This is a genomic window from Aurantimonas manganoxydans SI85-9A1, assembly GCF_000153465.1.
GTDB lineage: Bacteria > Pseudomonadota > Alphaproteobacteria > Rhizobiales > Rhizobiaceae > Aurantimonas > Aurantimonas manganoxydans.
Map to the genome: position 1 here is coordinate 340,179 of NZ_CH672387.1, position 230,686 is coordinate 570,864.

189 protein-coding genes, 2 tRNA genes, 2 rRNA genes and 1 pseudogene (1 of these 194 running past the window's edge) are annotated in these 230,686 nt (G+C 67.3%); 92 read left to right on the forward strand and 102 right to left on the reverse strand.

The window, feature by feature from the left end:
- The 3 genes and pseudogenes from SI859A1_RS01870 to SI859A1_RS20665 all read left to right on the forward strand — a co-directional run.
- Positions 1-969: ribosomal RNA gene (locus SI859A1_RS01870) — 23S ribosomal RNA — on the forward strand (it extends 1,853 nt beyond the left edge of the window).
- Between the two features lie 88 nt (positions 970-1,057).
- Positions 1,058-1,172, forward strand: a 5S ribosomal RNA gene (gene rrf / locus SI859A1_RS01875).
- Positions 1,173-1,575: 403 nt separating this feature from the next.
- Positions 1,576-2,533 (forward strand): annotated as a pseudogene (locus tag SI859A1_RS20665) (IS630 family transposase).
- A 133-nt stretch (positions 2,534-2,666) separates the two neighbouring features.
- Here SI859A1_RS20665 and SI859A1_RS01890 read toward each other — a convergent pair.
- The 3 genes from SI859A1_RS01890 to SI859A1_RS01900 all read right to left on the reverse strand — a co-directional run bounded on the left by SI859A1_RS01890 (position 2,667) and on the right by SI859A1_RS01900 (position 5,881).
- Positions 2,667-3,596 (reverse strand): GumC domain-containing protein, encoded by a 930-nt coding sequence (locus tag SI859A1_RS01890; RefSeq protein ID WP_009208180.1) that lies wholly within the window; start codon positions 3,594-3,596, stop codon positions 2,667-2,669.
- Between the two features lie 94 nt (positions 3,597-3,690).
- Entirely contained in the window at positions 3,691-4,944 is a 1,254-nt protein-coding gene (locus tag SI859A1_RS01895; RefSeq protein WP_009208181.1) for an MFS transporter, read from the reverse strand.
- Between the two features lie 262 nt (positions 4,945-5,206).
- Positions 5,207-5,881 (reverse strand): GntR family transcriptional regulator, encoded by a 675-nt coding sequence (locus SI859A1_RS01900; protein ID WP_009208182.1) that lies wholly within the window; start codon positions 5,879-5,881, stop codon positions 5,207-5,209.
- 120 nt (positions 5,882-6,001) lie between these two features.
- Between SI859A1_RS01900 and SI859A1_RS01905 the strand changes: the two genes are divergently transcribed.
- The 5 genes from SI859A1_RS01905 to SI859A1_RS22245 all read left to right on the forward strand — a co-directional run bounded on the left by SI859A1_RS01905 (position 6,002) and on the right by SI859A1_RS22245 (position 10,424).
- Complete coding sequence (locus tag SI859A1_RS01905; protein WP_009208183.1) at positions 6,002-7,084, forward strand: 4-hydroxythreonine-4-phosphate dehydrogenase PdxA; 1,083 nt, start codon at positions 6,002-6,004, stop codon at positions 7,082-7,084.
- Between the two features lie 100 nt (positions 7,085-7,184).
- On the forward strand, positions 7,185-8,165 hold the full coding sequence (locus SI859A1_RS01910) for a TRAP transporter substrate-binding protein (RefSeq protein ID WP_009208184.1): 981 nt from the start codon (positions 7,185-7,187) through the stop codon (positions 8,163-8,165).
- A gap of 98 nt (positions 8,166-8,263) precedes the next feature.
- The gene (locus SI859A1_RS01915; RefSeq protein ID WP_009208185.1) at positions 8,264-8,821 is read left to right on the forward strand and encodes a TRAP transporter small permease; all 558 of its coding nucleotides are present in this window, start codon (positions 8,264-8,266) and stop codon (positions 8,819-8,821) included.
- Positions 8,818-10,101: a TRAP transporter large permease gene (locus SI859A1_RS01920; protein ID WP_009208186.1), complete on the forward strand. Its 1,284-nt coding sequence runs from the start codon at positions 8,818-8,820 to the stop codon at positions 10,099-10,101. The genes SI859A1_RS01915 and SI859A1_RS01920 overlap by 4 nt, the downstream gene beginning before the upstream one ends.
- Positions 10,102-10,289: 188 nt before the next feature.
- Positions 10,290-10,424, forward strand: a complete 135-nt coding sequence (locus SI859A1_RS22245; RefSeq protein WP_276324885.1) for a hypothetical protein — start codon at positions 10,290-10,292, stop codon at positions 10,422-10,424.
- Between the two features lie 22 nt (positions 10,425-10,446).
- Here SI859A1_RS22245 and SI859A1_RS01925 read toward each other — a convergent pair whose 3' ends face one another.
- The 3 genes from SI859A1_RS01925 to SI859A1_RS01935 are packed head-to-tail and all read right to left on the reverse strand — an operon-like array spanning position 10,447 to position 14,501.
- Positions 10,447-11,691: an alpha-hydroxy acid oxidase gene (locus SI859A1_RS01925; protein WP_009208187.1), complete on the reverse strand. Its 1,245-nt coding sequence runs from the start codon at positions 11,689-11,691 to the stop codon at positions 10,447-10,449.
- A 33-nt stretch (positions 11,692-11,724) separates the two neighbouring features.
- Positions 11,725-12,771: an Ldh family oxidoreductase gene (locus tag SI859A1_RS01930; protein ID WP_009208188.1), complete on the reverse strand. Its 1,047-nt coding sequence runs from the start codon at positions 12,769-12,771 to the stop codon at positions 11,725-11,727.
- Positions 12,768-14,501 (reverse strand): IlvD/Edd family dehydratase, encoded by a 1,734-nt coding sequence (locus SI859A1_RS01935; protein ID WP_009208189.1) that lies wholly within the window; start codon positions 14,499-14,501, stop codon positions 12,768-12,770. The genes SI859A1_RS01930 and SI859A1_RS01935 overlap by 4 nt, the downstream gene beginning before the upstream one ends.
- A gap of 157 nt (positions 14,502-14,658) precedes the next feature.
- Here SI859A1_RS01935 and SI859A1_RS01940 point away from each other — a divergent pair, with 157 nt between their 5' ends.
- From SI859A1_RS01940 to SI859A1_RS01955, 4 genes are all read left to right on the forward strand, one after another.
- Positions 14,659-15,636, forward strand: coding sequence for a tripartite tricarboxylate transporter substrate binding protein (locus SI859A1_RS01940; RefSeq protein ID WP_040325021.1), 978 nt, complete (start codon positions 14,659-14,661; stop codon positions 15,634-15,636).
- 58 nt (positions 15,637-15,694) lie between these two features.
- A complete protein-coding gene (locus SI859A1_RS20120; RefSeq protein ID WP_050767404.1) occupies positions 15,695-16,141 on the forward strand; it encodes a tripartite tricarboxylate transporter TctB family protein in 447 nt (148 codons plus the stop codon).
- Positions 16,142-16,151: 10 nt separating this feature from the next.
- A complete protein-coding gene (locus tag SI859A1_RS01950; RefSeq protein WP_009208191.1) occupies positions 16,152-17,705 on the forward strand; it encodes a tripartite tricarboxylate transporter permease in 1,554 nt (517 codons plus the stop codon).
- 71 nt (positions 17,706-17,776) lie between these two features.
- A complete protein-coding gene (locus tag SI859A1_RS01955; RefSeq protein WP_009208192.1) occupies positions 17,777-18,490 on the forward strand; it encodes a GntR family transcriptional regulator in 714 nt (237 codons plus the stop codon).
- A gap of 10 nt (positions 18,491-18,500) precedes the next feature.
- On the opposite strand, the gene SI859A1_RS01960 is transcribed toward SI859A1_RS01955, so the two are convergent.
- From SI859A1_RS01960 to SI859A1_RS01980, 5 genes are all read right to left on the reverse strand, one after another.
- Positions 18,501-19,361 carry a 3-hydroxyacyl-CoA dehydrogenase family protein gene (locus tag SI859A1_RS01960; RefSeq protein WP_009208193.1) on the reverse strand — a complete coding sequence of 287 codons (861 nt, stop codon included), beginning with the start codon at positions 19,359-19,361 and terminating at the stop codon, positions 18,501-18,503.
- The gene (locus SI859A1_RS01965) at positions 19,361-20,281 is read right to left on the reverse strand and encodes a dihydrodipicolinate synthase family protein (RefSeq protein WP_009208194.1); all 921 of its coding nucleotides are present in this window, start codon (positions 20,279-20,281) and stop codon (positions 19,361-19,363) included. The genes SI859A1_RS01960 and SI859A1_RS01965 overlap by 1 nt, the downstream gene beginning before the upstream one ends.
- A gap of 73 nt (positions 20,282-20,354) precedes the next feature.
- Positions 20,355-21,485 (reverse strand): mandelate racemase/muconate lactonizing enzyme family protein, encoded by a 1,131-nt coding sequence (locus SI859A1_RS01970; protein ID WP_040326163.1) that lies wholly within the window; start codon positions 21,483-21,485, stop codon positions 20,355-20,357.
- Between the two features lie 319 nt (positions 21,486-21,804).
- A complete protein-coding gene (locus tag SI859A1_RS01975) occupies positions 21,805-23,196 on the reverse strand; it encodes a sensor histidine kinase (protein ID WP_009208196.1) in 1,392 nt (463 codons plus the stop codon).
- The gene (locus SI859A1_RS01980) at positions 23,193-23,870 is read right to left on the reverse strand and encodes a response regulator (protein ID WP_040325023.1); all 678 of its coding nucleotides are present in this window, start codon (positions 23,868-23,870) and stop codon (positions 23,193-23,195) included. Before SI859A1_RS01980 ends, SI859A1_RS01975 begins: the two co-directional genes overlap by 4 nt.
- 326 nt (positions 23,871-24,196) lie before the next feature.
- Between SI859A1_RS01980 and SI859A1_RS20670 the strand changes: the two genes are divergently transcribed.
- Positions 24,197-25,255 carry a phosphatase PAP2 family protein gene (locus SI859A1_RS20670; RefSeq protein WP_161600100.1) on the forward strand — a complete coding sequence of 353 codons (1,059 nt, stop codon included), beginning with the start codon at positions 24,197-24,199 and terminating at the stop codon, positions 25,253-25,255.
- 44 nt (positions 25,256-25,299) lie between these two features.
- Here the strand turns inward: SI859A1_RS20670 and cysG are convergent, their stop codons facing one another.
- The 14 genes from cysG to dctP form a co-directional block, all read right to left on the reverse strand.
- On the reverse strand, positions 25,300-26,805 hold the full coding sequence (cysG, locus tag SI859A1_RS01990; RefSeq protein ID WP_009208198.1) for a siroheme synthase CysG: 1,506 nt from the start codon (positions 26,803-26,805) through the stop codon (positions 25,300-25,302).
- A gap of 52 nt (positions 26,806-26,857) precedes the next feature.
- The gene (locus SI859A1_RS01995) at positions 26,858-29,578 is read right to left on the reverse strand and encodes a nitrate reductase (RefSeq protein ID WP_009208199.1); all 2,721 of its coding nucleotides are present in this window, start codon (positions 29,576-29,578) and stop codon (positions 26,858-26,860) included.
- Positions 29,579-29,592: 14 nt separating this feature from the next.
- Positions 29,593-29,937, reverse strand: coding sequence for a nitrite reductase small subunit NirD (gene nirD, locus SI859A1_RS02000; RefSeq protein ID WP_009208200.1), 345 nt, complete (start codon positions 29,935-29,937; stop codon positions 29,593-29,595).
- Positions 29,934-32,378, reverse strand: a complete 2,445-nt coding sequence (gene nirB / locus SI859A1_RS02005; RefSeq protein ID WP_040325025.1) for a nitrite reductase large subunit NirB — start codon at positions 32,376-32,378, stop codon at positions 29,934-29,936. Before nirB ends, nirD begins: the two co-directional genes overlap by 4 nt.
- Before the next feature lie 11 nt (positions 32,379-32,389).
- On the reverse strand, positions 32,390-33,325 hold the full coding sequence (locus tag SI859A1_RS02010; protein ID WP_009208202.1) for a GAF domain-containing protein: 936 nt from the start codon (positions 33,323-33,325) through the stop codon (positions 32,390-32,392).
- Positions 33,322-35,088: an ABC transporter ATP-binding protein gene (locus SI859A1_RS02015; RefSeq protein ID WP_009208203.1), complete on the reverse strand. Its 1,767-nt coding sequence runs from the start codon at positions 35,086-35,088 to the stop codon at positions 33,322-33,324. Before SI859A1_RS02015 ends, SI859A1_RS02010 begins: the two co-directional genes overlap by 4 nt.
- 26 nt (positions 35,089-35,114) lie before the next feature.
- Complete coding sequence (locus tag SI859A1_RS02020) at positions 35,115-36,209, reverse strand: ABC transporter permease (RefSeq protein WP_009208204.1); 1,095 nt, start codon at positions 36,207-36,209, stop codon at positions 35,115-35,117.
- A 74-nt stretch (positions 36,210-36,283) separates the two neighbouring features.
- Positions 36,284-37,666: a CmpA/NrtA family ABC transporter substrate-binding protein gene (locus SI859A1_RS02025; protein ID WP_040325027.1), complete on the reverse strand. Its 1,383-nt coding sequence runs from the start codon at positions 37,664-37,666 to the stop codon at positions 36,284-36,286.
- 341 nt (positions 37,667-38,007) lie between these two features.
- Positions 38,008-39,120, reverse strand: coding sequence for a CmpA/NrtA family ABC transporter substrate-binding protein (locus SI859A1_RS02030; protein WP_244400867.1), 1,113 nt, complete (start codon positions 39,118-39,120; stop codon positions 38,008-38,010).
- Positions 39,121-39,160: 40 nt separating this feature from the next.
- A complete protein-coding gene (locus SI859A1_RS02035; RefSeq protein WP_024351241.1) occupies positions 39,161-39,763 on the reverse strand; it encodes an ANTAR domain-containing response regulator in 603 nt (200 codons plus the stop codon).
- Positions 39,764-40,046: 283 nt separating this feature from the next.
- On the reverse strand, positions 40,047-40,490 hold the full coding sequence (locus SI859A1_RS02040; RefSeq protein WP_009208208.1) for a type II 3-dehydroquinate dehydratase: 444 nt from the start codon (positions 40,488-40,490) through the stop codon (positions 40,047-40,049).
- A 24-nt stretch (positions 40,491-40,514) separates the two neighbouring features.
- Positions 40,515-41,807 (reverse strand): TRAP transporter large permease, encoded by a 1,293-nt coding sequence (locus SI859A1_RS02045; protein WP_009208209.1) that lies wholly within the window; start codon positions 41,805-41,807, stop codon positions 40,515-40,517.
- Positions 41,807-42,316 carry a TRAP transporter small permease gene (locus SI859A1_RS02050; RefSeq protein ID WP_009208210.1) on the reverse strand — a complete coding sequence of 170 codons (510 nt, stop codon included), beginning with the start codon at positions 42,314-42,316 and terminating at the stop codon, positions 41,807-41,809. Before SI859A1_RS02050 ends, SI859A1_RS02045 begins: the two co-directional genes overlap by 1 nt.
- A 112-nt stretch (positions 42,317-42,428) precedes the next feature.
- Positions 42,429-43,415 (reverse strand): TRAP transporter substrate-binding protein DctP, encoded by a 987-nt coding sequence (gene dctP, locus SI859A1_RS02055; RefSeq protein ID WP_040325031.1) that lies wholly within the window; start codon positions 43,413-43,415, stop codon positions 42,429-42,431.
- A 246-nt stretch (positions 43,416-43,661) separates the two neighbouring features.
- Here dctP and SI859A1_RS02060 point away from each other — a divergent pair, with 246 nt between their 5' ends.
- The 3 genes from SI859A1_RS02060 to SI859A1_RS02070 all read left to right on the forward strand — a co-directional run bounded on the left by SI859A1_RS02060 (position 43,662) and on the right by SI859A1_RS02070 (position 47,193).
- Positions 43,662-44,339: a GntR family transcriptional regulator gene (locus SI859A1_RS02060; protein ID WP_009208212.1), complete on the forward strand. Its 678-nt coding sequence runs from the start codon at positions 43,662-43,664 to the stop codon at positions 44,337-44,339.
- A gap of 128 nt (positions 44,340-44,467) precedes the next feature.
- A complete protein-coding gene (locus tag SI859A1_RS02065) occupies positions 44,468-45,310 on the forward strand; it encodes a shikimate dehydrogenase family protein (protein WP_148233707.1) in 843 nt (280 codons plus the stop codon).
- Positions 45,307-47,193, forward strand: coding sequence for a bifunctional sugar phosphate isomerase/epimerase/4-hydroxyphenylpyruvate dioxygenase family protein (locus SI859A1_RS02070; protein WP_009208214.1), 1,887 nt, complete (start codon positions 45,307-45,309; stop codon positions 47,191-47,193). The genes SI859A1_RS02065 and SI859A1_RS02070 overlap by 4 nt, the downstream gene beginning before the upstream one ends.
- 172 nt (positions 47,194-47,365) lie before the next feature.
- On the opposite strand, the gene SI859A1_RS02075 is transcribed toward SI859A1_RS02070, so the two are convergent.
- The 5 genes from SI859A1_RS02075 to SI859A1_RS02095 all read right to left on the reverse strand — a co-directional run bounded on the left by SI859A1_RS02075 (position 47,366) and on the right by SI859A1_RS02095 (position 51,983).
- The gene (locus tag SI859A1_RS02075; protein WP_040325033.1) at positions 47,366-47,854 is read right to left on the reverse strand and encodes a hypothetical protein; all 489 of its coding nucleotides are present in this window, start codon (positions 47,852-47,854) and stop codon (positions 47,366-47,368) included.
- Between the two features lie 92 nt (positions 47,855-47,946).
- Positions 47,947-48,023, reverse strand: a tRNA-Arg gene (locus SI859A1_RS02080).
- 156 nt (positions 48,024-48,179) lie between these two features.
- Positions 48,180-49,751 (reverse strand): sensor histidine kinase, encoded by a 1,572-nt coding sequence (locus SI859A1_RS02085; protein WP_009208216.1) that lies wholly within the window; start codon positions 49,749-49,751, stop codon positions 48,180-48,182.
- A 36-nt stretch (positions 49,752-49,787) separates the two neighbouring features.
- Positions 49,788-51,215, reverse strand: a complete 1,428-nt coding sequence (locus tag SI859A1_RS02090) for a dihydrolipoyl dehydrogenase family protein (protein WP_009208217.1) — start codon at positions 51,213-51,215, stop codon at positions 49,788-49,790.
- Positions 51,216-51,983: a TVP38/TMEM64 family protein gene (locus SI859A1_RS02095; protein ID WP_009208218.1), complete on the reverse strand. Its 768-nt coding sequence runs from the start codon at positions 51,981-51,983 to the stop codon at positions 51,216-51,218.
- A gap of 330 nt (positions 51,984-52,313) precedes the next feature.
- Between SI859A1_RS02095 and rpmH the strand changes: the two genes are divergently transcribed.
- The 5 genes from rpmH (at position 52,314) to yihA (ending at position 56,106) form a co-directional block, all read left to right on the forward strand.
- Positions 52,314-52,448 carry a 50S ribosomal protein L34 gene (rpmH, locus tag SI859A1_RS02100; protein WP_024349338.1) on the forward strand — a complete coding sequence of 45 codons (135 nt, stop codon included), beginning with the start codon at positions 52,314-52,316 and terminating at the stop codon, positions 52,446-52,448.
- 32 nt (positions 52,449-52,480) lie between these two features.
- Complete coding sequence (rnpA, locus tag SI859A1_RS02105) at positions 52,481-52,876, forward strand: ribonuclease P protein component (RefSeq protein ID WP_040325037.1); 396 nt, start codon at positions 52,481-52,483, stop codon at positions 52,874-52,876.
- Positions 52,876-54,705 (forward strand): membrane protein insertase YidC, encoded by a 1,830-nt coding sequence (gene yidC, locus SI859A1_RS02110; protein ID WP_009208221.1) that lies wholly within the window; start codon positions 52,876-52,878, stop codon positions 54,703-54,705. Before rnpA ends, yidC begins: the two co-directional genes overlap by 1 nt.
- 85 nt (positions 54,706-54,790) lie before the next feature.
- Positions 54,791-55,429, forward strand: a complete 639-nt coding sequence (locus SI859A1_RS02115) for a CatB-related O-acetyltransferase (RefSeq protein ID WP_040325039.1) — start codon at positions 54,791-54,793, stop codon at positions 55,427-55,429.
- Positions 55,430-55,443: 14 nt separating this feature from the next.
- On the forward strand, positions 55,444-56,106 hold the full coding sequence (gene yihA, locus SI859A1_RS02120) for a ribosome biogenesis GTP-binding protein YihA/YsxC (RefSeq protein WP_024349334.1): 663 nt from the start codon (positions 55,444-55,446) through the stop codon (positions 56,104-56,106).
- Between the two features lie 35 nt (positions 56,107-56,141).
- Here yihA and SI859A1_RS02125 read toward each other — a convergent pair whose 3' ends face one another.
- The 4 genes from SI859A1_RS02125 to SI859A1_RS02140 all read right to left on the reverse strand — a co-directional run bounded on the left by SI859A1_RS02125 (position 56,142) and on the right by SI859A1_RS02140 (position 59,069).
- Positions 56,142-56,621, reverse strand: coding sequence for an arsenate-mycothiol transferase ArsC (locus SI859A1_RS02125; RefSeq protein WP_040325041.1), 480 nt, complete (start codon positions 56,619-56,621; stop codon positions 56,142-56,144).
- Positions 56,622-56,721: 100 nt separating this feature from the next.
- A complete protein-coding gene (locus SI859A1_RS02130; RefSeq protein WP_009208225.1) occupies positions 56,722-57,210 on the reverse strand; it encodes a UPF0262 family protein in 489 nt (162 codons plus the stop codon).
- 7 nt (positions 57,211-57,217) lie between these two features.
- Positions 57,218-58,510 (reverse strand): histidinol dehydrogenase, encoded by a 1,293-nt coding sequence (hisD, locus tag SI859A1_RS02135; protein ID WP_040325044.1) that lies wholly within the window; start codon positions 58,508-58,510, stop codon positions 57,218-57,220.
- A 91-nt stretch (positions 58,511-58,601) separates the two neighbouring features.
- Positions 58,602-59,069: a DUF2948 family protein gene (locus tag SI859A1_RS02140; RefSeq protein WP_009208227.1), complete on the reverse strand. Its 468-nt coding sequence runs from the start codon at positions 59,067-59,069 to the stop codon at positions 58,602-58,604.
- Between the two features lie 209 nt (positions 59,070-59,278).
- Between SI859A1_RS02140 and SI859A1_RS02145 the strand changes: the two genes are divergently transcribed.
- A complete protein-coding gene (locus tag SI859A1_RS02145; protein WP_009208228.1) occupies positions 59,279-60,487 on the forward strand; it encodes an acyltransferase family protein in 1,209 nt (402 codons plus the stop codon).
- Here SI859A1_RS02145 and SI859A1_RS02150 read toward each other — a convergent pair.
- Together SI859A1_RS02150 and SI859A1_RS02155 are read right to left on the reverse strand one after the other, a co-directional pair.
- A complete protein-coding gene (locus SI859A1_RS02150) occupies positions 60,477-61,781 on the reverse strand; it encodes an O-antigen ligase family protein (protein WP_009208229.1) in 1,305 nt (434 codons plus the stop codon). The genes SI859A1_RS02145 and SI859A1_RS02150 overlap by 11 nt on opposite strands.
- Positions 61,750-62,730, reverse strand: coding sequence for a glycosyltransferase family 2 protein (locus SI859A1_RS02155; protein ID WP_040326174.1), 981 nt, complete (start codon positions 62,728-62,730; stop codon positions 61,750-61,752). Before SI859A1_RS02155 ends, SI859A1_RS02150 begins: the two co-directional genes overlap by 32 nt.
- A gap of 211 nt (positions 62,731-62,941) precedes the next feature.
- Here SI859A1_RS02155 and SI859A1_RS02160 point away from each other — a divergent pair, with 211 nt between their 5' ends.
- Genes SI859A1_RS02160 through SI859A1_RS02170 form a run of 3 tightly spaced genes read left to right on the forward strand, consistent with a single transcriptional unit; the run spans position 62,942 to position 65,907 of the window.
- A complete protein-coding gene (locus SI859A1_RS02160; RefSeq protein WP_081451308.1) occupies positions 62,942-64,198 on the forward strand; it encodes a glycosyltransferase in 1,257 nt (418 codons plus the stop codon).
- Positions 64,198-64,995 carry a WecB/TagA/CpsF family glycosyltransferase gene (locus tag SI859A1_RS02165; RefSeq protein ID WP_009208232.1) on the forward strand — a complete coding sequence of 266 codons (798 nt, stop codon included), beginning with the start codon at positions 64,198-64,200 and terminating at the stop codon, positions 64,993-64,995. Before SI859A1_RS02160 ends, SI859A1_RS02165 begins: the two co-directional genes overlap by 1 nt.
- 27 nt (positions 64,996-65,022) lie before the next feature.
- Positions 65,023-65,907, forward strand: a complete 885-nt coding sequence (locus tag SI859A1_RS02170; protein WP_009208233.1) for a DUF6492 family protein — start codon at positions 65,023-65,025, stop codon at positions 65,905-65,907.
- Here the strand turns inward: SI859A1_RS02170 and SI859A1_RS02175 are convergent.
- Complete coding sequence (locus SI859A1_RS02175) at positions 65,879-67,192, reverse strand: lipopolysaccharide biosynthesis protein (protein ID WP_009208234.1); 1,314 nt, start codon at positions 67,190-67,192, stop codon at positions 65,879-65,881. The genes SI859A1_RS02170 and SI859A1_RS02175 overlap by 29 nt on opposite strands.
- 212 nt (positions 67,193-67,404) lie before the next feature.
- Between SI859A1_RS02175 and SI859A1_RS02180 the strand changes: the two genes are divergently transcribed.
- A complete protein-coding gene (locus SI859A1_RS02180) occupies positions 67,405-68,385 on the forward strand; it encodes an endo-1,4-beta-xylanase (RefSeq protein WP_244400871.1) in 981 nt (326 codons plus the stop codon).
- Between the two features lie 179 nt (positions 68,386-68,564).
- On the forward strand, positions 68,565-70,511 hold the full coding sequence (locus SI859A1_RS20130) for a GumC family protein (protein ID WP_161600101.1): 1,947 nt from the start codon (positions 68,565-68,567) through the stop codon (positions 70,509-70,511).
- Between the two features lie 108 nt (positions 70,512-70,619).
- Here SI859A1_RS20130 and SI859A1_RS02190 read toward each other — a convergent pair whose 3' ends face one another.
- The 9 genes from SI859A1_RS02190 to aceA form a co-directional block, all read right to left on the reverse strand.
- Positions 70,620-72,581 carry a polysaccharide biosynthesis protein gene (locus SI859A1_RS02190; protein WP_148233710.1) on the reverse strand — a complete coding sequence of 654 codons (1,962 nt, stop codon included), beginning with the start codon at positions 72,579-72,581 and terminating at the stop codon, positions 70,620-70,622.
- A 77-nt stretch (positions 72,582-72,658) separates the two neighbouring features.
- Positions 72,659-74,476: a phosphogluconate dehydratase gene (gene edd / locus SI859A1_RS02195; RefSeq protein WP_009208238.1), complete on the reverse strand. Its 1,818-nt coding sequence runs from the start codon at positions 74,474-74,476 to the stop codon at positions 72,659-72,661.
- Positions 74,477-74,507: 31 nt separating this feature from the next.
- A complete protein-coding gene (gene pgl, locus SI859A1_RS02200; RefSeq protein WP_009208239.1) occupies positions 74,508-75,215 on the reverse strand; it encodes a 6-phosphogluconolactonase in 708 nt (235 codons plus the stop codon).
- Between the two features lie 11 nt (positions 75,216-75,226).
- On the reverse strand, positions 75,227-76,714 hold the full coding sequence (zwf, locus tag SI859A1_RS02205; RefSeq protein ID WP_009208240.1) for a glucose-6-phosphate dehydrogenase: 1,488 nt from the start codon (positions 76,712-76,714) through the stop codon (positions 75,227-75,229).
- 116 nt (positions 76,715-76,830) lie between these two features.
- The gene (locus tag SI859A1_RS02210; RefSeq protein ID WP_040325047.1) at positions 76,831-77,220 is read right to left on the reverse strand and encodes a response regulator; all 390 of its coding nucleotides are present in this window, start codon (positions 77,218-77,220) and stop codon (positions 76,831-76,833) included.
- Positions 77,221-77,332: 112 nt separating this feature from the next.
- The gene (locus tag SI859A1_RS02215; RefSeq protein ID WP_009208242.1) at positions 77,333-78,616 is read right to left on the reverse strand and encodes an NAD(P)/FAD-dependent oxidoreductase; all 1,284 of its coding nucleotides are present in this window, start codon (positions 78,614-78,616) and stop codon (positions 77,333-77,335) included.
- Between the two features lie 3 nt (positions 78,617-78,619).
- Positions 78,620-80,161, reverse strand: coding sequence for a glutamine synthetase family protein (locus SI859A1_RS02220; RefSeq protein ID WP_009208243.1), 1,542 nt, complete (start codon positions 80,159-80,161; stop codon positions 78,620-78,622).
- Positions 80,162-80,377: 216 nt separating this feature from the next.
- Positions 80,378-80,638 (reverse strand): SMc00767 family acetate metabolism repressor, encoded by a 261-nt coding sequence (locus SI859A1_RS02225; protein ID WP_024349315.1) that lies wholly within the window; start codon positions 80,636-80,638, stop codon positions 80,378-80,380.
- 181 nt (positions 80,639-80,819) lie between these two features.
- The gene (gene aceA, locus SI859A1_RS02230) at positions 80,820-82,124 is read right to left on the reverse strand and encodes an isocitrate lyase (protein WP_040325055.1); all 1,305 of its coding nucleotides are present in this window, start codon (positions 82,122-82,124) and stop codon (positions 80,820-80,822) included.
- A 388-nt stretch (positions 82,125-82,512) separates the two neighbouring features.
- Between aceA and SI859A1_RS21795 the strand changes: the two genes are divergently transcribed.
- The 8 genes from SI859A1_RS21795 (at position 82,513) to SI859A1_RS02265 (ending at position 89,923) form a co-directional block, all read left to right on the forward strand.
- A complete protein-coding gene (locus SI859A1_RS21795; protein WP_154653355.1) occupies positions 82,513-82,656 on the forward strand; it encodes a hypothetical protein in 144 nt (47 codons plus the stop codon).
- Positions 82,657-82,756: 100 nt separating this feature from the next.
- Positions 82,757-84,175, forward strand: a complete 1,419-nt coding sequence (locus tag SI859A1_RS02235; protein WP_009208246.1) for a helix-turn-helix domain-containing protein — start codon at positions 82,757-82,759, stop codon at positions 84,173-84,175.
- A gap of 184 nt (positions 84,176-84,359) precedes the next feature.
- On the forward strand, positions 84,360-85,100 hold the full coding sequence (locus tag SI859A1_RS02240) for an aspartyl/asparaginyl beta-hydroxylase domain-containing protein (protein ID WP_040326181.1): 741 nt from the start codon (positions 84,360-84,362) through the stop codon (positions 85,098-85,100).
- Positions 85,101-85,170: 70 nt separating this feature from the next.
- Positions 85,171-85,647: a GNAT family N-acetyltransferase gene (locus SI859A1_RS02245; protein WP_050767410.1), complete on the forward strand. Its 477-nt coding sequence runs from the start codon at positions 85,171-85,173 to the stop codon at positions 85,645-85,647.
- 131 nt (positions 85,648-85,778) lie between these two features.
- The gene (locus SI859A1_RS02250; protein ID WP_009208249.1) at positions 85,779-86,879 is read left to right on the forward strand and encodes a polyamine ABC transporter substrate-binding protein; all 1,101 of its coding nucleotides are present in this window, start codon (positions 85,779-85,781) and stop codon (positions 86,877-86,879) included.
- Positions 86,880-86,989: 110 nt separating this feature from the next.
- Positions 86,990-88,135, forward strand: a complete 1,146-nt coding sequence (locus SI859A1_RS02255; protein WP_040326182.1) for an ABC transporter ATP-binding protein — start codon at positions 86,990-86,992, stop codon at positions 88,133-88,135.
- Positions 88,136-88,137: 2 nt separating this feature from the next.
- Complete coding sequence (locus tag SI859A1_RS02260) at positions 88,138-89,100, forward strand: ABC transporter permease subunit (protein WP_009208251.1); 963 nt, start codon at positions 88,138-88,140, stop codon at positions 89,098-89,100.
- A gap of 1 nt (position 89,101) precedes the next feature.
- Positions 89,102-89,923, forward strand: coding sequence for an ABC transporter permease (locus tag SI859A1_RS02265; protein WP_009208252.1), 822 nt, complete (start codon positions 89,102-89,104; stop codon positions 89,921-89,923).
- Positions 89,924-89,956: 33 nt separating this feature from the next.
- On the opposite strand, the gene SI859A1_RS02270 is transcribed toward SI859A1_RS02265, so the two are convergent.
- Together SI859A1_RS02270 and SI859A1_RS02275 are read right to left on the reverse strand one after the other, a co-directional pair.
- A complete protein-coding gene (locus SI859A1_RS02270; RefSeq protein WP_148233711.1) occupies positions 89,957-91,153 on the reverse strand; it encodes a hypothetical protein in 1,197 nt (398 codons plus the stop codon).
- Positions 91,154-91,240: 87 nt separating this feature from the next.
- A complete protein-coding gene (locus tag SI859A1_RS02275) occupies positions 91,241-93,109 on the reverse strand; it encodes an AsmA family protein (RefSeq protein WP_009208254.1) in 1,869 nt (622 codons plus the stop codon).
- A 189-nt stretch (positions 93,110-93,298) separates the two neighbouring features.
- On the opposite strand from SI859A1_RS02275, the gene SI859A1_RS02280 reads away from it, so the two are divergent.
- The gene (locus SI859A1_RS02280; RefSeq protein ID WP_040325060.1) at positions 93,299-95,260 is read left to right on the forward strand and encodes an acetoacetate--CoA ligase; all 1,962 of its coding nucleotides are present in this window, start codon (positions 93,299-93,301) and stop codon (positions 95,258-95,260) included.
- Between the two features lie 87 nt (positions 95,261-95,347).
- On the opposite strand, the gene SI859A1_RS02285 is transcribed toward SI859A1_RS02280, so the two are convergent.
- The 4 genes from SI859A1_RS02285 to SI859A1_RS02300 all read right to left on the reverse strand — a co-directional run bounded on the left by SI859A1_RS02285 (position 95,348) and on the right by SI859A1_RS02300 (position 103,231).
- On the reverse strand, positions 95,348-96,007 hold the full coding sequence (locus SI859A1_RS02285; protein ID WP_009208256.1) for a hypothetical protein: 660 nt from the start codon (positions 96,005-96,007) through the stop codon (positions 95,348-95,350).
- Positions 96,008-96,151: 144 nt separating this feature from the next.
- Positions 96,152-97,843 (reverse strand): ABC transporter permease, encoded by a 1,692-nt coding sequence (locus SI859A1_RS02290; RefSeq protein ID WP_009208257.1) that lies wholly within the window; start codon positions 97,841-97,843, stop codon positions 96,152-96,154.
- A 142-nt stretch (positions 97,844-97,985) separates the two neighbouring features.
- The gene (locus SI859A1_RS02295; protein WP_009208258.1) at positions 97,986-99,029 is read right to left on the reverse strand and encodes a Fe(3+) ABC transporter substrate-binding protein; all 1,044 of its coding nucleotides are present in this window, start codon (positions 99,027-99,029) and stop codon (positions 97,986-97,988) included.
- A 242-nt stretch (positions 99,030-99,271) separates the two neighbouring features.
- Complete coding sequence (locus tag SI859A1_RS02300; protein ID WP_161600102.1) at positions 99,272-103,231, reverse strand: ATP-binding protein; 3,960 nt, start codon at positions 103,229-103,231, stop codon at positions 99,272-99,274.
- A 321-nt stretch (positions 103,232-103,552) separates the two neighbouring features.
- On the opposite strand from SI859A1_RS02300, the gene SI859A1_RS02305 reads away from it, so the two are divergent.
- Positions 103,553-104,014 carry a phasin gene (locus SI859A1_RS02305; protein WP_009208261.1) on the forward strand — a complete coding sequence of 154 codons (462 nt, stop codon included), beginning with the start codon at positions 103,553-103,555 and terminating at the stop codon, positions 104,012-104,014.
- A gap of 262 nt (positions 104,015-104,276) precedes the next feature.
- A tRNA-His gene (locus SI859A1_RS02310) sits at positions 104,277-104,353 on the forward strand.
- 107 nt (positions 104,354-104,460) lie between these two features.
- Here the strand turns inward: SI859A1_RS02310 and SI859A1_RS02315 are convergent.
- From SI859A1_RS02315 to xseA, 3 genes are all read right to left on the reverse strand, one after another.
- On the reverse strand, positions 104,461-105,765 hold the full coding sequence (locus SI859A1_RS02315) for an O-antigen ligase family protein (RefSeq protein ID WP_040325062.1): 1,305 nt from the start codon (positions 105,763-105,765) through the stop codon (positions 104,461-104,463).
- 32 nt (positions 105,766-105,797) lie between these two features.
- Positions 105,798-106,580 (reverse strand): glycosyltransferase family 25 protein, encoded by a 783-nt coding sequence (locus tag SI859A1_RS02320; protein WP_009208263.1) that lies wholly within the window; start codon positions 106,578-106,580, stop codon positions 105,798-105,800.
- A gap of 199 nt (positions 106,581-106,779) precedes the next feature.
- Entirely contained in the window at positions 106,780-108,417 is a 1,638-nt protein-coding gene (gene xseA / locus SI859A1_RS02325; RefSeq protein WP_009208264.1) for an exodeoxyribonuclease VII large subunit, read from the reverse strand.
- A gap of 147 nt (positions 108,418-108,564) precedes the next feature.
- On the opposite strand from xseA, the gene SI859A1_RS02330 reads away from it, so the two are divergent.
- The gene (locus tag SI859A1_RS02330; protein ID WP_244400874.1) at positions 108,565-109,377 is read left to right on the forward strand and encodes a pentapeptide repeat-containing protein; all 813 of its coding nucleotides are present in this window, start codon (positions 108,565-108,567) and stop codon (positions 109,375-109,377) included.
- A 31-nt stretch (positions 109,378-109,408) separates the two neighbouring features.
- On the opposite strand, the gene SI859A1_RS02335 is transcribed toward SI859A1_RS02330, so the two are convergent.
- Positions 109,409-110,362 carry a LysR family transcriptional regulator gene (locus tag SI859A1_RS02335; protein WP_040325065.1) on the reverse strand — a complete coding sequence of 318 codons (954 nt, stop codon included), beginning with the start codon at positions 110,360-110,362 and terminating at the stop codon, positions 109,409-109,411.
- Between the two features lie 175 nt (positions 110,363-110,537).
- Here SI859A1_RS02335 and SI859A1_RS02340 point away from each other — a divergent pair, with 175 nt between their 5' ends.
- On the forward strand, positions 110,538-110,816 hold the full coding sequence (locus SI859A1_RS02340) for a DUF1127 domain-containing protein (protein WP_040325067.1): 279 nt from the start codon (positions 110,538-110,540) through the stop codon (positions 110,814-110,816).
- 105 nt (positions 110,817-110,921) lie between these two features.
- Here SI859A1_RS02340 and SI859A1_RS02345 read toward each other — a convergent pair whose 3' ends face one another.
- The 4 genes from SI859A1_RS02345 to SI859A1_RS02360 all read right to left on the reverse strand — a co-directional run bounded on the left by SI859A1_RS02345 (position 110,922) and on the right by SI859A1_RS02360 (position 115,770).
- Positions 110,922-112,229 (reverse strand): hemolysin family protein, encoded by a 1,308-nt coding sequence (locus SI859A1_RS02345; RefSeq protein WP_009208268.1) that lies wholly within the window; start codon positions 112,227-112,229, stop codon positions 110,922-110,924.
- A 110-nt stretch (positions 112,230-112,339) separates the two neighbouring features.
- Positions 112,340-113,350 carry a hypothetical protein gene (locus SI859A1_RS02350; RefSeq protein ID WP_009208269.1) on the reverse strand — a complete coding sequence of 337 codons (1,011 nt, stop codon included), beginning with the start codon at positions 113,348-113,350 and terminating at the stop codon, positions 112,340-112,342.
- A 169-nt stretch (positions 113,351-113,519) separates the two neighbouring features.
- Positions 113,520-114,893 carry a glutamate--cysteine ligase gene (locus SI859A1_RS02355; RefSeq protein ID WP_009208270.1) on the reverse strand — a complete coding sequence of 458 codons (1,374 nt, stop codon included), beginning with the start codon at positions 114,891-114,893 and terminating at the stop codon, positions 113,520-113,522.
- 130 nt (positions 114,894-115,023) lie between these two features.
- Positions 115,024-115,770 carry a 16S rRNA (uracil(1498)-N(3))-methyltransferase gene (locus SI859A1_RS02360; RefSeq protein WP_040325069.1) on the reverse strand — a complete coding sequence of 249 codons (747 nt, stop codon included), beginning with the start codon at positions 115,768-115,770 and terminating at the stop codon, positions 115,024-115,026.
- Between the two features lie 129 nt (positions 115,771-115,899).
- Between SI859A1_RS02360 and SI859A1_RS02365 the strand changes: the two genes are divergently transcribed.
- Complete coding sequence (locus SI859A1_RS02365) at positions 115,900-116,697, forward strand: SDR family NAD(P)-dependent oxidoreductase (protein WP_009208272.1); 798 nt, start codon at positions 115,900-115,902, stop codon at positions 116,695-116,697.
- 112 nt (positions 116,698-116,809) lie between these two features.
- Here SI859A1_RS02365 and SI859A1_RS21800 read toward each other — a convergent pair whose 3' ends face one another.
- The 6 genes from SI859A1_RS21800 to SI859A1_RS02395 all read right to left on the reverse strand — a co-directional run bounded on the left by SI859A1_RS21800 (position 116,810) and on the right by SI859A1_RS02395 (position 121,586).
- On the reverse strand, positions 116,810-117,022 hold the full coding sequence (locus SI859A1_RS21800) for a hypothetical protein (RefSeq protein ID WP_040325071.1): 213 nt from the start codon (positions 117,020-117,022) through the stop codon (positions 116,810-116,812).
- Between the two features lie 92 nt (positions 117,023-117,114).
- Positions 117,115-117,771 carry a LysE family translocator gene (locus tag SI859A1_RS02375; protein ID WP_009208273.1) on the reverse strand — a complete coding sequence of 219 codons (657 nt, stop codon included), beginning with the start codon at positions 117,769-117,771 and terminating at the stop codon, positions 117,115-117,117.
- Between the two features lie 132 nt (positions 117,772-117,903).
- Positions 117,904-118,275 (reverse strand): VHL beta domain-containing protein, encoded by a 372-nt coding sequence (locus tag SI859A1_RS02380; protein ID WP_040325073.1) that lies wholly within the window; start codon positions 118,273-118,275, stop codon positions 117,904-117,906.
- A gap of 135 nt (positions 118,276-118,410) precedes the next feature.
- Complete coding sequence (locus SI859A1_RS02385) at positions 118,411-119,085, reverse strand: LutC/YkgG family protein (RefSeq protein ID WP_009208274.1); 675 nt, start codon at positions 119,083-119,085, stop codon at positions 118,411-118,413.
- On the reverse strand, positions 119,082-120,518 hold the full coding sequence (locus tag SI859A1_RS02390; protein WP_009208275.1) for a LutB/LldF family L-lactate oxidation iron-sulfur protein: 1,437 nt from the start codon (positions 120,516-120,518) through the stop codon (positions 119,082-119,084). The genes SI859A1_RS02385 and SI859A1_RS02390 overlap by 4 nt, the downstream gene beginning before the upstream one ends.
- Positions 120,519-120,635: 117 nt before the next feature.
- Complete coding sequence (locus SI859A1_RS02395) at positions 120,636-121,586, reverse strand: (Fe-S)-binding protein (protein WP_009208276.1); 951 nt, start codon at positions 121,584-121,586, stop codon at positions 120,636-120,638.
- On the opposite strand from SI859A1_RS02395, the gene SI859A1_RS02400 reads away from it, so the two are divergent.
- The 4 genes from SI859A1_RS02400 (at position 121,576) to glcF (ending at position 127,098) form a co-directional block, all read left to right on the forward strand.
- Positions 121,576-122,874, forward strand: a complete 1,299-nt coding sequence (locus SI859A1_RS02400; RefSeq protein ID WP_009208277.1) for a DUF3422 family protein — start codon at positions 121,576-121,578, stop codon at positions 122,872-122,874. The genes SI859A1_RS02395 and SI859A1_RS02400 overlap by 11 nt on opposite strands.
- Before the next feature lie 79 nt (positions 122,875-122,953).
- Entirely contained in the window at positions 122,954-124,447 is a 1,494-nt protein-coding gene (locus SI859A1_RS02405) for an FAD-linked oxidase C-terminal domain-containing protein (protein ID WP_009208278.1), read from the forward strand.
- Positions 124,448-124,449: 2 nt separating this feature from the next.
- Entirely contained in the window at positions 124,450-125,691 is a 1,242-nt protein-coding gene (gene glcE, locus SI859A1_RS02410; RefSeq protein WP_009208279.1) for a glycolate oxidase subunit GlcE, read from the forward strand.
- Positions 125,692-125,754: 63 nt separating this feature from the next.
- Positions 125,755-127,098 (forward strand): glycolate oxidase subunit GlcF, encoded by a 1,344-nt coding sequence (glcF, locus tag SI859A1_RS02415; RefSeq protein ID WP_009208280.1) that lies wholly within the window; start codon positions 125,755-125,757, stop codon positions 127,096-127,098.
- Between the two features lie 65 nt (positions 127,099-127,163).
- Here the strand turns inward: glcF and SI859A1_RS02420 are convergent, their stop codons facing one another.
- Together SI859A1_RS02420 and SI859A1_RS02425 are read right to left on the reverse strand one after the other, a co-directional pair.
- Positions 127,164-127,898: a L,D-transpeptidase gene (locus SI859A1_RS02420; RefSeq protein ID WP_148233712.1), complete on the reverse strand. Its 735-nt coding sequence runs from the start codon at positions 127,896-127,898 to the stop codon at positions 127,164-127,166.
- A gap of 148 nt (positions 127,899-128,046) precedes the next feature.
- Positions 128,047-128,922, reverse strand: coding sequence for a L,D-transpeptidase (locus tag SI859A1_RS02425; protein WP_009208282.1), 876 nt, complete (start codon positions 128,920-128,922; stop codon positions 128,047-128,049).
- A 427-nt stretch (positions 128,923-129,349) separates the two neighbouring features.
- Between SI859A1_RS02425 and SI859A1_RS02430 the strand changes: the two genes are divergently transcribed.
- The 7 genes from SI859A1_RS02430 to hisG all read left to right on the forward strand — a co-directional run bounded on the left by SI859A1_RS02430 (position 129,350) and on the right by hisG (position 136,020).
- A complete protein-coding gene (locus tag SI859A1_RS02430; RefSeq protein WP_040325077.1) occupies positions 129,350-129,544 on the forward strand; it encodes a hypothetical protein in 195 nt (64 codons plus the stop codon).
- A gap of 69 nt (positions 129,545-129,613) precedes the next feature.
- The gene (locus SI859A1_RS02435) at positions 129,614-130,258 is read left to right on the forward strand and encodes a DNA-3-methyladenine glycosylase I (protein ID WP_040326188.1); all 645 of its coding nucleotides are present in this window, start codon (positions 129,614-129,616) and stop codon (positions 130,256-130,258) included.
- Between the two features lie 347 nt (positions 130,259-130,605).
- A complete protein-coding gene (locus tag SI859A1_RS02440) occupies positions 130,606-130,893 on the forward strand; it encodes a GIY-YIG nuclease family protein (protein WP_040325079.1) in 288 nt (95 codons plus the stop codon).
- A 434-nt stretch (positions 130,894-131,327) separates the two neighbouring features.
- Positions 131,328-132,269, forward strand: coding sequence for an IS110 family RNA-guided transposase (locus SI859A1_RS02445; RefSeq protein ID WP_040325081.1), 942 nt, complete (start codon positions 131,328-131,330; stop codon positions 132,267-132,269).
- 250 nt (positions 132,270-132,519) lie between these two features.
- Positions 132,520-134,172, forward strand: coding sequence for a histidine--tRNA ligase (gene hisS, locus SI859A1_RS02450; RefSeq protein WP_009208286.1), 1,653 nt, complete (start codon positions 132,520-132,522; stop codon positions 134,170-134,172).
- A 4-nt stretch (positions 134,173-134,176) separates the two neighbouring features.
- On the forward strand, positions 134,177-135,322 hold the full coding sequence (locus SI859A1_RS02455; protein WP_009208287.1) for an ATP phosphoribosyltransferase regulatory subunit: 1,146 nt from the start codon (positions 134,177-134,179) through the stop codon (positions 135,320-135,322).
- The gene (hisG, locus tag SI859A1_RS02460) at positions 135,319-136,020 is read left to right on the forward strand and encodes an ATP phosphoribosyltransferase (protein ID WP_009208288.1); all 702 of its coding nucleotides are present in this window, start codon (positions 135,319-135,321) and stop codon (positions 136,018-136,020) included. Before SI859A1_RS02455 ends, hisG begins: the two co-directional genes overlap by 4 nt.
- A gap of 464 nt (positions 136,021-136,484) precedes the next feature.
- Here hisG and SI859A1_RS02465 read toward each other — a convergent pair whose 3' ends face one another.
- The 10 genes from SI859A1_RS02465 to groES form a co-directional block, all read right to left on the reverse strand.
- Entirely contained in the window at positions 136,485-136,865 is a 381-nt protein-coding gene (locus tag SI859A1_RS02465) for a DoxX family protein (RefSeq protein ID WP_040325083.1), read from the reverse strand.
- 204 nt (positions 136,866-137,069) lie between these two features.
- On the reverse strand, positions 137,070-138,458 hold the full coding sequence (gene fumC, locus SI859A1_RS02470; protein ID WP_040326189.1) for a class II fumarate hydratase: 1,389 nt from the start codon (positions 138,456-138,458) through the stop codon (positions 137,070-137,072).
- A gap of 173 nt (positions 138,459-138,631) precedes the next feature.
- Positions 138,632-139,315, reverse strand: coding sequence for a hypothetical protein (locus SI859A1_RS02475; RefSeq protein ID WP_009208291.1), 684 nt, complete (start codon positions 139,313-139,315; stop codon positions 138,632-138,634).
- A 26-nt stretch (positions 139,316-139,341) separates the two neighbouring features.
- Positions 139,342-141,498, reverse strand: coding sequence for a xanthine dehydrogenase family protein molybdopterin-binding subunit (locus SI859A1_RS02480; protein WP_009208292.1), 2,157 nt, complete (start codon positions 141,496-141,498; stop codon positions 139,342-139,344).
- Positions 141,499-141,502: 4 nt separating this feature from the next.
- The gene (locus SI859A1_RS02485; RefSeq protein WP_009208293.1) at positions 141,503-141,961 is read right to left on the reverse strand and encodes a (2Fe-2S)-binding protein; all 459 of its coding nucleotides are present in this window, start codon (positions 141,959-141,961) and stop codon (positions 141,503-141,505) included.
- A 274-nt stretch (positions 141,962-142,235) separates the two neighbouring features.
- Positions 142,236-142,418 (reverse strand): CsbD family protein, encoded by a 183-nt coding sequence (locus SI859A1_RS02490; RefSeq protein ID WP_040325085.1) that lies wholly within the window; start codon positions 142,416-142,418, stop codon positions 142,236-142,238.
- Positions 142,419-142,521: 103 nt separating this feature from the next.
- Positions 142,522-143,292, reverse strand: a complete 771-nt coding sequence (locus SI859A1_RS02495) for a sulfite exporter TauE/SafE family protein (RefSeq protein ID WP_009208294.1) — start codon at positions 143,290-143,292, stop codon at positions 142,522-142,524.
- A 193-nt stretch (positions 143,293-143,485) separates the two neighbouring features.
- Positions 143,486-143,905, reverse strand: coding sequence for an RrF2 family transcriptional regulator (locus SI859A1_RS02500; RefSeq protein ID WP_009208295.1), 420 nt, complete (start codon positions 143,903-143,905; stop codon positions 143,486-143,488).
- A 140-nt stretch (positions 143,906-144,045) separates the two neighbouring features.
- A complete protein-coding gene (groL, locus tag SI859A1_RS02505) occupies positions 144,046-145,701 on the reverse strand; it encodes a chaperonin GroEL (protein ID WP_009208296.1) in 1,656 nt (551 codons plus the stop codon).
- 83 nt (positions 145,702-145,784) lie between these two features.
- Entirely contained in the window at positions 145,785-146,081 is a 297-nt protein-coding gene (groES, locus tag SI859A1_RS02510; protein WP_009208297.1) for a co-chaperone GroES, read from the reverse strand.
- A 280-nt stretch (positions 146,082-146,361) separates the two neighbouring features.
- On the opposite strand from groES, the gene SI859A1_RS02515 reads away from it, so the two are divergent.
- The 4 genes from SI859A1_RS02515 (at position 146,362) to SI859A1_RS02530 (ending at position 152,368) form a co-directional block, all read left to right on the forward strand.
- Positions 146,362-147,270, forward strand: a complete 909-nt coding sequence (locus SI859A1_RS02515; protein ID WP_244400876.1) for a TIGR01459 family HAD-type hydrolase — start codon at positions 146,362-146,364, stop codon at positions 147,268-147,270.
- Entirely contained in the window at positions 147,270-148,250 is a 981-nt protein-coding gene (locus SI859A1_RS02520; RefSeq protein WP_040325087.1) for a bifunctional riboflavin kinase/FAD synthetase, read from the forward strand. The genes SI859A1_RS02515 and SI859A1_RS02520 overlap by 1 nt, the downstream gene beginning before the upstream one ends.
- Before the next feature lie 239 nt (positions 148,251-148,489).
- Complete coding sequence (gene ileS / locus SI859A1_RS02525; RefSeq protein ID WP_148233921.1) at positions 148,490-151,504, forward strand: isoleucine--tRNA ligase; 3,015 nt, start codon at positions 148,490-148,492, stop codon at positions 151,502-151,504.
- A gap of 180 nt (positions 151,505-151,684) precedes the next feature.
- Complete coding sequence (locus tag SI859A1_RS02530; RefSeq protein ID WP_009208301.1) at positions 151,685-152,368, forward strand: hypothetical protein; 684 nt, start codon at positions 151,685-151,687, stop codon at positions 152,366-152,368.
- 69 nt (positions 152,369-152,437) lie between these two features.
- Here SI859A1_RS02530 and SI859A1_RS02535 read toward each other — a convergent pair whose 3' ends face one another.
- Positions 152,438-152,920, reverse strand: coding sequence for a nucleoside deaminase (locus SI859A1_RS02535; protein ID WP_244400878.1), 483 nt, complete (start codon positions 152,918-152,920; stop codon positions 152,438-152,440).
- Positions 152,921-153,112: 192 nt separating this feature from the next.
- Between SI859A1_RS02535 and SI859A1_RS02540 the strand changes: the two genes are divergently transcribed.
- The 5 genes from SI859A1_RS02540 (at position 153,113) to SI859A1_RS02560 (ending at position 159,122) form a co-directional block, all read left to right on the forward strand.
- Positions 153,113-154,753 carry a pseudouridine synthase gene (locus SI859A1_RS02540; protein WP_050767412.1) on the forward strand — a complete coding sequence of 547 codons (1,641 nt, stop codon included), beginning with the start codon at positions 153,113-153,115 and terminating at the stop codon, positions 154,751-154,753.
- Between the two features lie 6 nt (positions 154,754-154,759).
- Positions 154,760-155,320 (forward strand): 16S rRNA (guanine(966)-N(2))-methyltransferase RsmD, encoded by a 561-nt coding sequence (gene rsmD, locus SI859A1_RS02545; RefSeq protein ID WP_009208304.1) that lies wholly within the window; start codon positions 154,760-154,762, stop codon positions 155,318-155,320.
- A 109-nt stretch (positions 155,321-155,429) separates the two neighbouring features.
- Positions 155,430-156,884 (forward strand): M16 family metallopeptidase, encoded by a 1,455-nt coding sequence (locus SI859A1_RS02550; protein ID WP_009208305.1) that lies wholly within the window; start codon positions 155,430-155,432, stop codon positions 156,882-156,884.
- A 28-nt stretch (positions 156,885-156,912) separates the two neighbouring features.
- Positions 156,913-158,244 carry a M16 family metallopeptidase gene (locus tag SI859A1_RS02555; protein WP_009208306.1) on the forward strand — a complete coding sequence of 444 codons (1,332 nt, stop codon included), beginning with the start codon at positions 156,913-156,915 and terminating at the stop codon, positions 158,242-158,244.
- A gap of 5 nt (positions 158,245-158,249) precedes the next feature.
- Positions 158,250-159,122, forward strand: coding sequence for a patatin-like phospholipase family protein (locus tag SI859A1_RS02560; protein WP_009208307.1), 873 nt, complete (start codon positions 158,250-158,252; stop codon positions 159,120-159,122).
- Positions 159,123-159,143: 21 nt separating this feature from the next.
- Here the strand turns inward: SI859A1_RS02560 and SI859A1_RS02565 are convergent, their stop codons facing one another.
- Complete coding sequence (locus SI859A1_RS02565) at positions 159,144-160,280, reverse strand: DNA topoisomerase IB (RefSeq protein WP_009208308.1); 1,137 nt, start codon at positions 160,278-160,280, stop codon at positions 159,144-159,146.
- A gap of 177 nt (positions 160,281-160,457) precedes the next feature.
- Between SI859A1_RS02565 and SI859A1_RS02570 the strand changes: the two genes are divergently transcribed.
- Complete coding sequence (locus SI859A1_RS02570) at positions 160,458-160,676, forward strand: hypervirulence associated TUDOR domain-containing protein (protein ID WP_040325090.1); 219 nt, start codon at positions 160,458-160,460, stop codon at positions 160,674-160,676.
- Between the two features lie 62 nt (positions 160,677-160,738).
- Here the strand turns inward: SI859A1_RS02570 and SI859A1_RS02575 are convergent, their stop codons facing one another.
- The gene (locus tag SI859A1_RS02575; protein WP_009208310.1) at positions 160,739-162,631 is read right to left on the reverse strand and encodes a monovalent cation:proton antiporter-2 (CPA2) family protein; all 1,893 of its coding nucleotides are present in this window, start codon (positions 162,629-162,631) and stop codon (positions 160,739-160,741) included.
- A 119-nt stretch (positions 162,632-162,750) separates the two neighbouring features.
- On the opposite strand from SI859A1_RS02575, the gene SI859A1_RS02580 reads away from it, so the two are divergent.
- From SI859A1_RS02580 to lpxK, 6 genes are all read left to right on the forward strand, one after another.
- Complete coding sequence (locus SI859A1_RS02580) at positions 162,751-164,094, forward strand: TldD/PmbA family protein (RefSeq protein WP_009208311.1); 1,344 nt, start codon at positions 162,751-162,753, stop codon at positions 164,092-164,094.
- Positions 164,091-164,888, forward strand: coding sequence for a 3'(2'),5'-bisphosphate nucleotidase CysQ (locus SI859A1_RS02585; protein WP_009208312.1), 798 nt, complete (start codon positions 164,091-164,093; stop codon positions 164,886-164,888). Before SI859A1_RS02580 ends, SI859A1_RS02585 begins: the two co-directional genes overlap by 4 nt.
- Positions 164,889-164,998: 110 nt before the next feature.
- The gene (locus SI859A1_RS02590) at positions 164,999-165,235 is read left to right on the forward strand and encodes a DUF4170 domain-containing protein (protein ID WP_009208313.1); all 237 of its coding nucleotides are present in this window, start codon (positions 164,999-165,001) and stop codon (positions 165,233-165,235) included.
- 54 nt (positions 165,236-165,289) lie between these two features.
- Complete coding sequence (locus SI859A1_RS02595; protein WP_244400880.1) at positions 165,290-166,063, forward strand: lysophospholipid acyltransferase family protein; 774 nt, start codon at positions 165,290-165,292, stop codon at positions 166,061-166,063.
- Positions 166,060-167,388: a lipid IV(A) 3-deoxy-D-manno-octulosonic acid transferase gene (waaA, locus tag SI859A1_RS02600; RefSeq protein ID WP_009208315.1), complete on the forward strand. Its 1,329-nt coding sequence runs from the start codon at positions 166,060-166,062 to the stop codon at positions 167,386-167,388. The genes SI859A1_RS02595 and waaA overlap by 4 nt, the downstream gene beginning before the upstream one ends.
- Entirely contained in the window at positions 167,388-168,416 is a 1,029-nt protein-coding gene (gene lpxK / locus SI859A1_RS02605; RefSeq protein ID WP_040326196.1) for a tetraacyldisaccharide 4'-kinase, read from the forward strand. Before waaA ends, lpxK begins: the two co-directional genes overlap by 1 nt.
- Positions 168,417-168,435: 19 nt before the next feature.
- Here lpxK and SI859A1_RS02610 read toward each other — a convergent pair whose 3' ends face one another.
- The 12 genes from SI859A1_RS02610 to SI859A1_RS02665 all read right to left on the reverse strand — a co-directional run bounded on the left by SI859A1_RS02610 (position 168,436) and on the right by SI859A1_RS02665 (position 191,747).
- Complete coding sequence (locus SI859A1_RS02610; protein WP_040325093.1) at positions 168,436-168,648, reverse strand: DUF2093 domain-containing protein; 213 nt, start codon at positions 168,646-168,648, stop codon at positions 168,436-168,438.
- 97 nt (positions 168,649-168,745) lie between these two features.
- The gene (gene mutL / locus SI859A1_RS02615) at positions 168,746-170,611 is read right to left on the reverse strand and encodes a DNA mismatch repair endonuclease MutL (protein WP_009208317.1); all 1,866 of its coding nucleotides are present in this window, start codon (positions 170,609-170,611) and stop codon (positions 168,746-168,748) included.
- A 122-nt stretch (positions 170,612-170,733) separates the two neighbouring features.
- A complete protein-coding gene (glgX, locus tag SI859A1_RS02620) occupies positions 170,734-172,788 on the reverse strand; it encodes a glycogen debranching protein GlgX (RefSeq protein WP_009208318.1) in 2,055 nt (684 codons plus the stop codon).
- Positions 172,789-172,801: 13 nt separating this feature from the next.
- Positions 172,802-174,430 carry an alpha-D-glucose phosphate-specific phosphoglucomutase gene (locus SI859A1_RS02625; RefSeq protein WP_009208319.1) on the reverse strand — a complete coding sequence of 543 codons (1,629 nt, stop codon included), beginning with the start codon at positions 174,428-174,430 and terminating at the stop codon, positions 172,802-172,804.
- Positions 174,427-175,878 carry a glycogen synthase GlgA gene (gene glgA, locus SI859A1_RS02630; protein ID WP_009208320.1) on the reverse strand — a complete coding sequence of 484 codons (1,452 nt, stop codon included), beginning with the start codon at positions 175,876-175,878 and terminating at the stop codon, positions 174,427-174,429. Before glgA ends, SI859A1_RS02625 begins: the two co-directional genes overlap by 4 nt.
- Entirely contained in the window at positions 175,878-177,149 is a 1,272-nt protein-coding gene (gene glgC, locus SI859A1_RS02635; protein ID WP_009208321.1) for a glucose-1-phosphate adenylyltransferase, read from the reverse strand. The genes glgA and glgC overlap by 1 nt, the downstream gene beginning before the upstream one ends.
- Before the next feature lie 158 nt (positions 177,150-177,307).
- The gene (locus SI859A1_RS02640; RefSeq protein WP_009208322.1) at positions 177,308-179,806 is read right to left on the reverse strand and encodes a glycogen/starch/alpha-glucan phosphorylase; all 2,499 of its coding nucleotides are present in this window, start codon (positions 179,804-179,806) and stop codon (positions 177,308-177,310) included.
- Entirely contained in the window at positions 179,803-181,455 is a 1,653-nt protein-coding gene (gene pgi, locus SI859A1_RS02645) for a glucose-6-phosphate isomerase (protein WP_081451315.1), read from the reverse strand. The genes SI859A1_RS02640 and pgi overlap by 4 nt, the downstream gene beginning before the upstream one ends.
- 223 nt (positions 181,456-181,678) lie before the next feature.
- Positions 181,679-183,040: an NAD-dependent succinate-semialdehyde dehydrogenase gene (locus SI859A1_RS02650; RefSeq protein WP_040325098.1), complete on the reverse strand. Its 1,362-nt coding sequence runs from the start codon at positions 183,038-183,040 to the stop codon at positions 181,679-181,681.
- A 134-nt stretch (positions 183,041-183,174) separates the two neighbouring features.
- Positions 183,175-183,399, reverse strand: a complete 225-nt coding sequence (locus SI859A1_RS02655) for a hypothetical protein (protein ID WP_040325099.1) — start codon at positions 183,397-183,399, stop codon at positions 183,175-183,177.
- A 171-nt stretch (positions 183,400-183,570) separates the two neighbouring features.
- The gene (locus SI859A1_RS02660) at positions 183,571-189,846 is read right to left on the reverse strand and encodes a translocation/assembly module TamB domain-containing protein (protein ID WP_009208326.1); all 6,276 of its coding nucleotides are present in this window, start codon (positions 189,844-189,846) and stop codon (positions 183,571-183,573) included.
- Positions 189,846-191,747, reverse strand: coding sequence for an autotransporter assembly complex protein TamA (locus SI859A1_RS02665; protein ID WP_148233923.1), 1,902 nt, complete (start codon positions 191,745-191,747; stop codon positions 189,846-189,848). Before SI859A1_RS02665 ends, SI859A1_RS02660 begins: the two co-directional genes overlap by 1 nt.
- Before the next feature lie 560 nt (positions 191,748-192,307).
- Here SI859A1_RS02665 and SI859A1_RS02670 point away from each other — a divergent pair.
- The 5 genes from SI859A1_RS02670 (at position 192,308) to SI859A1_RS02690 (ending at position 199,201) form a co-directional block, all read left to right on the forward strand.
- Complete coding sequence (locus SI859A1_RS02670; RefSeq protein ID WP_040325100.1) at positions 192,308-192,796, forward strand: (2Fe-2S)-binding protein; 489 nt, start codon at positions 192,308-192,310, stop codon at positions 192,794-192,796.
- A gap of 94 nt (positions 192,797-192,890) precedes the next feature.
- Positions 192,891-195,236 carry a xanthine dehydrogenase family protein molybdopterin-binding subunit gene (locus SI859A1_RS02675; protein WP_009208329.1) on the forward strand — a complete coding sequence of 782 codons (2,346 nt, stop codon included), beginning with the start codon at positions 192,891-192,893 and terminating at the stop codon, positions 195,234-195,236.
- Positions 195,237-195,372: 136 nt separating this feature from the next.
- Complete coding sequence (locus SI859A1_RS02680; protein WP_009208330.1) at positions 195,373-196,179, forward strand: FAD binding domain-containing protein; 807 nt, start codon at positions 195,373-195,375, stop codon at positions 196,177-196,179.
- Positions 196,180-196,387: 208 nt separating this feature from the next.
- Positions 196,388-197,632 carry a putative DNA modification/repair radical SAM protein gene (locus tag SI859A1_RS02685; RefSeq protein ID WP_040325101.1) on the forward strand — a complete coding sequence of 415 codons (1,245 nt, stop codon included), beginning with the start codon at positions 196,388-196,390 and terminating at the stop codon, positions 197,630-197,632.
- Positions 197,633-197,737: 105 nt separating this feature from the next.
- On the forward strand, positions 197,738-199,201 hold the full coding sequence (locus SI859A1_RS02690; RefSeq protein WP_009208332.1) for a UdgX family uracil-DNA binding protein: 1,464 nt from the start codon (positions 197,738-197,740) through the stop codon (positions 199,199-199,201).
- Here the strand turns inward: SI859A1_RS02690 and SI859A1_RS21900 are convergent, their stop codons facing one another.
- The 3 genes from SI859A1_RS21900 to SI859A1_RS02700 are packed head-to-tail and all read right to left on the reverse strand — an operon-like array spanning position 199,202 to position 201,787.
- Entirely contained in the window at positions 199,202-199,354 is a 153-nt protein-coding gene (locus tag SI859A1_RS21900; protein ID WP_085931383.1) for a DUF2474 domain-containing protein, read from the reverse strand. It lies immediately after the preceding gene.
- Positions 199,351-200,352, reverse strand: coding sequence for a cytochrome d ubiquinol oxidase subunit II (gene cydB / locus SI859A1_RS02695; RefSeq protein ID WP_009208333.1), 1,002 nt, complete (start codon positions 200,350-200,352; stop codon positions 199,351-199,353). The genes SI859A1_RS21900 and cydB overlap by 4 nt, the downstream gene beginning before the upstream one ends.
- A 13-nt stretch (positions 200,353-200,365) precedes the next feature.
- Positions 200,366-201,787: a cytochrome ubiquinol oxidase subunit I gene (locus SI859A1_RS02700; RefSeq protein WP_009208334.1), complete on the reverse strand. Its 1,422-nt coding sequence runs from the start codon at positions 201,785-201,787 to the stop codon at positions 200,366-200,368.
- Between the two features lie 219 nt (positions 201,788-202,006).
- Between SI859A1_RS02700 and SI859A1_RS02705 the strand changes: the two genes are divergently transcribed.
- From SI859A1_RS02705 to SI859A1_RS02735, 7 genes are all read left to right on the forward strand, one after another.
- The gene (locus SI859A1_RS02705) at positions 202,007-203,323 is read left to right on the forward strand and encodes a glycerate kinase type-2 family protein (protein ID WP_050767414.1); all 1,317 of its coding nucleotides are present in this window, start codon (positions 202,007-202,009) and stop codon (positions 203,321-203,323) included.
- Positions 203,320-204,003, forward strand: coding sequence for a D-lyxose/D-mannose family sugar isomerase (locus SI859A1_RS02710; RefSeq protein ID WP_009208336.1), 684 nt, complete (start codon positions 203,320-203,322; stop codon positions 204,001-204,003). The genes SI859A1_RS02705 and SI859A1_RS02710 overlap by 4 nt, the downstream gene beginning before the upstream one ends.
- Positions 204,004-204,200: 197 nt before the next feature.
- On the forward strand, positions 204,201-205,760 hold the full coding sequence (locus SI859A1_RS02715; protein WP_009208337.1) for an ATP-binding protein: 1,560 nt from the start codon (positions 204,201-204,203) through the stop codon (positions 205,758-205,760).
- Positions 205,761-205,966: 206 nt separating this feature from the next.
- The gene (locus SI859A1_RS02720; protein WP_009208338.1) at positions 205,967-207,244 is read left to right on the forward strand and encodes a glycosyltransferase; all 1,278 of its coding nucleotides are present in this window, start codon (positions 205,967-205,969) and stop codon (positions 207,242-207,244) included.
- 11 nt (positions 207,245-207,255) lie between these two features.
- Entirely contained in the window at positions 207,256-208,440 is a 1,185-nt protein-coding gene (crtY, locus tag SI859A1_RS02725; RefSeq protein ID WP_009208339.1) for a lycopene beta-cyclase CrtY, read from the forward strand.
- On the forward strand, positions 208,437-209,951 hold the full coding sequence (locus SI859A1_RS02730; RefSeq protein WP_009208340.1) for a phytoene desaturase: 1,515 nt from the start codon (positions 208,437-208,439) through the stop codon (positions 209,949-209,951). The genes crtY and SI859A1_RS02730 overlap by 4 nt, the downstream gene beginning before the upstream one ends.
- A 1-nt stretch (position 209,952) precedes the next feature.
- Positions 209,953-210,942, forward strand: a complete 990-nt coding sequence (locus SI859A1_RS02735; protein WP_009208341.1) for a phytoene/squalene synthase family protein — start codon at positions 209,953-209,955, stop codon at positions 210,940-210,942.
- A 95-nt stretch (positions 210,943-211,037) separates the two neighbouring features.
- On the opposite strand, the gene SI859A1_RS02740 is transcribed toward SI859A1_RS02735, so the two are convergent.
- Positions 211,038-211,994 carry a polyprenyl synthetase family protein gene (locus SI859A1_RS02740; protein WP_009208342.1) on the reverse strand — a complete coding sequence of 319 codons (957 nt, stop codon included), beginning with the start codon at positions 211,992-211,994 and terminating at the stop codon, positions 211,038-211,040.
- A gap of 147 nt (positions 211,995-212,141) precedes the next feature.
- On the opposite strand from SI859A1_RS02740, the gene fni reads away from it, so the two are divergent.
- Positions 212,142-213,212 carry a type 2 isopentenyl-diphosphate Delta-isomerase gene (gene fni, locus SI859A1_RS02745; RefSeq protein ID WP_009208343.1) on the forward strand — a complete coding sequence of 357 codons (1,071 nt, stop codon included), beginning with the start codon at positions 212,142-212,144 and terminating at the stop codon, positions 213,210-213,212.
- Positions 213,213-213,222: 10 nt separating this feature from the next.
- Here fni and SI859A1_RS02750 read toward each other — a convergent pair whose 3' ends face one another.
- Positions 213,223-214,215 carry a LysR family transcriptional regulator gene (locus SI859A1_RS02750; protein WP_009208344.1) on the reverse strand — a complete coding sequence of 331 codons (993 nt, stop codon included), beginning with the start codon at positions 214,213-214,215 and terminating at the stop codon, positions 213,223-213,225.
- 129 nt (positions 214,216-214,344) lie between these two features.
- Here SI859A1_RS02750 and SI859A1_RS02755 point away from each other — a divergent pair, with 129 nt between their 5' ends.
- The 9 genes from SI859A1_RS02755 (at position 214,345) to SI859A1_RS02795 (ending at position 223,839) form a co-directional block, all read left to right on the forward strand.
- On the forward strand, positions 214,345-215,382 hold the full coding sequence (locus tag SI859A1_RS02755; protein ID WP_040325103.1) for a class 1 fructose-bisphosphatase: 1,038 nt from the start codon (positions 214,345-214,347) through the stop codon (positions 215,380-215,382).
- A gap of 54 nt (positions 215,383-215,436) precedes the next feature.
- Positions 215,437-216,312, forward strand: coding sequence for a phosphoribulokinase (locus SI859A1_RS02760; RefSeq protein ID WP_040325104.1), 876 nt, complete (start codon positions 215,437-215,439; stop codon positions 216,310-216,312).
- 26 nt (positions 216,313-216,338) lie between these two features.
- Complete coding sequence (tkt, locus tag SI859A1_RS02765; protein WP_040326204.1) at positions 216,339-218,339, forward strand: transketolase; 2,001 nt, start codon at positions 216,339-216,341, stop codon at positions 218,337-218,339.
- 34 nt (positions 218,340-218,373) lie between these two features.
- A complete protein-coding gene (gene fba, locus SI859A1_RS02770; protein WP_009208348.1) occupies positions 218,374-219,456 on the forward strand; it encodes a class II fructose-bisphosphate aldolase in 1,083 nt (360 codons plus the stop codon).
- A 173-nt stretch (positions 219,457-219,629) separates the two neighbouring features.
- Positions 219,630-221,090, forward strand: coding sequence for a form I ribulose bisphosphate carboxylase large subunit (locus SI859A1_RS02775; protein WP_009208349.1), 1,461 nt, complete (start codon positions 219,630-219,632; stop codon positions 221,088-221,090).
- Positions 221,091-221,204: 114 nt separating this feature from the next.
- Positions 221,205-221,627, forward strand: coding sequence for a ribulose bisphosphate carboxylase small subunit (locus SI859A1_RS02780; RefSeq protein WP_009208350.1), 423 nt, complete (start codon positions 221,205-221,207; stop codon positions 221,625-221,627).
- Positions 221,628-221,755: 128 nt separating this feature from the next.
- The gene (cbbX, locus tag SI859A1_RS02785; RefSeq protein WP_040325105.1) at positions 221,756-222,697 is read left to right on the forward strand and encodes a CbbX protein; all 942 of its coding nucleotides are present in this window, start codon (positions 221,756-221,758) and stop codon (positions 222,695-222,697) included.
- A gap of 21 nt (positions 222,698-222,718) precedes the next feature.
- Positions 222,719-223,399 (forward strand): ribulose-phosphate 3-epimerase, encoded by a 681-nt coding sequence (rpe, locus tag SI859A1_RS02790; RefSeq protein WP_009208352.1) that lies wholly within the window; start codon positions 222,719-222,721, stop codon positions 223,397-223,399.
- A gap of 134 nt (positions 223,400-223,533) precedes the next feature.
- Positions 223,534-223,839, forward strand: coding sequence for a hypothetical protein (locus SI859A1_RS02795; RefSeq protein ID WP_040325106.1), 306 nt, complete (start codon positions 223,534-223,536; stop codon positions 223,837-223,839).
- A 55-nt stretch (positions 223,840-223,894) separates the two neighbouring features.
- Here the strand turns inward: SI859A1_RS02795 and guaB are convergent, their stop codons facing one another.
- The gene (gene guaB / locus SI859A1_RS02800; protein ID WP_009208353.1) at positions 223,895-225,400 is read right to left on the reverse strand and encodes an IMP dehydrogenase; all 1,506 of its coding nucleotides are present in this window, start codon (positions 225,398-225,400) and stop codon (positions 223,895-223,897) included.
- 233 nt (positions 225,401-225,633) lie between these two features.
- Here guaB and SI859A1_RS02805 point away from each other — a divergent pair, with 233 nt between their 5' ends.
- A complete protein-coding gene (locus SI859A1_RS02805) occupies positions 225,634-225,831 on the forward strand; it encodes an excalibur calcium-binding domain-containing protein (RefSeq protein ID WP_085931408.1) in 198 nt (65 codons plus the stop codon).
- Positions 225,832-225,897: 66 nt separating this feature from the next.
- Here SI859A1_RS02805 and SI859A1_RS02810 read toward each other — a convergent pair whose 3' ends face one another.
- On the reverse strand, positions 225,898-226,935 hold the full coding sequence (locus SI859A1_RS02810; RefSeq protein ID WP_009208354.1) for an MBL fold metallo-hydrolase: 1,038 nt from the start codon (positions 226,933-226,935) through the stop codon (positions 225,898-225,900).
- A 199-nt stretch (positions 226,936-227,134) separates the two neighbouring features.
- Between SI859A1_RS02810 and SI859A1_RS02815 the strand changes: the two genes are divergently transcribed.
- The gene (locus SI859A1_RS02815; RefSeq protein WP_040325108.1) at positions 227,135-228,523 is read left to right on the forward strand and encodes an MFS transporter; all 1,389 of its coding nucleotides are present in this window, start codon (positions 227,135-227,137) and stop codon (positions 228,521-228,523) included.
- A 51-nt stretch (positions 228,524-228,574) separates the two neighbouring features.
- On the opposite strand, the gene SI859A1_RS02820 is transcribed toward SI859A1_RS02815, so the two are convergent.
- Both SI859A1_RS02820 and SI859A1_RS20675 read right to left on the reverse strand, forming a co-directional pair.
- Positions 228,575-229,342, reverse strand: a complete 768-nt coding sequence (locus SI859A1_RS02820) for an RlmE family RNA methyltransferase (RefSeq protein ID WP_009208356.1) — start codon at positions 229,340-229,342, stop codon at positions 228,575-228,577.
- Entirely contained in the window at positions 229,339-230,664 is a 1,326-nt protein-coding gene (locus SI859A1_RS20675) for a Ppx/GppA phosphatase family protein (RefSeq protein WP_420804759.1), read from the reverse strand. The genes SI859A1_RS02820 and SI859A1_RS20675 overlap by 4 nt, the downstream gene beginning before the upstream one ends.
- Positions 230,665-230,686 lie beyond the last annotated feature (22 nt).

Below are 230,686 nucleotides of genomic sequence, written 5' to 3' on the forward strand. Positions count from 1 at the left end.
CGGTCCTAAGGTAGCGAAATTCCTTGTCGGGTAAGTTCCGACCTGCACGAATGGCGTAACGACTTCCCCGCTGTCTCCAACATAGACTCAGTGAAATTGAATTCCCCGTGAAGATGCGGGGTTCCTGCGGTCAGACGGAAAGACCCCGTGCACCTTTACTATAGCTTTACACTGGCATTCGTGTCGGCATGTGTAGGATAGGTGGTAGGCTTTGAAGCGTGGGCGCCAGCTCGCGTGGAGCCATCCTTGAAATACCACCCTTATCGTCATGGATGTCTAACCGCGGTCCGTTATCCGGATCCGGGACAGTGTATGGTGGGTAGTTTGACTGGGGCGGTCGCCTCCTAAAGAGTAACGGAGGCGCGCGATGGTGGGCTCAGACCGGTCGGAAATCGGTCGTCGAGTGCAATGGCATAAGCCCGCCTGACTGCGAGACAGACAAGTCGAGCAGAGACGAAAGTCGGTCATAGTGATCCGGTGGTCCCGCGTGGAAGGGCCATCGCTCAACGGATAAAAGGTACGCCGGGGATAACAGGCTGATGACCCCCAAGAGTCCATATCGACGGGGTTGTTTGGCACCTCGATGTCGGCTCATCGCATCCTGGGGCTGGAGCAGGTCCCAAGGGTTTGGCTGTTCGCCAATTAAAGCGGTACGTGAGCTGGGTTCAGAACGTCGTGAGACAGTTCGGTCCCTATCTGCCGTGGGTGCAGGAGAATTGACAGGATCTGACCCTAGTACGAGAGGACCGGGTTGGACGTACCTCTGGTGGACCTGTTGTGGCGCCAGCCGCAGTGCAGGGTAGCTATGTACGGTCGGGATAACCGCTGAAGGCATCTAAGCGGGAAACCCACCTGAAAACGAGTTCTCCCTATCAGAGCCGTGGTAGACCACCACGTTGATAGGCCGGGTGTGGACGTGCGGCAACGCATGAAGCTTACCGGTACTAATCGCTCGATCGGCTTGATCATTCTCATTCGTCAATGCCCACCCCCAAAAGGGTGCGCAACACAAACACAATGCCCTCTCAAGACCAGCTTCCAACTTGCCATTTGCCGACCTGGTGGTTCTAGCGGGGCGGCCGCACCCGATCCCATTCCGAACTCGGCCGTGAAACGCCCCAGCGCCCATGATACTTCGTCTCAAGACGCGGGAAAGTCGGTCGCCGCCAGGTCTGCAAATCGCAAGTTGCTACAAGAGACCCTTCTTCACACCGCACCACACAAAGCCCCTCGCGCCCCCCAGCCGAGGGGCTTTTTGCGTTCGGGGGTATGTTTCAGGCGTCTGGTCTCACGCGGGACCGCCGATGAGCGTCCGGTGGCTTGAGATGAGGTGACGTCGATGCCTCCTCGTACCCCGTGCCGTCGTGCAATTGGCGACGACGTTGCCGGCCCGGCGCGAGTGAACGGTCGAAGCTATAGGCGCTCGCTCTCGGTTGCCGGCTCTTCTTTGTGACTGCGATCTCTCGGGCGAGCGCTGCGCCTGTAGCGCGGCTAGAGCGTCGGACTGAATCCCAGAATCCCCGGTTCGCTTCCCTTTAAGCCTTCACCGTGATTCCCTCGTGTTGGAGGTGGATCATGAGCAAAAGCTATTCGATTGATCTGCGTGAACGGGTCGCCGGCTTCATCGACAAAGGGCAGTCTCGTCGGGCGGCGGCTCGCCATTTTGGCGTTAGCGAGAGCTTTGCGATCAAGCTGGACCAGCGGCGAGTCCGGTCAGGATCGATCGCACCGCAGAAGCAAGGCCGCCCTCGCGGTAGCGGAAAGCTGGAGGTGTTTGAGGCCTTTCTGATCGGCGTCGTCGAAGCCAAGCCCGACATCACCATGCCGGAACTGGCCGCGCTGCTGACGGAGGCGCACAGCGTGACCGCCGCCCCGGCGGTGCTGTCGCGCTTTCTGTGCCGGCGCGGCTTCACATATAAAAAAATGCCTGATGGCGTCGGAATGCGCACGCGCCAACGTGCGTGAGGAGCGCCGGGTCTGGAAGACCAAGCGCCAGCCCCGGATGCGATTGGCGCCGCAGCGTCTGGTGTTCATCGACGAGACGTCGGTGACGACCAAGATGGCCCGGCTGCGCGGCCGTAGCCGGCGCGGCCGGAGACTGCGCGCCGACGCACCCTTCGGCCACTGGGGCACCCAGACCTTCATTGCCGGCCTGCGCTGCCACGAACTAACCGCACCCTGGGTCATCGACCGGCCGCTCAACCGATCCGCCTTCGACACCTACATCGAGACCCAGCTCGCGCCGACGCTGCGCAAAGGCGACATCGTCATTCTCGACAATCTTGCTGTCCACAAAAGTCAGCGGGCGGCCGAGTGCCTTCGACGAAGAGGCGCCTGGTTCCTATTCCTGCCACCCTATTCGCCGGATCTGAACCCGATCGAGATGGCGTTCTCAAAGCTGAAGGCACATCTGCGCAAGGCTGCCGCCAGGACATTCGACGATCTCTGGAAGGCCATCGGCGATATCTGCGGCCTCTTTGAACCAGAAGAGTGCTGGAACTACCTCAAGGCCGCGGGATATGCGTCTGATTAAGCGTCCGACGCTCTAACACCGCCGCGGGTTCGAAGATGCAGTCGCACGATCATGAGGGCGAGCCGCGGAGGAGGTTCCGCATGTGTGCGCTACGGATGTTTTCTACACCCTCAGCACGGCTCCGGTTCCCCGTTCAATGCCTGACTGCCCGGCCATAATAGCCGCGCATGAGGAGGGGCGTCAGGAACATCGGGATCTGGTAGCAGCCGACGAAGACCATCATGGCCTCCAAAGACGCAGGGGGCAGGGCAATCAGGAACAGTGCCAGATTGCGGTTGCCGGCCATCAGCGCGACGGCGCCGCCGACCGCCGGATCACTGCCGGCACGGCGCATGGCGGTGTTGGCCGCGATCTGCAGCCCGAAATTCAGTGCGAAGGCGGCCGCGAGCATCTCGGTGACTTGCAGCGGATCGCGCAGCAGCATCGGCTGGATCGCATCCATCAGCCCAAGCACGAGAGCGGCGAGCAGAAGTGCGCTGACGGCATCCAGCATCACGATGGCGTCCGATTGTGGTCCGGGGCGCCAGATCTGCCGCACGACGACCGCAAGGCCACCGGCCAGCGCGATGACGCCGAGAAGGCGCAAAGCCGGCTCCAGCGGCGAGATCGCCGCGCCGGGAAAGACGATCTGCAGGGGCAGCATCGAGGTGAGCGGCAGGAGGAGCGTGCCCCAGACCAGCAGTCGCAGCGCGGTCATGCCATCGAGCCCGGTGAGGGCGGCGAGGCCCGCGCCCCCGGTGATCGGCGCTGCGGCCAGGGTGAGGATGACGACGCTGGCAAGCGGGCCGCTGACACCGCCGAGGTGGAGGATCGCAGCGACGGCGAGGGGCAGCGCGAGCTGCAGGAACAGGACCAGCGGCACGTCGCGCCGCATATGGGTGAAGGACCGCGCGATCTGGGCGGGATCCACCCGCAGGACCGAGACGAAGAGGATCGCGGCGATCAGCGGAAACAGGCCGGCCCGCATGAGCGACGCGAGCCCGGGAAGCAGCACGCCACCAACAAGGCCGGCCACCAGCATCCAGCGGCCATTGCGGGCGATGATCGTCAGAAGCCGTGTCATGGCTCGTCAGACGCCTTTCTGCTCAGGCTGTCGGTGTGGCGACATGCGCCCGGCAGCTCTCTGCCGGCTACGATCGCCGGTCTGAGCCGACGGTTCACGCCGGTCTGGGATCTGCGGCGCCGGTCTTGCGGCGATCGCGCCGCCAGGTGGCGGCGGCGAGACAGCCGCCGATGATGGCCAGGCCGGTGAGAACGCCGTAGCTGCCGATATAGCTGCCGACATGATTGTGCACCGAGGAGAACAGGGTCGGTCCTACCAGCACGCCGGCGAAGGTGACGAACATGGCGGTGCCGGTGACCGAGCCGACGGCGCGCAGGGGGCTGAGGCGCGCGACTTCGGAGAGATAGACGCCGTTCCAGCCGACGCCGGTGAGGCCGAGCAGCATGAAGGCTGCGATCACGGCGGCGAGCGGCCATTGCGGCGAGACGAAGAGGATCGTGGTCGAGACCACGGCCATCAGTACGGCGAGGCCGGTGAGGACGGCGAGACCGCTGTGGATGCGATCGGCGACATGGCCCCACAGCAGGCGGCCGACGGCGCCCATGACCTGGACGGCGGCCAGAACCATGCCGGCCTCGATGAGGCCCATGTGCAATTCCTCCACCAGCAGCACGACGAGGAAGGCGACGAGGCAGAGCTGGATGGCGGAAAAGCAGAAGGAGGCCGCGGCCAGAATGAGCAACGAGCGGTCGGAGCGGATGGTCGTCAGGCCGAGGCCGGCCGAGCGCAGCAGCCGGGTTGCCGGGTTTGCATGGGCATCGAGACGGGCGCGGCCGCGCTCTAGGGCCAGCATCAGCACGATGCAGGTCGCGGCCACGGCCCACAGCACGGCGCCCCATCCGAACGCCACCGCCATCGGCGCGCCGATGAGCCCGGCCATGATGCCGCCGATCGGGACGCCGGTCTGCTTGATGGAGAAGAAGAGATTGCGCCGATGCGCCGGCGAATGGCGCTGCAGGAGATCGGAGGCGGACGGGTTGATCAGTCCGTAGGAAAGGCCGATGGCCAGCGATCCGGCGATCATGCCGGCAAGATGGGGTATGCTGGCGAGAAGGCAGCCCGCCGCCGTCAGCGCCATCGCGGTCTGGCCGGTGCGGCAGGGGCCCCAGCGGGACACGACCGCGCCGCCGACCAGCGAGGACAGCATCGCTGCCAGATAGACCAGCCCGACCTGATAGCCGACGAAGCTCGACGGCACGCCGAGGGTGAGTGCGACGGCGGGGGCAAGGGCCGGCACGGTCAGCACTGCGGCGGTGCCGAGCGCCTGGATGATGGTGGTCTCGGCCAGCAGCCATGGCAAGCTCACGGCCTCGCCGGGCCGGTCGGAAACGGACGCGTCTGTCGTCATGGGGTGGATGCTGCCTCTGTCGAACCCGGACGCCGTCGGCGATCCGGTTGCGGGAGCCCGGCAAGACGGGCGCCAAGATCATGCGACCTTACTAGTCTGGGAGGGTCCGCGACAATGGCCGGCGGGTCTGCCGTGTCGGACGCGGCCGCTTACGCGCCGCTTGGTGCCGGATGAGCCGCGGGGTCGGGACGGTTCGTCGCGGAGCGGCGCGGCCCGATTGTTCGCAGGCATCCAGCCCCGACAGCTCGATGTCGTCTCGACGTTAGACGACGGTCTTCACGCGGTCCCAGGTCTTCTGCAGATGTCGGGCGAGAACCTCGCCGAGCCGCTCGCCGTCGCGGTTCCGCAGGGCCACGGCCATCTCCTCATGCTCGGCGACCGCCTTGGCCCAGGCCTCCGGTCCCTGGTTGCCGAGAAATCGGATGCGTTTCAGCCGGGCCTGGATGGTGCCTTGCACGTCGATGAGCATGTTGTTGCGCGACAGCCGGGCGATGCCGGAGTGGATCGCCTGGTTCATCTTGTAATAGGGCAGGCGCTCGCGCTTCTCGTAATAGCCGATCATGGCGTCGTGCACGGCCAGCAATTCGGCAAGCTCGTCGTCGGTGGCGCGTTCGCAGCACAGGCGGCCCGCCAGCTTCTCGAGCTCGGCCAGCACTTCCAGCATCGAGGCGACGTCCTCGGGCGACAGGCGCCGCACAACGCTGCCGCGGGACGGGCGAATGTCGATCAGTCCTTCGCCGGCGAGGGTGCGCAGCGCCTCGCGCAGGGGCGTGCGTGAGACACCGAGGCTCTGGACGAGGGCCGCCTCGTTGATTCGCGAATCCGGCGGGAGATGCCCCTCGATGATCATGTCGCGGATCCGCCCGGCGACCTGCTCATGCAGGGTCTGCCGCTGGATCAGGGGCGCGTCCAGCGTCGCCGTCTCTGCCGCATCCATCTGGTTCGCCTTCCTGCATCGCTCGGGTCGTCGGGGAGATTATAGCAAAAAGGGGGCTTGTGGGGGCAAAGAAAAATATCGTATGCAAAATGCGATATGCGGAACCGGTGAGGAAACAGCATGCCCCAGTCCCAAGTCCTGGCCTTTGCCATTGGTGATCCGGCCGGAATCAGCCCGGAGCTGGCCGCGCGGCTTCTCGCCGATCCCGTGGCGCAGACGGCGACCCTTCTGGTGATCGGCGACCGCCGGGTGCTCGACATGGGCGCCGCCCATGCCGGCGTCACGCTGGATCTGCCGACGGTCACGGCCGAGGAACTCGGCACCGGGCGGCCGCAGCACAGCTGCTTCGTCGATCTCAAGAACTGCGATCCGGCGGCGATCACGCTGGGCGTCTCGAGCCCGGAGGGTGGCGCATCGGCGCTGGCGAATTTCCGCTGCGCGCTTCTGGCGGCCAAGAACGGCTATGCCGACGCGGTGTTCTTCACGCCCTTCAACAAGCACTCGATGCGCCTGTCGGAGAGCGATTATGTCGACGAGATCGGCTTCGTGAACCGGACCATCGAGGTCACCAAGAACGGCAGCGAGTTCAACGTCCTCGACGAGGTCTGGAACGCCCGCTGCACCTCGCATATCCCGCTGTCGAAGGTCGCCGAGACGATCACCGAGGATCGCGTCTTCGAGAGCCTGCGGCTGACCATCGAGACGATGCAGGGCGCCGGTTACGAGCGGCCGCGCATCGGCGTCGCCGCGCTCAACCCGCATGCCGGCGACGGCGGCAATTTCGGCACCGAGGACGACGCGATCATCCTGCCCGCCGTGCAGCGCGCCCAGGCCCACCAGATGGCCGTCACCGGCCCTGTGCCGTCCGACACGGTCTTCGTGCGCGCCATGAAGGGCGAGTTCGACGCCGTCCTGACCATGTTCCACGACCAGGGCCAGATCGCCATGAAGCTGATCGGCTTCGATCGCGGCGTCACGCTGATCGCCGGCTATCCGTTCCCGATCGTCACGCCGGCCCATGGGACGGCCTTCGACATCGCCGGACAGGGCATCGCCAATCCGGGTGCCGGGCAGAAGGCGATCGAACTCGGCCTGATGCTGGCGGCCCGAAAGGCTGCCGAGGGGGACATCCTGCCGCCGCCGGAAACGCCGCTGTCGGCACTGTTCGCCAAGGGGCTGCAGGGACCCCGGGCCGCCGCCTGAGGGGCCAGTTCCCCTCCAATACATCCAAGACGACCGCCAAGGTCGCGTCGCGCAGACACCAGCCACCATCCAATCCAAACGATCTGACGGGAGGACCCACATGATCCACTTCACGCTGAAATCGGCCGTTGCCGCCGCCGCACTTCTGGCTGCCAGCGGCTTCGCCCAGGCGCAGGAAGAAATCATCTTCGGCTTGAGCGCCGCCAACGGTTCGCTGCAGGAGCGCACCGCCAGCGAGTTCGCGCGCCGCGCCAACGAGAAGCTCGGCGACACGGCCGTGGTGAAGGTGTTCGACTCCTCGCAGCTCGGCAAGGACAAGGACATGCTCCAGAAGATCAAGCTGGGCACCATGCACATGACCCTGCCATCCTCGACCATGCCGGAGATCGCCGCCGAATACGCGCTGTTCGACCTGCCCTTCATGGTGAAGGACCGCGATCATCTGGCGCGCATCGACGAGACGCTGTTCCGCGACGTGCTGGTTCCGGCCGCCGAGGAGCAGGGCTATCGCCCGCTCGCCATCTGGGAGAACGGCTTCCGCCAGATCACCAACAACGAACGTCCGATCAACACCCCGGCCGATCTGCAAGGCCTGAAGATCCGCACGCCGAACTCGTCCTGGCGCGTCGAGATGTTCAAGACCTACGGCGCCAACCCGACGCCGATGTCGTTCTCGGAAGTCTTCGTCGCGCTGCAGACCGGCGTCATCGACGGCCAGGAGAACCCGCTGACCAACATCTCGGCAGGCAAGCTGAACGAGGTGCAGGAATATCTGTCGATGTCCGGCCACGTTTATTCGCCGGCCTATCCGACCGTCGGCGTCGCCGCCTTCGAGAAGCTCGACCCGGAAATCCAGGAGGTCCTGACGACCACCGCTGAGGAAGTGGCGCTGTGGGCCCGCGAGCAGGGCGCGGCCGATGACGACAAGCTGCTGAAGGAGCTCGAGGAGTCCGGCATGAAGGTCAACCAGGCCGACCGCCAGGCCTTCGTCGACGCCTCCAAGCCGCTTTATGAAAAGTTCGCCGCGGAAGTCGATGGCGGTCAGGAGATGATCGACAAGGCGATGTCGCTCGCCGACTGATCGATCGCATTCCATGACCGGCGGGGAGGGGCAACGCCTCTCCCTGCCGACCGGTCCGGGCCCTGCCCACAAGAACTCTTCATCGGGGGAACCCACCCATGTCCCGGCTCGCCCGCTGGCTTGACGTCTCACTTCAGGCCGTGACGATCTTCCTGCTCGTCGTCCTCGCTCTCGTGGTGCTGCTCGGCGTCGGCTACCGCTATTCCGGCAATTCGCTGATCTGGTACGACGAGGTCGCCTCGGTGCTCCTGGCCTGGATCACCTTTACCGGCGCCGCGCTCGCGACCATGCGCAACGCGCATCTGAGCTTCAGCGGCCTGCTGTATTCCCTGCCGCCGAAAGGCCGCCTGCTGCTGTTCTCCGGCGTGGAGATCATTTTCCTGGCGACCTTCGCCGTCATCGGCTGGGCCGGCTGGGCCATTCTCGACATCTTCGGCAACGAGACGCTGATCTCGGTGCGCTTCGTCTCCCGCAGCTTCGTGCAGAGCATCCTGCCGGTGAGTGCAGGCCTGGTGATCCTGGCGCGTCTCCTGACGCTGCCCGAACGCTACGAGGACGCCAAGATCGGGCTCGATCCCGAGGAGCGTGAGATCGCCGCCGAAATCGCTCGCGCCCAGGCCGAACTCGAAGCTTCGCGCGCTGGAGAATCCAAATGACCGAGGCGTTGATCCTTCTGTCCCTGTTCGTGATGATCGCCATCGGCCTGCCGATCGCCGTCGCGATCCTCGCCAGCGCGCTGGTGGGCGTCTACATCCTCAACGGCCATCTCGGCTTCCTGAACGCGGCGCTGTCGGTGTTCGACGGGGCCACGAGCTTCCCGCTGATCGCCATTCCGCTGTTCATCCTCGCCGGCGCGCTGATGAACACCGGCGGCATCTCCCGCCGGCTGATCAATTTCGTTTCGGCGCTGATCGGCTTCATGCGCGGCGGCCTCGCCATGGTGAATGTCGGCGTGTCGCTGTTCTTCGCCGAGATCTCCGGCTCGGCCGTGGCGGATGTCGCGGCGATCGGTTCGGTGCTGATTCCGGCGATGAAGAAGAAGGGCTATTCGCCCCGCATGGCCGCGGCAATCACCTCGTCATCGGCATCGCTGGCGATCATCATCCCGCCGTCGATCCCGATGATCCTCTACGGCGCCCTGTCCGACACCTCGATCGTGCAGCTCTTCGTGGCCGGCATCGTGCCGGGCCTGCTCGGCGGCTTCGGCATGATGGCGCTGTGCTACTATTTCGCGGTGCGCTACGACCTGCCGCGTGAGGAGGCCTTCAGCCTGACCCGGCTCTGGACGGCGGCCAAGGACGCCGGCTGGGCGCTGATCCTGCCGGTGATCATTCTCGGCGGCATCTTCGGTGGCTTCGTCACCGCCACCGAGGGTGCGGGTCTCGCGGTCATCGCGGCGCTGCTGATCGGCGGCTTCGTCTATCGCGAGATCGACATCCGCCTGTTCTACCATGCGCTGACCGACGGGGTGATCCAGACCGCCGTCGTGATGCTGCTGGTGGCCAGTTCGGCGGTGCTCGGCCTCTATCTGACCGAGACCGAGATGCCGCAGCGGCTGGCGGCGAGCATCACCACGCTGACGACGGACAAGTTCCTCGTCCTGATGATCATCAACGTCTTCCTGCTGTTCGTCGGCATGGTTCTGCACGGGGCGGCAGCGATCATCCTGACGGTGCCGATCTTCATGCCGCTGGTCCATCAGATCGGCATCGATCCGGTGCAGTTCGGCATCCTGCTGACGCTGAACATCGCGCTCGGCCAGCAGACTCCGCCGGTCGCCAGCGTGCTGGTCACGGCCTGTTCGATCGCCCGTACCGACATCTGGCGCACGACGCGGACGAACCTGCCCTTCATCGGGGTACTGCTGGTGGTCCTGCTTCTGGTGACCTACGTGCCGGCCGTGTCGCTGTCGCTGGTGGATTTCTTCTACAAGTAGCGCAGCGTCGCCTCACACCACATGCAACGAAAAGGGCCGGTCTGACCGGCCCTTTTCGTTGTCGCAATTCTTCGGGATACTGGCCTGTCTGCCGCTTCCGCATGGGAGCTATTCGCCAGAGGCCCTAACCGGGACGGCCGTGCCGGCGTAATTCAATGGGACGGCAATTCGCTCGGCGAGGAAGAGACATGACGATCGACGCACGCGCTCCCAGGAGCTACTCCCGCATGATCGACTATCTGCGCGGCGCCACCGGCAGCCTGCGCGAAGCGCGCCGGATGCGGGCCGAGTTCCGCAGCCGCTATCCGCATCTGATGGACTGAGACCGACGCGTCTGGCGCGGCCTCAGCGGCGCGCCAGTGCGTTTTCGGCGAGGATGTCCGGCGTGATCGCATCGAGCGATGGCGCCCCGATCATCGCCATGTCGCGGTCGATCTCGGCCGCGAGCAGCGAGACGGCATGCTTGACGCCGTCGTCGCCCGCCACGGCCGCGGCGAACAGGAACGGCCGCCCGACAAAGACGAATTCTGCGCCCAGCGCGATCGCCTTCAGGACGTCGGAGCCGCGCCGCACGCCGCCGTCGAGCATGACGGCCATGTCGCCGGCCTCAGCCTTCACTGCTGGCAGCGCCGCGATCGCCGACACCGCATAGTCGAGCTGCCGGCCGCCATGGTTGGAGACTATGATGCCGTCGGCGCCCAGTTCGCGGGCCCGGCGCGCATCCTGCGGCGACAGCACTCCCTTGATCACCAGTCTGCCCTTCCAGCGTTCGCGCGCGATTGCCGCGTGGCGCCAGGAGAAGGTGCCGCGCCCGCCGAAGGAGCGCACGACGTTCTTGGAGATGATCGCCGGGCCGCGCTCGACATCGGCATTTTCGAAATGCGGCATGCCGTGGTTCATCAGGGTGCGGGCCATGGTGCCCATCACCCAGCCCGGCCGCACCACACCCTGCAGGGCGAGATCGAGGCTGGGCTTCATCGGCGCGCCGAAGCGGTCGCGTTTGGAATCCTCGCGGTTGCCGGCCACCGGCACGTCGGCGGTGATAACCAGCGTGTCGTAATTGGCGGCAGTGAGGCGATCGACCATGCCGGTGACCCGCGCGTCGTCGCCGGGCAGATAGGCCTGGAACCAGCGCGCATGGCCTTCCTTCGCGACACGCTCGAGGCTGATCAGCGAGGTGGCGCTGAGCACCGCCGGAATGCCGCATTCATGGGCGCTGCGGGTGAGGACGATGTCGCCGTCATAGGCGGTGAGGGCGCTGAGCCCCATGGGCGAGATGCCGAAGGGGTGTTTCCAGGTCTTGCCGAACAGGGTGCGGCTCTGGTCGCGGACCGCAAGGCCGGCGAGAATGCGCGGGACGAGGCGGATGTCCTCGAAGTCGCTGCGGTTTGCCCGGAAGGCGGCGCCGGTCTCGACCGATCCCGAAATGTAGGAGAAAACGCCGCGCGGCAGCCGTTTTCGCGCCGCCGGCTCGAACTCGCCGATGTTGAAGATGTTGCGAAGTCTGCGCGGGAGCCGTTCCACGCGCCGCGCCTCGGCGACGCCGGTGGGGCCGCCCGCGGCCACCCGGCTGCCGGTCTGATCCGTCATCGTGTTCTCCCTGATGTCTCGTATCTCTCGGCCCTATCGGCTGGCGTCGAGCGGACGGTCCGGCAGTGCCTTGCGCAACCGCGCCAGAAGCTCGTCCGACAGCACGACCCCGTCCGCCATCTGCTGGCGGCGCAGGCGCAGCGCCCGTTCGCCCGGCAGGCGCACGGCGGACGCGCCATCGGGAACCTTTGCGCCCCGTGCCGCCCCGGCCATGAAGCCCGTCTGCCGCTCGAAGGCGGCGCGGCCACCATGGTGCTCAGGATCGACGACCATCACGAAGACCGAGGCGCCCCATTGGTCGGGCGCGTCGGCCCGGCCATGGCCGGCCAGCCCTGCCGTCAGCATCTCGACGATCAGGCCGAGGGCGAAGCCCTTGTGGCCGTATTCGGTGCCGCCGAGCGGCAGCAGCGCGCCGGCGGGCCTGGCTGTCAGAAGTGCCGGATCGTCGCTGGCTGTGCCGTCGGGGCCGATCATCCAGGCGCCGGGGAGCCTCCGGCCTTCTTCGACGCGTTCGCTGACGAGGCTGTTGGTTGTGATCGAGGCGGAAATGTCGACCAGCACCGGATCGCCGCCCGTCGGCCAGCCCGCCGCGATGGGGTTGGGCGAATAAATGCCCTCGACGGCGCCGAAGGGCGCCACCGAGGCGGTGGCCGGCGAGGACGAGGCGATGATCGCTGCCATCCCTTCGTCGGTCACCGCCTTCAGATAGGCGGCGAGGCAGGCGACGTGGTGGCTCTGGCCGATCGCCACGGTGGCGACGCCGGCGTCGCGGGCCCTGTCCGTACACAGGGCGAGCGCCCGGCGCACCAGCACCGGGCCCGGCAGATAATTGCCGCCCCAGGCTGCCGACGCGCCATGATCGCGAACGATCGTGGGCTCGCCCGCCTTGGTCATGTGCCCGGCCTCAAGCTCCCTGAGATAGCGCGGCAGGAGCGCGAGGCCGTGGGTCGAATGGCCGAGGAGATCGCCTTCGACGAGCGTCTCCGCGACGATCTCGGCGTGACCGGCATCCAGCCCGCTGGCGGCAAGGGCGTCATGGGCGTAGCCGATCAGCGCGCGATAATCGTAGCGCTGGCTCATCCCCGGGTTTCCGGCACGCTGCCGCTGGCGGGCGGGACGAGGAAGTCGAAGTCGCAGCCCTTGTCGGCCTGGGTCACCGTTTCCAGGAACAGCCGCTTGTAGCCGCGGTCGGACCCGGCATGGACCGGAGCGACGAAGCTCTTGCGCCGCTCGGCCAGCTCGGCCTCGCCGACATCCAGCGAGATCGCGCGGTTCGGTACGTCGAGGGTGATCCGGTCGCCGGTGCGCACCAGGCCCAGCGGACCGCCCTCGGCGCTTTCCGGCGTCACGTGCAGGACGATGGTGCCGGACGCCGTGCCGCTCATGCGGGCGTCGGAAATGCGGACCATGTCCTTCACGCCGGCAGCGGCGAGCTTCCGCGGGATCGGCATGTAACCGGCTTCCGGCATGCCCGGCGCGCCCTTCGGCCCGGCATTCTGGAGGACGAGGATGTCCTCGGCGGTCACGTGGAGATCGGGATCGTCGACCCGCTCGGCCATGTCGGCGATGGAGGAGAACACCACCGCCCGGCCAGTGTGGCTCATCAGTGCCGGGGAAGCGGCGGACTGCTTTACGATGGCGCCGCCCGGCGCCAGATTGCCGCGGACGACCGCCATGCCGCCCTCCGGATAGAGCGGTGCGGAGACCGGCGCGACGATCGCCTGCTGCCAGCCGGCGGGCGCGGCATCGATCTCTTCGCCGAGCGTGCGCCCGGTGACCGTCAGGCAGTCGAGATGCAGGAGGTCCTTCAGCTCGCGCAGGATGGTCGTCAGGCCGCCGGCGGCGTGCAGGTCCTGCATGTAATGCTGGCCGGACGGCTTCAGGTCGACCAGCACCGGCACCTTGCGACCGATCCGGTCGAAGGCGTCGAGATCGAGGGTCAGGCCGAGGCGGCCGGCCATGGCGGCCAGATGCACGATACCGTTGGTCGAGCCGCCGGTGGCGAGCAGCACCGTCAGGGCGTTCTCGAACGCCTTGGTGGTCATGATCTTGTCGGGCGTCAGGTTGCTGGCGGCCATCTGCACGGCCAGCGCGCCGGTGGTTTCGGCGATGCGGCGACGGTCGGCGGAGACCGCAGGCGGCGTCGCGCCGCCCGGTGCCATCATGCCGAGCGCCTCGACGACGAGGGCCATGGTCGAAGCGGTGCCCATCACGCCGCAGGTGCCGGCACCCGGCACGAGCTGCGAATTGACGTCGGAGATCTCCTCCGCGTCGACCTCGCCGGCGCGGTGGCGGGCCCAGAAGCGGCGGCAATCGGTGCAGGCGCCGACCTTCTCGCCGCGATGGCTGCCGGTCAGCATTGGCCCGGTGACGAGCTGGATGGCGGGGACCTTGGCGCTGGCCGCGCCCATCAGCTGGGCCGGCACGGTCTTGTCGCAGCCGCCGATCAGAACGACCGCGTCCATCGGCTGGGCGCGGATCATCTCCTCGGTGTCCATCGCCATCAGGTTGCGCAGATACATCGAGGTCGGATGGGAGAAGGACTCATGGATCGAGATGGTCGGGAAGGGGACCGGCAGGGCCCCGGCCAGCATGACGCCACGCTTCACCGCCTCGATCAGGTCCGGAACGTTGGCATGGCAGGCATTGTAGCCGCTGGACGTGTCGACGATGCCGATGATCGGCCGATCGAGCGCGTCGTCGGAATAGCCCATGCCTTTGATGAAGGCCTTGCGCAGGAACAGCGAGAAACCGGCATCGCCGTAGCTCGTCAGTCCCTTCTTCAGCCCCCGTCCGTTCTCTTCCGACATGCGATACGCTCCTTACCCTTTTACGCCTGCTGCTCGGGGTTGACCTGACAGACGATCGCCAAGATTGTCAACAATATGTTTGACACCTACGCAAGTGTCGATATGGTCCCTCAACGCGCTTGGAGGAGTGCGTCAATCCAATAGGGAGGATCCACCCATGAGAATGACCATTGTCGCGGCTCTCGCCGTTACAACCGCCATCGTCGCGCCCGCCTTTGCCCAGGACGCCAAATACTCCGCATCCGACGAGATCAACGTCATGCAGGGCTTCAAGGCCGGCGGTGGTTCCGACGCCCTGGCGCAGCTCGTCCAGCCGTTCCTGGCCGAAGAGCTCGGCGTCAATTTCGTCAACCAGTACATCCCCGGTGCGACCGGCGCGATCGCGTGGACACAGCTCGCCAAGCAGACCAAGCCGGACGGCGCCACGGTCAGCATCACCAACACCCCGATGCTGACGACGAACTACATCATGAACCCGTCGATCACCTACACCGTCGACGAGATCACGCCGCTGGGCAACGTCGTCACCGACCCGGGCATCGCGGTCGTCGCCAAGGACAGCCCGTTCCAGACCTTCGAGGATTTCGTCAAGGCGGCGAAGGACAATCCGAGCACCGTGACCGTCGGCAATTCCGGCGTCGGCGGCGACGACTTCTTCACCTCGCTGATGTTCGAGAAGGCGGCCGGCGTGCAGCTCCAGAAGGTGCCGTTCCAGGGTGACGGCCCGTCCTGGACCGCCGCGATGGGCGGCAAGATCGACGCCAGCTTCACCAATGTCGGCGTCGCCTATCCGCAGGTGAAGGAGGGCAATCTGCGCGCCCTCGCCGTGTTCACCGAAGAGCGCCTGCCGGAGCTGCCGGACGTGCCGACCGCCACGGAGCTCGGTTACGAGCTCGTCGCCGGTTCGTCGCGCGGCTACAGCGGCCCCGGCGGTTTCCCGGAAGAAGCCCGCACGCAGTTCGTGGAGGCGCTGCGCCGGGTGACCGAGAATCCGGAGTTCCTCGAGAAGGCCAAGGCATCGGCGATGAACATCGATTTCATCGGTGGTGACGACTACACCGCGTTCCTGAAGAAGCAGGAAGGCGAGTACCGGGAGATCTGGGCCGACATCAAGGACGAAGTCCAGGCCAAGTAACACAATCGGGGGCGGCGGCCCGCCGCCCCCGCCACAGACTCCGTCCGGAGACCATTTCATGGGTCGAATCCTGGTTGCGCTCGCGGCCATCGCGCTCGTCTTCTTCTTCTGGAGCGAGGCCGCCGCCTATCCCCGAACGGCCGCCCGCCTGCCGAACCTTCTGGGCTGGATCGTCCTGCTTTTGGCACTCGCGGCGATTGCGCAGACGCTTCTGGCATGGCGCCGGGAAAAGGCGGCCGGCACGCTGGTGCTCATTCCGCCCTTCGCATGGCGCGACATCGCCGTCGGGGCAGGCTTTGCGGGACTGATCGTGCTCTATGCCTGGAGCATCAACCATGTCGGCTACCTCGTCGCGACGCCGCTGTTCCTGCTGATACCACTGGCCGTGCTGCGGCCGATCGGATGGACTGCGACGCTGCTGACCACGCTCGTGGTGACCGGGTTCATCTGGGGCGTCTTCGTCTATTTCCTGAACCTGTCGATCCCCCTCTACCCGGCCGTCTGAGGAGACCGTCATGCCTGAATCCTTCCTCTGGATCGGCCTGGCCAATGTGGTCGACCCGGTCAATCTGCTGGCGATCTTCGCGGGCGCCCTTATCGGCATGTTCGTCGGCGCGATGCCCGGCCTGTCGGCGACCATGGCCATCGCGCTCCTGCTGCCGCTGACCTATTCGATGCGGCCCGAAACCGGACTGGCCATGCTCGCCTCGCTGTATCTGGCGGCGATGTATGGCGGCTCCGTCGCGGCGATCCTGCTGCGCACGCCGGGAACGCCGGCGGCGGCGGCCACGGTCCTCGACGGCTATCCGATGGCGCAGAAGGGGCTCGCCGGCAAGGCGCTCGGCCTGTCGCTGACCGCGTCGCTGATCGGCGGCGTCATCTCCTCGATCGTGCTTCTCACCGTCGCGCCGCTGCTCGGCCGGGTGGTTCTGAATTTCGGCCCGGTGGAGATTTTCGCGGTCGCCGTCCTCGGCATCACCATTATCGGCTCGCTGTCGCAGGGATCGGCGATCCTCGGCCTGATGTCCGGTGCGATCGGGCTTTTGATCGCCACCGTCGGCATGGACCCGACGACCGGCACGCCACGCTTCACCTTCGGGGTGCTGGACCTCTTCGGTGGCGTCAATTTCACCGTGGCGCTGATCGGCCTGTTTTCCATTCCCCAGGCGATCCGGCTGATCGTGCAGGGCAATTCCAACCAGGACGAGCGCGTCTCCAGCGTGCGCGACCGGATGCTGCCGACCGGCGCAGAGTTCCTCAAGCTGCTGCCCAACAGCATTCGTTCGGGCTTCATCGGCGTCTTCGTCGGCCTCATCCCGGGCACCGGCGGCGATACCGCGTCCTGGTTCGCCTATAACGAGGCCAAGCGGTTCTCCCGGCACAAGGCAGAGTTCGGCACCGGCTATCCGGCCGGCATCGTGGCGCCGGAAGCGGCCAACAACGCCGTCGTCGGCGGCGCGCTGATACCGACCATCTCGCTCGGCATTCCAGGCTCGTCCTCCACGGCGGTGCTGCTGGGCGGGCTGATGGTGCACGGCATCCTGCCCGGGCCGTCTCTGATGACCGAGCATGGCGACGTCACCTACACGCTGCTCTGGGCCGTGATGTTCGCCAATATCGCGCTGTTCGTCGTCGGCCTCCTGTTCACCCGCGCCTGCATCACTGTCACCAAGATCCCCAACCGCGTCGTCGGCCCGATCATCGTGGTCCTGTCGGTGATCGGCTCCTTCGCCATCAACAATTCGGTGTTCGACGTCGGGCTGATGATCGCCTTCGGCATGGTCGGCTACGTTTTCGACCAGTTCCGCATCCCGACGCCGCCGCTGGTGATCGGGCTGATCCTTGGCCCGATCCTCGACACGACGCTGCAGCAATCGATGCTGATCGGGCGCAACGACTGGATGATCTTCCTGCAGAACCCGATCTCGGCGACCCTGCTGGCCGTGGCCTTCCTGTCGATCCTGCAGGCAACGCCCTTCTTCGGCTCGCTGGCCCGGCTGTTCCGCAAGCCGGCGGCGGCCAGGACCGTCTCCTCGGTGGAGGGGGACATTGCGGGGAGCCGCGACTGACACCATCGTCAGTTGAGCAAACCTTCTGGCCCCGTTATGCGAGGCCGATCGATCGCAGGAGTTGCCAATCCATGTCCAGAACGGCTGCACCCGGCAACGCTGACGAGGCCTATGCAACGACCGCCGCGGGCCGCCAGAGCGGCGAGGAGGCATCGCTGGAGATCGCCGGGCAGCTGGAGGAAGACATCGTCTTCGGTCGCCTGCATCCCCGTGAGCGGCTGATCGAGGAAGACATCTCCAGCCGGTTCCAGGCCAAGCGCCACGTGGTGCGCCAGGCGCTGATCGAACTGGAGCGGCTCGGCCTGGTCAACCGGGTCCGCAATCGCGGCGCGGTCGTGCGGCTCTACAGCGAGGCCGAGGTCGAGGACATCAACGCGGTACGCGAGCTCCTGGAATCCCATGCGGCATCGCTGATCGAGCTGCCGATGTCCGATGACGCGATTGCCGAGCTCGAGGCGATCCAGGACCGGCATTCCGGGGCGATCGAGGCGGAAGACCGGCGCGGCGTGTTCCGCTCGAACATCGAATTCCACCAGGCGCTGTTTGCCCATTGCGGCAATGCGGCGCTGATCGAGGCGATCAACAGCTTCGCCCAGAAGTCGCACGCCTATCGCTCGATCTTCGTCAACGACAGGGGCTATCTGCTGTGGGCCGCCAACGCGCATCGGGAGATGATCGCGGCGATCCGCTCGCAGAATCGCGCCGAGCTGATCGCGCTGTGCCGGGCGCATCTCGCACCGGCGAAGAACCATTACATCGAGATGTTCCGCACGCGCTTCACCTGAGCGCTGTGATTCAGGCCGGGTCGTCCAGATGGGCGATCAGGCGGCGCAGCCGCACGGCGGCAGCGGCGATCTCCGCCCTGGCGTCGCGCCCGTCCCAGTCGTAGAAGCCGCGGCCGGCCAGCGCGCCGGTCTCGCCGCGCTCCAGCATGGCCTGAACTGCTTCATTGGGTTCGGCATCGTGGCAGAGGTCCGGCACGATGCTGCGCTGGGCCAGGATATGGCCGGTGAGGCCGGCGAGATCCTTCTGCTTCAGTAGCCCGGCGATGCACATGCGGGGCCCCAGCAGCCAGCGCGCCGCCCGGTCGATGTCCTCGACGCTGGCCAGCCCCTCGGCCATCAGATGATAGGCCTCGTGCAGGATCGCGTGCTGCAGGCGGTTGACGACCGCGCCGGGAACCGGCCGCGGCACGACGATGCTGTCCCAGCCGGCCGCGCGCAGCAGCGCAAGCGCGGTGTCGACCGTCGCCGGTGCCGTCTCGGCGACGCGCACGCTTTCCACCATTGGCAGTTCGTCGGCGGGGTGGAACCAGTGGATGCCGAGGAACAGATCGGGCCGGGCCAGCCGGTCGGCGATGTCCTGCAACGGCAGGCCGGAGGTGTTCGAGGCCATCAGCGGGACCGAATCCGGCCCGTAGCGCGCCTCCACCGACCGGAAGAAGGCGGTCTTCAGCGCCAGATCCTCCGGGATCGCCTCCACGACCATGGCCGGCGGCTCCTCGGGCAGGGCGCCGACGAGTTCGACGCCCGTCGGTGCCGGGCGCGCACTGGCGGGATCGCTAGAAACGAGAAGGGTCCGCTCTCCCGAGCGCGCAAAGCCCGCGGCGATCGCCCGGCCCATCGTGCCGGCCCCGACAACGACGACGCCGGTCATCAGGCTGCGTCCCGGCGGCCCCGCATGGCAATGCCACGGCCGTCCAGCATCTGCGACAGCGACGCCAGATCGGCGTCGCTCAGCGGGGTCAGCGGAGGGCGCACCCGCTCCCAGCCCCGTTCGCCGGTGGACAGGCCAATCGTCGCCTTCAGTGCCGGGATCATCGGGAAGGCGGCGACGGACTTGCGGAAGTCGGTGATCGCCGCCTGGCGCTGGTCGGCATCGGCGGCCTGCCAGTTGGCATAGACGTCGTGAATGGCGGCCGGATTGATGTTGGCCGTGGCGCTGATGCAGCCGGCGCCGCCGGCCCGCATCGTGTCCAGCAGGAAGGCCTCCGATCCTGCGAAGACGGCAAAATCGTCGAAGCCCACGATCATCGCCCGGGTGTTCTCCCAGTCGCCGGAGGAATCCTTGATGCCGGCGACCGTGCCCGGATAGGCCTTCAGCAGCCGCTCGATCAGCGGCAGCGAGATCGGGACCTGGGCGACCGGCGGGATATGGTAGAGATAGACCCGCAGCCGAGCATCGCCGACGCGCTGGATCACCTCGCTGTAATAGGCGAAGAGGCCGTCGTCGGAGACATTCTTGTAGTAGAAGGGCGGCAGCATCAGGACGCCGGCGGCCCCGCCGGCGACGGCCGCCTTGGTCAGCTCCACCGTCTCGGGAAATGCCGAGGACGCCGTGCCGGGCATCATGCGGGCCGGGTCGAGACCCGCCTCGAAGGCAGCCTCCAGCAGCGACCGGCGTTCGGCGACGGCCAGCGAGTTGGCCTCGCTGTTGGTGCCGAAGATCGCCAGGCCGCACTCCTGCGACAGGAGCCAGCGGCAATGGGCAAGCCAGGCCGCCGTATCGGGACGCAGCTCCGCGTCGAACGGTGTCACCACGGGCGACAGAACGCCCCTCATCGCATCGGCTGGCATGGTCTTCTCCCCCTCCAAATGCGGCATCGGCCCCGCGGTCGTCCCTGTCGTCGTTCCCTCGCGAAAACGGTGCTTACGCCCAGTCGTCGAGGGCGAAGGCGTCGAGGGCCTTGTCGTCGAAGTCGAAGCCGAGGCCCGGCTCGGTCGGCAGGATGAGACGACCGCCCCTGGTCTCGAGCTGGCGGTCGATCAGCCGGCGGAAATTCAGCACCTGATCGTCCGGGAAATATTCGACGAACTGGCCGTTGGCGGCCGAGCCGACGAGATGGACGTGCAGATCGTGGAACCAGTGCGGGCACAGCTTGACGCCGTAGCTCGCCGCGGTCGCACCGATGCGGCGATATTCGCTGATGCCGCCGCACACGGCCGCATCCGTCTGCAGGATCGCGGCGGCATCCTGGTCGAGCAGTTCCTTGAACCGCCAGCGGCCGGCCTCGATCTCGCCGGTGGCGACAGGCACGCGCGTATTCTGGGCGAGGCGGGCGTGGTTGGCGATGTCGTCCGGCGAGAACGGCTCCTCGATCCAGTAGGGGTCATAGGGCTCGTAGCGATCCATGAAGCGCAGGCAGGTCGGCAGGTCGCTCCAGGCATTGTTGGCGTCGAGCATCAGCAGGACGTCGGGGCCGATCGCCTCGCGGGCGGCCTTGATGCGGGCCTCCTCGCCGGCGGGATCGAGCCGGCCGACCTTCATCTTCACCGCCTGAAAACCCAGCGCGACATAGCCGGCGAGTTCCTCGCCCAGCGCCTCGGGCGACTTGCCGTCGAGGTAATAGCCGCCCGACGCATAGGCCGGCACGCTTTCGTCGTGATAGCCGCCGAGATAGCGGTGCAGCGGCATGGCGACGGCACGGGCATTGCGGTCCCACAGGGCGATGTCGAGGATCGACAGCGAGCGCATCAGCGAGCCGGCACGGCCCTGCAGCAGGCCCGACGCATACATCTTGTCCCACAGGCCTTCGACGCGGGTGGCGTCCTCGCCGATCAGGAGCGGCGCGAAAAGCTCGCGCACGCCCCGGGTGACCAGACTGCCGGCATCGCTGCCGCCATAGCAGAAGCCGATACCACGGACGCCGTCGTCGGTGGTGATGCGGGTGACGGCATAGTCGCGGTGATGGACCTGGCGGGTCGAGAAGGAGGTCGGAGAATCCAGCGGAACACGGATCGTCCGCGCCTCGACGGTCCGGATCGTCGACGGTCTAGCCATGGTCATCTCCCGTTTGGTCACCCCTTGCATAAACGCCCGCGGGTCATTGTCAAACGGATTGTTGACAATCCAGGGGGTGGATCATGTCGCTGGAGCCCATGTCGGGCTTCCGATGATGAGGGGCGGTCTTGGTTCAAGGCACGGGAGAACAGACGCTGCGGACCAATACCGGCCTGGCTCTAATGGCCCCTGGATCAAGTTCGGGGTAGGCCAATTCCTTAAGCAAGTCGAATTCGACTGGTCAGCATCGATAGAAGAATAAACTACAGCACAATTTAGATTGGCGTCGGCGACTTTACGATCGATGGTGCAACTAGACTTATCCGGATTCAGAGCTTCGGTCCAAATTGAAGGCCATTCCAAACGTTGCGCCGCTCGCCGCGGGCTCTCGACTGAAGGTGCCTCCCATGCGCCGCATGGCCGTTTCACATATCGAAAGTCCGAGTCCGCTTCCGGAACGAGTGTCGTCATTGCCCCGAACGAAACGTGCAAAGCTTGAACGGGGAAATCCCCGTGGCAAGCCTGGGCCCGTATCGGTGAATAGAAGCGTTCCGTCGCTGGAGATGGAAACCCTTACAGTGTTACCGGGCGGCGTGTGTTTACGGACGTTATCCAAAAGGTTCCGCAGGATTAGTGCGATCAGCGTCGGGTCGCCGATTATCCGGACAGGTAAGTCCAGGCCGTCCGCTTCAAGCGACCATCCGGCAGACACCAGCCGCGGTGCCGCCTCCTGCAGGACCTGGGCGACTGTCTCACCGAGGTGGAGCGATTGTAGGGAGAAGTCCGAACTGCCATCCAGTCTGGCGATTTGCAGCAGCTGCTCGATCAGACGAGCCATCGCATCGATGTCCTGCATGGCCGCATCCCGGTCCGGGGCAGATGCAAGGCCTTCCAGCCGAAGCTTGAGGTCGGCAAGCGGCGTTCTAAGCTCATGAGCCGCATGGATCGAGAAATCGCGTTGAGCAACGGCACCGGCCCTTATGCTGTCCAAGGCATGGTTGACGGCGGCAATCAACGGCTGAACCTCCGCGGGCGCCGATGAGCCGGCAAGCCGCTGATGCCCCAGATTGTCAAAGGTGATCCGTTCGGCCTGCGCGGCGACTCGCCGAAGCCCCATCAGACTGAAGCGAACGATGCTCACCGCAGTGATCACCATGACGACAAGCATTGCCAGCGCCGCCCACCCCAGCTCTTCGAGAGATTGGGCAAAGAAAGTGTTGGTCAGGGCGGTAACATCCGAGCGCGATCGCGCCAGCCGGAGCCATACCCCGAACTCCGGCACGTAAAGTTCGGCGATCAGGACTGGTCCGGTGCCGTCGAGCGTCGGTCCGCTCGAAAGAACCGGTTCCGGGTCTGCCGGTCCAGGACGTCCGGCCGGAGCGTTGGCGTCGGAGCGATCCACTACCGTCCCTGTCGCATCCGTGACGGTGTAGCCGTAGACTGGCCGTGTGCCTGACAGAAGCCCGGTATAAGGCGGGTCAATCTCTGATGATGGCTCCGCCGGCCGGTCAAATACGATCGTGCCGCCAGGACTGCGTCGAAGCAATCCCGCCCATTCCTCGACTTGAGTGGATAGCCCGCGTTCTTCAATCGCGAATTGGCCGCGCGTGAACTCCAGGGACAGGATCGTACCGGCACCAATCAGGGTCAGAACGGATATCACCGTCACGACCACCGCGAGCCTCACGTCGAGGCGATAGGCCCGTCTCATGGTCGGGTCTCGCACAGGATGTAGCCCAGGCCGCGCAGCGCCTTGAGTTCGACCGTCGCCCCGGCCTCCGAAAGCTTCCTGCGCAGCCGATGAACCAGCGTCTCGACCGCGTTGTCCGACCAGTCCTGGTGAAGGGCATAGAGATGCTCGCCCAGCATTCGCTTCGGAGTCACGCGGTCGCCGGCACGGATCAGCTTGTCGAGGGCGGCATGTTCCTGAGCGGTCAGCCTTACGTCTCGATCAGCCACCGTCAGACTTGAGCTGTGAGGATCGTAGAGAAGATTTCCTATCCGCAACTCGGTCGCCGTGATTTCCGGCGAGCGTCGTCGCAGTGCCCTTATTCGTGCCAGCAGCTCTTCGGTCGCGAACGGCTTGACGAGATAGTCATCAGCCCCCGCATCCAATCCAGCCACCCGGTCCCCAATCTCGTCCCGCGCGGTCAGCATCAACGTCGGCGTCCGCAGGCCGGCGGCGCGGGCAGACATGACGAGCGCCCGCCCATCGCCATCGTCGAGCATGACGTCCACGATGCAAAGGTCGTATGCCGCTATTTTCCACGCCGCCTCGGCGTCCGCGACAGTGGCGAACACATCGACCGCATGACCGGCCTCGACAAGCCGCCGCCCCAAGGCCTCGGAAAGCAGCCGATCATTCTCGACGACCAGAATTCGCATCACGCCTCTTCAGAACCCCGGCTCGAGAACCCGGCTCGGCTGGTCAACATGAAGCGTTCACTCAGCTGACGGGCTGTGCGTATTCCGAGGAGGTCGCCCGGACATTGCGAGCCTGGATTCCCTGGGCTTCCGGGATGGTGTCCCCCGCGCTCTCGATCGCCGATTGCCTCTAATTTTTCCTGTCACCCAAAGCTTGTCCCGTCAATCTCTCCATGCGGGTCCAAGGTGCGCTTGCGGCATGCTGTCGTCGGGGAATCCAACGCGGTCGGCGTTCTGGGCGAGGCGATCGAGCATGGCGGCGGCGTAGATCCTGCACCGATGGCCCCGTGGCCCATCTGGCTGGCGACGACGGTCGATGCACGTCCAGCTCGGTCTTCGAGAAGGCAACGAAGCAGCCTCAAACAGGCCAGCAGCACATCCCCGCCGGGCGACTTCAAATCGGAACGGCAGGCCATCATCCCGGGATCGCCGGCGACATCGCTCGAAATTCGTGGAGCGGCGAAAGCTTGTTCCGCCGGAGTCACGGCGGCGAGGGATCGCCACACGCGAGCCAGTGCGACCAGCTCGTGCGCTGCTCAATTTCCGCGGCTTCGTCGAGCACCTTGCAGGGGTCGAACCTGCAAGTTTTCTGCAAGTTAGCCAGCGCATGCGCCGCGGCTATGAGCGCACCCCCATCCAGCCCCGTTTCATCGCGCGCGAAATCGGACCGTCTGATTATCGCGTTCCTGATCGCCATTCTGGTAGCCAGCATGTTCTTCTGGATGTTTCCAGGACTCGACCTAGTCGTGAGCCGCTGGTTTTTCAGCCCCGGCGACGGCTTCACCTCGCCCAGCAATTCGAAACTGCAATGGCTCCGCAGGAGTTCTCGTTGGGCACTGGCCGGGGTTATTGTCGTTATCTTGCTCCGCATACTCCGCGATACCATCAACGGCGCCTTGACCTGGTCAAGGGTGCGGAAGCCGATCTGGCTGCTGGCCGGCTTAGCTCTTGGGCCGGGCCTGCTTGTGAACGGCCTCCTGAAGGGGCACTGGGGCCGACCCCGACCCATCAACGTCGATGTCTTCGGAGGGGACGCAGTCCACCAGACGGTCTGGGTCATCAGCGATTGGTGCGATCGAAACTGTTCGTTTGTCAGCGGAGAAGCTTCCTCGTCAGCCTGGCTCGTCGCTGCGGCCCTGGTGACGCCGAAGCCCGTAAGGCTGGCTGCGACAGCAGCGACGCTTGTCTATGCCGGAGCGTTATCGTTGAACCGGATCGCCTTCGGCGGACATTTCCTTTCGGATGTTGTCCTCGCCTGGCTGATCTGCGGGCTGGTCTTTGCAATCCTTGATCGGCTTATTCCGGGCACGGCTTATCCTTTCCGCCCAGGCAGTAACCATACCTAGCCGAGCCGCGGGCGGGTTTTGGTCCAATCTCGCAATCAGGATCATCAACCGGCGTCGAAGAAGGCCTCCAGATCATGGGGGGCGCCGGGAGGCTCATGCCAAGCGCGGTGTGCCTCTCCGGTGATCGCGTATCCGCGTGCAGGAGCGATGGTAGTGGCGGACCGCGCGCGCTCCGCAAACACCCGGCCGACACCGATCAGGATCGGGCGGTCGACGCCGATCCTGGCGACGATGGCGCCGAGGTCGGCGAGCGTGCCGGCGGCGCGGGTTTCGTCGTCGCGCGACAGATTGGCGGCGACGGCGACCGGGGTCGTGGCCGGCAGGCCGTGATGGATCAGCCGCTCGGCGATCTTCGCCGCCATCCGGCCGCCCATGTAGAAGACGGTGGTGGCGTGATCGTCGGCCAGCGCATGCCAGTCGAGGTCCTCCGGCAGGCCGCCCTTCTTGGAATGGCCGGTGACGAAACGCAGCTGCTGGGCCCGGTCGCGATGGGTCAGCGACACGCCGAAGCTCGCCGCCAGCGCCGAAGCGGCGGTGATGCCCGGCACGATGGCGACCGGAATGTTCTCGCGCGCCAGCTCGTCCAGCTCCTCGCCGGCCCGGCCGAACACCGACACGTCGCCGGATTTCAGCCGCACGACGTGCTTGCCCGCCTTGGCGAAGCTGACCATCATGGCGTTGATATCTTCCTGGCGGCAACTGTCGCGGGCGGCGCGCTTGCCGACCAGCATGCGCCGTGCCTCGCGGCGGGCGAGCTCCAGGATCTCGTCGGAGACGAGGTCGTCGAACAGGATCACATCGGCCGCCTGCAGGGCGCGGACCGCCTTCAGCGTCAGGAGTTCGGCTTCGCCGGGGCCCGCCCCGACCAGGGTGACGCGGCCGCCGGCCTCGGGCGAGCGCGCCAGATCGTCGATGAAGCCGCCGGCCGCCGCCTCGGCCGCGGCGTCCGGCAGTTTGGTGGTGAAGGCGCTGTCGGCGAAGCGCTCCCAGAAGGCACGGCGCAACGGGCCCGGCGAGAGCCGCTCCATCACCGCGCCGCGGACCCTGGCGGCCAGGGCCGCCCACTGGCTGAGCGCCGGCGGCAGAAGGGTCTCGATGCGGCGGCGGATCACCTGGCCGAGGATCGGTGCGGCGCCGTCGGTGGAAATACCGATGACCACCGGCGAGCGATTGACGATCGTGCCGAAGCGGAAGTCGCAATAGGATGGCTTGTCGACGACGTTGACCGGCACGCCGGCCGCCCGCGCGGCGCAGGCGAAAGCCTGGCCCTCGGCGAGGCTCTCGGTATCGCCGACGGCGATCGCCGCTCCGGCGAAGACATCGGTCGCCCAGGGCCGGTCGTGATGAATGATCACGCCGGATTCCGGCGGCACGGCGAGAAGCTCGGCCATCTCGCCATCGATCCCGTCCGCCGGGACATAGAGATCGACGAGGGCCCCCGCCGAGGCCAGGAGCTCGACCTTCCATGCCGCGCCCGGGCCGCCCCCGGCCATGACGACGCGCTTGCCCGCTAGGTCGAAGAACACCGGCAGGCTCGCCAGCGGACCCATGCGCTGCGAGCGCTGCGGGAGCCGTTCGGTGTCGTTCCCGGCGAGGGGCGGCTTACGCCGTGTTTGCAAGCCGTGCATCATCGATGATCCCCTTGATCTCGCTGCGGCAGGAGCCGCAATTGGTCCCTGCCTTCAACGCCGCGCCGACAGCCTCGACGGTGATGGCCCGGCCGGTGGTCACCGCCGTCGCGATCTCGTTGACGCCGACGCTGAAGCAGGAGCAGACGATCGCACCGGGGTCCGGGCGGTCGGCACCCCCGCGCCCGGCCAGCAGGCGGAAGCGGTCGCGGACAGCGTTGTGCGCGTCGCCCAGCTGCCCCGCCGCCCAGACGCGCGAGACGGCGACGGGGTCGCGCGCAATCCAGAGCGCGCCGATCAGCGCTTCACCGTCGAAGGCGGCAAAGCGATGCGCACCGGTCGTCGTGTCGTGGAACGCCAGCATCTGCGCCCTGTCCGGCGCCTCGAGCAACGCCGTGGCGAAAGCGCTCGGGTCAGCCTGCGGCGCCAGGCCTGCCAATTCCATGCGCCAGCCGGCCTCGGCCCGCGCCAGCGCGAAATAGTCGAGGCCGTGCGGATCGGGCCGCGACCGCGTGATGGCAAAGCCGAACCAGACGGCGGGGAACGGCGCGATCGACACCTCGGTGGCCTTGAGACCAGGCTGGCCGGAGACCGGATCGACGGCCGGTGCGACCACCGCGTCGATGCGACCGCTGCCTGAGAATTCGTCGCTCCAGTGCATCGGCACGAAGACCGAGCCGCGCGATTGCCGGTCCGTGGTTCGGCAACGCACGATCGCCGCGCCGATGCCGGATCGCACGGTGACGAGGCCGGCTTCCGCGATCCCTTGCGCTGCGGCGTCTGCCGGATGGACGTCGACGAAGGGCTCTGCGACATGGGCCGAAAGCCGGGCCGAGCGACCGGTGCGGGTCATCGTGTGCCAATGGTCGCGCACACGCCCGGTGTTGAGCAGGAACCGGCCCTTGCCCAGCCGGCGCCGGGGCGCGACGTCGACTGCCACGAAGCGGGCGCGCCGGTCCGGGTGGAAGAAGTCCCCGTCGCCGAAGAAGCGGCTGCCGTCGTTCGCCAGAGCCGCCGTCGCTTCGACCGAGGCGTCGCCGGATCCGTGCGACGTGACCGTGCGGGGCTGCGGCCACTGGACAGGCGGCAGGGCGTCGTAGCCGCACTGGTCGAGCCCGGCGAGCGCGCCGATGTCGAAGTCGCGCTCTCCCGCGTTGCCATAAGCGGAGAGCCGCGCGTGTTCGTCGAAGACGTCCGCCGCGCTGGCATGGGAAAAGCCGTCGGCGAAGCCCATGCGGCGGGCGACGTCGGCGATGATCGCCCAGTCGGGCCGGGCCTCGCCGGGAAGCGGCAGGAAGGGGCGCTGACGCGATATCCGCCGCTCGGAATTGGTCACCGTTCCGTCCTTTTCGCCCCAGGCCGCGGCGGGCAGGGCGACATCGGCGAAGGGCAGGGTATCGTTGCGAGCGACGACATCGGAGACGACGACGAAGGGGCAGGCGGCTAGGGCGGCCTTGACCGCGTCAGCATCCGGCATCGACACCACGGGATTGGTGCCGATGATCCAGAGCGCCCTGATCCGGCCGTCGGCGACGGCGCGGAACATGTCGACCGCCTTCAGGCCGGCACGGTCGGGCATCGCCCGGGCGTCCCAGAAGTCTCGCACCAGGGAGCGGTGCGCCGGGTCCTCGATCGCCATGTGCGCCGCGAGCATGTTGGCCATGCCGCCAACCTCTCGCCCGCCCATGGCATTGGGCTGGCCGGTCACCGAGAAGGGACCCATGCCGGGTCGTCCGATGCGGCCGGTCGCCAGATGGCAGTTGATGATCGCGTTCACCTTGTCGGTGCCCGTCACCGACTGGTTGACGCCCTGGCTGTAGACCGTGACGACCTTTTCGGTCCTGGCGAAGAGCTCGTAGAAGGCCTGGACCTGACGGCTGTCGAGACCGGTGGCCTCCGCAACATGTGGCAGCCGCATTCCGCGGGCCCGGCGCAGCGCCTCGACGAAGCCGTCGGTATGCCGGGCCACATAGTCGCAATGGATCGCACCGGCCTCGGCGAGAAACGGCAACAACCCGGCGAAGAGCGCCGTGTCGCCATCGGCAGCGATCGGCAGATGCAGATCGGCGAGATCGGCGCTTGCCGTACGGCGCGGATCGACGAGCACGATCTTCATCTGCGGGCGCGCGGCTTTGGCCGCCGCGATCCGCTGGTAGAGCACCGGATGGCACCAGGCGAGGTTCGAGCCGACGAGGACGATCAGATCGGCCTGTTCCAGGTCCTCATAGGTGCCCGGCACCGTGTCGGAGCCGAAGGCCCGGCGATGGCCGGCGACCGAGGAGGCCATGCACAGGCGGGAATTGGTGTCGATGTTCGCCGAGCCGATGAAGCCCTTCATCAGCTTGTTGGCGATGTAGTAATCCTCGGTCAGCAACTGGCCGGAGACGTAGAAGGCGACGGAGTCGCGCCCGTGTTCGGCGATGGTGGCGGTGAAGCGTTCGGCGACGCGCGAAAGCGCGTCGTCCCAGTTCGCACGTGCGCCGGCGATGGTCGGGAACAGCAGCCGTTCCTCCAGCCCCAGTGTTTCACCGAGGGCCGAGCCCTTGGAGCAGAGGCGGCCGAAATTCGCCGGATGAGCGGGGTCACCGGCGATCGCCACGCTGCCATCTGGACGCGGGGTTGCCAGGACCCCGCAGCCAACGCCGCAATAGGGGCATGTCGTCCGGATGGTGGTGTCGGCCGGTCGTTCGTCCATCGCGCGGGTCCCGGCTATTCGGCGGCGAGGACGAGGGCGGGTTCGTCCAGCGACAGTTCGATGTCGCCGGTCGGCGGGTCGACCCGCACGGCGAAGACCCGCACCCGACCTTCGTCGGGCCCGGCGGCGATCCCGCTCTCCAGCGAGAACACCATGTTGTGCAGCGGGCAGGTGACCGAGGCGTCGTGGACGATGCCCTGGCTGAGCGGCCCGCCCTTGTGCGGACAGCGGTCCTCGGTGGCGAAGATGCCGTCATTGGCGGTCCGGAACACTGCGACGCGACCGAACGGCGTGAGCACGCAGCGCGCGCCGCGGCGGGGAATGTCGGTGACCGCTCCGATGCGATGCCAGCCGGTCATTCGGCAGCCTCCAGGGTGAGATCGGCCATCGGGCGGAACTCGTGGCTGGCGCGCGCGCCCGAGGCCCGCTCCGACCAGGGGTCGGTCTGGCTGAAGGTCTGGCTATGGACGAAGGCTTCGTAATAGCCGCGCCGCCGCGCCGCATCCTCGACGATGACGGCGCGGATCGAGTCCATGCCGACCCGCTTCAGCCATTTGTACATGCGCTCCAGATAATGGCCCTGCTCGCGATAGAGCTGGACGAGGGCGACGATCATCTCCAGTGCCTCGTCCTCGGTCTTCACCTGCGTGAGGATCTCGGTGCCCTTGATGTCGAGCCCCGCTGCACCGGCGAACTGGATCTCGTAGCCGGCGTCGGTGCAGATCACGCCGACATCCTTGCAGGTCGCCTCGGCGCAGTTCCGGGGGCAGCCGGACACCGCCATCTTCACCTTGGCGGGCGTCCATGAGCCCCACATGAACTTCTCGATCCTAACGCCGAGGCCGGTGGAATCCTGCGTGCCGAAGCGGCACCAGTCGGTCCCGACGCAGGTTTTCACGGTGCGCAGGCCCTTGGCATAGGCGGCGCCGGAGACCATGCCGGCGGCGTTCAGATCGGCCCAGACCGCGGGCAGGTCCTCCTTCTTCACGCCGAGGAGGTCGATGCGCTGGCCGCCGGTGCACTTGACGGTCGGGATCGCGAACTTGTCGGCGACGTCGGCGATCGCCCGCAGTTCGTTGGCCGAGGTGATACCGCCCCACATGCGGGGCACGACCGAATAGGTGCCGTCCTTCTGGATGTTGGCATGGACCCGCTCGTTGATGAAGCGGGACTGCTTGTCGTCGACATAGTCGCCCGGCCAGTCGGCGATCAGGTAGTAGTTGAGGGCCGGCCGGCACTTGGCGCAGCCGCAGGAGGTCTTCCACTCCAGCTCCTGCATGACCTCGGGGATCGACTTCAGCGCCTTGGCGCGGATCAGCCGTCGCACGTCGCCATGGCCGAGATCGGTGCAGGGGCACATCGGCTTGACGGCCGCAGGATTGAAGGCGGCGCCCAGGGTCAGCGCCATGAGCTGCTCCACGAGCCCGGTGCAGGAGCCGCAAGAGGCGGACGCCTTGGTTTGGGCCCGCACCTCGTCGATGCTGGTCAGCCCGCCCGCGGCAACCGCGCCAGTGATCTTCGATTTGCATACGCCGTTGCAGCCGCAGATTTCCGCATCATCCGGCAAGGCTGCAACGGCCGCCATAGGGTCCAGGGGGGTACCCCCTTGGAAGGACTGGCCGAAGATCAGGGTTTCGCGCATGTCCGATACCGGGGCGCCGTCGCGAATGAGGTCGAAGAACCAGTTGCTGTCGGCGGTATCCCCGTACATCACGGCGCCGACGAGCCGGTCGTCCTCGATCACCAGGCGCCTGTAGACACCCTGCGCCGGATCGCGAAGGACGATCTCCTCGCGTTTCTCGCCTTCGGCAAAGTCGCCGGCGCTGAAGAGGTCGCATCCCGTGACCTTGAGCTTGGTCGACAATTCCCTGACCGCAAAGGCGTCCGGCTGGCCGAGTAGCGACTTCGCCAGCACCCTGGCCTGATCGTAGAGCGGGGCGACGAGGCCGAAGAGCGTGCCGTCGAACTCCACGCATTCGCCGACGGCGTAGATATCGGGGTCCGACGTCTGCATCTGGGCGTTCACGACGATCGCGCGGCCGATGTCGAGACCCGCATCCCTGGCGATCTGCGCCGCCGGGCGGATGCCGACCGCCATGACCACCAGATCCGCCTTCAGGGTTGTCCCGTCCGCCAGTTCGACGCCTTCGACACGGTTCGTGCCGAGAATCCTCTGGGTCGAGGCGCGCGTCATCACGGTGATGCCGCGCTTTTCCAGATCCTTTCGCAGGAGATAGCCGGCCGCCTCGTCGAGCTGACGCTCCATCAGGTGACCCGACAGATGCAGGACGGTGACCTCCATTCCGCGCAACCGCAGCCCGGCCGCCGCTTCCAGGCCTAGAAGCCCGCCGCCGATGACGACGGCATGGCTGCCGGGCGTGCCGGACGCCTCGATCATGGCGTGGGTGTCGTCGAAATCGCGGTAGGTGATGACCCCGGGCAGGTCCCGGCCTTCCACCGGCACGATGAACGGGACCGAGCCGGTGGCGATGATCAGCTTGTCGTAGGGCACCTCGCCCTTCGCGCCGGTGACGATCTTGCGCTCCCGGTCGATCGCGACGACCTTCTCGCCGAAGCGGCAGGTCACGTTGTGCGCGCCGTACCAGTCCTCGTCATGGGTGACGATCTCGTCATAGCTCTTCTCGCCGGACAGGACCGGCGACAGCATGATGCGGTTGTAGTTGCCGCGCGGTTCCGCATTGAACAGCGTGACCGCGTAGGCGTCCCGATCGGCCTCGAACAGGGTCTCGAGCACCCGGCCGGACGCCATGCCGGCACCGATGACGACCAGTTTCTGCATGAACGTTCCTTTCAATAGTACCAGGCGACGACGTGGCTGATCGTTCCGTCGCGATAGATCGGAACAGCCACCATCGATGCGTAGCCGGCGGTCAGAGCGGGATTGTCGTGCTTGACGGCGGGGATGCCGGTGCCCAGCACCTCGCCGATCGGCCCCTGCCAGGCCGCCACGCGCGCTTCGTTCTCGTCGTCCCAGAGCGGTCCCTCACGTTGGCAGATGCCGTCGGCGAGGACCGCCTCCCTGGCGCCGGCCGTTCCGGCGGCGCGCGCATTCCACAACTCGAACCGTTGAGCGATCGGCGTGCCGCGGGCCGAAAGCAGTGTCAGGACATAGGTCCGGTCGCCCGGCACGGTGATCGGCAGGCCAAGACCTGTGGTCAGGCCGGCCCTGCCGGCGCTTTCGGCGCGGATGAAGCGGTAGCCCGAGCCGAGATCGCGCATCAGCATCGGCGCGTTCGCCGCCCATACGCCGCCGGGCAGGCCCTGTCCGCGGGGGAAATGCGTATGCTGCGAGACCCATTCGAAGTGCCGCGCCGCCCCGTAATAGCCGTCGTCCAGCATCATGAGGCCGTCGCTCTCGCGCCAGACCTCGATGGCGCCGGTGCGCGATTCGTCATCGGCGCACAGCACGACGATGACGGCCTTCAGGGCGCTTCCGGCAAAGATCGGCACGGCGACCGCGCAGGTCAGCCCCGCCGCCCTGGCGGCCTCGGCGCGCTGGAAATAGGAGCCGTCGAACTGCTTCAGCACCACCGGGCGGGCCTCGTCCCAGGCTCGGCCGGGCAGGCCTTCGCCCCTGGCGAAGCTCTGTTTCGCCGAAACGGCGGCGAAGGTGTCCAGCGTGCCGTAATTGCCGCTCGACCAGACCAGACGGTCGCCATCGGGCACCCACACTTCCGTCACCTCGACAAAGGCGCGGGTGGCGACTTCGGGCGCGATCACGCTCATGCCGCTTCCCTTTCCGCGCCCGCGGCCTTGTCGTCGGCGGTCGTCTCCGCGCCGCCCGCCTGTGGGCCGGGGCCACCCTTTTCGTACTCTTCCAGGAAGCTCAGGAGCTGTTCGCGATAGAGGTAGTAATCGGGATGCTCGAGCAGCGCCTTGCGGGTGCGCGGGCGCGGCAGGTCGACCTTCATGATCTTGCCGATCCGGGCCATCGGGCCGTTGGTCATCATCACGACCCGGTCGGCGAGGAGGATCGCCTCGTCGACGTCGTGGGTGACGCAGACGGTGGTCACCTGGGTCCGCTTCCAGACATCCATCAGGACGTCCTGAAGCTCCCAGCGGGTCAGTGAATCGAGCATGCCGAACGGTTCGTCGAGCAGCAGCAGTTTCGGCGACAGGGCGAAGGCACGGGCGATGCCGACCCGCTGCTTCATGCCGTTGGACAGGTCTTCGGCCCGCCGGTGCATGGAATCGCCGAGCCCGACGCGGTGGAGATAATGTTCGACGACATCGCGGCGTTCGGCCGGCGTCGCGTCGGGATAGACCCGGTCGACCCCGAGAGCGACGTTCTCCCGGGCCGTCAGCCAGGGCATCAGGGACGGCGACTGGAAGACCACCGCGCGTTCGGGGCCGGCTCCGCTGACCTCGCGGCCATCGAGGATGATGCCGCCCGACGAGATGTCGTTGAGGCCGGCGGCCATGGACAGGACCGTCGACTTGCCGCAGCCCGAATGGCCGATCAGCGAGACGAACTCGCCCTTTTCCATCTTCATGTCGAAGCCGTCGACGACGGTCAGCGGCCCCTTCGGCGTCGGATAGGTCTTGGTGACCTCGAAGAACTCGACATAGCCGCGCCCGATGGCGGACTGCGCTGCGCGGCGATAGGCGGCCGGAAGCTCCGGCATCGGTCCCTTCGCCGATTTCTGGGTGATCGGGACGACGTTGGGCAGGCAGACCGCTGCATCCGTGTCGGCGGAGGCATGGCGCCCCCGATCCATCAGATAGCCCGTGATCTCGCGGCGCAGGCGCTTGAATTCGTCATTGGCATTCATCGCCGAGCGGTCGCGCGGGCGCGGCAGTTCGACCGGAAAGGACGGCCCGAGACTGGCCTTCGGGCCCGGATCGAGCGGGATGATCCGATCGGCGAGCAGGATCGCCTCGTCGACATCGTTGGTGATCAGGATGATGGTCTTCTTCTCGACCTGGCTGATCGCGGCGAATTCGTCCTGCAGCTTGGCGCGGGTCAGGGCGTCGAGAGCCGACAGCGGTTCGTCGAGCAGCAGGATCTCCGGGCTCATGGCGAGAGCCCGTGCAACCGAGACACGCTGGCGCATGCCGCCGGAGAGCTCGGCCGGCTTGCGGTCGACGGCGTGTGCGAGACCGACCATGTCGATGTACCTGTCGACACGTGCCTTGCGGCAGGCCTTCGTCTCGCGGGCGAAGACGGTGTCGACCGCGAGCGCGACATTGCCGCGGACCGTGAGCCACGGCATCAGCGAATACGACTGGAAGACCAGCCCGCGCTCCGGGCCGGGTCCCGTCACCTGGGCGCCCCTCATCAGCACCTGGCCGGCATCGGGCCGGATGAGCCCTGCCAGGAGGGAGATCAGCGTGGTCTTGCCGGAACCGGAAAAGCCGACGATCGCGACGAACTCGCCTTCCGCGACCTTGAGGTCGATGCCGTCGAGGATCTCGGCGCGACCCGGACCCTCGCCGTAGGCCTTTGAGACATTCGCCAGTTCGATCATCGGGGAGGTGGCCATGGTCATGTCCTTTCGCGCCCGGGAAGGCCGTCTCAGCGGTTCGAGGTGAAGGTGAAGGCGGTCTGCAGGGCAGCCATGATCCGGTCGAGCATGAAGCCGACGATGCCGATGGTGATCACCGCGACGATGATCCGGGCCAGCGAATCCGACGAGCCGTTCTGGAACTCGTCCCACACGAACTTGCCGAGGCCGGGGTTCTGGGCCAGCATCTCGGCGGCGATCAGCACCATCCAGCCGACGCCGAGCGACAGGCGCAGTCCGGTGAAGATCAGCGGCATGGCCGAGGGCAGGACCAGCTTGGTGATGGTCTTGTGCGTCGGCAGCTGCAGCACCTTGCCGACATTGACGAGATCCTTGTCGATCGATGCGACGCCGAGCGCCGTGTTGATCAGGGTCGGCCAGAGCGAGCAGAGGGTGACCGTGATCGCCGAGACCACCATCGACTTCGGCACGGCGTCGGAGGCGTTCACGTAGAGAGCCGAGACGATCATCGTGACGATCGGCAGCCAGGCCAGGGGCGACACCGGCTTGAAAATCTGGATCAGCGGATTGAGCGCGCCGTTGATCGTCGCGGACAATCCGCAGGCGATGCCGACCGGAATGGCGATGATGGTGGCGAGCACGAAGCCGAGGAACACGGTCTTGAGGCTGGTCAGGATCTGTTCCGGATAGGTCGGGGCGCCGGTGTAACTGCGGGTCTTCACGCGGTCCGCCATGCCCTGTTCGACCAGCTTGGCATTGCGCGCGTCCTGTCGCTCGTAGAACGCCACCCGGTCCTGCCGGCCCCGCTGATAGTCGTCGTACAGCGAGCCGACCTGCTGCCAGACCTGAACCGGCCCGGGCACCGTGCCCAATGATGTCTGGACCTGCGGGGCGAGGGCGGCCCAGGCGGCGAGAAAAGCGACGATGCCGATCAGCGGCACGATCAGGCTCTGCCACAGGGCGCGCAGATTGCTGCGGGCATCGTCTCCAGCAGCGATCTTCATGACCGGCACGGACCAGCCGAGGCCTATCGCGGTCAACGGTCCGGTGGCGCGGGTGATCCGGGACATCCGCTTTTCGCGCTTCACTACCCGGCGCTCGGCGGGGGACAGCTCGTCGCCCATGAAATCGGAGGCGGTACTCATCGCTGGCGTTCCTTCGTCGAATGCTTCGGCGGCAAGGTCGCCGGGCAGCGGCTGCCCGGCGCGAGCGGCTGCGCTCAGTTGGAGACGACGCTGGCGACGTCCTCGGAGCCCTTCAGCCCGATCTCGAACTTCGCGAGATATTCGTTCGGCTTGCGCCCCTCATATTCGACGCCGTCGATGAACTCGGCCGTCGCCGGCTTGTAGCCATCGGTGTCGGGCACTGCGGACGGGTCCAGATAGCCGTCCTCGATGAGGGATTCCGCGGCCTGGCGGTAGATGTCGGGCCGGTAGACCGACGCGGCGGTCTCCGCGTACCAGGCATCGGATTTTTCCTCGGAGATCTGGCCCCAGCGACGCATCTGGGTGAGGTACCAGACCGCATCCGAGTAGAAGGGGTAGGTCGCGAACTTGTCGAAGAAGACGTTGAAGTGCGGCGCTTCGCGCGTGTCGCCCTTCTCGTATTCGAAGGTGCCGGTCATCGAGTTGGCGATGACCTCAGGATCGGCCCCGACATATTCGGGCCGCGACAGGATCTCGACCGCCTGCCGGCGGTTGGCGCCGTCATCGGCATCGAGCCACTGGCCGGCGCGGATCAGCGCCTTGGTGACGGCGATCGCGGTGTTGGGGTTTTCCTCGACGAATGCCGCCGTCATCCCGAAGACCTTCTCGGGATTGTCCTTCCAGATCTCGTAGTCGGTGATCACCGGCACGCCGATGCCCTTGAACACCGCCTGCTGGTTCCACGGTTCGCCGACGCAATAGCCCTGGATGGTGCCGGCCTCGAGCGTCGCCGGCATCTGCGGCGGCGGGGTCACGGACAGGAGCACCTCGGCGTCGATCTGGCCGGAGGTATCGCTCGGCGAGTAATAGCCGGGGTTGAGCCCGCCGGCCGCAAGCCAGTAGCGCAGCTCGTAATTGTGGGTCGAGACCGGGAAGACCATCCCCATGTTGAAGGTCTTGCCAGCCGAGCGGTACTGCTCGACTACCGGTGCGAGCGCGGCAGCCGAGATCGGGTGCTCCGGCTTGCCGTCGGGGCCCGCCGGGATGTGCGTCTTCATCTCCGCCCAGACGTCGTTTGAGACGGTGATGCCGTTGCCGTTCAGATCCATGGAGAGCGGCGTGACGATATGCGCCTTGGTGCCGTAGCCGATCGTCGCCGCCAGGGGCTGGCCGGCCAGCATGTGGGCGCCGTCGAGTTCGCCGGTGATGGTGCGGTCGAGCAGCACTTTCCAGTTGGCCTGGGGCTCGATCGTGACGTACAGGCCCTCATCCTCGAAGAAGTGCATCTCCTTGGCGATGGCGAGCGGTGCCATGTCGGTGAGCTTGATGAAGCCGAAGGTCAGTTCGTCCTTCTCGACCGGCAGCATGCCGGCCGACGCGGGCGAGGCGGCCAGGACGGCAAACGCTCCCGTGCAGGCAAGAAGGGTTCGGCGAGAGACTGCGATGATGCTGGCCATGGCGTAAGCGTCCCCGTTCGCCGGGCATGCCGCGCCGGCGTTGCTGATCGTTGAAATGAAAAAAGGCTGCCCGACCCGTTGTCGCCCCGAAGCCTCGGAAGCGCATGAAAACGAAGTCGGCAGCCTTGCCGGTGCGCCCGCCATTGGGCGCCTATGATGCCGGCAAGCGGTGCCGGGAGAAGATGGGAGACGGATCAGTGATCCGGTCTCTGGCCACCATTCTTACTGCCGCAGCGGAGATGTTGCAACGCGGCAGGACGCGTTTTTGCGGTTTTTTTGAACTTTTACAGATTCTGTATATTTATTGTGCAGATCGCCGTGCATCCGATCACGCGGTGTGCTCATGTCTCGTGCGGATCGCCGTTTTCAGCATCAAAGAGGCCCTCCGGGCGGTCCGACACGGAAGAGGGCCCATCCTCGTCCGCATCTTCATCTCGCGCGGCAGCGGGCTTTGGGTCTCCTCGTGCATTGTCGAAGAGATCCGGGCGGAATGTCCGACCGGCGATGGCCAGCCCGGTTTCGCAGAAGCGGACATCGCCCCATCGTGCCATCTGACGATAAAGCCATCGGCCATGGCTCCGGTCAGGACGATTGGCGTCCCGACCGGCGAAGATCATGAAGCCCTCGATGGACCGGAATCGTCCCGGGGCGACTTCCATCCGACCGGTTATCCCCGCCATGAGATCGTCCGACGGCAGGCCGAGATGTTCCGGCAAGGCCAGCAAATCCGCGAGAGCGCGATGATTGGCCGGATCAGCGCACCAGAGCGCGGCCTGACCGAGAGCGTCGATGAGGCGGGACAGCGTTTCCGGGCGGTCCCTTGCAAATGCGGCGGAGACGCCGAGCACCTTTTCCGGGCCACGTCGCCAGATCTCCGCCTTGCTGGTGACGATCCGCCCGACACCGCGCCGCACGGCGACCGTGCTCCAGGGTTCGCCGACGCAGAAGCCGTCGATCTCCCCGACGGCGAGAGCGTCGGGCACCAGTGACGGCGGGACGACGGTGATCTCCACGTCCCGGTCCGGTTCGATCCCGGCCGCGGCAAGCCAGTAACGCAGGTCGTAATTGTGGCTCGAATAGCGATGGACGATAGCGAGCCGGGCTTGGCTGCCCCCTGCCTGCGCCCGCCGGCCGAGGGCTGATTTCAGCGCGGCACCCGCCGCTGCAGGCCCATCCGGATCGTCGCCAGCCGTATCGGCCATGGCCTGGGCGAGGGCGGTCGAGACAGTGACGGCATTGCCGCCGAGCGCCAGCACCATCGGCGCGATCATCGGAACGGCAAGCGGGCCAATGCCCAGATTGGCCGCGATCGGCATCGGCGCCAGCATGTGTGCGGCGTCGAACTGACCGACCCCCATCCGGTCGCGGATCGTCGCCCAGGAGGTTTCCCGGAAGAGGGTGAGATCGAGGCCGCGTTTCTCGGCAAAGCCGAGCTTCGCGGCGACCAGCAGCACGGCGCTGTCGAGCAGCGGCAGATAGCCGAGGCGCACGCTCTCAAGCTTCGTCACGGGCATCTCCCAGCAGCGAATAGGCGCTGACGAGGCCCTGGGCGACGTCGGCGATCTTTCGGTTCTCGTTCATGGCCGTTCGACGCAGGAGCGCGTAAGCTGCAGGCTCGTCCAGCTTCTTCAGTTTCATCAGGATGCCTTTGGCACGCTCGATCACCTTGCGCTCGGCCAGTTCCGAGCGCGCTTCCGCCAGTTCGCTGGACAGCCGGGAAAAGGCATTGAAGCGCGAGATCGCCATGTCGAGGATCGGCTTGACGCGCTCCTTCCTGAGCCCGTCGACGATGTAGGCCGAGACGCCGGCGTCGACGGCCGCCTCGATCGCGCCGGCGTCGGAGCGGTCGACGAACATCGCGACCGGCTTCTTCACCAAGCGGGAGACCTGGAAGAAGTGTTCCAGCTGGTCCCGGTTGGGGTTTTCCAGGTCCACGACGATCACGTCCGGCTGAACCGTCTCGATGCGTTTCACCAGGCCGAGAATCTCTCTGACGACGGCGACCCGCCGATGTCCGGCCTCGCGCAGCCCCGCCTCGATGATGGCGGCACGAACGGCATTTTCGTCGAAAACCAGGATGGAAAGATCGGCGTCCATGCCAGACAGTGTGCGCACGCAGGATTTTTCCGCAATGCAATATTTTCGATAGCCTTCGCCGCTAGGCTATCACTGACGGCGGGTCCAACTGCGGTGGTTCATTCCAGCAGATGTGAATCTTCCAACGAACCTGACGATCTCCCCGTTCGCTTCGCCAGGATAAACGGCGAGTGGCCAAGCGGATGTGACAACGGTGTGAAGGCTTCCCGCATCCGTCAGGGATCAATCCGGAGCGGGCCCATCACCACCGGCTGCTTCGGAGGCGCTCCAAGCCGCGACACGGCTACTCGCCCCTTCCGGCTCGTTCGAGCATTGCCTGGATGGCGGCCGGGTAACCCGCAGGCCCCAGCCCGGCGATCACGGCGGTCGCCACGTTCGAGATCAACGAGCGATGATAGATCGCTTCGCGTCGATGAATATTCGAAATGTGAAGCTCGATGATCGGCCCCGGGAACATCTTCAGCGCATCGAGGATGGCGATGGACGTGAAGGTGAAGGCGGCGGGATTGATCACGATCCCGCAGGCCGGACGGTCGATCGCTTCGTGGATCCAGCCGATGATCTCGTGCTCGGCATTCGACTGGCGGAATTCGACCGGAATGGCGCCCGCCGTCTTCCGGCAAAGGGTCTCGACCTCGGCAAGGGTCGTGCGGCCGTAGATGTCCGGCTCGCGGGTTCCCAACCGGTTCAGATTGGGGCCGTTCAGGACATAGATCGGATCGGTCATGGGGTTCCTTTCGCGGCCGCCTGCTCAGCCCTGGTATCCGAACAGTCGCGGCAGGAAGAGGACGACGTCCGGAACGAAGGTGATCAGCACGAGGACCGCCAGCATGGCGATCAGGAAGGGCATGACCTCGCGCACCAGCTCCCGCAGCGAGACCTGAGCGATGTTGGTCATGATGAACAGCAGCAGCCCGTAGGGCGGCGTGATCAGGCCGAGCATGATGTTGACCACGCAGACGATGCCGAAATGGACGAGGTCGACGCCGAGCGCCTGGGCTGTAGGGATCAGGACCGGAACGACGATGAGCAGGATGGTCGTGCCTTCGAGGAGGCAGCCGAGCAGCAGAAGAAGCAGGTTCACGACGATCAGGAACGTCGTCGGCGAGAGGTCGTAGGCCTGTAGCACCGCGCTGACCGTGCGCGGAATGTTCTCGACCGTCACCACATAGTTGAAGACGAGGGCGCCGGCGATGAGCATGCCGATCGTCGCGGTGGTGCGGGCACTGGCCAGGAGCGAGCGATACGTGCTCGCGAAGGTCACCGTCCGGTAGAGGAAGGCCGAGATGAGGAAGGCGTAGGCGGCGGCGATCGCGGCGGCTTCGGTCGGCGTCGTCACGCCGCTGTAGATGCCGCCAAGCAGCACCACCGGCATCATCAGCGCCGGAAAGGCCTGCAAAGTGACGCGCGGGATCTGCCGCGCCGGGACAGGCGCTTCCACCGGGAAGTTCCGGCGCCGGGCCACCGCCGCGATGATGCCCATCTGCGCCAGCCCCATCATCAGTCCGGGGACGACCCCGGCCAGAAACAGGTAGCCGATCGAAGCATCGGACACGAGCGAGTAGATGACGACCGGGATCGAGGGCGGGATGATCGGGCCGATCACGGCGGAAGCGGCCGTCAGGGCGGCCGCGAAACTGGGCGGATACCGGCCCTCCGCGGTCATCATCTTCTGCATCATCTTGCCGGTGCCGGCAGCGTCCGCGATCGCGGAGCCCGACATGCCTGCGAAGATGATGCTCTGGACGACGTTGACCTGCGCCAGGCCGCCCCGGAAGCGGCCCACGAGGGCGTTGCAGAAGGCGAGCAGCCGCTCGGTCATCGAGCCACTGTTCATGATCTCGGCGGACAGGATGAACAGCGGCACGGCGAGCAGGATGTAGCTGGTGTACATGCCGTTCAGGAGCTGCTCGGCCACAGTGCCCATGTCGAGGCCCGACAGGAACAGGTAGAGGATCGAGCCACCGATCATCGCGTGACCGATGGGCAGCCCCAGCAGACTGAGAGCCACGATCGTCAGGATGCAGATCGAAAACGGACTCATCAGGCGTCAATGCTCGGGCCGGCAGGATCGGTTCGGGTTGTCTTGCGGCGCAGCGCCGTCCAGAGGATCCAGCCGTATCGGACGATGAGCGCTACGGCGAACAGGACATAGATGGAATAGAGCAGGTCGAACCGGATCTTGAGATAGGCCGTCGCCTGCACCTTCATGAAGGTCACGTAGTCGACAACCGCAGGCAGGGATCCGAGGTAGAGCGCAAGAATCGTCGACGCGGTGATGATCGTCATGACCCTCCGGGTCGGGCTGCTGACCGCTCCGTAGACCAGATCGAACCGGATCTCCTCGTCCTCGCGGACGACGAAGGATGCGCCCCACAGCACCATCCAGACCCACATCACCACCGTCAGCTCGGACGTCCAGCCGATGGGCCAGTTCAGGATGTATCGCGAGACGATCTGAAGCAGGAACGCAAGGAACATCACGGCGAGCATCAGCGCCAGAACGTTTTCGGCACGTCGGCGCAGCCAGGCGCCCGCCTTCCTAGCATCCATGGATGCGAACCTCCTTCATGCAGTCGGACACTGGCCGCGCGCCGCTGGGGGCGGAACGCGGCCATGAATGCGAGATGCCGCCGTGTGTCCTTGAGGGACCCGAAGGTTCCGATCAGAGCTTGTTGATGCGCTCGAGCATACCCTCGGGCCAGTTCCTTGCGAGGTCCGACTCGGAGTACATCTTCTGGGCGTGGGTACGGAACGCCTCCACGTCGGGCTTGTACAGCTTCAGCCCGCGCTCCTCGAAGGAATCTGCCAGTTCCTCCTCCTGCCTGAGGTGTTCCGCCGTGCTCCACTCGATGGCCGCGTCGGCGGCGGCCTGGAATGCCTGCTGCTGATCCGGCGACATGTCGTCCCAGACGGCGGACGACACGGTCAGGAGATCGTAGCCGACAAGGTGGGAGGTCAGCACGATCTGCGACATGACCTCGTAGAATTTCATGTTCTGGACGTTCGGAAGCGGGTTGTCCTGGCCGTCGATCGCGCCCGTCTGGAGGCCGGTGTAGACCTCGGCATAGGCCATCGGCGTTGGATTGGCTCCCAGGGCCTGCCCCAGAAACTGCCACGCGTCGCCACCGGGCATGCGCAGCTTGATGCCAGCCATGTCGGCCGGCGTCTCGATTTTCTTGTCGGGTTTCAGCCCGACCTGACGCGTGCCGAAATAGGTGGGGCCGAGCAAGTGGACGCCGAGCTGGTCCTCGACCATCTTCTTCATCTCGTCGCCGGCATCGCTGGCGAAGAAGGTCCGCAGATGCTCGGCGTCGCGAAACAGATAGGCCGAGGTGAGGATCGACCATTCGGGAATCTGGTTGGCGATGTCCTGGGGCGCGATATTGCCCATTTCGAGATTGCCGCGCTGCAAGGCGACCAGCTCGGTCCCCTGCTTGAACAGGTTACCGCCGTAGAAGCCCTCGAAGGCATAGTCGTCGCCGACCGCGTCGGCGAATTTCTTCATCATCTCCGCGCGGATGTCCTGCTCGGAGAAGACGGCGGAGAAACGGAGCGGCTTCTTGTCCTGCGCCGCCGACGGAACCGCGAATGCGAAAAGCATGGCGGCGCTGGCTGCCAGCACTGCGCGACGAGTAGTCGAAAAAATCATGTGTCTCCTCCCGGTCGACATTCCGGCGGACTCCCAGCCGCCACACCGGCCATTCATTGCACCGGCCGTCCCAAGTTTCAATCTGTCATCGCGCATTTATCGGTTATTTCCGATTTTCTATGATAAAATTGAGAAGATGCATGGCCTCATGGTGTCCGCCCGCCGTCCGCGCGTTCTGCGGCCCAGCTTGCAACGTCTGATGCGAACGGCGACAAGTGTCCAACTTCTCCCTGATGTGAATTCGACATGCTCATGGCGTCCCCAGATCTGCCTATCGAAACCGCCGGCGAGAACGCCTATCGGCGGATCCGCACGGATATCGTTTTCGGGCGTCTCGCACCGGGGCAGAAATTGCGGCTGGAGCGATTGAAGGACGACTACGGCGCCAGCGTCAGCACGCTCCGCGAAACCCTGAACAGGCTGTCATCCGAGCGACTCGTGACCGCCGAAGGGCAGCGCGGCTTCGAGGTCGCAGGGGTGTCCATCGCCAATCTGAAAGAGGTCGCGGCCCTTAGAATGCTGCTCGAGCAGCATGCGCTCGAGCATTCCTTCGTGGCGGGAGACATGGAGTGGGAAGGCCGCGTCGTCGCCGCGCATCACAAGCTTGCCGTCATGGAGCGGCGGATGAAGGAGGGGGATCGCAGCGAGACTGAGCTGTGGAAACGTTACGACTGGGAATTCCACCAGGCGCTGATCTCGGCCTGCGGGTCGCGCGAACTTATGGAGACCCATGCCGCCGTCTTCGACAAGTATCTGCGCTATCAGATGATTGCCCTGTCGTTCCGGGGCGATATCGCGGCCGGCGAGCACAGGGCGCTGCTGGACGCGGCGCTCGAACGGGACGCCGTCACCGCGAAGACGGTGCTGGCACGCCATGTGGAGGGTGGTGTGGAGCATGCCCTGGCGACCGGCACCATCGGATAAGGGCTGTGCTGACCGTTCCAGCGATTATGACTAATGCCATATGTTTCGCATAATATCAGTTGAAACCGGCCCGTGTCTCGCTATCCTTGCCGTCGCCGCCCAGCATCGGTTGCGGCGGGGAGGTGGCAGTGTCGGCAGTGCGATTGGGTTTGATCGGCGACAATATCGTGCGGTCTCGGTCACCCGCGCTGCATGTCGAGGCCGGGCGCTTGTGCGGCCTCGACGTGTCTTACGAGCGCCTGATCCCAGTTGATCTCAGTCGTGACTTCGACTCCGTCTTTACGCATTGCCAAGAGAGCGGCTATCGCGGGATCAACATCACCTATCCCTACAAGGAGGCGGTCGTCCGGCGGGTCCGCGTCCACGATGCCCCCACCGCACGGATCGGGGCCTGCAATACGGTCCTGTTCGACGGCGACGTCCCGCAAGGCTTCAATACCGACCACACCGGGTTTATCGCGGCCTTTCGTTCCTGTTTTCCGGGAGCGCGACCGGGCGTCGTCGCGATGGCTGGCGCCGGGGGGGTCGGCAAGGCGATCGCTTTCGCGCTGGACCGCCTTGGCGCCACGCAGTTGCGGCTGTTCGATACCGATCGCGCAAGGGCTTCGGCCCTGAAGGCGTCGATCGAGGCCGTGCCGATGGCGATGCAGGTCGTCGTCGCGCCGGACATCGCCGAGGCGGCAGCCGGCGCAGACGGTCTCGTGAACTGCACCCCCCTCGGCATGGTCGGGCTTCCCGGCAGCGCCGTGCCGGCGGACCACATGGGGCGGGCGCAATGGGCGTTCGATGCCGTCTACACGCCGATCGACACGCAATTCGCGATGGATGCGCGCGCCAAGGGAATCCGGGTCATGAGCGGCTACGAACTGTTCTTCCACCAGGCCGTCGACGCCTTCCGTCTGTTCACCGGCCGCGTGGTGGATCAGGGCGCGCTGAGGGCCGCGCTCCGCTGGCAGGAGGCCGCCGCATGAAGACGTCGATCGCCACGGTCTCGATCAGCGGCGACCTGCGGGAGAAGCTGGCGGCCATTGCTTCCGCGGGTTTCGACGGCGTCGAGATCTTCGAGAACGATTTCCTCGCCTTCGACGGCAGTCCGGCGGAAGTCGGGCGCATGGTCCGGGATCACGGCCTGGAGATCACGCTCTTCCAGCCCTTCCGGGATTTCGAAGGCATGCCGGAGCTGCAGCGGATGCGGATTTTCGACCGCGTCGAGCGCAAGTTCGACCTGATGCAGGAACTCGGTACGGACCTCATGCTGGTCTGTTCCAACGTGTCTCCGATCGCGCTCGGCGGAATCGACCGTGCAGCCGACGACTTCCGCGAACTCGGGGAGCGGGCTGCCCGGCGGGAACTGCGCGTCGGATACGAGGCGCTGGCCTGGGGTCGGCACATCAACGATCACCGCGATGCCTGGGAGATCGTTCGCCGGGTGGACCATCCGAATATCGGTCTGATCCTCGACTCGTTCCATACCCTGGCGCGCAAGATCGACGTCGACACCATCCGGTCCATCCCGGGTGATCGCATCTTTATCGTCCAACTGGCCGACGCGCCGCAGATCGACATGGATCTGCTGTACTGGAGCCGTCACTTCCGCAACATGCCCGGCGAAGGCGACCTCCCGGTAACGGCCTTCATGCAGGCGGTCGCGGCCACCGGCTATGACGGGCCGTTGTCGCTGGAGATCTTCAACGACCAGTTCAGGGGTGGTTCCCCGCGCTCGATCGCGGTCGATGGGCGGCGTTCGCTGGTCTATCTGATGGATCGGGTGGCGCGCAGCGAGCCGGGGATCCAGGTCTCCGTGCCCGACATGCCGGACCGCATCGCCGTCGAGGGCGTGGAGTTCGTGGAGTTCGCGGCCAACGAAACGGAAGCGGCAGACCTCGCCGGCATCCTCGACACGATTGGCTTCGTGCCGGCGGCGCGGCACCGGACCAAGGATGTGACGCTCTACCGCCAGCAGGACATCAACATCGTCATCAACATGGAGAAGGAAGGCTTCGCACACTCCTCCTACCTTCTGCATGGCGCATCGGCCTATGCGATCGGGTTGAGAGTGGAGGACGCGGCGGCCACCGTGGCGCGCGCACGCGCGCTCGGCGCCGAGTCGTTCGAGCAGCGGCGCGGGCCTGGGGAACTGGCGATCCCGGCGATCCGGGGGGTCGGTGGCGGGGTCATCTATTTCATCGATGGGACGAGCGAACTGGCCCGGGTCTGGGATGTCGAGTTCGAACCGACCGGTCACCTGGAAGAAACGGAGGGACTGTTCCGGATCGACCATGTCGCCCAGACGATGAACTACGAGGAAATGCTGACCTGGCTGCTCTTCTACACCGCGATCTTTCGGACGAGGAAGCTGGCGATGGTCGACGTGGTGGACCCCGCCGGGCTGATCCGCAGCCAGGTCATCGAGAGCGAGAATGACGGTTTGCGGCTGACCCTGAACGGGGCCGGGAACCGGCGCACGCTCGCCGGACATTTCATCGCGGAGAATTTCGGCTCCAGCATCCAGCACCTTGCCTTTGCCTGCCACGACATCTTCGCGACCGCTGCGCGGCTCAGGGCGCACGGGTTCCAGCCCCTGCGGATTTCCCGGAACTACTACGACGACCTCGAGGCCCGCTTCGGCCTGGATCCCGACTTCGCCGACCGACTGCGCGCCCACAACATCCTCTACGACCGGGACGGCAAGGGCGAGTACTTCCAGCTCTATGGCCCGACCTTCGGCGAGGGCTTCTTCTTCGAAATCGTGGAACGGCGCGGTGGCTACACCGGCTACGGCGCTCCCAATGCACCCTTCCGGATTGCAGCCCAGAAGCGAGAACTGCCGCCTCGCGGCATGCCGAAGAGATAGGTGCGGTAAACGGGAAAACGGTTTGGCCAACCGTTTCCCGACCGGCCCGCCTTGCATTGTCTTAGGGTTGGTTGGGAGCCCCAGAAGGGGGGAATAGTAAGAGAGTTGGCCAGCTTTCTCGAATGCTGGACGCGCTCAGCATCTGGTGGCGCCCGGCGCGGGCGAAACGGAGCTATTCATCCGGGGCAAGCCGTGGAATCTTGGTGCCCGCATGGGTTCCATGGCGCCACTGGGCCGCCTTGGCCAGGCCGATGACATCGCCCCGGTGCCAGGCCAAGGGGTGGCCACTCGTAGCCGAATACATCGAGTCGGGCGCGTCGGCGACCGACGACATGCGGTCCGAGCTCAGCAGATGATCGAGCGCGCTACTGACGGCGATCGGCGCTTCGACGTTATCGTCAGGTACAGCTGTTTCTTCCGGGACTGTTTTGGTCTTGAGATGTACATCCGCCGCCTCGCCAAGGTGGGCGTCCGAGGCGGGCGGGCTAAGAGTACAGCGGTGGGGTACGGACGGATCATTGCGTCGCAACGAGAGGCGACAAACACGCAGGACGAGCTGAAGCGGCTCTACCGCCTGGCAAAGGATGGCGTTGCCGACATGGATGACATCCTGCGCGAGCAAATCACCAGCCTGCGGCTCGACGGGGAGCGTGTGCGGCACGCTCGACCGGGTCCGAACGCAGCCGGTGCGGAGCCAAGCGATCCTACCGAAACTTGTCGGGCGCTTTCGGTGGTTGCAGATCTGTACGGAAATGGTGCGCCCGAAAGGATTCGAACCTCTGACCCCCAGATTCGTAGTCTGGTGCTCTATCCAGCTGAGCTACGGGCGCATCCAGAAGGGGCCGCGTCTGCCGCCCGCTCTTGAGGGGGTTCCTAACGGCTCGGTTCGCGGAATGCAAGCCGTCTAGGGGCGCATTTTTTCGTCGTCGCTACATGGCCTGTCTATCCGGCGTCCGTGACGCTCGGGTGACGGGATTGCCGGCCTGTCAGGACGCGTCGGGGGCCGTCGGTGCCTCCGCTCCATTGCGCGGCGGGCGCCCGGGGGCCGGGCGGGCCGGGGCAGCGGTGCCCGGCAGGGCGATCTCGAACCGGGTTCCCGAAGCGTTGGTCTCGGCCAGCCGAATCGTCCCGCCATGGGCCTCGATGATCTCCGCGGCGATGGCGAGGCCGAGGCCGGTTCCGCCGGTCCGGGCCGAGCCCCGGAAGGCGCGAAACAGATTGTCGCGGGCGCGGGCCGGCAGGCCGGGGCCGGTGTCGTCCACGGAGATGACGATGCCCTCGGCCGGCCCGCCGGTGGCCGACACGGTGACGCGGCGCACCAGCGAGGACAAATCGTCGTCCTCGGCCTCCAGCGCCTGCGCGGCGTTGCGGCACAGATTGAGAAGGACGCGGTGCAGCTGGTCGAGATCGGCATCCACCTCCATGCCGTGATCGACCGCGTTGACGAGCTCGATCGGCGATTGCGGCGAGATCGTCAGCATCTGGAAGACGTCGTCGACGAGCTGCCTGAGGCGGATGCGGCGCTTGACCGGGACGGTCTCGACGGCGCGGCCATAGGCCAGCACCGACTGGGTATAGTGCAGTGCCCGGTCGAGGCTGCGCAGCAGCATCGGCGCGACCCGCTGGACCCGCGGATCGTTCACGGTGGACAGCCGGTCGGAGATCATCTGCGCCGAGGCGAGGATGTTGCGCAGGTCGTGATTGATCTTGGAGACGGCGAGGCCGAGATCGGCGAGATGGCGCTGTTCGCGCAGGGTCTCGGCCAGCCGCGACTGGACGTCGGCAAGCTCGGCCTCGGCCACGCCGATCTCGTCGTCGCGGCCGCTCGGCCGCAGGATCCGCCGCGGGTCGGAGGGCTGCTCGGCAAAGCGCACCATCGCCGTCGTCATCGCCTGGATCGGCCGCACCAGATAGACGCTGATGGCGGCATAGACCAGCAGCGCGGCAAAGCTGGCGATGGCCAGCGAGAGAAGCAGGATGTTGCGCGAATAGACCAGCATGTCGCGGCGCAACGGCGCTTCCGACATCACCATCTCGGCCAGCATGGAGCGGTCGCCGACGGGGCCGGAGATCCGCATGATGCGATCGCCACCGAAGAACAGCGTGTCGAAGGCGCCGGTGACCGCGCTCCACGGGCCGCGATTGCCCAGATCGATCTGCAGATCGACGGCGTCCAGCCGCGGGTCGCGGGCCAGCAACCGCGAGGCGTCGCCCTCGATGATGGCAACGAGCAGGGCGTCGAGTGCCCGCAGGAGGCCGGCCTCCTCGTCCGGGCTCAACGGCGCGGCGTCCTCGCTGTCGCGGCCCCGCGAGGCGAGTCCCGCCACCGCCACGGTGGCGATCCGGTCGGACAGCCATTCCTCGCGGAAATTGGCGATGGACGGCACGAAGATCAGCACCTCCGCCAGCATGACGGCCAGCATGGTGATGATCAGGAGGCGGTTGGAAATGCGGTGCCGCACAGTCGGCACGCTGGCGCGCGTCGTCGCGCCGTCCGCAGGTCTGTCGGGCGTCAGCGGCAAGTCGCAGTCTGTCCTTTCGCTGCCATCCGCAGCCATCCGTGCGGTCCGCTGCCGGAGCGCCTGCCGATCCGGTCAGCCGAACCGCTGCAGGAAGGCAACGGCGCGGCGCACCAGGGGACGCCGCGTATAGGGCTGATAGTAGGCGGTGGCCGCCCGTTTGCCAATTTCCGACAAGGTGGGGTAGGGCGATACGAAGTCACGCAGGGCCGCAACGGACAGGCCCCGGCCGACCACCAGCGACAGGAGATTGGTGATCTCGCCGGCCTGGGTGCCGACGACGCCGGCGCCGACGATCTTGCCGCGCCGGCCGACCACGAGCTTGACCAGACCTTCGATCCGACGCTCGGCCTGGGCGCGGTCGTTCTCGGCATAGGGCCAGCGCAGGATCTCGACGGCGAGGCCGCGCTCCTTCGCCTGCGCTTCGGTCAACCCGACCTGGCCGACCTCCGGATCGGTGAAGGTGACATGGGGCAGATTGTCGTGGTTCGTGCGGACCGGCAGCCGGAACAGCAGCGCCCGCATGACAAGGCCGGCGTGATAGTTCGCCACATGGGTGAATTGCGGCCCGCCGGCGATGTCGCCGATGGCATAGGCGCGCCGATTGCTGGTGCGCAGATCGGCGCCGACCGTGATGCCGCGCTTGTCGTAAGCGATGCCGGCCAGTTCCAACCCGAGCCCGTCGAGATTGGGCGAGCGCCCGACCGCCAGGAGAAGATGGCTGCCGTCCAGCGTCCGGCGTTCGCCATCGGCAGGGTCGATCGTCAGGCGGATGGCATCGTCCTGGCCTTCGGCACGCACCACCTTGGTGTTCTCCATGATGGTCACGCCGTCGCGGCGCAGCGCGGCGAGCGCCACTTCGGTCAGCTCGGGATCGTCGCGGCCCAGCGCCTTGCTGCCCTCGACCACAGTCACCCGCGATCCGAGCCGGCGATGGGCCTGCGCCATCTCCATGCCGATCGGTCCGCCGCCGATAATAAGCAGATGGTCGGGCCGCTCGCGCAGGCCGAAGATCGTCTCGTTGGTCAGATACGGCGTTGCGCCGATGCCGTCGATCGGCGGCACCAGTGCCGACGAGCCCGTGGCGATGACGAAGCGCCGGGGGCGGATGAGCTGGCCGCCCGCCGAGATCGTGCGCGGGTCGACGAAGGTCGCGTCGGCCTTGATGACGATCACGCCGAGGCGTTCGAATCGCTGGACCGAATCGTTCGGCGCGATGGCCGCGATGACGGCGTCGACATGATCCTTGACCGCCGGAAAATCGACGAGCGGATCGCCAGCCGACACGCCGAAGGCCGGCGCCTCGCGGATTGCTGCGGCGTGCTTGCCGGCGGCAATCAGGGCCTTGGAGGGCACGCAGCCATAATTGAGACAGTCGCCGCCCATCTTGCCGCGTTCGACCAGGACAACGGGCACGCCGAAGGCGGCCGCGGCCGCCGCCGTGGTCAGGCCGCCGGAGCCGGCGCCGATAACGCAGATGTCCGGTGTGAGGATTTCGGCCATTCAGCGTCCGCCGCTCTTGTCGTCCGCGGACGCGCTGCGCCGGCGGAAGAAGGTCTTCTTCAGGACCAGGCCGAGGATCGCGAGTGCCGCCAGTCCCGCAAGGCCGATGGTCATTTCCATGGTCACGAGGTCGGCGATCTCGACGTCGCCGCTGCCGACATTGACCAGCGTCTGGTTCAGGCCGCTGCCGAGGAAGGCATAGACCATGGCACCGGGGATGATGCCGAGGAAGGTGGTGACGACATAGGTGCGCAGCGAGACCTCGAAGAAGGCCGGCGCGACGTTAACCGCCAGGAAGGGCAGGATCGGCGTCAGCCGCAGGACGAGGAGATAGGCGAAGGCGTCGTCGCGGAAACCCTCGGCGAAACGCCGGATGGCGCCACCGGCCCGTCGCCGAAGGACGTCGCCGAAGGCATGCCGTGCGGCCAGGAAGAGCGCCGTCGCGCCGACGGTCGCGCCGATCACCGTCAGGGTGCCGCCGAGAAGCCAGCCGAACAGGAAGCCGCCGGCGATCGTCACCACCGCGGCCGCCGGGAAGGCGAAGGCAACGAGCAGGGCATAGAGTGCGATGAAGCCGAGCGAGGCGAGGACAATATGGCCGGCGACGAAGTGGCGCAGGCGCTCGCGGCTGTCGAGAAAGACGTCGAGCGAGAGATAATGGTGCAGTTCGAGCGCGTAGGCCAAGGCGAGGCCTGCGACGATCACCGCGACGGGAAGATAGCGCACCAGCGACGGTGGCCCTGTTTTGGCGTCGAGATGCGGTCTCATGGAACTTCCGATTTATCTGCAGGCGCGGTCGAGGGGTGCTCGTGCTGCCGTTTGGCGTGGCCCCGCAACATTGCGCGGGGCGCGGCAAACCGAAAGAGCGTTGGCTGAAAACGGCCGCAGTTCACGCCATGTTGCGCAAAATCCGGAATCGATCCGTTCGCCGTGAGCTGCGCGCCGGTGATTGACTTTTCCCGCTCTTCCTTCCTATAAGCCGCGCACACGAGCGGGCAGCGTTCCGCGCGACGGATAGTTGCGTGCAGCGTCTTGTACCGCGAACCCAGTTTCCGGAACACATGAAGGGCCCGTGCCGCAAGGTGCGGGGGTGAAACGATGAAGCGCACTTATCAGCCGTCCCGGCTCGTCCGCAAACGCCGCCACGGTTTCCGCTCGCGCATGGCGACCAAGGGTGGCCAGAAGGTCATCGCCGCTCGCCGCGCACGCGGCCGCAAGCGGCTGTCGGCCTGACACCAGACGTGAGTCGGTCGCGGCCAGGCGAGATGCCGAAGGCTGTCGGCCGCATGACAAAGCGCGCGGAGTTTCTCGCCGCGCGCCGGGGCCGTCGTCTGAACGGCCCGTCCTTCTTCATCGAGGCGCTGGACCGCGGCGACGCGGCTCCACCTCGTGTCGGGCTCACCGTGACCAAGAAAGTCGGCAATGCCGTGGTCCGCAACCGGATCCGGCGGCGGCTGCGCGAGGCGATTCGTCTCGATACGCAGGCTGACATGGCTCCGGGGATCGACTATGTGGTCGTCGCCCGCCGCGATGTGCTGACGCTGCCTTTCGAGCAGCTCAAGGACGAGCTGTCGCGTCGGGTCGCCAGGATGAAGCAGCCGCAGCGAGAGCCGGCCAAAACGGAACGGCGCCCGTCGAAGCGTCCATCGGGGTCTGACTGATGCAAAACAACCGCAACTTCCTGATCGCCATGATCCTGTCGATCGGGGTGCTGGTCGGGTGGCAGTTTCTGGTCGTCAGCCCGCGCATGGAAGCTCAGCGCCTCGAGACCGAGGCGGCCCAGCCGACCGTTGCGCAGAACGACGGCTCGCTGCAGACGCCGCAGACGCCCGCCGGAACGCCGCAGGACAATGTCGCCGCACCGGCCGGACGCGAGAGCGTCGTGCCCGAGCAGGACGCTTTGCCGGCAACCGACGAGACGCGCGAGCAGGCGATCGCCGCCGGCAGCCGTGTCGCCATCGACACGCCGGCCCTGTCGGGCTCGATCAATCTGACGGGTGCCCGGCTCGATGATCTGCGCCTGAAGAATTATCACGAGACCGTCGACGATTCGTCGCCGACGATCGTGCTCCTGTCGCCGGAGCGGCTGCCGTCGGGCTATTTCGCGGAATTCGGCTATCTCGGCCGCGATGCCGGCGAGCTCCCCGGGCCGAGCACGATCTGGCAGGCCGAGGGCGGCCAGTCCCTGACGCCCAACAGCCCGGTCACGCTGACTGCGACGAACGGCGCGGGCGTCACCTTCGAGCGGACCATCTCCGTCGACGACCGGTTCATGTTCACCTACGAGGACACGATCCGCAACGAGGGTTCGGCGCCGCTGACGCTGTCGTCCTATGGCCGGGTCACCCGCTATTCCAAGCCGGAAGTCGCCTCGGTCTACGTCCTGTTCGAGGGGCTTCTCGGTGTCTTCGGCGACGATGGCCTGTCGGAGATCAAGTACTCCACCATCGAGGACGACCAGCGCTACACGCCGCCGAAATCCTCCAGCGGCTGGCTCGGCATCACCGACAAGTACTGGGCGACGACGCTGGTCCCGGAGGCCGGTCGCCCGTTCCAGTCGCGCTTCCTCTACATGACCGACGGCCGGCCGCATTATCAGACGGAATATGTCACCGACCCGGTGACGGTCGAGCCGGGCGCGACAGCGACCAACGTCTCGCGCACCTTCGCCGGCGCCAAGGTCGTCAGCGACATCGACAGCTATGAAGAGCGCTACGATATCCGCCAGTTCGGCCAGCTGATCGACTGGGGCTGGTTCTATTTCATCACCCGGCCGATGTTCCACGCGCTGGATTGGCTCTACAGCGTGATCGGCAATTTCGGCGTCGCGATCCTGGCGGTCACCGTTGTCCTCAAGCTCATCTTCTTCCCGCTGGCCAACAAGTCGTACAAGTCGATGGCGCGCATGAAGAACATGCAGCCGAAGATCATGGAAATGCGCGAGCGCTTCAAGGACGACAAGCAGAAGCAGCAGCAGGAGATGATGCGCATCTACCGGGAGGAGAAGATCAACCCGGCCGCAGGCTGCTGGCCGATCCTGATCCAGATTCCGGTGTTCTTCGCGCTCTACAAGGTGCTGTACGTGACGATCGAGATGCGGCACGCGCCGTTCTTCGGCTGGATCCAGGATCTGGCCGCTCCGGATCCGACGAGCATCTTCAATCTGTTCGGCCTGATCCCGCTCGAGCTGCCGCATCTCCTGATGGTCGGCGTCTGGCCGATCCTGATGGGCATCACGATGTTCGTCCAGATGCGGCTCAACCCCACGCCGCCGGATCCGACGCAGCAGATGATCTTCACCTGGATGCCGGTGGTCTTCACCTTCATGCTGGCCTCGTTCCCGGCCGGACTGGTGATCTACTGGACCTGGAACAACCTGCTATCGGTGATCCAGCAGTCGGTGATCATGAAGCGCAACGGCACCAAGATCGAACTCTGGGACAATCTGCGCGGGATGTTCCGACGAAAGGAAAAGCCCTCCGAGGGCTGAGCAGACGTCCCGTGCGATGCGGCCTTCGGGTCGCAACGCGCGGGACGCCGCCGTTCGGGGGTGCCGTCCTCAAAAAGGACCGAGCATGCACGGACCCGACCCGACCGATCCGCACCCCTTGGCCGGCCATCCGCGTGTCGGCTTCCTCAAGCCGCTGGTCGACCATCCGCAGATCGAGATCGGCGACTACACCTATTACGACGACCCGGACGGGCCCGAGCGCTTCGTCGAGGCCTGCGTCGGTCATCTCTATCCGTTCATCGGCGACCGGCTGATCATCGGCCGGTTCTCCGCCATCGCCCGCGGCGTTTCCTTCGTGATGAACGGCGCCAATCACGCGATGGGCGGAATCTCGACCTATCCCTTCCAGATCTTCGGCAAGGGCTGGGAAGACGGTTTCGATTTCCAGACCATCCTCGACGGGGTGAAGGGCGATACGCGGATCGGCAACGATGTGTGGATCGGCGAGAAGGCGACCATCATGCCGGGCGTCACCGTCGGCGACGGGGCGGTGATCGCGGCCCATGCGGTGGTCACGAAGGACGTTCCGGCCTATGCCGTGGTCGGCGGCAACCCGGCCCGAACGATCCGCATGCGCTTTCCCGACGACGCCGTCCGGCGCCTCCTGGAAATCGCGTGGTGGAACTGGCCGGTCGACAGGATCAGCCGCAATCTCGGAGCGATCCGGGGCGGCGACATAGACGCGCTGGAAAAGGCGAAATGACGATGGATCAGGACATGACCGACGACGCCAACACGCCGCCGCCGCCGGCCGCCGCGCATTTCTTCGGCCAGCCCTGGGTCTTCGTGCGCGGTGTCCCGGCGATGAAGTTCCTGCCGCCGGAAGGCCCGCCCGAGATCGCCTTCGCCGGTCGCTCCAATGTCGGCAAGTCGTCGCTGATCAATGCGCTTCTCGCCCAGAAGGGCTTGGCGCGCACGTCGAACACGCCGGGCCGGACGCAGGAACTCAACTTCTTCGTGCCGGACGGCTATGGCGGCGAGACCGCCGAGTTGCCGCCGATCGCGGTGGTCGACATGCCCGGCTATGGCTATGCCAAGGCCCCGAAGGATCACGTCGACGCCTGGACCAAGCTGGTCTTCTCGTATCTGCGTGGCCGCGCCAGCCTGAAGCGGGTCTTTCTGCTGATCGATGCCCGGCACGGGATCAAGAAGAACGACGAGGAGGTGATGGGCCTGCTCGACAAGGCGGCCGTCTCCTACCAGATCGTCCTGACCAAGACCGACAAGATCAAGGCGACGGGCGTGCCGAAGCTGATCGAGGCGACAGCGCTCGGCATCAAGCGGCACCCGGCGGCGTTCCCGCGAATTCTCTCGACGTCGTCGGAAAAGGGCGTCGGGCTCGACGAATTGAAGGCCGAGATCGCCGCACTGGCCGAATAGGGCAGGGCGCCTCCGGCGTTCGGCCGCGGTCCGCGTCAGTCTTTCGGTGCGGGCGGCGCCGCCTGATCTGGCAGCAGGCGCTTGCGGATGTGGTCGTCGATCCGGCTGCAGACGGCGCGATAGGCTTCCAGAATCTGCTCGCGGCTGCCGGTGGCGACCGACGGGTCGGGCATCGGCCAGAACTCGACATCCACCGAGGCCGTGCCAGTGGCGTCGAGGACGGCGTGATGGGCTTCCGGCGCCATGGTGACGATCAGGTCGAAATAGCTGTCCTCGAGATCCTCCAGCCGCTGCGGCCGCCGATCGCCGAGGCTGAGTCCCTTTTCCGCCAGAACGCTGTCGACGAACGGATCACGTTGGCCGTCGCGTACGCCGGCGGAGGCGACATAGACCGACGGGGGAAGCAGTGACCGGGCCAGCGCCTCGGCCATGGGCGAGCGGATCGCGTTCATGCCGCAGACGAACAGCACCGAGGAGATGCGCCGTTTGTCGCCGCCTTCGCCGGCCGCGCTCATGGGCAGGGTTTCCTGGATGCAGCGGAGCCGCGCCGGGGCCCGCCGGACCCCGCATCCCGATCTCGCCCCGATGCCGTCACTCGCCACGCCATGGCCGGGGTCAGCTCCGCCAGTGGAGAACGCAGATCAGGGTGAACAGCCGTCGCGCCGTATCCAGATCGACGTCGATCTTGCCCTTCAGCCGTTCCATGAGGGTCTGGGAGCCGTCATTGTGAATCCCGCGCCGCCCCATGTCGATGGCCTCGATATGCTGGGGCGTGGCCGAGCGGATCGCCTCGTAATAGCTGTCGCAGATCAGGAAATAGTCCTTGATGACCCGGCGAAACGGGGTCAGCGACAGGATATGGGCGACCAGTGGCGCATCGTTCTCGTCGCGGATGTCAAAGACCAGGCGCTTGTCGGCCAGGGACAGCTTCAGCTTGAAGCGTCCCCCCTGGGGCGCGCCGACCGGATTGAAGACGTTCTCCTCGATCAGGTCGAAGATCGCCACGGCACGCTCGTGCTCGACGTCGGGCGTCGCCCGGCCGATCGTGTCGTCAAGCTCGACGTCGATCAGATGGCCATCGCCCGTGCCGTCCGCTTCGCTCATGCCATCCTCAAAGGTTCAGCCGGATCGCGACCGACCGGCCATGGGCGTCGAGCCCCTCGACACGGGCGAGTTCGATCGCCGCGGGACCCAGTTCGCGCAACTGGTCCGGGCCGAGCTTGAGGATCGAGGTGCGCTTGACGAAGTCGAGCACCGACAGGCCGGAGGAGAAGCGCGCCGAGCGGGCGGTCGGCAGGACATGGTTCGAGCCGCCGACATAGTCGCCGATCACTTCCGGCGTATGCCGGCCAAGGAAGACCGCGCCGGCATGGCGCAGCCTGGCGAACAGGGCTTCGGGATCGTCGACCGCCAGTTCCAGATGCTCTGGCGCGATCCGGTCGGACAGGGCCGGGGCTTCGTCGAGCGAGCCGACGAGGATGATCGCGCCGTGGTCGCGCCAGCTCGCCGCCGCCGTCGCGCCGCGCGACAGGGTCTTCAGCTGCCGTTCGACGGCGGCCTCGACTGCGTCGGCAAAGCCCGCGTCGTCGGTGATCAGGATCGACTGGGCGGCGGAATCATGCTCGGCCTGGCTGAGCAGATCGGCGGCGATCCAGTCCGGATCGTTCCGGCCGTCGGCGATGACGAGGATTTCCGACGGGCCGGCGATCATGTCGATGCCGACCGTGCCGAAGACCTGCCGCTTGGCGGCGGCGACGAAGGCGTTGCCCGGGCCGACGATCTTGGCGACGGGCGCGATGGTCTCTGTGCCGTAGGCGAAGGCGGCCACGGCCTGCGCCCCGCCCAGCCGGTAGATCTCGCTGACGCCGCAGATCTTCGCCGCGGTAAGGACCAGCGGGTTGAGGACGCCGCGCATGGCGGGCACCGTCATGGCGATGCGCTCGACGCCGGCGACCTTCGCCGGCACGGCGTTCATCAGCACGGAAGAGGGGTAGCTCGCCTGACCGCCGGGAACGTAGAGGCCGACCGAATCCACCGCCGTCCAGCGACTGCCCAGCTCGACGCCGATCGCATCGACATAGCGGTCGTCCTTCGGCATCTGCCGGGCATGATGGCTGGAGATGCGATCATGGGCCGTGGTCAGCGCGGCCAGTGTCTCTTCGGGCGTCGCGGCATGGGCGGCGTCGATCTCGTCCTGGCCGACCCGCAGCACCTCGGGGGTCAGGTCGAGCCCGTCGAACTGGCGCGTCAGATCGATCAGGGCGGCGTCGCCCTCTTCGCGCACCCGCGCGATGATGTGGCGGACCGCGGCATCGACGTCGTCCGCCTGCTCGCGCTTGGCCCCGAGCAGAGCGCGAAACTCCGCCTCGAAACCGGAATCGTCGGTATTGAGCCTCGACGGCACTCTGCGAACCCCTTCCGTCACTCTCGTCGGACGCCGTCGGGCCGTCGCGGTTCCACCTGCCTTTCGGCAGGGCGCGCCAGCCATGCGGCCGTCAGCTGATCCGGTCTGGCCGGTTGTGGTCCGGCTTCGACCCGGTGCTCCAGGAGCCGCCGATATCGGCGAGCTGCGCCTCGATCACCTCGACGGTCAGCCTTATCGCGGAGCCGCCGGCGAAGACAAGCTCGACAATCCCCGAGGGCGCTTCCGTCACAGTGAAGCGGATGGCGAGGAGAACCAGCACGTCGTCGGAGGCGGGCGCGAGGCCGGTATGCTTGACCTCGGTCACCCGGTCGAAATGCAGCACCGCGCGGCGGCGCTCATATTCGGCCTTCTTGAACAGGCGGAAGCGGGACACGCCCTGCGAGGTCTCCCAGACGAAGCGGTTCATCTCGACGATGAACTGGCCGGCGGCGGCCCGGTGCTGGCAGTCCTTCGGCTTGACCACCGCGTCCTGACAATAGGCTGAGATGATCGCCAGATCGTCGGTGTCGACGGCGAGGAGGCGCAGGCGGTCGGTCATGCGAAGGGTTCTTTCCGTGTTGGCAGCGCGGAACCTAGGGCGCGCCGGCACCGACCGCAACGGCATCTCGGCCCGACATCTGGCACATCGCCGCCCCCTGCATCGAGGCATGACCAAAAGCTTAACGTTTCCGGCGCATTCTGGCGCGGTCCAACGACCGCGAGAGCCGACGGCGCCGCCGATCGGCGCGGGCATCCGGGGGGATTGCCATGCACGACGAACAGCGCGAGGCCGCCGTACAGGATCGCAGCCAGCCGGCACGGTTCGAAGCGCTGGACGGCTGGCGCGGTATCTGCGCGCTGCTGGTCGTCCTGTTCCACGCTCCGGTCGCCGGCATCGTCCACGAGACCGCCTTCTTCCGGCACGGCTATCTCTTCGTCGATTTCTTCTTCGTCCTGTCGGGCTTCGTCATCGCCCATGCCTTCTACGACCGGCTGCGCGGGGAGAAGAATTTCGGCCGCTTCTTCGGCTTGCGGCTGTTCCGGGTCTATCCGCTACATCTCTTCATGCTGGCGCTCTTCGTCGCCTTCGAGTGCCTGATGCTGGTGACCAAGGGGCCGTCGGAGGCCTTCGTGGACGGCAATTCGGTGGTGGCCCTCGTCCACAATCTCCTGATGAGTCATTCCTTCGGCACCGTGGATACGCTCGGCTGGAACTATCCAAGCTGGAGCATCTCGGCCGAGCTTCTGGCCTATGGCCTGTTCGCGCTGCTGGTCATCCGCGCGCCGCGAGCGATGCTGCCGCTGATGGCAGTGACCATCGTCGTCGGGCTCGTCGTCATTGCGCTGGTCGAGGGGACGATGGACACGACGGTCCGCTTCGGCTGGCTGCGCTGCCTCGCCGGCTTCTCGCTCGGGGCTGTCCTGCGGATGGTGATCTGGCCGCGGGCCGGCGGACGGGTGGCGGTCGGGGGCACTGCCTGGACGCTGGCCGAACTCGCCTGCGTCCTCCTGGTCGCGGTCTTCGTCAGCGAGCTCGGCGGATCGGTGCTGTCGGTGGCCGCGCCCCTGGTCTTCGCCTTCGCCATCTATGTCTTCGGCCACGAGGGCGGCGCGGTAAGCCGCCTCCTGAAGGCCGGTCCAATCGACTTTCTCGGGGCGATCTCCTACTCGGTCTACATGACCCACGCGTTCGTCATCTCGCGCGCCGAGAACGTCGCGACGGTGCTGGGCGACAGGACCGGCTGGCCGATCTTCTCGGCGGCGGCGGACGGGAAGCGCCTGATGGGCAGCACGGAATGGCAGTCGCTGACGGCGCTGGCGATCATCCTGGCCGGGACGATAATCATGAGTGCGATCACCTGGCGGCTCATCGAGCGGCCGGGCATGGCCTATGGCCAGAAGCGCCTGTCACGGAAGTCTGCTCCGGTCTCCGGAGGTCCGGCCGACAAGCCTGTCGCGGACGGTTCTACGCCCTGACCGAGTGGCGTGACAAAAGCCGCAGGCCGATGACCGCGAAACAGACCGCCATCCAGATCGGATTGGCCCGGTCGAACAGGAAGCTTTCCAGAAACGCGTTCAGCAGCAGATAGGCGAGGACCATCAGGAAGAGCTGGCCGAGCCGCTGGCTCTCGCGATCGCGCCCGACACGGGTGAAATCCCACAGCGGCAGGACGACCAGCACGATGACGGCGAGGACGAGGCCGGGCAGGCCCATCGAGATGGCGATGTCGAGATAGCCATTATGGGCATTGGGGCTGCCGCGCGGATCCCAGGACAGTTCGAAATTGCGCTCCGTGCCGTAGACGACCTGGCTCTGCCAGAAGGCGTTGAGGCCGAAGCCGGTCCATTCGTGCCCTTCGAAGACTTCCAGAGCGAAGCGCCACAGATCCATGCGGCCGGTGAAGGTCGTGCCCGGCACTACCGTCTGGACGATCTGGTCGAACAGCGGCGACAGGACCGTGCCGATCGTCAGGAACGCCATCACGGTCAAGGTCAGGGCGATGCCGATGGTCAGCAGCCAGCGGCCGGTGAGCGAACCGATGATGACGATGGCGGCGACCAGCGGCAGCAGCGTGATCGACGTCTTGGAACCGGTCTTCAGCACGAAGAAGGCGGCCAGAAGCGCAATGACGAAACCGGACCAGCGCTGGCCGCAGCGAAACAGATAGACACCGCAGAAGAACACCACGGCGAACACCGCGCCGGCGACGTTCTTGTGGGAATAGGCGCCGCGCCACAGGCCCGCATGCTGGGGCTCCGAGCCCGAGCCGTCATGGAGGGCAAGGCCGGGCATGGCGATGACGCCGAAATATGACAGCGCCAGCACGGCCAGCATGGCGAGCGTCAGCGCGGTGCGGAAGGCGCGTACATCCTTGGGAAAGCACAGGATGGCGCTGACGGTCGCTATCGCCAGCAGCGTGAAGGCTGCGCCGCGCAGGGCGTTCTCCGGACTGTCCGCCCACAGGGCGCTGACGAGCAGCCACGCCGCCATGATGATCCACATGGGGCGGGCCATCGCCAGCAGCGTCGTGCGGTCGGTGAAGAGGGCATGCCCGGCGAAGACGACCAGCGCCAGCGAGGCATAGCCCAGCTGGTTGGCCAGGCTGCCGGCGTCCTGATCGCCGGTGAAGGTGACGGCGAAGGGCGTGACGGTGACCAGCAGCGCCGTGAAGATTCCGGCGCCCAGCAGCATGCGGACGGTATCCGTCCACCACTGGGTGTCGCCGAAGGAGCGAAAGTCAGTTCTGTTCTGGACGGCGATACTGCTCATTCACCCATCCGAATTCCGCCATCAGCCGGCCGATGGCGACCTGCATGTGATAAAGCCCGATCACCGGCGAGCGCGTGCGCAGGGCCAGCTCTGCCGAGCGCAGCGGCGAGGCCGCCAGCAGCGCGGCGCTCTTGGCGACGCGGCGCAGCCCGTTGCGGCGGCCCGATGTCTGCCGGCGCTCGATGATCGAGGATATGGCGCCGTTGCGCAGGCCGCGGGCGTTCAGCCACGAAAACTCGGTGCGGCGCGCTGGCGTCGTCTCCAGAACCGGTGCCTCGGCACACCATCCGAAGGTAAAGCCGCGCTGGCGGCAGCGTGTATAGAAGTCGCTGTCACCGCCGCCGATGAAGTTGAAGGCGGTGTCGAGAAACGGCGCGCCGATCGTCTCGAGCACCTTGCGGCGGATCGCGACATTGCCCGAGGAATAGAGGATCGGGACTGCCCCGGTCTCGCTGTAATGCGGCGTGAAGACCGGATGGCGCGCGTAGCGGGTGCTGGCACCGTCCTCGAAGACCGGCACCTGCGGCCCGCCGACGATATCGGCATCGAGCCTGTCGGAGGTTGCCACGAGACGGTCGATCCAGTCCGGGTCGGCGATCTCGTCGTCGTCGATCACCAGAAGATGGCGCATGGCCGGAAACCGCGTCAGCGCGGTCTGCCAGCCGGCATTGTAGGCGGCGCAATTGCCGCGCTCATGGGCGATCAGGACGAGGCCGTTCAGGTGACCGTCCGCAAACAGGGGACGCGCGGCATCGAGCCCGGCACGGCCCTCGGCGTCGTTCTCCATGACGATCACGGCAAATGGACGGGTGGTCCGTTGCGCAGCCAGCGAGGCGAGCGTCTTCAGGAGATGCTCGGGCCGGCGAAAGGTCGGAAGGGTGACGACGATCGCGAAGGCGTCGCCGTCGAGGCCGGGCGATTCACATGCGATGGTGATGGCGTCGGTCATCGATCTCGCTCGGGCGATTGTCCGCGGTTCGGCGCGAGCAGACCAGAGAAAGGTGAAGAAAGGATCGATTTCCCTCAGATCGCGCGCCATCGGACGGGGAGATCCTCGTTCTTGGCACGAACCTGCGGGGTTTGATCCGGCGGATTGATATTCCTTCAATCCTTCCGTGCCAGCATTCTGCTCCTTGCAGCGCACACCCCTGGTTTGTCGGATGCATCTTCTCTTTCTCTCCTCGCTGCTGCCGGACGGCCGGCCGTCGACCGGATTCGAGATTGCCAATCACGCGATCGCGCAGTCCTACCGGCGGCAGGGCGTGCGGCTGAGCTTCGCCGGCTTTCGCCGACCCGGCAGCCGGCAGCCGGCCGCGGACGAGATCTGTCTCGGCGAGCTGGCCATCGAGAACGCCGCGGCGTCGCTGTCGCAGAAGATCGGCTGGGTGGGCGCCGCGACATTGCGCAACCTGCCGGTGTCGGCCGCCAAGGTAGCGGGGCTGACGCGGGACGGGATTCGCGCACGGCTGGCCGAGGCGGGGCCGGTGGATGGCTACGTGCTGAGCTCGGTGCAGATGCCCGCCGCCTATCCGTTTCTGGCGCGGGAGAAGCCTTCGATCTTCATCGCCCACAATGTCGAGCATCGCTCGGCCGCCGAGAATGCTCGCAACGCCGGCCGCCTGCACACGCGGGCGCTCTATGCCCGCGAGGCCGCGCTGTTACGCCGGGTGGAACACTGCATCTGCCGCGACGCGGCGGTCATCCACACGCTGAGCGAGGAGGATCGCGCCGCGCTGGGCCTTGCCGGATCTGCTCGCTGCCGGCCGTTGGCCCTGACGACGGGACGCTCGCCCCGCGCCGACGACGGCGTGCGCAGCCACGATGTCGGACTGATCGGCACCTGGAGCTGGGCGCCGAACCGCGTCGGGCTCGACTGGTTCCTGGCGCAGGTCGTGCCGCGCCTGCCGTCCGACATCCGCGTCGCCATCGCCGGCAGCTTCGACGGCACCCCGCCGGCGCTGCCCGGCAACGTCTCCTTCCTCGGCCGGGTCGCGGACGCACAGGCCTTCGTCGGTGCCTCGCGGGTGCTGGCGCTGGCGACCAGGGGCGGAACCGGCATCCAGCTCAAGACCATCGAGACCTTCGAGGAGGGCATGCCGGCCGTCGCGACACCGCAGGCCCTGCGGGGCGTCGGTGCCGTGCCGGCAAATGTCCGCACCGCAGACGATCCGCAGGATTTTGCCGACCGGCTGGTCGAACTGGTGGCCGCCGAGCGCGCCGGGGAGAGCGTGCGCATGGATGGCGCCGATTTCGTGCGGACGCAGACCGCCGCCCTGGATGCCGGCATCGCCGCCAGTCTCGATATGCTGCGCACGGCGTTGTCCCGCCGGGTGAACAACGGCACGGAGCAGCGGGACACCGCGCACATGGCCGGAGAAGCCGGGCAGGTCGCCCTGGCCGGCCGGGATCAGGCCTGATGGACGGCGGCCAGCACCTGCCCCAAGAGGCTTCCCCGCAGACGGCGATGGCCGAGCGCCGGATCGCCGGGATTGCGGTGGCCGACATCACCGGAGCGGACGCCATTCGCCGGCTGGACGCGGCCATGAGCAGCGAAGGCGCTCCGACGCGGCTTGCCTTCCTCAACGCCCATTGCGTCAATCTGGTGCGCGCGAACCCGGACTACCGGCGGGCGCTGGCCGCCTGTCTGGTGCTGCCGGACGGGATCGGCGTCGACATCGCCGCGCGCCTTCTCTACGGCGCGCGCTTTCGCGAAAACCTCAACGGCACCGACTTCGTCCCGCGGCTTCTGTCAGCGCTCGATCGACCGCTGCGCGTCGCGCTGATCGGCGGCGCGCCGGGCGTTGCCGAGCGTGCGGCAGGACGATTCGGCGAAATCGCGCCCCACCACGATTATGTGACCATCTCCGACGGCTATTTCGATGCGGCGGGACAGGCCGTCGTCCTGACCGCGCTGGAGCATGCGGAGGCGGATATCGTGCTGGTGGCGATGGGCGTGCCGGCGCAGGAGCTCTTCCTGGTCAACGCATTGAATTCGCGTCACGGTCGCCTGTTCGTCGGGGTCGGCGCGCTGTTCGACTTCCACGCCGGAAACGTGTCGCGCGCGCCGGCGCTCGTGCGTCGGTTGCGCATGGAATGGGTGTGGCGTCTGGCGCTCGAGCCGGCACGGTTGTGGCGGCGCTACATTCTCGGCAATCCAGCCTTTCTCCTCGGGATTCTCCGCGATAGGTTCGCGCCGCGTCACCCGATCGGCTGATGTGTTGAGGCCCGCGGGACGGAGACGATGACCTTGCAGTCGGCCATTGTGACGTCGAGCTATCGCGGCGATTTCGAGCGCTGCTGCCTCCTATGCGAGAGCATGGATCAGCGGGTCACCGGCCAAAGCCGTCATCTGATCATGGTCGAGGGTGCCGATGTCGCCCTGTTCCGCCAACTGGCCGGCCCGCGGCGCGAGATCGTCGACGAACGCGATCTTCTGCCGCGATGGCTGCGGCCGTTTCCCGATCCGTTGTCGCTCGGGCGTCGCCGCATCTGGCTGACGCCGAAGGGGCCGCCGCTGCGAGGCTGGCACGTGCAACAACTGCGCCGTCTCGCCATTTCCGCGCTGCTCGACGAAAAGGTCGTCGTGTCGGTGGATTCCGACGTCGTGTTCCTGCGGCCCTTCGATCTCGGCTGGTTTCAGCGTAACGGAGGGGTCGACTTCTTCCGGCGTCCAGGCTCCGTGGCCTTCCTCGACGAACCGGCCCGCGGCGAACACCGCGCCTGGTCGCGCCGGGCAGGGGCCATGCTCGGAATCGACGCGCCGGCGACGACCGACGAGGGATATATCGGAACGCTGCTTCCGTGGCGCACGGACACGGTGCGCGAGATGAAGGCCCGCATGGAGAGGGTCGGCGGCCGCGCGTGGATGAGCATCCTGGTCGGTGGGCGGGCGCTGTCGGAATGCACGCTCTACGGCCGCTTCGTCGCCGAGGTGGAGGACCGGCCGGACCGGCATGTCCCGACGGATGTCGAACTCTGCCACATGTACTGGAACGGTGCGGCGCTGGGCGCGCAGGCGCTGGCCGATTTCTCGCGCGGACTCGCACCGCATCAGGTGGCGGCGGGCATCCAGTCCTTCACCGGGACGGACCCGGCGCTCATTCGCCGGGCTGTGGGGCTGATCTGAGCCAGCGGCGCGACAGGCGGGTGCGCGGGCGCGACCAGTCGAAGGCCGCGTAGGTCGAGGACGCCGAGACGATCCACAGCACCAGGAACAGCCCGTTCAGGCCGAGGATCCAGCGTTCGGTATCGGGCGCGGCGCGCAGCAGCACCACCAGAAGGCCGGCCTTGATCAGGCCGACAATGGCGAGGATCAGCGCGCGCAGGCCGGTCTTGCCGCGCGCATAGAGCAGTTCGCTCTCGTATTCGATGAGATTACGGAAGGCCGGGACGAACAGCGCGACGAGAACCAGCGGCGCGGCGTCGGCAACATTGCGGCCGAGGAGCGTGGGGTAGACGTGCAGGATGCCGCCGAGGACCGCCAGCCCGGCGACCGAGACGACCGCGACGATCGCTTCCAGCCCCCAGCGCATCTTCCAGTCGGCGATCCAGCCCGGGCTCTTCATCAGCTTCTGCACGATCATCGTGTTGGCCGAGCGGATCGGTAGCGCCGTCAGGTCGATCAGGCGCATGAGGATGGCGTAGATGCCGGCCATCTGTGGTCCGCCCAGCGACAGGACGAGCAGCTTGTCGAGCTCCGACTGCAGATAGAAGATGATCTCGGCGCCGGCCACCGACAGGCTGTCGCGCCAGCGCGCCAGATAGAGCGCTGGCCGGAAGCGCAGCCGCTGGCGGGGGTAGAAGCCGACGATGGCGAAGAGCGCGGCGGCGGCATTGGCCGTCATGTAGACCCAGGACCATTCCAGCAGGGTGCCGCTGCCGACAAGGACGAAGCCGACCGCGGCGGCGGCGCGGATCGCCGAGCCGGCGATGACGATGCTGGCGCCTCGCCCGAAGCGCCCGAGGCCGTTATTGACGATGACCACCACTTCCAGCGCCCGCCAGAAGAGAATTTCCGCAGTGACCACGGCGACGAAGGCGGCGATGCCCATCTCGCCGTCGAAGAAGGCCGCATAGAAGCCGGCGGCGGCCATGGCGACGACCGGCAGCGACAGGAGGAAGGCGACGAGCAGGCCGGCCGTATAAGTGCCGACCAGACGCTGGCGCACCGTCGCCACCCGGTAGAGCGGCGAGACGAAGCCGAAGCCGCCGATGCGCGACAGGACGATGCCGGTGGCCGACGCGGTGGCGAACAGGCCGAAATCGCCGACGGACAGGCCGTTGGCGATGCTGACGAAATAGGCGAGCGACAGGACCAGCCGGCCGGCGGATCCGCTGAGCAACCAGGCGTAATCGCGGATCACGCTTAGGTTGCCCTTAAAGCTTTCGATCCAGACTGCTGTGCGTGGCATGCTCCAACCTTCGGGAGAGCGATAGGCAGATGACGATACACCACCGCGGGCGCGATGCACGTTCCAGGTTGCGAAGCGTGCACCAGCCGGAAGCAGCCGCGCCCGGCGGCTCGTCTCCGACTAGCGCGGGAAGTTTAACGCGCCGTTCCCTTCTGGGCGCCGGGGCCGCGCTGGCGTTGGCGCCAGGTGCGGCATCGGCCGCCGGAACCGGTGTGCGAGCGGCCGGCGGCGTGCCGCTGGGCGGCGCCATCCAGGCCGAGTTCATGGAGGTCGACCCCGGCTACAAGCAGGCGTTTCTCGATCATTGCGACCTGATCATGCCGATGAACGGGCTGAAGTTCAGCCTCGTCCATCCCGCGCCCGGCCAGTGGAATTTCGAGCCCGCCGACCGGGTGGTCGATTTTGCCCTTCAGAACGACCGGCTCAGCCGGGGCACCTGCCACGTCTGGTGGGGCGCGACGCCGGACTGGGTGGAACGGCTCGACACCCCGGCCGCGGCGGAGGCCGCGCTGGTCGACCACATCGAACGGATCGGCGACCGCTACAAGGGCCGGCTGACCGGATGGGATGTCGTCAACGAGGTCATCGCCAACGATCCGGCCACCGAAGGCCCGCTGCGCCAGACCGTCTGGCTGGACAAGCTGGGTCCGAAGCACATTCCCATCGCCTTTGCGGCCTCGGCCCGGGCCGATCCGCAGGCGCGGCTGGTGATCAACGACTACGATCTGGAGTTCGTCGGCCCGCGCTTCGACGCGCGCCGGGAGATCATGCTCGGCATCGTGCGCCAGCTGCAGGACGGCAATGTGCCCGTCCACAGCGTCGGCATGCAGGGGCATCTGTATGCGGGACGTCAGATCGACAGGGAGGGGCTCGAACGCTTCCACAAGGAGCTGGACCGGCTCGGCGTCGGGCTGATGGTTACCGAGCTGGATATCATCGACTGGGAAACGCCGCCAAGCAACGCGGCGCAGGACGAGACCGCCTACGGGCTGGTCTCCGACCTCCTCGACGCGATCTTCGCCTGGAAACCGCCGCAGGCGGTGACCGTCTGGGGCATCACCGACCGCTACAGCTGGGTGCCGGATGTGCTGCCGCGGCCGGACGGCCATCCCGACCGGCCACTCCCGCTCGACCGCGACCTGCGCCCGAAGCCGTGGCTGGAGCTGCTGAAATCGCGCCTGCGGGCCGGCTGACCGGCGGAAAGTTCCGCTACGGACGCGGGTCTTAACCGTTCATTAGCCATGATTGCCCACAGTTGGTCGGCAAGGTCCGGCACTTGACCCGGGCAGCTGTTCTGCGGATCGATATGGCTATGTTCTCATCGGAGACGAACCCGAACGCACCGTACGCCGCGCGCCCGTCGGGGCCGCAGATGCAGGATTCCAACGGCTCGCTGATCGACCCGGTGCATGTCTTCCAGTCGGTCTGGTCGGCGCGGCGGCTGATCATCCTGACGACCATCTTCGGGCTGTTGCTCGGTGTCGCCTTCGCGCTGTCGATGCCGAAGAAATACACCGCCTATTCGCAGATCTTCGCCGATCCGCGCGACATCAAGGTGGTGCAGAACGAGGTCACGCCGAACGGCCTGCCGACGGAGGCGACCCTCGCCTTGATCGAGAGCCAGATCGCGGTCATCAACTCCAACGACCTGATGGCCAAGATCGTCGAGGCAGCCGATCTGACGTCGGACCCCGAATTCAACGGCCAGGGCGAATCGCTGTTGCCGTCGCTGGAAAGCCTCGGCCTCACCAGCCCCACGATCGCGTCGACCAACGAGCGCTTCCTGCAGACGATGGAGAATCTGCGCGAGGCGACCGGGGTCTCGCGCGATGCCAAGAGCTTTATCCTCAACATCTCCGTGACGACCGAAAGCCCGGAGAAATCCGCGGAGCTGTCGCGTCTGGTCGCCAACACCTTCATCGACCATCTGGCAGAGGTCCAGTCGGACACGGCGGGGCGGGCGACCAACGCGCTCTCCTCGCGTCTGACCGAGCTGCGGGAGAAGGTCTCGGCCGCCGAACAGGCGGTGGAAGACTACAAGTCCGAGAACGAGCTCGTCGGCGTTGGCGGGCAGCTCGTCGACGACAGCTACATCCTGCGGATCAACGACGAACTGTCCCGCGGCCGGGCCAATGTCACCGCCCTCAGGGTCAAGGCCGAGCAGATGTCCAAGGCCAGTGTCGACGACGTGGTCGAAGGGGCCTTTCCCGAAGAGCTGACGTCGGAGGCGCTGACGCGCCTGCGCGGTACGTATTCGGACCTTGCCCAGAAGACCGCGTCGCTCGCGGCCACGCTCGGGCCCCGGCATCCGCAGCTGATCGCCAGCCGACAGTCGCTGGCCTCGGCGCGCGACGCCATCCGCTCCGAGCTCGCCCGGATCGTCGCCGGGGCGCAGACCGATCTTGCCCGCGCCGAGCGCACCAATCGCGATCTCACCAAGCAGCTCGACGAGCTGAAGTCCGATCAGGTGGCGACGAGCGGCTCCTTCGTGCGGCTGCGCGAATTGCAGCGCGAGGTCGAGGCCTCGCGGGCGGTCTATGAATCCTACCTGCTGCGGGCCCGGGAAACCGGTGAGCAGCAGGGCATCAACACGGCCAATGTCCGGGTGATCTCGGAAGCCACCCCGCCGCTGCGGCCGTCCAGTATGTCGCGGCGTCTGGTGGTCGGGGCCGGCGGCATGCTGGGCTTCCTTGCCGGGGTGTTCCTTGCCGGCGTCGGTGCGATCTCCGAGCAGTATCGCAACGCCATGCGGATGCGGGCGGAGATGGCGGCACGGCCCCGTCCGGCGGGCTTCAGCACCTCCTACAGCTCGGCCGCGACCGGTCATTTCGGCAATGGCGGCGGGTATTCCACGGCCATCGTTATGGCCCCTGGCGACGGCGCCATGACCCCCGGCGCCGAGACCAAGGACGACGACTTCCGTCCATCGGTCCATGCGAGCGCGCAGGATCAACGGCGCATGGCCGAGGCCATGCCGATTGCGGAAGAGCCCGTGTCCGTCGAGGCAGGCTCGGCAACGGTCGAGACCGCCGCGTCGGAGGATCGCCCTGCTCCGGCGAATGACGGAGAGGATGCCGCAGCTCCCGCGCAGGCGGCGCTAGATGCGGACAGCGTGGGCGAAGACGAGACCCTGCCGCCGGCCGTGCGGCGGCGGACGCTGCGCGAGCGCATCCGCGCGCTGGGCGGCGATCTTCCCGATCCCGCCGACAGCGAGACGCCGCAGGCCGGCGACGACGAGGAAGTCGTGCGGCTGCAGAACGACATCGCCGCGGTGAAGAAGCACATCGCCGACATTCGCGGCCGCCGCCAGGCACTGTAGTCCCGGCACGCGGTCCGCGCGGATCGACGACAGGGGAGGTGAGCGCGCGGAGTGTGTTGCGGTCGCGGCCAGTTCAGCCAGCGCGCCGCATTGATGCTCCGACGCGGATCAGGCCGGTGCCGGCGGTGTCGGCTGTGCCAGACGCGCCGGGTCGGCGCCGGTGTCGTCGTCGATGATTGCCGGCTGGTATTCCGGTACGATGCGCCTGAGGATGTCCAGCGCGCGCTGGGCATCCCCGGCCGCGACAGCGCCCTCGATATTGGCGAAGCTGCGCGACAGGAGCTTCACGTCGCTGACCCGCGAGCCGGCGATGAGCAGGCCGGCGCGGCCGGTCTCCTCGCGCGTCTCGCCCTCGCCGAACAGTTCCTCGTAGAGCTTTTCGCCCTTGCGCAGCCCGACGAAGCGGATGTCGATGTCGATATGCGGCTTCAGCCCGGCGAGCTGGATCACCCGCTCGGCGAGTTCGGCGACGCGGATCGGCTTGCCCATGTCGAGCACGAAGATCTGGCCCTTGGCGCGGGTATCGGTGATGCCGTGGCCCGCCGCGTGCAGGATCAGCCGCGACGCCTCGGGAATGGTCATGAAGAAGCGGGTGATGTGCGGGTGGGTGACCGTCAGCGGCCCGCCCTTTTCGAGCTGCGAGCGGAACAGCGGGATCACCGAGCCGGTCGAGCCGAGGACGTTGCCGAAGCGCACGGTGATGAAGCGGGTCGCGTCCTGATCGAGATCCAGTGCCTGGCAATAGGCTTCGGCGGCCCGCTTGGTCGCGCCCATGACGTTGGACGGGTTCACCGCCTTGTCGGTCGAGATCATTACGAAGGCGGAGGCGCCGGCGGCAAGGGTCGCATCGGCGACGTTGCGGGTGCCCAGGAGGTTGGTGTCGATCCCCTCAACCGGATTGTCCTCGACGATGGGCACGTGCTTGAGCGCGGCGGCATGGAAGACGACGTCGGGGCCGACCTCGGCGAACAGCGTCCGGATGCGGTTGCCGTGACGCACGTCGACGATCCGCGGCAGGATCGGGACGGTGGGGAATTCGTCGGAGATCTGCCGGGTGACCGACCAGAGATTGAATTCGGAATTGTCGATGAGGACGAGACGGCGCGGCGCGAAGCGCGCGATCTGGCGCACGAGTTCGGAGCCGATCGAACCGCCGGCGCCGGTGACGATAACCAGCCGGTCTTTGATCAGCCGTTCGACCTCGGCGATGTCGAGATCCACCTCCTGGCGCCCCAGGAGATCTTCCAGCGCGATCGGCAGCGGCTCGATCGGGCGGTTCTCGTCGACGATTCCCGTCTGGCTGATGTCGGGCAGCCGCTTGACCGTCACGCCCAGCGGCGCGCAGGTGGCGACGATGCGCGACAGCCGCGCGGCCGGAATGTCGACCTCGGTGACCACCAGCTCGCCGACCGGCGTGCCCCGCTTCTCGGCCCAGACGATGGTCTGTTCCAGTTCGGCCAGCGTGCCGAGCACCCGGATGCCATGCAATTGCCGGCGCCGGTTCTTGGACTTCTCGTCGATGATGCCGACAATGGCGTCCTGCCGGCGGTTGCGCCGGCTGTTGCGGATGAACAGGTCGGCATTGTCGTTGAAGCCGTAGAGCAGGAGGTCGCGCTTGGTGCCGGCGATGGCCGAGGCGGCGAGGCTGCGGCGGTCGAGGCGCCGCTCCTTCATCAGCCGGTAGGCGAGGCGGGGGCCGCCCAGGCCGACGATCATGATGAACCAGGAGATCACGATCGTGGAGCGGGGCAGGAAGGCGCCGCGGAACAGCAGAAAATGCAGCAGCAGGAAGGCGAGGTTGATGAAGGTGACCGCCTTGACGATCGACAGCACGTCGAGCAGCGAGGCATAGCGCCAGGCGCCGCTGTTGAGCGAGAAGAACGGAAAGCAGACCGCGCTCAGTGCCGTATAGGCACCGATCAGAAGCCAGATCTGCCAGACGCTGAACAGCGGCTGCCATCCCCAGGCGATCGACATGGCGATGGTCATCGACACCGCGGCGATCAGGATGTCGTGGACGATACCGAGCTGTCGCAGGGAAATGGCCAGCATGCTCTTGGCGAAATTCATCAACAGGAATCCATGGTTCCGCCTCCTCGGGCAGACCATTTAGTGCGCTATCATGCGAACGCGCGCCGCGGAAGCCGTCAAAAGACGCTGGCGCCTGCGTCAGCCGTGCCCACTGCCGCCCGGAAAGTGGCGAACAATTCCCGGCCCATGCCGAATTCGTTGCCGCTGAGATCGGGGTCGGCGAGGGGCCGCGCGGCCAGTTCGTCGGCATCCACGAGGATCTCCAGCGTGCCGCCATCGGCATCGAGGCGGACCATGTCGCCATCGACCAGCCTGGCGATCATTCCGCCGGCCTTGGCTTCCGGCGTGACGTGGATCGCTGCGGGCACCTTACCGCTGGCGCCCGACATCCGCCCGTCGGTGACCAGCGCCACCTTGTGACCGCGGTCGAGAAGAACGCCGAGCAGAGGCGTCAGTTTGTGTAGCTCCGGCATGCCGTTGGACTGGGGGCCCTGGAAGCGGACCACGGCGACGAAGTCGCGGTTGAGCTCGCCGGAATCGAAGGCCGCCTTCATGTCGTTCTGGTCGTGGAAGATCTTCGCCGGTGCCTCGACGATGCGACGTTCGGGCCGGACGGCGGAGACCTTGATGACGGCCTTGCCGAGATTGCCCTTGAGCATGCGCAGGCCGCCATTGGACGAGAAGGGCTGGTCGGCGGTGGTCAGCACCTTGGGATCGCCGCTGTGGGCCGGGGCGGCTTCGCGCAGCACGGTCTCGCCGTCCGGCGCGAGGCGCGCTTCCACCGTATAGGCGCGCAGGCCATGGCCCCATGCGGTCCGCACGTCCTCGTGCAGCAGGCCGCAATCGAGCAGTTCGCGGATCAGGAAGCCCATGCCGCCGGCCGCCTGGAAATGGTTCACGTCAGCCAGGCCGTTCGGATAGACGCGGGCGAGCAGCGGCGTGATGTCCGACAGGTCGGAAATGTCCTGCCAGGTCAGCCTGATGCCGGCGGCTGCGGCCATCGCCACCAGATGCATGGTGTGGTTGGTCGAGCCGCCCGTGGCGTGCAGCCCGACGACGCCGTTGACCACGGCGCGCTCGTCCACCACCAGGCCGGCCGGCGTGTATTCGTTGCCCAGTGCGGTGATCGACAGGGCGCGCTTGGCCGCTTCCCGCGTCAGCGCATCGCGCAGCGGCGTGTTCGGATTGACGAAGGACGAGCCCGGCGTGTGCAGGCCCATGATCTCCATCAGCATCTGGTTGGAATTGGCGGTGCCGTAGAAGGTGCAGGTGCCAGGGCCGTGATAGGACTGGGATTCAGCGGCGAGCAGTTCCTCGCGCCCGACCTTGCCCTCGGCGTAGAGCTGCCGGATGCGGCTCTTCTCGTCATTGGGCAGGCCCGAGGTCATCGGCCCGGCCGGCACGAAGATCGCCGGCAGATGGCCGAAGGTCAGGGCGGCGATGGTCAGGCCCGGCACGATCTTGTCGCAGACGCCCAGATAGACGGCGGCGTCGAACATGTCGTGGGAGAGGCCGACGGCGGTCGCCATGGCGATCACGTCGCGCGAGAACAGCGACAGCTCCATGCCGGCCTGGCCTTGTGTGACGCCGTCGCACATGGCCGGAACGCCGGAGGCCACCTGGGCGGTGCCGCCCATGGCCCGGGCCGTCTCGCGGATCAGTTCGGGATAGCGCTCGAAGGGCTGGTGGGCCGAGAGCATGTCGTTATAGGCGGTAATGATGCCGAGATTGGGCGTCTGGTCGCCCGACAGGCGGGACTTGTCCAGCGGACCGCAGGCGGCGAAGCCATGGGCGAGGTTGCCGCAGGTCAGGGTCGAGCGCTTCGGTCCCTCGGCGCCCTTCGCCATGATGCGCGCCAGATAGGGTTCGCGCGTCGGAGCGGAGCGCTCCCGGATGCGGTCGGTGATCTCTGCAATGCGCGGATCGACGGTCATGGGATTGACCTCCTGGACGGTGAAAGGGGCGTCAGGGACACCAGAAGACGTTGGCCGGGTCCTTGCGCGGTGCTTCGAGGACCGCCCGGATCGGCAACTCCTCGACGGGGCCGCCCCCCAATGCCTTTTCGTAGACGGCGAGCTTTTCCTCCCCTTCGATGTGGATCGCCAGGAGCCGCGCTTCCACCAGCATCGGCAGGGTCAGGGTGACGCGGGGCTCGCCGGCCCCGGGCGCACGCATGGCGACGACCGGCTCGGTGGTCTGCGGGTCGATGGCGGCATCGAGATTGTCGCCGCCCGGAAAGAACGACGCGGTATGGCCGTCCGTGCCCATGCCGAGCACGGCAGCGTCGAGCGGACGGGCCAGCCGCCGGAAGCGCTCGGCGAGATCCTCGCGCGCGTCCTCGGGCGTCTCGGCATCGAGATAGAAGGGAATGAAATGCGCCGCCGCGGCGCGGTTCTTCAGGAGCCTGTCGGCGACCAGCGCAGCGTTCGAGCGATCGCTCGTCGCCGGCACCCAGCGTTCGTCCACCAGAAGCACGTTGACATTCGGCCAGTCGATCTCGGCCTGCGACAGACGCTCGAAGAAGCGCTTCGGCGTCGAACCCCCGGAGACCGCCAGGGTCGCCGTGCCGCGGGTGGCGATGGCGCCGGCAAGGACGGCGGCCACGCCGACCGCGAGGGCCTCGGCCAGGGCGTCGCCATCGCGGTAGCGGTGCAGGACGGGGGCTGTGCTCATTCCGGATCGCCTCAGTCGGGTTCGTGCCAGGTGCGGCCGTCGCGCTCGATCAGCGCCACGCCGGAGGAGGGGCCCCAGGTGCCGGCCGTGTAGCCCTGCGGCTTCATGGATTTCTCGGCCCAGGCCTGCGGGATCGGGTCGATCCAGTTCCAGGCCGCCTCGACCTCGTCGCGGCGCATGAACAGGGTCTGGTTGCCGCGGATGACATCCATCAGCAGCCGCTCATAGGCGTCCGGGTTCCGTACCCGGAAGGATTCGGCAAAGCTCATGTCCAGCGGGACGTGGCGCAGACGCATGCCGCCGGGGCCGGGGTCCTTGATCATCAGCCACTGCTTGACGCCCTCGTTGGGCTGCAGCCGCATGACGAGCTGGTTCTGCTGGATGCTGCCCGAAAGACCGGCGAAGATCGAATGCGGGATCGGCCGGAAGGTGACGACGATCTCCGACATGCGCTCGGACAGGCGCTTGCCGGTCCGCAGATAGAAGGGCACGCCGGCCCAGCGCCAGTTGCCGATCTCGGCCTTGATGGCGACGAAGGTCTCGGTGTCGCTCTGGGCCTCGCCGAGATCGTCGAGATAGCTGCGCACGGCAGCACCGTCGGAGGCGCCGGCCTTGTACTGGCCGCGCACCGTGCGGCTCTCGACATTCGACGCATCGATCGGGGTGAGGGCGCGCAGCACCTTCAGCTTTTCGTCGCGCAGGGCGTCGGCGTCCAGCGTCGGGGGTGGCTCGAGGGCGACCAGGCACATCAGCTGCAGGATATGGTTCTGCACCATGTCGCGCAGCGCGCCGGCCTTGTCGTAATAGCCGGCTCGGCCTTCCAGCCCGACCGATTCCGCCACGGTGATCTGGACGTGGTCGATATGGGCGGAATTCCAGATCGGCTCGTACAGCGCATTGGCGAAGCGCAGCGCCATCAGGTTCTGCACCGTCTCCTTGCCGAGATAATGGTCGATACGGAAGACCTGATCCTCGGTGAAGTAGCGGCCGATGATGTCGTTCAGTTCGCGGGCCGATTCCAGGTCGCGGCCGACGGGCTTCTCGACGACGAGCCGGGTGTTGGCGTCGACCAGACCCTTCTCGCCAATGCGGCAGGCAAGATCGGCGAACAGCGCCGGGCCAACCGCCAGGTAGAAGGCGCGCACGCGCGTGCCATTGCCATCCTCAACGCCTTCCAGGAACGCCTTCAGCTCGTCCCAGCCCTCGTCGGCGCGGGCATCCACCTGGCGGTAGTGCAGGCGCGAGACGAAGCGTTCGACCGACGTCGTGTGGGTGTCCTCGGGCTTGACGTGCTTGGCGATCGCTTCGCGGGCGAAGGCCCGGTATTCCTCGTCGGAAATATGGGTGCGCGAGGCGCCGATGATCCGCGAATCCTGCGGCATCTGCCCGTCATGATCGCGATGATAGAGCGCCGGAAGCAGCTTGCGCTCGGCAAGGTCGCCATTGCCGCCGAAGACGACATAGTCGAACGGGTCGACGGGAATGATCTGGCTGGACATGTATCGTCCCTCTGCAAGACAGTGAGCGGGGGAAGCCGTTCCGTCCGCTGTGTAATCTAATCGATTGAATTATTCCATAGCCGCGGTGAGCCGGCAAAATCATTCGCGCCGGGCGCTCAGGCCGCGGCCTCGCGCCGGGCGAAGGCCCGCGTGACCGCCTCGAGCATGCGGACGTCGTCATAGGGCTTGTTGATCGCTTCGCTCGCGCCGGCTTCCGGAGGCAGATCAAGATTCTCGCCGTAGCCGGTGACGAAGATGTAGGGCACGCTCCGCGCATTCAGCGGCGCGATCAGCGCGAAACCGGTCTCCGAACCGAGATTGACGTCGAGCAGCGCGACATCGATCGTTTCGGTCTCGATCAGCCGCAGTGCCTCGGCGACATTCGCGGCGGTCAGGATCCGCGCCATGCCGTTGTCGAGCAGCAATTGCTCGGCATCGAGCGCGATGATCATGTTGTCCTCGACGATCAGCCCCGTGCGGCCCTTGAGAATGTCGAGATCTGGCATCGTGTCGTCTGCTCCTGGGGCCGTCATGGTGCGTCGGTTGGGCTGCCTGCCTGCCGGTTGCGGGCGATGGGTCCTGCCGCGCACGATCCGAATATGTCGCGCGGGCCGGATTTTAGAAGCGGTCGCGCAGGGAAAACCAGGTCATTGCGAGGAAAAGCAGCGGCGCGCGCAGTCGCCGGCCCCCCGGAAAAGCGGGAATGCGCAGCGCCTCGAAGTCGGCGAGGCGGTCGCGATTGCCGTTGACGCGCTCGGCATAGAGGCGGCCGGCGAAGTTTGCGAGCATGACGCCATGTCCGGAAAACCCGCCGATGGTGGTGATCCCCGGTGCCAGGCTGCGCACATAGGGCAGGCGCTCCATGGTGATGCCTACCGAGCCGCCCCAGGCGTGGCTGAGGCGCACGTTAGCGAGATGCGGATAGACTTCGGCGATCTGCTTGCGGATGTGCCGCCCGATGTCGCCGGTAGCGGAGGTGTAGGCCTCGCGGCCGCCGAACAGCAGGCGGCCGTCGCCGCTCTTGCGGAAATAGCGCACGACGAAGCGGGAATCGTCACAGGATTCGCCGCCGGGCAGAACCGCGTCGGTGTCGGCAAGCGGCTCGGTCGCGCCGATGAAGGAGCCGATCGGCATGACATGGGCGTCGACCTGCGGGTCGAGGCCCCCGCCATAGGCATTGGTGGCGATCAGCACGCGCTCGGCGCTGACCTCGCCATGGGCGGTGACGGCGACGATGCGGCCAGCGCGCCGGTCGAGCCGCTCGACATGGCTGTTCTCGAAGAGCTGCGCTCCGGCCTCGGCCGCGACCCGGGCGCTGCCGACGACCAGCTTCATCGGGTTGATATGGCCGGTACCGGTGTCGCGAATGCCGCCGAAATAGCGGCGCGAGCCGAGCCGGTCGGCAGTCTCGGCGGCATCCATGAAGCTGACATGGGGATAGGCGTAGCGGGTCGTCAGGTCCTCGACCTGGGCGCGGTAGTCCTTCAGGTAGCGACGCTTGTGGACGACCGAAAGCTGGCCCTCGCGGTAGTCGGCGTCGATGCCGTTGGCGGTGATGAACTCCGTCAGATGGGCCTTGGCTTCCTCAGCGAGATCGAACAGGGCCTTGGATCGCTCGAAGCCGTAGGCTGCCTCGATCTCCATCGGCCAGAGCCGCTGGCCGGTGCCCATCTGCCCGCCATTGCGCCCCGAGGCGCCATCGCCGAAGCGATGCGCCTCCAGTACCGCCACGGCGACGCCGGTGCGGGCCAGATGCAGCGCCGCCGACAGGCCTGTGAAGCCGCCGCCGACGACCAGCACATCCACATTGCGGCTGCCGTCCAGGGCCGGATAGGTCGGCCGCTCGATGCTGTCATCGTACCAGGAGCGGCCGGGGGCGATGGGGGACTGGTATGCCGGCAAGGCTCAGACCTGCAGGAGCAGGAACTCGCGTTCCCAGGGGCTGATCACCTGCATGAAGGTCTCGTGCTCGCCGCGCTTGATACCGGCATAGGTGCCGACGAATTCCGGGCTGAAGACGGTATCGAAATCCTTCTCGGCCTCGAAGATCGCCAGGGCTTCCAGGAGCCCGCGGGGCAGCGAGATGACGCCGTCCTCATTGACGGTCCGGTCGGTCGGGCCCTCGGGCGTGAGGTTGTTGACCATGCCCAGATAGCCGCAGGCGAGCGACGCCGCGATGGCGAGATAGGGATTGGTGTCGGAGGAGGGCAGGCGGTTCTCGACGCGGCGGCCGGCGGCGTCCGAGGTCGGCACCCGGAAGGCGGTGGTGCGGTTGTCGTAGCCCCAGGCGGTGTTGGTCGGCGCGGCCATGCCGTAGGTCAGGCGGCGATAGGAGTTCACGTAGGGCGCCATCATGATCAGCGCTGCCGGCACGTAGCGTTGCATGCCGCCGAGAAAGGCGAAGAACAGGTCGGAGGCCGAGCCGTCCTCGTTGGAGAAGACGTTGCGGCCGGTCGCCTTGTCCACCACCGACTGGTGAATGTGCATGGCCGAGCCCGGCTGGCCCTGAATGGGCTTGGCCATGAAGGTGGCGTAGATGTCCTGGCCGAGCGCCGCCTCGCGGATGGTGCGCTTGAACATGAAGACCTGGTCGGCGAGCTCCAGCGGGTCGCCATGGCGCAGATTGATCTCGAGCTGCGCGGCGCCCTCCTCGTGGATCAGCGTGTCGATCTCCAGCCCCTGCGCGTCGGAATAGTCGTAGATGTCGTCGATCAGCTCGTCGAATTCGTTGACGCCGCCGATGGAATAGGACTGGCCAGACTGGATCTGCCGGCCGGAGCGGCCGATCGGCGGCACCAGCGGATAGTCAGGGTCGACATTCTTGGAGACGAGGTAGAATTCGATCTCCGGTGCGACGACCGGCTTCCAGCCCTTGGCATCGTAAAGCGCCATCACCCGCTTCAGGACATTGCGCGGCGTGTAGCCGACGGCCACACCGTTCTGGTCGACGAGGTCGCAGATCACCTGGGCGGTCGGATCGCTCTCCCACGGCACCCGGCACAGGGTGGACAGGTCGGGGACGAGCTTGAGGTCGCCGTCGCCGGGCGAATAACGGAACTCGCCGCTCTCCTCGGGATACTCGCCGGAGATCGTGTGCATGAACAGCGCCGACGGCAGTGCCAGCGAGGTGTTGGCGGTGAACTTCTTGGCCGGCATCATCTTGCCGCGCGCCACGCCCGCCAGATCCGGGGTGATGCATTCCAGATCGTCGATGCCGCGTGCGGCAAGCCAGCCCGAGGCCTCGTGCATGGAGGCGACGCCGCGCTTGGATTCCAGATGGGCGCCGTCGTTCACCGGCACCTTGACCGGGGCCGGGTCGCGCCTGGCATTCGGCGCGCCCTTGACGGCGCTGGCCTCGTTGCCGCCGACGCGGCCGGTCTTGCGACCGTAATCGATCCGTGCGGGTCCGCTCGGACGCGGCGATTTCGGAGGTTTCGTGCTGGTCATGCCATCCTGCGGGGAAGCGCCTCTCGGGCGGATTGGGCCGGAGTGTAGCGTGCCGGACGGGGGTGAGGGAAGGCGGGGGGCGTGCCGGGATGCGCCGCCTTGGCGATGATCAGCCCCGCATCCCCGACGCAAAGCGCTCGCTCCCAGGCTCTGCAGGGAACGGGCGCCGCTTGGGTGATTTCGGAAGGCGCCGTTCTGCGGGCGCCCGCCGGTTGCTCAGCCCCCGGTCTTGACCACGACCGGGATCAGGAGGTCGCCCCAATTGCCGTTGCCGGAATGGTGGCGGGCGGAGCGCACGAGTTCGACGGAGACGCCGGCCTCGACCGCCTTCATCACGGACTGGTTCAGCCGGTGAAGGTCATTGGCCAGCATGCGGATCGCGGCCTGCTGGGCTTCGTCCATGGAAGAGGACTGCTCCTCGGCCCGCTCCTTGACGCGGGTGCGGGGGCGGCTTTCGTCGATAGCGACTGCACTCATCGTCTGTCTCCTTGGTTGGTCGTCTTGTCCGGTGTCGTGGGGTCCCGGAACGCCGCTCGGGGGAGCGTTCCGGGGGAGCGGGAGACTGGGGGCCGCGGAAGCGGGAAGAGAAACTCCCGCGCGTATCCCGCTCCGTTTGCGCAAGGGGCCGGAGGTTGGCCAACCGACTTGCGCGAGGGGGTTACTCGGCTGCCACGCTGAGGTGCTGGTCCTTCTTGAACTGCGCGCTCTCGGTGGATTCGCCCATGGCGGTCGTCGAAGACTGGCCGCCGGTGATGGCCATGGAGACGGCGTCGAAATAGCCGGTGCCAACCTCGCGCTGGTGCTTCGTCGCCGTATAGCCGTCGGCCTCGGAGGCGAACTCGGCTTCCTGCAGCTCCGAATAGGCGGCCATCTGCCGGTCCTTGTAGCCGCGGGCCAGTTCGAACATGCCGTGGTTCAACTGGTGGAATCCGGCCAGCGTGATGAACTGGAACTTGTAGCCCATGGCTCCCAGCTCGCGCTGGAACTTGGCGATGGTCGCGTCGTCGAGGTTCTTCTTCCAGTTGAAGGACGGCGAGCAATTATAGGCGAGGAGCTGGTTCGGATGCTCCTTCTTCACCGCCTCGGCAAATCGCCGGGCCTGTTCGAGGTCGGGCTTGGAGGTCTCGCACCAGATCAGGTCCGAATAGGGCGCGCAGGCGATCGCCCGGGCGATGCACGGCTCGAGGCCGTTCTTGACCCGGTAGAAGCCTTCCGGCGTGCGGCCGCCGTCATAGTCCACATAGGGCTGGTCGCGCTCGTCGATGTCCGAGGTGATCAGCTTGGCTGCCTCCGCGTCGGTGCGGCAGATCACCAGCGAGGGCACGCCCATCACGTCGGCCGCCAGCCGCGCTGCGGTCAGGTTGCGGATATGCGCCTGGGTGGGGATCAGCACCTTGCCGCCCAGATGACCGCACTTCTTCTCGGAGGCGAGCTGGTCCTCGAAATGGACGCCCGCTGCGCCGGCTTCGATGAAGGCCTTCATGATCTCGAAGGCGTTGAGCGGGCCGCCGAAGCCGGCCTCGGCGTCGGCGACGATCGGGGCGAACCAGGTGTCGACAGACTTGACGCCTTCGGCATGCTCGATCTGGTCGGCGCGCTGCAGGGTGCGGTTGATGCGGCGGCAGAGCTCGGGTGCGGCATTGGCCGGGTAGAGCGACTGGTCCGGATACATCGAGGAGGCGGTATTGGAATCGGCGGCGACCTGCCAGCCGGAGAGGTAGATCGCCTTCAGGCCGGCGCGGACCTGCTGCATGGCCTGGTTGCCGGTCATCGCGCCGAGCGAATTGACGAAGTCTTCCGAGTGGATCAGATCCCAGAGACGGTTGGCGCCGTTTTCGGCCAGCGTGTAGCGGATCTGGACCGAACCGCGCAGGCGCTGGACGTCTTCGGGCGTGTAGTTGCGCTCGACATTGTCGAAGCGGCCTTCGGGGGCAGACGGGACGAGATTGTAAAAATCGGTCATGGCGGTCGATCCTCTCCTGAATTCCGGCCGCCGGTGCGACTGTGACAAGCGACTGGCAGCGCCTGGGGAGAGACATGACACCGCCGGTCTGCGCCGAAAAGCGCCGGGCGGTTAGATCGCCGGCTTATTCGGGTCGTCTTGTCAGGACCTTCACAAGCCGCGCTTGTCACGATGTAAAAATTGTCATAGGCCGGAGAGGCACGTTGCGGCATCGCATGGCCGTCGGTGCGGGGCGCTTACGGCCGTTGCAGTGGCGTCACAGAGGTATGGATTTTCGTGAAAGACATGATCCACCAACACAATATCGCCTTGGATTCCACTAATCGAAACCTTTCCCGGTCATCCTGCCAATTGTCGGCGGACGACCGGTCGAGATTTGGAGCGGACGATGAGTGCGGTGCGTGTGGTTTTGCGTCTTCTGGGCCTGAGCAACGCTTTGGCGGCCTATCATCCCGAGCGTCACTACATGCGCGGACCGGGCCCCGCCTGCCTGCGTCGCATGCAGGGCGGCGGCACGCATCTGGGCGCCTGAACAGCCGTTTTGCACACGGTGGCCGGTGCACCCGGCCGCCCCCCTTCCACTCCCTGACCCCTGACGATCCGGCGCTCTCTTTCTTCCCGGGAGGCGCCTGATGGCCGAAAACAAGATCTTCGCCGGGCCGCGCATCCGCCGCATCCGCAACGGTCTCGGCCTGACCCAGACCGCGATGGCCGAAGAGCTCGGCATCTCGCCGTCCTATCTGAACCTCATCGAACGCAATCAGCGCCCGCTGACGGTGCAGCTCATCCTCAAGCTGTCGCAGACCTACGACGTCGACATTGGCGATCTGCGGGGCGAGCAGCAGGGCTCCGTCGCCGAGTTGCGCGGGGTCTTCTCGGACCCGCTGCTGGCCGGCGAGCTTCCCGGCGAGCAGGAGCTTCTGGAGATCGCCGAAGCCGCGCCGAACGCGGCGGCCGGCGTAATCAAGCTCTATCGCGCCTATCGCGAGCAGCATGGGCGGCTCTCCGACCTGTCCGATCTTCTGGCGCGGGAGGGGCGCGGCACCGGGCTGGCCGGCGCGCGGCTGCCGATCGACGAGGTCCGCGAGGTGTTCGAGACCCGGCCGAACTATTTCGCCGCCCTGGAAACCGCCGCCGAGACCCTGCACCAGACGCTGGCCGCCGGCGATGATCTGATGGCAGCGCTGAAGATCTGGCTGCGCAAGGAGCACGACATTTCCGTGCGGGTGCTGCCGGTGCAGACCATGCCGAACTGGCGCCGCCGCTTCGACCGGCACTCGCGCCGGCTGTTCCTGTCCGAGCGTCTCGCCCCGGCCGACCGGCTGCGCGAGGTGGCGCTGGAGTCCTGCCTCCTGGCCTTCGGCGAGGTGATCTCGGCGGAGGCCGCGACCTTCGCCTTTACGAGCGACGAGGCCCGCCGGCTGGCACGGTTCGAGCTGCTGCGCTACGCCGCCCATGCGCTGATGATGCCCTATGCCGCCTTCCAGGCCGCCGCGGAGCGCTCGGCCTACGACATCGACGTCCTGCGCGGCCGGTTCCAGGTGTCCTTCGAGCAGGCCGCCAACCGGCTCACCATGCTGCAGCGCCAGGGGGCGCCGGGCGTGCCGTTCTTCCTGCTCGAGGTCGACAATGCCGGCAACCGTTTCCGCCGGGCCGGCGCCCGCGGCTTTCCGGTGCAGCGCTTCGGCGGCGGCTGTCCCAAGCTGCCGATCCACGCGGCCTTCGCCCAGCCGGGGCAGATACTGGTCGAAAGCGCCGAAATGCCGGACGGCGCCGAGTTCCTGCTCGTCGCGCGGACGCTGGAAGGGCTGCAGGCGGGGTTTGCCGAGCGTCCGCGCCGGACGGCCATCCTGATCGGCTGCGACATTGGCTACAAGGACGAGACGGTCTATGGCCGGCATCTGGGAACGAAGCCCGCCGCGGTCGGCATCGGCCCGGCCTGCCGGCTGTGCGAGCGGCAGGCGTGCCTTGCCCGCGCCGAGCCGCCGCTGACCCGGCCGCTGGGCCTCGACGAAATGGTCACCGGCCTGTCGGCGTTTGATTTCCAGTGAACAGGGGCCAGATGCACCGCGACGGGCCCTTGCAGGTGTCAGCGTACCGTCACAATTAGCGGGCGAGCGCGGCAACCTGCGGCGAAGGCGGAAATCGCCCGGCGGTGGCCGGCGGAATGCGAACACAACGAAAGACAAGCCTGTGAGCCAGCAGAAGCAGAAGACCGAAGGTCTGGACGATACGATGACCCGCGACGGCTTCGTCGCACGCTCGGTGCAGCGGCTCGTCGACGGCGCCGAGAAGCTCAATCTGAAACATTCGGCCGTGGGCAATCCGCCGGTCTTCGAGACCGACGACTTTCCATGGGCGCGCGAGGTCGAGGCCGAGTGGAAGGCGATCCGCGCCGAGCTCGACAATGTCCTGGTGCGCAAGGGCGAGTTGCCGGCGTTTCACGAGATCTCGTCGGAAGTGCGCTCGATCTCGTCGGACCAGAATTGGAAGACCTTCTTCCTGTGCGGCTACGGCATCAAGTCGGAGGAGGCGATCCGCCAGTGTCCCGAGACCTGGCGCATCCTGCAGAAGATCCCCGGTCTGAAATCGGCGATGTTCTCGATCTTCGAGCCGGGCAAGCACCTGCCGCCGCATCGCGGTCCGTATAACGGCGTCCTGCGCTTCCATCTCGGCCTGCTGGTCCCCGACGAGCCGGACAAGATCGGCATCCGGGTCTCCGACCGCACCTGCCACTGGGAAGAGGGCAAGGCGCTGATTTTCGACGACGCCTATGAGCACGAGGCCTGGAACCACTCGGACAAGGTGCGGGTGGTGCTGTTCGTCGATTTCGAGAAGCCGTTGAAGCAGCCGGCCAAGACGACCAACAAGGCGGTCCTCAACATGGCGGTCTTCACGCCCTTCATCCGCGAGGGCTACAAGGCCCACAAGGCGTGGGAAAAGCTGTTCTACGGCGAGGGCACGAAGCACCGCTGAGCGGCGGCCAGCTGCGGGACGGGACGGCATGCGATTGACGGCGCGGAACGACACGGCCCGGTGGCGCCCCATGGCACGCTCCGATCTGCGCGCCGCGATCGCGCTCGCCGACCGGATCCACCCCGGATTGCCGGAGGAGGAGGCGGTCTTCACCGATCGCCTGCATCTCTGTCCGGCAGGCTGCCTCGTTCTCGCCGACCCGGCCGGCATCGTCTGCGGCTATACGCTCGCCCATCCCTGGACGGAGGGCCTGCCGCCCAAGCTGAACACGCTGCTCGGCACGCTGCCGACACCCGCCGACCGCTTCTTCATCCACGACGTGGTGGTGGCCCCCGAAATGCGCGGGCAGGGGCTCGCCGCGCCGGGTGTCGAACTGCTGCTCGAACAGGCCGCGTCCTATCCGTCGGCGGGGCTGGTCTCGGTCTACGGCACGGGGCCCTTCTGGGCCCGCTTCGGCTTCGTCGATGCGTCGGACACGCTGTCGGCCGGGGCCCTTGCGGACTATGGCAGCGACGCACGCTTCATGATCCGCCCAACGAAGACCTGAAGCCGCCCGGGAACACGCCGGAAGGGCGCGCAAGGGCTAGGAATTGCCGCGCCGATGTTCTTAACTTGGCGCCGACACCCGGCGGGGACGACGCCCGCTTCCGATACACATCCTATGGAGGTCCTGACCGAATGACACGACTGATCGCGATGCTGGGGGCTGCTGCCGCGACCCTCGCCATAGGCGCCGGAACGGCGACCGCTCAGGAAGAGAAGGTCGTCAATGTCTACAACTGGTCGGACTATATCGACGATTCCATCCTGGCGGACTTCACCAAGGAGACCGGGATCAAGGTCGTCTACGACGTCTATGATTCCAACGACATCCTCGACACCAAGCTGTTCGCTGGCGGCAGCGGCTACGACGTCGTCGTGCCGTCCTCCGAATATCTGGTCCGCCAGATCGAGGCCGGCCTGATCCAGAAGCTCGACAAGTCGAAGCTGAGCAATCTCGACAAGATGTGGGACGTAATCAGCGACCGCGTCGGCGAATATGGCGACGCCAACGACTATTCCGTCAACTACATGTGGGGCACCACCGGGATCGGCTACAACAAGAAGATGGTCGAGGAGCGGATCGACAATCCGCCGACCGATTCCTGGGACCTGATCTTCGATCCGCAATATGCCGAGAAGCTGGCCGATTGCGGGATCATGATGCTCGACGCACCGACCGAAGTGATGCCGGCGGCGCTGAACCATCTCGGCCTCGATCCGAACTCGACCGATCCGGCCGAGATCGAGCAGGCCAAGGAGATGCTGCTGAAGGTGCGCCCCTTCGTGCGCAAGTTCCACTCGTCGGAGTACATCAACGCGCTGGCCAATGGCGACATCTGCGTCGGCTACGGCTATTCGGGCGACATCTTCCAGGCCCGCGACCGCGCCGCCGAAGCCGGGCAGGGCGTCGAGATCGCCTATTCGATCCCCAAGGAAGGCGCCCGCATGTGGTTCGACCAGCTGGCGATCCCGGCCGACGCGCCGCACCCGGACAACGCCCACGCCTTCATCGACTATCTGATGCGCCCCGAGGTCATCGCCAAGGCGACCAATTACGTCGTCTACGCCAATGGCAACAAGGCTAGCCAGGAATTCGTCGATGACGCGATCATCAACGATCCGGCGGTGTATCCGAGCGACGAGGTTCTCGCCAATCTGTACACCAAGGAAGCCTACGACGCCCGCACGCAGCGGCTCATCAACCGCGCCTTCACGACGGTCCAGACCGGTCAGTAAGGCGCTTCGCCCGACATGAGCGCACCCGCTTCCGGCCCTTGGCCGGGAGTGGGTCGTCGCCATGATCACCGGGCGGTGCAACGGGTCGATTCACGGACGAGGTGGCGACGGTGCAGAAATCCCTCGGCAACATCCGTCGCAGCTTCGCGCCCTGGGCCGACGCGACGCAGTCGCCGGTTATCGAGTTCGATCGCGTCACCAAGCGCTTCGGCGAGTTCAAGGCCGTCGACGACCTGTCGCTCGGCATCTACCGGCGCGAGTTCCACGCGCTCTTGGGGCCGTCCGGCTGCGGCAAGTCCACCCTTCTGCGCATGCTCGGCGGCTTCGAGGAGCCGAGCCAGGGCGACGTGCGCCTCGACGGCCAGAGCCTGATCGGCATTGCGCCGCATCGCCGGCCCGTCAACATGATGTTCCAGAGCTACGCGCTGTTTCCCCATATGGACGTCGCCGGCAACATTGCTTTCGGCCTGAAGCAGGACGGCATGGCCAAGTCGGAGCGCGACGACCGCGTTGCCGAGATGCTGAAACTGGTCAAGCTCGACGGCTTCGCCGCGCGCAAGCCGCAGCAATTGTCCGGTGGCCAGCAGCAACGCGTGGCGCTCGCCCGCTCGCTGGCCAAGCGGCCGAAGGTGCTGCTCCTCGACGAGCCGCTGGGCGCCCTCGACAAGAAGCTGCGCGAGGAGACCCAGTTCGAGCTGATGGACCTGCAGCAGGAGATGGGACTGACCTTCCTGATCGTGACCCACGACCAGGAGGAGGCCATGACCATGGCCGACCGAATCTCCGTCATGGACCAGGGGCGCATCGTCCAGGTCGCCACCCCCGAGATCATCTACGAGGCACCGGCCACCCGCTATGTGGCGGACTTCATCGGCTCGGTGAACATTCTCGCCGGCACGATCGAGAGCAGTACCGGCGGCACGACCCGGATCGCCACCACCAGCGGCGTGACCATCGAGGCGGAGACCGCCGGCGATCTCGCCACCGGGAGCGAGGCGTTCTTCGCCATCCGCCCCGAGAAGATGCGGCTGTCGCGGCAGAAGCCTGCGGACGTCTCGATCAACGCGCTCCACGGCGAAATCTGGGACATTGCCTATCTGGGCGACATGACCCTGTTCAACGTCAAGCTGGAAAGCGGCGACATCGTGCGCGCCGCGACGCTCAATTCGGTCCGCGGGGCGTCCGAGCAGATCGGCTATGACGAGGCGGTCTGGCTGACCTTCACGCCGGATTCCGGCATCGTTCTGGCCGGCTAGCCATGGCGGTGGAACCCCTGATCCCGGCCGGCGCGCCACCGGAACCCGCACGGGACAAACTGCGCGGCCGCGGCGCGCGGCTCTATCGCAGCTTCGTCGTCGGCGTCCCCTTTGTCTGGCTGCTGGTGTTCTTCCTGGCGCCGTTCCTGATCGTCTTCAAGATCTCGCTGTCGCAGATCGCGCTGGCACAGCCGCCCTATGTGCCGTCCTTCTCGCTGGAGAACCTGTCGACCTTCTGGGACAATCTCCAGCAGTTCACCGTCGACAATTACGTCTGGCTGACGTCGGACCCGCTCTACATCAATTCCTATCTGTCGAGCCTGCAGATCGCCGGGATCGCCACGGCGATCACACTGCTGATCGGTTATCCGCTGGCCTACGGCATCGCGCGGGCGCCGGGCGGCCTGCGGCCGGTGCTGATCCTTTTGACCATCCTGCCGTTCTGGACGAGCTTCCTGATCCGCGTCTATGCCTGGATCGGCATCCTGAAGACCGACGGGCTCCTGAACCAGTTCCTGATGTGGCTCGGCGTGATCTCCGATCCGCTGGTCATCATGAACACCAATGTCGCCGTCTATATCGGCATCGTCTATTCCTACCTGCCCTTCATGGTGCTGCCGATCTACGCATCGCTGGAGCGAATGGACTACCGCCTGATCGAGGCGGCCAACGATCTCGGCTGCCCGCCGATGAAGGCGTTCTGGACGATCACCTTTCCGCTGTCGCGGCCGGGCGTGCTGGCCGGGATCATGCTGGTCTTCATCCCGGCGGTGGGCGAGTTCGTGATTCCCGATCTCCTCGGCGGCTCGCGCACGCTGATGATCGGGCGGACCCTGTGGAACGAGTTCTTCTCCAATCGCGACTGGCCGGTCTCCTCGGCGGTGGCGATTCTTCTGCTGATCGTGCTGGTGCTGCCGATCGTCTGGTTCCAGCGGGCGCAGGCCAAGACAACGGGGAACGGCTGACGTGACGCGGAACTGGTCGCCCTTCAACATTGTCTCGGTCGTGTTCGGTTTCGCCTTCCTGTACCTGCCGATCCTTCTCCTGGTGATCTACTCCTTCAACGCCTCGCGGCTGGTTACCGTCTGGGCCGGTTTCTCGACCGTCTGGTACCGCGAATTGTGGAACGACCAGGCGCTGCTCGACGCGGCCTGGGTGACGCTCCGCGTGGCGCTGCTGTCGGCCAGCATCGCGACGATCCTCGGCACGCTGGCGGCGACGACGCTGGTGCGCTTCTTCGACTTCCGCGGCCGGCTGCTCTTTGCCGGCATGGTCTATGCGCCGCTGGTCATGCCGGAGGTGATCACCGGCCTGTCGCTGCTGCTTCTGTTCGTGGCGATGGATTTCGACCGCGGCTTCTGGACCGTCACGATTGCCCACATCACCTTCTCGATGTGCTTCGTCGCGGTGGTCGTGCAGTCGCGGCTGATCAGCTTCGACCGCAGCCTCGAGGAAGCCGCGCAGGATCTCGGCTGTCCGCCATGGAAGACCTTCTTCCTGATCACCATGCCGGTGATCTGGCCGGCGGTCGCCGCCGGCTGGATGCTCGCCTTCACCCTGTCGCTGGACGACCTGGTCATCGCCAGCTTCACCTCGGGGCCGGGCGCAACGACCCTGCCGATGAAGATCTACAGTCAGGTCCGGCTGGGCGTGACGCCGAAGATCAACGCCGTCTGCACCCTTCTGATCGCCGTGGTCTCGGTCGGCGTCATCATCGCGGCGATCCTCAACAAGCGCCGCGAGGTTCAAAAGGCCCGCGATGCCCATCTGGCGGCGACCGCTGGCTGATCTGCCGGCAGTCCGGGCGACGAATCAACAGGCTCAGCGGTTCGCCGATGCCGCGTCGGCATTGGCGGCGGCCATGTTGGCGCCGGTGCAGTCGCAGGCTTCGCCATGCGCCGTGGTGATCGCGTCCATGGTGGCGGCGATGGCGGCGAGCATCGGATCGTAGCCGCCGCGCGGGCGGTGGGCGAGATGGTCGAGCGCCTCGATATCGGCGAAGGCTTCGGTCAGGGCGCTGCGCACCAGCGCGTCTCCGATCTCGGCCGAGCGACCGACGACCAGCGGCTGCAGCATTTCCAGGCGGGCGAGAACCGGACGTTTCATCCGCTCGCCACCGATCGCGCCGGTGGTTGCCGCATCGGCCTTCGGCCGGGCGCCGGCGACGGGTTCGGCGGCTGTCCCGGCGACGGCGGAAGGGCCGGCCAGGAAGCCGTTGGTCCGGGCAGTGTCGATCAGCATATCGAGGACGGCCAGCCGGTCGGCGTCGGTCTCGAGGGCCGGACGCGCGGTCTCGGCCATCGCCAGCGGCGGCAGCGCCGGATCGAAATGCGGGCCGAAGGCGACGGTCTGCACGGACCGTTCGAGGCCCTTGGACTGTCGCAGGTCGAAGACCAACGGGTGGCCGCGCAGCGGCGGCGCGAAGCGGGGCGTCGGCACCGGGCCCATGGCGATCAACGCGGTCCGAATGCTGTCCTGCGTGGCCGCGGTCTGGACAGCGCGGTGTCCGGCGGCCTTTGCCGGGCTGGTCGCGATGCGGTCCATGTAGCTCTTCAAGGTGTCGAGATACGCGGCGACGCCGCCGCACAGATATGGCGAGGCGTCCTGGCTCACATATTCGCCGAGATCGGTGACGATGCGATCGGCGATCCAGCGGTCGTTGGCGCTGCCGACCCAGCTGGCGCGGCCGCGGTTGCGAGCAATGCCGGCGGCCTCCGCCAGCGCCTTCGCCTCGGCCGAGCCACGCTTGGCGGAGGCGCGGAAGATCGGACCGTCGGGGAGCGAACCGTCGCCCTTGAAGGCGATGGCGCGGGCCGGCTTGATCGCCGCGAAAGCGCCGGTCCGGATGGTCTGCAGGGCCGAGTGATAGCGCGTCGCACAGTCCGGCGGGTCGTTGGCGGGGGCATCCGCAGCCGGGGCTGCATGAGCCGCCGTCGACAGCATCAGGGCGGCGGCGAAGGGCAGAAGCGGCCGCCAGCAGCGGGTGGCGGAAACGAGGATGAGCGGTGCGCGAAGCATGTCGGAGCGTCCGTTGCTGCCGAGCGCGGACCCGCGGATCGCCGCCACCGGTGCCTCATACGCCTTGTCGGCGGACCGGGGAGGGCTCTACCGCGTCGTGACGCTCGGGTTGGGCCATTGCCCCTGCAGGATGAACGCAACCGGTTTCGATGTGGTGAATTCGCGCTCGGCCGAGGCGGTCTGCTGCGCATCCGCATTGTAGGTGCCGCGCAGACTGATCTCCTCGTCATGGAGGGCGACGCTGCCGACGGCGGTCAGAAGGCCGGCGCCGTTGGCGATCGCGAGATCGTCGATCCGCAGTCGCGGCCCTGCGGCCGACAGACCCAGTTCCAGCGTATCGAAGGGCACCGTCGAGCCCGCTGTGCCGGCAAGCAGCGGCCGCGCTTCGGGGGTCGCGAAGACCTGTGGATCGAGGCCCCTTACGGCGCCGCCCCGGGCGCTGATCTGGCCCTCCAGGCGGACATGGCGGATGATCGTTTCCCAGTCGCTGACCGGCGTCTTCATATTGACGGAGAGATCCGACCGGCCGCCGACACCGAGCGTGGTGACGTCGAGGGCGCCGAGAAACGCGTCGGTGTCGATCCCGCTGAGGGTCAGGCTGCCTGTCGCCGTCGGGCGTTCGGAGGTGGAGTGGAAGGTCAGATTGGCCTGGCCACGGCCGCCGAAGATTTGCGCGTCGCCGATGTCGAGCTTGGCGACCCCGTCGTCGAGGGCGACGACCGCCGCGATCTCGGACATTGGCACATGCGCGAAATTCGCCTGCGCCGCCGACAGCCGCACGTCCAGGTCGATCTCGTCGGCAAAGGCGAGGTCGATGGGGCGATTGAAGTCGAGGACGTTGCGCGGCAGGGGCGCGATGGATCTAGTGAAGGGATCGAAATCCAGGGTCTGGAAGGCCAGCGTGCCCCGCACCCGCGGCTTGTCGCCGCCGAACTCGGCTTCCATCACGCCCTGGCCGCGGCTGCCGGCAATGGTGATGCGGGTGTCCTGCAGATTGGCGCGACTGCCGGCCAGAAGCAGCGTGCCGTCGAGGGCGACCGGGCCGATGTCGGGCGTGTCGGGTCGCGACTCGCCGAGCCATTCGATGCTCCGGCTGAGCGACGGCGCATCGATGCGCAGCGCGCCGGAGATCGTCGCATTGCGATCGAGGGTCGCTTCGCCGTCGAAGCTGGCGGTGAGGGGCGGCGACGACAGGGCGATCCGCACCTCGCTCGGGTCCCCGGACAGCAGTGCCCTCGGGGCTGCGAGACGAAGATCGAGCTCGCTTGGCTGGCCGTTCCAGATGAAGGAGCCGGACACGTAGATCGCCGCCGTGGAGGAGGCCTGCGCCACGATCAGATTGGCGTTGCTGATGCCCGCGCGGCTGTCGCCGGCCCGCGGCCGGTACACGCCGGAACGGATTTCCAGCGTTTCCAGATCGTGGAACCGCTCGAGCAGCGTGCGCACCAGCCGTCGCGGGCCGTCGAGCGGGCTCCCCTGATGCGGCGCGGCCATGCCGTTGGCGGCCGGAACCAGCACCGGCTCGGCGGTCCTGGACGATGGTTCAGTCTCGGGAAGTGGGCGCCATTCCGGCCGCACCAGGACGACGCGCGCGATCGAGGCGGTGCCGATCAGGGCATCGACCGCATCGAGATCGGCAACGACGGTGTCGATGGTAAAGGCGTTGGCCGTGCCGATCCGCACATGGCGTGCCACGAGCCGGGTGCGCGGCAGGAGGGAAAAGGTCACGTCGCCCTCCACCGTGACGGTCTCGCCGGTCATGGTCTGGAGCCGTGCGACCAGATCGTCGCGCGCCGCTTCGGTGTCGATCGCCAGCTGCGGGAGGGTCAGAAACGCCGTCAGAAGCAGCGTGACGAGGATGACGCCGGCAGCGGCCAGTCGCTTCGTTCCCCGCCGTCTCCCGCCGGGAGCGTCAGCCCGTTTCGCGAGCCGGTCCAGGGAGAAATTGCGCGCCACCGATTTCCTTTCCGATTTTCGAGCCGTTCTAGTCCAAGGCGCTGCGCGAAACCAGAGGGAGCGCGCCCTTACGGAACGTTCGGATGTGGATACGGGCGGTGGACGTGCGAGCGCCGGCGGCGATTTCGCCAGCGTTGCCAATGGCAAGTCGGTGTGGCACCAGCAAGGCACGATCACTGGGAGGCGGGAATGGCTGGACGGCTGCTTTGGAAACCGGACACGGCGCGGGTGGCGCAGCATCCGCTAACGCGCTTCGCACAGGAAGCCGGCGCGCGGACAGGCGGGGACTTTGCCGACTACGCGGCGCTGCACCGCTGGTCGGTCGATGACCGGGCGACCTTCTGGGACGTTCTGTGGGATGTCACCGGCGTCGTCGGCGACAAGGACGGACCGAGCCTCGTCGCCGGTGACACAATGCGCGACGACCGATTCTTCCCCGAGGCGCGGCTGAACTTTGCCGAGAACCTCCTGGCGCACGCCAAGGACCGGCCCGACGCCGATGCCTTGGTCTTTCGCGGCGAGGACAAGGTGCGCCGGCGGCTCAGCTGGCGCGAACTCGAGGCGCTGGTTTCACGCCTTGCCCAGGCGTTTCGCGCCGAGGGCATCGTGGCCGGCGACCGGATCGCGGCGATGATGCCGAACATGCCCGAGACCATCGCAGCCATGCTCGCGGCGACCTCCATCGGCGCCGTCTGGTCGTCCTGCTCACCCGATTTCGGCGAACGCGGCGTGCTCGACCGCTTCGGCCAGATCGAACCCAAGCTGCTGATCGCCTGCGACGGCTATTACTACGCCGGCAAGACCATCGAGATCGCCGACAAGCTGACGGCCATCGCCGACAAGCTGGGTGCTGCGAAAACCATCATCGTGCCGTATCTCGGCAAGGCCGATGACGTCGCCGCAACGACGCCGGGCGGGGTTTCGCTGGACGCCTTCATCGCGTCCTACGCGCCAAGGGAGATCGCCTATGAGCGGCTGCCCTTCTCGCATCCGCTGTACATCCTGTTTTCCTCCGGTACCACCGGCGTGCCCAAATGCATCGTCCATTGCGCGGGCGGGCTGCTGGTCCAGCATCTGAAGGAGCACCAACTGCATTGCGGCGTGCGGCCGGGGGCCCGGTTCTTCTACTTCACCACCTGCGGCTGGATGATGTGGAACTGGCTGGTCACGGCGCTCGCCTCGGGCGCGACGCTGCTGCTCTACGACGGCTCGCCCTTCCATCCGAAGCCCGAGGTAATCTTCGACTACATGGCCGAGGAGAAGGCCACCTTCTTCGGCACCAGCGCCAAGTTCATCGACGCCTCGCGCAAGCTCGGCCTGAAGCCGGCGGAGACTCATGATCTTTCGGCGGTCGAGGTGCTGTCCTCGACCGGCTCGCCGCTTTCGCCGGAAGGCTTCGAATATGTCTATTCCGACATCAGCCCCGATCTGCACCTCGCCTCGGTCTCCGGCGGCACCGACATCGCCGCCTGCTTCGTGATGGGCGTGCCCTGGCTGCCGGTCTATGTCGGCGAGATCCAGGGGCCGGCGCTGGCGATGGCCACCGACGTGTGGAACGACGACGGCCAGCCGGTGCGCGGCGAAAAGGGCGACCTCGTCTGCACGAAGGCCTTCCCTTCGATGCCGATCGGCTTCTGGAACGATCCGGACGGTTCGCGCTATCACGACGCCTATTTCGCGCGCTTTCCCGGCATCTGGTGCCATGGCGACTTTGCCGAATGGACCGAGCATGGCGGCATGATCATCCATGGCCGCTCGGACGCCACGCTCAATCCCCAGGGCGTGCGGATCGGCACGGCCGAGATCTACAATGTCGTCGAGCAGATGGACGAGGTGATCGAGGCGATCTGCATCGGCCAGCCCTGGGACAACGACGTGCGGGTCGTGCTGTTCGTGCGCCTGGCGGAGGGGCTGACCTTGGACGAGGATCTCATCAAGCGGATCAAGAGCGTCGTGCGGGAGGGGGCGTCGCCCCGCCACGTGCCGGCCAAGGTGCTGCAGGTGCAGGACATCCCGCGCACGAAATCCGGCAAGATCGTCGAACTTGCCGTGCGCGAAGTGGTCGAGGGCCGGCCGGTGAAGAACAAGGAGGCGCTCGCCAACCCGGAAGCGCTGGAGGAATTTGCTGGACGGGAAGAGCTGACGACCTGAGGCGCGTCGGCGTCCTGATTCTGCGTGTGCCATGAAAAAGGGCGCCGGCAGCGATGCCGGCGCCCTCGTCACGTTCAGGAGCTCAGATTACTGCGCCTTGGCAGCCTTGGCTTCCTCGATCGCGGCCATGCAGGCTTCCTCGTCGCCCTTGGCCAGCGCCATCTCGGCCCGCTCCAGCGGCGTGCCGCTCGGGGAGGCGTCGGCGGTCATGGAGGACCCGCCCGCAGCCTGCTCGGTACCGGTCGCGGCGGCGTTGGCCGCGGTTTCGGCACCGCCCTGCTGCGACGCGCTGTCCTGACCGGACATGGCGGTGTCGCCGCTGGTCTCGCTCTCCATCGGCATGGTCGAGCCGTCCTTGGCGATCGCGCCAGCTGACGCGCCGCCGGAAGCCCCGGACTGACCGGATGCGGCAGAACTCGTGGATTCAGCGCTCGCGGCGCCGCCTGTCCCGGCGCCGGTTGTGGCCGAAGCGTCCGCGTTGCTCTGCAGCGGCGCCATGCTGCCGTCCTTGGTCACTTTGCCATCGCCGGTGTCGAGGCCGGCGCCGGTTTCGAAGTTGGTGGTCTTGCCGTCGGCCGTGCCGGAGGCACCGGTCGAGCCGGCCATATCACCTGCGGAGCCGGAGATGGAAGCTGTCGTGCCGGACCCGCCGAGCATGGCGATTTCCTCGCGACAGTCGGCCGAGGCCGCGCTGATCGGCAGGGCGAGAAGGGCGGCGCTTCCGAGCAGAAGAGACATGCGTTTCATGACTTGTTTCCTCCTATTGTTGGCAACTGGCGGAGAGAACGTGAGCGCTGGGGCGCAGGTTCCGTTAGGAATGATCGTTTTTTCTCATGCCGTTACGGAATTCCGTCAGGGAGCCAAAACAAATTGGGGGCGTTGCGCGGCAGGCTATCCGCGCTCGGTCTCGCGCACGATCGAGCGGTTGAGGATCACCACTGGCAGGATGCCCACAAGCACGATGAGGAGGGCCGCGATGGCGCCGTCCTCGAAGGCGGCGCGCGAGGTCTGGGCATAGACGAAGGTCGCCAGGGTCTCGAAGTCGAAGGGCCGCAGGAGGATCGTCGCCGACAGCTCCTTGCTGGCATCCACGAAGACCAGCAGGAAGGCGGTCAGCAGCGCCGGCTGCATCAGCGGCAGCAGCACCTGTCGTAAAGCGCCGCCGGGGCCGCGGCCCAGGGTGCGGGCCGCCATGTCGAGATGCGGCGACAGCTTGGAGAAGCCGCTTTCCAGCGCGCCGTGGCCCATCGCCATGAAGCGTACGAAGCAGGCATAGACGATGGCAAAGCCCGATCCGGACAGAAGCAGGCCGGTGGAGATGCCGAACCATTCGCGCATGCGGGCATCGACGGCATTGTCGAAGGCGGCGAGCGGGATGAGGATGCCGATGGCGAGCACCGTGCCGGGCACCGCATAGCCGAGCGCGGCGACCCGCACGAGGCTGGCAAGGCGGTTCGAGCCGGTCAGGCGGATGCCGTAGGCCATGGCGAAGCCGGCGGCCACGGTGACGAAGCCGGTGGCGGCGGCGATGGTCACCGTATGGCGCAGGGCCTGCCAGAGCTGCGGATCTGCGAGCTGGTCCAGCCGGTTGATCGCGAAATCGCCGAGGACGAGCAGCGGCACGCCGAAGCCGGCGGCAATCGGCACGAAGCAGGCGAGCACCGCCAGCGCCGCCTTCCAGCCGGCCAGATGCTCGCGGCCGGTCTGCGGCCGGTCGGCCCGCTGGATGCTGAAGCGCTGCTGGCGCCGGGCGAAGCGTTCGACCAGCACGAGGGCGACGATGACCAGCAGCATGAACAGGGCGATCTGGGTCGCGCCGGCGAGATCGCCGCGGTTCAGCCAGGTCGAATAGACCGCGAAGGTGAGGGTGCGCACACCCAGAAACTCCACCGCGCCGATGTCGTTGACGGCTTCCATCAGCGCCAGTGCGACGCCGATGGCGATCGCCGGCCGCGCCATGGGCAACAGCACCTTGCCGAAGACCGCGGCGGGCGAGGCGCCCAGTGTGCGGGCCACGTCGCCGGCCTTGCGGCCCTGCATGACGAAGACCATGCGCACCGTCAGGAAGACATAGGGGTAGAGGACCGAGGAGAGGATGACGATGGCGCCCGGCAGCGAGCGAACCTCGGGAAACCAGTAGTCGCGCGAGGAGTGGAAGCCGAAGACCGAGCGGATCGCGGTCTGGACCGGGCCGGCGAAATGCAGGAATTCCACGAAGCAATAGGCGGCGATGTAGGTCGGCACCGCCAGCGGCAGCACCAGCGCCCAGGAGAAGATCCGCCGGCCGGGAAACTGGAAGGTCGCCACCAACCAGGCCGTGACAACGCCGACCGAACCGGCGAGCATTGCGATGCCCGTCATCAGGAGCAGCGTCACGCGGCTGGCTTCCGGCAGGATGGTTTCGGCCAGATGCCGCCAGTTGGCCGAGGTGCCCGACAGGGCGATGACCAGAAGCGCGATCAGCGGCAGGATCACCGTCAGGGCGACCACCGACGCGCCCACCAGATAGCCACGGTCGCGGCCCCGCCGAAGGCGGAGCCGGGCCCTTATGCCGGGTCTCAGGAGCGGGGCGGTGGCGGACATGGCGGGCTTGACGCGATGAGGCCCGGTCTCGCGAATGCACCTGGGTGAAGGCGCGTCGCGGCCGGGCCGTGTGGAGACAACGGAGCGGCGCCCGCAGCGGATAACCCGCCCGGGCGCCGTCCTGTTAGCATGTCAGATGGGCTCAGCTCTGCGGCCCGTTGTCGTAGCCGACCTCGTCGACCATCTCGGAGGCCTTGGTGCGGAACTTGGCGATCTCGTCGAGCGGCAGCGTGTCGGGCTTCAGGTCGCCGAAGGACTTGACCAGTTCGGATGCCTCGATGCCCGGCTCCAGCGGATATTCATAGTTCAGCTCGGCGTAGATCTTTTGCGCCTCGTCGCCGGACAGGAATTCCATCAGTTTGACGGCATTGTCCCGGTTCGGCGCGTTCTTGGCCAGCGCGACGCCGGAGATGTTGACGTGGGTCAGGCCGTTCTCGAAGGTCGGCATGATCACCTTGATGGCGTCCGCCCACTCCTTCTGCTCCGGCTCCTTCTCGTTGGTCGCCATCTTGCCGACATAGTAGGTGTTGCCCAGCGCGACGTCGCATTCGCCGGCGAAGATCGCCTTGGCCTGGTCGCGGTCGCCGCCTTCGGGCCGGCGGGCGAGATTGTCGCGCAGACCCGTCACCCACTCGCGCGCCGCCTCTTCGCCGTTATGGGCGATATAGGCCGCGATCAGGGCGATGTTGTACTGGTGCTGGCCCGAACGGGTGCACAGCCGGCCCTTCCACTTGGGATCGGCCAGTTCCTCGTAGGTCAGCGCATCGGCATCGACGCGCTCCTTGGAGGCGTAGACGACGCGGCCGCGGGCGGTGAGGCCGAACCATTCCTTCTCGCTGTCGCGATAGGCTTCCGGAATGTTCTTCTCGAGGGTCTCGTCCTCGACCGGCTGGACGACGCCGGCCTGCTTGGCGGCGTCGAGGCGGCCGATATCGACGGTCATGATCAGGTCGGCCGGCGAATTGGCGCCCTCGGCCGCGATCCGCTCTTCCAGGCCCTTGTCGATGAAGATCGTCGCGGTGGTGAGACCGCTCTCCTCGGTGAAGGCGTCGAGCAGCGGCTGGATCAGCTCCGGCTGGCGCGAGGTGTAGATGTTGACGTCGGCGGCGCTGGCGACAGCCGGCGCGAAGGCCGCAACCAGAACGGCCGTCGACAGGGCGAGGCGGCGGGAGATGCTGGGCATCATGAAAATCTCTTCCCATGCTGCGCGATGCCGAAAACCGGCGAACGCGACGTTGACAGGCAGGCGATCCGGAGACCGTTGAATGGCGAGGCCGCTAAATCTTGCGGCAGCCACTCACCTATGCCGGATGGCGCTGCCCAGCGCAACACCCTGCCGATCGATAGGCCAGTAAAATCAATGTATTAGAAGAATTCTAAACTGGGCCGCCGGCGACGGCCCGGTTCCGGCTGCCGGTCGCGGAGGCGTCAGTCGGTCAGAACCCGCTGGGGCGGAAACGAAATTTCCACCAGCGTGCCTTCGCCGGGCGTCGAGGACATGGCGAAGCCGGCGCGGTTGGCTTCGGCCAGCGCCTTGGTGAGCGGCAGGCCGAGACCGGTCCCCTCGCCGCGTCGCCGGTTGCCCGGATTGACCTGCTGGAACGGCATCATCGCAATCTCGATCTCGTCCTCGCTCATGCCGATGCCGCTGTCGCGGAAGCGCACCACCACGTCGCCCTCGGGAGAATAGCTGGTCGAGACGATGATCTGCCCGCCGGCCGGGGTGAAGCGCACCGCGTTGGAGACCAGATTGAGGGCGATCTGCCGCATCGAGCGGCGGTCGGCGACGACCGGCGGCACCGAGGAGGGAAGGTTGGAGCGCACGATGACCTGCTCGCGATTGGCCTGCGGCTGCATCAGCGCGACGACCTCGCCGATCACCTCGTTCAGCGACACCGCCTCGAAGGCGAGTTCCAGCTTGCCGGCCTCGATCTTGGAGATGTCGAGGAGGTCGTTGACGAGGTCGAGCACGTGATGGCCCGACCGCTTGATGTCGTCGAGATATTCCAGATAGCGCTCGTTGCCGATCGGGCCGAAGCACTCGGTGGCGATGACGTCGGCAAAGCCGATGATGGCGTTGAGCGGCGTGCGCAGTTCGTGGCTGACATTGGCCAGGAACTGGCTCTTCTGCAGGCTGGCGGCCTCGGCCTCGCTGCGCGCCTTGATCAGCTCCTGCTCGACGCGCTTGGCTCTCGAGATGTCGCGGATGACGGCACACCAGCCGCGCTCTTCCGGCAGCCGGCCGAAACTGACCGACAGGGGCACGAAGCCGCCCTCGGCGACGCGGCCGATGACTTCGCGTCCGTCGTCGCGCGGCGCCGTGGCGCTGGCGGTGCGCAGCGTCTCGATGTGTTCGAGCGTCGGCTTCTGGCTTTCGTGGGCAAGCAGCGTGACGAACGGCCGGCCGGCCGCATCGTCCGCACCGATCCCGAACAGGGCGTGCGCCGCCCGGTTCATGGAGCGGATCATGCCCTCCCGATCGATCAGGACAACCCCGTCGGTGGCCGCCGACAGGACCGCCTGAAGCTCTTCCACCTCGGCAACCAGGTCGGCATCCGTCTCTGCCGCGTCGCCCTGCGGCGGGACCTCAGGCTCGGAACGCAGCGCCGCGGCGCTGAGGCTCGGCGAGGCGAAGAAGGACATGACCAGGCAGGAGCGGCCGGCGATGGTGGAGCGCTGCATGTGGCTGCGCGCGGCCAGCGTCTCGCCGGTGACGCGGCGGATCGCGACCTCGCCCGAACCCGCCGCCCGGTCGTCGCCGTCGAACAGGCGGGCGAGACCGCCGGCCTCGGCCAGGGCGGGGATGTCGTCATAGCCGGTCAGGTCGAAGAATTCGCGATTGCCGTAGACCAGGGTCTCGCGAATCTGGACGAGGACCGGCAGCGGCAGGCAGCCATAGACGGTGGCGAGATCGGCGAGGAGCTGAGCGTGATCGGGCAGTTCGGGCTCGTCCGTGTCGTCCTCGTCTGCGTCGACAGGGTCGGCCGGCTCGTCCGCGCCGTCGGTGACGGCGGGCTCCGCGGCCGCCTTATCGGCGGGCTGCACCGTGGCTTCGACGGGGGCGGCCAAAGCTGGCTCGTTGTCGCCGGCCTGCGCGGTGACGTCCGGCAGGGACGGTTGTTCGGCCGGTGCGATGCCGCGCGGCACTTCGGGTAGCGATGCCGAGACGTCAGTATCGTCCGACACGCGCGCTTCGGTGACGATATCGTCGGGCTGATCGCCGGAATCAGCGTTCAACGCCGCCTCGTCGGCCTCGTCGCCTGCACAGATTGCGCCGGGGCCATCAATCAATTCGAGATCGTCATTCGCGTCCGGGGCAACTTCGATGGGCTCGGCGTCGCGGGCCTCGTCCTCGAACTCGCCGATGCGGCGGCTGGCGGTGCGGATCGCGCCTTCCAGCCCGCCGATGCGATCGTCGTCGCCGAGGGTTTCGCCAATGGCGCGGAACGCCGCTTCCTCGGACTGGCTGAGATGGCTGTCCTTGGAGCGGCGGCGCTCCTCGAGGCGAATGATCTTCTCGGCGCGGTCGCTGGTTTCCGGCGTCGGTCGGGCGTCGGGATCGCGGCGGCCGAAGGGCGCCGGCGGCTCCTCGGCCGAGATGCGCTTCAGAAGGGCCCGGGCCCCGCCCTCCAGCGTCAGGTCCTGCCGCTCCTGCGCGACCTCTTCGACGCGCTCCTCCTGGGCCACGGCAACGGGTGCCTCGACCGCGTCGGCAAGGCGCACGATCCCGAAGCCGCGGAAACCATCGAAGCTGCGGTCGCGGGCGTAGACGGGCAGGGCGGCCAGCTCGACCGGAACGCGCCGGGTCGAATTCTCCACCGGCCATTCCAGCGTGCGTCCCGACCAGGTGTCGCGCTTGGCCAGCAGCCGGCGAATGTCGCCATCCGCATCGAGCCCGTATTCTTCTGCGACCTCCTCGAAACGGCGGTCGATCACGTCGGCAAACCGCGGTCCGACGGCGGCGGCGAATTCCGGCGAAAGCGAGCGGAAGCGGCCTTCGCTGTCGATGCGCCAGACGAAGCGCACGGGCGCCACGTCGAAACGCGGCTCGAAGGGGGCGCCAGAGCCGTCCGCCGCGCTCCCGGTGTCAGGGTAGGAGCGGAAATCCGAGGCCAGCACCGGCCGGGTCCCGCGGGCGGCGGGCGGACTGTCGGCCTGGGCGGGAGCTGAAATGGTGTCGACTGTGTCAGCCTTGTCGTCTTCGACGTCGGGAATGGCCGGCACCGCCGCGTCGGGCGTATCCTGGGTCGCAGCCTCGGAATGGGGCTCGGTCGCCATCACGTCGGGCTCCACGGCGTCCGACGTCTCGGCTGCAGGCGCCCGGGTCTCCGGCGTTTCCTCTGTCTCGGTCAGCGTCCCGCTTTCGCTCTCGGCGGTCGCCGGTGACGGCGCGGGGCCCCAGATGGAACGCATGCGGCGGGGCTCGGACGGGGCTGCGTCCGCCGGGCGGTCGATAGACCCGCTGTGGCCGGAGCGCGCGCCGTAGGGCTGCTGCGGGCCGGGGCCGGGCGTCTCGGCGGGCGTCGCCATACGATCATCGCCGGATGGCATGGATTCGCTTTCTCCGGGAGACCCGGACTGTTCGGCCTGTTCGGCGGCTTGCGTGCGCTGCGCGTCGGCTGCGCCGGTGTTGCGGAAGTACCAGCGCTGCAGGATCGCGCTCATGCCGATCTTGCGGTCGTGCTCGGGAGGCTGGAGTTCGCGCTCCGGTGCGGTGGCCTCCGGCGCGTCGGCGACCGGCTGGGCCATCTCGGCGGCGTCGGTGGACGAAGCGTCGGAATCCGAAGCCTCGGACGGGCTCTGCGTCCAGGCCAGAACATGGTCGCCGGCGAGGCGTGCGACGACGGTGGCGCTCCCGTCGTTTGCGGTGATGGTGCGGTGGTCGTCCGCCGATGCGAGGAATTCGGCGATCTGCGACGCGTCGACGGCGACGTCCGCTGCATTGTCTCCAACCGCGGCGACGTCACCCTCGGCCGAGAGAACGGCGGCGTTGGACATGCCGCTTTCGGCCAGAAGGTCGCGGGCGGTCTGCGCTGCTTTCCGAGGCGTCGCGGACGGATCGGCGATCGTCACGAGGACGGCCTCTCCGAAGGTCTCGCCCGTGATCGTGAGGAGTTCGGCGTTCAGCGGCCGGCCCAGCCCGGACCGCGCCGGCGAGGTGACCCGCGCTTTCGCCGAGCCGGTGCGGGCGAGCATGCGGCCGGAGGCGCGGATCTGGCGGATGATGGCGGAATTCGGCGTGGCGTCGGAGGATTGCGGCCCGGCCGCGGACAGGCCCAGCAGCTCGGCCGCGGCGGTGCTCACCCACAGGAGACGGGTCAGGTCGGACGTGAAGACAGCAAGCGGCATGCCCGCGTCACTGGCCTCGCGCAGCGTCCGATGGGCCATGATCGCCATTGCGATTGGCACCGTTGATGTCGCCATAAGCAACGCTTCCAAACATTCTTCACGCTCATATGTTGAGTCGTGAGGGACGGTTCCAGAGCCGATCTTAAGAATGGATTCATAATAGCCGGCTTCCGACGAATCCAGATTCTTCCGGCTTGCGGGGCGAGGAGTTGCGATTGAGGGTTAACGAGTGGGCAGTTGCGGAATATCCGGACGCTGAATGTTGCACTGCACAAAAATAGTGATTAAGTAAAAGGCAGTCGCAGGCGTTTTGGGACGCAGCGGCCAAATGATAGTTACCCAGATAGAGGAGACACCCAGATGGCCGACGCCAAGAATTCCCAGGATCCTTTCGCCATGCCGAACCCGCAGATGATGGGCATGGATCCCTCGCAGATGAACGAGACCTTCCGCGCCATGACGCAGAAGTCGATGGAGCAGTCCAAGGAAGCCTACAGCCGCATGAAGTCGGCGGCCGACGAGGCGACCAAGGCACTGGAATCGACCATGGAGAACGCCCATCAGGGTTCGCTCCAGCTGTCGAAGAAGGCCATCGACGCGATGCGCTCGAACGCCGAGGCCGGTTTCCAGCATCTCGACAAGATGATGTCCGCCAAGTCCTTCGCCGAAGTGATCGAGATGCAGACGGCCTATGTCCGCAAGCAGATCGAGATGGCGACGGATCAGTCCAAGGACATGCAGGCGCTGACCCAGTCGGTCGCCAAGGACATGATGAAGCCGGGCCGCGATGCCTTCGAGAAGGCCTCGAAGAACGCCCGCTGATTCTTCGCGATGGGCCGGCGGGGCGTCAGCCTTCCGCCGGCTGAGCGATGAGGCCGGGCATCGTCCCGGCGACAGGCGCCCGACGTCTTCAAAGGCACCGGGCGTTCTCTGATGCCTCCCCGCGGCCACATGCGGGTTCAGGAAAGCCGGTCTGTCCCATGCGAAAGCCGATGACGGACTTTTCCGGCCTTCGCTCCGATCCGGGCTTGCACCGCGGGGCGAAAGATTTTATCTCGTCACTGCGCGGGCGAAATCCCGTTGTGCGGTTGTAGCTCAGTTGGTTAGAGCGTCGGATTGTGGCTCCGGAGGTCGGTGGTTCGAGACCACCCAACCGTACCATCCCTTTTCCACATTGATATCGGTTCGGTGACGCAGCGAATGGCTGCGTCTCGGCGCGCCGGGTTTGCCGGCGCTGCGGCCCATGGCGGCGGCGGGCGCGTGTGCGCCTATCCGGCCCGGGCTGCACGCCCGGCGGAGTCGGCCTCCCGCGATGCCTGCTGCAGGCGGTAGAAGCAGCAGAAGCCGAAGCCGGCCGCGACCAGCATGAAGGATTCGCCGATCGCCAGCCGGTTGTTGGAATTGGTCAGCATGGTCAGGGCGAAGAAGGCGGTCGCCGTGACGTAGAGGACCAGCGCCGATGACGGGATCAGGCCACGGGCGCGGCAGACGAAGGCCTGGCGGAGGCTCCAGACCATGAGAGCGGCATAGAAGCCGAGCCCGACGAGCCCGTAGCGCACGGCCACCTCCAGGTAGCCATTGTGCATCAGCTTGTAGCCGACGCCCGCGTAGCTGGTCGTCTCCCAGAGCGCCTCCCAGGCGATCCCTGTTCCCACAACGATGTTCGTGCGCCAGATCTCCCAGCCATTCATCCAGATCATCAGCCGCTCGTGGAGACTGAACGGGACATTGCCCGAGGCGATCAGCGCATCCACCGCGGCAAGCGGATCGCCACTGCCGGTCGCCCCCGCGACAAACGCGATGGCGGTGGCGATGTTCGGCGCGATCAGGGCGGAGATCTCCGGATAGAAAAGCACCGACGGGATCGCCGCGGCGACCATGACCGCAGCCAGGAGCAGCCAGTGCCGCAATTGCGTGCGCTCGGTGAAAACCATGGCAAAGAGGACCGGCAGGGCACCCAGCAGCGCCAGCCAGACGCCCTTGGAGAACGCGCCGGCAATGCCGAGGAAGCACAGCCCGGCGACGATGACGCAAAGGGCGATGCCGCCGAGCCGCAGGCCCTTGTGGCGCGGTCCCGGCCGCGCGAGATAGAGGCCGAAGCTGATGGCTGCCAGCGCGATCAGGCCGGCGCCGACCGATGCATGGATGGGATTGCCGTGGAAGAGCAGCGGCGCGCGATCGCCCGACAGCATCGTTTGCGGCTCGAGGCTCGCCAGAAGGGCGATCAGGCTGATCACCAGGAACCCCCAGGCTGTCGCCGGCATTCGCCGCCAGTTCAAAAAGAAGGCGTAGCCCAGCGTCGGGTAGACCAGCGGGAAGAGATAGATCCCCTCGGCCGAACCTCCGGCCATGTCGGGAGCCAGCACGAAGACGGCGGCGTTGCGCAGGAGGATGTAGACCACCCAGGCGATGCACAGCCAGCCCATGATCCCGATTGACGGCCGCTCGTCGGTTCTGACGAAGGTGACAAGGGCCTGGAGCAGGAGAAACGGCGCGCAATAGCGATAGAGGTCGCTCTCCACCCAGACGGCCGAAACCAGGCCGAGCATCAGGAGAACCGTGAGCGTCGGCATCGCCGCCTGCGCTGCCCGTGTCAGGCCACCACTCATCTCAAGGCGTAGGCCGCGCGGCGCACATAATCCAAGGCGCGGAACAGGAGAGTGGGCGTGCGCTGGAAGAGGGGGATCTTCGAGCTCTTGTAGTCGGAACTCCGGCTGGTGGTGATGGTGGAGCCGCGGCTCAGCTTGCTGAAGCCGATGACCTTGCGCGGAACCGTGTAGATCCGTGCGTTCAGCGCCCAGCCGCGCTCGAAGGCGATGTCCCAGGGAAGCCACATGGTCTGGAGGGCATCATGCAGGATTCGGGCGCCCTCGCGGGTGACGGCGTAGCAGGCGGCCGATCCCTGCGGGCCGTGAACGCAACGTCCGAATTTCCCGACGCCCTCGCCACCATGGGAGACGAAACCGCGGATGCGATGATTGGCGAGCTTGAGGACGTGCAGGTCCGGCTTCTGTTCGAGGATAGCGGCGACGGCGGCGGGCGTCTCGGGCTTCAGGATGATGTCGTCCTCGCAGATCACCGCGACCGTCTCGCCGGAATCGATCACCGCCTGCAGGGCCGCAAGGTGACTGCGATAGCAGCCATATTCGCCCGGAAGGATGATCCGTCCGTGGCTTCGCCGGAAGCGGTCGTGATCGACGTCGCGCCATTCGGCCACCGGAATGGCCGCGCCGTCGGTGCCGGGAACCCGCGTGACGTCGACGCCGATGTCAGCAGCCGACTGGGCGATCTCGTGCCATCGCTCGGTCGACCGGTCGAGATTGATAACGAAAAACCGCAGTGCCTTCGCCTCGATTGTATGCTGGGACCGGCATCCGGTGGATCGCATCCGACCGCCCTGCCGGGTCCCGTGCCGCTTCAGCGTGTGTTCCGTGCTGGCGCGAAAGGTGTTGGAACCGTTTGCCGCCGCGCCGCAAGCCTCGGGGCGTGGAAAAGCAGATTCCGGCTGATGAATCCAGTGCTGGTGCCCTCGACCCGGCGTGGCACCTAGCCTTCGGGCCGCCTATTATCCGCGCTCCGGCCCGGCCTCAGAACAGCGTGCCCTGATCCTCTTCGGTGGCTTTGGCGGCAGCACGTCGCTTCGCCCGCGGTTTCGGCGGTTCCGTTTCCGCGGGCTCTGCCGCCGCATCACCTGCGGCCGCCGGAGTAATACCGGCAACGGGCTCGCCGGTCGCAACCGCGCCGCGCCGCTGGTCATGGGCGAACTGCACCTCGAAGGCCATGCCCGGCTCCAGTCCCGACGCCCGCACGATCGGCTCGCCGTCCGGTCCGCGCACGATGGTGTAGCCGCGCTCCAGGACCCGCATCGGGTTGAGGCTGTCGGCGACCCGCCATGCGGAGGCGAGAGCCTGGCGCCTTCCGGTCGCGGCCAGGGCTTGCGCGGCGGTCAGCCGCTCGCCGAGCGTGCCGAGACGCAGGCGCGCGGCCTCGGCCCGGGCATTGATGCGGTGCGGTTGCAGGTCGGCGGCAATGCGCTCGAAACGCTGGCGCTTGCGTTGCACGAGCCCGGTCACGGCGTGGGCCGCATGGCTCTGGTGATGGCGCAGATCGGCGCGCTTTTCGCGCAGCAGCGTTTCGAGGCTGGACGGCGCCAGCCGGGTCGCCACCTCGCCATAGGCCCGGCGCTTCTCCGACAGGTTCACCCGCAGGCACTGGCCGAGCGAAGTCGACGCCTCGTCCAACCGGCGGCGCGGTAGCGCCAGCAGCATGTCGGGCGAGGGCAGGGCGCGGGCGGTGGCGGCGACGGCACGACGCTCCTGGTCGAGCCGGCGGGACACGGCGCCCGAATGGCGGGCGGCAAGCGCTGCGACCGCAGCGAGGAGATCGGCTCGCACCGGCACTGCCATTTCGGCCGCGCCGGTGGGCGTCGGCGCGCGCATGTCGGCGGCATGGTCGATCAGCGTCCAGTCGGTCTCGTGGCCAACGGCGGAGATCAGCGGGATCGCCGAGGCTGCGGCGGCGCGTACCACTACCTCGTCGTTGAAGCCCCAGAGATCCTCGAGGCTGCCGCCGCCGCGCGCGACGATGATCAGGTCCGGCCGGGCGATCGCACCACTCTCGGGAAAGGTGTTGAAGCCATCGATGGCGCGGGCGACTTCCTCGCCGGAGGTCTCGCCCTGCACCCGTACCGGCCAGACGAGGAGATGCACCGGAAAGCGATCGGCGATCCGGTGGTGGATGTCGCGGATGACGGCGCCGGTCGGCGATGTGACCACGCCGATGACGCGGGGCATGAAGGGCAGCGGCCGCTTGCGCTCGGCGGCGAACAGGCCTTCGGCTTCGAGCTTGCGCCGGCGTTCGTTGAGCAGCGCCATCAGCGCGCCGGCACCGGCCGGCTCGATCTGCTCGATGACGATCTGGTATTTCGACGAGCCCGGATAGGTGGTCAGCTTGCCGGTGGCGACGACCTCCAGCCCTTCCTCGGGCTTGAAGGCGAGCTTGGAAAAGGCGGTCCGCCAGATCACCGCGTCGATGCGGGCGCGGTCGTCCTTCAACGAGAAATAGGCGTGGCCGGAGGAATGCGGGCCGCGGTAGCCGGAGACCTCGCCGCGCAGCCGGACATGGCCGAAGCGCTCCTCGACGGTCCGCTTCAGCGCACCGGAGATTTCCGAGACGCTGTATTCGGCAACGTTCGACATGGGGGCGGATTCGGGGCTGCGGCTCATGCCTCCAGTGTCAGGACCATGGCGCCCGGGTCAAGCGAATGTGCCCAGAATGCCGTATGCCAAGCCTGACTGATCACCGCGATGCGCTTTGACCCTGGGGCAGGTCGGGTGTCAGGGTCGTCTGACGATCTGGCCGATTGGGAGCGCATGATGGAACGGCCCGGTGCGACGGAGCGGCGGCGGCGCCATGTGCGTCCAGCCGTCTTCTCCCTGATTCTCTTCATTCTCCTGGCGGTGTCGCTGCTGGTGGTGCCGGCCTCGGGGCAGGATCTGATGCGCGGCCTCGACCTGACCTCGCCGCGCATGACTGAAGCCGCGATGACCCGGGCCGAAGTCGAGACGCTGCTGGCCAGGGCGACGAAAGCCGAGCCGGCCGATCTCAGCCGGGCCGAACTGAATGGCCTCGATCTCTCCAGGCTCGATCTGGCCGACGCCGACCTCACCAGTGCCTATCTGAACGGGACGGATCTCTCGAACGCCCGTCTCGCCGGGGCCAAGCTCGACCAGGCCTGGGGCCTTGGGGCGAACTTCACCGGGGCGGATTTGTCCGGCGCCAGCCTGTTCCAGTCGCAGATGCAGGACGCGACGTTCGATGGCGCCGATCTGTCGGCGGCGCGGATTGCCGGCGATTTCAGTCGCGCCTCCTTCGTGCGGGCGAACATGAAAGGCGCGGATTTTTCCGCCGACATGCGCAACCAGTCGATGGGCCTGATGCGCGGCGTCCTGAACTCCGCCGATCTCACCGGTGCCGATCTTTCCGGCGCCAATCTGTCGCGCGCCGCGGCCGAGTTCGCCGACTTCACCGACGCCGATCTGTCGGGCGCCGACCTCACGCGTTTCGAAGCCTCGGGCGCCAATTTCAACGGCACGATGGTCGAAGGCGCCGATTTTGCCGATGCCGAACTGCAATCGGCCAAGATGGACGACATTCGCGGGACGGCGAAGAACCTGCGCCGCTAGGTGGCTTGCTCCGCGCCGCTTTGCTCCGCCGTCAGCCGGCGACCTTCAACCGGCCGTTCCCCAGCGCCGGACGCATGGGCCGCAGTTCCGGCAGGCGCGACGGGCGGGCCTTGCCGTCGGGCGGCGACAGATTGGCGAGGCTCTCGCGGATATGCTCGACCAGCGCGGTGATCACCGGTCCGTCGGCATTGCGCGACTTCACGACGCCGATCTCGGTGTCGAGCAGGGTCGGGAAGCCTTCATATTCGCCCAACACCCGCATACCCGGCCGCAGGGCGCATTCGGGCAGCACGCTGACCGCAAGGCCGGAGAGAACGGCCGAGGTGACGATCTGCGCCGACCAGGAGGTGAACAGCACCTTGTAGCGCCGGCCGATCCGACCGAGGGCTTCGCAGCCCTCGCGGCGCCAGACGCAGTCCGGCCGGCCGAGCGCCAGTGGCAGGATCTCCTCGTTGTGGGTGTCGTGCGAGGCCGAGGTGACGAAGTGCAGCGGCTCGCGGCGCACGATCTCCGGCAGCGACGCGCCGGGATAGCAGTCCGACACCAGCGCCACGTCGAGGCGACCCTTGTCGATATGATCGGCCAGATTGGAGGAGGGCTCGCAGGCGATCTGCAGTTCCACCAGCGGGTTCGAGCGCGAGAACCGTGCCAGGATTTCCGGCAGGAAGCGCTCGGCATAATCGTCCGGCAAGCCGATCCGGACATGACCCTGCATTGCCTCGTCGTCGAAGGCAGACAGGGTTTCCTGGCTCAGCGCCAGCATGCGCCTCGCATAGGTCAGCAGCCGGGCACCTTCGCTGGTGATGCGAATGTTGCGGCCGTTGCGCTCGAACAGGCTGACGCCGAGGCGCTCTTCCAGCCGTCGCATCTGCATGGAGACGGCCGACTGGGTCTTGAACACGTCGTCCGCCGCACGGGTGAAGCTGCCGGCGTCGACGATGGCGACGAAGGTGCGCAGATGGTCGAGATCGAGGGGCGTGCTCATGGCTTTTTCCATCACCGATGATGATGGCTGAGATTATTAACATTCGTTGGTCTGATCAATAGCGCGCGCATATCTTCGTGGCTGTCAGGAAGAACTTGGGAGCGCCGGTCTGTCGCATGCGGACGGCCTCCCGCCTTTTTCCCGATACCCCGATGGCACGAAAGGAGACACGGCCATGGCGATCACAACGAAGACGCGGCTCAGCCCGACCCTTGCTCACCCGGCGCAGGCAGCCAAGCTGCTCGTCGTGGCGGCCCGTGCGATCGTCAAAACCATGCTCAACCGCCGCAAGGTCCGCGCGATGAGCGAGATGTCCGACTATATGCTGAAGGACATTGGCCTGCGGCGGGACGACATTCACGACGCGCTTCATACCGACTGGCGCGAGGACCCGACGTGGCGGCTCGCCGTCGCGGCCGCGCGGCGCCGTCGCAGCGGCTACGACTGGGAATAGGGCCAGCCCCCGCCCGATATTTCGAGACATTCACGCGGCGGCCGGCCAGTCCGGTCGCCGCGTTCTGCATTCAGCCCGCCCATACCGATGGGCGAAAACCAGCCGTCAGCCGTCAGTTGGCCTGGAGGGTGCCTGGTCCGGCGCCATCATCAAAAGCTTGTCGATGCGGTGCCCGTCCATGTCGACCACCTCGATGCGCCAGCCTTTCCACTGGAAGTGCTCGCCGACCTCCGGGATATGGCCCAGCCGGTCCAGCACCAGCCCGGCCATGGTCTCGTAATCCCCCTTCTTGGGGAATTCGAGCTCCGGGATGGCGCTCTCCAAGAGGTGGATCGGGATCGCGGCGTCGATCAGGCGCGAGCCGTCCTCGCGCTCGACGACATGCGGATCGTGGTCGTCGCCCTCGGGCAGCGAGCCGGCGATGGCGGCCAGAATGTCGGTCGGCGTGGCGACGCCTTCGAAGGAGCCATATTCGTCGAGGACGATGGCCATGTGGATCTGCGCCGCGCGGAAGCGCTCCAGAAGCTTCAGGATCGGCATCGTCTCGTGGACGTAGAGCGGCTCGCGCATCACCGAGGCGACGTCGACCGTGCCGGTTTCCCGCTGCTGCTCCAGCATGTCCTTGGTCTGAACGACGCCGACGACGTCGTCGGTCTCCGTGTCGATCACCGGATAGCGGGAATGATTGGCCTCCAGGATCTTCTCGAAGACCGCCTCGGGACCATCGTCCACCGCCACCCACACGACGCCCGGCCGCGGCACCATGATCGAGCGCACATTGCGGTCGGCCATGCGGATCACGCCCTCCAGGAGCTCGCGCTCCTTCGGCTTGAAGACGCCGATCTGCGTGCCCTCGGCGATCATCGCCCGCACGTCCTCCTCGGTGACGCCATCGTCGCGCTCGCCGTCGCTGAAGATACTGGTGATGGCGTTGGTCGAGACCCGCAGGAGCCAGACGATGGGTGCGCCGACCTTGGCGATCACCGCCATGATCGGGGCGACTTTGATGGCGATCGCCTCGGCCCGGCTGAGGGCGAAGCGCTTGGGCGCCAGTTCGCCGACCACCAGCGACAGGTAGGTGATGACCATGACCACGGCGACGAAGGCGACGGTGCCGGCATAGGGGCCGATCAACGGCCAGTCCTCGATGATCCCGGCCAGCGGCCCGGCAAAGGTCGAACCGCCGAAGGCGCCGGCGAAGATGCCGACGAGGGTGATGCCGATCTGGACGGTGGACAGGAAGCCCGTCGGATCCTCGATCAGCTTGAGGGCGCTGGCGGCGCCGCGCCGGCCCTCGTCGCGCATCCGCTCGACACGCGACTTTCGCGCCGAGACCACGGCGAGCTCCGACATGGCGAAGAAGCCGTTGATGAGAACGAGGAGGACGATGATGAAGGCGTAGAAGATGAGCAAGGAGATGGCCGTGTTGTCGGGGCGGGCCGCCGGATGGGCGGCCCTGGACGCTGTGACCTAGCGCGCGGCGGCGCGAGGGAAACGCAGCGCCCGGCTCCGCTTCCCGCCGGCTAGGTCTTGCGGCTGTCCCCGGTGCCCGGTCCGTCGCTGGCGTCGCCGGCGGGTTTTGCCGATCCGGTGCCCTGGAACAGGTCGAGCATCTGCCGCGCGAACTCTTCCTGCATGGTCATGCCGGCCCGGGCGAGATCGTCGAAGCCACCCGCCGCCTCGTCCGCCGCCTCGGCCTCATTCGTCGTTTCGGACGCCCGTTCCTGGGAGGGCGTACGGGCCCCGGGTTCCGCGGGCTCCTGCGAGCCTGCGCTGCCGCTCGTATCCGCGCTCGACATGCCGCTGGCGAAATGCGCCATCATCGCGTCGAAGGGCTGGAAGGGGTCGAAGGCTGCCGGGGTCTCGTTCGTGCGGTCCGCCGGCTTGGCGCGGGCGCCGGTCTCGCCGGTGCTCGGCGGCAGCCAGGGCAGGCGACCGTTGAGCGCGTCGGAAAACAGGCCGGTGAGATAATCCGAGCCCATGGCGCCGGGGCTGGTGCGCCGATGCGGCTCGTCGGAGGGCCGGCCCATGGCTTCCATGGCGTTGGCGCTGCGCCGCATCATCTCGGCCATGGCGACCGGGTAGTTGCCTTCGGCAAATCCGGCCGGCTGCTGGCGTGCCATGTTGGCCAGCATCATCTGCATCATCGTCTGGATGCTCATCACCGACAGGCTGCGCATCAGCTTCTCGACCGTGTCGGGTGCGATGTCGCTGATGGTCGAGACCTTGCGCGCCACTTCCAGAAAGATGTCGCGCGAGCCGAACAGATTGTCGGCGAGGTTCTTGGCGGCCGGGCTGCGGGCGGTCTCCGGCCCGGGCGTGCCGACGGCACTCATGAAGGGAAGGAAGTGCCGGGACACCTCGGACCAGGCGTTCGGGTCCGACATCGCCCGCTGCAGCGCCAGGGTGAAGGCCGGGGCGAGGGCTTCCGTGGTCTGGCGGATCTCCTTGCGGCTCAGCTTGAAGGCATCGGCGAGCCTGTCGGTACCGAGGCCACCGTCATTCACCGTCAACCAGTCGAAAAAGTCCGTCATGGCGACCTCGCTCGCAGGCGTGCCCAGGCAGAACGGGGCACAGACCGATCATCCTGTCAAACCGCCGGGGGAAAGCCAATCACAAAGCAAGACCGCCTGTTGCAGCCTAGACCTGCAACAGGCGGGAACGGTCGAAGGGCGAGGCTGCGGCCGCTCGGCCGGCCGGCGCTCAGTAGGTCAGATGCTTGAAGACGCGCTCCATCGAGCCGTCCCACTGTTCCTCGAACAGCCGGACCAGTTCCTCGCCCGAGGTGGTGCCGCGGGCGACGACCTCTTCGAGCGGGGCGAGGAAATGGCTCTCGTCGTTGCCTTCCTCGTTGCGCCGGTTGCGGGCGACGAGCCCCTGACGCGACAGCCGCACCGTCTCGCGGGCCAGTTCCAGGACGCTGGAATCGCGGAACGGCGTGCGGAAGCCGTCGCGCGGCACCGCTTCGCGCATCGCCGAGACTTCCTCGAAGGTCCAGTCCTTCGTCAGCGCCTCGGCGGCGTCGAGCGTCGCCTCGTCGTAGAGCAGGCCGACCCAATAGGCGGGCAGGGCGCAGATGCGCCGCCATGGTCCACCATCGGCGCCGCGCATTTCCAGGAAGGTCTTGAGGCGCACATCCGGGAACAGCGTCGACAGATGGTTGGTCCAGTCGCCGAGCTGCGGCTCGGGATCGGGGATGCGGCCCTTCAGGGCGCCGTCCATGAACTGGCGGAAGGTGACGTCGGTGACATCGGTGTAGCGGCCGTTGCGGGTGACGAAATACATCGGCACGTCGAGCGCCCATTCGGCATAGTCGCGATAGGAGAAGCTCTCCTCGAAGACGAAGGGCAGCAGGCCGGAGCGCTGGTTGTCGACGTCGGACCAGACGTCGGAGCGCCACGAGCAGAGGCCGTTCGGCTTGCCTTCGGTAAAGGGCGAATTGGCGAAGAGCGCCGTCGCGATCGGCTGCAGCTTCATGCTGGTCTGCATCTTGCGCCGCATGTCGGTTTCCGACGAGAAGTCGAGATTGACCTGGATGGTCGCCGTGCGGAACATCATGTCGAGGCCGCGGGTGCCGACCTTGGGCATGTAGCGGCGCATGATCTCGTAGCGCGACTTCGGCATGACCGGGGTCTCGTCGATCGTCCAGGTCGGCGAGGAGCCGATGCCGAGGAAGCCGATGCCGAGTTCCTTGGCGACCGAGCGGACCTGCGCGAGATGCGCGTTGGATTCGCGGCAGGTCTCGTGGATCGTCTCCAGCGGCGCACCGGACAGCTCGAACTGGCCACCGGGCTCCAGCGAGATGGCGCCCTGGCCCTCGCTGCCGAACAGTCCGATGATGCGGCCGTCGTCGATGATCGCTTCCCAGCCCGACAGCGCCTGCATGCGTTCCAGCAGCTTGCCGATGCCGCGCTCGCCCTCGTAGGGCACCGGCGACAGATCTTCGGTGTAGAAGCCGAATTTCTCGTGCTCGGTCCCGATGCGGAACTGCGAGGCCGGCTTTTCGCCTGTCGCCAGATGAGCGGTCAGATCCTCGACCGAGGTGACCGGCGTCAGATCGGTCGTATCGCGCGCCATGCTCGTCCTTCGAATGGTTCAGCCGGTCCTGCCGGCAGGCGGAGTGCCGCCAAGGGAATATCGGCACTGCCGATTTTCCCCTCGGACCGCAACATAATTCGTGTTGACGGTGTGGCCAGTGCGGCGTGCCTCAACCTTGCCGCCAGTCGCCGATCGCGGCCTGCAGCACTGCCATGGCGGCCACCGCCGCCGTGTCGGCCCGCAGGATCCGGGGGCCGAGCGAGATGGCGGTGACGAAGTCGGCGGCGTTCAGCCGCTCGCGCTCGTCGGCCGAAAAGCCGCCCTCCGGGCCGATCACCAGGGCGTGCGGGCCTTCGGGTAGCGCACGCAAAGTATCGATGGGGCTCGCCGCATCGGCCCGCTCGTCGCAGAAGATCAATCGGCGGCCGCTGTCCCAGCGGTCGAGAAGGTCGTTGAACTTGACCGGCTCCCGGCATTCGGGGATCGACAGGATGCCGCATTGCTCGGCCGCCTCGATCGCATTTGCCCGCATGCGCTCGGTGTTGAGGCGGGTCGCCTGCACATGCTGGGTCATCACCGGCTGCAGGACACCGGCACCCATCTCCACGGCCTTCTGGACCATGTAGTCGAGCCGGGCGTGCTTGAGCGGCGCGAAGAGGTAATGCAGATCGGCCGGCGGGGTCTGGTCCCGCACCCTTTCGCGCGGGACGAGGTCGAGCTTCTTCTTGGCCGCCTTGACCAGTTCGCAGCGCCATTCGCCGTCGCGGCCGTTGAAGGCCAGCACCTGCGCACCCTCGCCGAGCCGCATGACGTTGAGAAGATAGTTCGCCTGCACGGGCGTTGCCGGCACCGGGGTCTCGGCGACCAGATCCGTGTCGAGATACAGGCGCGGGCTCTTGAAGTCGTGGTTGGGCATGTCTCGAATCGTCCTTCCCCCGGGCCGTGGCACGGCCCGGATGCGGCATCGTGTCCGCATGGCGGCGAAACCTAATCTCCCCGCAGTCATTGTCACGCGAAACCCTCAGACACAAAGCAAGGACACCGCATGGATCTCCAGATCAAGGATCGCGTCGCGCTGATCACCGGCGCCACCGACGGCATGGGCTTCGAAACCGCCCGCATCCTCGCCGCGGAAGGCTGCAAGCTGGTGCTCTCCGACAAGGAGATCACGCGGCTCGAAAAGGACGCCGCCTCCCTCGACGCGGACTATATCTGCGTGGCGGCCGACGTGACCGACCAGGCCGCCGTTGATGCCATGGCCAAACAAGCGCTGGATCGCTTCGGCCGAATCGACATCGTCCTGCATACGGCCGGCATCACCGGCGCCAAGGGGCATCCGCTGGAGGTCGCCGACGCCGATTATCTGGAAGCCTGGGAGATCGACTTCATGTCGGCGGTGCGCGTCGCCCGCGCGACCTTCCCGACCATGCGCGCGAACCGCTGGGGCCGCTTCGTCTGCATCACTTCGGAAAACGCCGTGCAGCCCTATTGGGACGAGGCGACCTATAACACCGCCAAGGCAGCGCTGGCGGCCTTCGTGAAGAACCTTTCCTACAAGGAGGCCGAGCACGGCATCCTCTGCAACACCGTCTCGCCGGCCTTCATCGAAACCCAGATGACCGACGGCATGATGGAGAAGCGCTCGAAGGAACTGGGCGTCTCCTTCGACGAGGCGGTCGAGAGCTTCCTGGACGAAGAGCGTCCGGGCATCGCGCTGAAGCGTCGCGGCCGGGCCGAGGAGGTCGCCGCCGCGATCGCGCTGATCGTCTCGGAGCGCGGCTCCTTCATCAACGGCTCGAACATGCGGGTCGATGGCGGCTCGGTGCAGGCCGTCCAGAACTGACCGGAACGACAGAGGCCGGCGGGATCGCTCCCGCCGGCCTTCTTTCCCGCCGTGCATGGAAAACGCCGCGCAGCCTGAAGGGTCGCGCGGCGCTTTTAAGCGTCTGCTGGTGTTACGGCTTGATCGGACCGTCGATGCGGCTCGGTGCGACCGGATCGGAGGCCGGGAAGGTCTCGTCCAGCGCCTCGTCGAGTTCTTCCTCGTCGTTCATCGGCCGGTCGCCGCCACCGGATGCCGCGTTGTCCTTCGCATCCTTGTCCTCGGCGCGATCGCGCGGGCCTGCGTGCATGGCATTGTCCATGGCGGATTCGTTCAGCGTCTTCATCTCGGATGCTCCATTCGGAATTGTCAACGAAACGGCGTCACCGGCACCCTGTTCCACGGCGGAGCGAATTCTGCCGGTGCCGGCCCGGCGCGTCAGGCCGGCCGGGTCACCAGTGCCGCGGCGATGCCGGCGCCCATCAGGCAGGAACCGCCGATGCGGACCACGAAGCGCATCACCGACGGGCGTCGGATGAGGTCGCGGGCCCGCACGGCGAGCTGCGCATAGAGAAAGGCGTTGCCGGCTGCCAACAGCACGAAGAGCGCGACGAGGATGCTGGCCTGCGGCCAGTAAGGCCGACCGGGATCGAGAAACTGCGGCACGAAGGCCACGAAGAAGACGATGCCCTTCGGGTTGAAGACAGTGACCAGAAAGGCGTCGCGAAAGATGTGGGCCGGCCGCACCGTGCCTGCCTCCGGCAGTCCCGTGGCAACGGGATCGAGATCGTTAGAAGCCTGCGACAGGGTGCTGCGCCACATGCGCAGGCCCATCCAGACCAGATAGAGCGCACCCACCCATTTCAGGGCGACGAAGGCCGTGGCCGACGCCGAAAGAAGCGCGCCGACGCCGATCAGCGACAGGCTGGCCGCGACGAGATCGCCAAGTCCCACACCCAGCACGCTGGCCAGCGCGACAGTGCGCCCATGGGCCAGCGCCTGGCCGACGACCATGATGATCGTCGGGCCGGGGATCACGAGAAGGATCAGCGAGGCCAGCGCGAAGGCGGCAAGCGTCGCGGGATCGATGGGCATGAACGCTCCGCAGTGCGACCGGGATGCGGAACAGAGCCAGCCGGTGGCGCCGCCGTCAAGCGGGGCTGCGCACGCGGGAACTGGCCGCCTGGAATGTGGGGCCGCCGGCCGGTTCCGCCCGCTAGCGAGGCGTCAGTCGCCGCCGCTTCCATCGGAGGGAACCGTGATGTCGAAGCGTTGCACGTCGCGGCGTCCGGGCATGAAGATCTCGATGCAATTGCCGGGGCCGTCGGTCAGCATCCAGGGATGGGTGCGATAGGTCTCGACCCGGAAGCTCTCGCCGGGATTGAGGCTGGCATAGCTGACCGGCTGCCCGTCGAAGTCGAGCCAGTCGACGCTGCGATATTCCTCGGTGCGGTTCACGAAGGTCACCGTGACCGACCGTGCCGATTCCTGCGAGCGCAGGCCGGGAAAGTCCCAGCAGGACGCCGCGCTGGCGGACCCCATGGGGAGCGCTGCCGTGACCGCGATCGCCGCAAGGCCCGTCCATGTCCATCCGGTCATCGCCACCTCCCTGGCCGCGCCCGGTACGGGCGCGGCCAGGGAAAGCCTAGCCCGGTTTGGGGCAGAACTCATCCGGTCCGGTGAAAATATTTCCCCAACGTCATGCGCGGCGGGCGCAAACGGCCGCGCGCCGCGTCAGTCGACGATGACGATGTGCAGGGCGCGCGGGCCATGGGCGCCCAGAAGCAGCGTCTGCTCGATGTCGCCGGAGCGCGAGGGGCCGGTGACGAAATTCAGCGAGCGCGGCATCTCGCCCTTGCCGTAGCGCGCGCGCAGCATGGGGAAGACGGCTTCCATCTCGCCGCCGATGCTGTCGGCCTTCACCACGACGATGTGGTTTTCCGGCAGGAAGTTGAGGCTCGTCGGGTTCTCCGGACCGGAGACGAGGACCAGCGTGCCGGTCTCGGCGATGGCGGTTTCGGCATGCGACAGGCCGTTCAGATCGTCGCCGTCGCTGACACCCTTGCGGATGGTCAGCGACGTCGTGTCGAAATCGGCGCCCGCGAAGCGCGGGTCTTCGGACATTCTGAGGTCGGCGGGGAAATTGTTCTCGCGCAGCCAGCGGGACACCTCGCCCGGCAGGTCGCCATAGCCGGCGATCCGCGTGGTGGTGGCGTTGGCGCGTTCGGCCATGCGGATGAACAGCGCCACCTGCTCGTCCTGGGGCAACTGGCCGCGCTGGGGCACGATGCCGACGGGCGCGCCGGCCATGCGTTCCTCGACGATGCGCCTGCGCTCGGGGTCGTTGGGACGGGCGCCGTTGGAGCGGCGGATCCGGCCAAGGACGGCTTCGCGGGTGGATGCGCTCATCGTTTGTCCCCCGTCGTCGCATGGGATCTCTGGGCGTATTGCTGCATGAAGGTCCGCCCTTCGGGCGCCGGCAGGTCGCGCCATTTGGTCCAGCCGCCGGCCAGCGGCAGCGAGGCGAAGCGCCGCTTGCGGCCCGCCGCGAGCTTCAGGAGGGGCATCGCCATCGACACCGCCGCCCGGTAGAGCGCGGGCCGCCGGGCGAAGAAGGCCCAGACACCAAGGCCGGCGCGCTGGGTCTTGGGCTGCAGATGGCTCTCGAATTCCTTCTCGCGCCAGTGCCGCATCATTTTGGGCAGCGGAATGCGCATCGGGCAGACGCTTTCGCAGCGGCCGCAGAAGGTTGAGGCATTCGGCAGATGGCCGGACTTGTCGACACCGATCAGCGACGGCGTCAGCACCGCGCCCATCGGACCCGGATAGACCCAGCCATAGGAGTGGCCACCGACAGCGTGATAGACCGGGCAATGGTTCATGCAGGCGCCGCAGCGGATGCAGCGCAGCATCTCCTCGAATTCGGTGCCCAGCATGTTGGAGCGGCCGTTGTCGAGGAGGATGACGTGGTATTCCTCCGGCCCGTCGAGATCGGCCTCGCGCTTCGGGCCGGTCGAGAGCGTCGTGTAGACGCTCATGTCCTGGCCGGTGGCCGAGCGCGCCAGAATGCGCAGGATCTGGGCCGTGTCCTCCAGCGTCGGCACCAGCTTCTCGATCGAGGCCAGCACGACGTGGCACTTGCCCAGGAGCTGGGTCAGGTCGCCATTGCCCTCGTTGGTCACGATGACCGACGAGCCGGTCTCGGCGATCAGGAAGTTCGCGCCGGTCACTCCGATATCCGCCTCGGCATATTTGCGGCGCAGGATCTGGCGCGCCTCGCCGAGCAGCGTCTCCGGCTCCACCAGATTGCGGTTCGGGTCGAGATCGACATGCACGCGGCGGAAATCCGCCTCGACCTGGTCGCGGGTCACATGGACGGCCGGGGCGATGATGTGGCTCGGATGCTCGCCGCGCAGCTGGATGATGTATTCGCCGAGATCGGTCTCGACCGGCACGATGCCGTTCTCTTCCAGGAAGGCGTTGAGGCCGATCTCCTCGGAGATCATCGTCTTGCCCTTGGTGACGGTCTTGGCGTTCCGCTTGCGGGCGATGTCGAGGAAGATCTTGCGGGCGTGGTCCGCATCCTCGGCAAAATGCACGATGCCGCCCGAGGCCTCGACCTTGGCCACATAGGCCTCGATGTAAAGGTCGAGATGCTTCAGCGTGTGATTCTTGATGGCGACGGCATTGTCGCGCAGGGCGTCGAATTCGGGCAGGGCATCGACGGCGGTCTGGCGTTTGTCGATGAAGCCCTTCTCGACATGGCCAAGGGCCCGCTGCAGCTCGACATCGGCGAGCGCCTTGACGGTATTGGCCTTGAACGTATGCGAAGTGATCTGCATGGGGCGGAGCCTACTCGGGCATGAAGTCGGGGGCGCGGCGCTGCTCGACAGTCCGGGGGACGGTTGTCACCGCCACCGGGACGGGCGTGCCGCCGCTTCGCTGCAGGCGTTGACGCCTCACAGCTTGCCGCCGATTGGCGGGGCGTCGGTCATGCCGGCGAGGACTTCGGCCACGTGACGGACCTCGACGCCGATATTCTCGCGCTTGAGCTTGCCGTCCATGTTCATCAGGCAGCCGAGGTCGCCGGCGAGCAGCATGTCGGCGCCGGTCATGCCGACATTGCGCGCCTTCTTGGTGACGATGGCGTTGGAGACGTCGGGATATTTGATGCAGAAGGTGCCGCCGAAACCGCAGCAGACTTCCGAATCGCGCAGTTCCGTCAGTTCCAGCCCCTCGACGCTGTCGAGCAGCATGCGCGGCTGCGCCTTGACGCCGAGCTCGCGCAGGCCCGAGCAGGAATCATGGTAGGTGGCGGTGCCCTCGACCCTGGCGGTGACGCCGGTCATGCCGCGTACGTCCGCCAGGAAGCTGACGAGTTCGAACACCTTGTCGGAAAAGGCGAGGGCGCGCGCCTCCCACTCGGCATCGCCGGCGAAGAGCTCGGGATAGTGCTTCTTCAGCATGGCGCCGCACGATCCCGACGGGGCGACCACGTAGTCGAAGCCCTCGAAGGTGGCGATTACCTGTTCGGCAATGGCGCGGGTGTCGGCCCGGTCGCCGGAATTGTAGGCGGGCTGTCCGCAGCAGGTCTGGGCCGTCGGGACGACGACGTCGCAGCCCGATTCTTCCAGAAGCTTGATGGCCGCGAAGCCGACGCTCGGACGGAACAGATCGACCAGACAGGTAACGAACAGCGCGACTTGCGGGCGGGTCTCGCTGCGAACGGCATTCTCGCTCAATGGCTTCTCCTCGTACGTCCTTCGTCGCACATTGGCGGCGGCGTCGGCAACGTTGCAGTTTGGAAACGTTCTGAGCCGGTTTGTCGACAATCGCAATTCCTGCTTGGACCGGGCTTGGCCGATCGGGTAGCAAGAGCGGCACCACAAAGGGGAAAAGATGGGCCGCATCACGTTACGCCAGGCGTCGCTCGACCGCTTTCCCACCGATCCGCGCCGGGCTGCCGTCCTGGGCGAACTGCATGCCCGCCCGTTTCCGCTGATCGAGCTGCCGCGGGCGCTCGTGGTGCTGGCCTTCATGAACGAGGATCACGGCGAGAGCGATCTGGCGATCCTCGCCGAAATGTCGGTGCGCCGCGGCGTGCCGCCGCCGGCCAAGGACGCGCGGACCCATTCCTTCGCCTTTGGCAAGGGCAAGCTGCGCTGGGAGCGGCACACCGAATTCTGCACCTATTCCTGGGAAGGGCCGCCGCCCGAACATTTCGGCGATCCGGTCGAGGGCCATCCCTTCGGCGCCGAGTTCCAGGCGCCGGGACCCTTCATCGCCGGTGTCCATCTGGAGTTGCGGCCGAACGACGCCGCCGGGCAGGCGGCGCTGGAGAGCTTCGACAAGTCCAGCTACTGCCATTCGATCATGGAGAGCGGGCTCGCCCATGCGGCGACGGATTTTCGCCAGGACGGCGACGGCATGACGCGCATGCTGGTGCTGGACGACGGACTGCCGCCGCAACGCGCCGGCGCGCTCGCCATGCGCCTGGTGGAAGTCGAGATCTACCGCACTTTGGCGCTGCTCGGCCTGCCGCTCGCCCATTCGGTCGGGCCGATGGTGGCTTCGCTCGAAAGCCGGCTGATGTCGATCACCGAGGAGATGAAGGGCGGCAACGAGGACAGTCGGCAGCTGCTGCAGGAGATCACCCTGGCGGCGGCCGAGGTCGAGGCCTCCGCCGCCTCCGTGCTCTACCGGTTCGGGGCCAGCCGCGCCTATGACGAGATCGTCAGCGAGCGCCTCGCCTCCGTGGGCGAGCAGCCTATCGCCGGGCAGGAGAGCTGGAGCGCCTTCCTGAAACGGCGGATGGGGCCGGCCATGCGCACCTGCCGCGCCATCGAGGAGCGGCAGGCCAATCTGTCGGAGAAGCTCAGCCGCGCCGCGAACCTCCTGCGGACCCGTATCGACGTGGAGCTGGAGCACCAGAACCGTGACCTGCTGGCCTCCATGGACCGGCGGGCGCGGCTGCAATTGCGGCTGCAGCAGACCGTCGAGGGCCTGTCGGTCGCGGCGATCGGCTACTACGTCGTCGGGCTCTTCGGCTATGTCGCCAAGGCGCTGGAGTATCAGGGCCTGCCGGTCTCCGCGACGGTGCTCGTCGCCGGCTTCGTGCCGATCGCGCTGCTCGGGGTCTGGCTGGTCGTGCGCAGTATCCGCAAGCATCACATGCAGGGCGGCGAGGACGGTCATTGAGCCGCAGACGCCTATCGTTCCTTCTGTGGACGCCGGCCCGTGCGGCGCCTAGTTTCGCCTCTCTAATGGGAGTGAGCCGATGTCCGTGATGATGCCCAAGCCGTCCGAGGCGATCCTCGGCCGCCGCCAGTCGATCGTCAACGCCCTGCGCGCGATCTTGCCGGGCGAGGGCGTGGTGGATGCCGCCAACGAGATGGCCGTGTTCGAATCCGACGGCCTGACCGCCTATCGCCAGATGCCGCTGGTGGTGGTGCTGCCGTCGACGGTCGAGCAGGTCGCCCGGGTCCTGCAATATTGTCACGCCAACGAGATCCCGGTGGTGCCGCGCGGCTCGGGCACCTCGCTGTCCGGTGGCGCGCTGCCGCTCGAGGACGGCGTGCTGCTGGTCCTGTCGAAGTTCAACCGGGTGCTGGAGATCGACTACGACAATCGCTGCGCCGTGGTGCAGCCGGGCGTCACCAATCTCGGCATCACCAAGGCGGTGGAAGGCGAGGGCTTCTACTACGCGCCCGATCCGTCCTCGCAGATCGCCTGCTCGATCGGCGGCAATGTCGCGGAGAATTCCGGCGGCGTGCACTGCCTTAAATACGGCCTGACCGCCAACAATGTCCTCGGCATCGAGTTCGTCACCATCGAGGGCGAGGTGGTGCGCCTTGGCGGCAAGCATCTGGAGGCCGAGGGCTACGATTTCCTCGGCCTGATGACAGGATCGGAAGGCCTGCTCGGCGTCGTGACCGAGGTCACGGTCCGCATCCTGCAGAAGCCGGAGACGGCGCGGGCGGTGCTGATCGGCTTTCCCACCTCCGAGCAGGCCGGCGAGTGCGTGGCCGCGATCATCGCCAAGGGCATCATACCGGCGGGTATGGAGATGATGGACCGGCCGGCCATCCATGCGGCGGAAGACTTCGTCCATGCCGGCTATCCGCGCGACGTGGAGGCACTGCTGATCGTCGAGCTCGACGGGCCGGGCGCGGAGGTCGACCATCTCCTTGCCGAGGTTGCGGCAATTGCCGACGCCAACGGCGCCACCGTCACCAAGGTCTCGAATTCGGAAGAGGAGCGCGCGTCGTTCTGGGCGGGACGCAAGGCGGCGTTCCCGGCGGTCGGCCGCATCTCGCCGGATTATTACTGCATGGACGGCACGATTCCGCGCAAGGAGCTGCCGCGGGTGCTGGCCGGCATGAAGGCGTTCTCGGAGAAATACGATCTGCGCGTCGCCAATGTCTTCCATGCCGGCGACGGCAATCTGCATCCGCTGATCCTCTACGACGCCAACAAGGAGGGCGAGCTGCACCGGGCCGAGGAGTTCGGCAACGACATCCTGCGCCTGTGCGTGGAGGTCGGCGGCGTCCTGACCGGCGAGCACGGCGTCGGCGTGGAAAAGCGCGACCTGATGCCGGAGATGTTCAGCGAGGACGACCTGCGCCACCAGCAGCGGGTCAAATGCGCCTTCGACGACAAGCATCTGCTCAATCCCGGCAAGGTCTTCCCGCAGCTCCATCGCTGCGCCGAACTCGGCCGGATGCATGTCCACAAGGGGCAGGTGGCCTTTCCCGACCTGCCGAGGTTCTGACCATGAGCGAGTTGCGATCGACCGGCGCGGCCGGCTCCGCCGCGTCCATTCTGCGGCCCGAGACCGCGATCCAGCTCCGCGACATCGTCGCGGCCGCGGTGTCGCAGGAAGAGCCGCTGGCGGTCGAGGGCACCGGCTCCAAGCGCGGTCTCGGACGGCCGGTGCAGGCGGCGCGCACCCTGTCGCTGTCGGCGATGACCGGCGTCACCCTGTACGAACCGGAAGAGCTGGTCCTTTCGGCCCGCGTCGGCACGCCCATCGCCGAGATCGAGACGCTTTTGGACGAGGCCGGCCAGCGCCTGGAGTTCGAGCCGCTCGACTACGGTCCGTTGCACGGGCTGGAACCGGGCCTTGGCACGATCGGCGGCGTCGTCGCCTGCAATCTTGCCGGGCCGCGGCGGCTGAAGCACGGCGCGGCGCGCGATCACATCCTCGGCGTCCATGCGGTGTCGGGCCGCGGCGAGATGTTCAAGTCCGGCGGCCGGGTGGTGAAGAACGTCACCGGCTACGATCTCTCCAAGGGCCTGACCGGCTCCTTCGGCACGCTGGCGGTGATGACCGACGTGACGCTGAAGGTGCTGCCGAAGACCGAGACCGAGACGACCATCGTCCTGCGCGGTCTCGCCGACGACGCGGCGACCGGCGCCATGGCCGCGGCGATGGGCTCGTCGGCGGAGGCCTCGGGCGCGGCACATCTGCCGATGTATGTCGCCTCGCGCGTCGCCGACGGCCATCTCGGCAACGACGCGGCGACGCTGATCCGGCTGGAGGGCTTCGGCCCGTCTGTCGCGGCCCGTTCGGCCTATCTCAGTGCCGCGCTGGAAAAGGTCGGCACTGTCGAGCATCTGGAGGGTGAGGCATCGCGCGCCGTCTGGCGCGACGTGCGCGACGTCCGGCCCTTCGTCGACGGCACCGACAAGCCGGTCTGGCGCCTGTCCGTCACCCCGACGCGCGGCCATGAGATCGTCATGAGCCTGCGGATGCAGGCGGCGATTGACGCCTTCTACGACTGGCAGGGCGGTCTCGTCTGGCTGCGCGTGGAAGGCGAGCCTGAGGCCGAGCTGGTGCGCGAGACGATCCGGCGCTTCGGCGGCGGCCATGCGACGCTGGTGCGCGCCTCCGAAAGCGTGCGGGCGGCGACTGCCGTGTTCCAGCCGCAGCCGGGACCGCTGGCGGGTCTCGCCAGCCGGCTGAAGCAGCAGTTCGACCCCGCCGGCGTGCTCAATCCGGGACGGATGGGCTAGGCGGGCTGCCGCACCGGCGGTTCGCATTGACGACGTTTCCAGACTCTTTCACGGGCCAGACCTTTGCAAACCACCTTCTCCCCCGCGCAGCTCGCCGACCCCGAGACCGCGCATTCCGAGCAGATCATCCGCAAATGCGTGCATTGCGGCTTCTGCACCGCGACCTGTCCGACCTATGTCACCCTCGGCAACGAGCTCGACAGCCCGCGCGGGCGCATCTACCTGATCAAGGAGATGCTGGAGAACGACCGGCCGGCCGACGAGAAGACCGTCACCCATATCGACCGCTGCCTGTCCTGCCTAGCCTGCATGACGACCTGCCCGTCGGGCGTGAACTACATGCACCTCGTCGACCATGCCCGCGCCCATATCGAGCGGACCTATGAGCGGCCGCTGGCCGACCGGATGATCCGCCGGATCCTGGCGATGACGCTGCCCTATCCCGAGCGGTTCCGGGCGAGCCTCGTGATGGCGCGCATCGGCCGGCCCTTTGCCGGGCTGTTCGACGCGATCAAGCCGTTGAAGCCGCTGGCCGCGATGCTGAAGCTGGCGCCGGGCGCCGTGCCGGCGAAATCGCAGGTCAACGCGGCGGGCGTGCGCCCGGCCGAGGGGCCGCGCAAGAAGCGGGTGGCGCTGCTGCGCGGCTGCGCCCAGTCGGTGCTCGACCCGAAGATTAACGAGGCGACGGTGCGGCTGCTCAACCGGCTCGGCGTCGAGGTGGTGGTGCCGGAAGGCGAGGGCTGCTGCGGCGCCCTGGTCCATCACATGGGCCAGGAAGAGCCGGCGCTCGACTTCGCCCGCCGCAATATCGACGTTTGGTCACGCACGGCCGAGGCCGACGGCCTCGACGCGATCATCATCACCGCGTCCGGCTGCGGCACGACGATCAAGGATTACGGCCACATGCTGCGGCTGGACCCGGCCTATGCAGAGAAGGCGGCGCGGGTCTCGGCGCTGGCCAAGGACGTCACCGAATTCCTGTCCGAACTGGAACTGCCGCTGCCGGTCAACGCGACCGATCTGGTGGTGGCCTATCACTCGGCCTGCTCGATGCAGCACGGCCAGAAGATCACCAAGGCTCCGAAAGTGCTCTTGGCGCAGGCCGGCTTCACCGTTCGCGACGTGCCCGAGGGCCATATCTGCTGCGGCTCGGCCGGCACCTACAACATCCTGCAGCCCGAGATCGCCGCCACCCTGCGCAACCGCAAGGTGAAGAACATCGAGAGCATCGCGCCGCAGGCCATTGCGACCGGCAATATCGGCTGCATGACGCAGATCGGGTCGGGCACCGGCATTCCGATCCTGCATACGATCGAGCTTCTCGACTGGGCCTTTGGCGGCGAGAAGCCGGCGAGCCTCGCCGCCGTCCGGCCCCGCGGCGAGCCCGGCCTCGTCGCGGCGGAGTAGCCCTCAACGCGAAACGGCCCGCCGTCGCCGGCGGGCCGTGATGTCATGCTGATCGAGCCCTTGGCTCAGCCGCCGAAGATGGACGCGATGACGTTCTCGCGCACGATGCCGGTTTCGGCATAGACGTTCTTCGGACCCTGACCGCTGGGGCCGATCACGACGACCTTGGTGCCGTTCGGCACGCGCTCGTACAGGTGCTCGACGTCCTGGTTCATCATGCGGATGCAGCCCGAGGACATGTTCTGGCCGATGGTCCAGGGCTGGTTGGTGCCGTGGATCCGGAACATGGAATCGCGACCGCCGCGATACAGATACATCGCCCGTGCGCCCAGCGGGTTGGCCGGGCCACCCTTCATGTGGGCCGGCAGAATGCGACCCTTGGCGCGCTCGCGCTTGATCATCGACGGCGGCGGCGTCCAGCCCGGCCATTCGGCCTTGCGGCCGACGCTCATCCGGCCCGACCAGCCGAAGCCTTCGCGGCCGACGCCGACGCCGTAGCGGGTCGCCATACCGTTGCCCTCGACGAAGTAGAGGAATTTGCGCTGGGAATCGACGATGATGGTGCCTGGCTTCTCACGCGTCTCGATGCGCACCTGACGGCGGTGATATTCGGCGGCGGGTCCGCGCTGCGCCAGCGCACGACCCTGCGTGCGGGCGGCGACGCGCTCGGCGCTGACCGTCACCCATTTGTTGGTCGCATGGTCGTAGCGGCGCACGTCTTCGGCGCTGGCCTGTCCGGTCACCGCGAGGGCCATGATGGCCGTCAGGCCGGCTCCGGCCCATCGTGTCCAGTTCTGCATGGGAGGCTCCTCTCGTTTGGCGGGGCGGAGCAAAGCCCACCATGTCCCGCGCCTCGTTGTCGTCATTGTGCCATGGTTTGAACGCATTCCCGCCGCGTTGGTCGCATCGAGTTCCGCATTCCGTTGAGGAAAGTCGGGGCTGTTGCCGTTAGAGCACAACGACCCTGGTTCCGACCTTCACCCGCTCGTAGAGATCCATCACGTCCTGGTTGCGCATGCGGATGCAGCCCGAGGACACCGCGCGGCCGATGGTCCAGGGCTGGTTGGTGCCGTGGATCCGGTAAAGCGTGGAGCCAAGATAGAGCGCGCGGGCGCCCAGCGGGTTGGCTTCGCCGCCCTTCATGTGGGCCGGCAGAATTCGCCCCTTCTTGCGTTCGCGGGCGATCATCTCCTTCGGCGGCGTCCAGCCCGGCCATTCGGCCTTGCGGGTGATCGGATGCCGGCCCTTCCAGCCGAAGCCGGGCTTGCCGACGCCGACGCCGTAGCGGCGCGCCGTGCCGTCGCGGCCGACATGGTAGAGGAACTTTGCCCTGGTATCGACGACGATGGTGCCGGGCGCCTCCTTGCCGCTATACGGCACGGTCTGGGGCAGGAATTGCGGGTCAACCGCATTCGGGGCGGGAAGATTGCGGGTCGCCAGTGCGGCCTGCTGCTGTCCGGTCACCGGCGCGGCGCTGCGCGTTCCGGGAAGATAGCCGGGGCGCACGCCGGGTGCCTGGCCGCGGACGCGCTGCTGCATCCTGGGCTGCGCATAGCCGGGCTGCACGACGACGCGGGTGCCGGCCGACGGCGGCTGTGCGACGCGGCGGCCGCCGAGGACGACGCCGGACGCGGCGGCCCGCTGGTAGCTGCGGGCGACGCCGTCACCCGTCGACAGTTGGAGAAGCCAGCGGTCGGCCAGATCGGGTGCGATCTCGACCGGCGGCAGGCTGCGGTATCGCTCCTGCGCCTGGCTCGCCGCGGGGCAGGCCAGGATCGCCAGCAGGCCGACGAGTGCGCGCCGGGCGGATATCGGTATCGCCATGATGTCCCTCGATTGCCGGATAGGGGCCGGCTTGCGCCTGCCGCCTCGACACCGAGCCTCGCTGCAAAGGGCAAGGGAATGGTAAACGCGCAGGTCTGAAACGCCCTCGGAAACGGAAACAGTTTCATAAGGTTAAGCAGCGGTTTCGGAGCGTGGTTAAGGGCGCGTTGTGGTCGGCTGCGGTTGCTGCGAGCGGATTAGATGCAGCACGCGTGCCACACTTTGCCGAATTAAACCGCATGCCGAAATTTCAGGCATTGTGCAATGCAGCATACTTGCTAGATTCGATGTCGGTGTCCGACGGGCGCCAAGACGGGCACCAGAACCCGGATGCGGGATGAACGCACGCAATGGCATGAACCGGTCGCACGAGATTGCGACTGCAACCCCTTCGCCATGGCCGCTGGACCGGCATAGGAGCCCTGCCATGATCGCTCTGACCCTGATCGTCTGCCTCAACTCTGCCCCCACTGACTGCCGCCCCGAGCAGGTCGCCTTCGACGGCTCCATCATGCAATGCGCCCTGTTCGGCCAGGCTGCCGCCGTCGAACATCTGAAGGCACGGCCGAAATGGCATCTGAAGCGCTATCGCTGCGCGTCGGGCCGCTCGACCAACGCCTGAAACAGGCGGGCGGCGCGGCGGCTTGCCACTGCGGCGGGCGCCTGCGAAAACTGCGTCATGGACCCATCGATGCACGACGCGCCGCCGCCGGACGGCCTGATCCGCGGCCCGGACGGTCGCCTGCGCTGCGCCTGGCACGGCGGCGACGATCTCTATCGCCGCTACCATGACGCGGAATGGGGCCGGCCGACGGATGACGACGACCGGCTCTATGAAAAGCTCTGCCTGGAAGGGTTTCAGGCGGGGCTGTCCTGGCTGACCATCCTGCGCAAGCGCGAGGCCTTCCGCGAACTGTTCCATGGTTTCGCCATCGCGCGGGTGGCGGCGATGGACGAGGCGGATGTGGAGCGGATCGTCCTCGACGCCCGCATCATCCGGCATCGCGGCAAGATCGTCTCGGCGATCAACAATGCCCGCCGCGCCGACGCGCTGCGCACCGAGCACGGCTCACTGGCGCGCTTCCTCTGGCGCCACGCACCGGATGCGGACGAACGGCCGGCGACGGTGACGGCCGAATGGCTGCGCGCCAACCCGGTCACCCCCGCCTCGACGCGCCTGTCTAAGGCCCTGAAGAAGGCCGGTTTCACCTTCGTCGGCCCGACCACGGTTTACGCCTTCATGCAGTCGCTGGGCTTCGTCAACGACCACATCGACGGCTGCTGCATGCGCGACGACTGCCAGACGGCGCGGGATGCGTTCACGGCGCCGGGGTGAGGGGTCGGGCGCGTGGGCATAAGCGGCGTTGCGTTAGTGGTGAACGTCGCGGTAGCGGTGGTTACGGTGTCGCGGCAGGCTAACGCGGTGAGCCTCACCGGAGCGGAAGTTGAGATGGCGAGGCATGGGTCCTCGGCCCGAGGATGACGACCTTGTTGGAGGCTTTCGCTACACTCCGGCGGTGGCCGTGGTCTCTGGATGCCGCTGTTTCTGCGACTAGCCGCAGCGTTCCCTCTCGGCGTCATCCTCGGGCTTGACCCGAGGACCCATGCCAAGCCGGTTCCGCCGCCACATACGCCTCAGAACACCTGCTTGACGCCGCCACCGCCACCGTCGACGCTCCACCGATGGCCGGCACCGTCTACATCATGGCGTCGCAGAAGAACGGCACGCTTTATATCGGCGTCACGTCGGACCTGTCGCGCCGGGTGTACGAGCACAAGAGCGGCCTGACCAAAGGCTTCGTGAAGGCCCATGGGGTGACGCGGCTGGTCTGGTACGAAGATCATGTCGACATCGGCAGCGCCATCCAACGTGAGAGATCCCTGAAACGCTGGCGGCGGCAATGGAAGATCGACCTGATCGAGGCGATGAACCCGGAGTGGAACGAGCTTTACCGCGGCATGGGGTGGTGAGGTGTTGGTGGTATTCGCCGGAGCGGCGGTTGCAACGTCGAGGCATGGGTCCTCGGGTCAAGCCCGAGGATGACGCCGAGATTTGAGCTGTGCTGCCAATCGCCACCGTCTGTGCAGTCGCTGGAACCGGTGGCATCGAAAGGTCCGCGGCGCTGCGGCCGCTGCAAAGGTCCGCAGCTGCTGCAAAGGTCCGTAGCCGCTGCAGAGGTCATAGCCGCCGAAGTGTAGCGAAAACCTCCAACAAGGTCGTCATCCTTGTCTGTTGACGGCCTCTTGCAATTGGAGAGGCTGATCGGCGGGCAGCGCACCGTGTCATCCTTGGTCGTTGGAGACCGTGCCCGAGCAAGGTTCGCCGCCCGCCTTTCGTCATCCACCCCGAACAGTTGCCGGGGCCGGCGTGACAGCGCCGAGCCCGCAGGACAAGGATGGGACTTATGATGATAGACCGGACCGTGCTGGGTATCGATATCTCTGGAGCGCATCTCGACGTCTTTGCTCATCCCGAAGGGCGGGCCAGACGCCTGACCAACGATGCCGACGGGATCGCTGCCGTGACGGCCTTGGCGGCAAGGCGGCAGGCTTTCGTCGTGATCGAGGCCACCGCGCCGTTCGACCAGCCGCTGATCCGTGCCCTGGAGGCGGCGGGCCTGGTGTTCCACCGGGCCAATCCCCGCCGCGCCCGCGACTTCGCCCGGTCGGCCGGCCTTCTGGCCAAGACCGATGCGGTCGATGCCCGCATGCTGGCCCTTTACGGCACGGCTCTGGCGCTGCGGCCGACGGAGAAGGTGGCGCCCGCGCGGCTGGCGCTGCAGGGCTTGGTCAGCCGCCGCGACCAGCTCGTCGCAATGCGCAAGGCCGAGCGGGTGCGGTTGCGGACCATGAGCGAGCCGTGCATCGCCGAAAGTCTCCTCGCGGTGATCGCCCTCCTCGACGCGCAGATCCGCACCATCGAGCGCCGCATCGAGGCGACGGTCGCGGCCGATGCCGCTTTGGCCCGCCAGCGCCGCGTGCTGCGCGCAGCTCCCGGCATCGGGCCGGTCGCCGCTTCGGTGCTGCTGGCCAGCCTGCCCGAACTCGGCCGCGTCAGCCGCCGGGCGATCGCCGCCCTGGCGGGGCTTGCCCCCATTGCCCGGGACTCCGGCCTGCTGCGCGGCAGACGCTGCGTCCAGGGTGGCCGCAAGCGCGTGCGCGACGCCCTCTACATGGCGGCGCTCGCCGCCGTGCGAACAACGCCGTGGAAGGCCCTCTTCGCCACCATGACGACCGCCGGCAAACCAGCAAAGCTCAGCCTGATCGCCATCGCCCGCAAGCTCCTCGTCACGCTCAACGTGGCAATCCGAACCGGAGAATATCAGCCGCGCCCAGCCACCCCTTGACGCATACTCACACAGTTGCTCGGGCTTGACCCGAGGACCCATGCCAGATCGTTGACGCTGCCGGCCACCCCTCCGATCTGCATCTCAGCCGCATCGTTGGCCGCGTTTGCGCACCCGCTGCGCACCCGCCCCCGCCCCACGCCTTGCAAAACCGGCTTGCCTTGCCGAAATCGGGCGCACGGGGTAGGGGATCGCCCGCAGGAAAGGGTGCATGTGAGCGCCCGTCAAACCGTTTGGACGCAGCGCATTCATGGCCGACAAGAAGAAGAAACCGTCGAGGGTCCAGGCACGGGTGCCGCGCGGCTTCGTCGATCGCGATGCCAGCGATCTGCGCGCCCAGGATGCCATGCTGACGAAGATCCGCCGGGTCTACGAGACCTACGGCTTCGAGCCGGTGGAGACGCCTGTGTTCGAATATACCGACGCGCTGGGCAAGTTCCTGCCGGATGCCGACCGGCCGAATGCCGGCGTGTTCTCGCTGCAGGACGACGACGAGGCGTGGATGAGCCTGCGCTACGATCTGACGGCGCCGCTCGCCCGCTATGTGGCGGAGAATTACGAGAGCCTGCCCAAGCCCTATCGTAGCTACCGCGCCGGCTACGTCTTCCGCAACGAGAAGCCGGGGCCGGGCCGCTTCCGCCAGTTCATGCAGTTCGACGCCGACATCGTCGGCGCGCCGAACGTGTCGGCCGATGCCGAGATGGCGATGATGATGGCCGACACGATGGAGGCGCTGGGCATTCCACGCGGCCAGTATGTCATCCGCGTCAACAACCGGAAGGTGCTCGACGGCGTGCTGGAGGCGATCGGCCTCGGCGGCGAAGAGAATGCCGGCCGCCGCCTGACGGTGCTGCGGGCGATCGACAAGCTGGACAAGTTCGGCCCCGAGGGCGTCAAGCTGCTGCTCGGCACGGGACGTTGGGACGGCGGCCAGGAAGGCGAGGGCGATTTCACGCCGGGCGCCGGGCTGGACGACGCGCAGACGAAGCGTCTTCTTTGGTTCGTAACTGTGGCATCTCGCGACTATGATGACCCGACAAAATCGAAAGAGATTGACCCCAAATTCGACTACCTCAAGGAAGACGGGAGCGGGGGAGCCGAAAAGTTGCTCACTACAGCAATTTTGGACAGTGACTACGGCACCAATGCGGGGGTGATAGAGGGCATAACCGAACTGATCGCGATTCGGGATTTGGCCATCGCTTCCGGCTATGGTGATGGCCGTATCATCCTCGATCCTTCATGTGTCCGCGGGCTCGAATACTATACCGGGCCGGTCTTCGAGGCCGAGCTGCTGTTCGACGTCACCAACGAGAAGGGCCAGAAGGTCCAGTTCGGCTCGGTCGGCGGCGGCGGGCGCTATGACGGGCTGGTGTCGCGCTTCATGAGCCAGCCGGTGCCGGCGACGGGCTTTTCCGTCGGCGTCTCCCGCCTGATGACGGCGCTGAAGAATCTCGGTCGCCTCGACGCTGCCGAGCGGACCGGGCCGGTGGTGGTCACCGTGATGGACCGCGGCCGCATGGCTGACTACCAGGCCATGGCGACGACGCTGCGCGCGGCGCTGAACACCGATGAGAACGGCAATCCGACGGCGACGCCGGTGCCGGTCGAGGTGTTCCAGGGCAACCCCAAGCAGTTCGGCAAGCAGCTACAATATGCCGACCGGCGCAATGCCCCGGTCGTCGTCATCCAGGGCGGCGACGAGAAGGCGGCCGGCAAGGTGCAGGTCAAGGATCTGGCGCTCGGCAAGGAACTATCCGCCGAGATCACCGACAATGCCGAATGGCGCGAGGCGCGGGCCGGGCAGGAAATGGTCGACGAGGCCGACATGGTCGCGGCGGTAAAGGCGATCCTGGCGCGTCAGAACGGCCGTTCTGGCGGCGATGCCGACAGCGGAGCCTGAGACCGTGAGCGCCGAGACACGCGCCGGAACGGGCGCGCCCTACGATGCCGAGCTCGGCGCGCTGTTCGCCGCCCGCGGCGCGGCGCGCGTCGACGTGCCGATCATCCAGCCGGCCGATCCCTATCTCGACACGGCCGGCGAGGCGCTGCGCCGGCGTATCTTCCTGACCCGCGGCGAGGCCGGCGAGACGCTGTGCCTGCGGCCCGACTTCACCATCCCCGTCTGCCGCGATCATGTCGGCCATGGTGCGACGCTGCCGCGGCGCTACAGCTATGTTGGGCTGGTGTTCCGCCAGCGGCCGACCGGGCCGGGCGAGTTCTACCAGGCCGGGATCGAGGATCTCGGCGAGGAAAACGCTGCGACCGCCGACGCGCGGGCGCTGGCCGATGCCCTGGCGGGGCTGGAGGCCTGCGGCCTCGAAGCCGGCGAGCTCGATCTCGTGCTCGGCGACCAGGGCCTGTTCGAGGCGTTCCTGCGGGCGCTCGGCCTGCCGGAAGGCTGGCAGCGCCGGCTGGTGCGCACCTTCGGCCATGACGATCAGTTGGAAGCGGCACTTGCCGCGCTGGCGCGTGGCGGCAGCGGCGCTCTGGACACCCTCGACCCGGAATTTGCCGAATTCGCCCGTCTTGGCGAGCAGGGTGCGCTGACCTTCAGGATCCGCGAACGCATGGAGGAGGCTGGTCTGCCGCCCCATTCCGGGCGTTCGCCGGGCGAGGTCGCGGCGCGGCTGATCGAGAAGGTGGCGATCGCCGAGGCGAAGCTCAGCGAGGGCTCGCTGCAGCTTCTGCGCCGGTTCCTGGCCATCGACGCACCCCTGTCGGAGGCCGGCACGGTCATCGGCGATCTCGCTGGTGCGGCCGGGCTCGATCTCGGCCGGGCGCTGACGTTTTTCGAGACCCGCAACCTCGCGCTGCGGGCGGCCGGCGTCGATCTCGCCGCGGTGCGCTATCGCGCCGCCTTCGGCCGGCCGATCGACTATTACACCGGCCTCGTCTTCGAGGCCCGCCGCAAGGGTTCGGACGAGCCGCTGGCAGGTGGCGGGCGCTATGACCGGCTGTTGAGCATTCTGGGCGCCGAGCGGCCGGTGCCGGCCGTCGGCTTCTCGCTCTGGCTCGACCGCATCGCCAGCCGGACGGGAGACGCGACATGACACTCACTCTCGCGATTCCGTCCAAGGGGCGGTTGAAGGACAAGGCCGTCGCGGCGCTGGCCGGGGCCGGCATCCATGTGGCGTCCGCCGAGGATTCGCGCAGCTACCGCACCAGCGTCACCGGGGCACCGGGACTGGAAGTGCTGCTGCTGTCGGCCTCGGAGATCGCCCGCGAACTGCGCGACGGGGCGATCGATTTCGGCATCACCGGCGAAGATCTGATCCGCGAGACCATCGCCGAGCCTGAACAGGTGGTGGAAACGGTGTCGCGTCTCGGCTTCGGTCATGCCGACGTCGTCGTGGCCGTACCCGATGCCTGGGTCGACGTGGAGACGATGGAAGACCTGAACGACGTGGCCGGGGGCTATCGCGCCCGCCACGGGCGCCGACTGCGAGTAGCGACGAAGTATTGGCGGCTGACCCAGAGCTTCTTCACGCGGCGCAACGGCATCCAGAGCTACCGCATTGTCGAAAGCCTCGGCGCAACCGAAGGCACGCCCGCCGCGGGCTCGGCGGATGTCATCGTCGACATCACCTCGACCGGCTCCACCCTGACGGCGAACCATCTCAAGATCCTGTCCGACGGGGTGATTTTACGGTCGCAGGCCTGCCTCATCCGCTCGCTGGTCGCGCGCGATCGGCAGGATGTGGCGGAAGCGGACGCCCTCGCCGCGCGGTTCGGTTCGGCGCCGGACTGAGATCAGCCCGGCGGCACCGCCGCACCGCCGCACCGGCTGGCGCGGCGAAATTGTTCTGATCAATACTATCCGGGTCTGTGACCGCCCGTTGCCTGCAGGCATTCGACGAAGAGATCGAGAACATATTTCCGGTCAGGACTGTTGCGTCTGTTGTCTGCCTCTGAACGGATGACCTTTTCCATCAACATCCAGGCGACGTATTCCCGGCTGATCTCGCCGGAATGGATACTTACGTGGTCTGTCATGTTCACCCCATCAAGCATGCTGACTACCGTCTTGTGTCGAACTCCCCCGCCGCTCGATGGTATAAGAAGAAAATTCGATAAGGCAACAGAATTAACGTAAAGTCATGCCAGCTCGCCCGCCGTCGATTGGAACGCGGTTCGGGGGCGTGCGCACGAAAAGGCCGCCCCGGCGCGACGGCGACCGGAGCGGCTGAGGCATTGTTCGGACCTTCTGGTTCGTCAGGCGTAGCGGCTTTCGCGCTTCGGCTTGTCGACGGCCAGCGCTCCGGCACCGGCGCCGGCAAGGGCGAGGAAGCCGCCGGCGAGGGCGATGTTCTTAAGCAGCGCGGTCTGGTCGTCGATATGGGCAAGAAGGCCGGTGGCGATGCAGAAGGCGGCCAGCGCGATGGCCACGGCCCGCGTCTGGAAACCGACCAGCACCGCGACGCCGGCCAGAAGCTCGAAGGCGCCGACGACATAGGCCATCACGAGCGGAGCGGGCACGCCGAGGCTGGACAAATAGCCCGAGAAGCCGGCGGCCCCCGCGAGCTTGCCGAAGCCCGATACGATGAAAATGATCGACAGGAGAACCCTGCCGAGAAGGATGAGATTGGCGTTCATGGCGATGTCTCCTGGGCGGCGTCATTGCGGTGAATGATGTTCCGCAGCGCCTTTGTCGGTTGAACCGATGCACAGGTAAACTCCCGCGCGGGAACTTGCATCCCGGCCCGGCGCCGACAATTCGTCAACCGAAAACGATACAATCGCAGTTCTGGTGGCGACGACCGATAGGCGGGCATCGATCGTCGCCGTCTGTCAGGTGGATCAGCCCGGTGCGATCATCGTGCGCGGATCGACGATCCGATCGTAATCCGCCTCGGAGACGAGGCCGCTCGCAACGGCTTCCTCGCGCAGGGTCGTGCCGTTCTGATGCGCGGTCTTGGCGATCTTGGCGGCGGCATCGTAGCCGATGGTCGGCGCCAGCGCGGTCACCAGCATCAGCGACTGCTCCATCAGGCTCTGGATGCGCTCCTCGTTCGCCTCGATGCCGTCGACGCAATGTTCGGCGAAGCTGACCATGGAATCGGCCAGAAGCCGAATCGAGGACAGGACGGCATTGGCGATGACGGGCTTGAAGACGTTCAGCTCGAAATGGCCCTGCGAGGCGGCCACCGTCACGGTGGTGTCGTGGCCGAAGATCTCGGTGGCGACCATGGTGATGGCCTCGGCCTGGGTCGGGTTGACCTTGCCCGGCATGATCGACGAGCCGGGCTCGTTGGCCGGCAGGTTGAGTTCGCCGAGGCCGGAGCGCGGGCCGGAGCCGAGGAAGCGGATGTCGTTGGCGATTTTCATCAGGTCGGCGGCGAGCGAGTTGAGCGCGCCGTGGAAGAAGGTCAGCGCGCCGTGCGAGGCCAGCGCCTCGAACTTGTTGGTCGCGGTGCGGAACGCCTCGCCGGTGAGCTTGGCAACCTCGGCGGCGACCGCCGTATCGAAGCCCTCGGGTGCGTTGAGGCCGGTGCCGACGGCGGTGCCGCCCTGGGCCAGCGCCAGGACACCGTCGAGAGCGTCGGCGATGCGCTTCTTGGAGAGTTCCAGCGCCGCGGCGTAGCCGGAGAATTCCTGGCCGAGCGTCACCGGGGTGGCGTCCTGGGTATGGGTGCGGCCGATCTTGATGATCGCCGCATATTGCTTCGCCTTGGCGTCCAGCGAGCCGTGCAGTCGGTCGAGGGCCGGCAGCAGCAGGCGCCGGGTCTCCAGCACCGTGGCGACATGCATGGCCGTCGGGAAGACGTCGTTGGACGACTGGCTCATGTTGACGTGGTCGTTGGGATGAACCGGCTTTTTGCTGCCCATGGTGCCGCCGAGCATCTCGATCGCCCGGTTCGAGATGACCTCGTTGACATTCATGTTGGTCTGGGTGCCCGAGCCGGTCTGCCAGACGACGAGGGGGAAGTGGTCGTCGAGCTTGCCGGCGACGATCTCGTCGGCGGCGCTCTCGATGGCGTCGGCGATCTGGCCGTCGAGGCGGCCCATCGAGGTGTTCACCCGGGCGACGGCCTTCTTGACGAGGGCGAGGGCGTGGATCAGCGGCAGCGGCTGGCGGTCGCCGCCGATGCGGAAATTGTTGCGCGACCGTTCGGTCTGGGCGCCCCAGTAGCGGTCGGCCTCGACTTCGATGGCGCCGATGGAATCGGTTTCGGTACGGGTGCTCATCTTCTGCCCTTCGCAGCTCGTGTACAGGTCGGGCATGGCTTACCGGGCGCGCCGCCGGATCGGAAGGGGCGGGCGCAGGGTAAAATCGGTTTAGGCCGGCGGCGAAGCCCCAAACGAAAACAGGCGGGCCCCGGGGGACCCGCCTGCAAGGTATCGTCATGGATGGTGGCCGGTCAGCCGGTCGGGCAATGGGCCCCGGTCGCGGCCCAGGCTTCGTAGAGCGCGCCGAACTGCTCCTGCGTGCCCGGCACCTTCTCGCGGCCCTGGCCCGGATTCCAGCCCCAGCCGACCAGATCGTCTGCGGCCATATGCTCGACGAGCTCGGCCAGGGTCTTGCCGCCATTGCGGTCCTGATCCTTGATCTGCACGCAGATCTCGGCCAGCGAACGGCCTTCCCAGGCCATCTCGATCGGCGCCACATGCCAGTTCGGATTGCCGGGGATCGAGCGGATACCCTCGGCCTGCGCCACCACCTCGACATTCTCGGGGCCATGGCACGTGTTACACATCATGCCGGGGGCGCCGAAATTGGAATCGCCGCGCACGACGGGTGGCTGGTGCTCGCGCATCTCCATGCCCTGGAGCGGCGAATTGCCCGCCGGATGGCAGTTCACGCAGCGCGGATGCAGCAGCACCTTGCCGGTTTCCTCGAAGATGGCGATCGAGCGCTGGGTCTCGTCGGCGATCCCGTCGAAGGCCGAGACCGGCTTCAGGGTCCGCTCGGGATCGGCCTGCGGCGCGACGGCGGGCGTCGAGGGTTCGGGCGCCGCGGGCGCGCGTTCCTGCGCACCTGCCGGGCTCATGACGAGGCCGGCGGCGAGCAGGATGCCGGCGAAGCGGCCGGCCAGGGATGTCATTGACGTCACAGATGCTGTCCTGTCGTTCACGAGACGAGATTGCCGGCGATCGGCAGGCGGCGCACCGGCTGGCCGGTCAGGCGACGCCAGGCGTTGGCGACGGCCGGTCCGATCGGCGGAGTTCCGGGTTCGCCGACACCCGTCGGCGGCTCGTTGGAAGGGATGATGGCGACCTCGACCTCGGGCATCTCGTTGATGCGCAGCGAGCGATAGTCGTGGAAGTTGGACTGGACGACGCGGCCGCCGTCGCCGAGCGTGATCTGATCGTAGAGGATCGCGCCGAGGCCGTAGCCGATGCCGCCCTCCATCTGGGCCCGGATGATGTTCGGATTGACCGCAACGCCGCAATCGACCGCGCACCAGACCTTGTGGACCTTCGGAGCGCCGTCCTCGCCGATGGAGACCTCGGCGATCTCCGCGACATAGGTGTTGAAGCTCTTGTGGACGGCGACGCCGCGCTGGCGGCCTTCCGGCGCGGGCGTACCCCAGTCGGCGATCTCGGCGACCTTCTTCAGGACGGCCGTGTGACGCGGATGTTCGCCGAGCAGCGCCAGGCGCCCCTCGAGGGGATCCTTGCCGGCCTTTTCCAGCATCTCGTCGAGAAAGGTCTCGACGGCGAAGGCGGTGTGGGTGTGGCCCACCGAACGCCACCACAGGATCGGCACCGGCAGCTCGGTCTGATGAGCGTAGACCCGGCGATTGGGGATCGCATAGGGCAGGTCCGAGGCGCCCTCGACCGTCGTCTCGTCGAGCTCGGTCTTGTTCATGATCGACTGGCCGGCGATCTTGTGGTCCCAGGCGACGATGTTGCCTTCGGAGTCGATGGCGCCCTTGATCGCGTGGACGTAGATCGGGCGGTAGAAGCCGCCGCGAATGTCGTCCTCACGGGTCCACATGTGCTTGATCGGGCGGTCCATGCCGGACGCCTTGAAGGCGGCGGCGGCCTCGCGCATGTAGGGCGAGCCGAACTGGGCCCGGCGGCCGAAGCTGCCGCCGGCGAGCTGCATGTTCACCCGCACCTTCGACGCGTCGACGCCGCAGACCTCGGCGATCGCGGCCTTGTCCTGGCCGGGGAACTGCGAGCCGTTGTAGCAGTCGATCGAGCCGTCTTCCTGCTTGATCAGCACCGCGTCGAGCGGCTCCATCGGGGCATGGGCGAGGAAGGGGAAGACGAGGTCGGAGTGCATCGTGGTGATGCCGTTCGCCGAGGAGGCGCCGTCGACGTCGCCCTCATTCGCCGCCTCGAGCCCTTCGCCGGAGAACAGCGCGCGGTAATCCTCGTAGATCTCCTCGCTGGAGCGGGACTCGGCGGTTGTGAGGTCCCAGACGATCTTCAGCGCATCGCGCGCCTTCAGGGCGGCATAGGTGTTCTCGGCATAGACCGCGATGCCCTGCGGGATCTGCTGGATGTCGACGACGTCGGGGATCTGGCGGGCCGCCGTATCGTCGAAGCTCTGCACCGTGGCGCCGAAATGCGCCGGATGCGCGACCATGGCGATCATCATGTTGTCGGCGAGGACGTCGAGGGTGAAGACTGCCTTGCCGTTGGTCTTTTCCGGCGTGTCGAGCTTCGGCCGGTCGGTGCCGATCAGGACGAAGTCCTTCGGGTCCTTGAGCGCGGGATCGGACGGCGCATCCATGGTCGCGGCCTTGTCGGCGAGTTCGCCGAAGCCGGACTCCTTGCCGGAGGCCGCATGGGCGATGCGCCCCTTGGAGACGGTGATCTCCTCGGCGGGAACGCCCCATTCCTCGGCCGCCGCGGCGACCAGCATGGCCCGGGCCGTGGCGCCGGCCTTGCGCATCTGCTCGTAGGAATTGGCGATCGACGTCGAGCCGCCGGTGCCCTGCAGGCCGAAGGCGAGGTTCTTGTAGGTCTCGTCCGCAGGCGCCGCGGCGGCGCGCATCTGGCTCCAGTCGGCGTCGAGTTCCTCGGCGACCAGCGTCGTCAGGCCCGTATAGGGACCCTGGCCGAACTCGATATGCTTCGACAGGACCGTGACCGTGCTGTCCGGGGCGATGCGCACGAAGGCGTTGAACTCGCTGGCCGGGCCGGCGGGACCGGCCGGCGCGCCCTGGATCAGGGCAGCGGCGGCCTTCGTCCGCGAGGCCAGCGCCACGCCGATGACGAGACCGGTGCCGATCAGGAAGTTGCGGCGGGTCGGGTTGATGGTCTGAATACCCATGGGATCAGCCCTCCAGCGTGTCGGAGGCGTCATGGATCGCCTGGCGGATGCGTTGATAGGTGGCACAGCGGCAGATGTTGCCGGCCATGGCGTTATCGATGTCTTCGTCGCTCGGCGTCGGATTGAACTGCAGCAGCGAGACGGCCGACATGATCTGGCCGGACTGGCAATAGCCGCATTGCGGCACGTCGATTGCGGTCCAGGCCGCCTGCACAGCCTCGGCTTCAGCGCCCTCGACGCCCTCGATGGTGGTGACGCTGGAGCCGTCGACGGTGGAGATCGGCGTGATGCAGGAGCGCCGCGTCATGCCGTCGAGATGCACGGTGCAGGCGCCGCACTGGGCGATGCCGCAGCCATATTTGGTGCCGGTCAGGCGCTCGGCGTCACGGATGACCCAGAGCAGGGGCGTGTCGGGATCGCCGTCGAACGTCTTCTGTTCGCCGTTGAGCGTGAAACTGATCAAGGGAAGCCTCCTTCAGGGCGGCCGGTCAGGCAGGTGCCGCCAAGCGGCTCCGTCATGATTTGGATTGATTCCAAAATAGCCGAACAGCAGGAAACGGCAACCTCATTCGGGTGGCCACGGCGTCTTCGCAGGGAAGACGAACACCATGGATGCTGCAGCGCACATCGTGCGTTCCGCCGATGGCGTCGCATGCGGGCGGCAGACAGGCAGGCCGCACGAAAAAGGCCGCCCCGATCCGGGACGGCCTTCGTTCAATCACTGGGGGTGAGGGGGCTCAGCTGGTCTGGTCTTCGACGGCGTCCTTGACCTTGCCGTAGTTCTTCTGGGTCTTGCCTTCGATTTCGTCGGCTGCGCCCTCGGCCTTCATGCGGTCATTGCCCGACAGATCGCCGGCAGCCTGCTTCAGCTTGCCGCCTGCTTCCTTCGCCGCGCCCTTGATCTCGTTCTTGTCAACCATGAGGACATCCTTTGCTTCGTTGCCGGCAGTGTCTGCCAAGCTTCGGTACCTCAACGGTTTTCTCGATCGGTGGTTCCGGATTGCGTCGCACCGACCGGACGCGTCAGCGCAGCAGCCCGACGATTTGGGTGATCGCCAGACCGCAGACGAGGAGACCGACCGTGCGCAGCAGCGCCGTTTCGGAAATCCGCCGCACGATCGTGCCGGCGAAGGGCGCTGCGGCGACGCCGCCGACGATCAGGCCGAGGATGGCGAGACCGTGGGTGGTCAGATCGCCGGCCTCCTCCCAATGCCCGGTGACGAGGGCGAAGACGAAGGTCAGCGAGACCGAAAGCGTGACGAGGAACTCGGCCGTGTTGACGGTGCCGATGACGTAGCGCGGCTGGCCGCCGGCGCCGAGCAGGCCGGAGGTGACGATCGGTCCCCAGCCGCCGCCGCCGACCGCGTCGAGGAAGCCGCCGCAGGCGGCCAGCGGCATGGAGGTCGCGGGCGAGACCGGCTTGCTGGGAATCTTCCGGAACGAGCGCACGAGGAGATAGACGCCGATCACGGCCAGATAAGCGCCGACATAGGGGCGCAGGACGCTGCCGGAGATGCTGGTGAGGACATAGGTGCCGAGAACGCCGCCGAGGATGCCGAGGGGCACGAGGCGCCAGAACAGCTTCCAGTCGACATTGCGGTTGACGAGATGGGCGGTGCCCGACGCTGCCGTGGTGAACAGCTCGGCCGTGTGGACCGAGGCCGAGGCGGCGGCGGGTGCCACGCCGAAGGACAGGAGCACGGTGGAGGAGACGACGCCGTAGGCCATACCGAGCGCGCCATCGACGAGCTGGGCAAGGAAGCCGACGGCGAGAAACAGGAAGAAGTCGCTCATGGAAGACCCGGTGGTTGGAGACCGGATCAGGCTATCTTATTCCTACGAGCTGGATAGGAATATAAGTTCCACCATGGCGCCAACGCGCGCACGTGCTGTGCGTATTTCGCCGCGTCATGAGATCGGACATCTTCAACGCGGGTGGCGATCGGTATGATCGCAGATGTCGGGACCGGCGACAGCGCAGCCCGGCCTAGGCGCGATCGCCGGTCCCGTCGTCTTCGCCGAAATGCCGGCCTTCCAGAATCGCGGCGGTGGCGTCGCGCACGGCCAGAAGCGCGGTGCGGGTCTCGCAGCTCTCCACGTCGCGGCAATCCTCGCAGCGGCGATAGGCGGTGCGCGAGGCACAGGGGGCCAGCGCCAGCGGACCGTCCACGACGCGCAGGACATCGGCGAAGCTGATCTGTTCGCCGGGCCGTGCCAGGCGATAGCCGCCACGCGCACCCCGCAGGCTGACGAGGAGGCCGGCCTGCTTCAGTTCGGCCAGGATCGCTTCGAGGAACTTGCGCGGGATCTGCTCCTCGACCGCGATGACGGCGGCCGATACGGGCGCGGCCCGCGGCGCGATGTTTCTCAGGGAGCGGATGGCGTAGCGGGCGCGCTGCGAGATCATGGAACGTCTATGGCAAGGCGGGCGCGGCTGGGCAACCCGGCGCGGCCCGGGGGAAGACAAGGGCAGGGCGCACGAAAAAGGGGCCCGGCGATGCCGAGCCCCTCGATAGTCCGGATGGATGTCCGGCCGGTTCGGACTTCTTAGAAGTCCATACCGCCCATGCCACCCATGCCGCCCATGCCACCCGGCATGCCACCGCCGCCGCCGGCCGACTCCTTCTTCGGAGCCTCCGAGATCATGGCTTCGGTGGTGACCAGCAGGCCGGCGACCGATGCCGCGTCCTGGAGAGCCGAGCGAACGACCTTGACCGGATCGACGATGCCCATCTGGATCATGTCGCCGTACTCGCCCGTCGCGGCGTTGTAGCCGAAGGACAGGGACTCGTTCTCGAGGATCTTGCCCACGATGATCGAGCCTTCCGCACCGGCGTTCTGGACGATCTGACGGATCGGAGCCTGAAGCGCCTTGCGGACGATGGCGATGCCGGCGTCCTGGTCGGCATTGATGCCCTTGATGGTGACGGCGTTCGAAGCGCGCAGCAGCGCGACGCCACCACCGGCCACGATGCCTTCTTCGACAGCCGCACGGGTCGCGTTGAGGGCGTCGTCGACGCGGTCCTTCTTCTCCTTGACTTCGACTTCCGTCGCACCGCCGACGCGGATGACGGCGACGCCGCCTGCGAGCTTGGCGAGACGCTCCTGCAGCTTCTCGCGGTCGTAGTCCGAGGTGGTCTCCTCGATCTGACCCTTGATCTGGCCGACGCGGGCTTCGATCTGGGTCTTCTCACCGGCACCATCGACGATGGTGGTGTTTTCCTTGGTGATCGAGACCTTCTTGGCGCGGCCGAGCATGTCGAGGGTGACGTTCTCGAGCTTGATGCCGACGTCCTCGGAGATGACCGTACCGCCCGTCAGGACAGCGATGTCCTCGAGCATGGCCTTGCGGCGATCGCCGAAGCCCGGTGCCTTGACGGCCGCGATCTTCAGGCCGCCACGCAGCTTGTTGACGACCAGCGTGGCCAGGGCCTCGCCCTCGACGTCCTCGGCGATGATGAGGAGCGGCTTGGAGGACTGCACGACGGACTCGAGGACCGGCAGCAGCGCCTGGAGGTTGGAGAGCTTCTTCTCGTGCAGGAGGATGTAGCAATCCTCGAGCTCGGCGACCATCTTCTCCGGGTTGGTCACGAAGTACGGCGACAGGTAGCCGCGGTCGAACTGCATGCCTTCGACGACTTCGAGCTCGGTCTCGGCGGTCTTGGCTTCTTCGACGGTGATGACACCCTCGTTGCCGACCTTCTGCATGGCCGAGGCGATCATCTCGCCGATTTCCTTCTCGCCATTGGCGGAGATGGTGCCGACCTGGGCGACTTCGTCCGAGGTGTCGATCGAGCGGGCGGCAACGCCGAGCGCCTCGACGACCTTCAGGACGGCCGCGTCGATGCCGCGCTTGACGTCCATCGGGTTCATGCCGGCGGCAACAGCCTTGGCACCCTCGCGGACGATCGCCTGGGCGAGAACCGTCGCGGTGGTCGTGCCGTCACCGGCCTTGTCGTTGGTCTTCGAGGCCACTTCGCGCACCATCTGGGCGCCCATGTTCTCGAACTTGTCCTCGAGCTCGATCTCCTTGGCGACCGAGACACCGTCCTTGGTGATGCGCGGAGCGCCGAAGGACTTGTCGATGACGACGTTACGGCCCTTCGGGCCGAGGGTCACCTTGACTGCGTCGGCAAGAATGTCGACGCCACGCAGCATGCGCTCACGTGCGTCGCGGCCGAACTTTACTTCTTTAGCTGCCATGTTCGTATTCTCCCGGGCGCGCCATCTGATCAGGCCGCGCCGCTTCGAAGTTTCGTGGAATTACGGAAATCGCAGGCGCCTGATCAGGCGACGACGCCCATGATGTCGGATTCCTTCATGATCAGAAGGTCTTCGCCGTTCAGCTTGACCTCGGTGCCCGACCACTTGCCGAAGAGGACGCGATCGCCCGCCTTGACGTCGAGCGGAACAACCTTGCCCGACTCGTCACGTGCACCGGAACCAACGGCGATGATCTCGCCTTCCTGCGGCTTCTCCTTGGCGGTGTCCGGAATGATGATGCCGCCAGCCGTCTTGGCTTCGGATTCCACCCGACGGACCACGACGCGGTCGTGCAGAGGACGGAAATTCACAGCTGCCATGTTCGTTGAACCCTTCGTTGACGGATATGGCCGGACCCGCTTTTCGGCATCCGGCGTGAACATTTGGCACTCACTCGGGGCGAGTGCTAACGACGATGGAGATAGTGTCGCAGGAGGCGCGGTGTCAAGCGGTCGGCGCATCGCGTCATCGAAGTTTCGTTAATCGCCGTCCGGGATCTGGCCGCCGTCACGACAGGGGTTGACGCGGCAGAGAAGGCGCTTGCGACAGCGCTTCGCCTTGACCGGTCGGCAGGCCGCCTCTATCGCCACCGGACAGGCAATGGCAGCGTGGGCACCGATGGAAACTTCTCTCTCCGACACCGGCCGTGGGACGGATGCCGTCCGGCAGCCGCAGGACGTCCGGCCGATCACCGCGCTGGCCGAGATCGCCGGTGACTACGACGTGATCTTCTGCGACGTCTGGGGTGTCGTCCACAACGGCGTCGTCAAGCATCCGGCCGCCGAGGCGGCGCTGACGGCGGCACGCCAGCGCGGCGTCAAGGTGGTGCTTTTGACCAACTCGCCGCGCCCGTCGGCAGGGGTCGTCGCGCAGCTCGGCACGATGGATTTCTCCCACGATGCCTATGACGCCATCGTCACTTCGGGTGACGCCACGCGCGCGCTGATCGCCGATGTCGCAGGACCGGTCTTCCATATCGGTCCTGAGCGCGACCATGACCTGTTCGCCGGCATCGACGTCGATCTGGTCGGCGAGGCCGACGCCAGGGCGGTGATCGTCACCGGCCTCTACGACGACGAGGTCGAGACGCCGGCGGATTATGCCGAGATGCTGGCCCGGCTGCAGGCGCTCGACCTGCCGATGATCTGCGCCAATCCGGACATCGTCGTGCATCGCGGCGAACGGCTGATTCCGTGTTCCGGGGCACTGGCGCGCGACTACGGCCAGATCGGCGGCACGGTGCGTCTCGCCGGCAAGCCGCATCGGCCGATCTACGACGTTGCGTCGCGCGTCCTCGATCTCGGGTCCTCGTCGCGGGTTCTGGCGATCGGCGACGGGCTGATGACCGACGTGAAGGGCGCCAATGATTTCGGCGCCGACGCGCTGCTGATCACCGACGGCATCCATGGCGAGGAACTGGCGTCGGCGGATTCGGCGACGCAGACCGTCACCGCCGTCCTGTCGGAACGCGGCCTGACGGCGCGCTACTTCATGGCTGCCCTGACATGATGCCAGACGCGATCGCGCGTCTCGGCTCGGTCGCGGACGTGCCGGCGGATCTGCGCGGCGCCGTCGTGGCGGTGGGCAATTTCGACGGCGTGCATCGCGGCCATCAAACCGTCCTGGGAGAGGCCCGGACCATCGCAGCGGCCGCGGGGCGGCCGCTCGTCTGCCTGACCTTCGAGCCGCATCCGCGATCCGTGTTCCGGCCCGACCAGCCGGTGGCGCGGCTGACGCCGGCGCCGATGAAGGCGCGCCTTCTGGAGATGCTCGGCTTCGACGCGGTGGTCGAACAGGGGTTTACCCGGGAGTTTGCCGGTCTCGCACCGAAAGCCTTCGTCGAGACCGTACTGGTGGAAGCGATGGGCGCCCATCACGTGGTTGCCGGCTTCGACTTCCATTACGGCGCCAAGCGTGGCGGCACGCCCGAGACGCTGGCCGAGGCCGGCCGGATGCATGGCTTCGGCGCCACCCTGGTGCCGGCCTTCGTCGACGAAGGTGGCGAGACGGTGTCGTCGAGCCGGATCCGCGACTGCCTCGGGGAGGGCGCCGTCACGGAAGCCGCGGGGCTGCTCGGCTACCGCTGGACGATTGCCGGCGAGGTGGTCGGCGGTGCGAAGCTCGGCCGCACGCTGGGCTATCCCACCGCCAACATGGTCATCGAGCCGGACAGCCTGTTGAAGCACGGCATCTACGCGGTGCGCCTGCGCCGTGCCGACAGCACGCTGCATGATGGCGTGGCGAGCTTCGGCCGCCGCCCGACCTTCGACAATGGCGCGGCGCTGTTCGAGACCTTCCTGTTCGACTTCTCCGGCGATCTCTATGGCGAGACCGTTTCGGTGTCGCTGTTCGGCTTCCTGCGCGGCGAGGAGCGCTTCGACGGCGCCGAGGCGCTGATCGCCCAGATGGACGGCGACGCGGACGAAGCCCGGGCGATGCTCGCCGGCGTCGCGCCGCTCGGCGACCTCGACCGCCGGATGGCGTTCTGAGCCTTCACCCGGGGGCGGCGACGCCAGCCCTGCGGCGGGGCGTTCTTTCCATCCGGGCGCGGAGTTGCTAAAGCCACGCCATGTTGGATCCACGCGCAATACTCCGTCCGGGCCGAATTAGTCGCCCGGCCTTCTGACCGGCCAGGCCGGAGAAGGTCCGGGTTGCCGGCCATTTGCGCCACCACGCCTCCTTTTCTCGCGCCGCCGTCACGACCGCGGCAGACGACATGGCTGAATTCATGAGCGACACCAAGAACGACACTGCGGCCGGTTCCGCCACCGGGATCGACTACGCCAAGACGCTGTTCCTGCCCGAAACGCCGTTCCCCATGCGCGCCGGTCTGCCCAAGGCCGAGCCCGAATGGATCGGCAAGTGGGACGCGATGGACCTCTACGGCACCCTGCGCCGGGAATCGGCCGGCCGGCCGAAATACGTGCTGCATGACGGGCCGCCCTACGCCAACGGCAACCTCCATATCGGCCACGCCCTGAACAAGGTGCTGAAGGACGTCATCACGCGCTCGTTCCAGATGCGCGGCTACGACGCCAATTACGTGCCGGGCTGGGACTGCCACGGCCTGCCGATCGAATGGAAGATCGAGGAGCAGTACCGGGCCAAGGGCAAGAACAAGGACGAGGTGCCAGTCAACGAGTTCCGCAAGGAATGCCGCGACTTCGCCGCCCATTGGGTGGGCGAGCAGACCGAGGAGTTCCGCCGCCTCGGCGTGGAGGGCGACTTCAAGGACCCGTATCTGACCATGGCCTACGGAGCGGAGTCGGTGATCGCCGGCGAGCTGCTGAAATTCGCCATGTCGGGCCAGCTCTATCGCGGCTCCAAGCCGATCATGTGGTCGGTGGTGGAAAAGACCGCCCTGGCAGAGGCAGAGGTCGAGTATCACGACCACGAGTCCGACACGATCTGGGTGAAGTTTCCTATCGCAAGTCTCGGTACACCAGTAGCAGACGATCTCGCTAGGGACCTTCGAGGCGCTTCAGTAGTTATTTGGACCACTACGCCTTGGACAATTCCGGGCAATCGCGCGATCGCATACTCAGAATCCATAAAGTACGGATTGTATGAAGTAATCTCGGCGGAGAACGATTTCGGCCCTTCGGTTGGAGAGAAATTTGTCTTAGCCGAATCACTGGCTTCCGAAGTCATGTCGAAGGCAAAATTGGGCTATAGGTGTCTGGCGCGTCTTTCGTCGAATACGATGAAGTGGATGATCTGCGAGCATCCACTCGCGCGTAAGATTCAAGGTTACCCTGCAGCAATCCCGCTTTTGGTGGGGGATCATGTCACAGACGACGCAGGCACCGGCTTCGTTCATACTGCGCCCGGTCATGGTCGTGAAGACTTCGAGCTTTGGGAAAATGTTTGGCGCGAATTCAAACCGCAGCTCGCAGCTCGGAATATTTCTCGTTGGATCCCCTTCACCGTTGATGATGACGGATTCTACACTAGGGATGTGCCGGGTTTCGGGCCGGACGCGGAAGGCGGAGCCGCGCGGGTCATCGACGACAAGGGCAAGAAGGGCGACGCCAACAAGCGGATCATCGCCGCGCTGATCGAGGCCGGAAATCTGCTCGCCCGCGGCCGGCTAAAGCATTCCTATCCGCATAGCTGGCGGTCCAAGAAGCCGGTGATCTTCCGCAACACGCCGCAATGGTTCGTCCATATGGACCAGGACCTCGGCGGCTACGGCCTCGACGGTCAGTCGGCGGGTACCGAGGACACGCTGCGCAACCGCGCGCTCGGCGCCATCGACGCGACGCGCTTCGTGCCGGCGTCCGGCCAGAACCGGCTGCGCGGCATGATCGCCGACCGTCCGGACTGGGTTCTCTCCCGGCAAAGGGCCTGGGGCGTGCCGATCTGCGTCTTCGCCGACGAGAATGGCGAGGTGCTGAAGGACGAGGCGGTCAACGCCCGCATCCTCGAAGCCTTCGCGGCCGAGGGCGCCGACGCCTGGTTCGCCGACGGCGCCAAGGAGCGCTTCCTCGGCAACGAGCACGATGCCGGCAAGTGGACCATGGTCCGCGACATCCTCGACGTGTGGTTCGATTCCGGCTCCACCCACGCCTTCTGCCTGGAGAAGCGGCCCGACCTGAAATGGCCGGCCGATCTCTATCTGGAAGGCTCGGACCAGCATCGTGGCTGGTTCCATTCCTCGCTGCTGGAATCCTGCGGCACCCGCGGCCGGGCGCCCTACGACGCCGTCCTCACCCATGGCTTCGTCATGGACGAGGAGGGGCGCAAGATGTCGAAGTCGCTCGGCAACGTCGTCACCCCGCAGGAGGTCATCAAGCAGTCCGGCGCCGACATCCTGCGGCTCTGGGTGGTCAGCTCCGACTATTCGGAGGATCTGAGGCTCGGCAAGACGATCCTGCAGACCAACATCGACAGCTACCGCAAGCTGCGCAACACGCTGCGCTGGATGCTGGGCACGCTCTCCCACGACGAGGGCGAGACGGTGCCGCTGGCCGAGATGCCGGAGCTGGAGCGGCTGATGCTCAACCGGCTGGCCGAGATCGATGAGATCGTGCGCAAGGGCTACGATTCCTTCGACTTCAAGCGGATCAGCCGGACGCTGCTCGACTTCGTGGTGGTGGAGCTGTCGGCCTTCTATTTCGACATCCGCAAGGACGCGCTCTATTGCGATCCGCTGTCCTCGACGCGCCGCAAGGCCTCGCTTCAGGTGGTCCGCATCCTGTTCGACCATCTGGTGACCTGGATGGCGCCGATGCTGCCCTTCACCATGGAGGAGGCATGGCTGTCGCGTTATCCGGAGGCCAAGTCCGTGCATCTGGAAAGCTTCCGCGACGTCGATCCGGCCTGGCGCGACGGCGACCTGGCCGCCCGCTGGCAGAAGCTGCGCCGGGTGCGCCGCGTCGTCATGGGCGCGCTGGAGGAAAAGCGTCGCGAGAAGGTGATCGGCTCGTCGCTGGAAGCCGCGCCGGTGGTCCATGTCGAGGATACCGAATTGCGGGCAGAGGCGGCCTCGGTCGACTTCGCCGAGATCGCCATCACCTCGGGTCTCGTGATCTCGGCCGAACCGGCCCCGGCGGATGCCTTCCGTCTGGCAGACACGCCGGGCGTCGCGGTCGTCTTCCGCAAGGCGGAGGGCACCAAATGCGCCCGCTCGTGGAAGATCACCGGCGATGTCGGCTCGGATCCGGCCTTCCCGGACGTGTCGGCGCGCGATGCGGCGGCGCTGCACGAGCTGAAGGCGGCGCGGCGGCTGACGGCAGCCTGAGCGGCGGGTCAATCAAGGCGTGCGGCGCCCCCGGCGGTGGCCGCACGCTTGCAGAACCCATTGCAGCAGCCTAGAACTGCGCCCGGAATTCGCCAGATTTCCGTGACATGCGCAGGGTCCGCCCGACCGGTCGCATGCCGGTATGGGGGGCGGAAATGATCGGCTAGGGGGCCGTACCGGATGACATCGAAGACAGTCCGCAATGCGCTTCGTGCTACGGCGATCGGAGCGGCCAGCCTGGCGCTGACCGGCTGTCTGGGACCGACCTACGGCACCGGCAAGTCGCAGGGCGAGACGTTGTTCGACGATCTCAACAATGTTGTCAGCCTCGGCGGCGACAACAAGAGCGCCGAGATCGCCTATGCGCCGCGCCCCGAGCTGGTGAAGCCCGAGAACACCGGTGTGCTGCCGGCGCCGCAGACGGCGCGCAACACGACCGGTGATCCGAACTGGCCGGAATCGCCGGAACAGCGCAGCGCCCGCCTGCAGGCCGCCGCCTATCAGGGCGACGGGCCGATCCCGGCCGATGTCGCGACCGCCCGCAAGGAGGGCGTGACGCAGGCCTATCTCGATCGCACCAGCAGCGACGGCTTCGATTTCGGCAAGAACAACGACGACGCGCCCTTGTTGACGCCGCAGCAGCTGCGCAGTCGCGGCGAACTCGTGCGCGCACGTCTGAAGGAGCGCGCACAGGGCAGCCCGGTGCAGCGCAAATATCTGAGCGAGCCGCCGGTCGCCTATCGCCAGCCCGCGGCCAGCGCCCCGGTGGGCGATCCGGGCGTCGACGAGAGCGTCAAGGAGCGGCGCCTGCGCGGCAGTGGCGAGGGCCTGGGCTCGAAGATCCGCGACCTCCTGCCGTTCTGATCACGCCCGTTTGCGGGGCGGTTCGCCCTCAAGACAGGCGTATGCGGTGCCGCCGGTGGGCGGACGCGGTCAGGATCGCCGCGCCTGGAAGAAACCGCGGAGAAGCTCGGCGCTTTCGCGGGCCGCGATGTCGGAATAGACCTCGGGCGCGTGGTGGCAGGTGGGCTGGCTGAAGAAGCGTGGCCCGGCATCGACGCCGCCGCCCTTGGGATCGGCCGCGCCGTAATAGAGCCGCCGGATGCGGGCAAAGGAGATCGCCGCCGCACACATGGCGCAGGGCTCCAGCGTCACGTAGAGATCGCAGTCCGGCAGACGCTCGGAACCGAGGCGGGCAGCCGCCGCGCGGATCGCGACGATCTCGGCATGGGCAGTGGGATCGTTGCGCTGGCGGGTCTCGTTGCCGCCGCGGGCGATGATTTCGTCGCCGCGCACGATGACCGCACCGACGGGCGTCTCGTTCCGCGCCGCGGCCAGCCGGGCTTCCTCGAGGGCGATGTCCATGAAGGTCGGGCGGGGCAGAGGCGGCTCCTTGGTCTGTCGATCCGGCCGCATGGCGCGGTCCGAATCCCGTTCCCCTTTGACGGGCGATGCTGTAGAGCCACCTGCTAATCCATTCGCGGGTCGGCGCAAGCGTTCCAGCTCCTCAGGGGCGAACCGCGCCACCGATCCTTTCACCATCTCGACGGTGGTGAGCCGGCGCGAGCGCCGGTCCGAGCAGATAGCCGCCGCATGAGAGGCAGTTGCATGAGCGATACGACGAACGGCGACGACGGAAAAGGTCGCGGACGCGGACCCGGTGGCAACCGGGGCGCAGGTGGCGGAGAGCGCGAGCGCGGCGATCGGCCGAAGCCGCGCGAGGGCGACAAGCCCTTCACGCCGAAGAGCCGTGGCATGTTCTCCCATGGCGGCGCGCGCGGCGACAAGGGCGAGGGGGCCAAGCCCCGCAGCTTCGGACGGCTGCAGCATGACGCACCGAAAGGCGATCGCACGGAGCGGTCCGGCGGCGAGCGCCGCCCGGTGCGCGACGACCGGCCGAAGCGGGCACCGCGCGACGATCGCGCGCCCCGCGCCGAGACCGAATCCGCCGTTGGCGAGATGCGGATCGCCAAGCGCCTGGCGCGCGCAGGCATCGCCTCGCGCCGCGATGCCGAAGGCATGATCGCCGACGGCCGGGTCAAGCTGAACGGCAAGGTCCTCGACACGCCGGCCGTCGTCGTCACGGCGTCCGACCGGATCGAGATCGACAATGCGCCGCTGCCGGCCATCGAGCGGACAAGGCTGTGGCTGTTCCACAAGGCCGCCGGCACGGTGACCACCAACCGCGACCCTGAGGGCCGGCCGACGATCTTCGACCGCCTGCCCAGCGACATGCCGCGAGTGCTCACAGTCGGACGCCTCGACATCAACACCGAGGGGCTGCTGCTCCTGACCAATGATGGCGGGCTCGCCCGGATCCTGGAGCTGCCGGCGACCGGCTGGCTGCGGCGCTACCGCGTGCGCGCCCATGGCGCGATCACCCAGGCGCGTCTCGACGAGCTGCGCCAGGGCATCGCCATCGACGGGGTCTTCTACGGCGCCATCGAGGCGACGATGGACCGCGAGCAGGGCTCCAATGTCTGGCTGACGCTCGGCCTGCGCGAAGGCAAGAACCGTGAGGTCAAGAAGGTGCTGGCGCATCTCGGCCTTGAGGTGAACCGGCTGATCCGCCTGTCCTTCGGCCCGTTCCAGCTAGGCGACCTTAAGGAAGGCTCGGTGCAGGAGATCAAGGGCCGCATGCTGCGCGACCAGCTCGGCGAGCGCCTTATCGAGGAATCGGGCGCCGATTTCGACGCGCCGGTGGCCAAGCCTTTCTCCAACCGCCCGGTCGAGGCCGAGCGCACGGAGCGGCCGAAGAAGGCCGACGAGTGGATTTCCGCCAGCGAGACCGCGCCGAACAAGAAGCGCGTCCGCGAGGCCAAGCGCGAGGATGCGCTGGGCCGGCTCGATACCCGTGCCGGACGGCCTGAGCGCAACGATCGCGGCGACCGCAAGCCCTATGGCGAGCGTCCAGCCAAGCGCTTCGAGGGCCCGAAGAAGCCCTATGGCGATCGCGACGCCGCCGGCGGCCGCGACGACGCGGCCAGCCCGCCCAAGCGGCCGATCGATGCGCCCAAGCGCAGTGCCAATGTCTGGATGGCGCCGGGCGCGCGTCCGCAGGGGACCAAGAAGGCGCTGGGTTCGCAGGCCGGCCGGCCCGACCGGGGCCCGTCCCGCGGCGAACGCCCGTCGGGCCCGTCGGCGCCGCGTGGTGGTGGTGGCAAGCCCGGAGCCGGCCGTCCGCCCCGTACCGGCGGCGACGCGCCGCAGCGTCCGGGGCGCCCGCCGCGTCCGCCGCGCAAGGGCTGATCCGGCATGCGTATCGTCGGGGGTGAACTGAAGGGGCGGCAACTGGCCGTCCCGAAGACCGATACGATCCGGCCGACCACGGACCGCAACCGCGAGACCCTGTTCAACATCCTGACGCACCGGCCGGGCTTCCAGCTCGACGGCGCCCGGGTGCTGGACCTGTTCTCCGGCACCGGAGCGCTCGGCATCGAGGCGCTGTCGCGCGGCGCCCGCTTCTGCCTGTTCGTCGAGGAGGGCGTCGAGGGCCGCGGTCTCATCCGCGAGAATATCGAGGCCTTCGGTCTGCAGGGGCGATCCAAGATCTTCCGGCGCGACGCCACCAGCCTCGGCATCGTGGGAACGATGGAGCCGTTCGACTGCGTCGTGGCCGATCCGCCCTATGGGCGCGGTCTCGGCACGGCGGCGCTCGTCTCGGCGCGCGATGGCGGCTGGCTGAAGCCGGGCGCGCTGGTGATCGTCGAGGAAGCCCTGGCCGCGCCGTTCGAGGTGCCGGGCGGGTTCGAGCAGACCGACGAGCGCGCCATGGGCGAGACGGTGCTGCGCTTTCTTGTCGCCCCGGGCCGCTGACCGCGGTTCTCACGGCGACCTAAACAAACCTTAATTGGCAAGGATTCTCGGCATCCGGCATAGTCGCGAGGCTTGCAACAGGGTGCAATAACGAGGATCAGACCGAACGATGACGCATCACTTCCGCCCCATCGGCCTGCCGGCGCTCGCCGTCGCTTTCGTGCTGCCCCTGACCCTGTCGGCCGCTGCCCAGACAGAGCCGGCCCCGGCGCAGGCCGAGGTGACCGAACCGTCCGACACGGCGCCGACGACGCCCGAGACCGCGGCGCGTGAAAACGGGCCGGATCTGACCACCTTCACCCTCGACAACGGCCTGCAGGTCGTGGTGCTGCCCGACAACCGCGCGCCGATCGTCACCCAGATGGTCTATTACAATGTCGGATCGGCGGACGAGGCGCCGGGCAAGAGCGGCATCGCGCATTTCCTCGAACACCTGATGTTCAAGGGCACCAAGAATCATCCCACCGGCGAGTTCTCGCGCCGCGTCGCCGATATCGGCGGCCAGGAAAACGCCTTCACCACCTCCGACTATACCGGCTACTACCAGCAGGTGCCGGCCGACGCGCTGGCAATGGTGATGGAGATGGAAGCTGACCGGATGGAGAACCTCGTTCTCTCCGAGGAGGCCGTCCTGCCGGAGCGCGACGTCATCCTCGAGGAGCGCCGCATGCGGATCGACAACGACCCGGGCTCGCAGCTCTCGGAAGCCGTGCAGGCGGCGCTTTTCCAGAACAGCCCCTACGGCACGCCGGTGATCGGCTGGCGGCAGGAGATGGAGGGCCTGACGCGCGACGACGCGATCGCCTTCTACGACAAATATTACACGCCGAACAACGCGACCCTTTTGATCGCCGGTGACGTCGATGTTGCCACGGTCCGCGATCTCGTCGCCGAGACCTACGGCAAGGTGGAGCGGCGCGCCGATCCGGGCGACCGGGTCCGTCCCGTCGAGCCGGAGCCGCTGGCCGAGCGCACCGTCACGCTGACCGATCCGCGCGTTACCCAGCCGTCGCTGCAGACCGCCTATCTGGTGCCGTCGGAAACGACGGACGAGAACGGCGAGGCTGAGGCGCTGGACATCCTGGCGGACATTCTGGGCGGTGGCACCACCAGTCGCCTCTATCGCGGACTGGTCGTCGACCGGGCGCTGGCGGCCGCTACCGGCACCTATTACGGCGGCACCGCGCTGGAAGAGGCCCAGTTCGTGGTCTACGGCACGCCGCGCGATGGCGCCTCCCTCGATGCCGTCGAGGCGGCGCTCGACGAGGAAATCGCGACGCTGATCGAAGAGGGTGTCACCGAGGCGGAACTGGACCGGGCCAAGAACCGGGTGCGCAAGAACATGATCTATCTGCGCGACAGCCAGACCTCGATGGCCCGCCGCTATGCCGCGGCCCTGGCCACCGGCCGCACCATCGAGGATGTGGAGGCATGGCCCGAGCGCATCGAGGCGGTGACCGTCGAGGACGTCAATGCGGTCGCCCGCAAGTATCTGCGGCCGCAGCGTTCGGTCACCGGCTATCTCAGGCCCGAGGCCCAGCCGGACGCCGACACGCGCTCCTGATCTTCCCCTTCGCAGAAGGAATTTCCCGTTGAAGTCATTCGTCCCCGCGCTCGGTGGCACGATCGCCGCCCTGGCCCTTTCGTTCAGCCTGTCCTTCGCATCGGTCGGCACCGCCGAAGCCGTCGATATTCAGACCGTCACCAGCCCGGGCGGCATCAAGGCGCTGCTGGTCGAGGATCACACCAATCCGCTGATCGCGATGAACTTCGCCTTCAAGGGCGGCGGCTCGACCCAGGACGAGCCCGGCAAGGAAGGCACCGCGAACCTGATGTCCGGGCTCCTTGACGAGGGGGCCGGCGACATCGACAGTCAGGAATTCCAGGCACGGCTCGACGATCTCGGCGTATCGCTGAGCTATGACGCCAGCCTCGACAATTTCTCGGGCAGCTTCCGGACCATCACCGAAGTCAATGACGACGCCTTCGCGCTGCTGAAGGCATCGATCAACGATCCGCGCTTCGACGAGGAACCGGTGGCGCGGATCCGCGGCCAGATCATGGCGGGGATTCTCGCCGAGCAGAACGACCCCGGCGAGCTCGCCGGCAAGGCGTTCTCCCGCACGGTCTTCGCCGATCATCCCTATGCGCGGCCGACCGACGGCACGCTGGAGACGCTGGAAACTGTCACTGCGGCCGACCTGAAAGCGTTCAGGACGCGCATCTTCGCGCAGGACAATCTCTATGTCGGCGTCGTCGGCGACATCACGCCGGACGAACTCGGCAAGCGGCTCGACGAGGTTTTCGGCGCGCTACCCGAAACACCCGAGCTGAAGCCCGTCGCCGATATCCAGCCGGTCCTCGGCAAGACCGAGGCCGTCGATCTGGCGGTGCCGCAGACGACGATCCAGATGGCCCTGCCGGGCGTCATGCGGGACGATGACGAGTTCTTCGCCGCCTATCTGATGAACCATATCCTGGGCGGCGGCTCCTTCACGTCGCGCCTTTACGAGGAAATCCGCGAGAAGCGCGGCCTCGCCTATGGCGCCGGCTCGTTCCTGGCCAGCTACGACCATGCGGCGGTGCTCGGAATCAGTACTGCGACGCGGGCGGAAAAGGCCGAGGAAAGCATCGCGATCATCCGCGAGCAGCTTGCCGATCTCGCCGAAAACGGCCCGACGGCCGAGGAACTGGCCAAGGCCAAGGCTTATGTGAAAGGCGCCTATGCCATCCGCAATCTGGATTCCTCGGCGGCGATCGCCTCGACGCTGCTGGGCATCCAGCTCGACGATCTCGGCATCGACTATATCGACAGGCGTCAGGACCTGATCGACGCGGTCACCCTCGACGACGTCAAGGCGCAGGCCAGGGCGCTGCTGTCGGCCCCGCCGACGATCATCACCGTCGGTCCCGCGGGAGCCTGACGGCGGTGACGACGCTCGGGCTCGCCCTCGGCGGCGGCGGCGCGCGGGGGCTGGCCCATATCCACGTGCTCGAAGCCTTCGACGAACTCGGGCTCGTGCCGGATCGCATCGTCGGTTCGTCGATCGGCGCCATCATGGGCGCCGGTCGCGCCTCGGGCATGAGCGGCCGCGACGTCCGCGACTTCGTTCTCGACTGCTTTGCCGGCAAGAGCCTCGTCTTCGGGCGGCTCTGGCGCACCCGGCCGGGCAGCTTCCAGGAATTCCTCGCCGATGGCGGGCTGCGCCTCGGCCAGCTCAATGCCGAGCGGGTCGTGCGGGCCTTCCTGCCGCTCGACCTGCCGCTGCATTTCAGCGAACTGAAGATCCCGCTCGGGGTGATGACCACGGATTTCTACGGCAAGCTGGAATGCGAGATCGACACCGGCGAACTGTTCAGCGCGCTGGCCGCGACGGCGGCCTTGCCGGCGGTGTTCCGGCCGGTGCGCCGCGACGGGCGGGTCCTGATCGATGGCGGCATCTTCAACCCGCTGCCCTTCGACCGGCTGCAGGGCAAGGTGGACAAGGTCATCGCCGTGGACGTCAATGGCGGGCCAAAGGGCGGGCCGGACATCATGCCGACGCCGCTGGAGGCGCTGTTCGGCGCCTCGCAATTGATGATGCAGTCGATCATCGACACCAAGGTCCACATGCACCCGCCGGACCTCCTGATCTGCCCGCCGGTGTCGCATTACGGCGTTCTGGATTTCCTGCGTACCAAGCAGATTCTCGCGGAGACAGCGCCGGTAAAGGAAGAGACCAAGCGGTCGCTCGACGCGCTGCTCTCCTCCAAGAACAGCGGCCGGCGCCAGCACGGCGTCACGTCGGTCAAGGCCGGATAGGCCGCGCCGTCATCGGGCTGCTTACTCGGCGGCTTCGAGGACCCGCTCATCCAGCCGACCGGTTTCAGGCGGCGTTTCCGCCGCCTCGTTCATCGTCTCGTTCTGCCCGGCCGTGACCGGCTTGCGCGCCGCCTGTTCGAGGAAGCGCATCAGCCCGGTCTCGACGCGGGTGAGACCCTCGCGGCAGCGCCCCTTGAGAAGCTCGGGCGACAACTCGCCGGCCTCGAAGGCGGCGACGATCTGCGGGTGGACATAGGACGCACGGGCAACCGCCGGCGTGTTGCGCAGGACCGTGGAGACCGAGCGCATGGCTGCTGCGACGGCGCGCTTGCGCTTCGACTTGGTGTTCACCTTGTCGCCGGCATCCTCGACGAGATAGCGCAGGGCCTCGGCCGAACCGTGGAAGGTGCGGAAGTCCTTGGCCGAGACCGGCGCGTCGGCGGCATCGTGCAGATAGTCGTTGAGGAGGTTGGCGGTCAGCTCGCGTTGCTCCTTGCGCGCATCGGGGAAGCGGAACAGGCGCTTGCCCTTGCCCTTGCCCTTGCGGACCCGCTTCAGCGACTTGACCATCGGCCGGTCGACGATCTCGATGCGCTGCGGCTTGTTGGACTTGGCGACGAACTTCAGCACCGCCGCCTTCTTGACGATGCGCAGGTTGTCCTTGCGCAGGGACGCGACGCCGCGCCCGCCATCGCTGGCATATTTCTCGTGACCGGGCCGCATGGCCGTCAGGTCGATCAGCCGGGTGGCGATCGCCGAGGTGGTGAGGCGGTCGAGCTTGCGGCGGCGCATATCCTTCTCGACGCGGCGGCGAAGCCGGGGCAGGGCATGGCCGAACCGCAGCAGCCGCTCGGTCTTCACCGCGTCGCGCACATTCACCCATTCGTCGTGATAGCGATATTGCAGCCGGCCCTTCTCGTCGCGACCGATCGCCTGGATGTGGCCGCTCTCGTCCATGCAGATCTTCACCTCGGTCCAGGCCGGGGGAATGGCGAGCGCCTTGACCCGCTTGCGCAGGCGCTTGTCGGCGATGGGCTCGCCGTTGGAAAAGCAGATCTTGAACCCCTTGCCGCATTTGCGGCGCTCAACCTCGAACCGGTGCGGATCGGTGAGGGCGAGGCCGAATTGTTCGGCGTGATAGGCAAGGCGAGGGTTCATGGACGGGGCCGATGGATGGAAGGCCTCAAGGGCCGGGACGAGTCTCCAAACGGCGGCCTCCGGACTCCGGTTCCGCGCCCGGTCTGCGGCGATTTGGCCGGCCCGGACGCAAAGCCCTGCGGGAACGCATCCGCCGCGAAATCGCTTCGCGCCTATCCGATCAACAGGAGGCGAGCGATGGCCAAGTACCGCAAGGGCGAATGGGTCGAATGGAACTGGGGGACCGGGACCGGCACCGGGAAGGTCAGCGACACCTTCACCGAAAAGGTCACGCGCACGATCGAGGGCAGCGAGATCACCCGCAATGCCGACCCGGACAACCCCGCCTATATGATCGAGCAGGAGGATGGCAGCCGGGTAATGAAGTCGGAATCGGAGCTGTCCAAGCCGGACTGAGCTCCGGCTCCCCGATGCCTCGCAGGATCGGGGTCGGCGGGTGAGGCTTCGGCGGTCGCGCGTCAGCGCGACTGGACCTTGCCGAAGTCGCGACGGCGCCCGCCGAAGGGGCGGCCGCGGCGGCGCTTGATCGGCGCCCCGTCCTCCGGGCTCGCGCCAGCGTCGTCATCGGTCGGCGAGCGCTCGATGTCCTTCAAGGCCGGGCGCGGCTTGACCAGCGGTTCGGGCGTCACGACGCGGTTCGTGATCATGTCGGTGCCGGCGTAGAAGCCCTCGGCCTCCTGCAGCTTGAGACGGGCGAGGTCGCGCCGGCGCACATCCTCGGTGATCCGGTCGGCGAGTTCGTCCTCGATGCCCAGTGCGTCGAGCGTGGCGCGCCCGAAGGCGAGGGCGGATTCCACCGTCTCGCGAATTTCGTAATCGACGCCGCGGGCGCGCAGCGACAAAGCGTGGCTGCGGTCATAGGCGCGGACATAGAGGCGGACATTGGGAAAATCGGCGCGGATCAGGTCGACGATCCGGTCGGTGGTCTCGCGCTTGTTGGTACAGATGGCGACCAGCCGCGTCTTGCGGATGCCGGCCGCCTCCAGGACGTCCTTGCGCAGCCCCGACCCGAAATAGATGCGGAAGCCGAAGGCCTCCGCCGTGCGGATGCGCTCGGCCGAGGAATCGATGATGGTCACGTCGGTACCGCTCGACAGCAGCACCTGCGCGGTCATCTGCCCGAAGCGCGAGAAGCCGATCATCAGCACCGAGGCGCCGGCGCCGGCGAAATCCTCGTCCAGCACTTCCTCATCGCCATTCGCCTCGGCGCTGAGCCGGCGTCCGAGCCAGGTGGTCAGCGGCGTCAGCATCATCGACAAGGTCACGATGGCGATGAGGAAGGAGGCTGTCGCCTCGGAAATGAGCAGCCCCGCCGAGGCGGCGGTGAACAGCACGAAGCCGAACTCGCCGCCCTGGGCCAGCAGGCCTGAGACGCGTGTGGCGGTGTTGCCGGTTTCGCCGAAGGCCCGCGACAGAAGATAGATGATCGCCGCCTTGCACAGCATCAGCGCCGGCGTCAGGGCGAGGATCGCCAGCCAGTCGCGCATGACGACGGCCAGATCGAGCGACAGCCCGACCCCCATGAAGAACAGGCCCAGCAGCAGGCCGCGGAACGGCTCGATATTGGCTTCGAGCTCGTGGCGATAGGTGGATTCGGCCAGGAGCACGCCGGCGATGAAAGCGCCCATGGCCATGGAGAAGCCGGCCGCCTCCATCAGCATGGCCGATCCCAGCACCACGAAGAGCGCGGCGCCGAGCATCACCTCGCGGGCGCCGGAGGTGGCCATGAGGCGGAACAGCGGATTGAGCAGGTAGCGCCCGCCCACCACCAGGGCCGCGACCGCACCGATCGAGATGGCGATTTCCACCGGGTCGATCGCCGTGTCGCCCGAGGCCGGCGCCAGGAACGGGATCGCGGCCAGAAGCGGCACCACTGCCAGATCCTGGAACAAGAGGATCGAAAAGGCCGACTGGCCGTGGCGGGTGTTGGTCTCGCCGGCCTCGTCGAGCAATTGCAGGCCGAAGGCGGTGGAGGAGAGAGCGAGGCCGAAGCCGATCAGGACGCTCGCCTGCCAGGCGAAGTTGAACAGGAAGGCGACGCCCGCCAGCACCAAGCCGGACAGCACCACCTGGGCAAGGCCGAGGCCGAAGATCTGGCGCCGCATCGCCCACAGGCGGCCGACCTTCAGCTCCAGTCCGATGATGAACAGCAGGAAGACGACGCCGAGTTCGCCGATATGCAGGATCTCCTCGCCATCGGCGACGACGCGGAAGACCGGGCCGAGCAGAATGCCGGCAAACAGATAGCCCAGAACCGTGCCGAGCCCGATGCGCTGGAACAGCGTGCCTGCGACGATTCCGCCGCCCAGAAGCAGCACGACTTCCAGAAAGATCGAGGTTGTGTGCTCCACCGAAGCTCCCGTTCCCGGTTGCTGCACGCGCGGCCGGCTGCAATCGCGTGCAATGACGCCTTGATGGCTATGGCATCGCACAATAAATGGTTCGGTGACGAACACCAGCAGGCAGGTTCATGGACGACGACAGCACGCGGCTCCTTTCGGTCGCCGAGCGGCTCATCGAGACCGCACGAAAGGCCGGGGCCGACGCCTGCGACGTGGCGGTGGTCCGCTCCTTCGGGCGATCGGTTTCGGTCCGGCTTGGCGCAGTCGAGGATACGGAGAATTCCGAGAGCGAGGACATGTCGCTCCGCGTCTTCGTCGGTCGGCGCGTCGCCACCGTCTCGGGCGATATCTACAGCGATCCGCAGCCGCTGGTCGAACGGGCGATCGCCATGGCGAAGGTTTCGCCGGAGGATCCCTTCGCGCGGCTCGCCGATGCCGACCGCCTGGCCGATGGCCGTGACGATCCCGGCCTCGATCTCTACGACGACACCGATCTGGCGACGACGGCGATGATCGACGAGGCGCTGGCGATGGAAGAGGCGGCGCGCGGCGTTGCCGGCGTGACCAATTCCGGCGGGGCCTCGGTCTCGGCGGGGGCGGCCGGTCTCGTACTGGCGACCTCGTCGGGCTTTGCCGGCCATCGCATGCGCTCGGGCTTCTCGCGCTCGATCAGCGTCATCGCCGGCACCGGCGTCGGCATGCAGCGGGACTATGATTTCGATTCCCGCATCCATTACGCCGATATCGAGCACCCCGAGGCCATTGGCCGGCGCGCCGGCGAGCGGACCGTGCGGCGCCTGAACCCCGGCACGGCGGCCACCGGTCGCATGCCGATCCTCTACGATCCGCGGATCGCGCGGGGGCTGATCGGCAGCATCGTGGCCGCGGTCAACGGTGCTGCGATCGCCCGCGGCACGAGCTTCCTGAAGGACCGCATGGGGCAGGCGATCCTGCCGGAGAGCTTCACGCTGACCGACAATCCGCTGCTGCCGCGGCGGCCCGGCTCGCGCCCCTTCGACGGCGAGGGCGTGCGCGGCGCACCGATGGCGCTGGTCGAGAACGGCATCCTGCGCAACTGGCTGCTCGACACGGCGACCGCGACGGAGCTGGGCCTTGCGAGCAACGGCCGCGCGGCGCGCGGCGGCAACGGCGTGTCGCCCTCGTCGAGCAACGTCCTCCTGTCGCCCGGGCAGATGTCGCGCGAGGCGCTGATCCGCGAGACCGGCACCGGGCTCTATATCGATGAGCTGATCGGCCACGGCACCAATCTGGTGACCGGCGACTACAGCTGCGGCGCCTCGGGCTATCTGATCGAGAATGGCGAGCTGACCACGCCGGTGTCCGAGCTGACCATCGCCGGCAACCTCACCGACATGCTGGCCTCGCTGACGGCGGCCGACGATCTCGACGAACGGTTCTCCACCGTAGTGCCGACCCTGCGGATCGGCTCCATGACCGTGGCGGGCGCGTGATCTTGTCCGGCTACCAGGCCGATCTGGAACTGGTGAAGGCGGCGGCCGTCGAGGCCGGCGAGATCGCGCTCGGCTTCTTTCGCCGCGACCCCAAGGTCTGGTGGAAGGAGGGCAACTCCCCGGTCAGCGAGGCGGACTTCGCCGTCGACCTGATGCTGCGCAACACGCTGGTGGGCGCCCGTCCGGACTATGGCTGGGTGTCGGAGGAGATGCAGCCGGGCGACGCGCGGACGGGCACAGGCAGCCGCTTCTTCGTGGTCGATCCGATCGACGGCACGCGGGCCTATCTGCGCGGCGAGGATACCTGGTGCGTGTCGATCGCCGTGGTCGAGAATGGCCGTCCGGTGGTCGGCGTGATCGCCGCTCCGTCGATGGGCGAGATCTTCGAGGTGACCGCCGACGGAACGCCGCTGATGAACGGGGCCCCTTGCGCCGTCGCCGAACCGGGGCCGGGCGACCGGATGCGGCTGGCGATGCCCGATGCCATGCGCAAGCGCGTCGAGGCGTCCGATGGCGAAGCCTTCACCAGCGAGAAGGCCGTGCCGTCGCTGGCCTACCGGCTGGCGCTGGTGGCGTGCGGGCGGCTCGACGGCACGCTGATCCGGCCGCGCGCCAGCGACTGGGACATCGCCGCCGCCGATCTCCTGATCGAGCGGGCCGGTGGCCTCCTGTGCGGCCGGGCCGGCCTGCCGACCGTCTATCGCAGCGAGGGGCGCCGGCACGAGATCCTGATGGCCGCCTCGCTGGCGGCGATGCCGCGGCTGCGAAGGCTTGCCGAGGCCGTTCCCGACTGAACGGCGCCGTCGCCTTGGAGCGGACGGTATTTTGGTGCAGGACAAGGCTGCACCCGGTAACAACACCCCAGTCTGCGCCGCGCGCGGCGCGGTGCAGGACGAAAGAGGACATGATGGAAGAGCAGAAACCCAAGCAGCTTCTTCACCTGGTCTTCGGTGGCGAACTGGACGATCTCCAGAGCGTCGATTTCAAGGACCTCGACAATCTCGACATCGTCGGCATCTTTCCCGACTACGCCTCGGCCCTGGCCGCCTGGCGGTCGAAGGCGCAGCAGACCGTGGACAATGCCGCCATGCGGTATTTCATCGTCCACATGCACCGGCTGATGGACCCGGACAAGCAGTGAGATCGGTCTGTCCCCGGACAGGCGGTCGGGCTGACGTCGATGTCGGATGAATTGATGGCACAGGCTCGAACCGGCGAGGACGGCGCTCCGCCGAAACGCCCGCGGGGGACCCTGGGCGCGTGGCGCAAGCGCGTCCGGCGCCTGCTCCGCAGCCCGGCGACCATGGCGGTCGGCGGCAGCGCGATCTATGGCGGCCTGCGTCTCGTCCATGCGACCCAGAGGGAAGCCCCCGGTTCGACCGACTGGCGGGCCCGGCTGACCGCCGAGCATCCGGCCATCGTCGGCCTGTGGCACGGGCAGCATCTCCTGGCGCCGTTCTTCCGGCCGGCCGAACTGCCCTATGTCGCGCTCCTGTCGCGCAATGCAGACGCGGAGATGAACGCCGCCGTGGTCGCGCGCTTCGGCATCGAAACGGTGCGCGGCTCGGGCGGCCGTGCCGGGCCGGTGCGCGCCCAGAAGGGCGGGGCCAGGGCGCTGATCGCGTTGCGCCGCTATCTCGCCCGCGGATTCGGCGTCTGCATGATCGCCGACGTGCCGAAGGGCGTGCCGCGCGACGCCGGGCTCGGCATCGTGACGCTGGCGCGGATTTCCGGCCGTCCGGTCCTGCCGTCCGCGGCGGTCACCAGCCGGCGCTACGTGGTCGAGAGTTCCTGGGACAAGACGACGGTGCCGCTGCCCTTCGGCCGCATCGCGGTGGTGGTCGGCGATCCGATCCATGTGGCGGCCGATGCCGACGCGGAGGAGATGGAGGCCAAGCGGCGCGAGATCACGCTGGCGATCGAGGCGGCGAATGTCGCGGCCGAGCGGCTGGTCGGGAGGGTTGCGTGAGCGATTTCCTGGCACGCGCCGCACTCGCCTCCTACCGGGCGGCCGGCACGCTCGTCTATCCGCTGCTCGGCCCCTATGTCGGCTACCGCACATCGCGGGGCAAGGAAGACCCCTTGCGCCGCCGCGAACGCTACGGCCATGCCAGCGTCGAGCGCCCGGCCGGGCCGCTGGTCTGGGTGCATGCGGCGAGCGTCGGCGAAAGCGCCGCGGTCACGCCGCTGGTGCGGGCGATCGCCGCGGACGGCATCTCCGTCCTGATGACCACCGGCACGATGACCTCGGCGACGCTGGTCGCCGAACGGCTCGGCGACTGCGTCATCCATCAATATGTGCCGCTCGATCTCGGCCCCTCCATCCATCGCTTTCTCGACCATTGGTGCCCGGACGTGGCGATCGTGGCGGAGAGCGAGATCTGGCCGACGACGCTGATGGAGCTGAACCGGCGGCGCATTCCGCAGGTGCTGGTCAATGCGCGCCTCTCGGACCGCTCGTTCAAGCGCTGGAAGTCGGCGCCGTGGCTGGCCGAGGCGCTGATGGAAACACTGGCGCATGTGGTCGCCCAGTCGGATGTGGACGGCGAGCGCTTCCATCTCCTGGGCGCGCGGGCCGTCTCGGTGGCCGGCAATCTGAAGGCCGATACCGCTCCGCCGCCAAGCCCCGGCGCGGCGCTGGACGAGATGATCGCGGCGCTGGGCGAGAGGCGCCGCTGGGCCGCGTTGTCGACCCACGCAGGCGAGGAGACGCTGGCCGGCGAGGTGCACCGCAAGCTGGCCGCAAGCCATCCCGGACTTCTGAGCATCATCGTACCGCGCCACACCACGCGCGGCGACGAGATCGAGGCCGAACTGACCGGCGCCGGCCTCAAGGTCGCGCGGCGCAGTCGCGGCGACCTTCCCGATGCGGAAACCGATATCCTGCTCGGCGACACGATGGGCGAGATGGGGCTCTATCTGCGGCTCATCGACATCGCCTTTCTCGGCAAGTCGGTGACCGGCGAGGGCGGCCAGAACCCGCTCGAGGCGGCGATGCTGGGCACCGCGATCCTGTCGGGCCGCTATGTCCAGAACTTCCGCGACGCCTATCAGCGGCTGTTGAAGAATGGCGGTGCCAAGATCGTGCGCGACGGCGACACGCTGGCCGCCTGCCTTGCGCAGATCCTCGACGATCCGGCCGCGCTCGCCCGCATGAAGCGGGCCTCGGCGACGACGGTGGAGGAGATGCGCGGCGCGCTGCCGCGGACCATGCAGGCGCTGCAGCCGTTCCTGCATCCGCTGAAGCTGTCGGTCGGCCTCGACCGCTGCAACCGTCCGGCGGCGCCGCGATGATGCGGGCCGAGACGCCGCCCTTCTGGTGGCGGCCGAAAGCCTGGCAGAGCCTGATGCTGGCACCGGCGGCTGCGGTCTACGGGCGCGTGGCCCGGCGCAATCTGGAGAACGGCGAGCGCGCCGATGTCGGCGTGCCGGTGCTGTGCGTCGGCAATTTCACCGTCGGCGGCGGCGGCAAGACGCCGACCGCGATGGCACTCGGGCGCGCGGCGCTCGCCGAGGGGCTGCGTCCCGGCTTCGTGTCGCGCGGCCACGGGCGCGCCAGCCGCGGCGCGGTACTGGTCGATCCGGCGCATCACAGCGCGGCCGAGGTCGGCGACGAGCCGCTGCTCCTGGCCAGCGTCGCGCCGACCTGCGTCGCGGTGAACCGCCGGCAGGCCGCGCAGAAGCTGCTCGCCGAGCGCGGCGTCGACTTCATCATCATGGACGACGGCTTCCAGAGCGCCCGGCTGGCGATCGATTTCGCGCTGATCGCGGTGGATGCGCGGCGCGGTCTGGGCAATGGCGCAGTGGTGCCGGCCGGGCCGGTGCGCGCGCCGATCATCGACCAGATCCGCTATGCCGACGCGCTGCTGGTGATCGGCGAGGGCGACGCCGGCGACGCCGTGATCCGGCAGACGGCGCGGGGCAACAAGCCGATCTTCGAGGCGGCGCTGGAGCCGGAGAACGGCGCCCGTTTCGCCGGGCTGCGGGTGCTGGCCTTCGCCGGCATCGCCGATCCGGCGAAATTCTACGCCAGCCTGACCGCGCTCGGCGCCGAGATCGTCGAGAGCCGCGACTTTCCCGACCACCACGTCTTTTCCAGCGACGACATGGACGAATTGTCGGCCTCGGCCTGGCGCGAAGGCCTGCAGATGGTGACGACCCGCAAGGATGCGGTACGGCTGGCGACCGGGTCCGCCGCGATGCAGCTGTTCCTGAAGGAATGCGAGGTGCTCGACGTGGCGCTCGGCTTCGCGCCGCAGAGCCTCGGCGCCCGCATCATCCGCGACACGCGGCGCGCCTTCCGCCGGCGCAAATTCGGCTGAGCGGCGGGAGCCGGCCGCTTCAGCCCTTGCCGGCGACTTCCTTTTCGCGGCGGAACGAGGCCTCGCCGTCGACATAGGCTTCCTGGCGCTCGACGCTCCAGTAGCGCAACAGGTCGAGAGGGATCGCCTCGCCGGTCACGGCGCAGCGCACATAGGCGCCGGGCCGCACGACCTGAAAATCGGGCGTGCCGTAGCGCAGCTTCGCCTCGCCGCCGTTCTCCATGCGGTTCATGGATGTCTCCGCTGTCGGTGGACCGGCCTTGCCAGCCGGTCGGTCGGCTTCTGACTAACGCCGGGCCGGGGAGCCGTCAAATGGCACCGCCTCGCGCTCAGCGGCGGCCGAACATCTTCTCGATGTCGGCGAGCTTCAGCTCGATGAAGGTCGGCCGGCCATGATTGCACTGGCCCGAGCCGGGCGTCGCCTCCATGTCGCGCAGGAGCGCGTTCATCTCTTCGGGCTTCATCAGCCGTCCCGAGCGCACCGAGCCGTGGCAGGCGATGGTGGCGGCGACGTGGTCGATGCGGCCGCGCACGGCGTCGGCGGTGCCGGCCTCGGCGAGTTCGTCGGCGAGATCGCGCATCAGACGCTGGCAATCGACGCTGCCGAGGATGGCCGGCGTCTCGCGCACGGCCACCGCGCCGGGGCCGAAGCGCTCGATGCCGAGGCCGAGCCGGGCGAAGGTCTCCGCCTGCTCGGCGAGGCGATCGACGTCGTCCTCCGGCAGATCGACGATCTCCGGGATCAGCAGCAGCTGCGAGGCGAGGGGGCGACCGTGCAGGGCCGTCTTCAGCGCCTCGTAGACGAGGCGCTCATGGGCGGCGTGCTGGTCAACGATGACGATGCCGTCCTCGGTCTCCGACACGATGAAGTTACGGTGGAACTGCGCCTTGGCCGCGCCGAGCGGGTGGTCGCTCCCGTTCGCCGCGTCCTCGGCGGACTCGGTGTCCGGGGCGGCGATGGCAACGGGTGCCTGTGCAGGGGAGCCGGCGTCCGGTCCGCGGTCGAGGGTCGTGGCACCGGCGCCCATATCGAGGGGTCGGTAGGGCGAGGCCTCGGCGGCATAGGCGGCCTGGCGCGGCGCGGCGAAGCCGCCGGGCGCGAAGCCGTCGAAGCGGCGCGGAGCGGGCGTCACCGGTGCCGGCTCGGCCGGGGCGGCGCCCCGGAAGCGGGCCATCAGGCCGGAGGAATTGGTGGTCGCCGAGCGCAGGCCGGCCTCGTTGAAGGCCTGGCGCAGCGAGCCGACGATCAGGCCGCGCACCAGCCCCGGATCGCGGAACCGCACATCGGCCTTGGCCGGATGGACATTGACGTCGACGAGGGCCGGGTCGAGCTCGAGAAACAGGACGGCGACGGGATGGCGGTCGCGGGCCAGAACGTCGGCATAGGCGCCGCGCAGGGCCGAATGCAGCGTCTTGTCGCGGACCGGGCGGCCATTGACGTAGAAGAATTGCTGCTGGCCGTTGCCGCGATTGTAGGTCGGGATGCCGGCAAAGCCGCGCAGCCGCACGTCCTCGCGCATGGCGTCCACCGGGATAGCATTGTCGGCGAAGTCCGGGGTCAGCACGTCGGCGATGCGCGGCAGCGGTGCGTCGCCGGGCACCGCCTCGAACACCGTCGTCGTGCGGTCGGGGCCGGACAGCTCGAAGCGGACGCCTGGAAAGGCGATGGCGATGCGCCGGACGATCTCGGTGATGGCGCTGGATTCGGCCCGGTCGCTCTTCAGGAATTTCAGCCGGGCGGGCACGGCATGGAAGAGATCGCGGACCTCGATCACCGTGCCCCTGGACAGGGCGGTGGGGCGCAGCTCGGACGGGCGGCCCGCCTCGACGCAAATCTCGTAGGCTTCGTCGCTGCCGGCGGCCCGCGACTTCAGGCTGAGCCGGCCGACCGAGCCGATCGAGGGCAGGGCCTCGCCGCGAAAGCCGAGCGTGCCGATGGCGTCGAGGCCGCCGGCGAGCTTGGAGGTGCAATGCCGGCGCACCGCCAGCGGTATCTCGGCGGCTGGAATGCCGCAGCCGTCGTCGCTGATCCGGATGAGATTCTTGCCGCCGCCGGCCGTGGCGATCTCGATGCGCCTTGCGCCGGCATCGAGGGCGTTCTCGACAAGCTCCTTGACGACGCTGGCCGGCCGCTCGACGACTTCGCCGGCGGCGATCTGGTCGATCAGGGCATCGGAGAGCTGCTGGATGGGCATGGGACACGGGCCCGGTTCGCGGTCAAGGAGGCGCGGAGCATCGCCGCGCGCCTGCCGTTCTTACCGGCTCGTTGGGGCGGCAGCAAACCGCAGGTCAGCCGCACCTGTGGACGGCAGGGCGATCAGAGCCGCTCCTCGAGGATGACGAACACCGAGCGTGACTGGATGATCAGCCCGTCCGCCGCGTCGATCCGTCTGGGTTCGAGCTGCGGCCAGTCCGACTGGAGATGCAGGCAATAGGCGTGGTCGGCGCGCGGCGGTGGCAGGGTGACCGCGACATCGGTATCGCCGGCGTTGAGGTAGATCACCGCGCGTTCGCTCTCGATGTCGTCGGCGCCGCGCGGTGCATAGACCGACATGCCGAGAAAGCGCCGATCCGGATCGGACCAGTCGCCCGGTTCCATGGGAGCGCCATCCTCGCGCAGCCAGACGACGTCTTCGACGTCGCCGCCCTCGACGGGGCGGCCGGTGAGGAAGCGGTCGGCATTCAGCGCCGGATGGGCGCGGCGCAGTTGCGACAGCCGGGCGACGAAGGCGGCGAGATCGGTGTCGGCCCGTGCCCAGTCGAGCCAGGTAATCTCGTTGTCCTGGGCATAGCCATTGTTGTTGCCGCCCTGGCTGCGGCCGAATTCGTCGCCGGCGACGATCATCGGCGTGCCGCGCGCGACCATCAACGTCGCCAGCAAGGCGCGGATGTCCTTGCCGCGTGCTTCGAGGACAGCAGGATCGTCGGTGTCGCCCTCGACGCCGTTGTTCCAGGAGTGGTTGTCGTTGTGGCCGTCGCGATTGCCCTCGCAATTGGCCGCGTTGTGCTTGTCGGCATAGGCGGTGATATCGGCCAGCGAAAAGCCGTCATGGGCGGCGATGAAATTGACGCCGCTCGAGGGGCGGCGACCGTCGCGGTCGTAGAGGTCGGCCGAGCCGGCGAGGCGCGTCGCCAGCGCCCCGACCATGCCGGCATCGCCGCGCCAGAAGCGGCGGACATCGTCGCGGAACTTGTCCTGCCACTCGAACCACGGCTTGGGAAACTGGCCGACCTGATAGCCGCCGGGTCCGATGTCCCAGGGTTCGGCGACATGGATGCGGTGCTGCAGGACGGGATCGGCGGCGAGCATGCGGAAGAACGGCGCGTCGGTGGAGAAGCCGTCGTCCAGCCGTCCCATGACCGGGGCGAGGTCGTAGCGGAAGCCGTCGAGGCCGGTCGCCTCGACCCAGGTCCGCAGCGCGTCGATGCACAGCCGCGCCACCGGTTCGCGGTGGGTGGCGAGGGTATTGCCGGTGCCGGTGTCGTTGACGAGCAGGCCCGGCTCGTCCTCGGCGTGGCGGTAGTAGAGGAGATTGTCGAGGCCGCGATAGCAGACGGTCGGCCCGCCCTCGTCGCCTTCGCCGGAATGGTTCAGCACCACGTCGAGCAGCACCTTGATGCCGCGCGCATGGAGCGCGTCGACCACCCGGCGGATCTCGGCAAAGCCGCCCGGCGCAAGCCGCGGGTCGGGCGCCATGTGGGTGATGGGATTGTAGCCCCAGGCATTGGTCAGGCCGTGCGCCGAAAGATGGCCCTCGTCGATCCAGGCGGCGAGGGGCATCAGTTCGACGGCCTCGACGCCGAGCTTTTCCATGTGGTCGAGGAAGACCGGTTCGGCGAGAGCGGCGACGGTGCCGCGGATTTCGGCCGTGACATCGGGATGGCGCTGGGAATAGGCGCGGACCAATACCTCGTAGGTCAGGCCGGGGGTGGTGAATGGCAGGGGCGCGGCGCTGCGATCAAGCGCGGTGACGAGCGCCCGCGGCATGTAGGGCGCGCTGTCGAGCTGGCGCCCGGGGGGCGCTGCCAGCACCGGATGATAGAGGAAGGGGCGGTCGAGTTGCACCGCATAGGGATCGACCAGGAGCTTGGACGGGTCGAAGCGATGGCCGTCCTTCGGTCGGTAGGGCCCGAAGGCCCTCAGCCCGTAGCGGGCGCCCACCGCCAGCCCCGGCACGAAGCCGTAGCGCCGGCCGTCCTTTTCGCCTGGCAGGACAAGCCGCGCGGTTTCCCGCGTGCCGGTGGCGTCGAAGAGGCAGAGCTGGATGGCGTCGGCATTCTCGGAATGGACGGCGAAATGGACGCCGTCGCCGTCGAGCGTCGCGCCGAGCGCGGCGGGCCTGCCGCGCTCGGCCGTGATTGCGTAGGTCATGCAGTCCCTGCGGTCAGGTGATGACGTCCGGCGCCGTGCGACCGGTGCGCTTGCCGATCTCGCCGATCGCCGAGGCCGTGTCGATGAGTTCGGTCAGCGCCTGTTCGGGGGCAATGTCGTGGCGCGTGCGGTCGGGCTCGTAGCGCTCGATATAGACGCGCAGGGTGGCGCCCTTGGTGCCGGTGCCCGACAGGCGGTAGACGATGCGCGAGCCGCCGGAGAAGACGATCCGCACGCCCTGGCCGGTGGCGACCGAGCCGTCGACAGGGTCCTTATAGGAGAAGTCGTCGGCCTCGGAGACGACGAGCGTGCCGAAGCGCTGGCCGGCCATGGAGGCGAGGCGGTCGTGCAGCGAGCCCATCAGCCCCTCGGCCGCCTTGGCGTCGACCTCCTCATAGTCGTGGCGCTGGTAGTAATTGCGGCCGAACTCGGCCCAGTGGCTCTCCAGGATCGCCTGCACGCTTTCGCGGCGCACGGCCAGGATGTTGAGCCACAGGAGCACCGCCCACAGGCCGTCCTTCTCGCGGACATGGTCGGAGCCGGTGCCGGCGCTCTCCTCGCCGCAGATCGTCACCTTGCCGGCATCGAGCAGCGTGCCGAAGAACTTCCAGCCGGTGGGCGTCTCGTACATGCCGATGCCGCGCTTGGCTGCGACCCGGTCGGCGGCCTGGCTGGTCGGCATGGAGCGGGCGATGCCGGCGATGCCGTCCTTGTAGGCCGGTGCCAGATGGGCGTTGGCGGCCAGCACCGCCAGCGAATCCGAGGGCGAGACGACGATGCCCTTGCCGACGATCAGGTTGCGGTCGCCATCGCCGTCGGAAGCCGCGCCGAAATCCGGACCATTGGGGGCCATCAGCTGGTTGATCAGCGTCGCGGCGTGGACGGCGTTGGGATCGGGATGACCGCCGCCGAAATCCTCCAGCGGCTCGCCGTTGATCACCGTGCCGAGCGGGGCGCCCAGCCGGTTTTCCAATATTTCCTTGGCATAGGGGCCGGTCACGGCGTGCATGGCGTCGAAGCGCAGGGTGAAGCGGGAGGCGATCAGGTCGCGGATCTGGCCGAAATCGAACAGTTTCTCCATCAGTGCGGCATAGTCGGCGACCGGATCGATGACCTCGACCACCATGTCGCCGAGCTTCGTCTCGCCGAATTCGGCAAGGCTCGGGGCGTCGCCGGACCAGATGCGGTACTGCGACATCGTCCGCGTGCGCTCGAAGATCGCGGAGGTGATCTTCTCCGGCGCCGGGCCGCCATTGGCGACATTGTACTTGATGCCGAAATCGCCCTTCGGGCCGCCGGGATTGTGGCTCGCCGACAGGATGATGCCGCCGGCCGCCTTGCGTATGCGGATCAGGTTGGAGGCGGCCGGCGTCGACAGGATGCCGCCGCGGCCGACCACGACGCGGCCATAGCCGTTGCCGGCGGCCATGCGGATCGCGGTCTGGATCACCTCGCGATTGTAGAAGCGGCCGTCGCCGCCGATCACCAGGGTCTCGCCGTCATGGCTGTCGGCGGCGTCGAAGATCGCCTGGATGAAATTCTCGGCGTAATTGGCCTGGCGGAAGTGCGGGACGCTCTTGCGCAGGCCCGAGGTGCCGGGCTTCTGGTCGTTGAAGGGCTTGGTGGCGATCGTCTCGATCATGGCCGCTGGTCTCCGATAAGATCGCGGAAGAGTTGGGCGTAGTGCCCGGCGCTGCTGCGCCAGGATACGTCGGATTGCATCGCGCTGAGCTGTAGCTGGCGCCAGGCGGCCGGGTCGGCATAGAGCCGCTGCATCCGGTCGACGGCGTCGATGAGATCGTCGCGCGTGGGCGGCGCGAAGATGAAGCCGGTGGCGACGCCGGCGGTGATGGCGGCGTGGTTGGCGTCGATCACCGTGTCGGCGAGGCCGCCGACCTTGGCGACCACCGGAATGCAGCCATAGCGCAGGCCGTAGAGCTGGGTGAGGCCGCAGGGCTCGAAGCGCGACGGCACGAGGATCGCGTCGGCCCCGGCCTGCACCCGGTGGGACAGGGCTTCGTCATAGCCGATGCGCACGCCGATCTTGTTCGGATGCCGGGTATGAGCGGCCTGGAAACTGCCCTCGATCATCGGCTCGCCTGAGCCGACCACGACCATGCGCACGCCGCGCTCGACGAGGTCGTCGCAGGCGTCGGCAACGAGGTCGAGGCCCTTCTGCCATGTCAGGCGGCTGACCACGGCGACGATCGGGCCGTCCTCATGGGCAAGGCCGAACTCGGTTTCCAGCGCGCGCTTGTTGCGCTGGCGCGCCTTGGGCGAGCGGGCGCTGTAATGATGCGGGATGTCGGGATCGGTTTTCGGGTTCCAGACGTCGGTATCGATGCCGTTGACTATGCCCACCAGCCGTTCGCCGCGTCCGCGCAAGAGGCCGTCGAGCCCCATGCCGCCGCCCGGCGTCAGGATCTCCTCGGCATAGGTCGGGCTGACGGTGGTGACCGCGTCGGCGGCGTGCAGGCCGCCCTTCAGATAGCCGACATTGCCGTAATATTCGACGCCCTCGATCGACCAGGCGGATGGCGGCAGGCCAAGGCGCGGAAAAATCTGGTAGGGGAAATTGCCCTGGAAGGCGAGGTTGTGGATGGTCACCACGCTGCGTGGCCGGGGCTTGCCGGATACCGCGAGATAGACCGGCGTCAGCGCCGCCTGCCAGTCATGGGCATGGACGATCGCCGGTGCGAAGCCGGGGATTGCGCCCTGGCCGATCTCGGCACCGGCCGTCGACAGCGCCGCGAAGCGGGCCCAGTTGTCGGCGTGGTCGTGGCCGGCGCTCGACACATAGGGACCGCCGGTCCGATCGAAGAGATGCGGCGCGTCGAGGACGAGAAGGTCGAGCCCGCCGGCGGTCGCGGCAAGGACGCGCGCCGGGCCGCCGAAGAGATCGTCGAAACGGCAAGCGATGTCGGCATTTTCGATCTGCCGCATGACATCGGGATAGCCCGGCATGAGCGTACGCACGGCAAAGTCGTGGGCCGCCAGCGAGGCGGGAAGCGCCCCCGCAACGTCCGCCAGCCCGCCGGTCTTGATTAGCGGGAAGACTTCCGAGGCGACGGAGAGCACGCCGGTGGTCATCAGTAGGTGAGCCTGTCGATCATCGGCTTGGTGACGAGGCAGATGCCGTTCGCCGTGCGGCGGAACCGCTTGGCGTCGAGCTCGGGATCCTCGCCGATCACCAGGCCGTCGGGGATCTCCACGCCGCGGTCGAGCACCGCCCTGGTGATGCGGGCATGGCGGCCGATACGGCACTGGGGCAGCACGACCGCGTGGTCGAGCATGGAATAGGAGCGCTGGCGCACCCCGGTGAACAGCAGCGAGCGGTGCAGCTGACCGCCTGAGATGATGCAATCGCCCGAGACCAGCGAGGAGATCGCCGAACCCCGGCGGCCGTCCTCGTCATGGACGAACTTGGCCGGCGGCACCACGTCGGCATAGGTCCAGATCGGCCAGTCGCGGTCGTAGATGTCGAGCGGCGGAATGATGTCGGTCAAATCGATATTGGCCTGCCAGTAGGCATCCACCGTGCCGACGTCGCGCCAGTAGGCCTCGTCGTCCGGCTCGTTCTCCGAGCGTACCACCGACAGGTTGAAGCGATGGGCGACGGCGCGGCCGTGCTTGACGATATGCGGGATGATGTTCTTGCCGAAATCGCGGCTCGACCCGGGATCGGCGGCGTCGCGGCGCAACTGGTCCATCAGGAAATTGGTCTCGAAGACATAGATGCCCATCGAGGCCAGCGCCGTGTCGGGACGACCCGGAATGGCCGGGGGATCGGCCGGCTTCTCGACGAAATCGGTGATGTTGTAGTTCTCGTCGACATGCATGACGCCGAAGGCGACAGCTTCCATGCGCGGCACTTCGAGGCAGCCGACCGTCACGTCCGCCCCCGAATCCACATGCTGCTGGAGCATGATCTCGTAGTCCATCTTGTAGACGTGGTCGCCGGCCAGGATGACGATGTAGCGCGGCGCGTAGGATTCGATGATATCGATGTTCTGGTACACGGCGTCGGCGGTGCCGGCGTACCACTGGTCCTCGGACACGCGCTGGCTGGCCGGCAGGATGTCGAAGCTCTCGTTGCGGCCCGGCCGCAGGAAGTTCCAGCCGTTCTGCAGATGCCGGATCAGGCTGTGAGCCTTGTACTGGGTGGCGACGCCGATGCGGCGGATACCGGAATTGATGGCGTTGGAGAGCGCGAAGTCGATGATCCGCGTCTTGCCGCCGAAGAAGACGGCCGGCTTGGCGCGGCTGTCGGTCATCTCCATCAGCCGACTGCCGCGTCCGCCGGCCAGTACGTAGGCCATCGTCTCGCGGGCCAGCGGTCCGGCGCGTCTGTTCTCTGCCATGAACTCCTCCCTGGATCATCCATGGGGCAGACGGCTCTCCGGATGGCTGGCTGACTGGCCCCCGGTACCCGATCGTTCTTCCCCCACGCATGTCGAACATAGCGCAGACGCGGCCCGACGCCATGCCGGATCGCGATCAATCGCCTCTGCTATGGGAATCAGGCGTCCGGCCCGGCCTTCCAGATGTCGCGGGCATATTCGCGGATCGACCGGTCGGACGAGAACCAGCCCATGCGCGCCGTATTGTGGACGGCCTTGGCCTGCCACTCGTCCTGGTCCTGCCAGAGCGCGTCCAGACGGCGCTGGGTGTCCCAATAGGCCTGGAAGTCGGCGCAGGTCATCCACCAGTCGTTGTTGTAGAGGTTGGAGACCAGGTCGTGGTAGCGCGCCGGGTCCTCCGGCGAGAAGACGCCCGAGGAGATGGCGTCCAGCGCCTCGCGCAGCAGCGGCAGCTCGGCGATGATCGAGCGGCCGCTATGGGCCTCGCGCCGCCGCTGGGCGACCTCCTCGGCGGTCAGGCCGAAGATGAAGATGTTGTCCTCTCCGACATGCTCCAGCATCTCGACATTGGCGCCGTCGAGGGTGCCGATGGTCAGCGCGCCGTTCATGGCGAACTTCATGTTGCCGGTGCCGGACGCCTCGAGGCCGGCCGTCGAGATCTGCTCCGACAGGTCGGCCGCCGGCATGATGATCTCGGCGAGGCTGACATTGTAATTCGGGATGAACACCACCTTCAGGAGGTCGCGGACCGCCGGATCGCTGTTGATCGTGCGGGCGACATCGTTGGCGAGGTGGATGATCTGCTTGGCCTGGGCGTAGCTCGGCGCCGCCTTGCCGGCGAAGATCTTGACGCGCGGCGTCCAGTCGCGCTCAGGGTGTGAGCGGATCTGGTCGTAGAGCGCGATCGCCTCGATGATGTTGAGGAACTGGCGCTTGTATTCGTGGATGCGCTTGACCTGGATGTCGAAGATCGCGCCCGGATCGACCTGCGTCGCCATGCGCTCACCGATGAGATTGGCCAGCTGCTCCTTGTTGCGGCGCTTGACCGCCGCGAAGCGCTCGCGGAAGGCGGCATCGTCGGCCAGCGGATCGAGATCGGCGATCTTCTCGATATCGTCGAGGAAGGCCGGGCCGATCGCATCGGTCACGAGGTCGGTGAGGCCGGGATTGGCCTGCATGAGCCAGCGCCGCGGGGTCACGCCATTGGTCTTGTTCTCGATCCGGTCGGGATAGAGCAGGTGGAGATGGTGGAACACCGTCTCCTTCATCAGTTCGGTGTGCAGCGCCGAGACGCCGTTGACGGCATGGCTGCCGACGAAGGCGAGCTGGCCCATGCGCACGCGCCGGCCATTGCCCTCGTCGATCAGCGAAATCGCGGCAATCTTGGAATCGTCGAAGCCCTTCTCCTGCGCCGCCTCGCGGATGACGCCGGCATTGATGGCGTAGATGATCTGCATCTGGCGCGGCAGGAGCCGCTCGAACAGATGGATCGGCCAGTGCTCCAGCGCCTCGGGTAGCAGCGTGTGGTTGGTATAGGAGAAGGTGTTGCGGGTGATCTCCCAGGCCTCGGCCCATTCATGGCCGTGCACGTCGATCAGGAGCCGCATCAGTTCGGCGACCGAGACGGCGGGATGGGTGTCGTTCAGCTGGATCGAGAACTTGTCGGCGAGGTTCGACAGATTTTCGTTGGCGTGGAGATGGCGCCGGATGATGTCCTGCAGCGAGGCGGAGGAGAAGAAGTACTCCTGCCGCAAGCGTAGTTCCTGGCCGGCCTGGTGCGAGTCGGCCGGATAGAGGATGCGGGTGATCGCCTCGGCCTTGTTGGATTCGACCAGGGCGCCGATGTGATCGCCGGAATTGAACGCGTCGAGCAAGATGGGGTCGAGCGGCTGGGCGCTCCACAGGCGCAGCGTGTTCACGCGGCGACCGCGCCAGCCGACGATCGGCGTGTCGTAGGCGACGGCGAGAACGCGCTCGGCCGGACGCCAGACCTGCCGGGCCGGGCGGCCGGGCTCCTGGATGGTGGTGACCTTGCCGCCGAAGCCGATCTCATAGGCAAGTTCGCGGCGCTCGAACTCCCACGGATTGCCATGGGCGAGCCAGGTTTCCGGCAGCTCCACCTGGGCGCCGTCGGCGATTTCCTGGCGGAAGAAGCCGTGGACGTAGCGGATGCCGTAGCCGAAGCCGGGAATGTCGGTGGAGGCCATCGACTCCATGAAGCAGGCGGCGAGGCGGCCGAGGCCGCCATTGCCGAGCGCTGCGTCGGGCTCCAGCAGTTCGACGAGGTCGAGATCGACGCCATAGCGCGACAGCGCCTCGCGGATCGGCTCGGTCAGGTTGAGATTGTTGATCGCGTCGCGCAGCAGGCGGCCGATCAGGAATTCCATCGACAGGTAGCAGACGCGCTTCTCGCCGCTGGTCTTGGCCCGCTGGGAGGATTCCATCCACTGGTCGATGATCCGGTCGCGGATGACCAGCGTTGTCGCCTCAAGCCAGTCGTAGCGCCGTGCCTCGGCCGGTGTCTTGCCGACGGAGTAGGTCAGCTTCTCGACGATCTGCCGGGCCAGCGTCTCCGGGTCGTTCTTGCGGGGTGCGGGTGTCGGGGCACCGGTTCCGTCCAGGGCGGAATCGACCTCGTTCGTCATGTCGGCCATCATGACCCCCTCAGTTTGTGGATTGCTGCAACGAGACCGGCGGTAGAGCTGTCGCGCCCCTCTGCCGAAGTCTCGCCGGTAATGACGGGAACCAGCCGGTTGGCCAGTTCCTTGCCGAGTTCGACGCCCCATTGATCGAAGGCGTTGATGCCGTAGAGCTGGGCCTCGACGAAGACCCGGTGCTCGTAGAGCGCGATCAGGCGGCCGAGCGTGGCCGGGTCGAGCTGGCGGTAGAGCAGGGTGATCGACGGCCGGTCGCCGGGGAACACGCGATGCGGCGCGATCCGCTCGGCCTGTTCTCGCTCCATGCCGCCGTCGAGAAGCTGCTGGCGCGCCTCGTCCAGCGTGCGGCCGCGCATCAGCGCCTCGCTCTGGGCCAGGCAATTGGCCAGCAGCAGGTCCTGATGGACCCGCATCTCGGCCGGCTCGTGGGCATTGGCACCGACCAGGAACTCGACCGGAATGATGTCGGTGCCCTGGTGGATGAGCTGGAAGAAGGCGTGCTGGCCGTTGGTGCCGGGCTCGCCCCAGACCACCGGACCGCTCACGGGAACGGTTTCGCCGTCGAGGCCGACGCGCTTGCCGTTCGATTCCATGTCGAGCTGCTGGAGATAGGCGGGGAAGCGCGACAGCCGCTGGTCGTAGGGGATGACGGCGCGGGTCGGATAGTCGCAGAGCGCCCGGTGCCAATAGCCGACGAGCCCCAGCAGGACCGGCAGGTTCTGGTCCAGCGGCGCGGTGCGGAAATGCGTGTCCATCTCGCGGGCGCCGGCGAGGAAGTCGCGGAAGTCCGAGGCGCCGATGGCGATCATCAGCGGCAAGCCGATCGCCGACCAGATCGAATAGCGACCGCCGACCCAGTCCCAAAAGCCGAAGATGCGCTCCGATGCGATGCCGAAGTCGGCGACCTTGTCGAGCGCGGTAGAGACGGCGGCGAAGTGATCGCCCACCGCGTCCTCACCCAGCGCGTCGCTGATCCAGCGGCGCGCGGCGGCGGCGTTGGTCATGGTCTCGATGGTGGTGAAGGTCTTCGACGCGATGATGAAGAGCGTGGAGGCCGGGTCCAGCGTCTTCAGCGTGTCGGCGATATGCGCGCCATCGACATTGGAGACGAAATGCGTGCGCGGCCCGTCGTGATAAGGCGCCAGCGCGAGGGTCGCCATGGCCGGGCCAAGGTCGGAGCCGCCGATGCCGATATTGACCACGTCGGTGATCTGCGTGTCGCGGGCGCCGGTGATGGTGCCGTTGCGCACGCCCTCTGCGAAGGCGCTCATCGCCTTCAGCACGTCCGCCACGGCGCCGCTCACCGGGTTGCGGGCGGCGCGGAAGCCGTCCATCGGCTCGGCGCGCAGCGCCATGTGCAGCACCGAGCGGTCTTCAGTGAAGTTGATCGGTTCGCCGGCGAACATGGCGTCACGCCGGGCCTCGACACCGCGGCTGCGGGCGAGGGCGATCAGGGCATCACGGGCATCGTCGTCGATCGAGGTCTTGGAATAGTCGAGGACGAGATCGCCCAGCGCGGCGGAAAACTCCAGATAGCGGCTCGGATCGTCGGAAAACAGCGAACGGATGCCGCGATCGGCGGCCTGCCGGGCCATTCCGGTCAGTTCTGCAGCCGCAGGAGAAGCGCCGGAATCGGACGTCTGGCTCATGAATTGCCCTGCCATGATGTTGGATGCGGTCGTCGCAAGAAAGCGCCTGCCCTGCGGCCTTTTAAGCCGGTTGTGGATAGGAGGCAAACGCCGGGTCGGCGCCGCTCATGGCCTGATGTGCCCTATTATAGGGCACATATCGGCGGTGCTGCAATTCGCGGCGCTCGATTTCATGAAAGGGGGGCCGGCAGGTGCGAGCCTGCCGACCCCATCAGCTGTCGTCTCAGTCGATCGTGACGGTCTTCACATTCATGAATTCCAGCATGCCTTCATGCGCCAGTTCGCGGCCGTAGCCGGAACGCTTGACGCCGCCGAAGGGCAGACGCTGGTCCGAGGCGGTCATGCGGTTGATGTGGGTGCCGCCCTGGTCGAGCTCGCGGATGAAGCGTTCCTGCTCGGCCGGCTCGGTCGTCCAGGCCGAACCGCCAAGGCCGAAGTCGGAATCATTGGCGAGGTCGATGGCCTCGTCGATTGACTTGACCTTGAACATGATCGCGCAGGGGCCGAACAGCTCTTCGCGATAGGCCGGGGCGCTCTCCGGTACATCGGCGAGGATCGACGGCTGGAAGAAATAGCCCGGGCCCTCCGGCGCCGGGCCGCCGGTCACGAGCTTCGCCCCGGCGCTGACCGATCTGTCGATCTGGTCCTTCAGGTCGTCGACGCCGGCCTTCATGGCAAGCGGGCCCATGCCGGTGTCGTCGGCCATCGGGTCGCCGAGCTTGATGGCTTCGACGGCCTCGGTGTAGCGGCCGAGATAATCCTCGTAGACGTCCTCATGGACGATGAAGCGCTTGGCGGCGATGCAGCTCTGGCCATTGTTCTGCATGCGGGCGGTGACGCCCACCTCGACCGCCTTGGCGATATCGGCGGAGGGCATGACGATGAAGGGGTCGGAGCCGCCGAGTTCCAGCACGGTCTTCTTGATCTCGGAGCCCGCGGTGGATGCGACGGCCGAGCCGGCGCCCTCGCTGCCGGTCAGGGTGGCCGCGCGCACGCGGCTGTCCTTGAGGATCACCTCGACCTTGGAGGAGGAGATCAGGAGGGTCTGGAAGACGCCCTGCGGCGCGTCGGCGTCGAGGAAGATGCGCTCGATCTCCAGCGCGCACTGGCTGACATTGGAGGCGTGCTTCAGGATGCCGACATTGCCGGCCATGATCGCCGGGGCGGCGAAGCGCATGCACTGCCAGTAGGGGAAGTTCCACGGCATGACCGCCAGAACCGGGCCGATCGGCAGATAGGTCACGAAATTGCGGCCGGCGGGGCCGTCCCGCACGTCGTCGGCGACGAATTTCTCAGCGTTCTCCGCGTAGAAGCGCAGGGCGTTGGCGCATTTGCCGACCTCGGCCTCGGCTTCCTTCAGCCGCTTGCCCATCTCCATGGTGGCGATGCGGGCGAGTTCGGTCTTCCGGGTGTCCATCTGGTCGGCGGCCCGCATCAGAACTTCGGCGCGCCGGGCGAAGGAGGTCTTGCGCCAGTCGCGGAAGGCCAGATCGGCATTGGCGAGGGTGCGCTCGATATCGGCGTCGGTGTGCGCGGCGAATTCCTCGATGGTCTCGCCCGTCGCCGGATTGATGCTCGTGGGCATGGTCTCTCCTGATGGTCGCGTCGTTTCATGCACCGGTCCGCGCCGTCCGGCCGGGCCGCTTCGCTAGTTAGCACGAAGCCGGCGCCCGGACAGAGGCGCGGATCGGACCGTCGGACGAAGCCGACGGCGACGGATCAGGTGCGTGCGGCCGAGAGGTTCTCGATCGCGGTGTCGAGGGACTCGCTGGTAGCCTTCACCTCGGGCACGTTCGGGTCGTTCTTCAGGATCTGCTGCAACGACGAGCGCCATTCCGACAAGATGGTTTCCTTCTCGCCGTCGGACAGCCGGTCGTCCTTCAGGACGTCCTCGGGCTTGTCGTACGAGCCATGGGTCGGGTGATCGAATTTCGACGACATCATTGTCGGTCTCCTGCCTGTCGTTTCGGGGCGGGCGCGGCGGGCCGGACATGCCGGCGCCGTCGCGCCTTCTGGGTCCCCAACGGGCCGGCGGCGAGAAAGGTTCATCCGGGAATGTCGTTGCGAGATGCCCGGCGGTGACGACACTGCGTCACCGCGGCTCAAGTCGGAAGTCTAGAACTCGCCTTCGTAGAAGACGCCGACCTCACCGCCACCGGAGGAGGTCACCGCGCCGCGGGCGCTGAGACCCGCGCCGAGATCGAGGTCGATGGTCACCCGGCCGCTCGTGTCGACGCCGACATAGGTGTTCTCGTTCAGATACTTGCCGACACCGACCGCGGTGGTGCCGTCGGCGGCGGTGCGGATGTCGAGATCGTCGACGCCAAGCTGCGAGCGCAGATTCTCCAGAAGGCCGCTGCTGCCACCGACGCCGGCCAGCGAGGCCGCGGCCTCGGCGAGCTGGGCGATCTGCAGCGGCGACAGGTCGGAGGTGCCCTGGCCGAAGATCAGTCGCGCCAGCACCTCGTCCTGGGGCAGGGTCGGTTCGGAGGAGAAGTTGAAGCTCGGATCGTCGGCCGGACCGGTGACGGTGATGAACACGGTGGCGTCGCCGGCGGTGGAGCGTGCCACGAGGTCGAGATAGGGCGTCAGGCCGCCGGTGAAGCTCAGCCGGCCGCGATCGAAGTCCAGACGCTTGCCGAGGATCGAGAAGCGGCCGCGCTGCAGGTCGAAGCCGCCGACGACATTCGGGAAGGCAGCCGAGCCGGTGATGGTGATCCGGCCGCCGAGTTCCACGTCGAGGCCGCGGCCGCGCACGAACACCCGGTTCGGCGCGTTGAAGGTCAGGTCGAGATCGATGCCGCCGCCGCTGTTGCCGCCATCGGCGCGCTCAGGCGAGATCTCGCGCTGCTGCTCGTAGACCGCGGGGGCGGCGTTGCGATGGGTCACGTCGATGCGGGCAAGCGAACTCGGCAGGTTCTCCGGCACGAGGACGTTGATCTCCTCGGCATTGATGGTGCCGGCCAGACGCGGCGTGCCGGTCAGCGGCCCGGTGATGGTCAGTTCGGCATCAAGCCTGGCAGTGACGAGTTCGCCCTTGTTGTAGCGGCCGTCATCGAGCCGGATCGTGATGTCGGCCGGGAAGCCGCCGTCGAGACCGACCGTGCCGGACACGTCGAGCGTGCCACCGGCGGAGAGACTGGCGTCGAAGGCGCGGATCGTCGCAGTGCGTCCGTCCAGCGAGATGGTCGTCGAGATGTCGTTGAGGGCGAGATTGGCGCCGGTGTCGATGAAGCGCGCGCCGGTGGTCGAGACCGTGCCGACGACCGCGGGCTGGGACACGGGGCCGGTCACGCGGGCATCGACGAGGACGGTGCCCTGCACCGAGCGGCCGCCTTCGGCCAGGATGCGGTTGGCAAGCGACAGCGGTGCCGAGCCGTTCAGCGACAGGTCGAGCTGCGGCCCGCCGGCAAGGTTCACCGAACCGTTGGCGCTGAAGTCGAGGCCGTCGCCGGTCAGGCTGGTGTCGGTGGTGACCACCTGGTCAGCGAAGCGGCCGCTGGTGGTGACCGCCAGGGCGCCGACACCGGCGGCGCGGGTCTGCTGGATCGACACGCCGCTGGCATTGATGTCGTAGGTGACCGATGGATTGGACGGGGCGCCGGTGGCGCGGACCGTGCCGTTGATGGTGCCCTGCGGGGCGATGCCCGCCGCCGCCGCGCTGGCGATCGAGGCGGGCAGGGCGCTGATCTCGGCGGTGATGTCGAGGGCGTCGGCGCCGGCCGAACCGGTGACGGTGATGGCGCCGCCGCCAACATCGATGCGGGCGTTGCCGAGGTTCAGCGTGCCGCCGGCATAGCGGCCTTCGGCCACGGCCTGCAGCGCCGGCGCGCCGGCGGCGCGGCTCTGGGCAACGGAGACGTCGGAGGCGGTGATGTCGAAGCTGGCGTCGGGATCGGTGAGCGATCCGGTGGCCGACGCCGAGCCGGAGACGGTGCCGCGGGCGCCGAGGCCGTCGACGAAGCCGTTGGCGAGCCCGACGGGCAAGGCGTCGATGGCGACATCAATGGCGAGCCGCTCGCCGACCGTGCCGGTGGCCCGAAGCGAGCCGTCGCCGACGGTGACGTCGGCGCGTTCGATCGTGGCTGTCCCATCGGCGTAGGAGCCGGCGGCGTCGAGGACGAGGGGTGCGACGCCGGACTGGGCGATCTGCCGCGTGGTGATGCCGCTACCGGAAAGATCGAAGCGGGCCTGTGGATCGGACAGGGAGCCCGTGGCCGTGGCCGAACCGGTGATCGTGCCCTCCGCGCCGAGGCCGTCGACGAAACCATTGGCAAGGCCGACCGGCAGGGCGTCGATGGCAAGGCGGAGGTCGAGCTGTTCGCCGACGGTGCCGGTGGCCTTCAGCGAGCCGTCGCCGACGGTCAGGTCGGCGCGCTCGATGGTGGCAGTACCGTTCGCATAGGCGCCGGCGGCATCGAGGGCGAAGGGCGCGACGCCGGACTGGGCGATCTGGCGCGTCGTGATGCCGGAGCCAGTGAGGTCGAAGCGGGCCTGCGGGTCGGCGAGCGAACCGGTGGCGGTCGCGGTGCCGGAAATCGTGCCCTCGGCGCCGAGATCGGGAGCGATGCCATTGGCGAGGCCGACCGGGATGGCGTTGACGGCGACGCGCAGGTCGAGGGTCTCGCCGATTGTGCCCTCGGCGGTCAGCGAGCCGTCACCGACGGCGATCTCGGCTTCGGAGAGGGTCAGCGTGCCGTCGGCATAGCGGCCGGCGGCGTCCACCGTCAGCGGGTCGATGCCGCTCTCGGCGATGGCGTCGGCGGTGATGCCCGAGCCGGTCAGGTCGAAGCTGGCGGTCGGATTGTCGAGCGTGCCGGTGGCGGTGCCCTTGCCGGAGACCGTGCCACGGGCAGCCAGGCCATCGACGAAGCCGTTGGCGAGACCGACCGGCAGGTTGGTCATGGTCACGTCGAGGTCGAGATTCTGGCCGACGCGACCAGTGGCGACAAGCGAACCGTCGCCGACATTGATGACGGCAGTTTCCAGCGCAGCGGTGGCGTCGGCGTAGGTGCCGGTGAGGCGCAGGGCCAGCGGCGCAACGCCGGAGCGGGCGATCTGCTGCGTGGTGATGCCGGTGCCCGAGACGTCGAAGACGGCTTGCGGGTCGATGGTCGAACCCGACGCCGAGGCGGTGCCGGACAGGGTGCCACTGGCGTCGAGGCCGGGGACGAAACCGTTGACCAGGCCGACCGGCAGGCGGCGCATGGCCAGTTCGATGTCGAGCTCTTCGCCGATTGTGCCGGAGGCGCTCAGCGAGCCGTCGCCGACGATCAGTTCGGCGCGGTCGAGGGTCGCGGTGCCGTCGGCATAGGCGCCGGCGACATCGAGGGTCAGCGGATCGATGCCGGCCGCGGCGATCTCCTCGGCGGTGATGCCGGTGCCGGACAGGGCGAAGGTCGCTTGCGGATCGCTGCGCGGGCCGGTGGCGGTCGCCGTGCCGGTCAGCGTGCCTTCTGCGTCGAGCCCGTCGACGAAGCCGTTGGCCAGCGCCACCGGGACGGAATCCATCGCGACTTCGATGTCGAGCTGGTCGCCGATCGTGCCGGACGCGTCGAGCGAGCCGTCGCCGAGATCGAGCCGTGCGGTCTGCAGGGTCAGGGTGCCGCCGGCATAGCTGCCGGTGAGGTTCGCCTGGATCGCCGGCACGCTGGCAGCGCGCGAACTGGCGACGGCGAGGTCGGTGCCGAGAATGGCAAAGGTCGCAGCCGGATCGTTTGCCGCGCCGGAGACGGTGGCGGTGCCGCCGATGGTGCCGGCAGCGGCGAGGCCCGGCACGAAGGGATTGGCCGCGGCGGCCGGCACGTCGGTCAGGCGCAGCGCGAGGTCGAGGGTTTCGCCGGCGCTGCCGTCGAGGGAAAGGTCGCCTTCTCCGACGTCGACGCGGATGCCGGAAAGGGTCGTCACACCGCCCTCGATCCGCACGATGGCCTCTTCGGCGAGGCGGATCGCAGCGTCCTCGATGTCGGCGGTCAAGCGGGTCAGGCGGACCAGCGTCGTGTCGGGCTCGAACAGCACATTGCCGGCCAGCGCGAAGGGCACGGCGTTGACCTTCGCCTCGGCGACGAGATCGGTGCCCTGTTCGTCCTCGCGCAGCGCCACCTCGAGGTCGCTGACGGCGATGCCGGGCGCCGCGATGGCGCGGGCGGTGACGGTGCCGGTCGGGCGCGGAATGCCGAGATAGTCCTTCACGGACAGGTCGATGCGGGCGCCGTCGAGCGTGTTGCCGGCAACGGAAAGGCGCTCGCCGGTGAGGTCGATGGCGGCGACGGGCATGCCGTCGTTCTCGACGGTGAGGTCGACTTGCCCGACCACGTCGCCGGAGGCGTCGAGGCTGCCGAGCGCGGCCAGCGGGCCAATGTCGCTGACATCGATGGCGAGGGTGCCGACCGGCGCGAAGGCGTCGGTCAGGCGCAGATCGCCGGTGATGCTGTTGGGACCCTGGCGGATGGCGAGGTCGGTGATCCGGCGGTCGCCATTGTCCAGCGTCTCGACGGTGGCGTTGCCCGACAAGGGCTGGCCGTCGAGCGTGCCGGTGATGGCGACGCTGCCCGAGGGCGATGCCGGGTTGAGCGTGCCGCGGGCCTCGACCTTGAGGTCGGCGAGTTCGCGGCCATTGATCGACAGGCCGTTGCCGGAGACCTGCAGATCGACGTCGGGTTTTTCGGCGGGGCCGGAGGCGGTCAAACTGAATGTCGCCGCACCGGCCAGCGCGCCGCTGACGGAACCCGCCTCCTTGAGCGAACCGGAAATATCGGCGGAGACCGTGTCGTCGGTGAGGGCGGCGGTGCCGTCGATCGTCAGGCCATCCCCGCGCACGGTCAGCGCCTCGGCGCTCAACGCGCCGTCCGGGGTGCGCGCGAAGCGGCCGCCGACGGCGAGTTCCTCGCCGGCCAATGGCACCACGGCGGCCGAAAGGGCACTGGTCTGGAAGCGCGACTGCACGTCGAGGGCGAAGGTCGAGAAGTTCAGCGCGGCCTGACCTTCGAGCTGCAGATTGGCGACGTCGGTCACCGCCTCGCTCGGCCGGAAGGTCAACCCCGTGTCGGTCAGGTTGCCGGCAAGCGCGATCTTCACCGGGCCGTTCAGGAAGCGCTGCTGGATGCCGTCGGGCGCGGCGACGGACTGGGCCTCCAGATTGGCGTCGAAGGCGCCCTTGAAGCCGGTGAGGTCGAAGCCGGCGCTGACGATCTTCGCGCTGATCCCCTGCGCCTGATATTCGCCCGAACCGGCGCGCGGCAGGCGCAGCGTCAGGTCGAGCGCGGCGGCGGACAGGGCGCCCTTCAGCGTGCCGTCGATGCCGGCCAGCTCGATCGCCGTCTCGCCCGGCACCTCGCCGAACACGAAGGGGATCGGATCGCCGTCGCGGGAGGCGATTGTCACATTCAGGTCGTTGGCGGTGCCGGAAAGGTCCAGCGTTCCGCCGGCCCGCGCCGAGAGCGCGTCGGAGGAGAGGACCGCCTGCTCGATGGCGTAGGTGCCGTCGTCGCGGATCACCATCTGCAGGTCGAGCGCGGTGCCGCCGGCGACGTAGCGCTGGAACTGTTCGGGCACGAAGCGTTCGGCGGCAATGTTGAGCGAAGCCGAGACGCGCAGGCCGGCATCGACGTCGTCGGCGCGGGCGGTGAGGGTGGCCGCGGTTTCTGCGCCGACCTCCAGCGAGCCGTTGGCCATGAAGGCCGAAAGCGGCCCGGAGCCGTTGATGGTCAGGTCGACGGCCGGGCGGTCGGGAATCTCAAGCAGCGTCGCGACGAGACCGCCGGCCGGCTCGCTGGCCTTGACGTCGATCTTCAGCTGGTTCTGCGCCGGCGCATAGCCGATCTCCAAGGCGATCTGACCGGGCTGGTCGAGCCGCTCGATGTCGGCCTTCACGTTCAGATCGGTCGGATCGGCGGCGAGCTGCAGGCTGGCATTCGCCCGCAGACGGGCGCGGGTTCCGGCGATCGCCTCGCCGAGGACGAATTCGTCGATCGCCAGGCGGCGGATGTCGGCGGTGATCGAGGGCAGCGAAAAGCCGCCGGATTCCTCGTCGGGCGCGGCTTCCGGCTGGCCGGTCGGCAGGCGTTCCAGAACGATGCTGCCGGCGGTGAGCGCATCGATCGAGACGTTGGAGCGAACGAGAGACAGCGGCGACCAGTCCATGGCGAGGTCGCTGGCGGTCAGGAAGACGCCCTGCGGATCGGAGACGGTGACGTTCTCGATGCGGATGTCGCCGCTCAGCGCGCCCGACAGGCCCTCGATCTTCACCTGCATGGTGTCGGTCGAGACGAGGTTCTCGATCTGTGTCGCGAGGAATTGCTGGGCCTGCGCCGGGCGGCTAGGGGCGAGCGCCACGAGGCCACCCAGGACGAGGGTCGCCACGATCTGCAGGAGGCGTCCGGCACGTATCATCAGAAGGCCTGTCCGATTCCGGCGTAGAACTGGAAGCTGGCGTCGCGCGGGCCCGGATCGAGCGGCACCGCGACGTCGACGCGGATCGGCCCGAAGCTGGTCAGGTAGCGCAGGCCGACGCCGGCGCCGAGCTTGAATTCGTTGAAGTCGGGCACGAGGTCGTCCGACACCGTGCCGCCGTCGACAAAAGGCACGATCTGGATTTTGTCGGTCACCGCGACGCGGGCTTCGAGCGATGCCTCGAACAGCGACAGGCCGCCGGTCGGCGTGTCGGTGAAGTCGGGATTAAAGCCGCTGCCGGCGGGAACGCTGGACGGATAATAGGGGCCGATCGACTGGAATTCGTAGCCGCGGACCGAGCCGCCGCCGCCGGCAAAGAAGCGCCGGTCGTTGGGCACTTCGCCAAGATCGGCGCCGAAGATGGTGCCGTAGCCGACGCGGCCGGCGAGAACGAGCTTGTCGTCCTGGGTCAGCGACAGGTAGCTCGACGCATCGACGCGCGTCTTCACGAAGGCGGCGCCGTCGTCGACATTGTAGGTCGGCTCGGCAAAGGCCTTGGCGAAGATGCCCTCGGTGGGGTTCAGCTCGTTGTCGCGGCTGTCGAAGGTATAAGTGACCGGCACCGAGGCGAGGAGATAGTCCCGCTCGCCGAGGAAGTCGCCGATGGTCTCGTATTCGCCGCGCACCGTGGCGCTCAGCTTCTGCTGCTCGTCGATCTTGTATTCGACGCCGCTGGTGACGGCGACGAATTCGCGGTCATAGGCCAGCGGCTGCTGCCGGCCGGCCTCGATCGAGCCGATATAGACCGAATCGGGACCCAGCACGCCGGGCTTCTTGAACACGAGCGAGGTGGCATAGTCCGGGCCGCTGATCTCGCGGGCCTCGTCGCTGATGACGGTGGCGCCGATGCGCGAGATCGAGGCGTCGAGGCGGATCGATTCGGCCCGGCCGAAGAGATTGCGATAGCCGACATAACCGGAGGCGCCGGCGCCCTCGGTGTTGGAATAGGTGGCGCCGAGGCCGTAGAAGCCGAATTTGCGCTCGGCCACCTCGACCTGCACCGGCAGGGTCCCGTCGGCGGCCTGGGCCGCGCCGGGCTTCACCGTCACGCTGGAGAACACGCCGAGTTCGACGAGGCGCTTGCGGGCCGCGGCCAGTTCGTCGGGCGAGAAGACCTCGCCAGCCTTCACCCCGGCCATGTAGGCGACGAAGCCGGGATCGACATCGGTGGTGCCGTCCACCCAGGTCTCGCCGAAGGGGACGACATCGCCGGGCGACACGTCGAGGGAATAGTCCAGCTCGTCGGTCGCGGCGTCCGCCACGGTCTCGCGGCCGGTGACGGCGACGAAGGGGCGGCCCTGGTTGCGCAGATCGCGCAGGAGCTTCGCCTCGCCTTCGAGGACATCGACGGAGTTCGCCGAGCCGCCGCGCACCAGGCCGTATTCGGCCGGATCGACGGGCAGGCCGCCGGTGGAGATCGCCACGCGGCCGAGTTCGTAGACCGGGCCGGGCGTCACGCGGATCGTGACCGGCACGGGGCGCGAGGTGTCGAATTTCGTGTCCGGCGGCAGGTCGGCGAGGTTGCGGCCCTCGATGAAGATGTCGACGAGGCCGTCATAGCGGGCGTTCTCGTAGAGCGTCGCGACGAGGCGCTTGCGGTCGGTCTTCGCCTTGGCGATCAGGCCGAGCGAGCCGGAGACCGGATCGCTGGCATCGGAGACCAGGACCGAGGCATCGTTCAACGCGGTCTCGATGTCGCCGTCGGCGGTCACGCCCGGCGCGAGCGACAGGGATGCCGTGTAGGAGATCGGGTTGATGATGTCGGTGGCGGCGTCGGTCTCGTCCTCGAAGAACTTGAATCCGAAGATCTCGAAGGCCGCGGCGCGGTGCGGAGCCGCCATCACGAGCACCGCCGCGAGGGCAGCGTGTGCAAGCATGTGGCTGGTGTGGAACCGATACCGCAAAGACGCCAGTTTCCCGTTGACCGCATTGACCGTTGGAGCGGCACCCGAAGCTGGCTTCACGATGTCCAGTGACGGCGCGCGGAAGGCTGCCGCGACCCCTCCTTGGGCTGGCGGCCAGCATGCTGGGATTTGATGAAATAACAACCTACTGGCGGGGATATTTCGTCCAGTGACGTTAACGTGTAGCTGATTTCCGCCCGTCCCGTGCCGCCGGGGACACACCTGTCGGAGCGACATTGCGACGCTTGGCCGCGAGGTCGGGGGGCGGATGATTTGAACGGCAGGCGGCGGCCTCTCCGCGCCGGTGGTTCCGGCTGCAACCAGACCCGCGCCGGCGACGCCGTACCATGGAACGATTCTGAAAAGCGCTTGAAGCGATCCCCGTCAAAGGGCAAGCTCGCGCCGGAGCCGCGGCGTGGGTAGTCGACGCCGCGCAGACATCCGCCCGTTCGGCAGCGATGCGGGACGATGCGATCAGACCCCCGGGGAGGATATCGATGAGTGACGTGACGATCACGGTGAACGGTCGGGAGATGAAGGGCGCGGTCGAAGACCGCACGCTGCTCGTCACCTTCCTGCGCGAAAATCTCGGCCTGACCGGCACCCATGTCGGCTGCGACACGTCGCAGTGCGGGGCCTGCGTGGTCCATGTGGACGGCAAGGCCGTGAAGTCCTGCACCATGCTGGCCGTCCAGGCCTCGGGCGCCTCGGTGACGACGATCGAGGGCTTGGCCGACGGCGCCGAGCTGCATCCGGTGCAGGCGGCTTTCCGCGAGCATCACGGACTGCAGTGCGGCTTCTGCACCCCGGGCATGATCATGACGGCGGTCGACCTGATCCGCCAGCACGGCAGCGCGCTGGACGAGAAGGCGGTGCGCGACGGCCTGGAGGGCAATATCTGCCGCTGCACCGGCTACCACAACATCGTCAAGGCAATCCTGGCCGCCGCCGGCGCATCGCAGCCGCAGCAGGTCGCGGCCGAATAGGGAGGCAGGGCGGCCTTCGGGTCGCCACCGATCAGGGCGGCCGCAGCGATCCCGATGGTGATCCCGGCCCCCAGCGAAAATTGGGAGGTTTTCTATGGGTATCGAAGGCATCGGCGCAAAGGTTCTGCGCAAGGAGGATCGCCGGTTCATCACCGGGCGTGGCCGCTATGTCGACGACATGGTCGTGCCGGGCATGAAATACGCGGCGTTCGTGCGCTCCCCCCATGCCCATGCGACGATCGCCGGGATCGACATGGAGGAGGCCAAGGGAATGCCGGGCGTCATCGGCATCCTGACCGGCGAGCAGTTGCAGGGCGACGGCATTGGCAATCTGATCTGCGGCTGGGCCGTGTCCTCCAAGGACGGCACGCCGATGAAGATGGGCGCCTGGCCGGCGCTGGCGGTGGAGAAGGTCCGCCATGTGGGCCAGGCCGTCGCGGTGGTCGTCGCCGAAACCCAGATGCAGGCGCGCGACGCGGCCGAAGCGGTGATGGTCGATTATGACGAGCTGCCGGCCGTGGTCAGCGCCGTCGAGGCGCTGAAGGATGGCGCGCCGCAACTCCATCCGGAAGCCGAGAACAACCTGATCTTCGACTGGGAGCTGGGCGACAAGGGCGCGACCGACGCGGCCTTCACCAATGCCGCGCACGTCACCAGGCTGCATATCGTCAACAACCGGCTGGTGCCGAACCCGATGGAGCCGCGCGCGGCACTCGGCCATTACGACGCCGCCGACGATCACTACACCTGCTGGACCACCTCGCAGAACCCGCATGTCGCCCGGCTGGTGATGAGCGCCTTCTACAACGTCGCGCCGGAGCACAAGCTGCGGGTGATCGCGCCGGATGTGGGCGGCGGCTTCGGCTCGAAGATCTACATCTATCCCGAAGAGATCGTCTGCCTGTGGGCGTCCAAGCGCACCGGCGTCCCGGTGAAATGGACGTCCGACCGCACCGAGGCGTTCCTGACCGACGCCCATGGCCGCGACCACGTGACCGAAGTCGAGATGGCGCTGGACGCCGACAACAAGATCCTCGGCCTCAAGGTCGACACGGTGGCCAATCTGGGCGCCTACATGTCGTTGTTCTCGTCGGCGACCCCGACCTATCTCTACGCGACGCTCCTGTCGGGCCAGTACGACATCCCGGCGATCCACGCCAATGTCAGGGCGGTCTACACCAACACCGTGCCGGTGGACGCCTATCGCGGCGCCGGCCGGCCCGAAGCGACCTACGTCATCGAGCGGACCATGGAGACGGCGGCGCGCGAGCTCGGCGTCTCGCCGGCGGAACTGCGCCGCAAGAACTTCATCCGCTCCTTCCCGCACCAGACGCCGGTCATCATGGCCTATGACGCCGGCGATTTCGACGCGACGCTGGATGCCGGCATGCAGGCGGCGGACGTCGCCGGCTTCGAGGCCCGCCGGGCCGAGGCCCAGTCCCGCGGCAAGCTGCGCGGCCTCGGCATGAGCTGCTACATCGAGGCCTGCGGCATCGCGCCGTCCAAGGCGGTGGGCTCGCTCGGCGCCGGCGTCGGCCTGTGGGAATCGGCCGAGGTCCGGGTCAATCCGGTCGGCACGATCGAGATCCTCACCGGCTCGCACAGCCACGGCCAGGGTCACGAGACGACCTTCGCCCAGCTCGTCGCCGAGCGTTTCGGCCTGCCGGTCGACAACGTCCAGGTGATCCATGGCGACACCGACAAGGTGCAGTTCGGCATGGGCACCTACGGCTCGCGCTCCGGCGCGGTCGGCATGTCGGCGATCCACAAGGCGCTCGACAAGGTCGAGGCCAAGGCCAAGAAGATCGCCGCGCATCTGCTGGAAGCCGACGAGGGCGACATCGTCATCGAGAATGGCGAGGTGAAGGTCGCGGGCACCGACAAGTCGCTCGGCTGGCACGAGGTCTGTCTCGGCGCCTACACCGGCCACAATCTGCCGGACGGCATGGAGCCGGGCCTGAAGGAAGGCGCGTTCTACGATCCGACCAACTTCACCTTCCCGGCCGGCTGCTACATCTGCGAGGTCGAGGTGGATCCGGAGACCGGCACCACCCAGATCGTGCAGTTCGTCGCCGCCGACGATTTCGGCCGGGTGATCAACCCGATGATCGTCGAGGGGCAGGTGCATGGCGGCCTCGCCCAGGGCATCGGCCAGGCACTCCTGGAAGGCGCCCATTACGACGAGACCGGCCAGCTCGTGACCGCGTCCTACATGGACTACGCCATGCCGCGGGCCTGGGACCTGCCGATGTTCGACGTGTCGACCAACGAGACGCTCTGCCCCGGCAATCCGCTCGGCATGAAGGGCTGCGGCGAGGCGGGGGCGATCGGTTCGCCGCCGGCCGTCATCAACGCCATCACCGACGCCATCGGCAACAACGACCTGACCATGCCGGCGACGCCGCAGAAAGTGTGGCGCGCCATCCACGCCGTCACCTGACGGCGGCCTGATCGTCCGGCGGCCACAGACCGGCCGCCGGCAGCGTTCCGGGACCTCTGGTCCCATCGAGACAGCCGCGCCGCGCGGCCCGCGCCTGAACAGGACAGGCGCGACCCGGCGCCAAGGGAGACCTGAGATGTACGAGACCACCTATCATCGCCCCTCGACCCTCGACGAGGCCGTCCGGCTGGTCGGCGACAGCGGCGGGGAGGGCAAGTTCCTTTCCGGCGGCATGACGCTGATCCCCACCATGAAGCAGCGTCTTGCCGCGCCGACGGCGCTGGTCGATCTGCGCCATGTCGCCGAGCTCAAGGGCATCAGCGTCGAGGGCCGCTCGATCCGCATCGGCGGCGGCACGACCCATGCCGAGATCGCCGCCCATGAGGGCATCAAGTCGACCTGTCCGGGCTTTGCCTCGCTGGCCGGATTGATCGGCGACATCGCCGTGCGCCACATGGGCACGATCGGCGGCTCGGTCGCCAATTACGATCCGGCCGCCGATTATCCGGCTGCCCTGAAGGCGATGGGCGCCACGATCCATACGTCGAAGCGCGAGATGCCGGCGGACTCGTTCTTCGTCAGCCTGTTCGAGACGGCGCTGGAAGAGGACGAGATCGTGACCGCGGTGTCCTTCGAGGCGCCGGACCAGTGCGGCTACGAGAAATTCCGCAACCCGGCCTCGCGCTACGCCATGTGCGGCGTCTTCGTCGCCAAGCGGGGCGATGGCGTGAAGGTCGGCGTCACCGGCGCGGGCTCGAACGGCACGTTCCGCTGGGAAGCCGCCGAGCAGGCGCTGTCGGCGAATTTCGACGGCTCCGCCATCGAGGGGCTGTCGGTCGATCCGAGCGACATGCTGGCCGATCTGCACGGCTCGTCGGATTATCGCGCCAACCTCGTCAAGGTCGTCACCAAGCGCGCGGTCGCCAAGGCGCAGTCGCACTAGGCTTCGGCAAGGCTTTCATGCTGCGACGGCCGGGTTTCAGCCCGGCCGTTTTCGTTTGTGGCCTCCCGCGGGATGGAGCCCCGCATCTGGCGCAGTCCGAAGCGCCTGGGCGATCAAATGGCCGCGGCGACCACCTGCGACAGCCTGTAGCAGGGCAATCCGGCCGCGACCGCTCGCAGGAACATTCCGAGAACCCTATACAGGTGGGATGGCCAAGACCACGCTCATCGACAAGCTGGCGATCCTTTCGGACGCCGCCAAATACGACGCCTCCTGCGCGTCCAGCGGCTCGACCCGCCGCGACTCGGCAAAGTCCGGCGGCATCGGCTCGACCGAGGGCTCGGGCATCTGCCATGCCTACGCCCCGGACGGGCGCTGCATCTCGCTGCTCAAGATCCTGATGACGAATTTCTGCGTCTATGACTGCGTCTATTGCGTCAATCGCTCGTCGTCGAACGTGCCGCGGGCGCGCTTTTCGGTGCAGGAGGTCGTCGACCTGACGATGTCCTTCTACCGGCGCAACTACATCGAGGGGCTGTTTCTCTCCTCCGGCATCATCCGCAGCTCCGACTACACGATGGAGGAGATGGTGCGGATCGCCCGCAAGCTGCGGCTGGAAGAGAATTTCCGCGGCTACATCCATCTGAAGACGATCCCCGACGCCGCGCCGGCGCTGATCGAGGAGGCGGGGCTGTTCGCCGATCGCCTGTCGATCAACATCGAACTGCCGACCGACGTGACGCTGGAAGCCTTCGCGCCGGAAAAGAACCCGCGCGACATCCGCCGGTCGATGGGGCATCTGCGCGCCAAGATCGAGGAGCACAAGGGCGAGAAACGCGACCGGGCCAAGCCGAAGCGCTTTACGCCCGGCGGCCAGTCGACCCAGATGATCATCGGCGCCGACGGATCAAGCGACGACGCGATCCTCGGCCGGTCGGAGAATCTCTACGGCAATTATCACCTGAAGCGGGTCTATTACTCGGCCTTCTCGCCGATCCCCGACGCGTCGAGCCGGTTGCCGCTCTCCAAGCCGCCGCTGATGCGCGAGCACCGGCTCTACCAGGCCGACTGGCTGATGCGTTTCTACGGCTTCGACCGCGGCGAGATCGTCGCGGGCGGCGACGGCGGCATGCTGGATCTGGCAATCGACCCGAAGCTTGCCTGGGCACTGAAGCATCGCGAGCGGTTTCCCGTCAACGTCAACCGCGCCGACCGCGAGATGCTGTTGCGGGTGCCGGGCCTTGGTACGCGGGCGGTGAACCGCATCCTGTCGACGCGGCGGCATCGCAGCCTGCGCCTCGACGACGTGGCGCGGCTCTGCCAGTCGGTGGACAAGGTGCGGCCGTTCATCGAGGCGCTCGACTGGTCGCCGGGGGCGGCGACGGACAGCGCCGGCCTGCGCGAACGCTTCGTGCCGAAGGTGCAGCGGACGGCCCAGCTCGAACTGTTCTGAGCGCCGGGCTCATGCTGGTCGCCGGCCGTCGAGCTGCGGGGTCTCGGCGGGAACCGGCGCACCGCCATGCAGGTTCTACTCCGTCCCGCTGGCGAGCCCGATCCCATGTATGTTGCGCGTCTTTCCTTCTCCGCCGATTTCGACGCGTGGCGCCAGGCGGCGCGTACGGCGCTGGCGCTCGGCGTGCCGCCGGAGGAGATGAGCTTCACGGTCGGTGACGAAACCGCCGGCCTGTTCGCCGAGCCGCTGCCGCCGGCACCCGCCGAAGCGCCGCAGCCGACGGTGCCCAAAGCGTTTCCCGAACTGGCAGCCAAGCTGGTCTGCCACGCCGATGCCGACCGCTTCGTCTTCGCCTATCGCCTGCTGTGGCGCCTGCAGCGGGAAAAGAAGCTGCTGGAGATCGCGTCGGACCCGGACATCCTGCGCGCCACCGAGATGGAAAAGGCAGTCCGCCGCGACAGCCACAAGATGAAGGCCTTCGTCCGCTTTCGGGAGATCGAGGACGACGAAGGCCGCCGCCACTACGTCGCCTGGTTCGAGCCGTTCCACCATATCGTCGAACACACTGCGCCGTTCTTCGCCCGGCGCTTTGCCGGGATGGTCTGGACCATCCTGACGCCGGAGCGCAGCGCGCATTGGGACGGAAGCGAACTGACCTTGCTGCCCGGCGCTACCAGGGACATGCGGCCGGAGGGCGACGACATGGAAGCCCTGTGGCTCACCTACTACGCCTCGATCTTCAACCCGGCGCGGCTGAAGGTGAACGCCATGCGCGCCGAGATGCCGAAGAAATACTGGGCGAACATGCCTGAGACGGCGCTGATCAAGCCGCTGATCGCCGGTGCCGAGGCGGCCTCGCGGCGGATGATCGAGACTGCGCCGACCCTGCCGAGCCTGCGGCACGAACGCCAGAAGGAGCGTGACATGGCACGAGAGCCCGATCTGATGGCGCGGACGTCGGACGCGCGCCCGACATCGATCGCTGCCGCGCGCGAGGCGGCCAGCCATTGCCGCGCCTGCCCGCTCTGGGAGCCGGCGACCCAGACCGTGTTCGGGCGCGGCCCGGAAGATGCGCCGGTCATCTTCGTCGGCGAGCAGCCGGGCGACCAGGAGGACATTGCTGGCGAGCCCTTCATCGGGCCGGCGGGCAAGGTGTTCGACGCGGCGCTGGGCGAGGCGGGGATCGACCGCAGCCGCGCCTATGTCACCAATGCGGTGAAGCACTTCAAGTTCGCGCCGCGCGGCAAGCGGCGCATCCACGCCAAGCCGAATGGCGGCGAGGTGCGGGCTTGCCGCTGGTGGCTGGATATCGAGCGCGAGCTGATCCGACCCAAGCTGATCGTGGCGCTCGGCGCGACGGCGGCGTCGGCCGTCCTCGGCAAGACGGTGACGATCCGGGACGCGCGGTCGACGCTGATCGATCTCGACGAGGGGACGCGGGCGCTGGTAACCGTGCACCCGTCCTATATCCTGCGGCTGCCCGACAAGGTGACGCAGGACCGCGAGCGCCGCGCCTTCCATGCGGACATGGCGCTGGTGCTCCAGACCGTGCCGGAACTGGCAGTCTGATCAGCCGATCAGGACGAGACGGATGCCGTAGCCGATCGTGGCGACGGCGGCGACGCCGCCGAGCCATAAGAGCGCGAACCAGCCGAGCCGGCTTTTCAGGCTACCCGGAGCCTCGTCCCTGGTCGCCGGGCGGTCGCCGTGCCGCGCCGTCAATGGTGATACCCCTCGCCCTCGCGGACCTTGCCGCGGAAGACCCAGTAGGAATAGGCGGTGTAGGCGAGGATCAGCGGGATCAGCACCGATGCGCCGACCAGCAGGAACATCAGCGAGGAATCCGGTGCTGCCGCTTCCCAGATGGTGACGTGCGGCGGGATGATGTCGGGATAGAAGGTGATCCCCAGCCCCGCGAAGGACAGGACGAAGATCGCCAGCGCCGACAGGAACGGCCGGATTTCCTTGCCGGTCGCCAGCGACTGGAACAGGCTGAAGGTGGCGAGTGCGACAAGGATCGGCACCGGCGCCACATAGAAGATCTGCGGGAAGGTGAACCAGCGCAGATAGAACTCGTCCTCCATGAACGGCATCCACAGACTGACCACGCCGATCAGGACCATGGTGCCGATCGCCGAGATCCAGGCGTAGCGGCGGGCAATGTCATGCAGTTCGCCCTCGGTCTTCATGACCAGCCAGGTGGCGCCCAGAAGCGCGTAGCCAACCACGACGGCAACGCCGGTCATCAGCGAGAAGGGCGTCATCCAGTCGAACCAGCCGCCGGCATAGGCGCGCCCCTCGATGTCGATGCCCTGCACCAGCGTGCCGAGGGCGATGCCCTGGCTGAAGGCGGCGACGATCGAGCCGACGAAGAACGACACGTCCCACATCCAGCGGCCGCGCACGGTCTTGAAGCGGAACTCGAAGGCCACACCCCGGAAGATCAGTGCCAGAAGCATGGCGATAAGCGGCGCGTAGATCGCCGGCATGATGATCGCGTAGGCCAGCGGGAAGACCGCGAACAGGCCGCCGCCGCCCAGCACCAGCCAGGTTTCGTTGCCGTCCCAGATCGGCGCCACCGTGTTCATGGCGGTGTCGCGGTTCTCGTGCCGGCCCAGCAGCGGGAACAGGATGCCGGTGCCCAGATCGAAGCCGTCGAGAATGACATAGGCAATCACCGCGAAGGCGATGATGAAGGCCCAGAGTACAGCGAGATCCATCTGCGTCGGCCTCCTATTCCGCCGGTTCGGGTTCGTTGCGGCCTTCCAGGGAGAAGGCAGGCGTGATGCCGGCCGAGCGCGTCGGATGATGATCCGGCGTGTCGTCCTCTGCCGGACTGGGCAACTTCGACATCAGGCGCATGATGTAGAATGTTCCGGCGCCGAACAGCACGAAATACACCACGATGAAGGCCACCAGCGAGGTGCCCACCGCTTCGGCGGCAATCGGCGAATGGCTCTCGAAGGTGCGCAGCAGGCCGAAGACCGTGAAAGGCTGACGCCCCATCTCGGTGGTGACCCAGCCGCAGATCACCGCGACGAAGCCCATCGGTCCCATGGCGATCATGGCGCGCTGCAGCCAGGGCGAATCGTAGAGCGAACCGCGGTAGCGCTTGAACAGCGACCACAGGCCGATGCCGAGCATGGCGAAGCCGATGCCGACCATCACCCGGAAGGTCCAGAAGATCACCGTCGAGTTCGGCCAGTCCTCGCGCGGGAAGGCGTTGAGGCCCTGCACCTCGCCGTCGAGCGAATGGGTGAGGATCAGCGAGCCGAGATAGGGCACGTTGACGGCGTAGTCGGTCCGGCCTTCCTCCATGTTCGGGATGCCGAACAGGGTAAGCGGCATCGGGCCTTCGCTGTTGGTCTCGAAATGGCCCTCGATCGCGGCGATCTTGGCAGGCTGGTGTTCCAGCGTGTTGGTGCCGTGCAGGTCGCCGGCGACGATCTGGATCGGCGCGACGATGGTCGCCATCCACAGCGCCATCGAGAACATCGTGCGGGCGCTCTGGTTGGTGCGGTCGCGCAGCAGATGGAACGCGCCCACCGCGCCGACGATGAAGGCCGTGGTGAGGTAGGCGGCCAGCACCATGTGCAGGAGCCGGTACGGGAACGACGGGTTGAAGATGATCGCCCACCAGTCCTCCGGCACGAACTGGCCGGCGGCGTTGTAGCCGAAGCCTGCCGGCGTCTGCATCCAGGAGTTCACCGAGAGGATCCAGAAGGCCGAGAACAGCGTGCCGATGGCGACGACCACCGTGGCGGCGAAGTGCAGCTTGTCGCCGACGCGCTTGCGGCCGAACAGCATGATGCCGAGGAAGCCGGCCTCCAGGAAGAAGGCGGACAGCACCTCGTAACCCATCATGGGTCCGAGGATCGGCCCGGTCTTGTCGGAGAAGACCGACCAGTTGGTGCCGAACTGGTAGCTCATCACGATGCCGGAGACGACGCCCATGCCGAAGCTCAGGGCGAAGATCTTGATCCAGTAGTTGAAGGTCTCGATGTAGACCGACCGCCCGGTCGCCAGCCACAGGCCTTCGAGGACCGCAAGGAACGAGGCGAGGCCGATGGTGAAGGCCGGAAATATGATGTGAAACGAGATGGTGAAGGCGAACTGGAAGCGGGCGAGGGTGACCGGGTCGAAACCTTCGAACATGGCTGTGCCTTCAACATTTATCTGGCGCGTGGATGCACCCAAGATGGACGCTGCGACAAGGTCAGAGTAGGCCTCTGCGACCATTTTGCCAGCGTATGGGCGCAAGGCCGCCCGGCTTTTTCCGCGCGCCGTGACCCGATCTCGATCGCCACTCGGGCGGTTTCCCCCTGCGGTTCTTCTGGTATGGATGCCACCGGGACGATGCGGGGAGGGGATTGCATGAACATGACGGGATGGTCGGGGGACCTGACGGAGATCTTCGAGGCGGCTGTCGCCGCGGCGCATCCGGCGAGCATTCTCGCCGCGCATCTGCCGCCGCCGCCGCCGGGGCGCATCGTCATGCTCGCCGCCGGCAAGGCCGCCGCTTCGATGGCCGCCGCCGCAGTCGCCCACTACACGCAGACGCATGACGTGCCGGCCGACCGGCTCACCGGCATCGCGGTCACCCGCGACGGCTATGCGCTCGACGCCGGGCCGATCCCGGTGGTCGAGGCCGGGCACCCGCTACCCAACGCGCACGGGCTGGCGGCGACGGCGAAGGTCGTCGCGCTGGCCGAAGCGGCCGGGCCGGACGACCTCGTGCTGGCGCTGATCTCCGGCGGTGGCTCGGCCAACTGGCTGCTGCCGGCGGACGGCATTTCGCTCGCCGACAAGCAGGCCGTGACGAAGGCGATGCTGCGCAGCGGCGCCGGCATCGGCGAGATCAATTGCGTGCGCAAGCATCTGTCGCAGATCAAGGGCGGACGCCTCGCCCATGCCTGTGGCGAGGCGCGGCTGATCACCCTGGCGATCTCCGACGTGCCCGGCGACGATCCGAGCGTCATCGCCTCCGGGCCCACCGTGCCGGACGCAACGACACTCGCCGATGCGCGGGCGATCATCGCCAAGCGCGGCATCGACCTGCCGGCTTCCTGCCGCGCCGCGCTGGACGATCCGGCCAACGAGACGCCGAAGCCGGGCAACCCGGTCTTCGAGCACGCCGAATACAAGATCGTGGGGACCCCTGCCGCCTCGCTCGACGCCGCCGCGAAGGTGGCCGAGCGGCTCGGCTACAAGGTGGTCAGCTTCGGCGCCGACGTCGAGGGCGAGGCGCGCGACGTGGCGGCCGAACATGCCCGCATCGCGCTGGAGGCCGTTGAGGCCGGCGACCGGGTCGCGATCCTGTCGGGCGGCGAACTGACGGTGACGATCCGCGGCGAAGGCCGCGGCGGGCCGAACCAGGAATATGCCCTGGCGCTGGCGCTGGCGCTGGGCGCCCATCCCGGCATCGCGGCGCTGTCCGGCGACACCGACGGCACCGATGGCGGGACCGGCCTTGCCAGCGATCCGGCCGGCGCCTTCGTCCTGCCGGACACGCTGGCCAAGGCGGCGGCCGCCGGGCTCGACGCCGAGGCGGCACTGGCGGCGAACGATTCGACCAGCTTCTTCGAGGCCATCGGCGGCCTGTTCGTGCCGGGCCCGACCCACACCAATGTCAACGACTGCCGGATCATCCTCGTCGATCCGACGGCAAGCTCCGAAGGGAGGCCAGCATGAAGCGTTCCCGCGTCAACGAGATCCTCAGGGAAGCGGATTCCTACATCCGCTCCTTCGGCTACGTCATGCCGCCCTTCGCCTATCTCTCCCCGAACGAGATGAAGGCGCGGCGCGCCGACCTGTCGACCATCGTGGAGCGCCGGCTCGGCTGGGACGTGACCGATTACGGCAAGGACGATTTCGACCGGATGGGGCTGTTCCTGTTCACCACGCGCAACGGCGACGCGGCGGATCTGAAGGCCGGCGGCGGCATGCTCTATGCCGAGAAGATCATGATCTCCCGCCACGACCAGTATTCGCCGATGCACCGGCACATCGTCAAAGCCGAGGACATCATCAACCGCGGCGGCGCCAAGCTGGCAATCCAGATGCACGAAAGCGCGCCCGACGGCTCCGTCGACGAGAGCGCCGAGGTCACCGTCGTCACCGACGGGATCACCCGGCGGCTGCCGGCCGGCGGCGTCCTGATGCTGGAGCCCGGCGAGAGCGTGACGCTGCTGCCCGGCAACTGGCACGCCTTCTGGGGCGAAGGCGGCGACGTCCTGATCGGCGAGGTCTCCACCGTCAACGACGATCTCACCGACAATGTCTTCCGTGAGCCGCTCGGCCGGTTTTCCGAGATCGAGGAGGACGAGGACCCGATGCTGCTGCTCGTCTCCGACTACGACACATGGCTCTGAGCCTGCCACGGCTTCGCTGAAGCCTGCTTCGGCGCGGGACGCCGCCCCGCAGTCGCGCCTTCCTGTGGACAGGTCGTCGCCGTCTCGACTCTCGCCGGGGCGGGCGTGATAGGTTCCGGCCACGTCCCCTCGACGACCGGACCGCGCCGCCAAGGCGGGCGGTCGTTCACGACATCGCCAGCACCGAAAGGCCTGCAATGACCGTTGCCGTCGATCTCGGCACGACCCAAACCGGCGAACCGGCGGAGCTCGATCTGGAGGAGCTGCTGTCGACGCGCCTGCTCGTCCAGGGCAATTCGGGCTCGGGCAAGTCGCATCTTCTGCGCCGTCTCCTGGAGCGCAGCGCGGACTGGGTGCAGCAGGCGGTGATCGATCCGGAAGGCGACTTCGTGTCGCTGGCCGAGCGCTACGGCCATGTGGTCGTCGACGCCAATCGCACGCCGGCCGAGCTGACCCGCATCGCGCGGCGCATCCGCGAGCATCGCGCTTCGGTGGTGCTCGATCTGGAAGGGCTCGACGCCGAGGTGCAGATGATGTGCTCGGCGGCCTTCCTGAACGGCCTGTTCGATGCCGACCGGGCGCACTGGTTCCCGATGCTGATCGCCGTCGACGAGGCGCATCTCTTCGCGCCGGCCATGTCCGGAGAGCATTCGGAAGAGGCCCGTCGCGCCTCGCTGGGCGCGATGACCAACCTGATGTGCCGCGGTCGCAAGCGCGGCCTGGCCGGGGTCATCGCCACCCAGCGCCTGGCCAAACTCGCCAAGAACGTCGCCGCCGAGGCGTCGAACTTCCTGATGGGCCGGACCTTCCTCGACATCGACATGCAGCGCGCCGCCGACCTGCTCGGCATGGACCGGCGCGCCGCCGAACGTTTCCGCGACCTGGAGACCGGCAATTTCGTCGCGCTCGGACCGGCATTGTCGCGGCGGCCGATGCCGATCCGCATCGGTCCCGTCGAGACAGCGGGTCGCAGTGGGCGGCCGTCGCTGATGCCGCTGCCGGAGACGCCACGCGAGGCGATGGAAGACCTGATCTTCACCGCGACGGAAGAGGACAAGGCGGCCGAGCGCCGCGCCATCGAGCGCCCGCAATCCAACGCCGCCCCGCGCATCGAGGGCGCCGCCGCGGCGATCGCCACGCGTGAGCTTCTGGAGCGAGTGGCCGCTGCTCCGTCCGTCTCCGAGCGGCACGAGCCGATCGACGACGATCCGCGCTCGCCGGAAGAGCGCGCCGCCGCCGTCGATGCGATCTTCGCGGAAATGCTGCAGGACCCGGACGCGGCCTTCCGGCCGGTGCCGGTGCTCTACCAGGACTTCCTCACCCATTGCCGGCTGAAGCGTCTGCGCGGTGCCGAGACCGACATGGCAGCCTTCCGCCGGCGCCTGTCGCTGGCACGGGCCGGTGTCTCCTGCGAGACCGACGACGAGGAATGGCAGGGCGTCGTCGACCGGGCCGCCGACCTGCCCGAGGAGATGCAGGGCGTCTTCATGATGCTGGCGCGCGCGGCCCGCGACGAGGCCGAATGCCCCGAGGATGCGGCGCTGGCTCGTGCCTATGGCAGCCATTCGCCGTCGCGCGGCCGGTTCCTGTTGTCCTTCATGGCCGAGCGGGGGCTGATTACTGCCGAAGCCGATTTCCGCGGCAACCGTGTCGTCGGCATCACCGGCACCGACTGGCGGACCAAGCTGCCGCAGGTCAAGCTGGATGCGGCCGACGAGGCGCGGGCCCGGCGGGCGGCACGGCTGGCACGCGGCTGACGCCGGGACGGCCGTGCTCGCCTTGATACGCCGAGCCGCGGCCCAGCGATCGTCACGCTGGGACCGGACGTCGCAGGATGGCTTCGCGCAGAAACGTGGTAGCAGGCGGGGCAGCCGATCCTGTGGCGTCGGTGCTTGGCCCGGTTCCTGAGACGTCGCCGCATGTCTTTCGCCATTCACGCTGAACCGGACGCAATTTCGCCGCCATGGCTCATTTCGCGCTGATCTGTCCGCCCTATTACAGCCATCTGCAGGTCTTCGCGGTGCTCGGCGCGGAACTGGTCCGGCGCGGACACCAGGCGAGCTTCGTCGTCAATGGCGGGGCGGGCGAGCTGCTCGCGGCTAAGGCGCCGGAGGGCATCGCGATCCACGAGGCCGGGGCGGGCGGCCCGGGTCGCCTGGAGCGGATCATCGCCCGAGCGGCCCGGCCGAGCGGGCCGCTCGGCATCCTGCGCACGGTTTCCGACGCGGCCGGCCTGTCCGACCAGCTCTGCCGCTTCGCCCCGGACATCCTGCACAGGATCGGCGCGACGGCCATCCTCGGCGACCAGATGGAGCCGGCGGCCGGGCTTCTCGCCCGGTATCTCGGCCTGCCGTTCGTTTCGGTCGCCGCCGCCCTGCCGGTGCATGCCGATCCCGCCGTGCCGCTGCCTTTCCTGCCCTGGCCGTATGACCCGAGCGAGAAGGGCCTGAAACGCAATCGCGGCGGCGAACGCGTTGCCAACCTCCTGATGACCGCGCAGGGCCGCATGATTGCTGGCTGGGCGGAGCGGTTCGGTCTTGGGCCGCACGCCGGGCATGCCGATTGCCTGTCTTCGCTGGCGCAGATCTCGCAGCTCGTGCCAAGCTTCGACTTCCCGCGTCCTGCCGCCCCGCACCACCACGCCGTGGGACCGATCCGCCCGCCATCGGAAAGCGCGCCGGACCTGCCCGCCGAGCTTCAGGCGCGGCTCGACCCGGCGCGGCCGCTGGTCTTCGCCTCGCTCGGCACGCTGCAGGGCCACCGCGCCGGCATCTTTCGCGCCGTGGCCGCCGCCTGCCGCGAACTCGGCGCGCAATGCGTCGTCGCCCATTGCGGCCGGCTGGATGAGCGCCAGGCAGCGGGCATCGGCGCCGATATCGTCACCGACTTCGTGCCGCAGCGGGCGATGCTGTCGCGTGCCGCGGTCTGCGTGACCCATGCCGGCATGAACACGGTGCTGGATTCGCTGGAAGCCGGCGTGCCGATGCTGGCCCTGCCGATCGCCTTCGACCAGCCGGGGATCGGAGCGCGGATCGTTCATCACGGCGTCGGCGAGCGGCTGCCCCGCGTCCTTCTGTCCCGCGCGAAACTGCGCAATTCGCTTGAGCGGCTGCTGGCGGAGCCTAGATTCCGCAACGCGGCGCAGCGGATCGGCCAGGACATCCGCATGTCCGGCGGCACGCGGCGCGCCGCCGACATCATCGAGGATGCGGTGACCGGCAAACCGGCCGTCACCGGGTAGGAAGGCAAGGCATGAACGGCGTCGAGCGCCACGACAGACCGATCGACGTGGCGTTCGTGGGCGGCGGCCTGGCCAACGGCCTTGCCGCGTACCGACTGGCGCGCGCGCGTCCGGAGCTGTCGATCCGCGTTTTCGAGGCTGGCGAGGCCGTCGGCGGCAACCACACATGGTCGTTTCACGCCGGCGACCTCAGCGCTGCCGAACACGACTGGCTGGCGCCCTTCGTCCGCTATCGCTGGGATGCCTACGACGTGCGCTTTCCCCAGCGCCGACGTCAGATCGCGACCGGCTATCGCAGCGTGTCCTCCGAGCAGTTCCGGGCGGTGATCGACGCCGCGCTCGGTGACCGGATCGAGAGGCACGCACCGGTGCGGGCGGTTACGCCGACGACGCTGACGCTTGAGGACGGGCGGGAGCTTGCCGCTGTTTGCGTGATCGACGGCCGCGGCCATGCCCCGAGCCCGCATCTGATGCTCGGCTTCCAGAAATTCCTCGGCCAGGAAATCGAATTGGCCGCGCCGCATGGTCTGTCGCGGCCGATCATCATGGACGCGACGGTGGCGCAGGAGGACGGCTATCGCTTCGTCTACGTGCTGCCGCTGACCGCGACGACGCTGCTCGTCGAGGACACCTATTACGCCGACGGCCCGGCACTGTCCGAGGAGCGCCTGCGCACGACCATCGCGGATTATCTCGCGACCCATGGCTGGACGGCGAAAGCGGTGCTGCGCGAGGAACGCGGCGTCCTGCCGATCGCGCTCGACGGCGACATCGAGGCGTTCTGGGCGGACAGGCGCGGCGTGCCCGCGACCGGCCTTGCGGCGGCGCTGTTTCATCCGACCACCGGCTATTCGCTGCCCGACGCGGTGCGCCTTGCCGACCGGCTCGCGGGCCTCACCGACCTGTCGGCCGGCGCGGTCTTTGCCGCGACGCGGGCGCATTCGGTGGCGGCGTGGCGGGAGCGGGGCTTCTTTCGCCTGCTCAACCGGCTCCTGTTCTTCGCCGGTGTCCCGTCGAAGCGCTACGAGATCCTGCAGCATTTCCACCGGCTGCCCGACACGCTGATCGGCCGGTTCTACGCGGCGCAGCTCTCACGGCTGGACATGGTCCGCATCATGACGGGGCGGCCGCCCGTGCCCGTCGGCAACGCATTGAAGGTGCTGGCACGGCACCGCCTCACAGGGGAGCTGGCATGAGCGCTACGATGAACGGCGCGGGAGCGGGCGAGCGCACGGCTATCGTCATCGGCTCCGGCTTCGGCGGGCTGGCGCTGGCCATTCGCCTGCAGGCGTCCGGCATCCAGACGACGCTTCTGGAGAAGCGCGACAAGCCGGGCGGCCGCGCCTATGTCTACGAGGATCAGGGATTTATCTTCGATGCCGGACCGACGGTGATCACCGATCCCTCGGCGCTCGAAGAGCTGTTCACGGCCGCCGGCCGGACGATGGCCGACTATGTCGAGCTCCTGCCGGTAAAGCCCTTCTACCGGCTGTGCTGGGAAGACGGCTACAGCTTCGACTATGCCAACGACCAGGACGAGCTGGATCGCCAGATCCATGCCAAGAATCCGGCCGATATCGAAGGCTATCGCCAGTTCCTGGCGTATTCCCGGGAGGTATTCCGCGAGGGCTACGAGAAGCTCGGCACGGTGCCGTTCCTGAGCTTCCGCGACATGGTCAAGGCCGGGCCGCAGCTGGCAAAGCTGCAGGCGTGGCGCAGCGTCTATTCCAAGGTGGCGCAATATATCGAGGACGAGCAGCTTCGGCAGGCCTTCTCCTTCCACTCGCTGCTCGTCGGCGGCAATCCCTTCGCCACCTCCTCGATCTACGCGCTGATCCATGCGCTGGAGCGCGAATGGGGCGTCTGGTTTCCGCGCGGCGGTACCGGTGCGCTGGTCCGCGGCCTCGTCAGGCTGTTCGAGGATATGGGCGGCCGGGTCGAACTGTCCGCCGAGGCGGCGCAGATCGAGGTGGTGGGCGACAGGGCGAAGGCCGTGGTGCTAAAGGACGGCCGCCGCTTCGAGGCCGACCGCATCGCCTCCAATGCCGACATCGTCCACACCTACGGCACGCTGATGGCGGGCACCCGGCGCGGCGAGAAGGAGGCCAAGCGCCTCAAGGCGCGGCGCTTCTCCATGTCGCTCTTCGTGATCTATTTCGGCCTGAAGCGTCACCGGCCGGAACTGCAGCATCACACGGTCTGCTTCGGGCCGCGCTACCGGCCGCTGATCGACGAGATCTTCAAGGGCGGGGAACTGCCCGGCGATTTCTCGCTCTACCTGCACAGCCCCTGCGCCACCGATCCCTCGCTGGCCCCGGAGGGCGCGGGCAGCTATTATGTCCTCGCCCCGGTTCCGCATCTCGGCAATACCGACATCGACTGGGAGATCGAGGGTCCGAAATATCGGGACCGCATCCTCGACTATCTCGAAGAACGCTACATTCCCGATCTCAGGGCCGACCTCGTGACCAGCCGCATCTTCACGCCATTCGATTTCCGCGACGAGCTGAATGCCCATGTCGGCTCGGCCTTCTCGCTCGATCCGGTGCTGACCCAGAGCGCCTGGTTCCGGCCGCACAATCGCGATGCCGACATCCCCAATCTCTATTTTGTCGGCGCGGGCACCCATCCGGGGGCCGGCGTGCCGGGCGTCGTCGGGTCCGCCAAGGCGACGGCCGGGCTGATGATCGCCGACTCGAGAGCCTGAGATGCTAGCCTCCCAACCCATCGCCGTGCCGCTCGATCCGGCGGCGCGGGCCGATCTGGCGGCCATGGCCGAGGATACGATCGCCAAGGGCTCCAGGAGCTTCGCGGCGGCGGCCAGGCTGTTCGATGCCGAGACCCGGCGCAGCGCCATGATGCTCTATGCCTGGTGCCGGCATTGCGACGACACCATCGACGATCAGGTGCTGGGCTTTGCCCGGCGGCCGCTCGGCACGCTTTGCTCGGGAGCGGAGCGGCTGGCGCTCCTGGAGAGGGAGACGCTGGCGGCCCTGCGCGGCGAGCCGACCTCGCATCCCAGCTTTCGCGCCGTCGCCGATGTCGTCGCCCGGCACGGCCTGCCGCAGGAGCTGCTGCTGCAGCATCTTCACGGCTACCGGATGGATGTCGAGGAACGGCACTATGCGACCGTCGCCGACACGCTGACCTATTGCTACCATGTCGCCGGCGTCGTCGGCGTGATGATGAGCATGGTGATGGGGGCAAAGGACGAGACGACACTCGACCGCGCCAGCGATCTGGGCATCGCCTTCCAGCTCACCAACATCGCCCGCGACATCGTCGAGGATGCCCGGGCCGGCCGGGTCTATCTGCCGGCGGAATGGCTGGCCGACGCCGATCTGAAGCCCGGCGATCTCGCCGATCCGCGCCAGCGTCCGGTGGTGTCGCTGGTCGCCAACCGGCTGATCGACCTCGCCGAGCCCTATTACGCCTCGGCCTTCCACGGCCTGCGGGAACTGCCGCCGCGCTCGGCCTGGGCGGTCGCGACGGCGCATGGCGTCTATCGCGAGATCGGCATGCAGGTGAAGGGACTGGGCGCCAATGCCTGGGACGCCCGCGTCTCCACCGGGCGGCGGCAGAAACTCGGCCATGTCGCCCGCGGCGCAGCCAAGGCGGCGCTGGCGCGGCGTGGCGGACCGGCGGGCCGCTCCGAGGCGCTGTGGACGCGGCCCCGGCTTATGGGCCCCGCGCGCTAGGCCGGCTCATCCAGGCTGCATTGGCACAGGCCTCAGATGCAAACGAGATCGGCGCGTGCGTTCGGCTGTCTGCGTCGGCCCGGCGAACCGGATCGTCAGCGTGCGCCGGCTTCGGGTTCGCGAAATCGCGTCTCGTCGCACGTCGTGTCGGCGACGGGCCTGCCGGGCAGGGCAACGATTGCGTCGGTCAGGCGATGCAGCCGGCTCGACGCCCCGAACACCGAGGTCAGCTCGCCATGGGCGGCTTCCACATGCCGTTCGATCCGATGCTCCACCGAGGCACGACCCAGCATCGAGACGATGGTCGACTTGCCGGCATCCTTGTTGACGTCCTTGCCGATCGTCGCGGCGCTCGGGCCGCCATCCAGCAAATCGTCGAGAAGCTGGAAGGCGTGGCCGAGCTCGGTGGCAAAGCCGCGCAGATGCGCGCGGGTCGTCTCGCCGGCGCCGGCCGCGATCGCGCCGGTCTCCACGGCGGCGAGGAACAGCGCGCCGGTCTTGCGGCCGTTGGTGGCCGCGATCTCGTGGAGCGGCCGTTCGGCGCGGCCGCCGCGCAGGTCGGCGAACTGGCCACCGACGAGGCCTTCGACGCCGACGGCGCGGGTCAGCACCGTCACCGCCTCGAGTCGCGCGGCCGGCGACAGACCCTCTACCCTGGCGAGCATCTCATAGGCGCCGGACAGGATGGCGATCGCCGACAGGACAGCGACATCCTCGCCGTGGGTGACATGGGCCGCCGGTCTGCCGCGGCGCATCGTGGCATCGTCCATGCAGGGCAGATCGTCGAGGATCAGCGAGGCGGCATGCACCATCTCCACGGCGCAGCCGGCATCGACCGCCACGTCCTCGTCACCGCCGAGATCGCCCGCCGTCAGCGCCGCCATCATCGGCCGCAGGCGCTTGCCCGGGGCCAGCACGCTTTCGCGGATCGCCAGGTCGAGCCCGGTCTGGCCGGGCAGGGCGCGGGGCACCAGCACCGCCAGCCGCGCGTCGATCCTGGCGATCAGGGCGGCAGCCTCGGTCCTGAAGCCGTCGGTTTCATTGCACGTCATGCCGGGAGGGTCGCCTTCGGTTCTGGCATTTTGTCACGGGTCATTCGCTACACGTGACGTTGCAACTGATGCTAACACGATCATTGGCAAACGCGACGACCGGGGAGCGCCCGGTTTCGCAATCTGCGACGATAGGACATAGGTTACGTGAGCGTCTCGGGAGACACATCGGCCGCCGGCGACATCGCCGCCCGCAAGAGCGATCATCTCGACATCGTGCTGCATCCCTCGCTGGCGGCGCGGCGGGCCGACAGCGGCCTGTCGCAGATCGTCTTCGAACATGTCGCGCTGCCGGAGATCTCGCTGGCCGAGATCGACCTGTCGACGCAGTTTCTCGGCCGCCGGCTCGAAGCGCCGCTGTTGATCTCGTCGATGACCGGCGGGCCGGAACGGGCGGCGCGCATCAACCGCAATCTCGCCGAGGCGGCACAGGCACTCGGCATCGCCTTTGCGGTCGGCTCGCAGCGCATCGCCATCGAGGGCCGTGCTTCGGGCGGGCTCGACCGGCAGTTGCGCGATGCGGCGCCGAACGTGCCGATCCTCGCCAATGTCGGCGCGGCGCAGCTGGTGCTCGGCTACGGCCTGGCGGAGGTGCGGCGGGCCGTGGACATGATCGATGCCGACGCGCTGATCGTGCATCTCAACCCGCTGCAGGAGGCGGTGCAGTCGGGCGGCGACACGAACTGGCGCGGTGTCCTTGCGGCCATCGGCGAACTGGCGCGCCTGCTGCCGGTGCCGATCGTGGTCAAGGAAGTCGGGGCCGGCATTTCGGCGACGGTCGCGCGGCGGCTGGTCGATGCGGGCGTCCACGCCATCGACGTTGCCGGGGCCGGTGGCACGAGCTGGGCGGCCGTCGAGGCCGAGCGCTCGCCGGACCCGGCGCAGTGCGCCACGGCGCTGACCTTCTCCGACTGGGGCATCTCGACTGCCCGGGCGATCGTCGACGTGCGGGCCGCCTGTCCGCAGACTGTCGTCATCGGCTCGGGCGGCATCCGCGACGGGCTCGACGCCGCCAAGGCGATCCGCCTCGGCGCCGATCTCGCCGGCCAAGCCGCCGCCTCGCTCGGCAGCGCGGACGCCTCGCCGGAAGCCGCCGTGGCACATTTCCAGCAGGTGATCGCGCAATTGCGGATCGCCTGCTTCTGCACCGGATCGGCCGATCTGGCGGCGCTGCGGCGCGCTGCGCTGCTGTCGCCCGCCGGTCCGGGATCGCTCTGACCTGCAGGTTCTACGCGGGGGAGGACGCCCCTTCGGTCTCGCCTGTTGTTTGGGATGAAGCCGCATCGCCGGCGTCGGCGGGATAGAGCCGGTCGAGCAGCGGCAAATAGCTGGCGCCGCGCTGCATCAGGAAATTCTTGAAGGCGATGTCGGCGGGTGCCGGTATGCGCTCCTTGCGGCTGACGGCGAACCATTGCCGGCGGATCGGCATGTGCGACACGTCGAGGATCGCCAGCCGGCCGGTCTCCACCTCGAAGGCGATGGTGTGGGCCGAGATGAAGGCGATGCCGAGCCCGGCCATGACCGCCTGCTTGATCGTCTCGTTGGAGCCCATCTCGGCCGTGCGCGTCTCCAGCGCGTCGGGATGGTCGCCGAAGAAGATCGCCAGTGCCGCGCGCGTGCCTGAGCCGGGCTCGCGGATGATGATGGTTTCTTCGAGCAGGCGCTCGCGGGTGATCTCGCGGGCGGCGGCCAGCGGATGGTCGGGCGGCGCGATCATCACCAGAGGGTGGTCGCCGAACACCGTCGCCTCCACCGGGAACTCGACCGGCGGGCGTCCCATCAGGGCGATGTCCAGCCGGTAGGTGCGCAATTGCTCGATGATCTCCAGCCGGTTGCCGACGATCAGCCGGATCTCGATGTCGGGATAGTCGCGCCGAAAGGCGGCGATCAGCCGGGGCGCGAAATATTTCGCCGTGGAGACGACGCCGAGCCGGATGGTGCCCGACCTCACGCCCTTGATCGCCTGGATCTCGTCGGCGAGTGCGCGCAGGGTCGTCTCGATGGCGTTGGCCGCGCCCAGCACTGCGGCGCCGGCCGCGGTGAGACGCATGCCGTCATTCGTGCGGTCGAACAGCGCGAGGCCGAAATCGTCCTCCAGCTGCTTGACCTGCAGGGTGACGGCCGGCGGAGTCAGGCCCAACTGGCGCGCAGCCGCGGCGATGGTACGGTGCTCGTTGATCGCCTGGATCGATCGCAACTGGCGTAGTGTCAGCGTTCGCATGGCCTCTTCTAAAAGAACTTACTGATGCCGTAAAGAGAATGAATTTTACTTATACGCTCGCAGAATCCACCATCCACCCATAGACGAGTGGACGGAGCCGAAGCGCTCGACGCCACTCAGGAGGAATGCATGTCATCGTCTCTCGACGCACATCTGGGATCCGAATGCGGGTCCGATCCGATCGGCCGGCAGGTCGCCGATACCATTCGCCAGCTGTGCGCCGCCTCGATCAAGCTTCGCAACACGATCATTTCGGGGGGCGTCGAAGCCCGGTCCGGCGGCGGCGACACCAATGCCGGAGGCGACGTGCAGAAGCCCCTCGACATCGTCGCGGACCAGATGTTTCTCGATGCCGCCAAGGCCTCGGCGATCGCCGTCTACGGCTCGGAGGAGCAGGACGCCGCGGTGATGATCGACCCGGCCGCGCCGCTGGCGCTGGCGATCGACCCGCTGGACGGCTCGTCCAACATCGACACCAATGTCTCGATCGGCACGATCTTCTCGCTGCTGCCGGTGGGCGAGGAGCATCGCTCCGATCCGACCAGCGCGCTGTTGCAGCCGGGCAACCGGCAGCTTGCCGCCGGCTTCTTCATCTACGGGCCACAGCTCCTGCTGGTGCTGTCGGTCGGCAAGGGAACGCGGGTGTTCCTGTTCTCGCCGAGCTTCGGCGGCTTCGTCGAGCATATCGGCTCGGTGGCGATCCCCGAAGAGACCAGCGAGTTCGCTACCAATGCCGCGAACTACCGCCACTGGGACCCGCAGATCCGCAGCTATATCGACGATTGCCTAGCCGGCGAGGAAGGCCCGCGCGAGCGCAATTTCAACATGCGCTGGATCGCCTCGATGGTGGCCGACTGCTACCGCATCTTCGTGCGCGGCGGCATCTTCCTGTATCTGGGCGACGGCCGGAAGGGCTACACCGAGGGGCGCCTGCGCCTCGTCTACGAGGCCAACCCGGTCGCCTTCTGCGTCGAGCAGGCCGGCGGCGCCGCCACCGACGGGTCGTCGCGCATTCTCGACATCGTGCCGCGTGACCTGCATGCCCGCACGCCGCTGGTCTTCGGCTCGAAGCACGAGGTCGACCGCGTCGCCCGCTACGTGGCCGATCCGTCGGCGCTGACCGATCGCTCGCCGCTGTTCGGCAAACGCAGCCTGTTCAGGACCTAGGCAGGAGGAATGGCCCGGCGCGAGGGAGCGTGTCGGGCCGGGGGAGGACATCGCATGTCGACCAAGCATCCGATCATCGCGATCACCGGCTCGTCCGGAGCGGGCACGACGTCGGTCAAGAACATCTTCGACCATATCTTCCGCCGCGAGCACGTCAAGGCGGCCTATATCGAGGGGGACGCGTTCCATCGCTACGACCGCCAGGCGATGAAGGAGAAGATGGCCGAGGAGGAGCGGAACGGAAACCGCAACTTCTCCCATTTCAGCCCGGAGGCGAACATCCTCGACAGGCTGCAGGAGGTGTTCTCGGAGTTCGGCCGGAAGGGCCGCGGGCAGACCCGGCACTACATTCACGACGAGGCGGAAGCGAAGATCTACGGCAGCGCGCCGGGCACCTTTTCTGAGTGGAGTTCGCTCGGCGAGGAGTCCGACCTACTTTTCTACGAGGGCCTGCATGGCTGCGTGAAGACCGATACAGTCGATCTCGCGCCGCTGGCCGACCTGAAGATCGGCGTGGTGCCGGTCATCAATCTGGAGTGGATCCAGAAGATCCACCGGGACAAGGCCAGCCGGGGCTATTCGACGGATGCGGTGATGGACGTCATCCTGCGTCGGATGCCCGACTATGTGAAATATATCTGCCCGCAATTCGCGCGGACCGATATCAACTTTCAACGGGTGCCCATCGTCGATACATCCGATCCGTTCATCGCTCGCTGGATTCCGACGGCCGACGAGTCGATGATCGTCATCCGCTTCGCCAACCCGCGCGGGATAGACTTTCCGTATCTGCTCTCGATGATCCACGGCAGTTTCATGTCCCGCGCCAACTCCATCGTCGCGCCTGGAAACAAGCTCGACATCGCCATGCAACTGATCCTGACGCCGCTGATCCTGCAGCTGATGGAACGCCGCCGACGGGCCTCCTGAGGCCTTCGACGAAAGGAATGCCAATCATGTCTTCGACCGCGAAACCATCGCCCGAAACCACCGACCGCAATCCCCGCGACATGGCCAATGCCATCCGCGCCCTCGCCATGGACGCCGTGCAGCGGGCGAAGTCCGGTCATCCCGGCATGCCGATGGGCATGGCCGACGTCGCCACCGTCCTGTTCCAGAAGTTCATCAACATCGACCCGTCGCGCCCCGACTGGCCCGACCGCGACCGCTTCGTCCTGTCGGCCGGCCACGGCTCGATGCTGCTCTACGCGCTGCACCATCTGGTCGGCTATGCCGACATGGACATCGAGCAGCTGAAGAATTTCCGCCAGCTCGGCAGCCGCACCGCCGGCCATCCCGAATACGGCCACGCGCTGGGCATCGAGACGACCACCGGGCCGCTCGGCCAGGGCCTGTCCACCGCCGTCGGCATGGCGCTCGCCGAGCGCATGATGCACGCCCGCTTCGGCGGTGATCTCGTCGACCACTACACCTACACCATCGTCGGCGATGGCTGCCTGATGGAGGGCATCAGCCACGAGGCCATCGATCTGGCCGGCACGCTGAAGCTGTCCAAGCTCGTGGTCCTGTGGGACGACAACGGCATCTCCATCGACGGCAAGGTCGACATCGCCACCGCCACCGACCAGGTCGCCCGCTTCAAGGCGGCCGGCTGGAACACCTGGGCCGTTGACGGCCACGACGCGGACGCCGTCGAAGCAGCGATTGCCGAGGCCCGCAAGAGCGACAAGCCGGCCTTCATCGCCTGCAAGACGATCATCGGCTACGGCGCGCCCAATCGCGGCGGCACCGCCAAGGCCCATGGCGAAGCGCTGGGCGACGAGGAGATCGCGCTGGCCCGCGAGCAGCTGGTCTGGAAGTCCGAACCGTTCGAACTGCCCGAAGCAGTCGTCAAGGGCTGGCGCGAGGTCGGCATCCGCGGCCGCGAGGCCCGCGAGACCTGGGAGAAGCGGCTGGCGTCGAGCGCCGAACGCGAGCGCTTCCAGTCCGCCGTCGCCACGACGTTGCCGTCGGGTCTCGCCGGCGAGCTCGCCTCCTTCCGGCAGGCCCTGTCGGCCGACGCGCCGAAGGTCGCCACCCGCAAGGCGTCCGAGATGGCGCTGGAGGTTATCAACCGGGTCACCGACATGACCATTGGCGGTTCGGCCGATCTGACCGGCTCCAACAACACCCTGACCAAGGGCATGCAGTCGATCACCCCGGACGACTTCTCCGGTCGCTACATCCATTACGGCGTGCGCGAGCATGGCATGGCCGCGGCGATGAACGGCCTGGCCCTGCATGGCGGCTTCGTGCCCTATGGCGGCACGTTCCTGGTCTTCGCCGACTATGCCCGCGGGGCGATCCGCCTGTCGGCACTGATGGGGCTGCGTGTCGTCTACGTGCTGACCCACGATTCCATCGGCCTTGGCGAGGACGGCCCGACCCATCAGCCGATCGAGCATCTGGCGATGCTGCGGGCGACGCCGAACCTTCTGGTGTTCCGTCCGGCCGACGCGATCGAGACCGCCGAGTGCTGGGAAATCGCGCTGACCGAGCGCCATCGTCCGTCGGTGCTCGCGCTGACCCGCCAGGGCCTGCCGACGGTGCGTGCCGGCGATGTCGGCGAAAACCGCTCGGCCCGCGGCGGCTACGTCCTGAAGGAGGCCGACGGCCCGCGCGACGTAACCATCATGGCCACCGGCTCGGAAGTCGAGATCGCGCTCGCCGCGGCCAAGTCGCTGGCCGAATCCGGGAAGCAGGCGGCGGTGCTGTCGATGCCCTGCCTCGATCTCTTCGAGGAGCAGGACGAGGCCTACCGCAAGTCGGTCCTCGGCACGGCGCCGCGCATCGCCATCGAGGCAGCGGCCCGGCTCGGCTGGGATCGCTGGATCGGCGAGAATGGCCGCTTCATCGGCATGACCGGCTTCGGCGCCTCGGCACCCGCGCCGCAGCTCTACGAGAAGTTCGGCATCACGCCGCAGGCCGTGGTCGATGCGGCGCTGGAGATCGCGTGATGGCACCGGACCGGTTCAGGAGGGACATCTAGACATGGCAAAGATCACACTTCGCCAGCTTCTCGATCATGCCGCCGAGAACGGCTACGGCGTGCCTGCCTTCAACATCAACAACATGGAGCAGGGTCTGGCGATCATGGAGGCGGCCGCGAAAAGCGACGCCCCCGTCATCATGCAGGCGTCGCGCGGCGCCCGGTCCTACGCCAAGGACATCATGCTGGAAAAGATGATGGAGGCCCTGGTGGAGATGTTCCCGGAGATCCCGGTCTGCATCCATCAGGACCATGGCAATGACGAGCAGACCTGCCTGACGGCGATCCGCCACGGCTTCACCTCGGTAATGATGGACGGCTCGCTCGAGGCCGACATGAAGACGCCGGCCTCCTACGAGTACAACGTGGCGATCACCGAGCGGGTGACGCGCATGGCGCACTGGGTCGGCGCCTCGGTCGAGGGCGAGCTCGGCGTCCTCGGTTCGCTGGAAAGCGGCGAGGGCGAGAAGGAAGACGGCCACGGCTTCGAGGGCAAGCTGTCGGAAGACCAGCTGCTCACCGATCCGGACCAGGCGGTGGACTTCGTGCGGCAGACCCATGTGGACGCCCTGGCGATCGCCATGGGCACCTCGCATGGTGCCTACAAGTTCACCCGCAAGCCGGACGGCGACATCCTCGCGATGAACATCATCGAGGAGATTCACGCCAAGCTGCCGAACACGCATCTCGTCATGCACGGCTCCTCCTCGGTACCGGAAGAGCTGCAGGCCATCATCAACCAGTATGGCGGCCGCATGCGCGAGACCTACGGCGTGCCGGTGGACGAGATCGTGCGCGGCATCAAGCACGGCGTGCGCAAGGTCAACATCGACACCGACTGCCGGATGGCGATGACCGGGCAGTTCCGCAAGGTGGCCATGGAGAAGCCGGAGGAGTTCGATCCGCGCAAGTTCATGATCCCCGCCATGGACGCGCTCAAGACCCTCTGCCTCGACCGTTACGAGCGCTTCGGCTGTGCCGGCCAGGCCTCGAAGATCCGCGTATTGTCGCTCGACGCGATGGCCGCCCGCTATGCCGGCGGCGAACTCGACCCGCGCATCGAAGCGCACGCCGTCGCCGCCTGAGGCCAGCTCCAGCCCGGCCGGTCGCCTGACCGGCCGGCCCCCGCGGCACCGAAACTGACAGAATTGCCTGAATGGACGGCGCGAACCCCTTTCGCGCCGAAGGGAGACGCTTGTCCGAAATTCGCCGGAAACGGCGCTGCGGACGCAACCGGGATCAACGAAGGAGGACCGTCATGGATCAGGGCTCGCAGACCATCAAGGGCAAGGACCGCTACAAGTCAGGTGTCATGGAATACCGCAAGATGGGCTATTGGGAGCCCGACTACGAACCCAAGGAGACGGACGTCATCGCCTGTTTCCGGATCACGCCCCAGGACGGCGTCGATCCGATCGAGGCGGCGGCGGCGGTGGCCGGCGAATCCTCCACCGCGACATGGACCGTCGTGTGGACCGACCGGCTGACGGCGGCCGAGAAGTACCGGGCCAAGGCCTACCGGGTCGATCAGGTGCCGAACACCGACGACCAGTATTTCGCCTATATCGCCTACGACCTCGACCTGTTCGAGAACGGCTCGATCGCCAATCTGACGGCGTCGATCATCGGCAATGTCTTCGGCTTCAAGCCGCTGAAGGGCCTGCGGCTGGAGGACATGCGCCTGCCGACCGCCTATGTGAAGACCTTCCAGGGGCCGGCGACCGGCATCGTCGTCGAGCGCGAACGCCTCGACAAGTTCGGCCGGCCGCTGCTCGGCGCGACGGTGAAGCCCAAGCTCGGCCTGTCGGGCCGCAATTACGGCCGCGTCGTCTACGAGGCGCTGAAGGGCGGGCTCGACTTCACCAAGGACGACGAGAACATCAACTCGCAGCCCTTCATGGATTGGCGCGAGCGGTTTCTCTACTGCATGGAGGCGGTGAACAAGGCCCAGGCCGCCACCGGCGAGATCAAGGGAACCTATCTCAACGTCACCGCCGCCACCATGGAGGACATGTACGAGCGCGCCGAGTTCGCCAGGGACCTGGGCTCCAACATCATCATGATCGACCTCGTCATCGGCTGGACCGCCATGCAGTCCATGGCCAAATGGGCGCGGCGCAACAACATGATCCTGCATCTGCACCGGGCGGGCCACTCGACCTATACCCGCCAGAAGACCCACGGCGTGTCGTTCCGGGTGATCGCCAAATGGGCGCGGCTGGCCGGTGTCGACCACATCCATGCCGGCACGGTCGTCGGCAAGCTGGAGGGCGATCCGGCGACGACCAAGGGCTATTACGACATCTGCCGCGACGAGTTCACCCACCGGAAGCTCGAGAACGGCATCTTCTTCGACCAGCCCTGGGCTTCGCTGAACAAGATGATGCCGGTGGCCTCGGGCGGCATCCATGCCGGCCAGATGCACCAACTCCTTGATCTTCTCGGCGAGGACACCGTGCTGCAGTTCGGCGGCGGCACGATCGGCCATCCCATGGGCATCGCCGCCGGCGCGACCGCCAACCGGGTGGCGCTGGAATGCATGGTTCTTGCCCGCAACGAGGGCCGGGACATCGTCAATGAGGGACCGGAGATCCTGCAGGAGGCGGCAAGGAGCTGCACGCCGCTGCAGCAGGCGCTCGAGACGTGGAAGGACGTGACCTTCAACTACACCTCGACCGATTCCCCCGACTACGCGGTGACGGCGACGGCCTCGGCCTGATCCATCCCGCGTCAGGACGGGGCGAGCCTCCCAACGCCCCGTCCTCCCCATCGATCGAACCCGGCCGGCGCTGCTTGCAAAGGCTGGCGCCGCAACCTGAAGAGGATATCGACCATGCGCATCACCCAAGGGGCATTCTCGTTTCTGCCCGACCTCACCGACACGCAGATCACCGCACAGATCCAGTACTGCCTCGACAATGGCTGGGCGGTGAATCTGGAGCACACCGACGACCCGCATCCGCGCAATACCTACTGGGACATGTGGGGCCACCCGATGTTCGACATCGCCGATGCGGCCGGCGTGATGATGGAGTTGTCCGAGTGCCGCAAGGTCCATGGCGAACGCTACATCCGCATGTCGGCCTTCGATTCCACGGCCGGCTGGGAGTCGGTGAAGCTGTCCTTCATCGTCAACCGGCCGGCGAACGAGCCGGGCTTCCGGCTGCGCCGCTCGGAAATGGAAGGCCGCACTATTCGCTACACGACGGAATCCTACGCCACCGACAAGCCGGAGGGCGAACGCTACGCCGAGTAGCCGTCGGTTGAGCCGCTCCCTCTCCCGGCGGGGAGAGAGGGGATACGGGCAGAGCAGCACACGGGGAGGGCGGCTTCGCCCGCCCTTCCAGCCTGTGGCCGCTGCATGATGGATTGAGGAGCAGGACGATGGATGCAGAACCCGAAACCCAGGACGCGCCGGGCGAGGACACGCCCGCGGCCATCGATCTTCGGCAGGAATATCGCGATGCCGGGGTGGCGGATGTTCTGGACGAACTCGACCGCGAACTGATCGGTCTGGCGCCGGTCAAGAAGCGCATTCGCGAGACGGCCGCGCTGCTGCTCGTCGAGCGGGCCCGCAAGCGTCTGGGGCTGGCTCACGACACGCCGACGCTGCACATGAGCTTCACCGGCAATCCCGGCACCGGCAAGACCACGGTGGCGATGAAGATGGCGAACCTCCTCCATCGGCTGGGTTACATCCGCAAGGGCCATCTGGTGTCGGTGACCCGCGACGATCTGGTCGGCCAGTATATCGGCCACACGGCGCCGAAGACCCGCGACATCCTGAAGAAGGCGATGGGCGGCGTCCTGTTCATCGACGAGGCCTATTACCTCTACCGTCCGGAGAACGAGCGCGATTACGGCCAGGAGGCAATCGAGATCCTGCTGCAGGTGATGGAGAACCAGCGCGACGACCTCGTGGTGATCCTCGCCGGCTATGCCGACCGGATGGACACCTTCTTCGCAAGCAATCCCGGCTTCCGGTCGCGCATCGCCCACCACATCGACTTTCCGGACTATTCCGACGACGAATTGCTGGAGATCTCGGTCGGCATGCTGGAGCGCCAGAACTACCATCTGACCGGGGACGCGAAGGCCGTTCTCACCCGCTACATCGCGCGGCGCCGGGCGCAGCCGCATTTCGCCAATGCCCGCTCGATCCGCAACGCCCTCGACCGGGCGCGGCTGCGCCAGGCCAACCGATTGTTCGAACTGGATGGCGGGCCCTTGAACGCCGAGGCGCTTTCGCGCATCGAAGCAGCCGACATCGCCGCCAGCCGCGTCTTTGCCGGTGCGGACGCGGACCCGGCCTCAGCGCCGGGCTGACAGAACAGGTAGGAGACTGAAATGGCCAAGCCCGTCATCATCGCACCCTCGATCCTCTCGGCCGATTTCGCGCGCCTTGGCGAGGAGGTGGCGGCCGTCGATCAGGCCGGGGCGGACTGGATCCATCTCGACGTCATGGACGGGCATTTCGTGCCGAACATCACCTTCGGCCCGCCGGTCATCAAGGCGGTGCGCGGCGCCTCGCAGAAGATCTTCGATTGCCATCTGATGATCGAGCCCTGCGATTCGTATCTGGAAGCCTTCGCCGAGGCCGGCTGCGACTACATCACCGTCCATGCCGAGGCGACGAAGCATCTCGACCGGTCGCTCCAGGCGATCCGCAATCTCGGCAAGAAGGCCGGCGTCTCGCTCAACCCGTCGACCCCTGAGGACGTCATCGCCTATGTGCTCGACCGGCTCGACCTGGTGTTGCTGATGACCGTCAATCCGGGCTTCGGCGGCCAGGCCTTCATTCCTTCAGTCGTGGAAAAGGTGCGGCGGGTGAAGGCGATGATCGGCGACCGCGACATCCATATCGAGATCGACGGCGGCGTGACGCCGGAGACCGCGCCGCTGGTGGTCGAGGCGGGCGCCAACGTGCTGGTCGCCGGATCGGCTGTGTTCAAGGGCGGCACGCCCGAGCATTACCGTGCCAATATCGCGGCGATCCGCGCTGCGGGGACCGAAGCCGTCGCAGCCTGAGCGGACGGCGAGCGGAGCGAGATGCTCCGACTGCGGGCGTCCTTAGCCGGACAGTGATTTCCGCGTGACCAGCAAGGGAACTGACAGGAATATTCTCTCGTTCCGTCCTTGGCTATATCCGGGATGGAGAGTTGATGATGCTTGTTCAGAAGCTGAGAAACGGAACCGGGCGGACGCGGCACCTCGACAATCTCGTCGATGTGACCGAAATCCTGCAGGTCGATATCGCCAGGCGAGAGATCACTGTGCGCGATGCTGACGGCCCGCGGATCGTGCCGGTGCGCGAGAGCTTCTTCATGCGCTCGATCCCGCGGCGGGGCGACGTCCTGGTTGCCTATGCCGACGGCCATCTGTCCCATGCGCGGACCTGGCCGAAGCCGATCGCCAATTCGAACCTGGTGCCGCCGGTGCGGCAGACCGAGCGGGTCGCACGGGTCTGACCCCCGGACCGCTGTAGCGCTTCCCGCCATAAGCAGGAAGCGCCGACTTCTCTTCTCAGACCAGCTGGCCCGGATAGTTCGGGCTCTCGCGGGTGATGGTCACGTCATGGGCGTGGCTCTCGCGCAGGCCCGCATTGGAGATGCGCACGAAGCGCGCATCGCGCCGGAAATCCTCCAGCGTCGAAGCCCCGACATAGCCCATAGCCGCCCGCAGGCCGCCAGTCAGCTGATGCAGCACCGCCGCGACCTGTCCCTTGTAGGCAACCTGTCCCTCGATGCCCTCGGGCACCAGCTTCAGCGTGTCGCGCACTTCCGCCTGGAAGTAGCGATCGGCCGAACCGCGCGCCATCGCACCCACCGAGCCCATGCCGCGATAGGCTTTGTAGGAGCGGCCCTGGTGCAGGTAGATCTCGCCGGGGCTCTCGTCGGTGCCGGCCAGCAGCGAGCCGATCATCGCGGCCGACGCACCGGCGGCCAGCGCCTTGGCCAGATCGCCAGAGAACTTGATGCCGCCATCGGCGATGACCGGGATGCCCGCCTTGTTGGCCTCCTCGGCGGCGCCCATGATGGCCGAGAGCTGCGGCATGCCGACGCCGGCGACGATGCGGGTGGTGCAGATCGAGCCGGGGCCGATGCCGACCTTGACGCCGTCGGCGCCCGCGTCGATCAGCGCCTTGGTGCCGTCCGGGGTCGCCACGTTGCCGGCGAGGATCTGGACCTCGTTGGACATGCGCTTCACCCGCGCGACGGCGTCCAGCACCTTCTGGGAATGGCCATGCGCGGTGTCGATGACGAGCAGGTCGATGCCGGCGTCGATCAGCCGCTCGGCGCGCTCGAAGCCGTCGTCGCCGACGCTGGTGGCGGCCGCCGCGAGCAACCGGCCATGGGCGTCCTTCGAGGCACTCGGATTGAGCTGCGACTTCTCGATGTCCTTGACGGTGATCAGCCCGATGCAATGGTGCTGGTCGTCGACGACCAGCAGCTTCTCGATGCGGTGATGGTGCAGGAGCCGCTTGGCCTCGTCCTGATCGACATTGTCGCGGACCGTGATCAGCTTTTCCTTGGTCATCAGCTCGTGGATCGGCTGGCGATCGTCGGAGGCGAAGCGCACGTCGCGATTGGTCAGGATGCCGACCAGCCTGCCGCGGTTCTGGCCGCCCGAACCGCCATTCTCGACAACCGGAATGCCGGAGATGTTGTGCTGCGTCATCAGCGCGCGGGCGTCGCCCAGCGTCGCGTTCGGGCCAATGGTCACCGGATTGACCACCATGCCGCTTTCGAATTTCTTGACCTGGCGGACCTCCTCGGCCTGCTCGACCGGCGTGAGATTGCGGTGGATGACGCCGATGCCGCCGGCCTGCGCCATCGCAATGGCCAGCCGCGCCTCGGTGACCGTGTCCATCGCCGCCGACAGGATCGGGATGTTGAGCTTCAGCGTGCGGGTGATCGCCGTGCGCACGTCGACCTGGCCCGGCATGACTTCCGAATGCCCCGGCTGCAGCAGGACGTCGTCGAAAGTCAGTGCTGTGCCGCCGGTTGCGGTGTCGATGATGCGGGCCATGCCAGTCCTCTTGAACGATGCGTCCGCCGGCAGGAGCGCGAGTCGGCGGGAGAAGGATTGGCAAGGGCTGCTAGCACGCCATCATGACATTGGAAAGCGGGCCCGACATTCGGCGCCCCCGACCGCTTGACGCGGTGTGCCGGCTTTGGGAGATGGTCGTAAGGACAGCTTAGGAACGGTATCTTCCAGACATGACCATCGGACAATTCCGCGCATTGGGGCTGGCGGCCCTTATGACCCTGGCGCTCGGCGCCGAAGCACATGCCGCCACTTGCAAGAGTTATCGGAGCTGCCGCGAGGCCGTCATCGCATGGTGCGCGGGCCGGCATCCGCGGGCCGACGGGGACAATGACGGCATCCCTTGTGAAAATGTCTGCCGGTCGCGTGCCGATGTCGTGGCGATCATGGCCGAGATCGGCTGTTCGCGCTGATTCTGAGCATTAAGGGCGTGGCGGAGCCGATGGCTCCGCCACGGTCTGAAAACGCAGGATTGCCGATCAGGCGTCCGCGTCAACATCCAGCTGGTAGGTTTCCGGAATGAACCGGTAGCCGCCGCCGTCCAGCTTTTCGGCATAGCCGATGGCCGGGAAGGGTATGTGGTAGCCAATGAACGGAATGCGTTCCTCGGCGATCCGGTCGAAGACACGCTTGCGGGTTGCGGCCGCCGCGTCCTTGTCCTGGTCGAACTTGACCTCCCAGTCCGGCTTCTGCAGCGAAGCGACGAAATGGTTGGCGGTGTCGGCGGTCAGCCACAGGCGGCGGCCACCGGAGGCGACCTCGAAGATCAGGTGGCCGGGGGTGTGACCGAAGGCCTCCATGGCGGTGATGCCGGACACCACCTCGTCCCCTTCGGCGACGAAGGTCATCTTGTCCTTCAGCGGCACGACCATCTGTTCGACCAGCTTGGCGCCGCCGGCGCGGTCGCCGTTCCTGGCCTCGTCCGACGTCCACCAGTCGAACTCGGTCTGGCCGGCGACATAGCGGGCATTGCGGAAGGTCGGCTCGCCGCCGGTCATCAGGCCCTGGATATGGTCGCCGTGGAAATGCGTGAGGACCACGATGGTGACGTCGTCGGGGCCGTAGCCGGCTTCGGCCATCCGCTCGACCAGCTTGCCGAAACCGTTCTCCTTGCCGGATTCGCCGAAGCCGGTGTCGAACAGGACGAGATTGTCGTCGAGTTCGACGAGCACCGGGGTAAAGCCGTTCACGAACTGGGTCTCGGGCAGGTAGTTCGCCCGCATCAGCTCGGCCATCGCCTCCTGGCTCTGGTCGGCGCCGAAGGTCGGGTAGGGGCCTTCGCCCGGCCGCAGCCCGTCGAGGATCGTGGTGATGCGGGCATCGCCGAGTTCGATCCGGTGCCAGCCCGGCGACGGCATCCGCGCCCGTTCACTCGCAGCCTCGGCGGCCGTTGACTGGTCCTGAGCATGTGCGGAACGGGTGTGCAGGAGACCGGTCATGGCCGCACCACCGGCGGCAGCCAGACTGAGCGCCGTGCGACGGCTGAAAATGGATCGTCCGGTGGTCTTCTTGCTCATGGAAACCTCGTGTCGGCCTGTCGATGATCGGGGCGAATATCGTTGCGATACGGCAAGTGGCACGGGCAGCCCCTTGGGCAAGCAACTGCACGGACTGTTTACAGGGAAAGCCGCGCAGGCCTCCCCTTTTCCCGGGTTTCGGCCTATGTCCCACATCAGCTTACCTAAGCTCGCCTTACCGCCTATCCGAGGACCGCAGTTGAACCGCATCGTTCCGGTCGTGCTCGCCGTCGCGCTGTTCATGGAGAACATGGACTCGACGGTCATCGCGACCTCGCTTCCGGCCATCGCCGCAGACATCGGCACGAGCCCGATCGCGCTCAAGCTCGCCCTAACGAGCTATTACGTGTCGCTGGCGGTCTTCATCCCCATCTCCGGGCGGATCGCCGATCACTGGGGGCCAAAGCTCGTCTTCCGGCTGGCCATTGCGGTGTTCGTCGTCGGCTCGTTGGCCTGCGCCATGGCGGATTCGCTGGGCGCCTTCGTGGTTGCCCGCTTCCTGCAGGGCATGGGCGGCGCGATGATGACGCCGGTCGGGCGGCTGCTGCTGGTGCGGGCTGTGCCGAAATCCGACCTCGTCGGCGCCATGGCCTGGTTCACCATCCCCGCGTTGATGGGGCCGCTGATCGGCCCGCCGGTGGGCGGCGCCATCGCCACCTATGCCGACTGGCGCTGGATCTTCCTGATCAACCTGCCGATCGGCGTCGTCGGGATCTGGCTGGCCGGGCGATTCCTGCCCAGGGTCGACCGGGTCGCGGGCGTGCATTTCGATTGGCCGGGTTTTCTCCTGTCGGGCTTTGCCTGCGCCGGCATCGTTTTCGGCCTGTCGGTGGTGTCGCTGCCGGCGCTGCCGCCGGCCTTCGGTGTCGCCATGGCGCTCGCCGGCGCGGTCGCGGCGGGCCTGTTCGTGCGCCATGCGCGCCGCATCGACCAGCCGGTGCTGCGGCTGTCGCTGCTGCGGATCACCACGCTGCGCGCGGCCGTCACCGGCGGGGCGCTGTTCCGCATCGGCTCGGGGGCCGTGCCATTCCTCCTGCCGCTGATGCTGCAGCTCGGCTTCGGCTATACGCCGCTGGAATCGGGACTGGTGACCTGCGTCGCTATCGGCGGCGCCATGGCCATGAAGCTCCTGGCCAAGCCGATCCTGCAGCGCTTCGGCTTCCGCACCACGCTGGTCGTGACGACCATCGTCGGTGGTGCGCTGACGGCGGCCCTCGGCCTTTACCGGCCCGACATATCGCTTGCCGTGCTGATCCCGCTGCTGCTCGTCGGCGGGTTCTTCCGCTCGCTGTTCTTCACTTCGATCAACGCGCTGGCCTTTGCCGACGTGCCGCGCGAATCGACGGGCGATGCCACGGCGATGATGGGCGCGCTGCAGCAGGTGGCGATCGCCACGGGCGTCGCGCTGGCCGGCGCGGTGCTGGAGGTCGGCATGGTGATGTCAGGCCGCGACCTGGCTGCGCCAATGGACTTCTCCGCCGCCTTTTTCGTGGTCGGGCTGGTCACCATGTCGGCGGCCTTCGCCTTCATCCCGATGGGCCGCGAGGCCGGCAGCGAGGTTTCGGGCCGCCGCGTTCCTGCCGAGTAGGGCGGCGCGGCTCCCGATGCGTCTGGCGAAAGCCGTATCCAGGGCCCCGCGTCAGCCGAGCGGGCCGGCCTCCTCATCGGCCTGGTCATGGACCCGGGGATCCTCGACCTCGTCTTGCAGGTTTTCGACTTCGGCGCGTTTGCCCTTGAAGCTCTTGGCGAGGATGTAGAGCTCCACGGAGCCCTCGCGGGAGGCAGGCGGCTTGACGTGATGGACGCTGACGAAATGCCGCTTCAGCAGCGTCAACAATTCGCGCTCGGTCCCGCCCTGGAAGGTCTTGGCAAGGAAATGCCCACCCGGCTTCAGGGTGCGGATGGCGAAGTCGGCGGCAACGTCACAGAGATGCATGGTCCGGATATGATCGGTCGGACGATGGCCGGTGGTCGGCGCGGCCAGATCCGACAGGACGATGTCCGGCGCCTCGCCGAGGGTTTCCATCAGCTTGTCGGGCGCCGCATCGTCGAGGAAGTCCATGAGCAGGATCGTCGCCCCGGCGACGGGTTCGACCGTCAGGTAGTCGATGCCGACGACCCGCACGTCCGCGGCCGTCGAGCCGGTGCGATCGACGGCGACCTGGCACCAGCCGCCGGGCGCCGCGCCCAGATCGACGATCCGGTGGCCGGGCTTCAGCAGCTTGTAGCGGTCGTCCATCTCGATCAGCTTGTAGGCCGCGCGCGAGCGGTAGCCGTCGGCCTTGGCGCGCCGGACATAGGGATCGTTGAGCTGGCGCTCGAGCCAGCGCCGCGACGAGAGCTTGAGCCCGCGCTTCTTCTTGACCTTGACGGTCATGCCTCGACTGTCGCTGCGTCCGCCGCTCATGTCCCGGTATTCCTTGTCGGATCCCTGCGGCGCCAGACGCCATCAGCGACCATCATTTCCATCAGTAGGCCCTCGCGCAGGCCGCGATCGGCTACGCGCAGGGTGGGGGCCGGCCAGACCCTGCGGATCGCCTGCAGGATCGCGCAGCCCGCCAGTACCAGATCGGCGCGATCGCTGCCGATGCAAGGGTTGGCGATGCGTTCCTCGAAGCTCCAGCCGGCAATGCGGGCGACCAACTCGTCGGCTTCCAGATCCGTCAGCCAGAGGCCGTCGACCTGGCGCCGGTCGTAACGCTCCAGCTTCAGATGCACGCCGGCCAGCGTCGTGACGGTGCCGGAGGTGCCCAGGAGATGGAAGCGGTCCGTGCCGACCATCGCGCCGAGCTTGTCGCGGCCCTTGAAGCCGCGGATCATCTCGACGGTTTCCTGGATCATCGCCTCGAAGATCTCGGGCGTCACGTCGCGGCCGCCATGGCGCTCGGCCAGGGTCACCACGCCGACCGGCAGCGAGGTCCAGGCGACGATCTGCTTCGACAGCCGACGGGTGTCGCGGCCGCGCAGGTCGAGCAGCGCGATCTCCGACGAGCCGCCGCCGATGTCGAACAGCACCGCGCCGCGGGCCGAGCGCTCGATCAGCGATCCGCAGCCCGACACGGCCAGCCGCGCTTCGGTCTCGCGCGAGACGATCTCCAGTTCCAGCCCGGTCTCGCGCGCCACCTGCTCGATGAATTCGGCACCGTTCGCCGCGGCGCGGCAGGCTTCCGTCGCGATCAGGCGGCAGCGCACGACATCGCGCGCCGACAGTTTCTGGGCGCAGATCGCCAGCGCCGCGATCGCCCGGTCCATGGCGCCGCGCGACAGGCTGCCGGTGCGGCTGAGACCTTCGCCGAGGCGCACGATGCGCGAGAAGGCGTCGATCACCCGGAACTGCCCGGGCCGGGTGGGAATGGCGATCAGCAGCCGGCAATTGTTGGTGCCGAGATCGAGGGCCGCATAGACCGGCGCCCGCCGCACGGGCTGCGGCATCGGCGCGGCAGGCACCGAAGGCGCCGCATGGTCGTTCGCCGCGGGGCGGGGGGCGGGTTGGCCGAGCGGCGCGGGTGGCGAGCCGGCATCCGCATGGGCCGGCGCGGCCGGTCCGCTGGACCCGGCAAAGCGCCGCGACCGGCGCCGGCGCGGTTTCCGCCCCGGCTTCGGCCGAGCCGGCGCATCCGCCGGCGCCTCGTTCGCGGCGGTGTCCGCAGGCGCGTCGACGCTCGCAGCTGGTTGCGCCGCGGCGTTCTTGCCAGTCTTGCGCCGCCGCCGGCGCTTGCGCTTGGTCAGCGGCGCGCCGTCGACCGTTGCG

Excerpts from the sequence above, each read along its gene's own strand:
- SI859A1_RS01890 (WP_009208180.1), bottom strand. The coding sequence starts at position 3,596 with ATGACACGGCTTCTGACGATCATCGCCCGCAATGGCCGCTGGATGCTG.
- SI859A1_RS01895 (WP_009208181.1), bottom strand. The coding sequence starts at position 4,944 with ATGACGACAGACGCGTCCGTTTCCGACCGGCCCGGCGAGGCCGTGAGC.
- SI859A1_RS01900 (WP_009208182.1), bottom strand. The coding sequence starts at position 5,881 with ATGGATGCGGCAGAGACGGCGACGCTGGACGCGCCCCTGATCCAGCGG.
- SI859A1_RS01905 (WP_009208183.1), top strand. The coding sequence starts at position 6,002 with ATGCCCCAGTCCCAAGTCCTGGCCTTTGCCATTGGTGATCCGGCCGGA.
- SI859A1_RS01910 (WP_009208184.1), top strand. The coding sequence starts at position 7,185 with ATGATCCACTTCACGCTGAAATCGGCCGTTGCCGCCGCCGCACTTCTG.
- SI859A1_RS01915 (WP_009208185.1), top strand. The coding sequence starts at position 8,264 with ATGTCCCGGCTCGCCCGCTGGCTTGACGTCTCACTTCAGGCCGTGACG.
- SI859A1_RS01920 (WP_009208186.1), top strand. The coding sequence starts at position 8,818 with ATGACCGAGGCGTTGATCCTTCTGTCCCTGTTCGTGATGATCGCCATC.
- SI859A1_RS22245 (WP_276324885.1), top strand. The coding sequence starts at position 10,290 with ATGACGATCGACGCACGCGCTCCCAGGAGCTACTCCCGCATGATCGAC.
- SI859A1_RS01925 (WP_009208187.1), bottom strand. The coding sequence starts at position 11,691 with ATGACGGATCAGACCGGCAGCCGGGTGGCCGCGGGCGGCCCCACCGGC.
- SI859A1_RS01930 (WP_009208188.1), bottom strand. The coding sequence starts at position 12,771 with ATGAGCCAGCGCTACGATTATCGCGCGCTGATCGGCTACGCCCATGAC.
- SI859A1_RS01935 (WP_009208189.1), bottom strand. The coding sequence starts at position 14,501 with ATGTCGGAAGAGAACGGACGGGGGCTGAAGAAGGGACTGACGAGCTAC.
- SI859A1_RS01940 (WP_040325021.1), top strand. The coding sequence starts at position 14,659 with ATGAGAATGACCATTGTCGCGGCTCTCGCCGTTACAACCGCCATCGTC.
- SI859A1_RS20120 (WP_050767404.1), top strand. The coding sequence starts at position 15,695 with ATGGGTCGAATCCTGGTTGCGCTCGCGGCCATCGCGCTCGTCTTCTTC.
- SI859A1_RS01950 (WP_009208191.1), top strand. The coding sequence starts at position 16,152 with ATGCCTGAATCCTTCCTCTGGATCGGCCTGGCCAATGTGGTCGACCCG.
- SI859A1_RS01955 (WP_009208192.1), top strand. The coding sequence starts at position 17,777 with ATGTCCAGAACGGCTGCACCCGGCAACGCTGACGAGGCCTATGCAACG.
- SI859A1_RS01960 (WP_009208193.1), bottom strand. The coding sequence starts at position 19,361 with ATGACCGGCGTCGTCGTTGTCGGGGCCGGCACGATGGGCCGGGCGATC.
- SI859A1_RS01965 (WP_009208194.1), bottom strand. The coding sequence starts at position 20,281 with ATGCCAGCCGATGCGATGAGGGGCGTTCTGTCGCCCGTGGTGACACCG.
- SI859A1_RS01970 (WP_040326163.1), bottom strand. The coding sequence starts at position 21,485 with ATGGCTAGACCGTCGACGATCCGGACCGTCGAGGCGCGGACGATCCGT.
- SI859A1_RS01975 (WP_009208196.1), bottom strand. The coding sequence starts at position 23,196 with ATGAGACGGGCCTATCGCCTCGACGTGAGGCTCGCGGTGGTCGTGACG.
- SI859A1_RS01980 (WP_040325023.1), bottom strand. The coding sequence starts at position 23,870 with ATGCGAATTCTGGTCGTCGAGAATGATCGGCTGCTTTCCGAGGCCTTG.
- cysG (WP_009208198.1), bottom strand. The coding sequence starts at position 26,805 with ATGGGTCCGCTGGCGAGCCTGCCGGTGTTCTTCGACCTAGCGGGCAAG.
- SI859A1_RS01995 (WP_009208199.1), bottom strand. The coding sequence starts at position 29,578 with ATGGACGAACGACCGGCCGACACCACCATCCGGACGACATGCCCCTAT.
- nirD (WP_009208200.1), bottom strand. The coding sequence starts at position 29,937 with ATGACCGGCTGGCATCGCATCGGAGCGGTCACCGACATTCCCCGCCGC.
- nirB (WP_040325025.1), bottom strand. The coding sequence starts at position 32,378 with ATGCAGAAACTGGTCGTCATCGGTGCCGGCATGGCGTCCGGCCGGGTG.
- SI859A1_RS02010 (WP_009208202.1), bottom strand. The coding sequence starts at position 33,325 with ATGAGCGTGATCGCGCCCGAAGTCGCCACCCGCGCCTTTGTCGAGGTG.
- SI859A1_RS02015 (WP_009208203.1), bottom strand. The coding sequence starts at position 35,088 with ATGACCATGGCCACCTCCCCGATGATCGAACTGGCGAATGTCTCAAAG.
- SI859A1_RS02020 (WP_009208204.1), bottom strand. The coding sequence starts at position 36,209 with ATGAGTACCGCCTCCGATTTCATGGGCGACGAGCTGTCCCCCGCCGAG.
- SI859A1_RS02025 (WP_040325027.1), bottom strand. The coding sequence starts at position 37,666 with ATGGCCAGCATCATCGCAGTCTCTCGCCGAACCCTTCTTGCCTGCACG.
- SI859A1_RS02035 (WP_024351241.1), bottom strand. The coding sequence starts at position 39,763 with ATGGACGCCGATCTTTCCATCCTGGTTTTCGACGAAAATGCCGTTCGT.
- SI859A1_RS02040 (WP_009208208.1), bottom strand. The coding sequence starts at position 40,490 with ATGACCGATCCGATCTATGTCCTGAACGGCCCCAATCTGAACCGGTTG.
- SI859A1_RS02045 (WP_009208209.1), bottom strand. The coding sequence starts at position 41,807 with ATGAGTCCGTTTTCGATCTGCATCCTGACGATCGTGGCTCTCAGTCTG.
- SI859A1_RS02050 (WP_009208210.1), bottom strand. The coding sequence starts at position 42,316 with ATGGATGCTAGGAAGGCGGGCGCCTGGCTGCGCCGACGTGCCGAAAAC.
- dctP (WP_040325031.1), bottom strand. The coding sequence starts at position 43,415 with ATGATTTTTTCGACTACTCGTCGCGCAGTGCTGGCAGCCAGCGCCGCC.
- SI859A1_RS02060 (WP_009208212.1), top strand. The coding sequence starts at position 43,662 with ATGCTCATGGCGTCCCCAGATCTGCCTATCGAAACCGCCGGCGAGAAC.
- SI859A1_RS02070 (WP_009208214.1), top strand. The coding sequence starts at position 45,307 with ATGAAGACGTCGATCGCCACGGTCTCGATCAGCGGCGACCTGCGGGAG.
- SI859A1_RS02085 (WP_009208216.1), bottom strand. The coding sequence starts at position 49,751 with ATGGCTGCGGATGGCAGCGAAAGGACAGACTGCGACTTGCCGCTGACG.
- SI859A1_RS02090 (WP_009208217.1), bottom strand. The coding sequence starts at position 51,215 with ATGGCCGAAATCCTCACACCGGACATCTGCGTTATCGGCGCCGGCTCC.
- SI859A1_RS02095 (WP_009208218.1), bottom strand. The coding sequence starts at position 51,983 with ATGAGACCGCATCTCGACGCCAAAACAGGGCCACCGTCGCTGGTGCGC.
- rpmH (WP_024349338.1), top strand. The coding sequence starts at position 52,314 with ATGAAGCGCACTTATCAGCCGTCCCGGCTCGTCCGCAAACGCCGCCAC.
- rnpA (WP_040325037.1), top strand. The coding sequence starts at position 52,481 with ATGCCGAAGGCTGTCGGCCGCATGACAAAGCGCGCGGAGTTTCTCGCC.
- yidC (WP_009208221.1), top strand. The coding sequence starts at position 52,876 with ATGCAAAACAACCGCAACTTCCTGATCGCCATGATCCTGTCGATCGGG.
- SI859A1_RS02115 (WP_040325039.1), top strand. The coding sequence starts at position 54,791 with ATGCACGGACCCGACCCGACCGATCCGCACCCCTTGGCCGGCCATCCG.
- yihA (WP_024349334.1), top strand. The coding sequence starts at position 55,444 with ATGACCGACGACGCCAACACGCCGCCGCCGCCGGCCGCCGCGCATTTC.
- SI859A1_RS02125 (WP_040325041.1), bottom strand. The coding sequence starts at position 56,621 with ATGAGCGCGGCCGGCGAAGGCGGCGACAAACGGCGCATCTCCTCGGTG.
- SI859A1_RS02130 (WP_009208225.1), bottom strand. The coding sequence starts at position 57,210 with ATGAGCGAAGCGGACGGCACGGGCGATGGCCATCTGATCGACGTCGAG.
- SI859A1_RS02140 (WP_009208227.1), bottom strand. The coding sequence starts at position 59,069 with ATGACCGACCGCCTGCGCCTCCTCGCCGTCGACACCGACGATCTGGCG.
- SI859A1_RS02145 (WP_009208228.1), top strand. The coding sequence starts at position 59,279 with ATGCACGACGAACAGCGCGAGGCCGCCGTACAGGATCGCAGCCAGCCG.
- SI859A1_RS02150 (WP_009208229.1), bottom strand. The coding sequence starts at position 61,781 with ATGAGCAGTATCGCCGTCCAGAACAGAACTGACTTTCGCTCCTTCGGC.
- SI859A1_RS02155 (WP_040326174.1), bottom strand. The coding sequence starts at position 62,730 with ATGACCGACGCCATCACCATCGCATGTGAATCGCCCGGCCTCGACGGC.
- SI859A1_RS02160 (WP_081451308.1), top strand. The coding sequence starts at position 62,942 with ATGCATCTTCTCTTTCTCTCCTCGCTGCTGCCGGACGGCCGGCCGTCG.
- SI859A1_RS02165 (WP_009208232.1), top strand. The coding sequence starts at position 64,198 with ATGGACGGCGGCCAGCACCTGCCCCAAGAGGCTTCCCCGCAGACGGCG.
- SI859A1_RS02170 (WP_009208233.1), top strand. The coding sequence starts at position 65,023 with ATGACCTTGCAGTCGGCCATTGTGACGTCGAGCTATCGCGGCGATTTC.
- SI859A1_RS02175 (WP_009208234.1), bottom strand. The coding sequence starts at position 67,192 with ATGCCACGCACAGCAGTCTGGATCGAAAGCTTTAAGGGCAACCTAAGC.
- SI859A1_RS20130 (WP_161600101.1), top strand. The coding sequence starts at position 68,565 with ATGCAGGATTCCAACGGCTCGCTGATCGACCCGGTGCATGTCTTCCAG.
- SI859A1_RS02190 (WP_148233710.1), bottom strand. The coding sequence starts at position 72,581 with ATGAATTTCGCCAAGAGCATGCTGGCCATTTCCCTGCGACAGCTCGGT.
- edd (WP_009208238.1), bottom strand. The coding sequence starts at position 74,476 with ATGACCGTCGATCCGCGCATTGCAGAGATCACCGACCGCATCCGGGAG.
- pgl (WP_009208239.1), bottom strand. The coding sequence starts at position 75,215 with ATGAGCACAGCCCCCGTCCTGCACCGCTACCGCGATGGCGACGCCCTG.
- zwf (WP_009208240.1), bottom strand. The coding sequence starts at position 76,714 with ATGTCCAGCCAGATCATTCCCGTCGACCCGTTCGACTATGTCGTCTTC.
- SI859A1_RS02210 (WP_040325047.1), bottom strand. The coding sequence starts at position 77,220 with ATGCCAGATCTCGACATTCTCAAGGGCCGCACGGGGCTGATCGTCGAG.
- SI859A1_RS02220 (WP_009208243.1), bottom strand. The coding sequence starts at position 80,161 with ATGACCAGCACGAAACCTCCGAAATCGCCGCGTCCGAGCGGACCCGCA.
- SI859A1_RS02225 (WP_024349315.1), bottom strand. The coding sequence starts at position 80,638 with ATGAGTGCAGTCGCTATCGACGAAAGCCGCCCCCGCACCCGCGTCAAG.
- aceA (WP_040325055.1), bottom strand. The coding sequence starts at position 82,124 with ATGACCGATTTTTACAATCTCGTCCCGTCTGCCCCCGAAGGCCGCTTC.
- SI859A1_RS21795 (WP_154653355.1), top strand. The coding sequence starts at position 82,513 with ATGAGTGCGGTGCGTGTGGTTTTGCGTCTTCTGGGCCTGAGCAACGCT.
- SI859A1_RS02235 (WP_009208246.1), top strand. The coding sequence starts at position 82,757 with ATGGCCGAAAACAAGATCTTCGCCGGGCCGCGCATCCGCCGCATCCGC.
- SI859A1_RS02240 (WP_040326181.1), top strand. The coding sequence starts at position 84,360 with ATGACCCGCGACGGCTTCGTCGCACGCTCGGTGCAGCGGCTCGTCGAC.
- SI859A1_RS02245 (WP_050767410.1), top strand. The coding sequence starts at position 85,171 with ATGGCACGCTCCGATCTGCGCGCCGCGATCGCGCTCGCCGACCGGATC.
- SI859A1_RS02250 (WP_009208249.1), top strand. The coding sequence starts at position 85,779 with ATGACACGACTGATCGCGATGCTGGGGGCTGCTGCCGCGACCCTCGCC.
- SI859A1_RS02260 (WP_009208251.1), top strand. The coding sequence starts at position 88,138 with ATGGCGGTGGAACCCCTGATCCCGGCCGGCGCGCCACCGGAACCCGCA.
- SI859A1_RS02270 (WP_148233711.1), bottom strand. The coding sequence starts at position 91,153 with ATGCTTCGCGCACCGCTCATCCTCGTTTCCGCCACCCGCTGCTGGCGG.
- SI859A1_RS02280 (WP_040325060.1), top strand. The coding sequence starts at position 93,299 with ATGGCTGGACGGCTGCTTTGGAAACCGGACACGGCGCGGGTGGCGCAG.
- SI859A1_RS02285 (WP_009208256.1), bottom strand. The coding sequence starts at position 96,007 with ATGAAACGCATGTCTCTTCTGCTCGGAAGCGCCGCCCTTCTCGCCCTG.
- SI859A1_RS02290 (WP_009208257.1), bottom strand. The coding sequence starts at position 97,843 with ATGTCCGCCACCGCCCCGCTCCTGAGACCCGGCATAAGGGCCCGGCTC.
- SI859A1_RS02295 (WP_009208258.1), bottom strand. The coding sequence starts at position 99,029 with ATGATGCCCAGCATCTCCCGCCGCCTCGCCCTGTCGACGGCCGTTCTG.
- SI859A1_RS02300 (WP_161600102.1), bottom strand. The coding sequence starts at position 103,231 with ATGGCCCATCGGACGCTGCGCGAGGCCAGTGACGCGGGCATGCCGCTT.
- SI859A1_RS02305 (WP_009208261.1), top strand. The coding sequence starts at position 103,553 with ATGGCCGACGCCAAGAATTCCCAGGATCCTTTCGCCATGCCGAACCCG.
- SI859A1_RS02315 (WP_040325062.1), bottom strand. The coding sequence starts at position 105,765 with ATGCCGACGCTCACGGTTCTCCTGATGCTCGGCCTGGTTTCGGCCGTC.
- SI859A1_RS02320 (WP_009208263.1), bottom strand. The coding sequence starts at position 106,580 with ATGCGATCCACCGGATGCCGGTCCCAGCATACAATCGAGGCGAAGGCA.
- xseA (WP_009208264.1), bottom strand. The coding sequence starts at position 108,417 with ATGAGCCGCAGCCCCGAATCCGCCCCCATGTCGAACGTTGCCGAATAC.
- SI859A1_RS02330 (WP_244400874.1), top strand. The coding sequence starts at position 108,565 with ATGATGGAACGGCCCGGTGCGACGGAGCGGCGGCGGCGCCATGTGCGT.
- SI859A1_RS02335 (WP_040325065.1), bottom strand. The coding sequence starts at position 110,362 with ATGAGCACGCCCCTCGATCTCGACCATCTGCGCACCTTCGTCGCCATC.
- SI859A1_RS02340 (WP_040325067.1), top strand. The coding sequence starts at position 110,538 with ATGGCGATCACAACGAAGACGCGGCTCAGCCCGACCCTTGCTCACCCG.
- SI859A1_RS02350 (WP_009208269.1), bottom strand. The coding sequence starts at position 113,350 with ATGACGGACTTTTTCGACTGGTTGACGGTGAATGACGGTGGCCTCGGT.
- SI859A1_RS02355 (WP_009208270.1), bottom strand. The coding sequence starts at position 114,893 with ATGGCGCGCGATACGACCGATCTGACGCCGGTCACCTCGGTCGAGGAT.
- SI859A1_RS02360 (WP_040325069.1), bottom strand. The coding sequence starts at position 115,770 with ATGCCCAACCACGACTTCAAGAGCCCGCGCCTGTATCTCGACACGGAT.
- SI859A1_RS02365 (WP_009208272.1), top strand. The coding sequence starts at position 115,900 with ATGGATCTCCAGATCAAGGATCGCGTCGCGCTGATCACCGGCGCCACC.
- SI859A1_RS21800 (WP_040325071.1), bottom strand. The coding sequence starts at position 117,022 with ATGAAGACGCTGAACGAATCCGCCATGGACAATGCCATGCACGCAGGC.
- SI859A1_RS02375 (WP_009208273.1), bottom strand. The coding sequence starts at position 117,771 with ATGCCCATCGATCCCGCGACGCTTGCCGCCTTCGCGCTGGCCTCGCTG.
- SI859A1_RS02380 (WP_040325073.1), bottom strand. The coding sequence starts at position 118,275 with ATGACCGGATGGACATGGACGGGCCTTGCGGCGATCGCGGTCACGGCA.
- SI859A1_RS02385 (WP_009208274.1), bottom strand. The coding sequence starts at position 119,085 with ATGAGCGCATCCACCCGCGAAGCCGTCCTTGGCCGGATCCGCCGCTCC.
- SI859A1_RS02390 (WP_009208275.1), bottom strand. The coding sequence starts at position 120,518 with ATGCAGATCACTTCGCATACGTTCAAGGCCAATACCGTCAAGGCGCTC.
- SI859A1_RS02400 (WP_009208277.1), top strand. The coding sequence starts at position 121,576 with ATGGGCCGCATCACGTTACGCCAGGCGTCGCTCGACCGCTTTCCCACC.
- SI859A1_RS02395 (WP_009208276.1), bottom strand. The coding sequence starts at position 121,586 with ATGCGGCCCATCTTTTCCCCTTTGTGGTGCCGCTCTTGCTACCCGATC.
- SI859A1_RS02405 (WP_009208278.1), top strand. The coding sequence starts at position 122,954 with ATGTCCGTGATGATGCCCAAGCCGTCCGAGGCGATCCTCGGCCGCCGC.
- glcE (WP_009208279.1), top strand. The coding sequence starts at position 124,450 with ATGAGCGAGTTGCGATCGACCGGCGCGGCCGGCTCCGCCGCGTCCATT.
- SI859A1_RS02420 (WP_148233712.1), bottom strand. The coding sequence starts at position 127,898 with ATGCAGAACTGGACACGATGGGCCGGAGCCGGCCTGACGGCCATCATG.
- SI859A1_RS02425 (WP_009208282.1), bottom strand. The coding sequence starts at position 128,922 with ATGGCGATACCGATATCCGCCCGGCGCGCACTCGTCGGCCTGCTGGCG.
- SI859A1_RS02430 (WP_040325077.1), top strand. The coding sequence starts at position 129,350 with ATGATCGCTCTGACCCTGATCGTCTGCCTCAACTCTGCCCCCACTGAC.
- SI859A1_RS02435 (WP_040326188.1), top strand. The coding sequence starts at position 129,614 with ATGCACGACGCGCCGCCGCCGGACGGCCTGATCCGCGGCCCGGACGGT.
- SI859A1_RS02440 (WP_040325079.1), top strand. The coding sequence starts at position 130,606 with ATGGCCGGCACCGTCTACATCATGGCGTCGCAGAAGAACGGCACGCTT.
- SI859A1_RS02445 (WP_040325081.1), top strand. The coding sequence starts at position 131,328 with ATGATGATAGACCGGACCGTGCTGGGTATCGATATCTCTGGAGCGCAT.
- hisS (WP_009208286.1), top strand. The coding sequence starts at position 132,520 with ATGGCCGACAAGAAGAAGAAACCGTCGAGGGTCCAGGCACGGGTGCCG.
- hisG (WP_009208288.1), top strand. The coding sequence starts at position 135,319 with ATGACACTCACTCTCGCGATTCCGTCCAAGGGGCGGTTGAAGGACAAG.
- SI859A1_RS02465 (WP_040325083.1), bottom strand. The coding sequence starts at position 136,865 with ATGAACGCCAATCTCATCCTTCTCGGCAGGGTTCTCCTGTCGATCATT.
- fumC (WP_040326189.1), bottom strand. The coding sequence starts at position 138,458 with ATGAGCACCCGTACCGAAACCGATTCCATCGGCGCCATCGAAGTCGAG.
- SI859A1_RS02475 (WP_009208291.1), bottom strand. The coding sequence starts at position 139,315 with ATGACATCCCTGGCCGGCCGCTTCGCCGGCATCCTGCTCGCCGCCGGC.
- SI859A1_RS02480 (WP_009208292.1), bottom strand. The coding sequence starts at position 141,498 with ATGGGTATTCAGACCATCAACCCGACCCGCCGCAACTTCCTGATCGGC.
- SI859A1_RS02490 (WP_040325085.1), bottom strand. The coding sequence starts at position 142,418 with ATGGTTGACAAGAACGAGATCAAGGGCGCGGCGAAGGAAGCAGGCGGC.
- SI859A1_RS02495 (WP_009208294.1), bottom strand. The coding sequence starts at position 143,292 with ATGAGCGACTTCTTCCTGTTTCTCGCCGTCGGCTTCCTTGCCCAGCTC.
- SI859A1_RS02500 (WP_009208295.1), bottom strand. The coding sequence starts at position 143,905 with ATGATCTCGCAGCGCGCCCGCTACGCCATCCGCTCCCTGAGAAACATC.
- groL (WP_009208296.1), bottom strand. The coding sequence starts at position 145,701 with ATGGCAGCTAAAGAAGTAAAGTTCGGCCGCGACGCACGTGAGCGCATG.
- groES (WP_009208297.1), bottom strand. The coding sequence starts at position 146,081 with ATGGCAGCTGTGAATTTCCGTCCTCTGCACGACCGCGTCGTGGTCCGT.
- SI859A1_RS02515 (WP_244400876.1), top strand. The coding sequence starts at position 146,362 with ATGGCAGCGTGGGCACCGATGGAAACTTCTCTCTCCGACACCGGCCGT.
- SI859A1_RS02520 (WP_040325087.1), top strand. The coding sequence starts at position 147,270 with ATGCCAGACGCGATCGCGCGTCTCGGCTCGGTCGCGGACGTGCCGGCG.
- ileS (WP_148233921.1), top strand. The coding sequence starts at position 148,490 with ATGAGCGACACCAAGAACGACACTGCGGCCGGTTCCGCCACCGGGATC.
- SI859A1_RS02530 (WP_009208301.1), top strand. The coding sequence starts at position 151,685 with ATGACATCGAAGACAGTCCGCAATGCGCTTCGTGCTACGGCGATCGGA.
- SI859A1_RS02535 (WP_244400878.1), bottom strand. The coding sequence starts at position 152,920 with ATGCGGCCGGATCGACAGACCAAGGAGCCGCCTCTGCCCCGCCCGACC.
- SI859A1_RS02540 (WP_050767412.1), top strand. The coding sequence starts at position 153,113 with ATGAGCGATACGACGAACGGCGACGACGGAAAAGGTCGCGGACGCGGA.
- rsmD (WP_009208304.1), top strand. The coding sequence starts at position 154,760 with ATGCGTATCGTCGGGGGTGAACTGAAGGGGCGGCAACTGGCCGTCCCG.
- SI859A1_RS02550 (WP_009208305.1), top strand. The coding sequence starts at position 155,430 with ATGACGCATCACTTCCGCCCCATCGGCCTGCCGGCGCTCGCCGTCGCT.
- SI859A1_RS02565 (WP_009208308.1), bottom strand. The coding sequence starts at position 160,280 with ATGAACCCTCGCCTTGCCTATCACGCCGAACAATTCGGCCTCGCCCTC.
- SI859A1_RS02570 (WP_040325090.1), top strand. The coding sequence starts at position 160,458 with ATGGCCAAGTACCGCAAGGGCGAATGGGTCGAATGGAACTGGGGGACC.
- SI859A1_RS02580 (WP_009208311.1), top strand. The coding sequence starts at position 162,751 with ATGGACGACGACAGCACGCGGCTCCTTTCGGTCGCCGAGCGGCTCATC.
- SI859A1_RS02590 (WP_009208313.1), top strand. The coding sequence starts at position 164,999 with ATGATGGAAGAGCAGAAACCCAAGCAGCTTCTTCACCTGGTCTTCGGT.
- SI859A1_RS02595 (WP_244400880.1), top strand. The coding sequence starts at position 165,290 with ATGGCACAGGCTCGAACCGGCGAGGACGGCGCTCCGCCGAAACGCCCG.
- lpxK (WP_040326196.1), top strand. The coding sequence starts at position 167,388 with ATGCGGGCCGAGACGCCGCCCTTCTGGTGGCGGCCGAAAGCCTGGCAG.
- SI859A1_RS02610 (WP_040325093.1), bottom strand. The coding sequence starts at position 168,648 with ATGAACCGCATGGAGAACGGCGGCGAGGCGAAGCTGCGCTACGGCACG.
- mutL (WP_009208317.1), bottom strand. The coding sequence starts at position 170,611 with ATGCCCATCCAGCAGCTCTCCGATGCCCTGATCGACCAGATCGCCGCC.
- glgX (WP_009208318.1), bottom strand. The coding sequence starts at position 172,788 with ATGACCTACGCAATCACGGCCGAGCGCGGCAGGCCCGCCGCGCTCGGC.
- SI859A1_RS02625 (WP_009208319.1), bottom strand. The coding sequence starts at position 174,430 with ATGATCGAGACGATCGCCACCAAGCCCTTCAACGACCAGAAGCCCGGC.
- glgA (WP_009208320.1), bottom strand. The coding sequence starts at position 175,878 with ATGACCACCGGCGTGCTCTCCGTCGCCTCGGAAGTCTTCCCGCTAATC.
- glgC (WP_009208321.1), bottom strand. The coding sequence starts at position 177,149 with ATGGCAGAGAACAGACGCGCCGGACCGCTGGCCCGCGAGACGATGGCC.
- SI859A1_RS02640 (WP_009208322.1), bottom strand. The coding sequence starts at position 179,806 with ATGATGGCCGACATGACGAACGAGGTCGATTCCGCCCTGGACGGAACC.
- pgi (WP_081451315.1), bottom strand. The coding sequence starts at position 181,455 with ATGAGCCAGACGTCCGATTCCGGCGCTTCTCCTGCGGCTGCAGAACTG.
- SI859A1_RS02650 (WP_040325098.1), bottom strand. The coding sequence starts at position 183,040 with ATGCCCACGAGCATCAATCCGGCGACGGGCGAGACCATCGAGGAATTC.
- SI859A1_RS02655 (WP_040325099.1), bottom strand. The coding sequence starts at position 183,399 with ATGATGTCGTCGAAATTCGATCACCCGACCCATGGCTCGTACGACAAG.
- SI859A1_RS02660 (WP_009208326.1), bottom strand. The coding sequence starts at position 189,846 with ATGATACGTGCCGGACGCCTCCTGCAGATCGTGGCGACCCTCGTCCTG.
- SI859A1_RS02665 (WP_148233923.1), bottom strand. The coding sequence starts at position 191,747 with ATGGCGGCTCCGCACCGCGCCGCGGCCTTCGAGATCTTCGGATTCAAG.
- SI859A1_RS02670 (WP_040325100.1), top strand. The coding sequence starts at position 192,308 with ATGAGTGACGTGACGATCACGGTGAACGGTCGGGAGATGAAGGGCGCG.
- SI859A1_RS02675 (WP_009208329.1), top strand. The coding sequence starts at position 192,891 with ATGGGTATCGAAGGCATCGGCGCAAAGGTTCTGCGCAAGGAGGATCGC.
- SI859A1_RS02680 (WP_009208330.1), top strand. The coding sequence starts at position 195,373 with ATGTACGAGACCACCTATCATCGCCCCTCGACCCTCGACGAGGCCGTC.
- SI859A1_RS02685 (WP_040325101.1), top strand. The coding sequence starts at position 196,388 with ATGGCCAAGACCACGCTCATCGACAAGCTGGCGATCCTTTCGGACGCC.
- SI859A1_RS02690 (WP_009208332.1), top strand. The coding sequence starts at position 197,738 with ATGTATGTTGCGCGTCTTTCCTTCTCCGCCGATTTCGACGCGTGGCGC.
- cydB (WP_009208333.1), bottom strand. The coding sequence starts at position 200,352 with ATGGATCTCGCTGTACTCTGGGCCTTCATCATCGCCTTCGCGGTGATT.
- SI859A1_RS02700 (WP_009208334.1), bottom strand. The coding sequence starts at position 201,787 with ATGTTCGAAGGTTTCGACCCGGTCACCCTCGCCCGCTTCCAGTTCGCC.
- SI859A1_RS02705 (WP_050767414.1), top strand. The coding sequence starts at position 202,007 with ATGAACATGACGGGATGGTCGGGGGACCTGACGGAGATCTTCGAGGCG.
- SI859A1_RS02710 (WP_009208336.1), top strand. The coding sequence starts at position 203,320 with ATGAAGCGTTCCCGCGTCAACGAGATCCTCAGGGAAGCGGATTCCTAC.
- SI859A1_RS02715 (WP_009208337.1), top strand. The coding sequence starts at position 204,201 with ATGACCGTTGCCGTCGATCTCGGCACGACCCAAACCGGCGAACCGGCG.
- SI859A1_RS02720 (WP_009208338.1), top strand. The coding sequence starts at position 205,967 with ATGGCTCATTTCGCGCTGATCTGTCCGCCCTATTACAGCCATCTGCAG.
- crtY (WP_009208339.1), top strand. The coding sequence starts at position 207,256 with ATGAACGGCGTCGAGCGCCACGACAGACCGATCGACGTGGCGTTCGTG.
- SI859A1_RS02730 (WP_009208340.1), top strand. The coding sequence starts at position 208,437 with ATGAGCGCTACGATGAACGGCGCGGGAGCGGGCGAGCGCACGGCTATC.
- SI859A1_RS02735 (WP_009208341.1), top strand. The coding sequence starts at position 209,953 with ATGCTAGCCTCCCAACCCATCGCCGTGCCGCTCGATCCGGCGGCGCGG.
- SI859A1_RS02740 (WP_009208342.1), bottom strand. The coding sequence starts at position 211,994 with ATGACGTGCAATGAAACCGACGGCTTCAGGACCGAGGCTGCCGCCCTG.
- SI859A1_RS02750 (WP_009208344.1), bottom strand. The coding sequence starts at position 214,215 with ATGCGAACGCTGACACTACGCCAGTTGCGATCGATCCAGGCGATCAAC.
- SI859A1_RS02755 (WP_040325103.1), top strand. The coding sequence starts at position 214,345 with ATGTCATCGTCTCTCGACGCACATCTGGGATCCGAATGCGGGTCCGAT.
- SI859A1_RS02760 (WP_040325104.1), top strand. The coding sequence starts at position 215,437 with ATGTCGACCAAGCATCCGATCATCGCGATCACCGGCTCGTCCGGAGCG.
- tkt (WP_040326204.1), top strand. The coding sequence starts at position 216,339 with ATGTCTTCGACCGCGAAACCATCGCCCGAAACCACCGACCGCAATCCC.
- fba (WP_009208348.1), top strand. The coding sequence starts at position 218,374 with ATGGCAAAGATCACACTTCGCCAGCTTCTCGATCATGCCGCCGAGAAC.
- SI859A1_RS02775 (WP_009208349.1), top strand. The coding sequence starts at position 219,630 with ATGGATCAGGGCTCGCAGACCATCAAGGGCAAGGACCGCTACAAGTCA.
- SI859A1_RS02780 (WP_009208350.1), top strand. The coding sequence starts at position 221,205 with ATGCGCATCACCCAAGGGGCATTCTCGTTTCTGCCCGACCTCACCGAC.
- cbbX (WP_040325105.1), top strand. The coding sequence starts at position 221,756 with ATGGATGCAGAACCCGAAACCCAGGACGCGCCGGGCGAGGACACGCCC.
- rpe (WP_009208352.1), top strand. The coding sequence starts at position 222,719 with ATGGCCAAGCCCGTCATCATCGCACCCTCGATCCTCTCGGCCGATTTC.
- SI859A1_RS02795 (WP_040325106.1), top strand. The coding sequence starts at position 223,534 with ATGATGCTTGTTCAGAAGCTGAGAAACGGAACCGGGCGGACGCGGCAC.
- guaB (WP_009208353.1), bottom strand. The coding sequence starts at position 225,400 with ATGGCCCGCATCATCGACACCGCAACCGGCGGCACAGCACTGACTTTC.
- SI859A1_RS02805 (WP_085931408.1), top strand. The coding sequence starts at position 225,634 with ATGACCCTGGCGCTCGGCGCCGAAGCACATGCCGCCACTTGCAAGAGT.
- SI859A1_RS02810 (WP_009208354.1), bottom strand. The coding sequence starts at position 226,935 with ATGAGCAAGAAGACCACCGGACGATCCATTTTCAGCCGTCGCACGGCG.
- SI859A1_RS02820 (WP_009208356.1), bottom strand. The coding sequence starts at position 229,342 with ATGAGCGGCGGACGCAGCGACAGTCGAGGCATGACCGTCAAGGTCAAG.